General features: G+C 56.6%; 206 protein-coding genes, 2 tRNA genes, 1 other RNA gene and 1 riboswitch (1 of these 210 cut by a window edge). Of the genes, 119 read left to right on the top strand and 90 right to left on the bottom strand.

Features of this window, described 5'->3' with window-relative positions; genetic code table 11:
* Positions 1 to 43: 43 nt before the first annotated feature.
* Positions 44 to 1,366, bottom strand: a complete 1,323-nt coding sequence (gene paeA / locus ACX3P5_RS16150; RefSeq protein WP_233987020.1) for a polyamine export protein PaeA — start codon at positions 1,364 to 1,366, stop codon at positions 44 to 46.
* Positions 1,367 to 1,885: 519 nt separating this feature from the next.
* On the opposite strand from paeA, the gene tamA reads away from it, so the two are divergent.
* From tamA to ACX3P5_RS16135, 3 genes are read left to right on the top strand one after another with little or no spacing between them, the layout of a single operon-like run.
* On the top strand, positions 1,886 to 3,601 hold the full coding sequence (gene tamA, locus ACX3P5_RS16145) for an autotransporter assembly complex protein TamA (protein WP_458969193.1): 1,716 nt from the start codon (positions 1,886 to 1,888) through the stop codon (positions 3,599 to 3,601).
* Positions 3,598 to 7,368, top strand: a complete 3,771-nt coding sequence (gene tamB, locus ACX3P5_RS16140; RefSeq protein ID WP_458968994.1) for an autotransporter assembly complex protein TamB — start codon at positions 3,598 to 3,600, stop codon at positions 7,366 to 7,368. Before tamA ends, tamB begins: the two co-directional genes overlap by 4 nt.
* A gap of 2 nt (positions 7,369 to 7,370) precedes the next feature.
* Complete coding sequence (locus ACX3P5_RS16135; RefSeq protein WP_233987022.1) at positions 7,371 to 7,724, top strand: gamma-glutamylcyclotransferase family protein; 354 nt, start codon at positions 7,371 to 7,373, stop codon at positions 7,722 to 7,724.
* Between the two features lie 59 nt (positions 7,725 to 7,783).
* Here the strand turns inward: ACX3P5_RS16135 and ppa are convergent, their stop codons facing one another.
* The 3 genes from ppa to ACX3P5_RS16120 all read right to left on the bottom strand — a co-directional run bounded on the left by ppa (position 7,784) and on the right by ACX3P5_RS16120 (position 9,339).
* Entirely contained in the window at positions 7,784 to 8,314 is a 531-nt protein-coding gene (gene ppa / locus ACX3P5_RS16130) for an inorganic diphosphatase (RefSeq protein ID WP_003855519.1), read from the bottom strand.
* A 100-nt stretch (positions 8,315 to 8,414) separates the two neighbouring features.
* On the bottom strand, positions 8,415 to 8,864 hold the full coding sequence (locus ACX3P5_RS16125; RefSeq protein WP_233987023.1) for a DUF441 domain-containing protein: 450 nt from the start codon (positions 8,862 to 8,864) through the stop codon (positions 8,415 to 8,417).
* Between the two features lie 64 nt (positions 8,865 to 8,928).
* The gene (locus tag ACX3P5_RS16120; protein ID WP_458968993.1) at positions 8,929 to 9,339 is read right to left on the bottom strand and encodes a lysozyme inhibitor LprI family protein; all 411 of its coding nucleotides are present in this window, start codon (positions 9,337 to 9,339) and stop codon (positions 8,929 to 8,931) included.
* Positions 9,340 to 9,510: 171 nt separating this feature from the next.
* On the opposite strand from ACX3P5_RS16120, the gene ACX3P5_RS16115 reads away from it, so the two are divergent.
* Complete coding sequence (locus ACX3P5_RS16115; protein ID WP_336756639.1) at positions 9,511 to 11,070, top strand: methyl-accepting chemotaxis protein; 1,560 nt, start codon at positions 9,511 to 9,513, stop codon at positions 11,068 to 11,070.
* A gap of 192 nt (positions 11,071 to 11,262) precedes the next feature.
* A complete protein-coding gene (locus tag ACX3P5_RS16110) occupies positions 11,263 to 11,949 on the top strand; it encodes a hypothetical protein (protein ID WP_458968992.1) in 687 nt (228 codons plus the stop codon).
* Positions 11,950 to 11,971: 22 nt separating this feature from the next.
* Here the strand turns inward: ACX3P5_RS16110 and fbp are convergent, their stop codons facing one another.
* Complete coding sequence (fbp, locus tag ACX3P5_RS16105) at positions 11,972 to 12,979, bottom strand: class 1 fructose-bisphosphatase (protein WP_094120585.1); 1,008 nt, start codon at positions 12,977 to 12,979, stop codon at positions 11,972 to 11,974.
* Positions 12,980 to 13,147: 168 nt separating this feature from the next.
* On the opposite strand from fbp, the gene mpl reads away from it, so the two are divergent.
* Both mpl and ACX3P5_RS16095 read left to right on the top strand, forming a co-directional pair.
* Positions 13,148 to 14,500 carry a UDP-N-acetylmuramate:L-alanyl-gamma-D-glutamyl-meso-diaminopimelate ligase gene (mpl, locus tag ACX3P5_RS16100; protein ID WP_233987027.1) on the top strand — a complete coding sequence of 451 codons (1,353 nt, stop codon included), beginning with the start codon at positions 13,148 to 13,150 and terminating at the stop codon, positions 14,498 to 14,500.
* Between the two features lie 353 nt (positions 14,501 to 14,853).
* On the top strand, positions 14,854 to 15,594 hold the full coding sequence (locus tag ACX3P5_RS16095; RefSeq protein ID WP_233987028.1) for an oligogalacturonate-specific porin KdgM family protein: 741 nt from the start codon (positions 14,854 to 14,856) through the stop codon (positions 15,592 to 15,594).
* Between the two features lie 40 nt (positions 15,595 to 15,634).
* Here ACX3P5_RS16095 and yjgA read toward each other — a convergent pair whose 3' ends face one another.
* Complete coding sequence (gene yjgA / locus ACX3P5_RS16090) at positions 15,635 to 16,177, bottom strand: ribosome biogenesis factor YjgA (protein WP_233987029.1); 543 nt, start codon at positions 16,175 to 16,177, stop codon at positions 15,635 to 15,637.
* 114 nt (positions 16,178 to 16,291) lie between these two features.
* On the opposite strand from yjgA, the gene pmbA reads away from it, so the two are divergent.
* From pmbA to ACX3P5_RS16035, 11 genes are all read left to right on the top strand, one after another.
* Positions 16,292 to 17,632 carry a metalloprotease PmbA gene (gene pmbA / locus ACX3P5_RS16085; protein ID WP_458968991.1) on the top strand — a complete coding sequence of 447 codons (1,341 nt, stop codon included), beginning with the start codon at positions 16,292 to 16,294 and terminating at the stop codon, positions 17,630 to 17,632.
* Positions 17,633 to 17,699: 67 nt separating this feature from the next.
* A complete protein-coding gene (gene cybC / locus ACX3P5_RS16080) occupies positions 17,700 to 18,086 on the top strand; it encodes a cytochrome b562 (protein WP_458968990.1) in 387 nt (128 codons plus the stop codon).
* A gap of 295 nt (positions 18,087 to 18,381) precedes the next feature.
* Positions 18,382 to 18,717 (top strand): glycine dehydrogenase, encoded by a 336-nt coding sequence (locus ACX3P5_RS16075; protein WP_233987032.1) that lies wholly within the window; start codon positions 18,382 to 18,384, stop codon positions 18,715 to 18,717.
* A gap of 13 nt (positions 18,718 to 18,730) precedes the next feature.
* Positions 18,731 to 19,087 carry an SFCGS family glycine-rich protein gene (locus ACX3P5_RS16070; protein ID WP_009087404.1) on the top strand — a complete coding sequence of 119 codons (357 nt, stop codon included), beginning with the start codon at positions 18,731 to 18,733 and terminating at the stop codon, positions 19,085 to 19,087.
* Positions 19,088 to 19,089: 2 nt separating this feature from the next.
* Positions 19,090 to 19,389: a DUF4312 family protein gene (locus ACX3P5_RS16065; RefSeq protein ID WP_336756630.1), complete on the top strand. Its 300-nt coding sequence runs from the start codon at positions 19,090 to 19,092 to the stop codon at positions 19,387 to 19,389.
* 131 nt (positions 19,390 to 19,520) lie between these two features.
* Complete coding sequence (locus ACX3P5_RS16060; protein ID WP_094120579.1) at positions 19,521 to 20,297, top strand: DUF4311 domain-containing protein; 777 nt, start codon at positions 19,521 to 19,523, stop codon at positions 20,295 to 20,297.
* A gap of 12 nt (positions 20,298 to 20,309) precedes the next feature.
* Positions 20,310 to 20,951 carry a DUF4310 family protein gene (locus tag ACX3P5_RS16055; RefSeq protein WP_094120578.1) on the top strand — a complete coding sequence of 214 codons (642 nt, stop codon included), beginning with the start codon at positions 20,310 to 20,312 and terminating at the stop codon, positions 20,949 to 20,951.
* 43 nt (positions 20,952 to 20,994) lie between these two features.
* A complete protein-coding gene (locus ACX3P5_RS16050) occupies positions 20,995 to 22,125 on the top strand; it encodes an amidohydrolase/deacetylase family metallohydrolase (protein ID WP_458968989.1) in 1,131 nt (376 codons plus the stop codon).
* Positions 22,109 to 23,230: a DgaE family pyridoxal phosphate-dependent ammonia lyase gene (locus tag ACX3P5_RS16045; RefSeq protein ID WP_233987035.1), complete on the top strand. Its 1,122-nt coding sequence runs from the start codon at positions 22,109 to 22,111 to the stop codon at positions 23,228 to 23,230. Before ACX3P5_RS16050 ends, ACX3P5_RS16045 begins: the two co-directional genes overlap by 17 nt.
* On the top strand, positions 23,227 to 23,967 hold the full coding sequence (gene dagF / locus ACX3P5_RS16040; RefSeq protein ID WP_233987036.1) for a 2-dehydro-3-deoxy-phosphogluconate aldolase: 741 nt from the start codon (positions 23,227 to 23,229) through the stop codon (positions 23,965 to 23,967). The genes ACX3P5_RS16045 and dagF overlap by 4 nt, the downstream gene beginning before the upstream one ends.
* A 125-nt stretch (positions 23,968 to 24,092) precedes the next feature.
* Entirely contained in the window at positions 24,093 to 26,003 is a 1,911-nt protein-coding gene (locus ACX3P5_RS16035; protein ID WP_233987037.1) for a BglG family transcription antiterminator, read from the top strand.
* Between the two features lie 37 nt (positions 26,004 to 26,040).
* On the opposite strand, the gene ACX3P5_RS16030 is transcribed toward ACX3P5_RS16035, so the two are convergent.
* Positions 26,041 to 26,940, bottom strand: a complete 900-nt coding sequence (locus ACX3P5_RS16030; RefSeq protein WP_094120573.1) for a LysR family transcriptional regulator — start codon at positions 26,938 to 26,940, stop codon at positions 26,041 to 26,043.
* 129 nt (positions 26,941 to 27,069) lie between these two features.
* Between ACX3P5_RS16030 and ACX3P5_RS16025 the strand changes: the two genes are divergently transcribed.
* Positions 27,070 to 27,774, top strand: a complete 705-nt coding sequence (locus ACX3P5_RS16025; RefSeq protein ID WP_233987039.1) for a pirin family protein — start codon at positions 27,070 to 27,072, stop codon at positions 27,772 to 27,774.
* A gap of 53 nt (positions 27,775 to 27,827) precedes the next feature.
* Here ACX3P5_RS16025 and dolP read toward each other — a convergent pair whose 3' ends face one another.
* The 4 genes from dolP to ACX3P5_RS16005 are packed head-to-tail and all read right to left on the bottom strand — an operon-like array spanning position 27,828 to position 31,439.
* Positions 27,828 to 28,400, bottom strand: coding sequence for a division/outer membrane stress-associated lipid-binding lipoprotein (gene dolP, locus ACX3P5_RS16020; RefSeq protein ID WP_233987040.1), 573 nt, complete (start codon positions 28,398 to 28,400; stop codon positions 27,828 to 27,830).
* A 14-nt stretch (positions 28,401 to 28,414) separates the two neighbouring features.
* The gene (gene diaA / locus ACX3P5_RS16015; protein ID WP_233987041.1) at positions 28,415 to 29,002 is read right to left on the bottom strand and encodes a DnaA initiator-associating protein DiaA; all 588 of its coding nucleotides are present in this window, start codon (positions 29,000 to 29,002) and stop codon (positions 28,415 to 28,417) included.
* Positions 29,003 to 29,016: 14 nt separating this feature from the next.
* A complete protein-coding gene (locus ACX3P5_RS16010) occupies positions 29,017 to 29,412 on the bottom strand; it encodes a YraN family protein (RefSeq protein ID WP_233987042.1) in 396 nt (131 codons plus the stop codon).
* Positions 29,370 to 31,439 carry a penicillin-binding protein activator gene (locus ACX3P5_RS16005; RefSeq protein ID WP_458968988.1) on the bottom strand — a complete coding sequence of 690 codons (2,070 nt, stop codon included), beginning with the start codon at positions 31,437 to 31,439 and terminating at the stop codon, positions 29,370 to 29,372. The genes ACX3P5_RS16010 and ACX3P5_RS16005 overlap by 43 nt, the downstream gene beginning before the upstream one ends.
* Positions 31,440 to 31,501: 62 nt before the next feature.
* On the opposite strand from ACX3P5_RS16005, the gene rsmI reads away from it, so the two are divergent.
* Complete coding sequence (rsmI, locus tag ACX3P5_RS16000; protein ID WP_233987044.1) at positions 31,502 to 32,365, top strand: 16S rRNA (cytidine(1402)-2'-O)-methyltransferase; 864 nt, start codon at positions 31,502 to 31,504, stop codon at positions 32,363 to 32,365.
* A gap of 33 nt (positions 32,366 to 32,398) precedes the next feature.
* Positions 32,399 to 32,777: RNase P RNA component class A (gene rnpB / locus ACX3P5_RS15995), an RNA gene on the top strand.
* Positions 32,778 to 32,956: 179 nt separating this feature from the next.
* Here rnpB and ACX3P5_RS15990 read toward each other — a convergent pair.
* The 10 genes from ACX3P5_RS15990 to ACX3P5_RS15945 all read right to left on the bottom strand — a co-directional run bounded on the left by ACX3P5_RS15990 (position 32,957) and on the right by ACX3P5_RS15945 (position 39,729).
* Positions 32,957 to 33,931: a glutathione S-transferase family protein gene (locus ACX3P5_RS15990; RefSeq protein WP_458968987.1), complete on the bottom strand. Its 975-nt coding sequence runs from the start codon at positions 33,929 to 33,931 to the stop codon at positions 32,957 to 32,959.
* 76 nt (positions 33,932 to 34,007) lie between these two features.
* Positions 34,008 to 34,421 carry a DoxX family protein gene (locus ACX3P5_RS15985; RefSeq protein WP_336756617.1) on the bottom strand — a complete coding sequence of 138 codons (414 nt, stop codon included), beginning with the start codon at positions 34,419 to 34,421 and terminating at the stop codon, positions 34,008 to 34,010.
* A gap of 203 nt (positions 34,422 to 34,624) precedes the next feature.
* A complete protein-coding gene (locus tag ACX3P5_RS15980; protein WP_233987046.1) occupies positions 34,625 to 34,909 on the bottom strand; it encodes a YqjK-like family protein in 285 nt (94 codons plus the stop codon).
* A complete protein-coding gene (locus ACX3P5_RS15975) occupies positions 34,909 to 35,304 on the bottom strand; it encodes a phage holin family protein (RefSeq protein WP_233987047.1) in 396 nt (131 codons plus the stop codon). Before ACX3P5_RS15975 ends, ACX3P5_RS15980 begins: the two co-directional genes overlap by 1 nt.
* A 2-nt stretch (positions 35,305 to 35,306) precedes the next feature.
* Positions 35,307 to 35,612 carry an ElaB/YgaM/YqjD family protein gene (locus ACX3P5_RS15970; RefSeq protein WP_031377216.1) on the bottom strand — a complete coding sequence of 102 codons (306 nt, stop codon included), beginning with the start codon at positions 35,610 to 35,612 and terminating at the stop codon, positions 35,307 to 35,309.
* A 35-nt stretch (positions 35,613 to 35,647) separates the two neighbouring features.
* Entirely contained in the window at positions 35,648 to 36,022 is a 375-nt protein-coding gene (locus tag ACX3P5_RS15965) for a DUF1090 domain-containing protein (protein ID WP_336756615.1), read from the bottom strand.
* A gap of 195 nt (positions 36,023 to 36,217) precedes the next feature.
* Positions 36,218 to 36,565, bottom strand: a complete 348-nt coding sequence (gene mzrA / locus ACX3P5_RS15960) for an EnvZ/OmpR regulon moderator MzrA (RefSeq protein ID WP_233987049.1) — start codon at positions 36,563 to 36,565, stop codon at positions 36,218 to 36,220.
* Positions 36,565 to 37,239 (bottom strand): DedA family protein, encoded by a 675-nt coding sequence (locus ACX3P5_RS15955; RefSeq protein ID WP_031377213.1) that lies wholly within the window; start codon positions 37,237 to 37,239, stop codon positions 36,565 to 36,567. The genes mzrA and ACX3P5_RS15955 overlap by 1 nt, the downstream gene beginning before the upstream one ends.
* Positions 37,240 to 37,562: 323 nt before the next feature.
* Positions 37,563 to 38,339 carry a transcriptional regulator ExuR gene (exuR, locus tag ACX3P5_RS15950; RefSeq protein WP_233987050.1) on the bottom strand — a complete coding sequence of 259 codons (777 nt, stop codon included), beginning with the start codon at positions 38,337 to 38,339 and terminating at the stop codon, positions 37,563 to 37,565.
* 85 nt (positions 38,340 to 38,424) lie between these two features.
* Entirely contained in the window at positions 38,425 to 39,729 is a 1,305-nt protein-coding gene (locus tag ACX3P5_RS15945) for an MFS transporter (RefSeq protein WP_233987051.1), read from the bottom strand.
* A gap of 398 nt (positions 39,730 to 40,127) precedes the next feature.
* Here ACX3P5_RS15945 and uxaC point away from each other — a divergent pair, with 398 nt between their 5' ends.
* From uxaC to ACX3P5_RS15930, 3 genes are read left to right on the top strand one after another with little or no spacing between them, the layout of a single operon-like run.
* On the top strand, positions 40,128 to 41,543 hold the full coding sequence (gene uxaC / locus ACX3P5_RS15940; protein ID WP_233987052.1) for a glucuronate isomerase: 1,416 nt from the start codon (positions 40,128 to 40,130) through the stop codon (positions 41,541 to 41,543).
* Between the two features lie 2 nt (positions 41,544 to 41,545).
* The gene (locus tag ACX3P5_RS15935) at positions 41,546 to 42,994 is read left to right on the top strand and encodes a tagaturonate reductase (RefSeq protein ID WP_458968986.1); all 1,449 of its coding nucleotides are present in this window, start codon (positions 41,546 to 41,548) and stop codon (positions 42,992 to 42,994) included.
* A gap of 4 nt (positions 42,995 to 42,998) precedes the next feature.
* Positions 42,999 to 44,489, top strand: coding sequence for a UxaA family hydrolase (locus ACX3P5_RS15930; RefSeq protein WP_458968985.1), 1,491 nt, complete (start codon positions 42,999 to 43,001; stop codon positions 44,487 to 44,489).
* 471 nt (positions 44,490 to 44,960) lie between these two features.
* Here ACX3P5_RS15930 and sstT read toward each other — a convergent pair whose 3' ends face one another.
* The 3 genes from sstT to ACX3P5_RS15915 all read right to left on the bottom strand — a co-directional run bounded on the left by sstT (position 44,961) and on the right by ACX3P5_RS15915 (position 48,640).
* Complete coding sequence (gene sstT, locus ACX3P5_RS15925) at positions 44,961 to 46,193, bottom strand: serine/threonine transporter SstT (RefSeq protein ID WP_458968984.1); 1,233 nt, start codon at positions 46,191 to 46,193, stop codon at positions 44,961 to 44,963.
* Between the two features lie 235 nt (positions 46,194 to 46,428).
* A complete protein-coding gene (locus ACX3P5_RS15920) occupies positions 46,429 to 47,397 on the bottom strand; it encodes a TerC family protein (RefSeq protein ID WP_233987056.1) in 969 nt (322 codons plus the stop codon).
* A 256-nt stretch (positions 47,398 to 47,653) separates the two neighbouring features.
* Complete coding sequence (locus ACX3P5_RS15915) at positions 47,654 to 48,640, bottom strand: Gfo/Idh/MocA family protein (RefSeq protein ID WP_458968983.1); 987 nt, start codon at positions 48,638 to 48,640, stop codon at positions 47,654 to 47,656.
* Between the two features lie 146 nt (positions 48,641 to 48,786).
* Between ACX3P5_RS15915 and ACX3P5_RS15910 the strand changes: the two genes are divergently transcribed.
* Complete coding sequence (locus tag ACX3P5_RS15910) at positions 48,787 to 50,475, top strand: chloride channel protein (RefSeq protein ID WP_458968982.1); 1,689 nt, start codon at positions 48,787 to 48,789, stop codon at positions 50,473 to 50,475.
* Here ACX3P5_RS15910 and ACX3P5_RS15905 read toward each other — a convergent pair.
* Positions 50,472 to 50,975, bottom strand: a complete 504-nt coding sequence (locus ACX3P5_RS15905; RefSeq protein ID WP_233987059.1) for a M48 metallopeptidase family protein — start codon at positions 50,973 to 50,975, stop codon at positions 50,472 to 50,474. The genes ACX3P5_RS15910 and ACX3P5_RS15905 overlap by 4 nt on opposite strands.
* A gap of 82 nt (positions 50,976 to 51,057) precedes the next feature.
* Here ACX3P5_RS15905 and rlmG point away from each other — a divergent pair, with 82 nt between their 5' ends.
* Positions 51,058 to 52,176, top strand: coding sequence for a 23S rRNA (guanine(1835)-N(2))-methyltransferase RlmG (gene rlmG, locus ACX3P5_RS15900; RefSeq protein ID WP_336756603.1), 1,119 nt, complete (start codon positions 51,058 to 51,060; stop codon positions 52,174 to 52,176).
* On the opposite strand, the gene ACX3P5_RS15895 is transcribed toward rlmG, so the two are convergent.
* Both ACX3P5_RS15895 and ACX3P5_RS15890 read right to left on the bottom strand, forming a co-directional pair.
* Positions 52,177 to 54,198 carry an oxidoreductase gene (locus ACX3P5_RS15895; RefSeq protein ID WP_458968981.1) on the bottom strand — a complete coding sequence of 674 codons (2,022 nt, stop codon included), beginning with the start codon at positions 54,196 to 54,198 and terminating at the stop codon, positions 52,177 to 52,179.
* Positions 54,199 to 54,343: 145 nt separating this feature from the next.
* On the bottom strand, positions 54,344 to 55,051 hold the full coding sequence (locus tag ACX3P5_RS15890) for a polyphenol oxidase family protein (protein WP_233987062.1): 708 nt from the start codon (positions 55,049 to 55,051) through the stop codon (positions 54,344 to 54,346).
* Positions 55,052 to 55,159: 108 nt separating this feature from the next.
* On the opposite strand from ACX3P5_RS15890, the gene ACX3P5_RS15885 reads away from it, so the two are divergent.
* The 4 genes from ACX3P5_RS15885 to ACX3P5_RS15870 all read left to right on the top strand — a co-directional run bounded on the left by ACX3P5_RS15885 (position 55,160) and on the right by ACX3P5_RS15870 (position 60,357).
* Positions 55,160 to 55,969 (top strand): 5'-nucleotidase, lipoprotein e(P4) family, encoded by an 810-nt coding sequence (locus tag ACX3P5_RS15885; RefSeq protein ID WP_233988121.1) that lies wholly within the window; start codon positions 55,160 to 55,162, stop codon positions 55,967 to 55,969.
* A 582-nt stretch (positions 55,970 to 56,551) separates the two neighbouring features.
* Positions 56,552 to 57,187, top strand: a complete 636-nt coding sequence (locus tag ACX3P5_RS15880; protein WP_233987063.1) for a carbonic anhydrase — start codon at positions 56,552 to 56,554, stop codon at positions 57,185 to 57,187.
* Entirely contained in the window at positions 57,184 to 58,659 is a 1,476-nt protein-coding gene (locus tag ACX3P5_RS15875) for a SulP family inorganic anion transporter (RefSeq protein ID WP_233987064.1), read from the top strand. The genes ACX3P5_RS15880 and ACX3P5_RS15875 overlap by 4 nt, the downstream gene beginning before the upstream one ends.
* A gap of 276 nt (positions 58,660 to 58,935) precedes the next feature.
* Positions 58,936 to 60,357 carry a GGDEF domain-containing protein gene (locus ACX3P5_RS15870; protein ID WP_336756596.1) on the top strand — a complete coding sequence of 474 codons (1,422 nt, stop codon included), beginning with the start codon at positions 58,936 to 58,938 and terminating at the stop codon, positions 60,355 to 60,357.
* Positions 60,358 to 60,376: 19 nt separating this feature from the next.
* Here ACX3P5_RS15870 and ddlA read toward each other — a convergent pair whose 3' ends face one another.
* Positions 60,377 to 61,474, bottom strand: coding sequence for a D-alanine--D-alanine ligase (gene ddlA, locus ACX3P5_RS15865; RefSeq protein ID WP_458968980.1), 1,098 nt, complete (start codon positions 61,472 to 61,474; stop codon positions 60,377 to 60,379).
* A 928-nt stretch (positions 61,475 to 62,402) separates the two neighbouring features.
* On the opposite strand from ddlA, the gene ACX3P5_RS15860 reads away from it, so the two are divergent.
* Complete coding sequence (locus tag ACX3P5_RS15860) at positions 62,403 to 63,737, top strand: gluconate:H+ symporter (RefSeq protein WP_336756588.1); 1,335 nt, start codon at positions 62,403 to 62,405, stop codon at positions 63,735 to 63,737.
* Between the two features lie 55 nt (positions 63,738 to 63,792).
* Here the strand turns inward: ACX3P5_RS15860 and yjjJ are convergent, their stop codons facing one another.
* Complete coding sequence (yjjJ, locus tag ACX3P5_RS15855) at positions 63,793 to 65,097, bottom strand: type II toxin-antitoxin system HipA family toxin YjjJ (RefSeq protein WP_458969192.1); 1,305 nt, start codon at positions 65,095 to 65,097, stop codon at positions 63,793 to 63,795.
* 365 nt (positions 65,098 to 65,462) lie between these two features.
* Between yjjJ and ACX3P5_RS15850 the strand changes: the two genes are divergently transcribed.
* A complete protein-coding gene (locus tag ACX3P5_RS15850; protein ID WP_458968979.1) occupies positions 65,463 to 65,633 on the top strand; it encodes a hypothetical protein in 171 nt (56 codons plus the stop codon).
* Positions 65,634 to 66,217: 584 nt separating this feature from the next.
* Complete coding sequence (locus ACX3P5_RS15845) at positions 66,218 to 68,209, top strand: ATP-binding protein (RefSeq protein WP_458968978.1); 1,992 nt, start codon at positions 66,218 to 66,220, stop codon at positions 68,207 to 68,209.
* A 312-nt stretch (positions 68,210 to 68,521) separates the two neighbouring features.
* Here the strand turns inward: ACX3P5_RS15845 and ACX3P5_RS15840 are convergent.
* A tRNA-Ile gene (locus tag ACX3P5_RS15840) sits at positions 68,522 to 68,597 on the bottom strand.
* A 201-nt stretch (positions 68,598 to 68,798) separates the two neighbouring features.
* The gene (locus tag ACX3P5_RS15835) at positions 68,799 to 69,590 is read right to left on the bottom strand and encodes an SDR family NAD(P)-dependent oxidoreductase (protein WP_233987074.1); all 792 of its coding nucleotides are present in this window, start codon (positions 69,588 to 69,590) and stop codon (positions 68,799 to 68,801) included.
* 138 nt (positions 69,591 to 69,728) lie between these two features.
* Here ACX3P5_RS15835 and ACX3P5_RS15830 point away from each other — a divergent pair, with 138 nt between their 5' ends.
* Positions 69,729 to 70,313 (top strand): TetR/AcrR family transcriptional regulator, encoded by a 585-nt coding sequence (locus tag ACX3P5_RS15830; RefSeq protein ID WP_458968977.1) that lies wholly within the window; start codon positions 69,729 to 69,731, stop codon positions 70,311 to 70,313.
* A complete protein-coding gene (gene mug, locus ACX3P5_RS15825; protein ID WP_458968976.1) occupies positions 70,310 to 70,822 on the top strand; it encodes a G/U mismatch-specific DNA glycosylase in 513 nt (170 codons plus the stop codon). The genes ACX3P5_RS15830 and mug overlap by 4 nt, the downstream gene beginning before the upstream one ends.
* 78 nt (positions 70,823 to 70,900) lie before the next feature.
* Here mug and rpoD read toward each other — a convergent pair whose 3' ends face one another.
* The 3 genes from rpoD to rpsU form a co-directional block, all read right to left on the bottom strand.
* Positions 70,901 to 72,742, bottom strand: coding sequence for an RNA polymerase sigma factor RpoD (gene rpoD, locus ACX3P5_RS15820; RefSeq protein WP_094121968.1), 1,842 nt, complete (start codon positions 72,740 to 72,742; stop codon positions 70,901 to 70,903).
* Between the two features lie 309 nt (positions 72,743 to 73,051).
* Positions 73,052 to 74,797 (bottom strand): DNA primase, encoded by a 1,746-nt coding sequence (dnaG, locus tag ACX3P5_RS15815; RefSeq protein WP_458968975.1) that lies wholly within the window; start codon positions 74,795 to 74,797, stop codon positions 73,052 to 73,054.
* Between the two features lie 118 nt (positions 74,798 to 74,915).
* On the bottom strand, positions 74,916 to 75,131 hold the full coding sequence (rpsU, locus tag ACX3P5_RS15810; RefSeq protein WP_001144069.1) for a 30S ribosomal protein S21: 216 nt from the start codon (positions 75,129 to 75,131) through the stop codon (positions 74,916 to 74,918).
* Positions 75,132 to 75,408: 277 nt separating this feature from the next.
* Here rpsU and tsaD point away from each other — a divergent pair, with 277 nt between their 5' ends.
* Positions 75,409 to 76,422, top strand: a complete 1,014-nt coding sequence (gene tsaD / locus ACX3P5_RS15805) for a tRNA (adenosine(37)-N6)-threonylcarbamoyltransferase complex transferase subunit TsaD (protein ID WP_094120658.1) — start codon at positions 75,409 to 75,411, stop codon at positions 76,420 to 76,422.
* Positions 76,423 to 76,452: 30 nt separating this feature from the next.
* On the opposite strand, the gene plsY is transcribed toward tsaD, so the two are convergent.
* Positions 76,453 to 77,058, bottom strand: a complete 606-nt coding sequence (plsY, locus tag ACX3P5_RS15800; RefSeq protein ID WP_233987079.1) for a glycerol-3-phosphate 1-O-acyltransferase PlsY — start codon at positions 77,056 to 77,058, stop codon at positions 76,453 to 76,455.
* Positions 77,059 to 77,166: 108 nt separating this feature from the next.
* On the opposite strand from plsY, the gene folB reads away from it, so the two are divergent.
* Together folB and bacA are read left to right on the top strand one after the other, a co-directional pair.
* Positions 77,167 to 77,526 (top strand): bifunctional dihydroneopterin aldolase/7,8-dihydroneopterin epimerase, encoded by a 360-nt coding sequence (gene folB, locus ACX3P5_RS15795; protein ID WP_094120656.1) that lies wholly within the window; start codon positions 77,167 to 77,169, stop codon positions 77,524 to 77,526.
* Between the two features lie 192 nt (positions 77,527 to 77,718).
* Complete coding sequence (bacA, locus tag ACX3P5_RS15790; protein ID WP_233987080.1) at positions 77,719 to 78,537, top strand: undecaprenyl-diphosphate phosphatase; 819 nt, start codon at positions 77,719 to 77,721, stop codon at positions 78,535 to 78,537.
* A 15-nt stretch (positions 78,538 to 78,552) separates the two neighbouring features.
* On the opposite strand, the gene ACX3P5_RS15785 is transcribed toward bacA, so the two are convergent.
* Together ACX3P5_RS15785 and ACX3P5_RS15780 are read right to left on the bottom strand one after the other, a co-directional pair.
* Positions 78,553 to 79,785, bottom strand: a complete 1,233-nt coding sequence (locus ACX3P5_RS15785) for a multifunctional CCA addition/repair protein (RefSeq protein ID WP_458968974.1) — start codon at positions 79,783 to 79,785, stop codon at positions 78,553 to 78,555.
* 158 nt (positions 79,786 to 79,943) lie between these two features.
* On the bottom strand, positions 79,944 to 80,564 hold the full coding sequence (locus ACX3P5_RS15780; protein WP_069729240.1) for a TIGR04211 family SH3 domain-containing protein: 621 nt from the start codon (positions 80,562 to 80,564) through the stop codon (positions 79,944 to 79,946).
* 272 nt (positions 80,565 to 80,836) lie between these two features.
* Here ACX3P5_RS15780 and ACX3P5_RS15775 point away from each other — a divergent pair, with 272 nt between their 5' ends.
* The 3 genes from ACX3P5_RS15775 to hldE all read left to right on the top strand — a co-directional run bounded on the left by ACX3P5_RS15775 (position 80,837) and on the right by hldE (position 86,525).
* The gene (locus ACX3P5_RS15775; RefSeq protein WP_458968973.1) at positions 80,837 to 82,147 is read left to right on the top strand and encodes a CYTH domain-containing protein; all 1,311 of its coding nucleotides are present in this window, start codon (positions 80,837 to 80,839) and stop codon (positions 82,145 to 82,147) included.
* A 28-nt stretch (positions 82,148 to 82,175) separates the two neighbouring features.
* Entirely contained in the window at positions 82,176 to 85,028 is a 2,853-nt protein-coding gene (glnE, locus tag ACX3P5_RS15770) for a bifunctional [glutamate--ammonia ligase]-adenylyl-L-tyrosine phosphorylase/[glutamate--ammonia-ligase] adenylyltransferase (protein ID WP_458968972.1), read from the top strand.
* 69 nt (positions 85,029 to 85,097) lie between these two features.
* Positions 85,098 to 86,525 (top strand): bifunctional D-glycero-beta-D-manno-heptose-7-phosphate kinase/D-glycero-beta-D-manno-heptose 1-phosphate adenylyltransferase HldE, encoded by a 1,428-nt coding sequence (gene hldE / locus ACX3P5_RS15765; RefSeq protein ID WP_233987084.1) that lies wholly within the window; start codon positions 85,098 to 85,100, stop codon positions 86,523 to 86,525.
* Between the two features lie 42 nt (positions 86,526 to 86,567).
* On the opposite strand, the gene ubiK is transcribed toward hldE, so the two are convergent.
* Positions 86,568 to 86,990 carry a ubiquinone biosynthesis accessory factor UbiK gene (gene ubiK / locus ACX3P5_RS15760; protein WP_233987085.1) on the bottom strand — a complete coding sequence of 141 codons (423 nt, stop codon included), beginning with the start codon at positions 86,988 to 86,990 and terminating at the stop codon, positions 86,568 to 86,570.
* 170 nt (positions 86,991 to 87,160) lie between these two features.
* A riboswitch (FMN riboswitch) is annotated at positions 87,161 to 87,319 on the top strand.
* A gap of 110 nt (positions 87,320 to 87,429) precedes the next feature.
* Here ubiK and ribB point away from each other — a divergent pair.
* Both ribB and ygiD read left to right on the top strand, forming a co-directional pair.
* Positions 87,430 to 88,086, top strand: coding sequence for a 3,4-dihydroxy-2-butanone-4-phosphate synthase (gene ribB / locus ACX3P5_RS15755; RefSeq protein WP_094120650.1), 657 nt, complete (start codon positions 87,430 to 87,432; stop codon positions 88,084 to 88,086).
* A gap of 253 nt (positions 88,087 to 88,339) precedes the next feature.
* Positions 88,340 to 89,125: a 4,5-DOPA-extradiol-dioxygenase gene (gene ygiD / locus ACX3P5_RS15750; protein ID WP_458968971.1), complete on the top strand. Its 786-nt coding sequence runs from the start codon at positions 88,340 to 88,342 to the stop codon at positions 89,123 to 89,125.
* Between the two features lie 38 nt (positions 89,126 to 89,163).
* Here the strand turns inward: ygiD and ACX3P5_RS15745 are convergent, their stop codons facing one another.
* The 3 genes from ACX3P5_RS15745 to tolC form a co-directional block, all read right to left on the bottom strand.
* Positions 89,164 to 90,324: a glutathionylspermidine synthase family protein gene (locus ACX3P5_RS15745; RefSeq protein WP_233987087.1), complete on the bottom strand. Its 1,161-nt coding sequence runs from the start codon at positions 90,322 to 90,324 to the stop codon at positions 89,164 to 89,166.
* A gap of 7 nt (positions 90,325 to 90,331) precedes the next feature.
* Entirely contained in the window at positions 90,332 to 91,006 is a 675-nt protein-coding gene (locus ACX3P5_RS15740) for a DUF1190 family protein (RefSeq protein WP_094120647.1), read from the bottom strand.
* Between the two features lie 143 nt (positions 91,007 to 91,149).
* On the bottom strand, positions 91,150 to 92,616 hold the full coding sequence (tolC, locus tag ACX3P5_RS15735; protein ID WP_458968970.1) for an outer membrane channel protein TolC: 1,467 nt from the start codon (positions 92,614 to 92,616) through the stop codon (positions 91,150 to 91,152).
* A 213-nt stretch (positions 92,617 to 92,829) separates the two neighbouring features.
* Between tolC and nudF the strand changes: the two genes are divergently transcribed.
* The 6 genes from nudF to ACX3P5_RS15705 all read left to right on the top strand — a co-directional run bounded on the left by nudF (position 92,830) and on the right by ACX3P5_RS15705 (position 98,281).
* Entirely contained in the window at positions 92,830 to 93,462 is a 633-nt protein-coding gene (gene nudF, locus ACX3P5_RS15730; protein ID WP_094120645.1) for an ADP-ribose diphosphatase, read from the top strand.
* A complete protein-coding gene (locus ACX3P5_RS15725) occupies positions 93,462 to 93,887 on the top strand; it encodes a DUF1249 family protein (protein ID WP_111139895.1) in 426 nt (141 codons plus the stop codon). The genes nudF and ACX3P5_RS15725 overlap by 1 nt, the downstream gene beginning before the upstream one ends.
* A 42-nt stretch (positions 93,888 to 93,929) precedes the next feature.
* Positions 93,930 to 94,757, top strand: coding sequence for a 3',5'-cyclic-AMP phosphodiesterase (gene cpdA / locus ACX3P5_RS15720; protein ID WP_233987089.1), 828 nt, complete (start codon positions 93,930 to 93,932; stop codon positions 94,755 to 94,757).
* A gap of 3 nt (positions 94,758 to 94,760) precedes the next feature.
* Positions 94,761 to 95,342: an esterase YqiA gene (gene yqiA, locus ACX3P5_RS15715; protein WP_233987090.1), complete on the top strand. Its 582-nt coding sequence runs from the start codon at positions 94,761 to 94,763 to the stop codon at positions 95,340 to 95,342.
* 49 nt (positions 95,343 to 95,391) lie between these two features.
* A complete protein-coding gene (parE, locus tag ACX3P5_RS15710; protein ID WP_233987091.1) occupies positions 95,392 to 97,287 on the top strand; it encodes a DNA topoisomerase IV subunit B in 1,896 nt (631 codons plus the stop codon).
* A gap of 94 nt (positions 97,288 to 97,381) precedes the next feature.
* Positions 97,382 to 98,281, top strand: coding sequence for a LysR substrate-binding domain-containing protein (locus tag ACX3P5_RS15705; RefSeq protein ID WP_094120641.1), 900 nt, complete (start codon positions 97,382 to 97,384; stop codon positions 98,279 to 98,281).
* Between the two features lie 128 nt (positions 98,282 to 98,409).
* Here the strand turns inward: ACX3P5_RS15705 and ACX3P5_RS15700 are convergent, their stop codons facing one another.
* Together ACX3P5_RS15700 and ACX3P5_RS15695 are read right to left on the bottom strand one after the other, a co-directional pair.
* Positions 98,410 to 98,718, bottom strand: coding sequence for a putative quinol monooxygenase (locus ACX3P5_RS15700; RefSeq protein WP_233987092.1), 309 nt, complete (start codon positions 98,716 to 98,718; stop codon positions 98,410 to 98,412).
* 48 nt (positions 98,719 to 98,766) lie between these two features.
* Positions 98,767 to 99,348, bottom strand: coding sequence for an NAD(P)H-dependent oxidoreductase (locus ACX3P5_RS15695; protein WP_233987093.1), 582 nt, complete (start codon positions 99,346 to 99,348; stop codon positions 98,767 to 98,769).
* Between the two features lie 161 nt (positions 99,349 to 99,509).
* Between ACX3P5_RS15695 and ACX3P5_RS15690 the strand changes: the two genes are divergently transcribed.
* From ACX3P5_RS15690 to ftsP, 4 genes are all read left to right on the top strand, one after another.
* Complete coding sequence (locus tag ACX3P5_RS15690; protein WP_458968969.1) at positions 99,510 to 100,277, top strand: transporter substrate-binding domain-containing protein; 768 nt, start codon at positions 99,510 to 99,512, stop codon at positions 100,275 to 100,277.
* 167 nt (positions 100,278 to 100,444) lie between these two features.
* Positions 100,445 to 102,718, top strand: a complete 2,274-nt coding sequence (parC, locus tag ACX3P5_RS15685) for a DNA topoisomerase IV subunit A (RefSeq protein ID WP_458968968.1) — start codon at positions 100,445 to 100,447, stop codon at positions 102,716 to 102,718.
* A 45-nt stretch (positions 102,719 to 102,763) separates the two neighbouring features.
* The gene (locus ACX3P5_RS15680; RefSeq protein WP_094120636.1) at positions 102,764 to 103,501 is read left to right on the top strand and encodes a 1-acylglycerol-3-phosphate O-acyltransferase; all 738 of its coding nucleotides are present in this window, start codon (positions 102,764 to 102,766) and stop codon (positions 103,499 to 103,501) included.
* Between the two features lie 143 nt (positions 103,502 to 103,644).
* On the top strand, positions 103,645 to 105,075 hold the full coding sequence (gene ftsP / locus ACX3P5_RS15675; RefSeq protein WP_233987096.1) for a cell division protein FtsP: 1,431 nt from the start codon (positions 103,645 to 103,647) through the stop codon (positions 105,073 to 105,075).
* A 101-nt stretch (positions 105,076 to 105,176) separates the two neighbouring features.
* Here the strand turns inward: ftsP and dkgA are convergent, their stop codons facing one another.
* Positions 105,177 to 106,004 (bottom strand): 2,5-didehydrogluconate reductase DkgA, encoded by an 828-nt coding sequence (gene dkgA / locus ACX3P5_RS15670; protein WP_233987097.1) that lies wholly within the window; start codon positions 106,002 to 106,004, stop codon positions 105,177 to 105,179.
* A gap of 204 nt (positions 106,005 to 106,208) precedes the next feature.
* Between dkgA and ACX3P5_RS15665 the strand changes: the two genes are divergently transcribed.
* Positions 106,209 to 107,117 (top strand): AraC family transcriptional regulator, encoded by a 909-nt coding sequence (locus ACX3P5_RS15665; protein WP_233987098.1) that lies wholly within the window; start codon positions 106,209 to 106,211, stop codon positions 107,115 to 107,117.
* 28 nt (positions 107,118 to 107,145) lie between these two features.
* On the opposite strand, the gene ACX3P5_RS15660 is transcribed toward ACX3P5_RS15665, so the two are convergent.
* The 5 genes from ACX3P5_RS15660 to ACX3P5_RS15640 all read right to left on the bottom strand — a co-directional run bounded on the left by ACX3P5_RS15660 (position 107,146) and on the right by ACX3P5_RS15640 (position 112,169).
* Positions 107,146 to 107,808, bottom strand: coding sequence for a DedA family protein (locus ACX3P5_RS15660; protein WP_031376521.1), 663 nt, complete (start codon positions 107,806 to 107,808; stop codon positions 107,146 to 107,148).
* A gap of 207 nt (positions 107,809 to 108,015) precedes the next feature.
* Positions 108,016 to 109,206 carry a cystathionine beta-lyase gene (gene metC, locus ACX3P5_RS15655; protein WP_336756557.1) on the bottom strand — a complete coding sequence of 397 codons (1,191 nt, stop codon included), beginning with the start codon at positions 109,204 to 109,206 and terminating at the stop codon, positions 108,016 to 108,018.
* A 135-nt stretch (positions 109,207 to 109,341) separates the two neighbouring features.
* Positions 109,342 to 110,628, bottom strand: a complete 1,287-nt coding sequence (locus ACX3P5_RS15650) for a TRAP transporter large permease (protein ID WP_458968967.1) — start codon at positions 110,626 to 110,628, stop codon at positions 109,342 to 109,344.
* A 13-nt stretch (positions 110,629 to 110,641) separates the two neighbouring features.
* A complete protein-coding gene (locus ACX3P5_RS15645) occupies positions 110,642 to 111,148 on the bottom strand; it encodes a TRAP transporter small permease (RefSeq protein WP_233987101.1) in 507 nt (168 codons plus the stop codon).
* 49 nt (positions 111,149 to 111,197) lie between these two features.
* Positions 111,198 to 112,169, bottom strand: a complete 972-nt coding sequence (locus ACX3P5_RS15640) for a TRAP transporter substrate-binding protein (protein WP_233987102.1) — start codon at positions 112,167 to 112,169, stop codon at positions 111,198 to 111,200.
* A gap of 351 nt (positions 112,170 to 112,520) precedes the next feature.
* Here ACX3P5_RS15640 and exbB point away from each other — a divergent pair, with 351 nt between their 5' ends.
* The 3 genes from exbB to tcuC all read left to right on the top strand — a co-directional run bounded on the left by exbB (position 112,521) and on the right by tcuC (position 115,231).
* Positions 112,521 to 113,243 (top strand): tol-pal system-associated acyl-CoA thioesterase, encoded by a 723-nt coding sequence (exbB, locus tag ACX3P5_RS15635; protein WP_233987103.1) that lies wholly within the window; start codon positions 112,521 to 112,523, stop codon positions 113,241 to 113,243.
* A gap of 6 nt (positions 113,244 to 113,249) precedes the next feature.
* Positions 113,250 to 113,672: a TonB system transport protein ExbD gene (exbD, locus tag ACX3P5_RS15630; protein ID WP_094120626.1), complete on the top strand. Its 423-nt coding sequence runs from the start codon at positions 113,250 to 113,252 to the stop codon at positions 113,670 to 113,672.
* Between the two features lie 236 nt (positions 113,673 to 113,908).
* Complete coding sequence (tcuC, locus tag ACX3P5_RS15625; RefSeq protein WP_458968966.1) at positions 113,909 to 115,231, top strand: tricarballylate/proton symporter TcuC; 1,323 nt, start codon at positions 113,909 to 113,911, stop codon at positions 115,229 to 115,231.
* Here tcuC and ACX3P5_RS15620 read toward each other — a convergent pair.
* From ACX3P5_RS15620 to ACX3P5_RS15600, 5 genes are read right to left on the bottom strand one after another with little or no spacing between them, the layout of a single operon-like run.
* Positions 115,228 to 116,205 carry a Csu type fimbrial protein gene (locus tag ACX3P5_RS15620; RefSeq protein ID WP_336756554.1) on the bottom strand — a complete coding sequence of 326 codons (978 nt, stop codon included), beginning with the start codon at positions 116,203 to 116,205 and terminating at the stop codon, positions 115,228 to 115,230. The two genes, tcuC and ACX3P5_RS15620, sit on opposite strands and share 4 nt — an antisense overlap.
* Entirely contained in the window at positions 116,202 to 118,649 is a 2,448-nt protein-coding gene (locus ACX3P5_RS15615; protein ID WP_233987106.1) for a fimbria/pilus outer membrane usher protein, read from the bottom strand. The genes ACX3P5_RS15620 and ACX3P5_RS15615 overlap by 4 nt, the downstream gene beginning before the upstream one ends.
* Positions 118,650 to 118,656: 7 nt before the next feature.
* Entirely contained in the window at positions 118,657 to 119,355 is a 699-nt protein-coding gene (locus tag ACX3P5_RS15610; protein ID WP_336756551.1) for a fimbrial biogenesis chaperone, read from the bottom strand.
* A 27-nt stretch (positions 119,356 to 119,382) separates the two neighbouring features.
* Positions 119,383 to 119,904, bottom strand: coding sequence for a Csu type fimbrial protein (locus ACX3P5_RS15605; protein WP_208612756.1), 522 nt, complete (start codon positions 119,902 to 119,904; stop codon positions 119,383 to 119,385).
* Between the two features lie 16 nt (positions 119,905 to 119,920).
* Positions 119,921 to 120,490 (bottom strand): spore coat protein U domain-containing protein, encoded by a 570-nt coding sequence (locus ACX3P5_RS15600; protein WP_233987108.1) that lies wholly within the window; start codon positions 120,488 to 120,490, stop codon positions 119,921 to 119,923.
* 534 nt (positions 120,491 to 121,024) lie between these two features.
* On the opposite strand from ACX3P5_RS15600, the gene ACX3P5_RS15595 reads away from it, so the two are divergent.
* The 3 genes from ACX3P5_RS15595 to ACX3P5_RS15585 all read left to right on the top strand — a co-directional run bounded on the left by ACX3P5_RS15595 (position 121,025) and on the right by ACX3P5_RS15585 (position 126,896).
* Positions 121,025 to 123,091: a putative bifunctional diguanylate cyclase/phosphodiesterase gene (locus ACX3P5_RS15595; protein WP_336756547.1), complete on the top strand. Its 2,067-nt coding sequence runs from the start codon at positions 121,025 to 121,027 to the stop codon at positions 123,089 to 123,091.
* A gap of 166 nt (positions 123,092 to 123,257) precedes the next feature.
* Positions 123,258 to 125,393 carry a putative bifunctional diguanylate cyclase/phosphodiesterase gene (locus ACX3P5_RS15590; protein ID WP_336756546.1) on the top strand — a complete coding sequence of 712 codons (2,136 nt, stop codon included), beginning with the start codon at positions 123,258 to 123,260 and terminating at the stop codon, positions 125,391 to 125,393.
* Positions 125,394 to 125,483: 90 nt separating this feature from the next.
* A complete protein-coding gene (locus ACX3P5_RS15585) occupies positions 125,484 to 126,896 on the top strand; it encodes an aminotransferase-like domain-containing protein (protein WP_336756544.1) in 1,413 nt (470 codons plus the stop codon).
* On the opposite strand, the gene ACX3P5_RS15580 is transcribed toward ACX3P5_RS15585, so the two are convergent.
* Positions 126,875 to 127,357, bottom strand: a complete 483-nt coding sequence (locus tag ACX3P5_RS15580) for a YlaC family protein (RefSeq protein ID WP_233987112.1) — start codon at positions 127,355 to 127,357, stop codon at positions 126,875 to 126,877. The two genes, ACX3P5_RS15585 and ACX3P5_RS15580, sit on opposite strands and share 22 nt — an antisense overlap.
* A 304-nt stretch (positions 127,358 to 127,661) precedes the next feature.
* Here ACX3P5_RS15580 and ACX3P5_RS15575 point away from each other — a divergent pair, with 304 nt between their 5' ends.
* The 6 genes from ACX3P5_RS15575 (at position 127,662) to ACX3P5_RS15550 (ending at position 136,342) form a co-directional block, all read left to right on the top strand.
* Positions 127,662 to 128,264 carry a cupin domain-containing protein gene (locus tag ACX3P5_RS15575; protein WP_233987113.1) on the top strand — a complete coding sequence of 201 codons (603 nt, stop codon included), beginning with the start codon at positions 127,662 to 127,664 and terminating at the stop codon, positions 128,262 to 128,264.
* Positions 128,265 to 128,394: 130 nt separating this feature from the next.
* Entirely contained in the window at positions 128,395 to 129,462 is a 1,068-nt protein-coding gene (locus ACX3P5_RS15570) for an ABC transporter ATP-binding protein (protein ID WP_233987114.1), read from the top strand.
* A 15-nt stretch (positions 129,463 to 129,477) separates the two neighbouring features.
* Positions 129,478 to 130,479 carry an ABC transporter substrate-binding protein gene (locus ACX3P5_RS15565; RefSeq protein WP_336756540.1) on the top strand — a complete coding sequence of 334 codons (1,002 nt, stop codon included), beginning with the start codon at positions 129,478 to 129,480 and terminating at the stop codon, positions 130,477 to 130,479.
* 2 nt (positions 130,480 to 130,481) lie between these two features.
* A complete protein-coding gene (locus tag ACX3P5_RS15560; RefSeq protein WP_458968965.1) occupies positions 130,482 to 132,221 on the top strand; it encodes an ABC transporter permease in 1,740 nt (579 codons plus the stop codon).
* Positions 132,209 to 133,297, top strand: coding sequence for an MBL fold metallo-hydrolase (locus ACX3P5_RS15555; RefSeq protein WP_458968964.1), 1,089 nt, complete (start codon positions 132,209 to 132,211; stop codon positions 133,295 to 133,297). Before ACX3P5_RS15560 ends, ACX3P5_RS15555 begins: the two co-directional genes overlap by 13 nt.
* Positions 133,298 to 133,492: 195 nt before the next feature.
* Positions 133,493 to 136,342, top strand: a complete 2,850-nt coding sequence (locus ACX3P5_RS15550) for an EAL domain-containing protein (RefSeq protein ID WP_458968963.1) — start codon at positions 133,493 to 133,495, stop codon at positions 136,340 to 136,342.
* Here the strand turns inward: ACX3P5_RS15550 and ACX3P5_RS15545 are convergent.
* Positions 136,339 to 137,403 carry a LacI family DNA-binding transcriptional regulator gene (locus ACX3P5_RS15545; RefSeq protein ID WP_233987119.1) on the bottom strand — a complete coding sequence of 355 codons (1,065 nt, stop codon included), beginning with the start codon at positions 137,401 to 137,403 and terminating at the stop codon, positions 136,339 to 136,341. The genes ACX3P5_RS15550 and ACX3P5_RS15545 overlap by 4 nt on opposite strands.
* Before the next feature lie 223 nt (positions 137,404 to 137,626).
* Between ACX3P5_RS15545 and ACX3P5_RS15540 the strand changes: the two genes are divergently transcribed.
* Positions 137,627 to 138,937 carry an MFS transporter gene (locus tag ACX3P5_RS15540; RefSeq protein ID WP_233987120.1) on the top strand — a complete coding sequence of 437 codons (1,311 nt, stop codon included), beginning with the start codon at positions 137,627 to 137,629 and terminating at the stop codon, positions 138,935 to 138,937.
* A 9-nt stretch (positions 138,938 to 138,946) separates the two neighbouring features.
* The gene (locus ACX3P5_RS15535) at positions 138,947 to 141,310 is read left to right on the top strand and encodes a glycoside hydrolase family 31 protein (protein ID WP_233987121.1); all 2,364 of its coding nucleotides are present in this window, start codon (positions 138,947 to 138,949) and stop codon (positions 141,308 to 141,310) included.
* A gap of 57 nt (positions 141,311 to 141,367) precedes the next feature.
* Here ACX3P5_RS15535 and ftnA read toward each other — a convergent pair whose 3' ends face one another.
* Positions 141,368 to 141,874, bottom strand: a complete 507-nt coding sequence (gene ftnA / locus ACX3P5_RS15530; RefSeq protein WP_089561944.1) for a non-heme ferritin — start codon at positions 141,872 to 141,874, stop codon at positions 141,368 to 141,370.
* Between the two features lie 480 nt (positions 141,875 to 142,354).
* Between ftnA and ACX3P5_RS15525 the strand changes: the two genes are divergently transcribed.
* Genes ACX3P5_RS15525 through ACX3P5_RS15515 form a run of 3 tightly spaced genes read left to right on the top strand, consistent with a single transcriptional unit; the run spans position 142,355 to position 144,600 of the window.
* Positions 142,355 to 143,023: a hypothetical protein gene (locus tag ACX3P5_RS15525; RefSeq protein ID WP_458968962.1), complete on the top strand. Its 669-nt coding sequence runs from the start codon at positions 142,355 to 142,357 to the stop codon at positions 143,021 to 143,023.
* Positions 143,013 to 143,492, top strand: coding sequence for a YjiG family protein (locus ACX3P5_RS15520; protein ID WP_233987123.1), 480 nt, complete (start codon positions 143,013 to 143,015; stop codon positions 143,490 to 143,492). The genes ACX3P5_RS15525 and ACX3P5_RS15520 overlap by 11 nt, the downstream gene beginning before the upstream one ends.
* Positions 143,493 to 143,496: 4 nt before the next feature.
* Positions 143,497 to 144,600 carry a M20 peptidase aminoacylase family protein gene (locus tag ACX3P5_RS15515; protein WP_233987124.1) on the top strand — a complete coding sequence of 368 codons (1,104 nt, stop codon included), beginning with the start codon at positions 143,497 to 143,499 and terminating at the stop codon, positions 144,598 to 144,600.
* 42 nt (positions 144,601 to 144,642) lie between these two features.
* Here ACX3P5_RS15515 and ACX3P5_RS15510 read toward each other — a convergent pair whose 3' ends face one another.
* The 7 genes from ACX3P5_RS15510 to ACX3P5_RS15480 all read right to left on the bottom strand — a co-directional run bounded on the left by ACX3P5_RS15510 (position 144,643) and on the right by ACX3P5_RS15480 (position 149,847).
* Positions 144,643 to 145,317: a DUF1989 domain-containing protein gene (locus tag ACX3P5_RS15510; protein WP_233987125.1), complete on the bottom strand. Its 675-nt coding sequence runs from the start codon at positions 145,315 to 145,317 to the stop codon at positions 144,643 to 144,645.
* A gap of 13 nt (positions 145,318 to 145,330) precedes the next feature.
* The gene (locus ACX3P5_RS15505) at positions 145,331 to 145,996 is read right to left on the bottom strand and encodes an amino acid ABC transporter permease (protein WP_233987126.1); all 666 of its coding nucleotides are present in this window, start codon (positions 145,994 to 145,996) and stop codon (positions 145,331 to 145,333) included.
* Positions 145,996 to 146,646 (bottom strand): amino acid ABC transporter permease, encoded by a 651-nt coding sequence (locus ACX3P5_RS15500; RefSeq protein ID WP_458969191.1) that lies wholly within the window; start codon positions 146,644 to 146,646, stop codon positions 145,996 to 145,998. Before ACX3P5_RS15500 ends, ACX3P5_RS15505 begins: the two co-directional genes overlap by 1 nt.
* A 6-nt stretch (positions 146,647 to 146,652) precedes the next feature.
* Entirely contained in the window at positions 146,653 to 147,300 is a 648-nt protein-coding gene (locus tag ACX3P5_RS15495; protein WP_233987127.1) for an urea carboxylase-associated family protein, read from the bottom strand.
* Positions 147,284 to 147,913: an urea carboxylase-associated family protein gene (locus ACX3P5_RS15490; protein WP_336756530.1), complete on the bottom strand. Its 630-nt coding sequence runs from the start codon at positions 147,911 to 147,913 to the stop codon at positions 147,284 to 147,286. Before ACX3P5_RS15490 ends, ACX3P5_RS15495 begins: the two co-directional genes overlap by 17 nt.
* 3 nt (positions 147,914 to 147,916) lie before the next feature.
* Positions 147,917 to 148,744, bottom strand: a complete 828-nt coding sequence (locus ACX3P5_RS15485; protein ID WP_233987129.1) for a transporter substrate-binding domain-containing protein — start codon at positions 148,742 to 148,744, stop codon at positions 147,917 to 147,919.
* Between the two features lie 251 nt (positions 148,745 to 148,995).
* The gene (locus tag ACX3P5_RS15480; protein WP_458968961.1) at positions 148,996 to 149,847 is read right to left on the bottom strand and encodes a MurR/RpiR family transcriptional regulator; all 852 of its coding nucleotides are present in this window, start codon (positions 149,845 to 149,847) and stop codon (positions 148,996 to 148,998) included.
* A gap of 310 nt (positions 149,848 to 150,157) precedes the next feature.
* On the opposite strand from ACX3P5_RS15480, the gene prfC reads away from it, so the two are divergent.
* From prfC to mrdA, 10 genes are all read left to right on the top strand, one after another.
* Positions 150,158 to 151,744, top strand: a complete 1,587-nt coding sequence (gene prfC / locus ACX3P5_RS15475) for a peptide chain release factor 3 (protein WP_233987131.1) — start codon at positions 150,158 to 150,160, stop codon at positions 151,742 to 151,744.
* Positions 151,745 to 152,003: 259 nt separating this feature from the next.
* Positions 152,004 to 152,618: a molecular chaperone OsmY gene (gene osmY / locus ACX3P5_RS15470; protein ID WP_233988125.1), complete on the top strand. Its 615-nt coding sequence runs from the start codon at positions 152,004 to 152,006 to the stop codon at positions 152,616 to 152,618.
* 99 nt (positions 152,619 to 152,717) lie between these two features.
* Positions 152,718 to 152,879, top strand: coding sequence for a DUF1328 domain-containing protein (locus ACX3P5_RS15465; RefSeq protein ID WP_003848537.1), 162 nt, complete (start codon positions 152,718 to 152,720; stop codon positions 152,877 to 152,879).
* 225 nt (positions 152,880 to 153,104) lie between these two features.
* Positions 153,105 to 154,157 (top strand): patatin-like phospholipase family protein, encoded by a 1,053-nt coding sequence (locus ACX3P5_RS15460; protein WP_458968960.1) that lies wholly within the window; start codon positions 153,105 to 153,107, stop codon positions 154,155 to 154,157.
* Positions 154,154 to 154,966 carry a TatD family hydrolase gene (locus ACX3P5_RS15455; protein ID WP_458968959.1) on the top strand — a complete coding sequence of 271 codons (813 nt, stop codon included), beginning with the start codon at positions 154,154 to 154,156 and terminating at the stop codon, positions 154,964 to 154,966. The genes ACX3P5_RS15460 and ACX3P5_RS15455 overlap by 4 nt, the downstream gene beginning before the upstream one ends.
* 233 nt (positions 154,967 to 155,199) lie before the next feature.
* Complete coding sequence (gene deoC, locus ACX3P5_RS15450; protein WP_458968958.1) at positions 155,200 to 155,979, top strand: deoxyribose-phosphate aldolase; 780 nt, start codon at positions 155,200 to 155,202, stop codon at positions 155,977 to 155,979.
* A 62-nt stretch (positions 155,980 to 156,041) separates the two neighbouring features.
* On the top strand, positions 156,042 to 157,370 hold the full coding sequence (deoA, locus tag ACX3P5_RS15445) for a thymidine phosphorylase (RefSeq protein WP_233987135.1): 1,329 nt from the start codon (positions 156,042 to 156,044) through the stop codon (positions 157,368 to 157,370).
* 95 nt (positions 157,371 to 157,465) lie between these two features.
* Complete coding sequence (gene deoB, locus ACX3P5_RS15440) at positions 157,466 to 158,689, top strand: phosphopentomutase (protein WP_336756522.1); 1,224 nt, start codon at positions 157,466 to 157,468, stop codon at positions 158,687 to 158,689.
* 29 nt (positions 158,690 to 158,718) lie between these two features.
* Positions 158,719 to 159,432: a purine-nucleoside phosphorylase gene (gene deoD / locus ACX3P5_RS15435; RefSeq protein ID WP_010248951.1), complete on the top strand. Its 714-nt coding sequence runs from the start codon at positions 158,719 to 158,721 to the stop codon at positions 159,430 to 159,432.
* A 222-nt stretch (positions 159,433 to 159,654) separates the two neighbouring features.
* Positions 159,655 to 161,538: a penicillin-binding protein 2 gene (mrdA, locus tag ACX3P5_RS15430; protein WP_336756517.1), complete on the top strand. Its 1,884-nt coding sequence runs from the start codon at positions 159,655 to 159,657 to the stop codon at positions 161,536 to 161,538.
* A 39-nt stretch (positions 161,539 to 161,577) separates the two neighbouring features.
* On the opposite strand, the gene ACX3P5_RS15425 is transcribed toward mrdA, so the two are convergent.
* Entirely contained in the window at positions 161,578 to 162,897 is a 1,320-nt protein-coding gene (locus tag ACX3P5_RS15425) for a methyl-accepting chemotaxis protein (RefSeq protein ID WP_458968957.1), read from the bottom strand.
* A 223-nt stretch (positions 162,898 to 163,120) separates the two neighbouring features.
* Between ACX3P5_RS15425 and ACX3P5_RS15420 the strand changes: the two genes are divergently transcribed.
* The 5 genes from ACX3P5_RS15420 to ACX3P5_RS15400 all read left to right on the top strand — a co-directional run bounded on the left by ACX3P5_RS15420 (position 163,121) and on the right by ACX3P5_RS15400 (position 167,349).
* A tRNA-Phe gene (locus tag ACX3P5_RS15420) sits at positions 163,121 to 163,196 on the top strand.
* A 756-nt stretch (positions 163,197 to 163,952) separates the two neighbouring features.
* Positions 163,953 to 164,918: a sensor domain-containing diguanylate cyclase gene (locus ACX3P5_RS15415; RefSeq protein WP_233987139.1), complete on the top strand. Its 966-nt coding sequence runs from the start codon at positions 163,953 to 163,955 to the stop codon at positions 164,916 to 164,918.
* A 760-nt stretch (positions 164,919 to 165,678) separates the two neighbouring features.
* Positions 165,679 to 165,843 carry a con-10 family general stress protein gene (locus ACX3P5_RS15410; protein ID WP_031377082.1) on the top strand — a complete coding sequence of 55 codons (165 nt, stop codon included), beginning with the start codon at positions 165,679 to 165,681 and terminating at the stop codon, positions 165,841 to 165,843.
* Positions 165,844 to 166,349: 506 nt separating this feature from the next.
* Complete coding sequence (locus ACX3P5_RS15405) at positions 166,350 to 166,832, top strand: YciE/YciF ferroxidase family protein (RefSeq protein ID WP_233987140.1); 483 nt, start codon at positions 166,350 to 166,352, stop codon at positions 166,830 to 166,832.
* Positions 166,833 to 166,842: 10 nt separating this feature from the next.
* Positions 166,843 to 167,349 carry a ferritin-like domain-containing protein gene (locus ACX3P5_RS15400; RefSeq protein ID WP_233987141.1) on the top strand — a complete coding sequence of 169 codons (507 nt, stop codon included), beginning with the start codon at positions 166,843 to 166,845 and terminating at the stop codon, positions 167,347 to 167,349.
* A 120-nt stretch (positions 167,350 to 167,469) separates the two neighbouring features.
* On the opposite strand, the gene ACX3P5_RS15395 is transcribed toward ACX3P5_RS15400, so the two are convergent.
* Both ACX3P5_RS15395 and ACX3P5_RS15390 read right to left on the bottom strand, forming a co-directional pair.
* Positions 167,470 to 169,128, bottom strand: coding sequence for an alpha,alpha-trehalase (locus ACX3P5_RS15395; protein WP_233988126.1), 1,659 nt, complete (start codon positions 169,126 to 169,128; stop codon positions 167,470 to 167,472).
* A 353-nt stretch (positions 169,129 to 169,481) separates the two neighbouring features.
* On the bottom strand, positions 169,482 to 170,339 hold the full coding sequence (locus ACX3P5_RS15390; protein ID WP_458968956.1) for an SDR family oxidoreductase: 858 nt from the start codon (positions 170,337 to 170,339) through the stop codon (positions 169,482 to 169,484).
* Positions 170,340 to 170,442: 103 nt separating this feature from the next.
* Between ACX3P5_RS15390 and ACX3P5_RS15385 the strand changes: the two genes are divergently transcribed.
* Complete coding sequence (locus ACX3P5_RS15385; protein WP_336756513.1) at positions 170,443 to 170,829, top strand: winged helix-turn-helix transcriptional regulator; 387 nt, start codon at positions 170,443 to 170,445, stop codon at positions 170,827 to 170,829.
* Between the two features lie 65 nt (positions 170,830 to 170,894).
* Here the strand turns inward: ACX3P5_RS15385 and yghX are convergent, their stop codons facing one another.
* Positions 170,895 to 171,782, bottom strand: coding sequence for a YghX family hydrolase (gene yghX / locus ACX3P5_RS15380; RefSeq protein WP_458968955.1), 888 nt, complete (start codon positions 171,780 to 171,782; stop codon positions 170,895 to 170,897).
* A gap of 786 nt (positions 171,783 to 172,568) precedes the next feature.
* Here yghX and ACX3P5_RS15375 point away from each other — a divergent pair.
* The 7 genes from ACX3P5_RS15375 (at position 172,569) to ACX3P5_RS15345 (ending at position 178,460) form a co-directional block, all read left to right on the top strand.
* Entirely contained in the window at positions 172,569 to 173,981 is a 1,413-nt protein-coding gene (locus tag ACX3P5_RS15375) for a cytochrome ubiquinol oxidase subunit I (RefSeq protein ID WP_233987145.1), read from the top strand.
* 1 nt (position 173,982) lies between these two features.
* Complete coding sequence (gene cydB / locus ACX3P5_RS15370; protein WP_094121919.1) at positions 173,983 to 174,987, top strand: cytochrome d ubiquinol oxidase subunit II; 1,005 nt, start codon at positions 173,983 to 173,985, stop codon at positions 174,985 to 174,987.
* 1 nt (position 174,988) lies between these two features.
* Positions 174,989 to 175,156 (top strand): DUF2474 domain-containing protein, encoded by a 168-nt coding sequence (locus tag ACX3P5_RS15365; RefSeq protein ID WP_094121920.1) that lies wholly within the window; start codon positions 174,989 to 174,991, stop codon positions 175,154 to 175,156.
* Between the two features lie 192 nt (positions 175,157 to 175,348).
* Positions 175,349 to 176,218 (top strand): helix-turn-helix domain-containing protein, encoded by an 870-nt coding sequence (locus tag ACX3P5_RS15360; RefSeq protein WP_233987146.1) that lies wholly within the window; start codon positions 175,349 to 175,351, stop codon positions 176,216 to 176,218.
* A 243-nt stretch (positions 176,219 to 176,461) separates the two neighbouring features.
* Positions 176,462 to 176,653, top strand: a complete 192-nt coding sequence (locus ACX3P5_RS15355) for a hypothetical protein (protein WP_293000536.1) — start codon at positions 176,462 to 176,464, stop codon at positions 176,651 to 176,653.
* A gap of 365 nt (positions 176,654 to 177,018) precedes the next feature.
* A complete protein-coding gene (locus ACX3P5_RS15350; RefSeq protein WP_233987148.1) occupies positions 177,019 to 177,846 on the top strand; it encodes a siderophore-interacting protein in 828 nt (275 codons plus the stop codon).
* A gap of 77 nt (positions 177,847 to 177,923) precedes the next feature.
* Entirely contained in the window at positions 177,924 to 178,460 is a 537-nt protein-coding gene (locus ACX3P5_RS15345) for a PadR family transcriptional regulator (RefSeq protein WP_233987149.1), read from the top strand.
* Positions 178,461 to 178,494: 34 nt separating this feature from the next.
* On the opposite strand, the gene ACX3P5_RS15340 is transcribed toward ACX3P5_RS15345, so the two are convergent.
* The gene (locus tag ACX3P5_RS15340; RefSeq protein WP_233987150.1) at positions 178,495 to 178,791 is read right to left on the bottom strand and encodes an Rdx family protein; all 297 of its coding nucleotides are present in this window, start codon (positions 178,789 to 178,791) and stop codon (positions 178,495 to 178,497) included.
* A 240-nt stretch (positions 178,792 to 179,031) separates the two neighbouring features.
* On the opposite strand from ACX3P5_RS15340, the gene ACX3P5_RS15335 reads away from it, so the two are divergent.
* From ACX3P5_RS15335 to ACX3P5_RS15310, 6 genes are all read left to right on the top strand, one after another.
* On the top strand, positions 179,032 to 181,404 hold the full coding sequence (locus ACX3P5_RS15335) for a TonB-dependent receptor domain-containing protein (protein WP_233987151.1): 2,373 nt from the start codon (positions 179,032 to 179,034) through the stop codon (positions 181,402 to 181,404).
* Between the two features lie 50 nt (positions 181,405 to 181,454).
* Positions 181,455 to 182,486: a hemin-degrading factor gene (locus tag ACX3P5_RS15330; RefSeq protein ID WP_458968954.1), complete on the top strand. Its 1,032-nt coding sequence runs from the start codon at positions 181,455 to 181,457 to the stop codon at positions 182,484 to 182,486.
* On the top strand, positions 182,483 to 183,304 hold the full coding sequence (locus tag ACX3P5_RS15325; protein WP_458968953.1) for a heme/hemin ABC transporter substrate-binding protein: 822 nt from the start codon (positions 182,483 to 182,485) through the stop codon (positions 183,302 to 183,304). The genes ACX3P5_RS15330 and ACX3P5_RS15325 overlap by 4 nt, the downstream gene beginning before the upstream one ends.
* Positions 183,297 to 184,295: a FecCD family ABC transporter permease gene (locus tag ACX3P5_RS15320; protein ID WP_233987154.1), complete on the top strand. Its 999-nt coding sequence runs from the start codon at positions 183,297 to 183,299 to the stop codon at positions 184,293 to 184,295. The genes ACX3P5_RS15325 and ACX3P5_RS15320 overlap by 8 nt, the downstream gene beginning before the upstream one ends.
* On the top strand, positions 184,292 to 185,068 hold the full coding sequence (locus ACX3P5_RS15315; protein ID WP_458968952.1) for a heme ABC transporter ATP-binding protein: 777 nt from the start codon (positions 184,292 to 184,294) through the stop codon (positions 185,066 to 185,068). Before ACX3P5_RS15320 ends, ACX3P5_RS15315 begins: the two co-directional genes overlap by 4 nt.
* Before the next feature lie 94 nt (positions 185,069 to 185,162).
* Positions 185,163 to 185,660, top strand: coding sequence for a CinA family protein (locus ACX3P5_RS15310; protein ID WP_233987156.1), 498 nt, complete (start codon positions 185,163 to 185,165; stop codon positions 185,658 to 185,660).
* 716 nt (positions 185,661 to 186,376) lie between these two features.
* On the opposite strand, the gene ACX3P5_RS15305 is transcribed toward ACX3P5_RS15310, so the two are convergent.
* The 3 genes from ACX3P5_RS15305 to acuI form a co-directional block, all read right to left on the bottom strand.
* Entirely contained in the window at positions 186,377 to 186,862 is a 486-nt protein-coding gene (locus tag ACX3P5_RS15305; RefSeq protein ID WP_458968951.1) for a GNAT family N-acetyltransferase, read from the bottom strand.
* A complete protein-coding gene (locus ACX3P5_RS15300) occupies positions 186,859 to 187,152 on the bottom strand; it encodes a type II toxin-antitoxin system TacA family antitoxin (RefSeq protein WP_233987158.1) in 294 nt (97 codons plus the stop codon). Before ACX3P5_RS15300 ends, ACX3P5_RS15305 begins: the two co-directional genes overlap by 4 nt.
* A 122-nt stretch (positions 187,153 to 187,274) precedes the next feature.
* Positions 187,275 to 188,258, bottom strand: a complete 984-nt coding sequence (acuI, locus tag ACX3P5_RS15295; protein WP_336756497.1) for an acrylyl-CoA reductase (NADPH) — start codon at positions 188,256 to 188,258, stop codon at positions 187,275 to 187,277.
* A gap of 560 nt (positions 188,259 to 188,818) precedes the next feature.
* Here acuI and ACX3P5_RS15290 point away from each other — a divergent pair.
* The gene (locus ACX3P5_RS15290) at positions 188,819 to 190,972 is read left to right on the top strand and encodes an ornithine decarboxylase (protein ID WP_458968950.1); all 2,154 of its coding nucleotides are present in this window, start codon (positions 188,819 to 188,821) and stop codon (positions 190,970 to 190,972) included.
* 872 nt (positions 190,973 to 191,844) lie between these two features.
* Here ACX3P5_RS15290 and mltC read toward each other — a convergent pair.
* Genes mltC through mutY form a run of 3 tightly spaced genes read right to left on the bottom strand, consistent with a single transcriptional unit; the run spans position 191,845 to position 194,335 of the window.
* Positions 191,845 to 192,924: a membrane-bound lytic murein transglycosylase MltC gene (gene mltC, locus ACX3P5_RS15285; protein ID WP_233987161.1), complete on the bottom strand. Its 1,080-nt coding sequence runs from the start codon at positions 192,922 to 192,924 to the stop codon at positions 191,845 to 191,847.
* A gap of 53 nt (positions 192,925 to 192,977) precedes the next feature.
* Entirely contained in the window at positions 192,978 to 193,250 is a 273-nt protein-coding gene (locus tag ACX3P5_RS15280) for an oxidative damage protection protein (RefSeq protein ID WP_128086611.1), read from the bottom strand.
* Complete coding sequence (gene mutY / locus ACX3P5_RS15275) at positions 193,247 to 194,335, bottom strand: A/G-specific adenine glycosylase (RefSeq protein ID WP_458968949.1); 1,089 nt, start codon at positions 194,333 to 194,335, stop codon at positions 193,247 to 193,249. Before mutY ends, ACX3P5_RS15280 begins: the two co-directional genes overlap by 4 nt.
* A gap of 154 nt (positions 194,336 to 194,489) precedes the next feature.
* On the opposite strand from mutY, the gene trmB reads away from it, so the two are divergent.
* The 3 genes from trmB to ACX3P5_RS15260 all read left to right on the top strand — a co-directional run bounded on the left by trmB (position 194,490) and on the right by ACX3P5_RS15260 (position 196,352).
* Positions 194,490 to 195,209 (top strand): tRNA (guanosine(46)-N7)-methyltransferase TrmB, encoded by a 720-nt coding sequence (gene trmB / locus ACX3P5_RS15270; RefSeq protein WP_233987163.1) that lies wholly within the window; start codon positions 194,490 to 194,492, stop codon positions 195,207 to 195,209.
* Positions 195,209 to 195,535 (top strand): YggL family protein, encoded by a 327-nt coding sequence (locus ACX3P5_RS15265; RefSeq protein ID WP_233987164.1) that lies wholly within the window; start codon positions 195,209 to 195,211, stop codon positions 195,533 to 195,535. The genes trmB and ACX3P5_RS15265 overlap by 1 nt, the downstream gene beginning before the upstream one ends.
* A gap of 100 nt (positions 195,536 to 195,635) precedes the next feature.
* Positions 195,636 to 196,352: a YggN family protein gene (locus ACX3P5_RS15260; protein ID WP_233987165.1), complete on the top strand. Its 717-nt coding sequence runs from the start codon at positions 195,636 to 195,638 to the stop codon at positions 196,350 to 196,352.
* Positions 196,353 to 196,387: 35 nt separating this feature from the next.
* Here the strand turns inward: ACX3P5_RS15260 and hemW are convergent, their stop codons facing one another.
* From hemW to ACX3P5_RS15240, 4 genes are read right to left on the bottom strand one after another with little or no spacing between them, the layout of a single operon-like run.
* Positions 196,388 to 197,527 (bottom strand): radical SAM family heme chaperone HemW, encoded by a 1,140-nt coding sequence (gene hemW / locus ACX3P5_RS15255; RefSeq protein ID WP_336756491.1) that lies wholly within the window; start codon positions 197,525 to 197,527, stop codon positions 196,388 to 196,390.
* Positions 197,520 to 198,113 (bottom strand): XTP/dITP diphosphatase, encoded by a 594-nt coding sequence (locus ACX3P5_RS15250; protein WP_233987167.1) that lies wholly within the window; start codon positions 198,111 to 198,113, stop codon positions 197,520 to 197,522. Before ACX3P5_RS15250 ends, hemW begins: the two co-directional genes overlap by 8 nt.
* Before the next feature lie 21 nt (positions 198,114 to 198,134).
* Positions 198,135 to 198,689, bottom strand: coding sequence for a YggT family protein (locus ACX3P5_RS15245; RefSeq protein ID WP_094120697.1), 555 nt, complete (start codon positions 198,687 to 198,689; stop codon positions 198,135 to 198,137).
* A 12-nt stretch (positions 198,690 to 198,701) separates the two neighbouring features.
* Positions 198,702 to 199,409, bottom strand: a complete 708-nt coding sequence (locus ACX3P5_RS15240) for a YggS family pyridoxal phosphate-dependent enzyme (protein ID WP_233987168.1) — start codon at positions 199,407 to 199,409, stop codon at positions 198,702 to 198,704.
* A 14-nt stretch (positions 199,410 to 199,423) separates the two neighbouring features.
* On the opposite strand from ACX3P5_RS15240, the gene ACX3P5_RS15235 reads away from it, so the two are divergent.
* Positions 199,424 to 200,419 carry a type IV pilus twitching motility protein PilT gene (locus ACX3P5_RS15235; RefSeq protein ID WP_233987169.1) on the top strand — a complete coding sequence of 332 codons (996 nt, stop codon included), beginning with the start codon at positions 199,424 to 199,426 and terminating at the stop codon, positions 200,417 to 200,419.
* Here the strand turns inward: ACX3P5_RS15235 and ruvX are convergent.
* From ruvX to ACX3P5_RS15205, 6 genes are all read right to left on the bottom strand, one after another.
* A complete protein-coding gene (gene ruvX, locus ACX3P5_RS15230) occupies positions 200,413 to 200,832 on the bottom strand; it encodes a Holliday junction resolvase RuvX (protein ID WP_094120694.1) in 420 nt (139 codons plus the stop codon). The genes ACX3P5_RS15235 and ruvX overlap by 7 nt on opposite strands.
* Positions 200,832 to 201,395 (bottom strand): YqgE/AlgH family protein, encoded by a 564-nt coding sequence (locus ACX3P5_RS15225; protein ID WP_233987170.1) that lies wholly within the window; start codon positions 201,393 to 201,395, stop codon positions 200,832 to 200,834. Before ACX3P5_RS15225 ends, ruvX begins: the two co-directional genes overlap by 1 nt.
* 87 nt (positions 201,396 to 201,482) lie before the next feature.
* Positions 201,483 to 202,427: a glutathione synthase gene (gene gshB / locus ACX3P5_RS15220; protein WP_233987171.1), complete on the bottom strand. Its 945-nt coding sequence runs from the start codon at positions 202,425 to 202,427 to the stop codon at positions 201,483 to 201,485.
* Between the two features lie 113 nt (positions 202,428 to 202,540).
* Complete coding sequence (gene rsmE / locus ACX3P5_RS15215) at positions 202,541 to 203,272, bottom strand: 16S rRNA (uracil(1498)-N(3))-methyltransferase (protein WP_233987172.1); 732 nt, start codon at positions 203,270 to 203,272, stop codon at positions 202,541 to 202,543.
* A gap of 75 nt (positions 203,273 to 203,347) precedes the next feature.
* Positions 203,348 to 204,055 (bottom strand): deoxyribonuclease I, encoded by a 708-nt coding sequence (endA, locus tag ACX3P5_RS15210; protein ID WP_233987173.1) that lies wholly within the window; start codon positions 204,053 to 204,055, stop codon positions 203,348 to 203,350.
* Positions 204,056 to 204,133: 78 nt separating this feature from the next.
* Complete coding sequence (locus ACX3P5_RS15205) at positions 204,134 to 204,646, bottom strand: SprT family zinc-dependent metalloprotease (RefSeq protein WP_233987174.1); 513 nt, start codon at positions 204,644 to 204,646, stop codon at positions 204,134 to 204,136.
* Positions 204,647 to 204,916: 270 nt separating this feature from the next.
* Between ACX3P5_RS15205 and ACX3P5_RS15200 the strand changes: the two genes are divergently transcribed.
* Together ACX3P5_RS15200 and ACX3P5_RS15195 are read left to right on the top strand one after the other, a co-directional pair.
* Positions 204,917 to 206,026 carry a glycosyltransferase gene (locus ACX3P5_RS15200; protein WP_458968948.1) on the top strand — a complete coding sequence of 370 codons (1,110 nt, stop codon included), beginning with the start codon at positions 204,917 to 204,919 and terminating at the stop codon, positions 206,024 to 206,026.
* On the top strand, positions 206,016 to 207,275 hold the full coding sequence (locus tag ACX3P5_RS15195; protein ID WP_458968947.1) for an O-antigen ligase family protein: 1,260 nt from the start codon (positions 206,016 to 206,018) through the stop codon (positions 207,273 to 207,275). The genes ACX3P5_RS15200 and ACX3P5_RS15195 overlap by 11 nt, the downstream gene beginning before the upstream one ends.
* Before the next feature lie 71 nt (positions 207,276 to 207,346).
* On the opposite strand, the gene ACX3P5_RS15190 is transcribed toward ACX3P5_RS15195, so the two are convergent.
* On the bottom strand, positions 207,347 to 208,744 hold the full coding sequence (locus tag ACX3P5_RS15190; protein WP_336756484.1) for a sugar porter family MFS transporter: 1,398 nt from the start codon (positions 208,742 to 208,744) through the stop codon (positions 207,347 to 207,349).
* Between the two features lie 441 nt (positions 208,745 to 209,185).
* Positions 209,186 to 210,337, bottom strand: coding sequence for a methionine adenosyltransferase (gene metK, locus ACX3P5_RS15185; protein ID WP_233987178.1), 1,152 nt, complete (start codon positions 210,335 to 210,337; stop codon positions 209,186 to 209,188).
* A gap of 848 nt (positions 210,338 to 211,185) precedes the next feature.
* On the opposite strand from metK, the gene speA reads away from it, so the two are divergent.
* From speA to ACX3P5_RS15170, 3 genes are all read left to right on the top strand, one after another.
* The gene (gene speA, locus ACX3P5_RS15180) at positions 211,186 to 213,162 is read left to right on the top strand and encodes a biosynthetic arginine decarboxylase (protein ID WP_233987179.1); all 1,977 of its coding nucleotides are present in this window, start codon (positions 211,186 to 211,188) and stop codon (positions 213,160 to 213,162) included.
* Between the two features lie 170 nt (positions 213,163 to 213,332).
* Complete coding sequence (gene speB / locus ACX3P5_RS15175; RefSeq protein WP_010248847.1) at positions 213,333 to 214,253, top strand: agmatinase; 921 nt, start codon at positions 213,333 to 213,335, stop codon at positions 214,251 to 214,253.
* 185 nt (positions 214,254 to 214,438) lie between these two features.
* Positions 214,439 to 214,861: a YidB family protein gene (locus ACX3P5_RS15170; protein WP_458968946.1), complete on the top strand. Its 423-nt coding sequence runs from the start codon at positions 214,439 to 214,441 to the stop codon at positions 214,859 to 214,861.
* Between the two features lie 55 nt (positions 214,862 to 214,916).
* On the opposite strand, the gene loiP is transcribed toward ACX3P5_RS15170, so the two are convergent.
* Complete coding sequence (gene loiP / locus ACX3P5_RS15165; RefSeq protein ID WP_233987181.1) at positions 214,917 to 215,672, bottom strand: metalloprotease LoiP; 756 nt, start codon at positions 215,670 to 215,672, stop codon at positions 214,917 to 214,919.
* Positions 215,673 to 215,943: 271 nt separating this feature from the next.
* Between loiP and tkt the strand changes: the two genes are divergently transcribed.
* The 7 genes from tkt to ACX3P5_RS15130 all read left to right on the top strand — a co-directional run bounded on the left by tkt (position 215,944) and on the right by ACX3P5_RS15130 (position 224,369).
* Positions 215,944 to 217,938 (top strand): transketolase, encoded by a 1,995-nt coding sequence (gene tkt / locus ACX3P5_RS15160; RefSeq protein ID WP_233987182.1) that lies wholly within the window; start codon positions 215,944 to 215,946, stop codon positions 217,936 to 217,938.
* A 309-nt stretch (positions 217,939 to 218,247) separates the two neighbouring features.
* Positions 218,248 to 219,267, top strand: coding sequence for an erythrose-4-phosphate dehydrogenase (gene epd, locus ACX3P5_RS15155; protein WP_094120683.1), 1,020 nt, complete (start codon positions 218,248 to 218,250; stop codon positions 219,265 to 219,267).
* A gap of 51 nt (positions 219,268 to 219,318) precedes the next feature.
* Positions 219,319 to 220,482 (top strand): phosphoglycerate kinase, encoded by a 1,164-nt coding sequence (gene pgk, locus ACX3P5_RS15150; RefSeq protein ID WP_233987183.1) that lies wholly within the window; start codon positions 219,319 to 219,321, stop codon positions 220,480 to 220,482.
* A 105-nt stretch (positions 220,483 to 220,587) separates the two neighbouring features.
* Positions 220,588 to 221,667 carry a class II fructose-bisphosphate aldolase gene (gene fbaA / locus ACX3P5_RS15145; RefSeq protein ID WP_233987184.1) on the top strand — a complete coding sequence of 360 codons (1,080 nt, stop codon included), beginning with the start codon at positions 220,588 to 220,590 and terminating at the stop codon, positions 221,665 to 221,667.
* A gap of 192 nt (positions 221,668 to 221,859) precedes the next feature.
* Positions 221,860 to 222,753: a small-conductance mechanosensitive channel MscS gene (gene mscS / locus ACX3P5_RS15140; RefSeq protein WP_458968945.1), complete on the top strand. Its 894-nt coding sequence runs from the start codon at positions 221,860 to 221,862 to the stop codon at positions 222,751 to 222,753.
* A 125-nt stretch (positions 222,754 to 222,878) separates the two neighbouring features.
* On the top strand, positions 222,879 to 223,502 hold the full coding sequence (gene argO, locus ACX3P5_RS15135; RefSeq protein WP_458968944.1) for an arginine exporter ArgO: 624 nt from the start codon (positions 222,879 to 222,881) through the stop codon (positions 223,500 to 223,502).
* A gap of 144 nt (positions 223,503 to 223,646) precedes the next feature.
* Positions 223,647 to 224,369: an oxidative stress defense protein gene (locus ACX3P5_RS15130; protein ID WP_233987187.1), complete on the top strand. Its 723-nt coding sequence runs from the start codon at positions 223,647 to 223,649 to the stop codon at positions 224,367 to 224,369.
* Positions 224,370 to 224,402: 33 nt separating this feature from the next.
* Here the strand turns inward: ACX3P5_RS15130 and ACX3P5_RS15125 are convergent, their stop codons facing one another.
* Positions 224,403 to 225,308, bottom strand: coding sequence for a LysR family transcriptional regulator ArgP (locus ACX3P5_RS15125; protein ID WP_009087111.1), 906 nt, complete (start codon positions 225,306 to 225,308; stop codon positions 224,403 to 224,405).
* A gap of 181 nt (positions 225,309 to 225,489) precedes the next feature.
* Here ACX3P5_RS15125 and rpiA point away from each other — a divergent pair, with 181 nt between their 5' ends.
* Both rpiA and serA read left to right on the top strand, forming a co-directional pair.
* The gene (gene rpiA, locus ACX3P5_RS15120) at positions 225,490 to 226,149 is read left to right on the top strand and encodes a ribose-5-phosphate isomerase RpiA (protein ID WP_233987188.1); all 660 of its coding nucleotides are present in this window, start codon (positions 225,490 to 225,492) and stop codon (positions 226,147 to 226,149) included.
* Between the two features lie 279 nt (positions 226,150 to 226,428).
* A complete protein-coding gene (gene serA, locus ACX3P5_RS15115; RefSeq protein WP_233987189.1) occupies positions 226,429 to 227,667 on the top strand; it encodes a phosphoglycerate dehydrogenase in 1,239 nt (412 codons plus the stop codon).
* A gap of 53 nt (positions 227,668 to 227,720) precedes the next feature.
* Here serA and ACX3P5_RS15110 read toward each other — a convergent pair whose 3' ends face one another.
* On the bottom strand, positions 227,721 to 227,800 hold the 3' portion of the coding sequence (locus ACX3P5_RS15110) for a 5-formyltetrahydrofolate cyclo-ligase (RefSeq protein ID WP_233987190.1). The gene runs 532 nt beyond the window's last position; 80 of the gene's 612 nt are visible here — the last part of the coding sequence; its start codon lies beyond the right edge, outside the window; its stop codon occupies positions 227,721 to 227,723.

The following is a 227,800-nucleotide window of genomic DNA, read 5'->3' as shown; positions in this document are numbered from 1 at the left end:
TGTCTGCAACAATGACGCCTTATGGGGCAGGCCCTTAGTCATTCTACTCTTCTTCGCTTTTCGTCATATTCAGCACCGGCGGCCGCTCATCAATGCGGGTAACCAGTAACTGATCGATGCGATAACTGTCTATGTCGACCACTTCGAATTTATAACCGGCAAACTTCACAAAGTCGGTACGCTTCGGAATTTTACGCAGCATATACATCATAAAGCCGCCGATGGTTTCGTAGTTGCCTGACTGCGGGAAGTCGTCAATGTCCAGTACCCGCATTACATCATCAATCGGCGTTCCGCCTTCTACCAGCCACGAATTTTCATCACGCGCCACAATCTGTTCTTCCATGCCCTGGCCGACCAGATCGCCCATCAGCGTCGTCATCACATCATTCAGGGTAATGATCCCGACCACCAGCGCATACTCATTCATGATCACCGCGAAGTCTTCACCGGCGGTTTTGAAACTCTCCAGCGCTTCAGACAGCGTCAGCGTATCGGGCACAATCAGCGCCGAGCGGATCTGTAAGCCGCTGTTCAGCGCCATACTCTGGTTTCCCAGCACCCGCAGCAGCAGCTCTTTCGAGTCAACGTAACCAACGATATGATCGATATCGCCGCTGCAGACCAGAAATTTAGAGTGAGGATGCTGGGCGATTTTAGTTTTCAGGCTGGTTTCATCTTCATGCAGATCAAACCAGACAATGTTTTCACGCGAGGTCATCGAAGAGGGCACGGTGCGTGATTCCAGCTCAAACACGTTCTCGATTAACTCATGTTCCTGCTTACGCAACACGCCAGCCAGCGCACCCGCTTCCACCACCGCGTAGATATCGTCAGAGGTGATATCGTCTTTGCGCACCATCGGCAGTTTGAAGATGCGGAAGAAGACGTTGGCCAGACCGTTGAACAGCCAGACCAGCGGGCGCATCAACAGCAGGCAAAAACGCATCGGGTTGATGATGCGCAAGGCGATGGTTTCCGGGGCGATCATACCGACCCGTTTTGGCGTTAAGTCGGCGAACAGAATAAACAGGCTGGTAACGATGGTGAATGAGCAGATGAAACTGAGTTGCTCCGCCAGTTCCGGCGCGACAAAACGGTTAAACAGGCTGCTGAAGGCTGGCGAAAAGGCGGCGTCGCCGACAATACCGCCGAGAATCGCGACGGCATTCAGGCCAATTTGCACCACGGTAAAGAACATGCCCGGCGTTTCCTGCATTTTCAATACGCGTTGTGCATTGACGTTGCCTTCATCCGCCAGCAGCTTGAGTTTTATCTTGCGGGCGGCCGCCAGCGAGATTTCCGACAGGGAAAAAAATGCACTGATTACGATCAGTAACAGGATGACAAGTAAGCTATCTAACATATGAGATCCAAAGGGTTATCCACTTGTCATTTTTGGCCTGGGCAGCGTGCAGGTGAGATCCGGAGCGATCTGCGTACCTGTCAAACAGGGCTATCCGTGCCAAAAATGTCTGCGCCAGTTCGACAGAAAAAACAGTGTCGGGGCAGAAATGAAAACAGGCGAAATGCCTGTGGTGGCCGATTATAGCAGGTGCTATCACCGGGCCGCCAGAGGACAAACCACCTGTTCCGATGGTGTGTTCCGCCGGACATGCCCGTCATCAGTTCAGATTAATCTGAGTGAACCTGCCAGCCGCGATCATTCGACGCCGCAGTTGTTGTATCGATCGCGTCATTTACCGACAATAGCCCGGTATTTGACTTAGATGATGATGTTGCCCCGCCGGTTACCATAAAGTGCGGCTATGATGAGGATGTTGCCGTCACGCCAGTGCGGGCAAAGATGATTAATAAGTGCCCCGCGGAAAAGGGGCCGGCATGATTAACAGGAGTACAGGTGCCACGATTTTATGTTTATTGCATGGCCAGCCTGCTGCTTGTCGCGCCAGCGCTTGAAGCGGCGACGGTACGATTACAGGTCGAAGGCTTAACCGGGGATTTGCAAAAAAACGTCAGGGCGCGCCTGTCGACCATCGGCAGCGATGAGGTCTCTAACGACGGCCGCTTTCGCGCACGCGTCTCGGTAGCGATAAAAGAGGGCCTGCGCGCGCTCGGTTACTACGAGCCGGTTATCGATTTTGAATCCCGTCCTGCGCCTGCGCGGGGTGGCCGTCCGGTGCTGGTGGCGCGCGTAACGCCCGGCGAACCGGTGAAAATTGGCGGCAGCAGTATCGTTGTTGAGGGTGAAGCCCGCAACGATGCGGATTACCGTGCCTGGGTAGCACAGGGACGACCCAAAGTGGGCACCCAGCTCAATCACGGGCAGTATGACAGTTTCAAAAGTGGCTTCTCAAATCTCGCGCTGCGTAATGGCTACTTCGATGGCCAGTTTAAAAAGAGCCAGTTAGGCGTATCGGTCGAGCGGCGTGAAGCGTTCTGGGATATCGATTACGACAGCGGCCAGCGCTACCGTTTTGGCGACGTCAGTTTTCAAGGCTCGCAAATTCGCGAGGAGTATCTGCAAAATCTGGTGCCCTTTAAGCAGGGCGACTACTACAGTTCGCGCGATCTGGCCGAGCTGAATCGCCGCCTCTCTGCCACCGGCTGGTTCAATTCGGTGGTGGTCGCGCCAGAATTTAAACAAGGGCGCAAAACCAAAGTTCTGCCGCTCAATGCGGTGATGTCACCGCGTACCGAAAACACCATTGAAACCGGGGTGGGTTACTCGACGGATGTCGGACCCCGGCTGAAAGGAACCTGGAAAAAACCGTGGATTAACGATCGCGGTCACAGCCTGGCGGCCAGCGCCTACGTCTCTGCCCCTGAGCAGCAGGTCGATCTGACCTATAAAGTCCCGCTGCTGAAAAGCCCGCTGGAACAGTACTATACCTTCTCGGGCGGCCTGAAGCGCACCGACCTCAACGACACCAAAGCCGATACCACGACGCTGGCGATGTCGCGTAACTGGGACAGCAGCAGCGGCTGGCAGAAGGCCGTTAACCTGCGCTGGAGTCTGGACCACTTTACCCAGGGCAGCGTCACCAACACCACCATGCTGCTCTATCCTGGCGTCAGCGTTAACCGTACCCGCTCACGCGGCGGCTTAATGCCGACCTGGGGTGACTCGCAGCGCTATTCAGTAGACGTTTCCGACACCACCTGGGGTTCAGACGTTGACTTCCTGATTATGCAGGCGCAAAACGTCTGGATCCGCACGCTGGGCGATAAGCACCGTTTTGTGGCGCGCGGCAACCTGGGCTGGATCGAAACCAACGACTTCGACAAAGTGCCGCCCGACCTGCGTTTCTTCGCCGGCGGCGACCGCAGCATTCGCGGTTACAAATATAAAGACATCTCTCCGCGGGATGATGACGGCAAACTGACCGGTGCTTCCAAACTCGCCACCGGATCGCTGGAATATCAGTACAACGTCAGCGGCAAATGGTGGGGCGCGGTGTTTGTCGACTCCGGCGAAGCGGTCAACGATATCAAACAGAGTAACGTTAAAACCGGCGCGGGCTTCGGTGTGCGCTGGTCTTCACCGGTGGGGCCAATCAAACTGGATATTGCCCGACCGATTGGGGATGACGAGGAACATGGATTGCAATTTTATATCGGACTGGGGCCTGAACTATGAAGCTGTGGAAAAAGGTCCTGATCGGCATCCTGATTTTTCTGGTGCTGCTATTAGGTGGCGTAGCCTTTCTGATCGGCACCACGCCCGGTCTGCACCTGCTGTTAAATGGCGCTTCGCGCTGGGTACCGGGTTTATCGATCAAACAGGTCGATGGCGGCTGGCGTAATCTGACCCTGAGCGGGCTGCGTTATGAGATGCCCGGCGTCAGTGTCGATGCCGGTCATATCCATCTGGCGGTTGACCTCAACTGTCTGCTGCACTCATCGGTCTGCGTGAACGATGTCTCCCTGAGCGATATCAGCGTGGTGGTCGACAGCAAAAAGATGACGCCAGCCAGCGAGCCGCCGCCGGAAGAGGAGAGCGGCAACGCCAACCTCAGCACGCCGTATCCGATTACGCTGAAGCATCTCGGCCTGCACAATATCAATGTCAAAGTCGACGATACTGCCATCTCGCTGCTGGATTTCACCACCGGCCTGCAGTGGCAGGAACGCGCGCTGACGCTTAGCCCGACCCATATTCAAAGCCTGCTGATTGCTTTGCCGAAAGCGGCGCAGGTGGCTAATGAGCAGGTGGTCCAGCCGAAAGTTCAGCAGCCGAAGCCGGCGGAGAAGCCGCTGGGTGAAACCCTGCAGGCGATGTTTGCGCAACCGCTACTGCCCGCGTTACCCGATTTTCAGCTGCCGCTGGATATTGATGTACAGCAGATCCTGGGCGAGCAGCTGCGCATCACCGGCGATACCGATATCGCCATCAGCCGGTTACTGCTGAAAGCGAAAACCGCTGACCGCCAGATGCAGCTCAGCACGCTGGAAGTGGACTCCAATCTCGGCAAGCTGAACGGCAGCGGACAGGCGATGCTGGCGGATAACTGGCCGGTCGATTTCTCGCTTAACGGTGAGGTAAACACCGATCCGATTAAAGGCGAAAAAATCGCGCTGAAGCTCAACGGTGCGATGCGCGATGAGCTGAAGCTGGCGCTCAACCTCTCCGGCCCGGTGAAGGCGCAACTGGATGCTACCACCCAACTGGCGGTGGCGGGCTTGCCGCTGTCGCTGCAGCTGACCAGTCCGCAGCTGCGCTGGCCGTTAACCGGCGCGGTACAGTACCAGGCCGATAACCTCGACTACCAGTTCAAAGGCAAAGCGACCGACTACGTGATGTCGCTGCGTACTGCGGTGAAAGGGGAAGCGGTGCCGCCCGCCAACATTTTGCTGACCGGTAAAGGTAATGTCGAACAGTTCAGCCTCGACAGACTGCGTATCGCGGCGTTGCAGGGCAACATTGATCTGACGGCGCTGGTGGACTGGCGTAAGGCGATCAGCTGGCGCAGCGAACTGACGCTGGCGGGCATCAACACCGCTCAGCAATATCCCGACTGGCCCGCCAGGCTGGATGGCAAAATCACCACCCGCGGCAGCCTGTACGGCGGAAGCTGGCAGTTAAGCGTGCCGCAGTTGCAGCTGAAAGGGAATGTGAAGCAGAACGCGGTCACGGCGGAAGGCTCGCTCACCGGCAACAGCTACAACCAGTGGACGGTGCCGGGCATCAAACTGGCGCTGGGTCGTAACCATCTGGATGTGAAAGGCGCATTAGGTGAACAGCTGGATCTGGATGCCAGCATCGACGCGCCGCAACTCGACAATGCGCTGCCCGGTCTGGGCGGCGTGGTCAAAGGCACGATCAAAGCGCGCGGAACCCTGAGTGCGCCGCAGCTGCTGGCCGATCTCAATGCCCGTGGCCTGCGCTGGCAGCAGATGCAGATTAACCGCGTCACGCTCAACGGGGATGTTCGCTCCGGCGAGCAGGTGGCCGGTAAGCTGCAACTGCGCGTCGAACAGCTGAAACAGGATGCGCTCAGCATTAATCTGCTGACCCTGAATGCAGATGGCAACGAGCACCAGCATCAGCTGAAACTTAATGTACAGGGCGAGCCGGTGTCCGGTCAGCTGGCGCTGAACGGCAGTTTCGATCGCCAGACGCAGCGCTGGAAAGGCGAACTGAACAACACCCGCTTTGAGACGCCGGTAGGAGAATGGCGTCTGACGCGGGCGATGGCCATTGACTACCTCAATAGCAAACAGACGGCCACCATCGGGCCACACTGCTGGCAGAACCCGAATGCGCAGCTCTGCGTACCGGAACCGGTTGAAGCCGGTCCGAGTGGCAAGGCGCACGTGGTCCTGAATCGCTTCGATCTGGCGATGGTTAAACCCTTTATGCCAGACGCGACCCAGCTCAGCGGCGTGTTCAGCGGCGACGTTCGTGTTAACTGGCTGGCTGGTAAAGGCCTGCCGACCGGCACGGTGTCGCTGAAAGGTAACGGCGTCAAAGTCCAGCAGGATGTGCAGGGCAACACCCTGCCGATCGCCTTTGATACCCTGAACCTTAATGCGGCGCTGCGTGATGGACGTGCCCAGCTCGACTGGCTGATCCGCATCGCCAATAACGGCCAGCTCGATGGCAATGTTCAGATCACCGATCCGGAAAATCGCCGTACGCTGGGCGGCAACGTCAACATTCGTAACCTGTCGCTGGCGATGCTGAACCCGGCGCTGATGCAGGGCGAGAAGATCAAAGGCAACCTCAACAGCAGCTTACGGCTGGCGGGCAGCGTGCAGCAGCCACAGGTGTTTGGTCAGCTTGGCCTGTCGGATGTCGATGTCGATGGCAGCTTCATGCCGGTCGATCTCACCGCCGCCAATCTCAATCTGGTGTTTAACGGCATGAGCTCGACCCTGAACGGGCTGATTCAGACCGCGCAGGGCAACATCAACCTCAACGGTAACGCCGACTGGAGCCAGCTCGATAACTGGCGCGCGCGCCTGGCGGCGCAGGGTAGCCGGGTGCGGGTCACGGTGCCGCCGATGGTGCGGATGGATGTCTCGCCGGATCTGGTGTTCGAAGCCACGCCGGCAGCATTTAACCTGTCGGGCCGGGTCGAGGTTCCGTGGGCGCGCATCACGGTGCAGGAAGTCCCGGAAAGCGCCACGGGCGTCTCGTCGGATGAAGTGATGCTGGATCAGAACCTCAAGCCGATTCAGCCGAAAACCGCCGCGATTCCGATCAACAGCAACCTGGTGATCCACGTCGGTAACGATGTGCGTCTCTCTGCGTTCGGGCTGAAAGCGAAGCTGAATGGCGACCTGAAACTGGTGCAGGATCGCTCCGGGCTCGGCCTCAACGGCCAGATCAACATCCCGTCCGGCCGCTTCCACGCTTATGGACAGGATCTGATTGTGCGTAAGGGCGAGCTGCAGTTTGCCGGACCGCCCGATCAGCCTTACATCAATCTGGAAGCGATTCGTAATCCGGATGCGACTGAAGATGACGTCACCGCCGGATTGCGGGTCACCGGCCTGGCCGATGAGCCAAAAGCGGAAGTCTTCTCCGATCCGGCGATGTCGCAACAGGAAGCGCTCTCTTATCTGCTGCGCGGTCAGGGACTCGGCAGCGATGGCGACAGTAATGCGTTAACCTCAGCGCTTATTGGCTTAGGGGTTGCACAAAGTGGGCAGGTTGTGGGTAAAATCGGTGAGACATTCGGTGTCAGTAATCTCGCCGTTGATACTGCCGGTGTTGGCGACAGCCAGCAGGTGCAGGTCAGTGGCTATGTACTACCGGGTCTACAGGTAAAATACGGTGTTGGCATATTTGATTCACTGGCGACGTTAACCTTGCGTTACCGCCTGATGCCTAAACTCTATTTGGAAGCCGTGTCCGGTGTGGATCAGGCTCTCGATTTGCTCTATCAGTTTGAGTTTTAGCAATGCGAATAATTGTCTACGGCAGTTTACGGCGCAAACAGGGAAACAGTCACTGGATGACGAATGCGCAATGGCTGGGTGATCACCAGATTGAGGGCTTTGAGCTTTTCAGTCTGGGCCATTATCCCGGCGTGATTGAGGGCAATGGAGCGGTACAGTGTGAAGTGTACCGCATTGATGCCTCAACCCTTGCGGAGCTGGATGCGCTCCGTACCAAAGGGGGAGAGTACAAACGTCATCTGATTCAGACGCCGTTTGGCAGCGCATGGCTTTACGTTTATCAACGCTCAGTGGCAGGTCGCCAGCGTATCCTGAGCGGAGACTGGCTAAAGCGTGATGAGGAGCCAGAGGCCTGAACAAAAACACCGTCCAGTTGGACGGTGTTTTTTTTTCGACTTACCGGCTGACAGCAGAATTACTTCTTCTGTGCGCGCTCGTAAGAGGAGATGATTTCAGCTTTGGCCGCTTCGGCATTATCCCAGCCATCCACTTTAACCCATTTGCCTTTTTCCAGATCTTTGTAGTGTTCAAAGAAGTGGGTGATCTGTGCGCGCAGCAGTTCTGGCAGGTCGTTCACATCTTTGATGTGATCGTACTCTTTAGAGAGTTTGGTGTGCGGAACCGCAACCAGTTTGGCATCTTCGCCAGACTCGTCGGTCATTTTCAGCACGCCAACCGGACGGCAGCGGATCACTGAGCCTGGTACCAGTGGATACGGGGTCGGAACCAGTACGTCAACCGGATCACCATCCAGTGACAGAGTGTGGTTGATGTAGCCGTAGTTGCACGGATAGAACATGGCGGTAGACATAAAACGGTCTACAAACAGGGCACCAGACTCTTTATCAACTTCATATTTGATCGGATCGGCATTGGCCGGGATCTCAATGACAACGTAGATATCTTCTGGCAGGTCTTTACCTGCTGGCACCTGGTTCAAACTCATCGGGCATTCCTTCAGTAGTCGTATGTTGAGTGTCGGCTATTATAGCCAACTGACTCTGAAAGTATGCCCTCTTTTTGGCGTTTCGGAATGCACCCTAACGCTACTTAGCCGTCACAAACAGCGAAACTATCCCGGCCGCAATCAGCGGTCCGACCGGCACGCCACGGAAAAACGCCACGCCGATCACCGTACCAATCAGCAAGCCGCCGATGACCGAGGGCTGTACGCTCATAAAGTTAACGCCGCGTCCGCCCAGCCAGGCAACAAAAATGCCGACCAGAATCGCCACGATCGACTTCCAGTTGGCAAAAGATTTGAGTAACGCGGCTGCAGGCAGCGATCCGCTGGCCAGCGGTGCCATCACCGCCACGGTAAGAATAATGATGCCCAACGTAATGCCCTGCTTCTCCACGTAGGGGAAAAACTGCGCCAGCGGCGTGATCTTGATCGCCAGCAGCACCAGAATAGAGATAGTGACGGCGTTGTTGTGTACGAAATAACTGAGAACGGCGAGGCAGATCAGAATAATGGTCGAGGCATAAGCAGCCATGGTTTCTCCCTGAAAGTGAACACGTACGCTGACGACATCAGCCCGCGGATAATCCGGACAGTGATTAACAATCATCCGGGTTGGCGCAACTGCCTTGACTCAGCGATTGCAACATCAATGCCTGGTTACGCACCAGGCTCAGGTTCTGTGCGCCCAGCGCGACGCTACCCAGCGTACCCTGATCGCTCAGCCGACTGCGGCTCGCGGCCAGCCAGCTGTCGCGGTAGCTGAGCCAGGCTCGCTGCGCCTGACGCAACTCTGTTTTCGAATCGCCGGTTAACTGATTCATCAGTTTGCCATACTGATTATTCATCTCCTGATCCCAGGCTTTACTGGCGGTGGCATAACATTGATTCATCGCCTGGGTGGTAGTCGCACCCTCCAGGCAACGATTAAGCGCGGCATCAGCAGGCAAATCCTGCGCCATCGCCACTCCGCTGGCAAGCAGCAGAGCCAGAAGCCATCCTGTTTTCATTATTCTTCTCCGGGGAACGCATCAGCGGCAATTAGCTTGATGGATGTCTCCGTGATGATCAAGCCGTTAACCATTCATTAAGGTTAAAGTTTAGCGAGGTGATGGCCGATACCTGTTCCGTTTTAGGGCCGCTGGAAATTTCGCCTTTTCTCATACACGGAAACTATCAAGATGAAACAGTTATCACTTCGCACGGGGTTGCTGGCATTGCTGGCATTTATGACACTGCTGCTGTTGGCGGTGAGTTTTATGGGTATCGTGGCAATCAACAAAGGGAACCGCTCGCTGGACGTAATCAACCGCATTCAGGGGGTTGAGCTGAACAGTCTCTATCAGAGCAACGCCGATTTAATGCGCGCCCGCGCGAATGCGGCGCTGGCGGTACGGAAAATTGAAATTGGCTTGCTGGAAGAGGGCGCCGCGGTCACTAAACTGGCGCAGGCCGATGTAGTGGCATCACAAAAGAGCCTGAAGCGCTTTGTTGATGCGGGCACCGTCACGGCACACGGCAAAACGCTGGCGGATGCCGTGGCGGGCAGCTACAAGGCCTATCTTGAGCAGGGCATCAGGCCGATGATGAGCGCGCTGGATAAGCAATATACCGACGAATATTATCAGCTGCTGGAAGGCAACCTGGCCGCACTGGCCGCCCGCTACAGCAAAGCGGTGGACGATTTCGGTCAGTACGCGGATCAGGTGACCGCAGCCCAGCTGGATCAGGCGGCCTATAACGAAACCAAAATGAAAATTCTGATCGCGGTGGCGGTGGTACTGACGTTGCTGCTGTTAGTGCTGGCCTGGCAACTGCTGCGCCGGATGTTGCTCCAGCCGCTCAACAGCGCCATCGTCCATCTGGAACAGGTGGCGGCAGGGGATTTATCTCAAGCCCTGCCCGCGGCGGGCAACAATGAACTGGGCCGGCTCAATCATGCGCTGGCAGAGATGCAGCAGGCGCTGCGCGCGTCGGTCAGTCAGGTGCGTGAAGCCAGCCTGCAGATCGACATCGGCAGCCGTGAGCTGGCTGCCGGCAACGTCAATCTGTCGCAGCGCACCGAAGAGTCCGCGGCCTCGCTGGAGCAGACGGCGGCCAGCATGGAGCAGTTAACCGCCACGGTACGGCTTAACGCCAGCAACGCGCAGCAGGCGCATCAGCTGGCGAATGCGGTGTCGGATACGGCCGATCGCGGCGCTGAGGTGGTCTGCTACGTAATGGAGAAAATGCACGAAATCACCGACAGCGCCAACCGTATCGGCGACATTCTCAGCGTGATTGACGGCATCGCCTTCCAGACCAATATTCTGGCGCTGAATGCGGCGGTTGAAGCGGCACGCGCCGGTGAACAGGGCCGCGGCTTCGCGGTGGTCGCGAATGAAGTGCGCACCCTGGCGCAGCGCAGCGCCAACGCTGCCAAAGAGATCCGTACGCTGATTGGCGACTCACAATCCCGGGTTAAAGAGGGCAGCGAGATGGCGACGCGAGCCGGAGAGACCATGGATGAGATCTCGGGTGAAGTTATGCGCGTCACGGCGCTGATGAAAGAGATCTCTATGGCTTCTGATGAGCAGAGCCGCGGCATTGAACAGGTCAATCTGGCGGTGACGCAGATGGATGAAGCCGCGCAGCAGAACGCCGCGCTGGTGGAGCAGGCGACGGCAGCGACCCAGTCGCTGGAAGCGCAGTCGGGTCAGCTACAGGCGACCATGGCGCAGTTCCGCTTGCAGCCTGAGTAACACTGATGAGCGCATCCTCTATGCGCTCATTATCCCGCTGTTTTTTGCGTCTTATGCTGCGCCTGTCTCATAAGCAGTTTCCCCGCATCTCCCTCGCCGACGATTTCTCCTTAGCCTGAATGGTGTTCAGTCCGGACCTTATTCGCTAACATTGCCCGCAGACCATCATGTTACAGAATCGGGAGCAAAGACGTGTACGCTTCAGTTATTGAAAACCTCGACAAATTATTGTCCACATATGAACATTCACCGCTCTTTTTTATGTTAATAGTGGGTCTGTTTTTTGTGGCGGGGATACTTCGCTGGCTCGCTAAGAATATAAAGGGCGAACACCTCTTCCAGCATACAATTAATAATAAAATGCGGTTCATAAAGAATGAACTCAGTGAGGGGTTAGTGAGCGAGCGGGAACAAGCGCAGCTGATAAGCCGTTATATCACCCTGTTAAACCAGAAAATATATGGGGTAAAAAATAGCGCCATTCAGCAAGAAGTTATTAAAATTATCGATACATCCAGTGAAATCACAAATTTTAGATATTTTGCCGTACATCAGTATACGCTCAGCCTCAGCCGTAACGGCCGATTATACTTTAACAGAGAGAAGATAAATTCCCGGTTCTTTACTGCTATTGCGCTGTTAATCTGCAGCCTGTGCCTGCTGGCTCTGGGCTTTTTGATGATTTATGCGAGCCTTTTTATCGGGCTGGTGGTCTGCACGTTGAGTCTTGTTTTATATTTCGCCGGGCTGGATCACTTTCCGGCTAGCCCGGGTATGCGTAAGCGGGCAGAAGAAGAGATAGAAAAGTATTACCAGCATTGTGATGCCAGCGATAGCCGCGAAACGGAAAAAAATAAGCCTGCATTAAGCAGGCTTTGAATATGTCACTACCGACGCCAGATTATCCCTGACGGCAATCCGGGAACTCGGCCAGGAAACGCTCAACGTCGTTAACCATCGCCTCATTGCCGCAGTAGAACGGGCAGCGCTGATGCAGCGTGACCGGTGGAATATCCAGAATACGTTTCTGACCATCGCTGGCCTTACCGCCCGCCTGCTCAGCCAGGAACGCCATTGGGTTGCACTCATACAGCAGACGCAGCTTACCTTGCGGATGGCTGGCGGTGCTTGGATAGAGATAGATGCCGCCCTTGAGCAGGTTACGGTGGAAATCAGCGACCAGCGACCCGATATAGCGGGACGTATAAGGACGGTGTGTCGCGATATCCTCTTCCTGACAGAACTTCAGATATTTCTTCACGCCCTGAGGGAAACGGATGTAGTTACCTTCGTTAATCGAATAGGTATAACCGGTTTCCGGGAAGGTCATCCGCTCGTGGCTGAGGCAGAAGACGCCCAGTGACGGATCGTAAGTAAACGCATGTACGCCCGCGCCAGTGGTATAAACCATCATGGTCGATGAACCGTACACCACGTAACCGGCAGCGACCTGCTTGTTGCCAGGCTGCATAAAGTCAGCTTCGACCACCGGCGTACCCGGCTCGCTGACGCGGCGATAGATAGAAAAGATGGTACCGACAGAAACGTTAACGTCGATATTCGATGAACCATCCAGTGGGTCCATCAATACAACATATTTACCGTTTTCTTCACCTTCAAAGATAACGAACTCGTCCTCTTCTTCAGACGCGATACCGGCGACGATGCCACGGGCTTTCAATGCCGCTTTCAGTTTTTCGTTGGCGAACAGATCTAACTTCATCTGCTGCTCACCCTGAACATTCTCAACCCCACTGGCACCGAGAATATCCACTAAACCGGCTTTATTGATGTCGCGGTGGATAATTTTGGCACCCAGCTTGATGGCTGAAATCAGCGCCGTCAGTTCACCTGTGGCGTGCGGAAAGTCGTGTTGCTTCTCGACGATAAATTCGCCCAACGTTTTCATAACACATTCCCTGAATCTTCGATGGAGTGGCAGCATGCGTAACAGTCTGCCAACGTATGCGTACGCAGTTTAGCCGATTGAACTTCAAAAACCATAGTCCTAATCCGTTTCTTCCGTCTTCGAGCGGCGTTACACTGTGCGCCGAACTTTTGAGTAATGGATCTCGTTATGCGCATTCACATCCTTGGGATTTGTGGCACTTTTATGGGCGGTCTGGCGATGCTGGCCCGTTCGCTCGGCCATCAGGTGACCGGTTCGGACGCCAATGTTTATCCGCCAATGAGCACGCTGCTTGAGCAGCAAGGCATTGAATTAACAGAAGGTTACGACGCAGGCCAGCTCGACCCGGCGCCTGACTTAGTGATCATCGGCAATGCTATGACGCGCGGCAATCCATGTGTGGAAGCGGTACTGGAACGCAACATTCCTTACCTTTCTGGCCCGCAGTGGCTGCACGATTTCGTGCTGCGCGATCGCTGGGTGCTGGCAGTGGCAGGAACCCACGGCAAAACCACCACCGCCGGCATGGCAGCGTGGATTCTTGAGGCCTGCGGGCTGGAACCCGGCTTCATTATTGGTGGGGTACCGGGAAATTTCGACGTTTCCGCAAAATTAGGAAAAAGTCCATTCTTCGTTATTGAAGCGGATGAGTACGATTGCGCGTTTTTTGATAAGCGCTCCAAGTTTGTCCATTACTGCCCGCGTACCCTTATCCTCAATAATCTTGAGTTCGATCACGCCGATATATTTGACGATCTGCGGGCGATCCAGAAGCAGTTCCACCATCTGATCAGGATCGTGCCGGGACAGGGCAAGATCCTGCTGCCCGAGAACGATCACAACCTCAAACAGGTCATGGCGATGGGCTGCTGGAGCGAGCAGGAGAACGTTGGCGATCATGGTCGCTGGCAGGCCAGGAAGCTCACCGCGGATGCCTCGCACTGGGAAGTGTGGCTCGACGGTGCGAAAGTGGGCGAAGTGAACTGGTCGCTGGTCGGTGAACACAATATGCATAACGGACTGATGGCGATTGCGGCAGCGCGGCATGTTGGCGTGAAGCCGGAAGATGCCGGCCAGGCACTGAACAGCTTTATCAATGCGCGTCGCCGGCTGGAGCTACGCGGCGAGGTCAACGGCATCAAAGTCTATGACGACTTCGCCCATCATCCGACCGCGATTCTGGCTACCCTGGCGGCGCTGCGCAGCAAAGTGGGCGGCACGGCACGGATTCTTGCGGTGCTGGAGCCCCGCTCCAATACCATGAAAATGGGCGTGAATAAAAACGAGCTGGCGCCCTCACTGGCGCGCGCTGACGAAGTCTTCCTGTTCCAGCCGCATCATATCCCGTGGCAGGTCTCAGACGTTGCTGACGCCTGTATGCAGCCTGCACACACCACGGCAGATATCGATACGCTGGTCTCAATGATCGCTAAAGCGGCACAGCCGGGGGATTCGATCCTGGTGATGAGCAACGGTGGTTTTGGCGGCATTCATCAGAAATTGCTGGATAAGCTCGCCTGAGTTAATAAGCGCCCGAATCGGGCGCTTATTTTATTATTATCTTTCTCATTTAATGATTTATTTAATCAGAAACAACGCCGCATAATTTGAATGTGATCTGCATACTCTTCCTGCTGTTGCCATATTGATCAACTTTCTGTCTAAAGCAGAAAGGCTTATCCCGTCAATAATTCCTAGCATCGTCTTTGTCATCATCGGATTAATAAACGGACTTTACGTTAATGAAATAATTAACCGGTGTTTATGATGTGCGATTTATTATTTTGGCACGCTAATTTAAACGTACGTTAATTTTGGGTTAATTGAATGCGTTAAATTTAATGGCCCTGATGATTATGAATAAGGATGTTGTCATGGGAAAGAACAGATTACGGCGCGTCGCGCTGAGCATCATGCTACTGACCACTTCTGCCGCCGCGCTGGCGACGGCCACCGTCGATTACCGACATGAGTATCGTCTTCGGGATCGGACCCATTACGATAAGCTGGGGCTGAGCACCACGCTGCCGGATAATATGTGGCTTGGAGTTGAAACCAAATTTAAAACCGGCGGCGCCGATCCCAAAGATAAATATTATAACGACACGGTGTTAAACGTAGTGGAAGTGACCTTTCTGAAATCGTACTTCTGGGGAAACTGGACACTATCGCCTTTTATTCAGCCGGAGTTTAACTCTTCACGCACCGAATGGAAGTTTGGTGTGGCGCCCTGGTATAAAGTTAATGAAAGCTGGTCTCTTGGCGGGCTCTACCGACTGGAACTGACCGATTATGCGCACGACGATCAATGCCGCACCGGCGGAATCGATTATTGCGATACCGATCGGCACCGTACCGCTAACCGGTTTGATCTCTATCTGCGCAATAAAACCGATCGGCTGACCACCACCTACAAGCTGGTCTATAAACATGCGGATGCCCGGCTATTTGCTAACCGGCATGATGATTATGAGCAGGAATTACAGTTCGACTATGCGCTCGGCGATCGGCGCGTCTGGGTGCCGTATGTGACCTTTGGCGATATTGGTCGCTCGGCCACCTCCAGCGAACGCCAGTTGCGATTGCGGACCGGCATTCTCTACATCTATCGCTAAGCAGCCTGAAGGCGGGCGATCCTGCCCGCCCCGACATCGCTTAGCTTTCGGCCAGCTCGCGCAGATACTGAAAGATCTGACGCGCAGATTTCGGCGGCTTGTTGCCCGCTTTCTCTTTCTGCGCATTGCGGATCATGCTGCGCAGTTGCTGACGATCGGCCTGAGGATAAAGGGCGATCACATCCGTCATCGCATCATCGCCTTGTTCAATCAGACGATCGCGCAGCATTTCCAGTTTATGGAACAGCGCAACCTGCTGGTTATGGCGATTATTGAGCTTATCCAGCGCAACGCGGATCGGCTCCACATCAATACTACGCAGCAGTTTACCGATCAGCTGCAACTGACGGCGGCGACCCTCTTTCTTGATGCGCTGTGCCAGTTCGACTTCGGCACGCAGGCGCTCATCCAGCGGGATTTTATCCAGCGAGTTTTTACCCAGATCAACCAGTTCGGCACCCAGGCGTTTCAGCTCTTCAGCGTCGCGCTTTATTTCGCTCTTGCTGACCCAGATAATCTCTTCATCTTCTTCTTCATGATTATCTGGCACATCGTCGAGCCACTCATCGGGCTGTTTGGTCATTAGTGGACTCCCAAAAAAAGAGGCTAATCCTACCAGTTTATCGGGTGACTGCGAAATTGTTCTCTGACTCTGATAGACTCAAATCATACATACATAAGATTAGACGGCAGGTCGATGAACGTATCTACTCAGGTTGCAGAACAGCAAAAAGTGTTGGAGCAGGCGATTGCGCAGGCGCTCGAACTGGCTAAAGCAAGCACTGACAGCGCGGAAGTGGCGGTCAGTAAAACCACTGGCATCGGCGTCAGCACCCGCTATGGTGAAGTGGAAAACGTCGAATTTAACAGCGACGGCGCGCTAGGCATCACCGTTTATCATCAGAATCGTAAAGGCAGCGCCTCGTCGACCGACCTCAGCCCGGATGCGATCAAGCGTACCGTGCAGGCGGCCATCGATATTGCGCGTTATACCTCACCTGATCCCTTTGCCGGTCCGGCAGATGCTGACCTGCTGGCGTATGACGCGCCCGATCTGGATCTCTACCATCCGTGGGAGATCGATGCCGATCGCGCCATTGAACTGGCGGCGCAGGCGGAACAGGCGGCGCTGCGGGCAGACAAGCGCATCATCAACACCGAAGGCGGCAGCTTTAACAGCCACGTCGGCATCAAAGTATTTGGTAACAGCCACGGTATGTTGCAGAGCTACTGCTCCAGCCGTCACTCGCTCTCCAGCAGCGTGATTGCCGGGCAGGATGGCAACATGGAGCGCGATTACGCCTATACCATTGGCCGCGCATTTGAAGATTTGCAGAGCCCGGAGTGGGTGGGTGCGGAATGCGCACGTCGTACGCTGTCGCGTCTGGCACCGCGTAAACTCTCTACCATGAAAGCACCGGTGATTTTTGCATCTGAAGTGGCCACCGGTCTGTTCGGTCATCTGGTTGGAGCGATCAGCGGCGGCAGCGTTTACCGCAAATCAACCTTCCTGCTGGATTCGATGGGCCAGCAGATCCTGCCAGAGTGGCTGACGATTAATGAGCAGCCGCATCTGCTGAAAGGGCTGGCATCGACCCCGTTCGACAGCGAAGGCGTGCGCACCCAGCCGCGCGACATCATTAAAGATGGCGTGCTGCAAACCTGGTTAATGACCAGCTACTCAGCCCGTAAACTGGGCCTGACCAGCACCGGTCATGCTGGTGGCATTCATAACTGGCGTATCGCTGGCCAGGGCCACAGCTTCGACGATCTGCTGAAGCAGATGGGCACCGGTTTAGTGGTGACCGAGTTGATGGGACAGGGCGTCAGCGCCATTACCGGCGATTACTCACGCGGCGCGGCCGGTTTCTGGGTTGAGAACGGTGAAATTCAGTATCCCGTCAGTGAAATCACCATTGCCGGCAACCTGAAAGAGATGTGGCGCAATATGGTGACCATCGGTGATGACATCGAAACCCGCAGCAATATCCAGTGCGGCTCGGTGTTACTGCCCGAAATGAAGATAGCGGGACAATAAGAAGGATGGATTCTGAAAGCAGCCGGTTGGCTGCTTTTTTTTCATCACAATAAGAAAGGAAAGAGCGATGCGTAAGCTTGTGATTGCAATGTTGTCTGCTTCTCTGTTGTTCTCCAGTGCCAGCCTCTATGCGGCCGATCTGGAGCAGGATATGGATACGCTGAATGCCAACCTGAAGATCGTCAAAAAAACCGACGATGCACAGGAGATGCAGCAGGCGCTGACCAAAATGCGTACCGCAGCGCAGGATGCGCGACAGGGCACGCCGGATAAGCTGGAAGGCCAGCCGGCTGACAGCCCACAGGTGAAAGATTTCCATGCCGGTATCGACTCGCTGATCGCGCAGATCGATGTGGTCAGTGCGCTGGCGAAAGCCAACAACGTGGATGGGGCGAAACGCGAAGCCGCGAAGTTCGACGACATCCGCAACGCTAACCATAAGAAATTCCGTTAACGCCAGCGCCGGTCACCCCTGACCGGCGTTTTTCATCATCACTTCTGCTTATTACCCGGCGTATTGCCACTTTCTCCGATCCATCCCACCGCACAGCCTGCGCACCTTAACCGCCCCATTTACGCATTTCACGCATTCTGCGATCTGTATCGCACTAAGCGTGCAGCCTGCGATCTGGCGCACAGGCCTCACCTCGATTTCCACTTGATGCTGGAAATGTTGCGTCTCCACAGGCCGTGCTATCAGGGGTAATTTATTTTTAACGCGAATTATCCGGTCTGACAGGAGTAGCAAGGTGAGCAATAACGGCGTTCCGGTGCATGAAGCGCCACCGGAGAAAGTGCAGCAGCTGGCTGACAGGGTGATGGCGCAGATTGCGACGATCTACCAGCAGCACGGTATTGAGCCGAATGCGGTTCAGCAGCAGATGCTGCTGTCACATGTCGGGGCAATGGCGTCGCGTTCGCTGAGCGGTGAGCCGCTGCCAGAAGTGGAAGCCGAGCTGTTTGAGGATATCCCGCCGGAAACGCTGCAGCTGGCGCAGCAGGTGGTGGATCTGTTTGGCAATCTGCCACGCGAAGAAGCATGGCTGCTCTCGGTGCATATCGAAGTTGCCCGATCAAACAACTGATGAGGAAGTGAACATGGTAACTGTAGTGATTGGCGATCGTTTAGGTAAAGGGCAGAAAGTCGCGGCAGGCATCGAGAAAGCCGGTGGACGCGCGGTCGTGGTACCCGGCGTGGCGGCAGACATGAAGCTCGGCGACGTGATGAAGGCGGAAAACGCCGATTTCGGCATTTCGTTCTGCGGCAGCGGCGGCGCAGGTGCGATTACCGCCCAGAACAAATATGGCTACAAGGCGAAACATGGCATGCGATCCATCGACGAAGGCGTCACCGCCATCAACGAAGGTGCCACCGTATTGGGTTTCGGTTTCATGGATAAAGAAGAGCTGGGCGAACGGCTGGTGCAGGCCTGGAACAAGAAGCACGGCAGCTGATCATGAAAGAACAATACGTTACGCAGGTGACGGTAGAGGGTAAAGGCGACAGCAAAGCGAAAGCCTTTGCCGATGCCCTGAGTCGCGTACAGAACCAGGTTCTGCGCGCGACGCAAAAAATTCTGCTGCGCATTGAGCCCCAGGATGTCCGGGTGCTGCGCGCACAGGAGAGCGTCAGAACCGAGAAATTTCTGTTCTTCTTTTTGGCGCGTCAACGGCGGAGCTACAGCGTCGAGCTGGAGATCACCGTCAGCGTCACCGTTTTCGACACCGAACAGGTGGCGTTTACCGTGACACCGTAAAAACAGAACCCTTTCACGTCAGAAAGCCGCTTGTCCGACGACGCGCTGGCCGTTTGTCACGCGACGGGCAGTCTGTGGCAAGGCGACGGCTGAGGCGTGCCGGGTAAAAACGACAACAAAGGTACAACAACATGTTTTTAATCATTTTGTTTAAGTCGTTGATCATTGGGGGGCTGGTGGGCGTCGGCGTCGGTGCTGGCGCGGCGCGGATGTTTCACGCGCCCACCACTCAGGGAATGGGCGCTTTTCGTACGCTGGGGGAACTCAACTCGTGCGAGGGCGATCCGGCTTCTCACTTCTCCTTTGGTCTTGGCTTCTTCTTTAACGCCTGGGCATCTTCTGTTGCAGCCGGATCGTTCACCCAGGATGTGGACCACCGCATCATTCCAAACTGGGGCGCCGCGGCGCTGATGGTCAAAAACCGCAACGTAGCGGAAACGCTGCACAACCCGAAAAAGATGGCTATCGCCTGCGGCATTATCGGCATGTTCGTGGTGGCCTTCCTCAACTCTACGGCATCAGCCGTACCGGCGGCGCTGCAGGTTACCGCAGTGAAAGTGCTGGTACCGGCGGCTAACCTGCTGGTCAATACCGTTATGCCGGTGATCTTCTGGCTGGCAGCGATCGATGCGGGTCGCAAATCGGGCTTCTGGGCCACCATTTTTGGCGGTCTGGCGCAGCTGATCATGGGCAACGCCGTACCGGGACTGGTACTGGGTATTTTGATCGGCAAAGGCGTGGAAGAGAGCGGCTGGAACCGGGTCACTAAAGTGATGATGACCGCCATTGTATTGCTGTTTGTTCTCAGTGGCTTCTTCCGCGGTTTCGACATGAAGTTGTTGCAGTCATTTCAGCTCGGCATCCCTGGCTGGCTCGATATGATCCACAACTCAGTCAGTGGCAAATAAGAGGCGATGCTGATGAACGAAAATAAAGGCTTCTGGTACGCCGACTGGTCATTCCCGATCTTTGTTGGCCTGCTCTCATCCGGCGTGTTTGCCGGTACGCATATGTATTACCTGTATGGCATCGGCGCCTTCAACGAGGTGGCATTTGTCTCAATGCTGCGTGCGGGCATGGAAACCGGCGTCTACGGCGCGGTCGCCGCATTCGGTGCCAGCTTCCTGTTCGCCCGCATCATAGAGGGATCGCTGGTCGGTATTCTGGATATCGGCGGTGCGATTCAGACCGGTGTCGGGCTGGGTGTACCGGCACTGCTGCTGGGGGCGGGCATCGTCTTCCCGGTGGCCAACTTCGCCGCCTCGCTGGCGACGGGCCTGGTGATCGGTGTGGCGATTGGCTACCTGATTATTCTGGCGCGTAAGTTCACCATCAATCAGAGCGACTCCACCTACGGTGCTGACGTGATGATGGGTGCCGGTAACGCCTCTGGCCGCTTCCTTGGACCGCTCATCATTCTGTCAGCGATGGCGGCGTCGATTCCGATTGGCCTCGGGTCGCTGCTGGGTGCGTTGCTGTTCTACCTGTGGAACAAGCCGATCACCGGCGGAGCCATCCTCGGTGCGATGATCCTCGGTGCGATTTTCCCCATCGCGCTCTGATGTCACCGGCGGCCCGGCAACGGGCTGCCGTTAAGGAGTCCCCATGTTCGATTTAATCATTCGCCGTGCGCGCCTCTGTGATGAACGGGTGGTGGATATTGCCGTACTGGACGGCAAAATTGCGGCCATCGGCGAAGTAAACGGCCAGGCACGCAGCGAGCGCGATCTGGCTGGCCGCGACTACCTCAGTGCAGGCTGGATCGATTCCCACGTTCACTGCTACCCAAAGTCCCCGATTTACCATGATGAAGCCGATGCCATCGGCATCAGTCAGGGCGTCACCAGCGTGGTGGATGCTGGCAGCACCGGCGCGCAGCACATTGATGATTTTTATCAGCTGACGCGCGCCGCGCAGACTCAGGTCTATGCGCTGATCAATATCGCCCGCACCGGCATTGTTACCCAGAACGAACTGGCTGATATGTCACAGATTGATGGCGAGGCGGTGGCGCAGGCGGTGGCCCGACTGCCCGACTTTATCGTCGGCCTCAAGGCGCGTATCAGCAGCAGCGTCGTGGGTAAAAACGGTGTTCAGCCGCTGGTGAAAGCCAAAGCGATCCAGCAGGCGGTGGGCGGCCTGCCGCTGATGGTCCACATCGGTAACAATCCGCCCGATCTGGCGCAGATTGCCGATTTGCTGACCTCTGGCGACATCATCACTCACTGCTTTAACGGTAAACCCAACCGCATTCTGACGCCGCAAGGCGAGCTGAAAGCGGCGGTAAAACAGGCGATGGCCCGTGGCGTCAGACTGGATGTGGGTCACGGCAGCGCCAGTTTCAGTTTTGAGGTAGCCCGTGTGGCCATCGCGCAGGGCATTCTGCCCGACACCATCAGTTCCGACATCTACTGCCGCAATCGGCTGACCGGACCGGTTCACAGCCTGGCGCACGTGATGTCGAAATTTTTCAGCGTCGGCATGACGCTGCCGCAGGTGATTAACTGCGTCACCGCCCACGCGGCGGACGGACTGCGTCTGACGCGCAAGGGCCGGCTTGAGGTCGGTTACGACGCCGATCTGACCATTTTTACCGTGAAAGAAGAGACCCGACCCTTTATCGATTCAGAAGGTGAACAGGTCGCGGGTGAGCAGCATCTGGTCCCGCTGGCGGCAGTGGTCGCCGGCCGGTGGATCGCGATTAAAGAAGGAGCAGTGAATGAGCTCGGTATATGAAAAGTATGGCCTGAAGCCGGTGATTAACGCCTCTGGCCGTATGACGATTCTTGGGGTTTCAACTCCGAGCAGTGATGTGATCGATACGGTGAAATATGGTCTCGATCACTACTTCGAAATGAAGGATCTGGTGAACAAGACCGGCAGCTACATTGCCGGATTACTTGGGGTAGAGAATGCGCTGGTGGTCTCCTGCGCCTCCGCCGGCATCGCTCAGAGCGTGGCGGCGGTGATCGTCAAAGATAACGACTGGTTGCTGGACAATCTGCACGCGGCGCCACTCAGCGTGCCGCATCATATCGTGGTGCCGAAAGGGCATAACGTCAATTATGGCGCGCCGGTCGGCAGCATGGTGACGCTGGGCGGCGGACATCTGGTGGAAGCGGGCTACAGCAATGAGTGTTCGCCAGCGCAACTGGCGGCGGCGATCACTCCGCAGACTGCTGCGATCCTCTATGTAAAATCGCATCACTGCGTACAGAAAAGCCACCTCGACGTGGCGCAGGCGGCGGCAGTTGCACGTCAGCATGGCGTGCCGTTGATCGTCGATGCGGCCGCAGAAGAAGATCTGCAATGTTATTACCAGGCGGGTGCGGATCTGGTGATCTACAGCGGCGCAAAAGCGATCGAAGGCCCGACCAGCGGACTGGTGATCGGCCGTCATGACTATGTCGAATGGGTAAAACGCCAGACCAACGGCATTGGCCGCGCGATGAAAGTCGGTAAAGAGGGCATTCTTGGCCTGACGCAGGCGATTGAAAACTATCTGACTCAGCCGAAGATCAGCGGCGCGCAGATGGTGGAAAAGATGACGCCGTTTATTGACCAGCTTAATCAACTCAACGGCGTCACTGCCCGCGTGGTGTGGGATGCCGCCGGACGGGATATCGCCCGTGCCGAGATCGCCTTTGATGAAGCCACGATCCGACAGCGCACCGGCGATCTGGTACAGGCGCTGAAAAACGGTGAGACCGCCATCTACTTCCGTGGCTACAAAGCCAACGAAGGGATCATTGAGGCGGACGTGCGCAGCGTCAGTGCCGATCAGTTACAGACCATTTTTGCCCATATTCAGGCACTGTTAACCGGAGAGAAAAACGCATGACGCTGACACCCCATTTTTATCAGGATCGCCTGTGTCTCAACGTACTGGCGGGATCGAAAGAGAATGCGCGCGCTATCTGGCAGGCGGCAGAAGGGCACGTACTGGTCGGCGTTCTGTCGAAAAACTACGCCAGCAATGAGGCGGCGATCGCGGATATGCGGGAATATGCCGCGCTGATCGACAATGCGCTGTCGGTCGGCCTCGGCGCGGGCGATCCGGGTCAGTCGCAGATGGTGAGTGAGATCTCCGCCGTGCTGCAACCGCAGCATGTCAACCAGGTGTTTACCGGCGTCGCCACCAGCCGTGCGCTGCTGGGTCAGTCGCAGACGGTGGTTAACGGGTTAATCTCGCCCACCGGCACGCCGGGCAAGGTAAAAATCTCCACCGGACCGCGCAGTGCGAAAAGTGATGACGCGATCGTCCCGATTAGCACCGCCATCGCGATGCTGCAGGACATGGGCGGCAGTTCAGTGAAGTATTTCCCGATGGGCGGACTGCAGACGGTGGAGGAGTATCGTGCCGTGGCGGACGCCTGCGCCAGACAGGATTTCTGGCTGGAGCCGACCGGCGGTATCGATCTGGATAACGTTGAACAGATCATTCGTATCGCGCTGGACGCCGGCGTCAGTAAAGTGATCCCGCACGTCTACAGTTCGATCATCGATAAAGCCAGCGGGGAAACCCGGATTGAAGATGTGCAGCAACTGCTGGCAATCTGTAAAAAGCTGCTGGCCTGAGGAGCCTCGTCTGACGCCTGCCCGTTGAATGGCGGGCGTCAGGCAATATGGACGTTGCCCCACGATCCCCGTAGGCTGACGGCTGAATGCCGGCTTTTTCCAACCGCAGCAACAGGTAAACCATCGTGAGATTTCCCAATCAGCGCCTTGCGCAACTGTTTGATGCCCTGCAAAACGAAACGCTGCCTCAGGATGAACTGGCGCGGCGTTTTGCCGTGTCGACGCGCACCGTGCGCACTGACATCACCGCGCTGAACGCGCTGCTGGCGCAGCACGGCGCGCAGTTTATTCTGAACCGTGGTGCAGGCTATCAGCTAAAGGTTGAGGATGCTCAGCGTTTCCAGCATCTGCAACAGCAGACTGCGTCACCGCTGCGCGTGCCGCGCACCTCGCCAGACCGTATTCGTTATCTGCTGACCCGGTTTCTCACCGCAGCCTACTCCATCAAGCTGGAGGAGCTGGCGGAAGAGTGGTTCGTCAGCCGCGCCACCTTGCAAAACGATATGGCCGAAGTGCGGGAGTGGCTGGGGCGCTATCACCTGACGATTGAGAGCAAACCGCACTACGGTATGAAGCTGTTTGGCAGTGAAGTGGCGATTCGTACCTGCCTGACCGATCTGCTGTGGGAGATCGATCAGGCGCAGCCTGACAGCCCGCTGCTGACCATCGAAGCGCTGAACAGCGGGATGCTCGATACGCTGCGTCCCTTGCTGCAAAGCTGCTTCGCCCAGCACAATATCCGCATCAGTGATGAAGGCGAGCGCTACCTGCGGATCTACTGCGCGGTAGCGGTCCGGCGCATCAGCGAAGGTTATCCACTCAACGATCCCGGTGCTGAAGAAATTGGCGACGAAGTGCGGGAAGCGGCGCACCAGCTGATCACCCTGATGCGGCCGCTGGTGAGTAAGCCGATCTCACCTGCCGAAGAGAACTGGCTGCGGGTCAATATCGCCGCGCGGCGCATCCAGGCCATCGCACCCAGCGCGATCAATGCGGATGATGCTGATGCCCTGGTCGCTTATCTGCTCAGTTTTATCAACACCCATTACAACTTCAATCTGCAAAACGACCAGCAGCTGCGCGCCGATCTGCTCACCCATATCAAAACCATGATTACCCGGGTGCGCTACCAGATTCATATTCCTAATCCGCTGCTGAGCAACATTAAACAGCACTATCCGATGGCCTATGATGTGACGCTGGCGGCGGTGACCAGCTGGGGGAAATATACCCCGTATGTTATCAGCGAGAACGAGATCGGCTTTCTGGTGCTGCATATCGGGGTCGGACTGGAGCGTCACTATGATGTCGGCTATCAGCGTCATCCGCAGGTGCTGCTGGTGTGCGACAGCGGTAACTCAACTTTACGGATGATTGAGGCGATGCTGCTGCGCAAATACCCGCAGCTGCAGGTGACGGCCCGCTTGTCGCAGCGGGAGTATGAGGCGCGCAGCCGCATTGATGAGGATTTTGTGATCTCTACCACCCGGCTCAGCGAAAAAGAGAAGCCGGTGGTGGTGATGTCGCCATTTCCGACCGGCTTCCAGCTGGAGCAGATTGGCAAGCTGGTGCTGGTGGATCGTACCCGACCCTATATGTTGGCAAAATTTTTTGATGCTCAGCATTTTCACATTGTCGACCGGCCGATGACCCAGTCTGCGCTGTTCAGGCAACTCTGCGATCAGCTGGAAGCGGAAGGCTATGTTGATGCGGCATTTTATCCGTCGGTGGAGGAGCGTGAGGCGATCGTCAGCACCATGCTGGGTGAAGGGATTGCGCTGCCGCACTCGCTGGGGCTGCTGGCGAAGAAAACCGTGGTTTATACCGTGCTGGCGCCGCACGGCATCGCCTGGGGTGATGACACGGCCTACGTCATTTTCCTGCTGGCGATCAGCAAAAGTGAATATGAAGAAGCGATGGCGATCTACGACCTGTTCGTGACGTTTCTGCGTGAAAGAGCGATGACCCGGCTGCGCGACAGTACGGACTTCGCCTGCTTTAAGGCGGTGGCGATCGACTGTCTCAGCCGGTCATAGCTGGCATTTTCTCCCCGGCGGTGCGGGGAGCGCAGCATCAGCTCTTTTTCGCCAGCAGGCGCGGGATCTCGCGCAGACACCAGGCTTTGGCTTCACCCATGCTGTCACGACGCCACGCCATAATGATATCCACTTCACGGGTGTATTCCGGACTCACAACCCGCAGGCGACCTTCGGCAATATCCTGCTCAACCAGCGAATAGGGCATGGTGGCGACGCCCAGGCCCGCCAGCAACGCACGGCGCTTGTCTTCCATGCTGCTGACCGTCAGGCGCTGTTGCTTATCCAGCAGCTGTACGGTCAGCACCGGACGCTCACGCGCCGTGTCCGCCACCGCAATGCCGCGATATTTCACCCGCGTCACTTCCGACTGCGGTTCTGGCTCGTTATGAATCGGGTGGTCGGCGCTGGCGACGTAGACGCTCATCATGGTGTAGAGCTTGCGGGTATTGATTTCGGTCGAGGCGCGAAAGTGCAGATCGGGCGCGATCACAATGTCAGCCCGTCCCTGTTCCAGCCGCTCCCACGCGCCAGCCAGCACTTCAGTGACCAGCGAAAACTGGGTGTTGGCTTTATCTGCCAGCCGCGTCACCAGCGGAAACAGCGCTTCGGTCGGCACCAGCGCCTCGGTGACGATGGTCAGATGGGTTTCCCAGCCGCGCGCCAGGGCTTCCGCATCGGTGGTCAGCTTATCGGCTGCTTCCAGCAGCACCCGGCCTCGCTCCAGCAGCATGCGTCCCACGTTGGTAAATTTGGTGCGGTGACCGGAACGGTCAAACAGCACCACATCCAGTTCCTCTTCCAGCTTTTGCATGGTGTAGCTGAGCGCCGAAGGCACCCGGCCCAGTTCGTCAGCGGCTGCGGCAAAACTTCCGCGTCGATCAATCGCATCCATAACGCGTAAAGATTCAAGGGTTAACGCACGCTCTTTAGCCATCCCGGTTCTCTGTCAGGAAATTTGAACATGCCAGGCAGATTAACTGGCTAACAATCCGGCGTCCAGACTTTTACCATATGGGTATAAAGTCCGTGGCCGATCCTCGCCACCGGATGCTGGAGGTAAATCATGATAACAACACGCAGTGCGTCCGCTTGTGGTCAGGCCGATTTCGGTTGGTTGCAGGCGCGCTACAGTTTCTCTTTTGGCCACTATTTCGATCCCAAACTGATGGGCTATGCCTCGTTACGCGTCCTGAACCAGGAAGTGCTGGCTCCGGGTGCCGCCTTTCAGCCGCGCACCTACCCGCAGGTCGATGTGCTGAACATCGTGCTGCAGGGTGAAGCGGAATACCGCGACAGTGAGGGTAACCACATCATTGTCCGGGAAGGGGAAGCGTTGCTGCTCTCGGCCCAGCCTGGCGTCAGCTATAGCGAAATCAACCCGAGCAAAGATCGCCCGCTGACGCGGATGCAGCTGTGGCTGGCCGCCTGTCCGGAGCGGGAAAACCCGCGGATGCAGAAAATCGTGCTGTCGGAGGGAAAAACCGCGCAGTTGCTGGCCTCGCCGGACGGCACGGACGGCAGCCTGCAGCTGCGACAGCAGGTGTGGATTCATCAGGTTGAGCTGGCTCCCGGTGAACAGCATTCGATGCGGTTAAACGGGCCCCGCGCCTATCTGCAATCGATTCATGGCTCGCTGGAGGCGATCTCCGGGACTGAGTATCAGGAGAAGCTGGGCTGTGGTGATGGCGCATTTTTGCAGGAAGAGCAACTGCTCAGGCTGACTGCCAAAACGGCAACTCAGGCGCTGGTTATTGATATTCCGGTCTGAGGATTCAGCGATAAGAAAAGGCGGCCAGGGCCGCCTTTTTGCTGTCCGGAGGTTTACTTCAGCATGGTGAAGGCGGTGGTTACGTGCTTCACGCCGCTCACCCGACTGGCCACATCGGCCGCCGCCTGCGCTTCCTGCGGCGTCACCAGACCCAGCAGGAACACTTCGCCATTTTCGGTGGTGACTTTGACGTTGGATGATTTCACCTGATCGCTGCCCAGCAGCTGCGAACGGATCTTGGTGGTAATCCAGGTATCCGAAGAGGAGGTCCCCAGCGTGACTTTCTGGCCGATACGAATTTCGTTATAGACCTCGGTTGCGCCATCAACACCCATGGTGATCTGTTTGGCACGATCGGCGATCTCCTGCGAAGGGGCCTGACCCGTCAGCAGCACTTTGCCCTGATAAGCGGTGGCGATCACGCGGGCATCGCTTTTGATTTGCTGGTCTTTGGCTAAGGCGTTAGAGACGCGTAATTCCAGCGTGCCATCATCAACCTGGGTCCCGACGGTGCGGGGATCGGTGGCAGTTTTGGTGGCGACAGCGGCGCTGCCAGCAACCACGGCAACACAGCCTTGCAGCAGCATTGCGGCTAACAGAATGGCTACAGCGTTCAATGCTTTCATTGGTGCTCCTTCGGTCATTCCTGGTGTGGAAACAGGGTATTATCAATCAGATCGCACAAGCAGTTCAGGGTCAGCATATGCATCTCCTGAATGCGGGCACTGCGGTGCGACGGGATGCGAATTTCCACATCCTGCGGACCTAACAGTCCGGCAAGCTCTCCGCCATCATACCCGGTAAGCGCAACGATAGTCATATCGCGTGTAACGGCGGCCTCAACGGCTTTAACGATGTCACGGGTATTACCGCGGGTGGAGATAGCCAGCAGCACGTCGCCCGCCTGACCGAGTGCCCGCACTTGTTTGGCGTAAACTTCATCATGCAGGCGATCGTTGCCAATCGCGGTCAGCATCACGTTGTCGGCGCTTAACGCCAGTGCCGGTAAGCTGGGACGCTCGGTTTCGAAACGATTAATCATGCTGGCGGCAAAGTGTTGCGCATTGGCTGATGAGGCGCCGTTGCCGCAACTCAGGATTTTATTGCCGTTCAGTAACGACTGCACCAGCGTCATTGCCGCGCGGGAAATGGCATCGGGCAGCGCCTCAGCGGCGGCAATCTGGGTCTGGATACTTTCAGTAAAACACGCTTTAATTCTGTCCTGCACACGACCACCTGGTTCTAAACGTCTGCATTAAAGGCATTCGGCAGCCACTCGAGCGCCGTGCCGGTAATGGCGATGATGTCGAAACGGCAATTCACTGTTTCAAAACTGCCGCCGCGTTGTGCCAGCCACAGAGCAGCGGCACGCAGCAGCTTATGTTGTTTCTCGCGGGTCACGCTGGCGAGCGCGCCGCCGTAACGCGCATCGCGCCGGTAGCGAACCTCGACAAACACCCAACAGTGCCCGTCGCGCATAATCAGGTCAAGTTCCCCGCCGCGACAATGGACATTGCTGGCTTCCCATTTCAGGCCTGCCTGCTCAAGATAGCGACGGGCACGCTGTTCATGCCCGGCGCCAATCTGACGGCGATTTAGTTGGCTGGCGCGATTTCGCCCCGACGATACTGGTTCCATGTCAACTTCCTGTTGATCACACAATCCGCATCGGCGCTCAGCTTGCCGGTATTGCCATCCAGCGTAAAGCCCGGTGACTGACGCATCTGGTTAAAGTGATTCGCCAGCGTCCAGGCATCAATCCCCATCGCATACAGGCGAACCAGCGAATAGTCATTGTTAAAGGACTTCGATGCCTGCTGCATCAGGCCCGGATTGGTGCCGGAGAGCAGCGGGATATCGCTGAACTGCAGGCCATCCATCTCCAGCCGGAAGTCCGGACCGGCACCCGCCTGCGCACTACGTGAACTGGCATAGAGCGCGATGTTGCTGCGGCTGCCGGTACGCATGGTGATCATCGGTTTAATCAGCTGCAGCTCGCCTTGCGTCGAAACGATATAGACCGCATCGACCGCGCCGTCACCGCTGGTGCTGGCGACGTCTGGCGTGTTCTGCTGCGGGGCCGGAATGGTCACGCCCGCAATCGAGACGCCCTGAGGTTCGGCTGGCGCAGCATTCACCGGCGTGCCGGATAAGCTGATGCCTGCGCCGCTGTTGATACCCTGTTTCAGCTCGGCGGTGGAACCAAAACGCTGCTGCAACACGGTGCTGCCGCCCAGTGACTGCCACTCCTGCGCAAAGGCGTTAGTCACGCGATCGCCCAATCCACTGCGCGGTACCAGCAGCAGCGGCTGACGCTTGCCCTGATCCCAGATATGGTGCGCGGCATCGCGCGCTTCGTCTTCAGGAGAAAGCGCAAAGTAACAAACATTCGGATGGTTCTGGATCTTTTCCGGCTCGTTAAGCGCCAGCACATTGAGTGGCGTCTGGCTGTTAGCGACCTGCTCAACGTCGCTCTTCAGCAGCGGACCGACCACGATGGTTGCGCCATCCTGCTGGGCCTGCTGCATCACCTGCTGAATCGGCTGGCTGCTGGTGTCGTAGACTTTGATCTGCGCGTTGCTGGCCGGTTCTGCGGCGGCCGGTGGCGTGGCAGCAGGTTGGGTTGCGGCAGGCTGGGCGGCGGCTGGCTGTTGCGTTGCCGTCCCGGCTGGCTGCGCTTGCGGCGCGCTGATTGGGGCGGCGGATGGACTGACCACCGCGTCAGCATTGGCGGCGGGCTGCGCACTGGCGGTAGCATCCGCTGTCGCGGGCTGTGCGGCCGCTGGCTGTGGTGCTGGCGTCAGCAGGCCATTCTTCGCGTCATTAAAGCCTTTCTGGATCGCATTGGCGAACACCTGCGCCTGACCGTTCAGCGGCAGCAGCAGCGCAATGGTGCTGGTCGAGGCTTTGGTGTAATTCTGCATCTGGCTCAGCTGAGTCGGTAAGGTCTTCGCCGCCGGGTTCTGTGGATAACGGGTCTGCCAGTCTTTAATGGCGGACTTCAGCATCTCAGCATCCTGGCTATTGGCACGCCAGACAGCGAGCAGATCCAGCCAGCCCTGCAGAACATTTTCGTCAGCGTTAATCACCAGATTACTGACTTCCTGCTGCGGCATCTGCGTCAGTGCCTGCCAGGTGGCGTCAATATTACTTTGGTGATCGGGACCTTTCAGCAGCGGCTCCTGCGCAATATAGGTACGCAACAGCGACAGCGAAGGACGGCCCTGCGCGCTGGCAATCTGCAAACCGTAGTAACGCGCCAGCTGATCCTGCGACAGCGCACCGGTTTTCACCTGCTGTAAGCGCGCCTGCGCCTCTTTGATCTGCTGTGTCGACAGCTGCAGTTGCGCTTGTAACAGCAGTAACTCCTGCTGCTGAGTCTCTGATAGCTGTTGTGGCAACTGGCTTAACTGCTGGGTCGCCTCAGGATACTTTCCTTCCTTCAACAGGGCGCGGATTGCAAGTAATTGCCAGTCGGTCTTGCTATCATCGCTGCTTTGCTGCGCTTGTTGCAGGTAATAGGCTGAATTAGCCGTGGCAGGCCCCTGAATATTGACGGTTGAGGTTTGCGGCCCCTGACCGCTACACGCGGCTAAAATCAGCCCGGCAAGAACGACAGGCAGAAAGCGTCCTGCTTTACGACGAACGACTTTTGAAGGAAGCATACTGTATCCAGTGATGTTTTTTTCAAGATGCTCAATATTAAATCGGCAATTCGGATGAAACAATGAAACAACTCGATCGGGCAGAGATTTCTGCCAGCACGCTCTACATCGTTCCAACCCCGATTGGTAATTTGGGTGATATCACCCAGCGGGCGCTGACGGTGCTTTCGAGCGTCGATCTGGTCGCTGCGGAAGATACACGTCATACCGGGCTGTTGCTACAACATTTCGCCATCAATGCGCGACTCTTCGCACTTCACGACCACAACGAACAGCAGAAGGCTGAGCTGCTGTTGACGAAGCTGCAAGAGGGGCAAAGCATAGCCTTAGTTTCCGATGCCGGCACGCCGCTGATCAACGATCCCGGCTATCATCTGGTGCGGCGTTGTCGCGAAGCCGGTGTCCGTGTCGTACCGCTGCCTGGTGCCTGTGCGGCGATCGCGGCGCTGAGTGCCGCTGGATTACCCTCAGATCGTTTCTGTTACGAAGGATTTCTGCCGGCCAAAACTAAAGGCCGTTGTGATGTGCTGCGCGCGCTGGTGCAGGAACCGCGTACCCTGATCTTTTACGAATCCACCCATCGCCTGCTGGACAGCCTGCAGGATATGGTGACCGAGCTGGGCGCTGACCGATACGTGGTGCTGGCGCGTGAGCTGACCAAAACCTGGGAGTCGATTTACGGGGCACCGGTCGGCGAGCTACTGGCCTGGGTCAAAGAAGATGAAAATCGTCGCAAAGGCGAGATGGTGCTGATTGTTGAAGGGCACAAAGCCGACGAAGAGGCGTTGCCGCCTGATGCGCTGCGCACACTGGCGCTGTTGCAGAAAGAGTTACCGCTCAAGCGAGCCGCTGCATTGACCGCTGAGATTCATGGCGTGAAGAAAAATGCGCTGTATAAGTATGCGCTGGAGCAGCAAGAGGCGTGACAAATGGCGGCGAATGCCCTATCATCCCGCGCCGAAGCTGACCAGACAGTCGCCGCTTTGTCGTCGTCCCCACTTGTGGGGAGACGGGCAGAGGGGAGGAAAGTCCGGGCTCCATAGGGCAGGGTGCCAGGTAACGCCTGGGAGGCGCAAGCCTACGACCAGTGCAACAGAGAGCAAACCGCCGATGGCCCAGTAATGGGATCAGGTAAGGGTGAAAGGGTGCGGTAAGAGCGCACCGCGCGACTGGCAACAGTTCGTGGCACGGTAAACTCCACCCGGAGCAAGGCCAAATAGGGGTTCACAAGGTACGGCCCGTACTGAACCCGGGTAGGCTGCTTGAGCCAGTGAGTGATTGCTGGCCTAGATGAATGACTGTCCACGACAGAACCCGGCTTAACGGTCAGCTTCGACTTTTTACCAAAAACCCCGCTCCGGCGGGGTTTTTGCTTTGCGGGCTAAGAGCCGACAGTGATGAATGACTGTCCACGACGCTCTCCGTGAAAAGAACGCGGCTTAACGGTCAGCGCCGGCTTTTTACCAAAAAACCCGCTCCGGCGGGGTTTTTGCTTTATAGCGTGATGCGCAAAGAGCTTAACCGCGGCCGTGTGGCTCATCCCAGTCAAACGCCGGACCCAGCGAAATCACGCCGTTCGGGTTGATGGTCTTGTGGCTGCAATAGTAGTGGTGACGGATATGCGGCAGGTTAACCGTCTCTGCGATACCGGGTATCTGATAGATATCCCGCAGGAAACCGCTCAGATTAATGAAATCACCAATGCGATGACGATCGCATTTGAAATGGGTCACATAGACCGGATCAAAACGGACCAGCGTGGTCCACAACCGCAGATCTGCTTCGGTCAGCTGATCGCCAGTCAGGTAACGATGCTGACCAAGGATCTGCTCCAGCCGTGACAGCGAATGAAACAGCGCGGTGACCGCTTCGTCATAGGCCGACTGTGAAGTAGCGAAACCTGCTTTGTAGACGCCGTTATTCACTGTGTCGTAAATCCAGCCGTTCAGCTCATCGATTTTCTCCCGCAGGGCAACCGGATAGTAGTCGCCGGCGCGGGCGCCCACCGCATCAAACGCGCTGTTAAACATCCGGATGATATCGGCGGATTCATTGCTGACAATGGTGTTCTGCTGCTTGTCCCACAACACCGGCACCGTCACGCGGCCGCTGTAGTGCGGATCGGCGTGCAGATAGAGCTGATAGAGAAACTCGTTCTGATATAGCTTATCGCCGGTCGCTGCCTCAAACTCATCATCAAAGGTCCAGCCGTTTTCCAGCATCAGTGGATGCACCACGGACACATCAATCATGCTATCCAGCCCTTTCAGCTGACGCATCAGCAGAGTGCGGTGCGCCCACGGGCAGGCCAGCGAGACATAGAGATGATAACGGTCACGCTCGGCGGTAAATCCGGCTTTCCCGTCAGGGCCGGCACTGCCATCGGCGGTAACCCAGTTGCGCCATGCCGATACTGAACGCTTAAATCGTCCACCGGTAGATTTGGTGTCGTACCAGGTGTCATGCCAGACACCGTCAATTAACTGTCCCATATCGCCTCCAATGCAAACAGGGCGAGGTTATCTCCTCGCCCTGTTAAGTATATGTGTGAATACGCGTTACGGCAGATTAGCGTGCAATCGCAGCCTGTGGTTTTCTTTTGCTCAGCAGGCGGTCGATGCTGTACGCGCCAGGACCCACCAGACCTAATACCAGGAAGCCGCCCGCAATGGAGAGGTTCTTCATGAACATCAGCTGGTTCACGCCTTCGGCAAAGTTACTGTGGAACAGAAACGCGGTCAGGATGGTGAAACCGGCAGTAAACAGGGCGGTGAAACGGGTCAGGAAACCGAACAGAATCGCCAGGCCGCCGCCAAATTCCAGCAGGATAACCAGTGGCAGCATGAAGCCAGGCACGCCCATCGCTTCCATGTACTGCTGGGTTGCCGCATAACCGGTAATCTTGCCCCAGCCAGCGGTAATGAACAGAATTGGCATCAGGATGCGAGCCAGCAGCAGACCAGTATCTTCGAATTTTTTCATCATTTACTCCAACGCTATCAGTATTGCAGGGCAGGTTGCCCGCAGGGTTTATTCCCGCTGAAAGCTGTGCTGCCATTCATTGGGTTGATAGCTGGAGATGATAGTCGCGGCGTGGAAAGGTTGTAAGCGATATATACTGTCGATGTTTTTCAGAAATTCTGATGAAGAGAAGCCGGTCCGTTCAGGACCGGCTTTAAGCAGGATTAACGCGGCGGCAAAGCGGACTTGATCATGCGCCAGGTACTCCAGGCACCAAATCCGCGTTTTGCCCAGCGTAACAGCATGTTGGGACTGCGAATCGAGTAAATCGCCAGCGCGCTGCTGCCGATCGCCAGATAGCGCCGTAAACTGAGGAACGTAAACCAGCCGCGGTCGTAATGGGCGGTCCCTTCCAGCCAGTCACGGCGCGCAGCGCTTAAATCAAGTCGCTCCTGCTGCACATGCTTGAGCAGTTCATGGATGCGTTCTTCACGCTCGCGGCGGCTCATTAACGTTGATCCTCAAGTAAGCCGCGGTCGGTTTCCAGCTCTTTGCGCGTGTGGCGCAACAGCGTGGATTGACGCGATTTACGTAGCGTCCAGAGCCCGAAGATAATCGCCAGCAGGAACAGCGTGCCGGTGGTGATGGCGATGGCCATCAGACGATACTGCGCATCCACTGCCCAGATGATCAACACCATCAGACTCATCAGGCCAAAAGCGGTGAACAGCATCGTCAGGCCGACCATCAACAGCAGCTGTATCAGGTTAGCTTTCTCTTCTTCCAGTTCCACCACTGCCAGACGGACGCGCGTCTCAACCATACCCACCAGCGTGGTCACAATACGCTGGCCGATGTTTATGACCCCTTTAGCCGGGCCGTGGTTATGCTGTGAATCTGCCATAGTTATCGACGCGAAATGAGGATGCCCAGTGCGACGCCAATCGCTGCACCGATACCGACACCATGCCATGGATTTTCACGCACATAGCCTTCGGCTTTCTGCGCGGCTTCGCGGGTGGTGGCAGCGATACGCTCGCTGGATTCCCCTAAGCGCTCGCGGGAGCTGTCCAGCGCCACACGCGCTTTGTTACGCAGCTTATCCAGCTCGCCTTTGGATTTCTCAGTGCTGCTGCTCAGCACCTCTTCCAGCGTGTCAGCAAGGTTTTTCAGTTCAGCACGCAAATGTTCCGATGATGTGTCTTTAGACATAAAATACTCCTTTAACATCAGTAGATTAATTCCGATTAATAGGGCTCCGCCTGTAACTTCTTCAGCTCCCGGCGCGCTTCATCCAGTTTTTGTTGTCGCTTAGCAATCTTGTCCTTGTCATGGCCCTCATCACGCTCTTCCTTGAGTTCGTGTTCGCGCTCAGCCACTTTCTGTTTCTGAGCGTTAATTCTTTCCAGATGCGCTGCTTCCAGCTTCTTGTCGGTGCAGTCAGCGCGGACTTCAGTCAGGGCGCGCTCCAGGCCGTTAACGCGGCGCTGATTGTTATGCTTCTGCGCCACCGCAATTTCACGCTGGATATCCTGCTCTTTCTGCTGACACAGCGACTCCGCCGCCAGCAACGATCCTGACAGCGACAGCAGCGCCATTCCCAGTAACAGATGATATTTCATCAGGCTTGGTACCTTCCGTTGTTACCTGACCCGTCACCACGCAGCCTGTTTGCTTGCGGCGCGTGCTGAGAATCAACTCTCGGTTAAGCATAGACATCAGCGGTAAAAAGTTCAAAGAACACCGGGAGATAGAGTTCACCTCAGACCCGAACCCTGTGGGCAGGGTCTGAGGTGCGAACAGCGAGGAAGGGAAGATCAGGCCAGCGACAGGCGTTGAGACTGTTCGTGCTGCGCCACAATAAAGCCCTGAGGCAACAGACGACGCAACACTTTTTGCGCCGCCAGACTCTGTTCTTCACTGTCGAAATGAATAATCAGCGCGTCGCCAGATGGGGTGATACTTTTGATGCGAATCCCCTGAGCGCTGAGCTGTTGGTAGAGGTAGAAGCCGTCGGGCAGGGTCGCGCCCGCATGGGAAACGCGAATCTGCACCACCGTTTCATGGCGCATCAGGGTTGGCGCCACGCCAATCGCAATCAGCGCAAACACGCCCGCGATCACCCAGGGTAACCACCGTTTCGGAATAGCCTGTAGTAATTTCATTACTCAGCTTTCCCGTTTTGATCCGCCTGTCGTTTACGCCACAACACCACCAGCGATCCCACCAGGCCAAACACCAGCAGCGCCAGCGGCAGCATCATCAGGAAGAACATCAGCTCATCCTCATAACGGCGGAAAATCGGCGTTTTGCCCAGGGCAAAGCCCAGCACGGTTAAAATGACGACCCAGAGGAAGGCGCTGACCCAGTTGAAGAACTGAAAGCGGGCATTGCTCAGACCGGACAATCCGGCGATGGTCGGCAGCAGAGTACGGACAAAAGCGATAAAGCGGCCAATCAGCAGGGCAGATAACCCGTGCCGGTGAAACAGGCTGTGGGCGCGAAGATGGTACTGGGCGGGCAGGTGTGACAACCATTTTTGCACCGTGGGCGTATTACCCAGCCAGCGGCCCTGAATATAGCTCACCCAGCATCCCAGGCTGGCGCCGGTGGTCAGCACCAGAATGGTTAGCGGAAAACTCATGGTGCCTTTGGCAATCAGTACGCCGACCAGAATCAGCAGACTGTCGCCTGGTAAAAATGCGGCGGGCAGCAGGCCATTCTCCAGAAACAGAATCATGAACAGCACGCCGTAAATGGCCCATACCAGCGTGGGGTCGGAAAGCGTTTCGTAGTCCTGTTGCCACAAGGCATGCAGCAACGCTTGCAAAATATCCATCAATCTTTCCTGAACATCATTGTTAAACATGTCCCACCGGGACTTGAGCACAGACTGGCAGTTAGTTGTAAATTTTAGGCGCGCAGCCTGGGCAGGATTTTCCGGATCCTTCCAGAATTGATCGTTAAATCAGCGACTTTATAAACCCCTGTCGCAAAGGGTAAGAAAAGGGCGATAACTGTAACAAAAATCACCTGTCCGAGACAGGAAAACTCGTCGGCGAACAGGAGTTTTACCTTGTGAAACGGCGTGTAAAAAGGAGCTTTACATGACCTGACACTATTGCAGATTAACTGACCATGTTGAGCGCTTTTTAACCACGGTTAGCGGGCGTTATTCGACCCGTCAGGCAGGATGACCGGATTTTCACCAAACATGTAACGGTCAACGTTAAATTCGAAGTCATCCGCCGTGGCATTGAACAGCATCTGTTTAGTATTTTCCAGATGTTGCCACATCGCCAGTTTACTGGCGGCCGGATCTTTACGCATCAGGGCTTTGAGGATTTGATCGTGGTCGTCGCACCAGCTGAGGATGCTGCGCTGATCGATGTGCTCGTGGAGTTTGAGCCAGTAAGGATTGTGCAGGCGATGCAGCCACATTTTTTCAACAATGGCGGCTAACGCGCTGTTCTGGGTCGACTGGGCAATACGAACGTGGAACTGCATATCCCATTCAGAGTCGCGAAAATGATCTTCCTGACGTGCCTTCTCCTGAATCGCCATCAGGTCAATAATATCCTGACGCGTCACCTGGGTAGCGGCGAACTCGGCGACGTTACTTTCGATCAGCTGACGAGCCTGCAGTAACTCGAACGGGCCGAAAGTGGCGAACTCCAGCAGGCTGCTGGTGGGAGCAATGCGATGCTGCTGCTGGCTGGCCATCACATGGATACCCGATCCTTTGCGCACCTCAACATAGCCTTCGACTTCCAGCATGATGATCGCTTCACGAACCACGGTGCGGCTGACCTCCATCTCCTCAGCAATCAGACGCTCGGCAGGCAGCTTTTCGCCGATCGGATAGATCCCGGCTTCAATGCGGCGTTTCAGCTCGCTGGCCAGCTGTTGATAGAGTCGACGGGATTCAGTGAGGTCCATAGCACAGTCCAGGTAACAAACAGTGAGTTGTTATACCACTTCATGACGGGCGAGGAAATGGGCTGGCTTGCGCCAGCCCGGCAGGTTAGCTGCGAACCACTGCACCCTGTGGCGCGGTTACCGCAGGCGTGAGCTCTGAAATCGGTTTATTTTTCAATACGGTCCAGATCACCACGGCACCCAGCAGATCGAATACCGCCAGCGCGGCGAACAGTGGACTGAAGCCCAGCGTATCCGCCAGCGCGCCGACCACCAGCGCAAACATGGTGCTGGCAGTCCAGGCTGCCATGCCGGTTAAGCCATTGGCGGTGGCGACTTCGTTGCGGCCAAACACGTCAGAGGAGAGGGTAATCAGGGCACCCGAGAGCGCCTGGTGAGCAAAACCGCCGACGCACAGCAGAGCGATAGCCACATACGGGCTGGTAAACAGGCCGATAGTGCCAGGTGCAATCATTAACACCGCACCCATCGTCACCACCAGTTTACGTGAAACGATCAGGTTAACGCCGAACCAGCGCTGAAACAGCGGTGGCAGATAGCCGCCAATAATGCAGCCAAAGTCGGCAAACAGCATCGGCATCCAGGCAAACAGCGCAATCTCTTTCAGATTGAAACCGTAAACCTTAAACATGAACAGCGGGATCCAGGCGTTGAAGGTACCCCAGGCCGGTTCAGCCAGAAAACGCGGCAGCGCAATGCCCCAGAACTGACGGTTACGGATAATTTCCAGCGCCGACATTTTGCGCGTGTTACCGGTCTGATGCTGCGCTTCCTGACCGGAAATGATGTAGTCGCGCTCCTCATCGCTGAGTTTAGTCTGCTGTTTCGGGTGCTTATAGAACACCAGCCAGCATAACGCCCAGGCCATGCTCAGGACGCCGGTGATGATAAAGGCCATCTGCCAGCTGTGCGCCATAATCGCCCACACTACCAGCGGCGGTGCCAGCATCGCCCCGATAGAGGAGCCGACGTTAAAGTAACCGACCGCGACCGAGCGCTCTTTAGCCGGAAACCATTCGCTGCTGGCTTTCAGCCCCGCCGGGATCATCGCCGCTTCCGCCGCGCCGACCGCACCGCGTGCCAGCGCGAAACCGCCCCAGCTGCCAGCCATCGCTGTTGCGGCGCAGAAGATGGCCCACAGCACGGCAAATACCGCATATCCGACTTTGGTGCCGAGCAGATCAAGTACGTAGCCCGCCACCGGTTGCATCAATGTGTAGCAGGCCGAATAGGCCGCCACGATGTAGGAGTATTGCTGCGTGGTGATATGCAGCTCAGTTTGTAGCGTGGGTGCTGCCACCGCGATAGTGTTACGGGTCAGGTAGCCTAACACCGTGCCGAGCGTTACCAGTCCAATCATGTACCAGCGTAACCCTTTGATTTTACGCATCCTCTACCTCTTCCAGTTCTGTATGCGGTCTTGCCGCTGTTGTTATCTGGAGCGGGACAGCTCGTGATGCAGCTCTGCTCACGCCCGCAGGTCCTGTCTGAGCGACCTTTAACTGACCTTGCCGTTTGTGAGTCAAAACACCCTCACGATGGAGCGAGAGCCTAACTTGTTATACAACTTTAAAAGTTGAGAGCCATCACAAAAACCCTTTCTGCGCTGTGGGATACTGGAAACCTGCGAAATGACAGCCATTTAGCACGCTACAGCCGACAAAAGTGTCCATAACCGTCGACAGAGAACGCCGTTTATGTGAGCAGGATCGCAAATAAATCCGCAGCGGGCTTAAATTGGTATGATAACTTTGGGCCATTAGCGGTTCAGTTGATGAGGATGTTGCTATGTCGCGTTTTATGACCGAGGATTTTTTGCTGGATAACGAGTTCGCCCGTCGTCTCTATCACGACTACGCGAAGGATCAGCCGATTTTCGACTATCACTGCCACCTGCCGCCGCAGCAGATTGCCGAAAATTATCGCTTCGCAAACCTTTATGACATCTGGCTGAAAGGCGATCACTACAAGTGGCGGGCGATGCGCGCCAACGGCGTACCGGAGGCGTTCTGTACCGGTGATGCCAGCGATCGTGAAAAGTTTGATGCCTGGGCGCGCACCGTGCCGCATACCATCGGCAACCCGCTCTATCACTGGACCCATCTGGAATTGCGCCGGCCTTTCGGCATTACCGATACGCTGCTGTCGGAAAAAACCGCGGATAACATCTGGCATCGCTGCAACGAACTGCTGGCGCAGGACAGCTTTACCACGCGCGGCATCATGCAGCAGATGAAGGTGAAGATGGTCGGCACCACCGACGATCCACTGGACGATTTGCGTCATCACCACGCACTGGCACAGGACAGCAGCTTCACGGTCAAAGTGCTGCCGAGCTGGCGGCCGGACAAAGCCTTCAATATCGAAGCGGAAACTTTCCTGCCGTGGATTGAGACGCTGGAGCAGTTGACTGACATCAGCGTGCAGCGTTTTGACGATCTGCGTAGTGCACTTAATCAGCGGCTGGATCACTTTGCGGCGCACGGCTGTAAAGTCTCCGATCACGCGCTGGACGTGGTCTGCTATGCCGAGGCGGACGACGCCACGCTGGACGCCATTCTGGCTCGCCGCCGCAGCGGTGCCGCACCTGACCCGCACGAGACCGCCCAGTTCAAAACTGCCGTGCTGGTATGGCTGGGCAGTGAATATGCCCGTCGCGGCTGGGTGCAGCAGTATCACATTGGCGCGTTACGCAACACCAACCCGCGTCAGTATCAGCTGTTAGGGCCGGATGTCGGCTTCGACTCGATCAACGATCAGCCGCTGGCGGAACCGCTGGCCCGCCTGCTGGGGGCGCAGAACCTCAACAATGCGCTGCCAAAAACTATCCTGTATTGCCTGAATCCGCGCGACAACGAAGTGCTGGCGACCATGGCAGGCAACTTCCAGGGCGAAGGTCAGGCCGGCAAGATGCAGTTCGGTTCAGCCTGGTGGTTCAACGACCAGCTGGATGGTATGCAGCGTCAGATGACTCAACTGGCGCAGATCGGTTTACTCAGCCGCTTCGTCGGGATGCTGACCGACAGCCGCAGCTTCCTCTCCTATACCCGTCACGAATATTTCCGTCGTCTGCTGTGCCAGATGATCGGTCGCTGGGTAGAGCAGGGCGAAGCGCCAGCGGATGAGGCGTTGTTAGGCGAGATGGTGCAAAACATCTGCTTCAACAATGCCCGCGATTACTTTGGCATTGAGCTGGGAGCCTGAGAATGAAAAGGCTAAACCGTCACGACTTTCCGGGTGCGGTCTATCGCGACCGGGTGATCCAGTTCGGCGAAGGAAACTTTCTGCGCGCCTTTATTGACTGGCAGATTGACTGGCTTAACGAACATCAGGGCACCGATGCCGGGATCGTGGTGGTGCGGCCGCGTAACCGTGAGGTCAGCGATAGCCTGAATCAGCAGGATGGTCTCTACACCACGCTGATTCGCGGTCTGAACGACCAGGGCGAGTCGGTGAGCGAAACCCGGCTGATTCGGAGCCTGAACCGCGAGATTCAGCCTTATCAGCAGTTCGGGGATTTTATGGCGCTGGCGCACAACCCCGATCTGCGGATGGTATTTTCCAATACCACCGAGGCGGGTATCGCCTTTGTCGGGACGGATCAACTCACCGACCAGCCTGCCAGCAGTTTCCCTGGCAAACTGACGCAGCTGCTGTGGGCGCGCTATTCCCACTTCGGCGGAGCCAGCGACAAGGGCTGGCTGGTGGTGCCGTGCGAGCTGATTGACCATAACGGCGATACGCTGCGCGATAGGGTGCTGCGCTACGCCGATCACTGGCATCTGCCGTCAGAATTTAACACCTGGGTTCATCAGCATTGTGCTTTCTACAACACGCTGGTGGACCGCATCGTTACCGGCTTCCCGGCCGAAAGCGCGCAGATTGAAGCGGAACTGGGCTACGAAGATCGTTATCTGGTGGCGGGTGAAGTCTACTACCAGTTTGTGATTCAGGGGCCGTCGGCGCTGTTTACCGAGCTGAAGCTGAACGCGCTGGCACCGCAGGTGCGCCACGTCGATGACATTGCGCCCTATAAAGCGCAGAAGGTAGCCATCCTCAACGGTGCGCACACCGCGATGGTACCGGTGGCGTTTCTCGCCGGGCTGGAGAGCGTTGGTGAGGCGATGGACGATCCGGCGATTGCCGGTTTCGTCGATGGACTGCTGCGTGACGAAGTGATCCCGACGCTCGACCTGCCCGCCAGCGAGCTGCACGCTTTTGCCGATGCGGTGCAGTGCCGGTTCCGCAATCCGTTTATTCGCCATGCGCTGTTGTCGATTGCGCTGAATGGCATGACTAAATTCCGCACCCGGCTGCTGACACCGTTGCTGGCTGCGCATCAGCAAAACGGCGAATGGCCAACCCGCATTACCTTTGCGCTAGCGGCGCTGATCGCTTTTTATCGCGGCGAATCGGCAGAAAAAAGCTGGCCGCTGCAGGATGATGCACACTGGCTGCAGCGCTACGCCGAAGGATGGACGGCGCTGCAGGCAGATCAGATTTCACCGGAGCAACTGGTGCAGAGCGTACTAAGCGATACGCAACACTGGGGCGAAGATTTAACCCAGCGACCCGGACTGGTGGCTGTGGTGGCCCGACACCTGCAAAACATCATCGCCCACGGAATGCGTGAGGCGCTGAGTCAACTGAGATAACGCTATGCAAGACGCAATTAAAATACATTCCCGCGACAACGTCGCCGTGGCGTTGCGTGACTTAGACGCTGGCGCCACCATCGAGGTCTCTGCGCTCTCCGTGGCGCTGCAACAGGCGGTCGGGCGCGGGCATAAGTTTGCCCTGCAGCCGATCGCTCAGGGCGAGCTGGTGATCAAATATGGTTTACCGATCGCCCATGCAACCCAGCCGATCGTGGCGGGTGAGCTGATCCATTCACAGAACGCCCGAACCAACCTCAGCGATCTGGATCAGTATCAGTACCTGCCAGACTTCGTGACCATACCGCCGCAGCCGGGCGATCGCGAAGTGCAGATCTATCGTCGCGCAAATGGCGAGGTCGGTATCCGCAATGAGTTATGGATCCTGCCGACTGTCGGCTGCGTCAATGGCATTGCCCGACAGATCCTGCAACGTTTCCTGAAAGAGACGCAGCAGGCGGAAGATATCGATGGTGCCTTCCTGTTCAGCCACACCTTCGGCTGTTCTCAGCTGGGCCAGGATCATGAAAATACCCGTACCATGTTGCAAAACATGGTACGTCATCCGAACGCGGGTGCGGTGCTGGTGATTGGACTCGGCTGCGAGAACAATCAGGTTGATGCGTTTCGCGACACGCTGGGTGCGTTTGAGAGCGACCGGGTTGAATTTATGGTCTGCCAGCAGCATGACGACGAAGTGGAAGCCGGAGTGGAACGCCTGCATGCGCTGTATGAAAAAATGCGCCATGACCAGCGTGAGCCAGGCAAGCTCAGCGAGCTGAAATTCGGTCTGGAGTGCGGTGGATCAGATGGTTTTTCAGGGATCACCGCCAATCCGTTGCTGGGGCGCTTCTCTGATCAGATGATCGCCAACGGTGGCACCACCGTGCTGACCGAAGTGCCGGAGATGTTTGGTGCGGAACGCATTCTGATGAGCCGCTGCCGTGACGAGGCGATCTTCGGTAAAACGGTCGCGATGATCAACGACTTCAAGCAGTACTTTATCGATCATCAGCAGCCGATCTATGAAAATCCGTCACCGGGTAATAAAGCGGGCGGCATTACCACGCTGGAAGAGAAGTCACTCGGCTGCACCCAGAAAGCGGGGCAAAGCCAGGTTGTGGATGTGCTGAAGTATGGTGAGCGGCTGAAAACGCCGGGCCTCAATCTGTTGAGCGCGCCAGGCAACGACGCGGTGGCCACCAGTGCTCTTGCCGGTGCCGGCTGCCACATGGTGCTGTTCAGTACCGGGCGCGGCACGCCGTATGGCGGCTTTGTCCCGACGGTGAAGCTGGCAACCAACACGCCGCTGGCCGAGAAAAAACCGCACTGGATCGATTTTGATGCCGGACGGCTGATTGATGGCATGAGCATGGATCAGATGCTGGAAGATTTCGTGGATACCATTGTGGCGATTGCCAATGGTCAGCTCACCAACAACGAAAAGAACGACTTCCGCGAGCTGGCGATCTTCAAAAGTGGGGTAACGCTGTAAGCTGGCAAAACTCGCCGTTGTCAGCGCTGGCGCGCTATACCGTTGAATATAAAAAGACGGCCTGCATGGGCTAATGCCCGTCAGTTAAGCGACCGGTGATAACGCAGTCTGGTGCCGTTCAGGGGCTGGCGGTCCTCGCGCCGCTGCGCGGTTCCTTCACTTCATTCGCCTGCCTGACGGACCGCCGGGGATGGCACATCCTGTGCCGCCCCGCCTTTCGCCCGCGTCCTGCGGGCTCTCCTGACAGACTCATTCTGTTCAGCGCTGCGGATTGCCTGCCCCTGCCCAACCCCAGCCTGCTCTGAAGCTTCAGTGCGTGTTGTTAAAAAGGGCGCTCAGGCCCGCACTCCGGCACGCTCGCGCAAAAAAAAGCTGCCACGTTTGACCGCGGCAGCCTTTGCAAAGTTAACCTTAACTGATCAGCATCAGGCCTGCACGAGCCGCCTTTTTGCTGCTTTTTACCGCTGCTGATTACGCGCGACGCGGTTCGCGTTCGGCTTCCGCCTGACAGACCGCGGCGGTAAACAGAATGTCGGTAGAGGAGTTCAGCGCGGTTTCCGCTGAGTCCTGCAGTACCCCGATAATGAAGCCGACCGCCACCACCTGCATCGCCAGATCGTTAGGAATGCCAAACATATTACAGGCTACCGGGATCAGCAGCAGCGAACCGCCCGCAACACCCGACGCGCCACAGGCACACAGCGAAGCGACCAGGCTGAGCAGAATCGCGGTCGGCACATCAATGCTGATGCCCAGCGTATTCACCGCCGCCAGCGTCAATACCGTAATGGTGATTGATGCGCCCGCCATACTGATGGTCGCGCCCAGCGGAATGGAGACCGAATAGGTATCTTCATCCAGCCCCAGACGTTTCGCCAGCGCCATATTCACCGGAATATTGGCGGCCGAACTGCGGGTAAAGAAGGCGGTGACGCCGCTTTCACGCAGGCAGGTAAACACCAGCGGATAAGGGTTGCGACGAATTTTGCTGAACACCAGCAAGGGGTTCACCACCAGCGCCATCAGCAGCATGCAGCCGATTAACAGCGTCAGCAGATGAGCGTATTGCCACAGCGCGCCAAAGCCAGTTGAGGCGAGAATCGAGGCCACCAGACCGAAAATACCCACCGGCGCGCAGCGAATAACGCAGCGAACCAGCCAGGTCACCGCATGAGACGCATCATTGAGTAAGGTGCGGGTGGTGTCACTGCTGTGACGAAACGCCAGTCCAAGACCCACCGCCCACACCAGAATGCCGATGTAGTTAGCGTTCATCAGTGCCGTGATCGGATTGGCCACCATGCTCATCAGCAGGCCACGCAGCACTTCAGTGATGCCGGAAGGCGGCGTGATTTCGGTACTGCCAGCCGCCAGGGTCAGCGTCTGCGGCACCAGATGGCTGAACACCACCGCCACCACGGCCGCGAAAAATGTACTCAGCAGATAGAGCACAATAATCGGCCGGATATTGCTCTTCTGGCCATGCTGGTGGTTAGCGATAGAGGCGATCACCAGCATCAGGACCAGCAGCGGTGCCACCGCTTTCAGCGCACTGACAAACAGGTCGCCCAGCAGCCCAACGGCCAGCGCCGCATCGCGAGAAATCCAGGCGAGCGCCACACCGGCGATCAGCCCAACCATGATTTGCTTCACCAGGCTGCCTGTAAATAGCGCGCCCAGACGTGAGGAGAGAGTTTTCTGCATAGTATTTTCTATATTTTGTCGCGGATGTAGTTTTAGCGGCGATGTTTTGCAGCGGCTAAAGCGGTTTGCCCGGCGGAGTATAAGGAAAAGATCGCATGAGAAAAGAGATAATTCTGCCAGTGTGGCGGATGTCGGGTTTTTATTATGCTGGATATGGGAAGTGTGACAGAGGTATGAAATGTCGCTGCTGGTGGCGGCAAAATAAAACAGGGGCATCCGCTGCCCCTGTAGGTAATTATGGTGCGATCTTTTTCTGGTCTCTTTTGCGGTTAACCCAGGCATTAATCAGCAGGGTTGACGCCAGAATCAGGCCGACGACGCTCAGAGAGATACCGACCGGAATGTGGTAGATATCGACAATCAGCATCTTAATACCAATGAACACCAGCACGATGGCCAGGCCATATTTCAGCATCGAGAAGCGCTCTGCCACGTTAGCCAGCAGGAAGTACATGGCACGCAAGCCGAGAATCGCGAACAGGTTTGAGGTCAGCACGATAAACGGGTCAGTGGTCACGGCGAAGATCGCGGGGATACTGTCGACGGCGAAGATAACATCGCTCAGTTCCACCATAATCAGCACCAGCAGCAGCGGCGTTGCAAACAGCACACCATTTTTGCGGGTGAAGAACTTCTCGCCATCAAGCGCGTCGGTCATGCGTAAGTGCTTACGCAGCCAGCGCACCACCGGCTTGTCGCCTACTGCGTGATCGTCCTCTTTCGCCATCGCCATTTTAATACCGGTAAACAGCAGGAACGCGCCGAAGACGTAGAGGATCCAGCTAAACTGCGTTACCAGCCAGCTGCCCGCGAAGATCATAATGGTACGCAGCACGATGGCGCCTAATACCCCGTAGATCAATACGCGGCGTTGCAGGTTCGCCGGAATCGAGAAGTAGCTGAACAGCATTAACCAGACAAAGACGTTATCTACTGCCAGCGCTTTTTCCAGCACGTAGCCGGTGAGGAAGGCGAGGGTCTGAGTGTTAGCGACTTCGCGCCCGGCGCTGCCTTCCAGATACCACCAGAACGCGGCGCTGAACAGCAGCGAAACTGACACCCAGACCAGCGACCAGACGGCGGCCTGTTTGAAAGTCATGGTTTGCGCGCCGCGGCGTCCCTGCAATAGCAGGTCGATGGCCAGCATAATCAGCACCACAACCGCGAAGCTGCCCCAGAGTAATGGCGTACCCACAGTTTGCATATTCGTATCCTGTCTGAAAAATAAAAAAAAACGGCTGAAGTCAGAAGACGTCAGCCGCTTATTTTGTTGTAAGCAAACCTCGCCTTCCGGCAAGGTCTCACTTACAACTCAGAATCAATTCCGGGTTGCCTGATGACCGGATGCTTTCGCAACGTAGTGACGATCAATCAGCTTACAAGTTACTCCCCTTTGCAGAGGCGTAAGTTACGGCTTAGCCGGTCAGGAATCAATCATTGTCGTTAATATTTAGAAATATTTACACTGACAGCCGATCGGCTGGAAATTCCACGCCGGTCTGGCGGCGAATCTCAGTCAGCAGCGCGGCGGTAATGCGTGAAACCTCCAGTGCCGGATGGTCCACCTGCTGCTGCTCAACCAGCCGGACAAAAGTCTCAGCTTCATACAGCATGGTATTGATATGCTGCGGCTGGCTCAGCGCCTGTTTTTCCGCGCCGCGCGGGATGAAGGTGAGTTTCTGACACTCGGAGAATTTTTCAATCACCAGCGCACCCGCTTCGCCCTGAATCTCACTCGGCAGGGAAGAATCACTCACCTTGGAGTGCAGGATCGTCACGTCAAAATCGCCGTAGCTCAGCACCACCACGCCGTGCGCGTCAACGCCGCTCTCCAGCAGCGTGGCCGTGGCCTGTACCCGCTGTGGTTCGCCCCACAGCGCCACCGCCGACGCCAGACAGTAATAGCCGATATCCATAATCGAGCCGTTGGACCAGCGCGGATCAAAGGTGTTGGGGTTCTCGCCGTTGAGATAGCGCGGATAACGTGAGGAGTACTGACAGTAGCTCAGCAATGCTTTACGCAACTTACCCACATCAGGCAGCGCCTGTTGCAGCCGGATAAAGTTAGGCAGGCTGGCGGTTTTAAAGGCCTCAAACAGGACCACCTGATGCTGACGGGCGCAGGCGATCATCGCTTCCGCTTCTCGCAGATTCGAGGCCAGTGGTTTCTCACAAATCACATGTTTGCCGTGCGACATAAACAGCAGCGCCTGCTGGCAATGCAGAGCATTGGGACTGGCAAGATAGACCGCATCAATCTGCGGGCTGGCGGCCAGCGCCTCCAGCGAGGTAAAGGTCTGCTCACAGCGATAATCGTGGCTGAACGCCTCCGCCTGCTGCTGACTGCGTGAATAGACCGCACAGAGTTTCATTGCCCCGGTTTCATGGGCGGCATCAATAAACTGGCGTGTAATCCAATTTGTTCCCACAATGGCAAAACGAATCACGTCATCTCTCCGGCAGAAGTAAAGCGGCAGAGTAACATCTCTCTGGCCGGGTGCAATGGGGCCGTGCGGCCAGCAGCGGATCCTGCGATCCGCATTCCACTAATAGGATGACGCGATGATTTTCGGGGACAAAACAGGGAGCGCAGGTGAAAGCAAGTAAGCACGCATTAAACTGGACCACCTTACTGATCGCCATCCCGGTCGGGTGCGCGGCATCGCTGGTGACGCTGGCTTTTCGTGGCGTAATTGAGCTTATTAATCATCTGCTGTTCGCCAGTGGCGGCGAAATCACTGAATCCGTTCACCTCTGGCCGTGGATCTTCTGGCCGCTGCTGGTGGGTGGCGGCGGGGTGCTGGCGGGTTATTTTCTGCGCTATGCGGTCGCTATTGAGCAGCAACAGACGGTGAAAACCGACTACCTGGAGGTGATAAATGCCCGTCTCGATGCGGTTCCGACCAAAACCTCGCTTTTTCGCGCCTTATCCTCCATTGCCAGCATCGGTAGCGGCGCGTCAATAGGGAAAGAGGGGCCGATGGTGCAGCTGTCGGCGCTGTGCGGCAGCGCAATTGGCCGGGTGCTGCCGGCGTCGCTTAACCTGAAAAACAGTGACGTGGTGGCGATGGCGGCGGCGGCGGGACTGTCGTCGGTCTATCACGCGCCGCTGGCGTCAGCGATTTTTGTGGCGGAGATTGCCTTCGGTATTTCCGCGCTGCAGCGGCTGATACCGCTGATTATCGCCTCGGCCGTGGCGGTGATGACCATGTGGTCGCTGGGCTTTCGCAGTGCGCTCTATCCGCTGGCGGAAGCCAGCTTCCGGATGGATCTCAGCAGCCTGGTGATGACGGTGGTGATTGGTCTGGTTGCCGGTCTGGCCGGCTGGCTGCTGATTAAGCTGATTGCCCGCAGCAAGCGGTTGTTCAGCCAGGTAGCTTCATTGCCGCTGCGGCTCGGGGCAGGTGGCTTTGCGGTCGGTTTACTGGCGCTGATCTCAACCGATATTCTCGGTAACGGTTACGAAGTGATCGTCAAAGTGATGGCGGGCCACTATCTGCTGCCAGGGCTGCTGCTGTTACTGCTGCTCAAGACGCTCGCCACCAGCCTGTCGGTGGGCTCGAATGCGGTCGGCGGCCTGTTTACCCCTTCATTACTGATTGGCGCCTTGCTGGGTGTCATTATCGCCAGCGGCGGCGCAGCGCTGCATCTGCCGCTCGGCAATGTGCTGCTCTATGCCGCGATTGGCATGGCAGCGGTGCTGGCTGCCGTCAGCCAGGCTCCGTTAATGGCGATGCTGATGGTGCTGGAGATGACGCTCAACAGCAGTCTGCTGTTCCCGCTGATGATCGCCTCGGTGCTGGCGTCGATGGTGGTCTACCGGCTGCAATCGACCAGTACCTATCCGGTGGTGAGCCATCACTTCAACCGTTCCGAAGCCAAATATGATTTCGATAATATGCGCATCGCTGAGCTGATCATCCCCGGCGCGGCGTTGCAGCCTCACGAGTCGGTCGGCCAGGCGCTGGCGGTCAGCTCGCTGAAGCGCGAACGCTACGTCTATGTGATCAATGAAGTGGGGGCGTTTCTGGGGGTGGTCTCGATCCATGAGATCTCCCGCCGGGTGCTGGCGCAGGAGATCACGCTCGACTCACCGGTGCAGTGCGTGATGGATGACGAGTTTCCGGTGGTTTACCAGAACCAGAGTATGCGCGAAGGCTGGGAGGCGTTTGCGGCGGTGACGCTGGAACGGTTGCCGGTGCTGAACAATCCGCAGGAACGGCGCTTTCTTGGGGCGCTGACCAAAACCAGCCTGATTCAGAAAGCGCAGGAGTTTCTTTAAGCGGCGTTACCGCGCATCGCCTGATCGGTCATCCACAGGCGGGCGTCAAATTCGAGCTGGTGGTAATCGGGCTCCATGTGGCAGCAGAGCTGGTAGAACGCTTTATCGTGATCCTTCTCTTTCAGGTGCGCCAGCTCATGCACCACGATCATCCGCAGAAACGGTTCCGGCGCGAGGCGGAAAAAGGTCGATATACGGATTTCGGCCTTGGCCTTCAGGTTGCCGCCCTGCACCCGCGAAATGGCGGTATGCAAACCCAGCGCATGCTTCATCACCTTGATTTTGTTATCCCAGATCACTTTACTGATCGGCGGCGCGTTGCGCATATAGCGGTTTTTCAGCGCCAGGGTGTAGTCATACAGCGCTTTATCACTCATCACATTATGGGTGTCGGGATAGCGCTGCTGCAGAAATGCGCCTAAACGCTGATGGCTGATCAACGTCTCAACCTGCTCAAGAATAGGGGCAGGATAACCCTGAAGGTAGATCAGTGAGGACATTAGGGATTCCCGGCGAAAGACAGTATACTGCGCCCCCTTTTTGGGGCGAAAATCCATCAAAGTGTACCACGCCGGAGAATTCATGAGCCAACTTGAACTGAACGATCGCACACTGATCCTGCATCGTTTCCCGCAGATGCGTGACGAAAGTCCATTACAAGCCTGGGATGCGGCTGATGAATATCTGTTGCAGCAGACGCTGCCGGAAGGCCCGGTGCTGGTCTTCAACGACAGCTTTGGCGCGTTAACCTGCGCACTGAATCCGCGCACCGTCTGGCACGTCAGTGACTCCTGGCTGAGCCAGCAGGCGACGCGGCAGAACCTGGCGTTAAATGCGCTGGACGATGGCGAGGTCCATTTCCTCGATAGCCTGGCCGCGCTGCCAGCGGCTCCGGCCGCGGTGCTGATCAAGGTGCCGAAAACGCTGGCGCTGCTGGAGCATCAGCTGCGGGCTATTCGTCAGGTGGCGACGCCAGAGACGGTGATCCTGGCCGCAGCCCGCGCCAAAGAGATCCATAATTCAACGCTGCAGCTGTTTGAGCAAATCATCGGTGAAACCCGCACCTCGCTGGCGTGGAAAAAAGCGCGGCTGATTTACAGCCAGTTCACCCAGCCAGCGTTGCGTGAGGCCGAACCGACGCTGGTCTGGCCGCTGGATGGCACGCCTTATCAGATTCACAACTACGCCAACGTCTTTTCACGGTCGTCGCTGGATATTGGTGCGCGGCTGTTTGTGCAGCATCTGCCGGAAAATATCGAGGGTGAAATTGTCGATCTCGGTTGTGGTAACGGCGTGGTAGGGCTGGTGGCGCTGGAGCAGAACCCGCAGGCCGAGGTGCATTTCCTTGATGAATCTTATATGGCGGTCGCCTCCAGCCAGCGCAACGTGGAAGTGAACCGGCCTGAAGATCTGGCCCGCTGTCAGTTCCGCGTCAACAACGTGCTGAGCGGTTATCCGTCCGATCGTCTGCACGCGGTGCTGTGCAATCCGCCATTCCATCAGCAACATGCCGTAACCGATCACCTGGCGTGGCAGATGTTCCGCGATGCCAAACGCTGCCTTCAGTATGGCGGCGAGCTGCGCATTGTCGGCAACCGCCACCTCGATTATCACCACAAACTGAAAAAGCTGTTTGGCAACTGCACGCTGATCGCCTCGAACCAGAAGTTCGTGGTGCTGCGCGCGGTAAAAATGCGCTAATCAGATGCTGAGCGCCAGCTGCGTTGCCTGCGCGATGGCACGGCGCGCATCCAGTTCCTGCGCCACATCGGCACCGCCAATCAGTGTAACTTTCTGACCCCTTTCCCGTAGCGCGGCTTCCAGTTCGCGCTGCGGTTCCTGTCCGGCGCAGATAATAACGTTATCAACCGCTAACAGCAGAGTTTCACCCTCGCGTTTCAGATGCAGCCCGGCATCATCAATCGCCAGATACTCCACGCCGCCCCACATCTGCACGCCGCGCGCCTTCAGGCTGGTACGATGGATCCAGCCGGTGGTTTTCGCCAGCCCGGCACCGGGTTTACCAGCCCGGCGCTGCAACAGCCAGAGTTGCCGCGTGGCGGCAGGCGGCTGCGGCGTTATCAGGCCGCCACGCTGGCTCAGACTGCGATCGATGCCCCATTCGCGATAGAAGGCGGCCAGTTCATCCTGATGCGGCGGCTGCGACAGATATTCTGCGGTGTCAAAACCGATTCCGCCCGCGCCAATAATGGCGACCCGTTGCCCTACCGGGCGCTTATCGCGCAGCACTTCAAGGTAGCTGAGCACGCTGGGGTGATCGATGCCGGGAATATCGGGTGTGCGCGGCTGAATGCCGGTCGCCAGAATCACTTCATCGGCCTCGCTGAGCTGATCAGCCTCGACCCGATGGCCGGTGACGACCTGCACACCGGCCGCCGCCAGCTGATGACGAAAGTAGCGCAGCGTTTCGCTGAACTCCGCTTTACCGGGGATCTGCCTGGCAATATTGAACTGGCCGCCAATGTCGGGCGCGGCATCGTAAAGCGTCACCTGATGGCCGCGCTGCGCCGCCTGCAGGGCAAACGCCATCCCGGCCGGTCCGGCACCCACCACCGCCAGACGGCGCGGCGTGGTGGTGTCGATCACCGGCATCAGCGACTCATGGCAGGCGCGGGGATTGACCAGGCATGAGGTGACCTTGCCGGCAAAAACCTGGTCGAGACAGGCCTGATTACAGGCAATGCAGGTATTGATGCTGTTATCGTCGCCGCGCTGCGCTTTACTGACAAAGGCGGCATCGGCCAGAAACGGACGCGCCATCGACACCATATCGGCGCAGCCTGACTGCAACAGCTGCTCGGCGACGGCGGGGTGGTTAATGCGGTTGGTGGCGATCACCGGTACCTTCACCTGCTCGCGCAGGCGCTGCGTCACCCAGGCAAACGCCGCCCGCGGCACGCAGGTGGCGATGGTCGGGATGCGCGCTTCATGCCAGCCAATGCCGGTATTAAACAGCGACACGCCGCACTGCTCCAGCTCGCCCGCCAGCTGCAAGGTCTCGTCCAGCGTGCTGCCTTCTTTGATCAGGTCCAGCATCGACAGGCGGAAAATAATGATAAACGCCTCGCCGGTAGCGGCACGGACCGCGCGGGTGATCGCCAGCGCGAACTGCATACGCTGGCTGAAATCGCCGCCCCAGCGGTCGCTGCGCTGATTCGTCTGCTTCACCAGAAACTGATTAATCAGGTAGCCTTCCGAGCCCATGATCTCTACGCCATCGTAGCCTGCCTGCTGAGCCAGCCGGGCGCAGCGGGCAAAATCAGCAATGGTCTGTTCGATGTCGGCATCGCTCATCGCCTGCGGAGTAAAGGGATTAATCGGTGCCTGGCGGGCCGAAGGTGCCACCAGATCCGGCTGATAGCTGTAGCGGCCGGTGTGCAGGATCTGCAACGCGATTTTGCCCTGATGCTGATGCACCGCCTCCGTGATCTGCCGGTGCCAGTCACACTGTGTTTCGTCGGTGAGCATGGCGCCGTGTGCGGTGGTCACGCCTTGTGGATTCGGGGCGATGCCGCCGGTGACGATCAACGCCACGCCTTCACGCGCCCGCTCGCCATAAAACGCAGCCATCCGGGCAGCGCCATCCGGATGTTCCTCCAGTCCGGTGTGCATCGACCCCATCAGAAAGCGGTTTTTAAGCTGGGTAAAGCCAAGATCCAGTGGCGTAAACAGCGCGGGATAGTGTGGATTGAACTGGGTCATAATCACTCACGTCGAAGTGGTCGGATGAGTTGACTCTAGCTTCTTCTGTGTTAAAAAAAAGTGAAAGGATGTCAGGGTGTGAGTGAAATCAAAAATAACCGGCCTGGCGAAGCCGCGTTTCCAGGTCCGGTCAGGTTTAACGTGCTTAACGCCGACGAATCCACGAGTAGCGGGAGTGGTAACCGCGGGCAAAGTGGGTATTGTGACGATAGCTCGATCCGCTCTCCGCCATGCAATAGGTGCAGACGTTAACGTTCTCAATCTGCTGCTGCGGTACGCCAGCCTGTAACAGCATCTGTGTCGCCAGTGCGGGCAGGTCAAACCACACGCCCTGCTGCCGGGCTGTCGCCTGCGGACGTTGCGCCAGCGGGTTGACCGGCTGGTTGCGCTGCCAGCGTAGCCAGCCAGCAAGGGACGGGCGCCGCTGCATCTCTGCCAATTGCGGCTCGCCCAGCTCGTAACAGCAGGGACCCATCGCCGGACCGATCGCCACCCACAGGTTTTGCGGATCGCTGCCCTGTTGCTGCAGCGTTTCCACCGCGCGGGTCAGAACACCCGCCAGCGTGCCCTGCAAACCGGCATGGACCGCCGCTACCACTTTGCGCTGAGCGTCGGCGAACAAAACCGGCAAACAGTCAGCGGTGTAAACCGCCACCGGCCGGCTTCCCGTGCTGATAATGCCATCCGATTCACAGCTTTTAGGCGGCCTGTTTTCAACATCAGTGACCACAATAGCGCTGTGACGCTGATGACCATAGGCCGCATCAGCTGGCGGAGGATCGCCGGCGGCCTGAAAGGCGTAATCGAGCCACGCCAGCGAATCGAGCAAGGTTGAGCGCGGGGTCACGGCCATAAGAATCTCCTGTCATAACGGCGTGCGTTGAGCTCCCCACAGCTTACGTTAACTGCTACATTTTTGAAGCTTTCCCACTCAGACCTTTCTCACCTTAAGGATGACATGATGAAAACCTCAGCAACCTTCGCCGCTTCCGCACTGGTCGCGCTGCTGTTAACCGGCTGTGCGACCTCGTCGCAGCAATCGGCTCAGCAACAACTTGGCCAGCAATCGGTGCTGGCGGTGAACTGGTTTCAGCAGTCAGGCGAATATCAGGCCCTGACCTGGCAAGCCTTTAACAGCGCGCGCCTCGCCTTTGACCAGGCACCGTCACTGACCGGTAAACCCAAGGCGGTGATTGTCGATCTGGATGAAACCATGCTGGACAACAGCGCCTACAGCGCCTGGCAGGCGAAGAACGGGCAGCCGTTCAGCAGTAAAAGCTGGTCGGCCTGGACCCAGGCGCGTCAGGCTAAAGCGGTGCCGGGCGCGCTGGAGTTTGCGCGTTACGTGACTCAGCATGGCGGCACGCTGTTCTACGTCTCGAACCGCGATCAGCAGGACTACGCCGCCACGGTGGCCAACATGCAGCAACTGGGCTTCCCTAACGTCAGTGACAAAACGGTTCGTCTGAATACCGACAGCTCGAACAAGCAGGCGCGTTTCGATGCCATCAAAAATGAAGGCTATAACGTGGTGCTGTACGTCGGCGATAACCTTAACGACTTCGGCGGTGCCACCTGGCATCAGGGCAATCAGCAGCGTCGTGATTTTGTGAACCTGAACCATCAGCAGTTCGGCACACAGTTTATCGTGCTGCCTAATCCGTTGTATGGCGACTGGGAGAGTGGAATGGCGGAAAATTACAATAAACTGACGCCGCAACAGCAGCTGTCAGTGCGGGAATCGCGGCTGCAAAGCTGGAACGGTAAATAATTCGTCAAGAAAAAGAGCCTGACTTGTGCAGGCTCTGTTAACAAACGGCCCTGATTTACTTTCCTGCGTCACTATTTTGCTGCAAATCAAATAAATCATCTCTTGCTTCATTCTTATATTAATTAAAGCACGTTTCACTGCCTGTAACCGATTAAGGCGGTGAATTGTGCTAATGGTTAATTTTAGTAATTAAGAACAATCCTGGTATTTTGTCGGTTGGTTGGTATGGCAGCCGCCGGGGACATCAAAAATAATTGTATATATTTGTCAGCGTTATTTTTGGCTGAATATCCATTTATTCTTAATGTATTGATTAAATTGTTTTAATTTTGTATTTTTTTCGAGATCCCGAACCTGTCCTGCTTAATTAAATTTACATCTGGCTGACTTGAATTGACCTGTTATTGACATAACACCATGCACAACGGAGCCCGAAAATATTTATCGTGCATTGAAAATGATTAGCCCTTATAACCTTTTTTCGTGATTAGGTTCTTATTTCCCTATTGGTTCCCGCTTTATTTGTGAGCCGATACACCTTGTGGTTACCCAGGAACCGATATTCCCGGCAGTAGAGAGAAGATGATTGTGACGACACTTAAACCCTTATTAGCGAAAAATCGCAGTTGGGCATTACAGCGCCGCCAGCGTAATCCGGATTATTTTAAAAAATTTCTCCATCAGCAAAAGCCCCATTCGCTATGGATTGGCTGCTCGGACAGCCGCGTACCGGCAGAGGTATTAACCGGGTCCCATCCTGGCGAACTTTTTGTTCATCGCAATATTGCCAATATGGTGGTTGAGGACGACGACAATTTGCTGAGCGTGCTGCAGTACGCGCTCTTTTTTCTCAACGTGAAACGGATCGTATTAAGCGGACATTACGGCTGTGGTGGCGTGGAAGCGGCGCTCAATCTGCCCGGCAGCGTGCTGGAGCATCAGGACTCGGCGCTGGCGCGGCGCATCAGCGCGCTGCGTCACGATATTGACGCCGGTCTGGCTGAACAACCCGCAGCCGCAGAGGCGCAGAGCGAACTGCTCGACCGCCTGGTTGAGGCCAACGTGAAGGCACAATTCGCCAGACTGGTGCAGACCCAACCGGTACGGCAAATCTGGCAATCGGGCCAGGAACTGGAAGTGTTTGGTTGCGTTTATGACCTGCGCTCCGGCCATCTCAAAGAGTTGATCCAGCAATCTGCAGAGGAGCCTTCACCATGAATCTCGATACCCTTCGCCGCGATATCCCTGCGGGCCTGGTGGTTTTCCTGGTCGCGTTGCCGCTCTGTCTTGGCATTGCGCAAGCCAGCGGATTACCGCCGTTTGCCGGTCTGCTGACCGGTGTGATTGGTGGCCTGGTCGTCACCTCCCTGAGTCCGTCTCGCTTTGCCGTCAGCGGCCCGGCGGCCGGTCTGGTGACGATTGTGGTGGCCTCAATGGCCTCGCTCGGAAGCTTTTCCGCCTTTCTCACCGCGCTGATTCTCGCCGGTGCCTTGCAGTGCCTGTTTGGCCTGCTGCGCGCCGGGCGATTTATCTCGCTGGTGCCTGGCAGCGTCATTAAAGGCATGCTGGCGGCGATTGGCCTGCTGCTGATCATGCAGCAGATCCCGGTTGCACTGGGTGCAGCAGGGGATGCCGAACTGATTTCGCTGGTGACGGGCGAGATGACCTTCTCGCTGCCGGCGATGCTGGTGGCGGGCGTCGGGCTAGCCATCCTCTGCTTATGGACGACGGCACCCGTCAAACGCATCAAAGCTCTGGCCTGGATTCCGGGTCCGCTGATCGCCGTGCTGATTGGCTGTCTGGCCACGGTGGTAGGTGGACGCCTGTTCCCGGAGATGACGAGCGGCCTGGCGCGCATCTCACTGCCAGCGTTTGACAGCGTTTCTGCGCTGGTGGCGGAACTGGAAACGCCAGACTGGATGGCGTGGCAGAACCCACAGGTATGGGTCGTGGCGCTGACCTTAGCGCTGGTGGCTAGCCTGGAAACTCTGCTCAGCCAGGAGGCGCTGAAAAAGCTGCGTCCGCAGACGCCTGCGCCCTCGCCGAATAAAGAGATGTTTGCCCAGGGGATCGGTAACCTGGCCGCCGGCTTTCTGGGCGCCATGCCGATTACCGCAGTGATCGTCCGCAGCTCCGTCAACGTCAGCGCCGGTGCGCAAACCAAACTGTCAATTTTCATCCACGGTGTACTGCTGCTGATTTGCGGTATGTGGTTCAGCGAGATGCTGAATGCCATCCCACTGGCCAGTCTGGCGGCGGTGCTGCTCTATACCGGCTACAAACTGGCGACGCCGCGGCTGTTTGTGGAACAGTTCCGCATGGGCGCGCAGCAGTACGTGCCATTCCTCGCCACCATCGTCGGGATTATTACGCTGGGGATGCTGGTAGGGATTGGTATCGGTATCGCGACTCAGATCCTCTACAGCATCTATAAAAGTCATCGCAACGCGCTGCAGCTCACACGCTACGACGACCACTACGTGCTGCGCTTTCAGCAGAACCTGACCTTTATGCACAACCCTAAGCTGCAGGGGCTGCTGGACGAGATCCCGGAGAACAGCGTGGTGATTGTGGATAACGATAATGCTGAATATATCGATCCCGATGTTAAAGCAGTACTCAAGGATTTCGGCGATAATGCCGATAAACGGGGTATTCGCCTTAGTCAGTGGCCGGTTGCGGTAAAATAGCGCTAAGCGCAACGGTAAAATCGTCAGAACGGCAAAAATCGGATATCTCGGATATCCGGTTTTTTTATTTACGGGGCATAATTGGCCCCATTCCCGCTGCCGCCTGACGTGATTCACCTGTAAGGGGGCATTTTGCCTCAGTTTTCAAAGTTAGCCCATGAAGAGTGGTTTTATCGCAGGATGACTTTGGTGGCGCCCAGGATTAAATCATTCTGACGCCACGCCCGTTTCAGGCTGGCGTGGACAGCCCGTCTCTCTGCGACAAGGTCCGGATGTATGCGCGTTAAGCTGTTTGAAGAGCACAACGTTAAAAAAAATGCACTCTCGCTATTTTTAATCACCCTGTTGTTTAGCTTTATCGGCGGACACCTGCGCATTCCGCAGGAGCTGTCGCTGTTCTGGCCGGTCAATGCGATCGTCGCGGGAGTGATTGTCCGGAATCCCTTTCTGCATCAGGCTCGCTATTACCTCACCTGCTTCACGGCGATGGCGTTCAACGATATGGTCTTTTCCGGCTGGACGCTGGCGGCCCTGACGCTCAATGTGGCTAACCTGCTGTTTATCCTGGTCGCGGTCTCGCTGCTGGTGAAACATCTGCAGCATGATTCAGGCAGTGAACGCATCACCAGCGTATTACGCATTTTTCCGGCCTGCCTGCTGGCGGCGCTGGTGTGTGCTGCCTGGGGCGCGCTGGCGCAGCAGGCCAGGTTTGATGCCGCGCTGGCGACGGCCTGGGGCGACTGGTTCAGTGAGCAATTCTCTACCGGGCTGATGCTGTTACCCTTTCTGCTGACCCGCGACTGGCGAAACCTGTCGCTGCGGCAGTTACTGCACATGCGCAAACTTTCACCGGTGATCGCGGTGGTCTTGTCGCTGGTAGTCGGGGCGATGATGGGCGGCGCGGGCAGCCTGACATTCCCGGTGCCGGCGCTGGTCTGGTGCGCTATCGTCCTGCCGATGACGCTCACCAGCCTGGTGATTTTACTGACCGGCATTACCGAAATCATTCTGGTGTCGCACGGCGTGATGAACATTCAGGGCAATGATAATCTGCTGCCGATCAGCCATCTGACGTCAGCGCGGCTGGGCGTGGCGACGATTGCCATCAGTCCACTGATTGTGGCTGCCAGCATGGATGCCATTCGTCAGCTTAATCAGCGTCTGGCGCTGCGGGCTAATTATGATTTCCTGACCCAGCTGCTGTCGCGGTCTGGCCTGTATGAGAGCCTGCGTACTGAGCCCTTTAGTTCGTCGCGTAAAGCCGGTGTGATCCTGCTGGATGTCGACTATTTCAAAACCATAAATGACAACTTCGGCCATGATGCCGGTGACAGCGTGCTTGAAGAGATTGCCCGGCGTATGCAGCGGGTAGTGGGTAAAAAAGGGCGTATCTGCCGTTTTGGCGGAGAAGAGTTTGTGGTGGTGTTGTTCGATCAGGACCCGGAAGCGCTCTATTTTCTCGCCGAGTCGATACGTCAGACCATGGCGAAAGAGAAATTCTGGCTGCAGGGCAGTACGGTTACGGTGACGGTCAGCTTGGGTCTGGCACACGGCAGCGCCGGTAACGCGGGCGACTGGCCGCGGGTGATTAACCGGTTAATTTCAGCGGCCGACAAGAACCTTTACCTGTCGAAACGCAATGGCCGTAATCAGACCTCACCGGTAAACCATCGCGCCATTACCAGCGACGTGGCCTGAACCACGTCGCTGAGAGCGATTAGCTGACGCTGCTTTTCAGGCTGCTGGCCTGCTGGTGGCGTTCCATTGCCAGCTCAATCAGACGGGTGATCAGATCCTGATAACTGAGCCCGGCGGCCTGCCACAGTTTGGGATACATGCTGATGTTGGTGAAGCCCGGCAGCGTGTTGACTTCATTAACGATGATCTCACCCTCATCGGTCAAAAACACATCGACCCGCGCCATACCGAAACACTCCAGCGCCGTAAACGCCTTAATGGCAACTTCCCGGATCGCCTCGCTGGCCGCAGCGGAAATCGCCGCGGGCACCACCGTCTGTGCGCCGCTTTCAGAGATATATTTGGTGTCATACGAGTAGAACGCGTCATGCACCACGATCTCGCCGCAAGGGCTGGCCTCCGGAGCATCATTTCCCAGTACCGCACACTCAATTTCGCGGCCTTTAATGCCTGTTTCAATCAGGACTTTACGGTCAAAGGTAAAGGCCAGATCCAGCGCCGCCTCAAAGGCGTCCGCGCTGTCGACTTTGCTGACGCCAACGGATGATCCCTGATTAGCCGGTTTGATAAACAGCGGCAGGCCAAGGCGATCAATCACCGCATCCGCATCCAGCGTGGCGCGCTGAGACTGGGTGACGCTCAGCCACGGCGCGACGTTCAGACCGGCATCGCGTAACAGGCGCTTGGTAAAGTCTTTATCCATACTGACCGCTGAACCCAGCACGTCAGAACCGACAAACGGCAGCGAAGCCATGCGCAGTAAACCCTGCAGTGAACCATCTTCTCCCAGCGTGCCGTGTACGATGGGGAAAATCACATCGATCTGCGACAGCGGATGCGCATCATGACGGGTAATCAGCGGTTGCTGTTGGTTGCCAGGTACCAGTGCGACATCTTCAGCCGCGCGATTCAGGGCAATCAGAGCCGGATTTTCAGCGTTAAGTAAGAAGTTGGAGGCATCGTTCAGACGCCAGTGTCCCTGCTTATCAATCCCCAGCAACACCACCTCAAACCTGGTTTTGTCGATCGCATCAAGAATATTTTTGGCTGACTGCAACGACACTTCATGCTCAGCCGATTTACCGCCAAACACGATCCCTACCCGCAACTTTGTCATCAATTTCTGCCTGCTGAAAAATCAAAACAACAAGATAACATGCAGCTCTCAAATGAAAACAGGGTGGGGTAGCAGAATGTTGCGGGAGCGACTGGCCAGCCGCTGCAGGGCGCCGCGCGGCAGGAGGCGCCACCCAGACCAGGATCGCAGCCTGATTTTGCGGAGATGACCGCGCGAGCGGGCGATGTATCACCTGACCGGCGAAATGCGAAATGCAGCTTTGCAGTTTGATGGTTTTATCGCGACGGCTGTAATTACTGAAATGCCGCAGCCAGCCACCGGGAATAAAAGCGTAGCCGCCTGGCTGAGATAATGGGAGCCGAAACACTCAGCCCTGGCCGCAGGATTCGCTGCTGAAGAAAATGTTAAAAATCACGCTTTAATGACTCAATTTCTTCATTATTATTCTCTTATTGTCCTATTTAAGATGATTATTGAGATTCCCCCTGGCATAGCCGATCAGACAGTCAACTTTATTATTCAATATCCGCCGACATGCGCTGCTGTTGCAATTTTCAACAGTGTGAGCACGGTCAAACCCATTCAGCAGAGATTTGAATATACTAGAATGGTAGGTCAGGTTTGACGCGCTGTTGAAAGCATGAACTGGCTCTTTAAAGCAGCCAGATAAACAGTTTATCAGCGATTGATGGAAGGAAATGACTTTCATTTCATTCGGTTAAATAACCATTTACCGAACCCGCTGTTTATACGGTTAATACCGAAGGCGGTAGGGTGTTGTCATTCCAGTGATGCGTTTTATCGCGTTATTGTTCCGGTCATTGATTATTCCGACCGGGAAGAAGTAAAAAAATATAACAGGGGTTGCCAGAAAGGTAACAGAAGAGTGGCCGTAATTTCCAGGGATGTTTCAGCTCAAAATTTAGTTTTTAAATCACTATAACCTATCGCTATTTTGAGGCTATGTATGCTACCTTTTTTATCGCTTTTTTGGGTGCTGGCGGGGATCGTTATCCTGGTTGTACTTAATCTGAAGTATAAATTCCATAACATTTTCTCGTTGCTGATTGCCGGCATATTTGTAGCCATTATGGTCGGCATTCCATTAGGGAAAATCGTAACGGTTATTCAGCAGGGCATTGGCAGTATTATGGGGCACCTCGCGCTGATTATTATATTTGGCGCGATTATTGGCAAATTCATGACCGAATCCGGGGCCAGTCAGCAAATTGCTGATACGGTGATACGCCATTGTGGTACCCGCTATCTTTCTATTGGTTTGATGTTTATTGGGGTGATATTTGGTATCGCGATGTTTTATGAGGTTGCGTTTCTGATTGCCATGCCATTGGTGATGAACATCGCGGTGAAAGCCAACATTCCCTACATGAAACTGGTGATCCCGACGGTGGTGGGCGCGACGATGGGACACAGCCTGTTCCCGCCTCAGCCTGGCCCGGTAGCGTTAATCAGCGCGTTCAATGCCGATATCGTCCAGGTCTACCTTTATGGCGTGTTGGTGATTTTGCCAGCCTTATATTGTGCGGGTATCTTATTACCCAGGTTTCTGCCAGGCATTAACCGTATTCCGCTTAACTCAATTATCAAACCGATCGAAGAAATCGATCCCCAGCGACTTCCCTCTTTTAAAATCAGTATCCTGATTCCGTTGATTCCGGCTATCCTGATGATTCTCGCTTCCGTAGTGAGACCGCTGGCGGGTGAAGGTTCGATGCTGACTCAGGTGTGCAAGTTGACAGGCAGCGCCGAAATCAGCATGTTACTGGCGACCTTCACGGCGATCTGGTTTTTGGGCGTTAAGCGCGGCATGACGGCTGATGGCATTACGCAGCATGTCTCAAAATCGATTTCTCAGATTGCCAACGTGCTTTTTGTCATCAGTGCCGGTGGTATACTGAAGCAGGTCATTATCGATTCTGATGTCGGTGACAGCATCGTTCAGCTGATGAGCCATGTTCCCTTCTCGCCCTTTATTATCGCCTGGTTAATCACTGCCGTTATCCGCATTCTTACCGGACAGGGCGCGGTTGCCGCCATCACCTCCGCCGGCATTGTCGCACCGATGATTGGCGCCTTCGATCTCAATCCCGCCTTAATGGTGCTTGCCGTCGCCTGTGGCAGTAACACCATTACCCTGATGTACGACGGTGGCTTTTTATTGTTTAAAGAGACGTTTGGTATCTCAATGAAGGACACCTTTAAAACCTGGGGATTGCTGGAGTTAATTAATTCAGTGGTGGGGTTGGGAATGGTGATGCTGATTAGTCAGTTTTTAGGGTAAGTGTCGGCCCGCTTAGCTGGACTTTATGGTTTAAGCGGGCAGGTCATCTGCTTTTTTATCCCAGACGGGCGATACGCGAGCTGGCCTCGTCAAGATGATGGCGTAATGCCTCAAGGCATGGGGCGAAACTGGCGGAGAAACGCCCGCAACGGCTCGCTATAACAAAGAAGTTCTCTGCCAGGCCCAGCGCTTCCTGCCAGATATCCCGGCTGATTACTTCCGGTAGTGATGCTGGTCGAAGCGCGTTCACAATTGCGCCACCCGTGCTGGGCGCGAATCCCATCGGCAGAATATCGTAGGCCGGGGCAAGCTGATACGGGCGACCGTGACTGCTAATGAACGACAGGTTTCCGTGGTGCATGTCGGTATTGCCAATTAGCATCCCAAATGCCCAGAGCCGGGCAGTACCCGCTGCGGCATCAGGATGGACATGTCCTTCCTTAACAAGGCGGTTAACCAGAACAGGCCAGGAGGCGCTGGCATTGCCAACAAATTCTGCCTCAAGTGCCCGCAGTGAGAAGATGCCAATACGTCCCAGTTTGCCAACGCGGTCGAATCGGGGGATCTCCAGGAATCGCTGACCACCAAAATCATATACCTCAGTCTCCACACCGAGCACCCTCAATGCCAGGTGCTCGGCTAGCAGGAGGTCGCGCCAACGTTCGCTAATCGGATTATCGTCCGGAGCTGAGAATTTCACTAAGACGTGACCGCGTTCTGTATAAGTGCAAAATTTCGGCTGTTCCCCGCCTGCAGATGATCCCGGTGCTTCACCGGCTCCAGCCGCTATTGCCAAAGCGGGGTAGGCTGTGGCGCGCTCAACGGGGATGGGTTCCGGCATTTCAAGGAAACGTTCCCGAGCCTGCTCTCCTATCAGCAGGTTGCCGATAGCATCATGGCCCTGTGCAAGCAATGCCCTGACGACATCCTGGTCTGCCCATTGTTCTGGATTCGCTGGCAGACCGAGAGCGGTCGCATAGGCTGATGCGTAGGCTCGCCCGAGATACCCTTGTGGACGCATATCAAACAGCCACCACGGCAGCCCGTCACTATGAAGACTTATTTTGTCGGTCTGTACCATGACAAATCCCTCAGGATGAACCGGAATCAGCTCGCCAAGGGGTCTGATGCGTCCTTCATCAGTGATGCGGTAAATGGGGGCAGATCGAAATCCGCGATAAACATCGCGCAGAACGTACTGAATAGATGGACCCGCTCCAATCCGAACAATGTCATCGCCCATATCTCTTATTGCGCGGGAGAGTGTTGGCTGGCTAATGCCCATTATTTCAATCAGTTGCCGAGCTTGCGTTGGCCCCTGGCTGAGTAATCGGCGTATCGTTTCAGAGCGAGTGGGCATAAAGGTGAATCGCTTTTTGAATAGATAAGTGAATAGATAGATGAATGTATACCCTATCACTTCTTCTACAATCCGTCACTCCAGAAGGGCATAGTCCCACGTCCTGATCGGGGACTCATTAGTGCAATCCGGATAATTAAATTCAACCCTATCCATGGCAGGGCGGTCCTGTCTGTCGGGCCAGGGGATTAATACAGGCGGGTAGGTTAGCGGTTGAGGTAAATGAAATGGATGCGCTGGAATTGGGCTTGTTGCTAACGCTGTATGAAAAGTTTTTTATCGAAGTCTAGCTGCGCCAGAGCATTGCCGGAACGCGTCAGGAAATTATCGCGCCGGTTGTATGGATTGGTTCAGAGAAGATTAACGTGGCCCAGCTGATGCTCGATACCGTGGCGCTAGTGCAGCAGCTGGCTGACCAGCTGGCCAGCCATACGCACCCGTCAACCGGCCAGCCCACGAACAGCAGCGATATCGCAAAGAGCAGCCAGCAGGCCGCCGCTCTCAGTAAGAAATATTCACCCGTCATCGGCAAGTAAGCCAGTACACCAACCCGCTATCGCAGCGGGTTTTTTATTGCCCGTCACCAGAACGCATCAGACGCACGCTGCGCCACGCAAAGGCGCGCCCATCACACACAACAACCATAAACAGATCATCCGCATAGCACGGCACTGGCTGCGCGTCAGCACCGGCAAAATAATCGTCCCGCAGACAAAATCGGCGCTACACCGCACCCGCCTGCGGGTTTTGCATCATAAAAATTTTTCAGTTTGATTTTTTTACAAACGGTATGGCCAGCCCGCACGGCTGCTGGCTTTCTGCCGGAGTTCGCCAACTGAAAAGAGTGAAAAGAATTTCAGTGATTTTCAGTTTTAAGGATCTGGAATGGATCTCTCTCTGTCATCATGTGATTGAAATTAAAAGGTATTATATTTTTTGGTCGCCTGCTGGATCTCAAGCGGATCTCTATGAGGTGTTAGCGACTAATCAACAACCTCAGACAGGACAAGGGTTGAGGAGGTTTCAGGATTTTATGCAAAACTGAAATTTATGTAATTTGCAGTTGGCACGGTTATAGATAAGATATGGAGTAAGGTTAATTTTCAAAAGGAATAATGAAATGGCGAAAAAGATTATTCAAGGAACGACTGTAATAAACAGTTCTGGTATAAAAAATCACTTCAATAACGTTGAGCCAGTACAATCTATTATTGAATTGATATGGAACGGTTTCGATGCCAATGCTAAAACCGTAAATGTCGTAATAACTTACGATGATTTTGAAACGGCCAAAGTCATTACAGTAACTGATGACGGGGACGGTATAAACTTTCTCGATTTAGAAAGCAATTTCAATCGATTCAATGACTCCCTTAAGAAAACCAGCGTTGATCAGCATGGTTCAAAAGGAAGAGGACGACTGTCTTTCCATCGACTCTGTCATCAAGCTATATGGTTTACAAAGTTTAATGCAATAAATGCATACATTAAAATTAACGATGATGACATTAAACTTTATGAGGCTCAGGTTGACATTCCCTCTTCTGAGCAACATGTTCTATTAAATAATTATAAAAGCGGAACTTGTGTTGAATTGACTCAATTACACTCAAACTTGCCCGATCTTATTGAGTTGAGAAAGATTATTTCAAATGAGTTTTGTCATAAGTTGGCACTAGACGCTGATAAAAGGATTCTAATAAATTCATTAGAAATAGAAATTCCAGAAAATGAAATTAAAGAAACGAGTTTTGAAATTGATTCAAATAAATTCTTAATCAAAGCAATTCGATGGGAGAAAAGCCCATCTACAGAAAAATCATTTGTATACCTAACTGGTACTGATGGTAAAATTGTCCACAAAGAAACGAGTAGGTTTAATAAGAAGAGAGGGTTCTATTTAAGTGTATTTGTAGCCTCAAGTTGGGCAGATAGTTTTAGTTTAAATGGGGATGACATTTTTGCAAATGCCAAAAGTAATGTTGATTCCCACGCATGGAAACAGTTGCTGAGATTTATTGTAGATTTTTCAAGGGAAATCTATGAAGATTTTTTGAGGGTTCAGGTCGAAAAAGCACTACTTCAACTAGAAGTTGATGGTGTATTTCCTCAATATAATGAGGAGGATAGAGAGTATGCAGATTGGAAACACCAAAATATTAAGAGCGTTGTTCGAGATATTTATATTGCCGATCCTCAATTGCTTACAACTCTAAATATTAAACAAAAGAAAGTCTTCGTAAGGCTTCTTGATAAGATGTTAGTGTCTAATAAAAATGAGGATCTTTTCGATGTACTGGAAAGCATACTTGATTTAAGTGGTACAGACTTGTCAAGATTTTCTCAACAACTAAAGAAGACAAAGCTCGAAAACATAATAAGTTCGATCGAAGAATTGCAAAAAAGAAGGTTGGCGGTCGAAAAGTTAAAATTAATAATGAATGAGCATTACAAAAAGGTATTGGAAACGCCGGACTTACAGCTAATTATAGAGAATAATACATGGTTGTTTGGCGAAAGATATGAAACTATTGGCGCTGAAGAAGATACATTCACCAAAATAGCTAAAACACTTAGAGATAAAATTAGTAACATTGATTATATGGATGAAGGTGACGTAGAGGATAAAGAAGAAATTCCAGGCGCTAAGCGACAAACTGACCTTTTTTTGGCCCGGCGCATTCCTTCACTCGATGCGATGGGCAATAAGATTTTCAGGTGTATAATTATCGAAATAAAGAGACCTAGCGTTTCTTTAGGAGTTAAGCATTTACGGCAACTGGAAGATTACGCCGCAATTATTAAGCGCCATCCTGAATTTGCGAGTCAAAAACTACATTTTGAGTTGGTTCTGATTGGACGGAAAATTTCGAGTAATGACTTTGAAATTCCAAGTCGTTTGTCTATCTATGCTGGAAATGGCGATGTAGGTTTGGTGTCTGATGAACCTAACATGAAGAGGTATGTTAAGAACTGGTACACCATATTTGATACTTTCGAGTTGTCTAACAGTTTCATGCTCGAAAAACTTAAGATGGAACGGGATGTTATTGAGCGCACCTCAAGACAGGAGTTAGTTAACGAACTTCAAAGTGAAAAAGTGACCGGTTAATTAGGGAACGGTCACTCTAGCAAAACTTCTGTCGCCATTTTGCCGCCAAAATTAATCAACTGCGCTTTATGTTGCTGATTTGAATATATATTTTTCATTGGTTATGTGCTTTTGCAATACATCTCAAAAAGGATAGCGGCCAGGCTCCGGGCCTAATTTGCCCGCTATCCTCTTATCAGAACCAGACGCTGATCCGGATGCTATCAGCGCCAGCCTGTTTTCTCATGCGACACTTTTGCGACACTCAAAATTAGGACAACAAAAAAGCCACTCAGTAGAGTGGCTTAATTATATGCTTTTAAAGCTAAAATTTGGTGGCCCCTGCTGGGTTTGAACCAGCGACCAAGCGATTATGAGTCGCCTGCTCTAACCACTGAGCTAAGGGGCCAGCGGAGCGGGGATTATAAAGTATCTCTTCTGAGCGATCCAGCACTCAGCCACCGGTTGCTGAAATAATCAGCAGGCAATTAGCTGCTGATTTTTATAACAAATATCCTGTCGGGCGGTAACAAGGTCTCAAAGTGGCACGGCAGGATACGCCGTACCAACCATAAAAATGCCCTCTGAGAACTCCCTGCCTGCGTCGGAGTTAGTTCTGGTGGTAGCGCGAAGCAGATTTGTTACGCGACAGGTGAGGCACCATCGTACCGCGCGCCCGGTCGTAATCCTGCCACATCTCCAGCTCTTCCAGCGGCGGAATGGTCACCGCTTCCTTATTGTCGAGGCCCGCCAGCGCCGCATCGACCATTTCATCCACTTCCATCAGCATTTCAGCAGGGATGGTCGCGATCGGCTGGCCGGCACGGTCAAATATCTCAGTGCGGGTTGCACCGGGTAATACCGCCTGCACCTGGACTCCGCTGTCAGCAAGCTCACGCTGCAATGCGCGCGTTAACGTCAGCACATAAGATTTAGTGGCGTTATAAGCGCCGTTGAACATCTCATGCACCAGTGCCAGCACCGAGGCGATATTGATAATGATGCCGTTGCCACGCGCTTTGAAGGCCCGGCCAGCAGCCTGCGCCAGGCGAGTTGGCGTGACGATATTTAACGTCAGCATAGTGTTGATGCGGTTGATATCCGCCTCAAGGAACTCTCCTTCTACGCTCATACCTGCGTTGTTCAGCAGCAGCGTAATGTTGCTATTGGTGACCAGTTCTGCCTCTACCCGTTGCACATCCTGTTCATCGGTTAAGTCAGCAGCCAGCACCTTAACCTGAATCGCGTGCTGCTCACTCAGCAACGCCGCCAGCTGATCCAGCCGCGCTTTGTCCCGCGCCACCAGAATCAGATCGTAACCGCGTGCAGCCAGTCGTTTCGCATAAGTTGCGCCGATGCCGCTCGATGCGCCGGTAATTAACGCTGTACCTGATGTTGACATAATGTACTCCTCGTATGATGGTCGTCATAATTCACACCAATATGACGATCATAATATGAGCCGTCAAGCTGGAATATGATGAGCGTAATAATTACTATAATAGCCAGAAGCAACGCATCTGAAACCGCAGGAGATGATATGGAAAAGCAGACCAGCAAAGCGCATACGCGGCAGCGTATCCTGAGTGAGGCTGCGCGAGTCATGCGTGAGACCGGCACCGAGGGCATCGGTGTGGCGGCTCTGATGAAGCGGGTTGGCCTGACGCACGGCGGTTTTTATGCGCATTTTGCCTCACGCGAGGAACTGGTACAGGAGGTACTGAAACACATGTTTGCCGAAGCGGGCAGTTTTGCGCCGGCGGAGCAGGTGACGCAGCCTGGCCAGCGGTTATCCGGGTTTATTGATACCTATCTTTCCGAAGCGCATCGTAATTCTCCCGCAGAAGGGTGCCCAATCGCTGCGCTGGTGAGTGAAGTCGCGCATCTGCCTGAGCAGACACGTTCTATTTTTACGCAGGGGATTGATACGTTGCATGACGGCCTGGCGCAGATGCTGCGCGAGCTGGATCATGAAGATGCGGATGCGCTGGCCTCCAGCATGCAGGCTGAGATGGTCGGCGCGCTGGCACTGGCGCGTGCCTGTCCGGATGCGGATCATGCCAGCCAGCTGTTACAGCGCAGCCGCGATGCGCTGAAGCAGCGTGCCGGACTGGTGGCCGCATGAGCGAGCACAACATCCGCGACATCATCAGCGCCAACCTCAATGTCCTGTTCTGTGGCATCAATCCGGGCCAGTCGACGGCCCATCAGGGTTATCACTTTGCTCATCCCGGTAATCGCTTCTGGAAAGTCATCCATCTGGCCGGTTTTACTCAGCAACTGCTTAAACCGGAAGAGGAACAACGTTTAACCGAGACGGGATGTGGCATCACTATGCTGGTTGAACGACCGACGGTACAGGCGAGTCAGTTAGCGCCGGATGAACTGCGGGATGGCGGCAAACGCCTGATCGACAAGGTGCTGCACTATCAGCCTGCGGCCTTAGCCATTCTGGGCAAAGATGCGTTCCGGCGTGCCTTTCAGCAGAGCAAAGTAGAGTGGGGCAAACAGCCAATATGTATGGGCAAAACGCAGGTGTGGGTATTGCCGAATCCCAGCGGCCTGAATCGCGCGTCACTGGAAGAGATGGTTGAGGCTTACAGAGAGCTGTATACCGCACTGCAAAACGGTTAAACAAAACAGTGGGGCGGGAAGGCGGATCGCTGACAGACAGGCATAAAAAACCCCGGCGAACCGGGGTTTTTGTCTGACTTAATCGTCGAGGAAGCTGCGCAGCACTTCCGAACGGCTCGGATGGCGCAGTTTACGCAGTGCTTTGGCCTCAATCTGACGAATACGCTCACGCGTCACGTCAAACTGTTTGCCCACTTCTTCCAGCGTATGGTCAGTGTTCATATCGATGCCGAAACGCATGCGCAGCACTTTCGCTTCACGCGCGGTCAGGCCGGCCAGCACGTCATGGGTCGCTGAACGCAGGCTTTCTGAAGTAGCAGAATCCAGCGGCAGCTCCAGCGTGGTGTCTTCGATAAAATCGCCCAGATGCGAATCTTCATCATCACCAATCGGCGTCTCCATTGAGATCGGCTCTTTAGCAATTTTCAGCACTTTGCGAATCTTATCTTCTGGCATCAGCATACGCTCAGCCAGCTCTTCCGGCGTCGGTTCACGTCCCATCTCCTGCAGCATCTGGCGCGAGATACGGTTGAGCTTGTTGATGGTCTCAATCATATGCACCGGAATACGGATGGTACGTGCCTGGTCAGCGATAGAGCGGGTGATAGCCTGACGGATCCACCAGGTCGCGTAAGTCGAGAATTTATAACCACGGCGATATTCAAACTTATCAACCGCTTTCATCAGGCCGATATTACCTTCCTGAATCAGGTCGAGGAACTGCAGACCGCGGTTGGTGTATTTCTTCGCAATCGAAATAACCAGACGCAGGTTTGCTTCCACCATCTCTTTCTTGGCGCGACGCGCTTTCGCTTCACCTATCGACATGCGACGGTTGATATCTTTGACCTGTTCAATGGTCAGGCCGGTCTCTTCTTCGATCTGCGCCAGTTTCTGCAGGGAACGCATAACGTCATCCTGCACTTCCAGCAGCTTCTCAGACCACGGCTTGTTCATCGCCAGCGCCGCTTTGAACCAGCTTTCGTTGGTTTCATTGCCGGTAAACAGGGTGATGAAGTTTTTCTTCGGCATTTTGCACAGTTCAATACACAGCTTCATGATCAAACGTTCCTGCGTACGGACACGTTCCATCATTTCGCGCATGTTGTTCACCAGGTAATCGAACTGCTTCGGTACCAGGCGGAACTGTTTGAAGACGTCAGAGAGGTTCTGGATTTCGGCAACGGCATCAGCGTGGCTGCGGCCTTTGCTTTTAATCACATTGCGGGTGGTTTCATACTGCTTACGCAGATCAGAAAACTTCTCGCGTGCCAGTTCCGGGTCGATAGAGTTATCGTCGTCGGAGCTGTCATCATCCTCTTCATCTTCTTCTTCATCGTCAACACGATCGGCTTCAGAAAGCTCAGAGCCGACGTGCGTTGCCGTTGGGGCCAGATCTTCTTCTGCGTTAGGATCGACGAAACCGGTGATCAGATCGGACAGGCGTGATTCGCCTGCTTCAACTTTGTCGTACTGATCCAGCAGGTAAGTAATCGCCTCAGGGTATTCAGCAACGGAACATTGAACCTGATTGATACCGTCTTCAATACGCTTCGCGATGTCGATTTCGCCTTCGCGCGTCAGCAGTTCGACGGTACCCATTTCACGCATATACATGCGAACCGGGTCGGTAGTACGCCCAATTTCAGATTCAACGCTGGATAACACCTGAGCGGCAGCTTCCGCGGCATCTTCGTCAGTATCGGAGCTGTTTTCATTCAGCATCAGATCGTCGGCATCCGGGGCTTCTTCAACCACCTGAATACCCATGTCGTTAATCATCTGGATGATGTCTTCGATCTGATCTGAGTCGACGATATCTTCCGGCAGATGGTCATTGACCTCAGCATAGGTCAGATAGCCTTGCTCCTTACCACGGGTGACAAGAAGCTTAAGCTGTGACTGCGGGTTTTGCTCCATAAGACGGTATCCACACTTCTGTTAATTAGATTGGTGTCGGTCGGCAGCGAGCCAACAATAGCAGTGAAGGCGTTTAGTTCTTGCCGCTGCCTTCGTCGCGGCGTGGGCTTTGCCCATCAGTATTCGGCACTTAAGCCGCTTGTATAAACTCGGTGCTAATGGCCTGGCTTACTCGTCATTCTGCTCCCCGGCAGTGCTCGCCTTGATCACGTACCTGCGTACGCGATGTGGCTGTGCGCTGGCGGAGACGGCCATAAAACGCTCAATCTGTCCTTTCACACGTCAGAATGGACAAATGATTAAAATCGGTTATTTTCTGGCAAAAGCCTGGCTCAGTGTCCAGAGCTCGCGGCGCTCATCGGCGCTTAATCCCTGGGTGCGCTCACGCGCTATCAAAAACTCCAGGCGCTCTTCAAGAGCAGAATCGTAGAGGCTGGCCAGCGAGTCCTGAAACACCGCTTCGGCTTCCTCATCTACTATCATGTGGTTCCAGATCGCCAGAGTTTCAAGCGTCTGACTAAAATTTGTCCCGCGATATAACTCTAGTAGCTGTCCGGTGGTCAATCCAGGATTCTCGTTACAACGGCCCACTAATTCGATAAATAGCGGTAATCCCGGCATTTTTGACTCAGACAAGCCATCAAGCGAAGGCACCAGCGTCGCCAGCTGCGGGTTCTGAATCAGCAACGCCACCAGCACCCGCATCGTGGTGCGCTTTAACGGAGGTGCAACCGGTGCGGCTCCGCTTGCGGCCAGCTTCGGCATCAGCTTTTCAAGCTGATTGTCATCCAGAATACCCAGCTTATTGCCCAGCTCCTGACGCATATAAATACGCAGGGTTTCGCCGGGGATCTGCGAAATCAGCGGTAAAGCCAGCGTACTCAGCCGGGCTTTACCGTCGCGTGAAGTCAGATCGACCTGCGGCAGCAAGCTGTCGAATAAAAACGAAGAGAGCGGCATCGCCTGCTCCATCCTCGCTTCGAAAGCCGCTTTGCCCTCTTTGCGCACCAGCGTATCCGGGTCTTCACCATCCGGTAAAAACATAAAGCGTAGCTGACGACCATCATTCATGTAAGGTAATGCGGTCTCAAGCGCACGCCAGGCGGCTTCACGGCCAGCGCGATCGCCGTCGTAACAGCAAATCACGTTGTCGGTACTGCGAAACAGTAGCTGAATATGCTCAGCCGTGGTTGAGGTGCCCAGCGAGGCGACGGCGTAATCAATGCCGTACTGCGCCAGTGCCACCACATCCATGTATCCCTCGACCACCAGTAAACGGGCGGGTTCCGGATGATTTTTTAGTGCTTCATACAGGCCGTAAAGCTGACGACCTTTATGAAAAATAGGTGTTTCCGGCGAGTTCAGATATTTCGGCGTATCGTTGCCTAATACCCGTCCGCCAAAACCAATGACGCGGCCACGCTTATCGCGAATCGGAAACATGACGCGGTCGCGAAACCGGTCATAGGTGCGACCCTTGTCATTGCTGACCAGCATGCCAGCTTCCATCAACGATTCACGATCTTCCGACTGCTTACCAAAACGTTTGAGAACGTTATCCCAGCCGGCAGGCGCATGACCAATGGCGAAATGATTGATGATATCGGCGCTCAGACCACGACGATCAAGATAGTCGCGTGCTGGTTGCGCACTGGATTGCTGCAGGCCCTGCTGATAAAAACCGTTCAGGTTCTCCATCAGCTGATACAGGCTCTGGCGCTGATGGCGTTCCATCTGGCTGGGCCCGCTGCCTGCTTCGTAAGGCACGTCTAAACCGTGGGAGGTCGCTAACTCTTCGATACTTTCAACGAACTCAAGACGATCATAGTTCATTAAAAAGTCGATAGCGTTGCCGTGTGCGCCACAGCCGAAACAGTGATAGAACTGTTTTTCGCCGTTTACGGTGAAAGAGGGCGTTTTTTCGTTATGGAAAGGACAACACGCGTGGAAATTCTTACCCTGCTTTTTCAGCTTAACGCGGGCATCGATCAGATCCACGATATCCGTGCGGGCAAGTAAATCGTTGATAAATACGCGTGGAATTCGACCAGCCATACGCCCCAGATTTTCAGCTCATAAACGGCAACAAGCCGCGCTTCCTTTCGGAAAGCACGGCCTTTTACTTGACTCTGTCTGCGTTTAACACGCGGTGGAGGCGAACCTCCGGAAGAAATTAGTACAGACGAGTGCGGCGTGCGTTTTCGCGAGCCAGTTTCTTGGCGTGACGCTTAACTGCAGACGCTTTAGCGCGCTTACGTTCGGTAGTCGGTTTTTCATAAAACTCACGACGACGAACTTCAGCCAGAACGCCTGCTTTCTCGCAAGAACGCTTGAAGCGACGCAGTGCTACGTCAAATGGCTCGTTTTCACGTACTTTAATTACCGGCATGTAACTCTCACCTCGAATAATTCGGTTTTTGCTGCTGACTGCGGCGCCAGCACATTTCAAAATGGTGCAGCATTTTACTCCAACTCAAGTTGGTTTGTAAAGCACCATGGATAATTTGAAACCAACAGGAGCGTTTGCCTGTGCGGCTGCCGGTTTTTCCAGGGGCGGGAGTATAGCGTACTCTTTAGCCGACAGAAAATGACTTTTTGCGGGGATTGGCTCCTCTGTCCGCACAATTGCTGTGCTAAACTGCGCGCCGCGAGAAAGAGGTGATGCAATGCGAATTCTGGGTATTGAAACGTCATGCGATGAAACCGGCATCGCAATTTATGATGATGAGGCCGGGTTACTGGCGAATCAGCTGTACAGCCAGGTGAAACTGCACGCCGATTACGGCGGTGTGGTGCCGGAACTGGCATCCCGCGATCATGTGCGTAAAACCGTGCCGTTAATTCAGGCGGCGCTGAAACAGGCAGGATTAGCGCCGAATCAGATCGATGCGGTGGCCTATACGGCCGGTCCGGGTCTGGTGGGCGCACTGCTGGTTGGCGCTACCATTGGCCGGGCGCTGGCCTTCGCCTGGAAAGTGCCGGCGGTGCCGGTGCATCATATGGAAGGTCACCTGCTGGCACCGATGCTGGAAGAGAATCCGCCGGAATTTCCTTTTGTTGCGCTACTGGTATCCGGCGGGCATACCCAGCTGATCAGCGTGACCGGCATCGGTGAATATGAACTGCTGGGCGAATCGATTGATGATGCAGCCGGTGAAGCGTTCGACAAAACCGCCAAGCTGCTGGGGCTGGATTATCCCGGCGGGCCGATGCTGTCGAAGATGGCGCAGCAGGGCACGGCAGGGCGCTTTACCTTCCCGCGCCCGATGACCGATCGTCCGGGGCTGGATTTCAGCTTCTCGGGCCTGAAAACCTTTGCCGCCAATACCATTCGCGGTAACGATGATGACGCGCAGACCCGGGCCGATATCGCCCGTGCCTTTGAAGATGCGGTGGTGGATACGCTGTCGATCAAATGTAAGCGCGCGCTGGATCAGACCGGCTTCAAACGTCTGGTGATTGCCGGCGGCGTCAGCGCCAACCGGACGCTGCGCGAGCAGATGGCGGTGATGATGCAGAAGCGTGGCGGAGAAGTCTTCTACGCACGTCCTGAGTTCTGTACTGACAACGGTGCAATGATCGCTTATGCGGGCATGGTGCGGCTGAAAGGCGGAACGCGGGGAGGATTAGGCGTCAGCGTGCGACCACGCTGGCCGCTGGCGGAACTGCCCGCCATCTGAGTGTAAAAAAAGCCGGCTAGCCGGCTTTTTTTATTCCTGGGATTTCTTCTTACGCTTCCAGATTTTTCCTTCCTGACCACGCCACAAGCGCTGAATATTATCGTGATGACGCAGCAGGATCAGGCAGGAGAGCATCGAAACCGGAAAGGTGAACTGGGGTTTAAACCACCAGACATAGAATGGCGCAATCAGCGCGCTGACAATCGCGCCCAGTGAGGAGTAGCCGCTGAGCAGCACCGTGAGCAGCCAGGTGCCGGTAACCAGTCCGGTTAAGTCCCAGCCAATCGGCGCAATCGCCCCGAAAGCGGTCGCGACGCCTTTGCCGCCGCGAAACTGGAAGAAGACCGGATAGATGTGACCCACGCAGGCTGCAATCGCCGTCAGGCCCAGAAACAGTGGCGTGACATGCATCAGGTAAGCCAGCCAGACCGGCACCATTCCTTTCAGCACATCAAACACCAGCACGCAGGCCGCTGCGACTTTGCCACCAAGACGTAACACATTGGTCGCGCCAGGGTTGCCTGAGCCGTGCGTGCGGGGATCGGGCAGGCCAGCGAGTTTGCAAACCAGAATCGCACTGGAAATCGAACCGCAGAGATACGCGAAAATAATCATACCAGGCGCGAAAGCACTCATAACACCGTACCGTTACCTTTAGGGTCGTTTTGATCTCATCAACCGTGGATAATACGCATAATCCGCCGGAAGTGGTATCCGGCTAAGCCAAAAACAGAGACCATCATCATGGATATCGTATTTATAGAACAACTCACGGTGTTCACCACCATTGGCGTTTACGACTGGGAACAGGGGATGCAGCAGAAGCTGGTGCTCGATGTCGAAATGGCATGGGATAACCGACTGGCCGCCCGCAGTGACGATGTGAACGATTGTCTGAGTTATGCCGACGTCTCCGAAGCGATTCTGATGCATCTGACCGGCAGCCGTTTTGCGCTGGTTGAGCGGGTCGCTGAAGAAATCGCGGATCTGTTGATGAACCGTTTCAATTCGCCTGGCGTGCGCGTAAAGGTAAGCAAACCGGGCGCTATCGCCCAGGCAGCGCAGGTTGGCGTGCGAATTGAGCGCGGGACTATTCCTAAATAAGTGCGATGTGATTGCCATCACAATGAAACCAAACCAAATTACTGTCTGTCATAGCGAGAGCCGTTTCGTTGTAGCCAGCGAAATGGCCTGAGACCTTAAGGTTTTACTCAGGCTGATGCAGCATGATTTCAGGCGATAGCCTTTGCGCTAGCGCCTTTTTAATGGTTTTGAAACGGATAGAGGGAAAATTTGATGGCAGATATTCATCAGCTTTGGGTAGCTGCAATCCTGGGCGTTGTGGAAGGGCTGACCGAATTTTTACCGGTCTCATCCACAGGGCACATGATTATAGTGGGTCACCTGCTGGGTTTTGAGGGTGAGAAAGCGGAGACCTTCGAAGTGGTTATCCAGTTAGGCTCGATTCTGGCGGTTGTCGTGATGTTCTGGCGACGTCTGTTTGGCCTGATCGGTATCCACTTCGGTGAAGTAAAACATGAAGGCGTCGGCACCGGACGTTTATCGCTGATCCACATTCTGCTCGGCATGGTGCCAGCGGTTGTCGTCGGACTGGTACTGCACGATCAGATCAAAACGCTGTTTAATCCGATCAACGTGATGTATGCGCTGGTGGTCGGCGGTGTGTTACTGCTGGCAGCGGAATACCTTAAACCGAAGCAGCCGAAAGCGGTCGGCGTCGACGACATTACCTATCGTCAGGCGTTTATGATTGGCTGCTTTCAGTGCTTAGCGCTGTGGCCGGGCTTCTCTCGCTCAGGGGCGACCATTTCCGGCGGGATGCTGATGGGCGTGAGCCGCTATGCAGCGTCTGAGTTCTCCTTCATCCTGGCGGTGCCGATGATGATGGGGGCCACGGTGCTGGATATGTATAAGAGCATTGGCTTCCTGACCATGGCGGATTTCCCGATGTTCGCTGTTGGCTTCGCCACCGCCTTCGTGGTCGCGCTGATCGCGATTAAAGCCTTCCTGGAGCTGATCAAGCGTATCTCTTTCGTCTCGTTTGCTATCTACCGCTTTATCGTGGCGGCCGCGGTCTACATGGTCTTCATGTAAGCCGCCCGCAGCCTGCTAGTCAGGCTGCGGTGTTGCCAGCCCCTGCGCGACGGCGTCAACCCGTCGTCGCGTTAACTCCTCCCGCACCTCAGCGCCTTTAAAACCCGCCTCGACCACCGCTTTGGTCGGTACTGCCTGAGCCAGCGCAAACGCGCGCCGCAGATAGTCGCCCTGCGGATAGGCCATGCTTTCCAGTCCGGCACGTCCGCGCGCATCAGCTTCGCTGGTCAGCGCCATCTGCTCGACGCGCTGCGGCTTGCGCCAGGCATCGATCCGATCAAACAGTGCCACCAGCGAGTCAGCCGACTGGCGTTCAATGGTATGCACGATGTCGTGAAATTCGGTGACGATCAGCGCCAGATCGCGAATCGCATTCGGCACGCGCAGACGCTGGCAAATCGCTTCGACCAGCGGCACACCCGCCAGGCCATGCCCGTGATGGCTGGGCCATTTTTCAGGCGGCGTCAGCGCCTTACCGACGTCGTGGAACAGCGTGGCGAAACGCACCTCGACCGAGTCGGAGAGCGCTGCCGCCATAGTCAGCGTCATCAGAGTATGCACGCCGGTATCGATCTCCGGATGCCACTTCGCCGGCGCCGGAATGCCAAACAGGTTATCGAGTTCCGGAAACAGCACCTGCAACGCGCCACAGTCGCGCAGCACCTGGAAGTAAACCTGAGGATTGCGGGTAGTCAGCGCTTTTTCCGTCTCTTTCCACACTCTTTCAGCCGTCAGGTGTGCCAGCTCGCCGCTGCTCGCCATCTGCTGCATCAGCTGCTGAGTCTCGTCGGCAATACGGAAGTTGAGATGGGCGAAACGGGCGGCAAAGCGCGCCACGCGCAACACCCGCAGCGGATCTTCATTGAACGCATCGGAAACATGACGTAACTGGCGATCGGCGAGGTCGCGCTGACCGTGGTAGGGATCGACCAGCGTGCCGTTTTCATCCTGCGCTATCGCATTGATGGTCAGATCGCGGCGTTGTAAGTCCTGCTCCAGCGTCACATCGGGCGCGGACCAGGTCACAAAGCCGGTATAGCCTTTCCCGTTTTTCCGCTCGGTACGCGCCAGCGCATACTCTTCGCGGCTGTCAGGGTGCAGGAAAACGGGAAAGTCGCGACCGACCTGTTGATAGCCCTGCTCAAGCATGGCTTCGGGGGTCGCACCGACCACCACCCAATCTTTGTCTTTAACCGGCAGCTTCAGCAGTGCATCACGCACTGCGCCGCCCACAAGAAACCTCTTCACGCAAAACTCCAGAGAATAAGAAATGACCTGCACGCCAGTCGCCTCCCGCGCGACACTTCAGCGGTGCATGTTGCTCTATTGTTGCACAGATTCAGCAGATTGCAGGCATGCCAAAAGGGGGATCTGGCGATCCCCTGATGAAAAACGGCAGAGACGGGTCAGTTCATCCAGCGATCGTTTTTCTTACGGCGCGGCAGCATGTGCGGTAGCAGTAAACCTAACAGCAGGCCGACACCCAGCACGCCGCCGCCATACATAAACCACTGCATGATGATGGTCCGCTGCTTGTCATCCAGCTGAACGTTAGCCGCGCTGACTTTCTTCTGCGCCACAATCAGTTCGTTTTTCAGCTTCTGATTTTCGCCCTTCAGCCCGTTAATCACGCCGTCGCTGCTGGCGACTTTGTTCTGCATTTCAGCCGTGCGCTGATTCCAGCTGTTGTCGATATTATCCAGCTTGGCGGTGAGATCTTTGACCTGTTGTTCCAGCTGCGGCACACGGGTACGCAGGCTGGGACTGGCGCTCAGCTGCGACAGCGGGATCCAGGTGGTGCGGCCTTCCGAGTCACGGATCTGGCCATAATGGGTATCGTTATTGGTCTGAAGCAGCTGCACCTCTTCCCCGGCATTCAGTTTACCGAGCAGGCGAAACTGATCGCCAGGTCCGCTGCGAACCCAGGTCGATAACTCATCAGACACGTAGCGTTTTTCGTCGGCGTGGGCAGGTGCAAGGGTGCTGAGAGCCAGCAAAGTGAGTCCAGCGAGTGTAATTTTTTTCATTCGATTTCGTTTTGCTTAGTCTGACTAAAAATTTACCGGCACAGTCTGGAGAGGCCTCGCATAAATCACTATGAGAACTATCCTGGTCTCATGAGAGTGCGAAAAGGTCTGCGAAAGCACAAAGAAAGCAGAGACAGCGCGGCTTCTGTGCATTAATCTTCGCCTGATAACCCCTTGCCCTCCAGGCGACAGCATGAGTAACCTGCTGATTATCGCCTGAAATATGCAGGAAACATCCTCTTAAGTGCCAGCGGCGTAGTGAATAAAAAATTATGACCATCGAAATCGAACTAAAGTTCATTGCAACTCCTCAGGCAGCCGGGAAACTGGCTGACCTTGTCGCGGCGTGGCCGCATCAGCATCAGCCAGCGCGCGAGCTGACCAATATCTATTTTGAAACCGATGATAACCAGCTACGGCGCTGGGATATGGGCCTGCGGATCCGTGGCGTCGATAAGCGTTATGAGATGACGCTGAAAGCGGCCGGGCAAACGCTGGGCGGGCTGCATCAGCGGCCGGAATATAATGTCGATCTCAGCGAGCCGACGCTGGATATTGCGCAACTGCCTGCCGATATCTGGCCGAAGGGCACCGATATTGCGGCGTTACAGCAACGCTTACAGCCGCTGTTCACCACCCATTTTCAGCGTGAAGTCTGGTTGCTTACCGTGGGCGACAGCGAAATTGAGCTGGCGTTTGATCAGGGCGACGTCACGGCGGGTGAGCTGAGCGAACCGCTGTGTGAAATCGAACTGGAATTAAAACGCGGCGAGCGTAAGGACATGCTGACCTTCGCGCAGCAGCTGGTGGCGATCGGCGGTCTGCGGATGGGCAGCCTGAGTAAAGCGGCACGCGGCTATCAGCTGGCCCAGGGCAATCCGCCGCGCCAGCTGCGTCCTTTCCCGCTGCTGAAGGCCGGTAACAAAGCCACGGTGGAAGAGGGCATGGTGGCCGCGATGTCGGCCGGTCTCAGCCACTGGCAGTATCATGAAGAAGTCTGGCTGCGCGGCAACGCGGCGGCGCAGGATGCAGTGCGCGAAGCGCTGGATGTGCTGCGTCAGGCATTTTCCCTGTTCGGTGCGCTGGTGCCGCGTAAAGCCAGCAGCGCCCTGCGTCAGCAACTGACCACGCTGGAAGAGACGCTGGTGAATGACGAGGTGGATGCCTCCGGCTTTTGCCTCTCATCACTGGCGGTGGAAACCCAGCTGGCGCTGACGCACTGGCTGGTGGAATCGCAGTGGCAACAATGGGTCGATGCCAAAGGCCAGACCAAGTTGCAGGGATCGTTTAAACGCTTTGGCGATATCATGCTGAGCCGCATTAACGCCGATCTCAAAGAGACCTTCAGCACCGTCAAACAGCCGAATGAGTATCAGGACAAAGCGACCCGCCTGGCGCGTCAGTTGCTGGCGGTCCATCTGCTGGCCGGTGCCTATCCGCAGGAAGATGTGGCGGTCTGGCTGGCACCCTGGCAGCAACTGTTGTCCGCGATCCACGAACAGCAGGAAGCCGGATTAGCCTGGCTGGCGTCGCAGGCGCTGAAACAGCCGCCATTCTGGCTGACCAGCGGGTCGGCACGCTAATCGGATCGACGTCATCATGGAGGGATTTATGTTGTCAGCACTTCCCACGTTGTTACGCGAACAGGCCGAACGCGCCGCGCAGCAGCTTAACGACTCCCTGACTTCGCTCAGCGCGGAGCAGGTCGCCGGGCTGGCTTTCAGTGATTTTGTGCTGGAAAACCTGCAACAGCATCCCGACTGGTGGCAGACGATCCGTGATACGCCGCCACAGCCAGACGAGTGGCAGCACTATGCCGACTGGCTCAATCAGGTGATGGCGACGGTGGATAGCGAAGCCAGCCTGATGCGTGAGCTGCGGCTGTTTCGCCGCCAGATGCTGGTGCGTATCGCCTGGATGCAGTGCCTGCAATATGCCAGCACGGAACAGAGCCTGCAGCAGTTAAGCGTGCTGGCGGAAGTGTTAATCAGCCGGGCGCGCGACTGGGTTTATCAGGATTGCTGCCGTGATTTTGGTACGCCCTGTAACGCTGACGGCGAAGCGCAGCCGATGCTGATCCTCGGCATGGGCAAGCTGGGTGGCGGCGAGCTGAATTTCTCATCGGATATCGACCTGATTTTTGCCTGGCCGGAAAACGGCACGACCCGCGGTGGACGGCGTGAGCTCGATAACGCCCAGTTTTTTACCCGCATGGGACAGCGGCTGATCAAAGTACTCGATCAGCCGACCATGGATGGCTTTGTTTACCGGGTTGATATGCGCCTGCGTCCGTTTGGCGACAGCGGTCCGCTGGTGATGAGCTTCGCCGCACTGGAAGATTATTACCAGGAGCAGGGCCGCGACTGGGAACGATACGCGATGGTCAAAGCGCGGCTGATGGGCGACGATCACGATCGCTGGAGCATCGAGCTGCAGCAGATGCTGCGGCCGTTCGTCTACCGGCGTTATATCGACTTCAGCGTGATCCAGTCGCTGCGTAACATGAAAGGGATGATCAGCCGGGAAGTCCGCCGCCGTGGCCTGAAGAACAACATCAAGCTGGGCGCGGGCGGCATCCGTGAAACCGAATTTATCGTTCAGGTATTTCAGCTGATTCGCGGTGGACGTGAGCGCTCGCTACAGCTGCGCGCTTTGCTGCCGACGCTGGAGGCGATTAAAGCGCTGGCGTTACTGCCGACAGAACAGGTGGATGCGCTGCGTGAAGCCTATCTGTTTCTGCGGCGGCTGGAGAATCTGCTGCAAAGCCTCGGTGATGAGCAGACCCAGACCTTACCCGAAGATGAACTGCATCGCGCCCGTCTGGCGTGGGCGATGGACTGTGCCGACTGGCCAGCTCTGATGGCTGCACTTGAAGGTCAGATGGCGGCGGTTCGCGCCATTTTTGATGAGCTGATTGGTGAAGATACCCCCGAAATCGGCGATCAGCGCGAGCTGGCGGAGTACCAGATGCTGTGGCAGGACCCGCTGGAGGAGAGCGAGCTGGCCCCGCTGGTGCCGCAACTCAGCGATGAACAGTGCCGCACGCTGCACCAGACGCTGGAGGCGTTTCGCCAGGATATCAGCCGTCGCACCATCGGCCCGCGCGGCCGCCAGGCGCTGGATCAGCTGATGCCGCGTCTGCTAAGCGAAGTCTGCCCACGCGACGATGCTGCCGTCACCCTCAGCCGTCTGACGCCGTTGCTGCTTGGCGTGCTGACCCGCAGCACCTATCTGGAGTTACTCACTGAATATCATGGCGCGCTGCGTCATTTGATCCGGCTGTGCGCCGCGTCACCGATGGTGGCCAGCCAGCTGGCACGGCATCCATTATTGCTGGATGAACTGCTCGATCCGGCTACGCTCTATCAGCCAACCGCCACCGATGCCTACCGCGATGAGCTGCGTCAGTACCTGATGCGAATCCCCACTGACGATGAAGAGCAGCAGCTGGAGGCGGTGCGGCAGTTTAAGCAGGCGCAGCATCTGCGCATCGCCGCCGCCGACATCGCCGGCACGCTGCCGGTGATGAAAGTCAGCGATCACCTGACCTGGCTGGCTGAAGCGATCATCGAATCGGTGGTGCGCCAGGCCTGGCATATGATGGTCCAGCGCTACGGGCGGCCGTCGCACCTGAGTAATGAGCATGAACGTGGCTTTGCGGTGCTGGGCTACGGCAAGCTGGGCGGCTGGGAGCTGGGATACAGCTCCGATCTCGATCTGGTCTTCCTGCACGATTGTCCGGCCGATGCGGTCACCGACGGCGAACGCAGCATTGATGGCCGCCAGTTCTATCTGCGCCTTGCTCAGCGCATCATGCATCTGTTCAGTACCCGCACCTCATCCGGCATTCTGTATGAGGTGGATGCGCGATTACGGCCTTCCGGCGCGGCGGGAATGCTGGTCAGCACCTTTGAGGCGTATGAGGAGTATCAGCGCAGTGAGGCCTGGACCTGGGAGCATCAGGCGCTGGTGCGCGCGCGCGTGGTGTTTGGCGAGCCGGCGCTGGGTGAACGTTTTAACGCTATCCGCCAGGCGATTCTCTGCCTGCCGCGTCCCGCGGAGGCGTTACAGACGGAAGTGCGCGAGATGCGTGAAAAGATGCGCGCTCACCTCAGTAACCGGCATAAAGGGCGCTGGGAGATTAAAACCGATCAGGGCGGTATCACCGACATTGAATTCATCGCCCAATATCTTGTCTTACGCTACGCCGCTGAACAACCGGAGCTCACGCGCTGGTCCGACAATGTGCGTATTTTTGAACTGATGGCGAAATACCATAAAATGCCCGCCGATGAAGCGCAGGCGCTGACCCAGGCGTACGTTACGCTGCGCGATGCGTTACATCATCGGGCATTGCAGGAACTGCCCGGCCATGTGGAGCCGGATGCTTTCGCCGCCGAGCGGCAAACGGTTGTTGCCAGCTGGCAGCGCTGGCTGAACTCGCCAGCGCCTCTCCCGGCGTGATGCTGATAGCACAAATCGCAACTGTGCTATCATCCGCGCACTATTTTAATGCAGTCTGGAGTGTCTGGAATGAAAGTTACTCTGCCCGCGTTCGGCCAAGCCTCAGTGCTGGTCGTTGGCGATGTGATGTTGGATCGTTACTGGTATGGCCCTACCAGCCGTATCTCCCCTGAAGCCCCGGTTCCGGTGGTGAAAGTGGACACCGTTGAGGAGCGTCCTGGCGGCGCAGCAAACGTGGCGATGAACATTGCAGCACTCGGTGCCGCCTCACGCCTGATTGGCCTGACCGGCGAAGATGATGCGGCGCGCGTGTTGAGTAACACGCTGAAAGACGTCAACGTACATTGCGATTTCGTGGCGGTGAAAAGCCATCCGACCATCACCAAGCTGCGCGTGCTGTCACGCAACCAGCAGCTGATCCGCCTCGATTTTGAAGAGGGTTTCGATCAGGTCGATCCTGAGCCGATCCACCAAAAAATGCGGGCTTCGCTGGCGGCTGCGGGCGCACTGGTACTGTCGGACTACGCCAAAGGCGCACTCTGCAGCGTGCAGACGATGATCGCTCTGGCGCGCGAAGCAAACGTCCCGGTGCTGATCGATCCGAAAGGCACTGACTTTGCCCGCTACCGTGGCGCAACGCTGCTGACACCGAATCTCTCTGAGTTTGAAGCGGTGGTCGGTAAGTGTAAGAACGAAGAGGAGATCGTAGCGCGCGGTATGCAGCTGATCGCCGATTTTGATCTCTCCGCGCTGCTGGTGACCCGCTCAGAAAATGGCATGACGCTGCTGCAGCCAGGCAAAGCGCCGTTGCATCTGCCGACCCAGGCGCAGGAAGTCTATGACGTGACCGGCGCCGGTGACACGGTGATTGGCGTGCTGGCGGCGGCGTTAGCGGCCGGTGACTCGCTGGAAGAGGCCTGTTTCCTTGCCAATGCTGCCGCAGGCGTGGTGGTGGGTAAACTGGGTACCTCAACCGTCAGTACGGTTGAGCTGGAAAATGCAATTCACGCCCGTCCGGAACAGGGCTTTGGCATCATGACCGAAGCTGAACTGAAAGCGGCGGTGGAGATGGCACGCCGGCGCGGTGAAAAAGTGGTGATGACCAACGGCGTATTCGACATTCTCCATGCTGGCCACGTCTCCTATCTGGCCAATGCGCGCAAGCTGGGCGATCGCCTGATTGTCGCGGTAAACAGCGATGCCTCAACCAAACGCCTGAAGGGCGAAAGCCGCCCGGTTAACCCGCAGGAAAACCGCATGATCGTACTGGGTGCGCTGGAAGCGGTAGATTGGGTGGTGGTGTTTGAAGAGGATACGCCGCAGCGGCTGATTGCCAGCATCCTGCCGGATCTGCTGGTGAAAGGCGGCGATTACAAGCCGGATGAGATTGCGGGCAGTAAAGAGGTATGGGCCAATGGCGGTGACGTGCAGGTGCTGAATTTTGAAGATGGCATCTCAACCACCAATATCATCAAAACCATTCGCGGCGACAGTTAACACCCGAAGTCAGCGGGAGACCGGCTCCCGCTAAACTGATTCTTAGTGGTTACTGTCGTTATCAGTCTTAACCACATCCGCAGGATTAATGGCTGACGGTGCCGGTGAAGCGGCAGGGGATGTCGCAGCACCCGCAGTGGCAGTGTTAGCCGTGGCGGCACCGGTCACAGCCGGAGTCACCGTCGCGGCAGAGGCGTTAGCCGTTGGCGGTGTGCTGCTACCGCCGCTCTGGCTTTCCAGCTGCGCCAGACGCTGCTCCAGCGCCGCCAGTTTCTCCCGCGTGCGCAGTAACACCTGGGTCTGCACATCAAACTCTTCACGGTTGACCAGATCCATACGCGTCAGCTGCGCCTGCAGAACCTGACGAATTTTCTTTTCGACATCATCACCAAACTCACGTACCCCTTTCGGCATCGCTTCGTGAACCTGACGTGCAAGTTGTTCAATTTTTTTCGTGTCGATCATGATGATTTCCTGGTTTCGGGGAGCTGTGTCAGCATTTTACTAACCTGATAACGGTTAAGTGTAATGCCAGAAATGAAAAGGATAAACCTCAAATCGGCAACGCAGGAAATGCAAAAGCAATTGCACTATTGATGATTGCCGCTCCAGATAATCAGCGCTATAGTAAAACCGCTTATTCTCAGGGCGGGGCGCAATTCCCCACCGGCGGTAAATCAGTCCAGGCTGAAAGCCCGCGAGCGCTTCATGATGATGAAAATTCGCCATGAAGGTCAGCAGATCCGGTGTAATTCCGGGGCCGACGGTTACAGTCCGGATGGGAGAGGGTAACGACTTCTGTCGGACAACTGTGTCTGCTTCACGTTATTGCCACGTCTTTTTGACGTCACTCCTAAGCACGCCCTGATTCTGGTAACCCATACATTTAAAGGTTTTTATTACCATGAATCAGACGCTACTTTCTGAATTTGGCACGCCTGAACAGCGTGTAGAACGTGCTATCGCCGCCCTGCGTGAGGGACGCGGTGTGATGGTACTCGACGATGAAAATCGTGAAAACGAAGGCGATATGATCTTCGCCGCCGAAACCATGACCGTTGAACAGATGGCGCTGACCATTCGCCACGGTAGCGGCATTGTCTGCCTGTGTCTGACCGAAGAGCGTCGTCAGCAGTTAGATCTGCCGATGATGGTGGAGAACAACACCAGCTCTTACGGCACCGGTTTCACCGTGACGATTGAAGCGGCCGAAGGCGTCACCACCGGTGTTTCTGCTCAGGATCGGATTACCACTATTCGTGCCGCGATTGCGGATAACGCGAAACCCACCGATCTGAATCGTCCTGGTCATGTCTTCCCGCTGCGCGCGCGCGAAGGCGGCGTACTGACCCGTGGCGGTCACACCGAAGCCACCATCGACTTAGTGACCCTGGCGGGCTTCAAGCCGGCGGGCGTGCTGTGTGAACTGACCAACGATGACGGCACCATGGCCCATGCGCCTGAAGCCATTACGTTTGCCAGACAACACAATATGCCGGTGGTGACCATTGAAGATTTAGTGGCCTGGCGTCGCAACCACGAAACGCGTCACGCCAGCTAATCAGCAGCCTGATGATGAGGTGAAACAGGCCAGCCCGCGGCCTGTTTCACCGGTGATTCATCCACACGCGCTTCTGTCGCGGCGCTCTGAGCCGTCAGTCCGCCTTCGTCTGGCGGTATCCGTGAACGATCAGCTTCCTTAACTCCAATCTTATTCAGATTTTCTGAGCATCTTCATCAGGCTTATCCGCGTGATATAGCGGGTAAAGCGCGTATCGTAGTGGCTATCAAACATTCAATTCTGAGAACCCATTATGAGTCAGTCACGTATGCCAGCGCTGTTTCTGGGCCACGGCAGTCCAATGAATGCCCTGGAAGAGAACCGCTATACCACCGCGTGGCGTCAGGCCGGCGATTCCCTGCCGCGACCCCGCGCCATTATTGCGGTCTCCGCTCACTGGTATACAACCGGCACCGCGGTCACGGCGATGGCACAGCCCCGCACGCTGCATGACTTTGGCGGTTTTCCGCAGGCGCTGTTTGATACCCGCTATCCGGCACCGGGATCGCCCGAACTGGCTGAACAACTGGTCAGGCAGTTAGCGCCGATTCCGGTACGGCTGGATCACGAATGGGGATTCGATCACGGTTCGTGGGGCGTATTGATCAAGATGTATCCGCAGGCGGATATTCCGGTGGTGCAGTTAAGCATCGACAGCACCAAGCCGCCGGCCTGGCATTATGAGCTGGGTCAGAAGCTGGCGGCGCTGCGCGACGAAGGCGTGATGATCGTTGCCAGCGGCAACGTGGTGCATAACCTGAGAAAGGTGCGCTGGGACGGCGGTGACGAAGTCTATCCGTGGGCCAGCAGTTTTGAGCAGTTTGTGCGTGACAACCTGGCGGCAGAAGGTGACGCGGCATCGCATCCACTGGTCAACTTTATGCAGCATCCCGGCGCAGCGCTCTCTAACCCGACGCCGGAGCATTATCTGCCGTTGCTCTACGTGCTGGGCTCGCGCCAGAAAGGCGAAGCGATCACCATTCCGGTGGATGGCATCGAGATGGGTGCAATCAGCATGTTGTCAGTGCAGGTCGGCTGAATGCAAACAGACCCAGGGCGGGTCTGTTTGTCAGGGTATTAATCGATAAAGGCGTGCGGATAGAAGCGGGAGAGATCCTGAGTGATCAGATCGCGATCTTCACGCAGGCCGATACCAGCCGGTTGATCGTCGATCAGCCAGCTACCGATCAGCGTGTAGCTGTCGCCAAATTTGGGCAGCGGATGGAACTGCTGGACGATCATCCCTTCTTCGCCATACGGGCCGTCAACGCGGGCAATCTCCTGACCGTTTTCGACGATACGAATATTGGCGCCTTCGCGCGAGAACAGGGGTTTCACCACATATTTGTCCATCGGCGGCACGTCGTCTTCGGCAAAGTATGCGGGCAGCAGGTTAGGATGATTCGGGAACATCTGCCACAGCATCGGCAGCAGCGCTTTGTTTGACAGAATGCTTTTCCACGCCGGTTCCAGCCAGCGTACCCCGGCATCGCCCAGCTTGGTGGAAAACATCTCGCGCAGCATGAACTCCCACGGATAGAGCTTAAACAGGTTGCTGATCACCTGATCATGGACGTCGGTAAACTCACCTTTTTCACCCAGACCAATTTCATCCATGTAGAGAAACTCGCTCGGCAGGCCCGCTTCGGTAGCGCAATCCTGCAGATACTGCACCGTGCCACGATCTTCGTCGGTGTCACGACAGCAGGCGAAATGCAGCCAGTTAAAACCGTGCTGCTGATGCAACGCCGCAAAGCGTTCAATCAGCTTCTCCTGCAGGCTGTTGAACTGGTCGCTGCCTGCGGGTAACTGTCCGGCGCTGAGCTGGTCTTCCAGCCAGAGCCACTGGAAAAACGCCGCTTCATACAGCGAGGTGGGCGTATCCGCGTTGTTCTCCAGTAATTTGGCATCGCTCTTGCCATCCCAGGCGAGATCGAGACGGGAATAGAGCGAAGGCTGACGCTGATGCCAGGAATCACGCACGAAATCCCAGGTATGTTTGGGAATGCGGAATTTGGTCAGCAACGCCTCGCTGTTAACGACTTTGTCGACCACCTGCAGGCACATCTGATGCAGCTCAGCGGTAACCTCTTCGAGCTGTTCGATCTGCGCCAGCGTGAACTGGTAGTAAGCATCTTCACACCAGTAGGGCTCGCCATGCATGGTATGAAAACGAAAACCGAACTCGGTGGCTTTTTCCCGCCAGCCTGGGCGTTCTGAAATGGCAATGCGTTGCATCGGGGCGTTAGCCTCCCATTGAACGGCTGGAGGTGCCGGTAGCGCTGCTGCGCTGCATGCTGTTCTGCTTAGCCACCGTCTCGCCAAAGCCGCCGCGGGTAATGGTGGAGGTTGTCGCGGGCTTCGGTGCTAACGCGGTTTTCGGCACGTTCATGGTTTTGCCTGAGGTGGCCGCGCCATAGTTACGACCGGAAGCATCTACAAACTGACCGTTTGCCGGGCTGTTAGGCGTTTTAGGTGAGAACAGCGGTTGCTGAGCGAAACCTGCGCCGCCGCCCATCATCCGGCCCATCATGTAGCCAGCCATTAATGGCATCCAGAAGCTGCCGCCGCCCTGTTGTGCTTCCGCATTATTGGTGCTGCCAACGCCAGCCTGAGCCGGCGTCTGCTGACACTGATTTTCGCCAAATTCAGCGACGCAATCTTCGCGGGTCGCATATTTTGGCGCGGTACGTTCCGCCTCTTTTTTGGCTTCATTGAAGGCGGTGGTGCACTGTGCGCTCTGGCCTGGATTGGCTTTCGAACAGTCATCCGCGTTCTGATACATCGAGACCGATTCGTCGTTTTGTTCACAGCCAGCCAGCATAAATACCGCCGAAACGGCGATAGCAACGGGCGTTAAATGGCGTGCCTGCCAGCTTTTACGAAAAGCGGCATAGCGAATAGATTTTGTGCGTTTCATTATGATTATCCTGTGCCCAAAGGTAGCGCATAGAATAGGGGATGAGGGGTCAAAATTGAAGCTGAGGGCCTGATACTGTAGGGATCTTTACTTAGCTATACGTTCGATAGAGAGACGGGCCGCAAAGCGACCCGTCTGTGCAATCAGTTACCGAAAGGATTGCTGCTGTTGCTGCGCGCCGCAGGGCGTGCTGCCGCGGCAGAGCCGTTGGCGGAAGGACCGTTATCCACCCGCGCGGTCTGCTGCGCATTTTCTGGCGCGACCGTTTCCGGTGAGGTAGGGATCTCTTTACCCAGCTGGCTGTTCAGCGCCTGCAGGTTCTGCTCGTTGAGCGTTCCCAGCGCATAGCTGATGTTCAGCTGGTTGATCAGGTAGCTATAACGCGCATCAGAGAGTTGCTGCTTGGCGTTATAGAGCGCGGTGGTCGCATCCAGCACGTCGACGATGGTACGCGTACCAACCTGATAACCCGCTTCAGAAGCATCCAGTGAACTCTGTGCGGAGATCACGGCCTGTTTGTAGGCGTTGATGGTACTGATCGATGCATTCACGTTGTTAAACGATGAGCGCACGGTCTGCACGGCGGAACGGTGCGCGCTTTCCAGCTGTTCGCTGGCGCTGACAAAATTATACTGCGCCTGTTTCACCCGCGAGGTGACGCTGCCGCCGCTGTAGAGTGGCAGGGAGAAGCTCAGGCCAACCTGATTTGAACCGGTAATCGAGTCGGTTGATCCGGCGCTCTGGTTCGCACGGCTGCCGCCATATTTGCTGTTAGACATGCCGGTAGAGGCGGTCAAATCCAGCGTTGGCATGTGGCCAGTTTCTTCCGAGCGAATCTGCTCGCGAGCCAGATCCTGGTTCAGACGCGCAGAGAGCAGCGACAGGTTACGGCTTTCCGCCTGCTTGAGCAGGGCGCTGACCGCATCCGGCTTGTTGGTTTTGAAACGATCAATATTAAGCGATGCCAGTGCCTGATAATCCATGCCGGTAATCTGACGCAGGGATTCAACGGCGTTATCCAGATTGTTGCGCGCGGTCACTTCATTGGCTAACACGCTGTCATACTGTGCGCGGGCGTTCTGCACGTCCGTAATCGCGACCAGGCCGACGTTGAAACGCTGGGTGGTTTGATCCAGTTCGCGATAGATCGACTGTTTCTGCGCTTCGGTGTAAGAAAGGGTATCAATCGCTTTCAGCACGTTGAAGTAGGCGGTGGCGGTGTTCAGAATCAGATCCTGCTGTGCGACCTGATAGGTGACATCCTGGATGCCGGCCGATTTTTCCTGCAGGGTCAGCGCGCGCCATTTCGACATGTCGAAAATTGTCTGGGTTAATTGCAGCGTGCCGCTGGTCGTGTTGGAATGGAGACCGCTGCTGTCACGATAGCCGTTGTTATAGGTGTAGTCTGCACCCAATCCGAGTTGTGGTAATAATGGGCTACGCGCTTCGTTGATTTTCTCAAAGGCAGAATCGCGATCGGCAGCGGCGCTGCGCAGATCCGGGTTGCTCAGACGTGCTTGTTGGTAAACCTGAAGCAGGTCTTCGGCCTGGCTGGCGAAGCTGAAACCGCCCAGGCTCAGCCCAATAAAAAATGGGAGCAGTTTTTTCATTTGTATTCCTTGTGTTGCAGCAAATTGCAGTGGTAGCGCTGCCGGGTAAGCCAAAAAATTATCGCCGATTCTAGCAGAGGGCAACTGTGAGATAAGTTGGCTGAAAGTGCCTTCTTCCCCTAATTTACGTAAATAATTCAGAAAGAACCACTCAGATGGAGCACCGTGCCAGGCTTTTTTCGCTCCACCCCAATCTGCACAAGGAACCAGATGATGTCGGAAGAAAAAAAATCCCCTGTGACTTTTACAAAAAACGATGTAGAAATTATTGCACGCGAAACCGTCTACGATGGTTTTTTTTCAGTGGTACGCTATCGCTTCCGTCATCGCCGTTTTAATGGCGAAATGAGCGCCGAAGTGCAGCGCGAAGTTTTTGAGCGCGGACATGCTGCCGTGCTGCTACCTTATGATCCCTTACGCGACGAAGTGGTGCTGATCGAACAGATCCGCATTCCAGCCTATGACAGCAGCGCATCACCCTGGCTGCTGGAGATGGTGGCCGGCATTATCGATCCCGGTGAAACCGTTGAGCAGGTGGTGCGTCGTGAAGCGGTCGAAGAAGCAGGATTACAGGTTGGGCGAATTAAGCCAATGCTTAATTACCTGGCCAGCCCCGGCGGCACCAGTGAACGTTTATCGGTGCTGATTGGGGAAGTGGATGCCAGCCAGGCAACAGGATGCCATGGTCTGGAGGAAGAGAATGAGGATATTCTTGTCCATGTGGTCAGCCGCGAACAGGCTTATCGCTGGGTGGAAGAGGGGATTATTGACAATGCGGCGTCTGTCATCGCCTTGCAATGGCTGGCGTTGCACCATGAAAAACTACGACAAGAGTGGAAACCATAATGAAACAGCGCTATACCCCTGACTTCCCCGAGATGATGCGGCTGTGCGAAACCAATTTCGCCCAGTTACGCCGCCTGCTGCCGCGCAATGATGAGGCGGGCGCATCGGTGATCTATCAGGTGAGTGGCGCCCGTTATCAACTGACGATTCAGGAGTCAACGCGTTACACCACGCTGGTAGAGATCCGCCAGGTCGCGCCTGCGGTCAGTTACTGGAGCCTGCCGTCGATGTCGGTGCGGCTCTATCATGACGCAATGGTCGCCGAAGTGTGTTCAACGCAACAGATCTATCGTTTCAAAGCGCGCTATGATTATCCTAATAAAAAACTGCATCAGCGTGATGAAAAACACCAGATAAACCAGTTTCTCGCAGACTGGCTGCGCTACTGCCTGGCGCACGGCGCGATGGCAGTTCCGGTCTGCTGATGCGTATAATGCATTAAATGGCGTGGAGACGAAGGAAACGCTTTGGATAGCCTGCTAACTCTTCCTGCAGCGAACGGTTCCGCAATCAGGATTCTGCAAATCACGGACACCCACCTGTTCGCGGGAAAACATGAATCGCTACTTGGGGTCAATACCTGGTCGAGCTATGAGGCGGTGCTGGATGCGATCATTGCGCAGCATCGCGACTATGACCTGATTATCGCCACCGGCGATCTCGCCCAGGACCACTCTGTTGAAGCCTATCAGCATTTTGCTGAGGGCATTTCACGTTTACCGCGGCCCTGTGTCTGGCTGCCGGGCAATCACGACTTCCAGCCGGCGATGGTCGATACCTTCGCTGACGCCCGCATTAATCCGCATAAACAGGTTCTGATCGGCGAACAGTGGCAGATTGTCCTGCTCGACAGTCAGGTGTATGGGGTGCCGCACGGTATGCTGAGCGACTATCAGCTGGAGTGGCTCGAAAAAGCGCTGGCGCGCTATCCGCAACGTCACACGCTGGTGTTGCTGCATCACCATCCGCTGGCGTCTGGCTGTACCTGGCTTGACCAGCACAGCCTGCGTAATTCGCACCAGCTGGATGCGGTGCTGCAACAGTTTCCGCTGGCGAAGACGCTGGTCTGCGGGCACATCCACCAGGAGCTGGACGCAGAGTGGCATGGCCGGCGGGTAGTGGCGACGCCCTCCACCTGCGTGCAGTTCAAGCCGCACTGCACCAGCTTCGCGATTGATACCGTCGCACCAGGCTGGCGCTGGTTCACTCTGCATCCCGACGGTCAGCTTGAAACCGAAGTTAACCGCCTCGATACCGATATCTTCCGCCCCGATTTAGATTCGGATGGATACTGACTGATGGCGGCGCTGCTTTATCTGCACGGTTTCAACAGCTCACCGCAGTCGGCGAAGGCGACACAGTTTCGCCAGTGGCTGCAGGCCACGCATCCGGAAATCGAGATGATCGTGCCGCAGTTACCGACCTTTCCGGCCGATGCGGCCGCGATGCTGGAGGAGCTGGTATTGAGCCGCAGTGGTGAAACTCTTGGGCTGGTGGGCTCCTCGCTGGGCGGTTACTACGCCACCTGGCTGTCGCAATGTTTTATGCTGCCCGCCGTGGTGGTGAATCCCGCGGTACGGCCTTTTGAGTTGCTGACGGATTATCTCGGCGACAATCAGAATCCCTACACCGGTCAGCAATATGTGTTAGAGTCACGCCACATTTACGATCTGAAAGTGATGCAGATTGAACCGCTGGAAGCGCCCGATTTACTTTGGCTGCTGCAACAAACCGGCGATGAAGTTCTCGATTACCGTCAGGCGCTCGACTATTACAGCGCGTGCCGCCATACGGTCGAAGAGGGCGGAAACCATACATTTACTGGATTCGAGCGCCATTTCCCGCAGATTCTGGACTTTCTCGGTCTGAATCATCCCTGAGTAATGCGGAAATCGCACCCCATTTTACCCTTCTAATCAGACATTTACGATGAGTCAATCAAACTATAACGCGGATGCCATTGAGGTCCTGACTGGCCTTGAGCCTGTTCGCCGTCGCCCGGGCATGTATACCGACACGACGCGACCCAACCATTTGGGTCAGGAAGTGATTGATAACAGCGTCGATGAGGCGCTGGGCGGCCACGCGAAGCGGGTTGAAGTGATACTGCACCCCGATCAGTCACTGGAAGTGATCGATGATGGTCGCGGTATGCCGGTGGATATTCACCCGGAAGAGGGCGTGCCCGCGGTGGAACTGATCCTGTGCCGCCTGCACGCTGGCGGCAAATTCTCCAACAAAAACTATCAGTTCTCGGGCGGCCTGCACGGCGTCGGCATTTCGGTGGTCAACGCCCTGTCAAAACGGGTCGAAGTCACGGTACGCCGCAATGGCGAAGTGTATGACATCGCCTTTGAAAATGGCGAAAAAGTGCAGGAACTCACGGTGACCGGCACGGTGGCGAAACGCAACACCGGCACCCGCGTACACTTCTGGCCTGATGAAAGTTTCTTCGACAGCCCGCGCTTCTCGGTTTCACGTCTGTCGCACCTGCTGAAAGCCAAAGCGGTGCTCTGTCCGGGCGTCGAAATTGTCTTTAAAGATAAGCTGAATAACACCGAACAGCGCTGGTGCTATGAAGATGGCCTGACCGACTACCTGTGCGAAGCGGTTAACGGACTGCCAACGCTGCCGGAAAAACCCTTTGTCGGCAGCTTTGCCGGTGATGTGGAAGCCGTTGACTGGGCACTGTTGTGGCTGCCGGAAGGTGGCGAGCTGCTGACCGAAAGCTACGTTAACCTGATCCCGACCATGCAGGGCGGCACCCACGTTAACGGTCTGCGTCAGGGCCTGCTGGATGCGATGCGTGAGTTCTGTGAATACCGCAACATCCTGCCGCGCGGCGTAAAACTCTCGGCGGAAGATATCTGGGATCGCTGCGCCTACGTGCTCTCTGTGAAGATGCAGGACCCGCAGTTTGCCGGACAAACCAAAGAGCGCCTCTCGTCACGTCAGTGCGCAGCCTTTGTGTCGGGCGTGGTCAAAGATGCCTTCAGCCTGTGGCTCAACCAGAACGTGCAGGCGGCTGAGCAACTGGCCGAACTGGCCATCTCCAGCGCCCAGCGTCGTCTGCGTGCGGCGAAGAAGGTGGTGCGTAAAAAGCTCACCAGCGGGCCGGCGTTGCCTGGCAAGCTGGCGGACTGTACCGCGCAGGATCTGAATAAAACCGAACTGTTCCTGGTGGAAGGGGATTCGGCAGGCGGCTCGGCCAAGCAGGCGCGCGATCGTGAATACCAGGCGATCATGCCGCTGAAAGGCAAGATCCTCAATACCTGGGAAGTCTCCTCAGATGAGGTGCTGGCGTCGCAGGAAGTGCATGATATCTCCGTGGCGATCGGTATCGATCCCGACAGCGAAGATCTGTCGCAGCTGCGCTACGGCAAAGTCTGCATTCTGGCGGATGCCGACTCCGACGGTCTGCATATCGCGACCTTACTCTGCGCGCTGTTTGTGAAGCATTTCCGTTCGCTGGTGAAAGGCGGCCATGTCTATGTGGCGATGCCGCCGCTCTATCGCATCGATCTGGGCAAAGAGGTCTACTACGCGCTGGATGAAGATGAGAAAGAGGGCGTGCTGGAGCAGCTGAAGCGTAAAAAGGGCAAACCTAACGTCCAGCGCTTTAAAGGGCTGGGTGAGATGAACCCGCTGCAGCTGCGCGAAACTACGCTTGATCCTAATACCCGCCGGCTGGTGCAGCTGACCATCAGTGATGAGGACGTCGACCAGACGTTACGCATGATGGATATGCTGCTGGCGAAAAAACGTTCCGAAGACCGGCGAAACTGGTTGCAGGAAAAAGGCGACATGGCCGACATCGAAGTATAAAAAACAGGACGCGCCAGCGTCCTGTTTTCTCAGGTAGCGGGTCACGATCGACAAGCGGCCCGGAGAGGTCCACACAGCAGAGACAGCAGCGATTGTGAAAATTACACTGGAAGAGTTACGTGCCTGGGTGGCGGTAGTGGATACCGGCTCCATCACCGCCGCGGCCGACCAGCTTTCGCAGACCAGTTCAGGCATCAGCCGCGCCCTGAGCCGGCTGGAGAGCAAACTGCAAACCACCCTGCTTCATCGCACCACCCGACGGCTGGCGCTGACAGAAGAAGGGCAGGTATTTCTGGAGCATGCGCGTCAGATTCTGGCGTCGGTAGAGCAGGCAGAAGAGCAGATTGCGCAGCGACGCGAGATGCCGTCAGGGCGGCTGCGGGTCAATGCCGCTACCCCGTTTATGCTGCATGTGATTGTGCCGCTGGTGGAGGCGTTTCGCGCGCAATATCCGCTGATTCAGCTGGAACTCAATACCGACGATATCCTGATCGATTTGCTGGAGCAGCAAACCGACGTCGCCATTCGCATCGGCGAACTGCGCGACTCCACGCTGCGTGCGCGGATGCTGGGCAGCAGCGCGATTCGTCTGATGGCCAGCCCGGCCTATCTGGCGAAGGCGGGCACGCCGCAAACCGTCGCCGATCTTGAGCAGCATCAGATTATCGGCTTCAGTCATCTTGATAATCACAACGTCTGGCCGGTCTGGCAGCCCGACGGCGAATTTATGCGGATTAAGCCGACGCTTTCCGCCTCCAGCGGCGAAACCATCCGCCAGCTGGCGCTGGCCGGACAGGGCATTGCACGCCTCTCCGACTTTGTCAGCCGGGAAGATTGCGCCGCCGGGCGGCTGGTGCCGGTATTGCCTGATGAAACCCGTGAGCTGCGTCTGCCGGTGCATGCGGTCTACTATCGCAATACCACGCTCTCTTCACGCATTGGCTGCTTTCTCGACTTTCTGCGCACCGAGATCGACCGTCGCCAGCTGCTGTAAGCCTTCATGTCATCATAAAAAACCCCCGTCATGGACAGGGGTTTAAGATACGGACAACGTCTGGCCGGATTTGCTTTCAGAGCCTGCCTGCACCGGGAACAGAACAGGGATCAGGGCTTCAGCAATAATCAGGCGCTGGGTTCCAGCACCAGGATTTTCACATCCACCACATCATCTTTAATGACGGCGCGATGCGCATCCATGTGCGGCATCTGCTGATGCTGCTCCAGATGACGCAGCGTTTCCCACTGTTCCAGCATAAAAATGGAGTCCGGTGAGTTCTGTTTCCACGGCACCTGTGCCTGATGGTCCAGCAGCGCATCATACTGGTGGCATCCCTCTTCCTGCAGCACGGTCGGGATCAGCGCTTTTACGGCATCCAGCACCGCCTGACGGCGACCGGGTTTTACACAAATTTCAGCAACGACGGTTAACATTCGCGGATTCCTCTTTCGCGGGGGAGTAAAGCGTAACGGTAGCCTGGCTTAGCCAAACACGCGAGTAAGATGATCGCGATACGCCGCAATGTCACGCGGCACATCAGGCTGCTTGATGACGTCATTACAGATAAAGGTCGGCAGCGCTTCCATACCCAGGAACTGGTTGGCTTTATGGAAGTGCAGATAGAGCCCGTCCACGCCAACGCCCTCAAAGAACTGCTCCGGATCGGTAAAAGCCTGCAGCGGTGCGTTCCAGGTCAGTGACAGCATATATTTTTTGCCCTGCAGCAGGCCGCCGGAACCATATTTTTTGGCGGCGTCAGCGCGGGTACGACCATCGCTGGCGTACAGTGAACCGTGACCTTCGGTAAAGACTTCATCAATATAACGTTTTACGGTCCACGGCTCGCCCATCCACCAGCCTGGCATCTGATAAATCACCACGTCGCTGTCGAGATATTTCTGCACTTCGTCAGCGACCACGTAGTCGCTGTCCGCCACGGTGACCGAGACCTCATGGCCCAGGTCACGCAGCTGGCTGGCGGCGACGTCAGTCAGGGTATGGTTCAGTTCGCCTTTTGAGTGGGCAAAGGTTTTGCCGCCGTCGATAATTAAAAACTTACTCATTCGAATAGGTACTCCGTTTTCTGTGTATGACGCTCAGCTTACGCGCGAAGCGGCAGCAGAGAAATGGGAGGCTGATCACAACACTTTTGCTGTAGCGGCAACAATACGCCGATTTATGGCACCATCAGTACGCAAACCAACCTGCCGAAGAAAAGCCCATCATGAAAAAAATTGTCATCCTTGCTCTGCTGCTGGCCAGCGGAGCCGCTCAGGCGCAGTCGCGTCTGGAGAGTGTTATCAGCAGCAAAGTGCTGAAGGTCTGTACCACCGGTGACTACAAGCCTTACAGCTACCTGCGGCCCGACGGCCAGTATGAAGGGCTGGATATCAGCATGGCGAATGCGCTGGCCGCCTCACTCGGTGCCAGAGTGCAGTGGGTGGCTACCAGCTGGAAAACCCTGATGCCCGATTTTCTGGCGAAGCAGTGTGATATTGCGCTGGGTGGCGTGTCGGTTACCCTGAAGCGCCAGCAGACCGCCTGGTTTGCTCAGCCGCTGGGTGTGGATGGCAAGATCCCGCTGGTGCGCTGTGCCGATAAAGACCGCTATCAGACGCTGGAGCAGCTCAACCGTCCGGAGGTGCGCCTGGTCGAGCCGGCGGGCGGTACCAACGAAGCCTTTGTTCATAGCCATCTGCCGCAGGCCTCGCTGACCCTGTTCCACGATAACGTCACCATCTTCCAGCAGCTGGTAGACAACCACGCCGATGTGATGATCACCGATGCCTCTGAGGCGCGCTATCAGCAGCAGCGCTTCCCGACGCTGTGCGCCATCAATGCCGATAAGCCGCTACAATATGGCGAGAAGGCTTACATGATCCCGCGCGATGACATCAGCTGGAAACTCTATGTCGATCAGTGGTTACACCTGAGCACCGCGACCGGAGAGTACCGCGAGATTGCCCGGCAGTGGATGGGCGATCAGCCCTGACGTCAGCAGTCCGATTTCCACTGCGTCAGCGGGTTAACCCGCGCCTGCTGACCGCCTGTCGCCGCGTGCTTCCCCTGTGACTAACACCGGCGAATAAGGTACTATCCTCGCCAAACCACCGCCGGGTGTCCCGCCGTTGTGGGCCACGATGTGAGGATGAGAAATTCATGAGTGAACTGACGCAGGATGGTGCAGAGCGTCTTGCCCTGCACACATTTACCGAGAATGCGTACTTAAACTATTCGATGTACGTCATCATGGACCGCGCCTTGCCTTATATTGGCGACGGCTTAAAGCCGGTACAGCGACGTATTATCTACGCCATGTCCGAACTGGGACTGAGCGCCAGCGCGAAATTCAAAAAATCAGCGCGTACCGTCGGTGACGTGCTGGGTAAATACCATCCGCACGGCGACAGCGCCTGTTATGAAGCGATGGTACTGATGGCGCAGCCGTTCTCGTATCGTTATCCGCTGGTGGATGGACAGGGCAACTGGGGCGCGCCCGACGATCCCAAATCCTTTGCCGCTATGCGTTACACCGAATCACGCCTGTCGAAATATGCTGAACTGCTGCTGGGTGAGCTGGGTCAGGGCACGGTCGATTATCAGCCAAACTTTGATGGCACCCTGCAGGAGCCGAAGATGCTGCCGGCGCGGCTGCCGAACATTCTGCTGAACGGCACCACCGGGATTGCGGTCGGTATGGCGACCGATATTCCGCCGCACAACCTGCGTGAAGTGGCGCAGGCGGCGATCACCCTGATCGACCATCCTAAAACCACGCTGGATGCGCTGCTGGATATCGTGCAGGGCCCGGATTATCCGACCGAGGCGGAGATCATCACGCCGCGCGACGAGATCCGAAAAATTTATCAGAACGGGCGCGGCTCTATTCGCCAGCGCGCCATCTGGAAGAAGGAAGAGGGCGAGGTGGTGATCACCGCGCTACCGCATCAGGTGTCGGGTGCGCGGGTACTGGAACAGATCGCCAGCCAGATGCGCAATAAAAAGCTGCCGATGGTTGAGGATCTGCGGGACGAGTCGGATCATGAGAATCCGACCCGTCTGGTGATCGTGCCGCGCTCAAACCGGGTCGATCTGGATCAGGTGATGAACCACCTGTTCGCCACCACCGATCTGGAAAAGAGCTACCGGGTTAACCTGAATATGATTGGCCTGGATAACCGTCCGGCGGTCAAAAACCTGCACGAAATTCTGTCGGAATGGCTGGTATTCCGCCGTGATACGGTGAAACGTCGTCTTAATCACCGGCTCGACCGCGTGCTGCGTCGTCTGCATATCCTCGACGGTTTGCTGGTGGCCTTCCTCAATATCGATGAAGTGATCCACATCATCCGTACCGAAGATGAGCCGAAGCCGGTGCTGATGTCACGCTTTGAACTGAGCGAAACCCAGGCCGAATCGATCCTCGAACTGAAGTTACGCCACCTGGCGAAGCTGGAAGAGATGAAGATTCGCGGCGAGCAGGCCGAGCTGGAAAAAGAGCGCGATCAGCTGCAGGCGACGCTGGCCTCTGAGCGCAAGATGAACACTCTGCTGAAAAAAGAGTTACAGGCCGACAGCGCCAGCTATGGTGACGAACGTCGCTCACCGCTGCGTGAGCGTGAAGAAGCGAAAGCGCTGAGCGAAACCGAGCTGATCCCTTCCGAGCCGGTGACCATCGTGCTGTCGCAGATGGGCTGGGTGCGCAGCGCCAAAGGGCACGATATCGATCCGGCCGGGCTAAGCTACAAAGCGGGCGACAGTTATCTGGCCGCCGCGCGCGGCAAGAGCAACCAGCCGGTGGCCTTTATCGACTCCACCGGCCGCAGCTATACCTTAGATCCAACCTCGCTGCCGTCGGCGCGCGGGCAGGGCGAGCCGCTGACCGGTAAGCTGACGCCACCGCCGGGCGCGGTCGTTGAGCAGGTGCTGATGGAGCCGGACGAGCAGCGCTTACTGATGGCGTCTGACGCGGGCTATGGCTTTATCTGCACCTTTGCCGATCTGGTCTCCCGTAACCGCGCCGGTAAAGCGCTGCTGACGCTGCCGGAAAACGCCAGAGTGATGACGCCAATGGCGGTACATCATGAAGATGACATGCTGCTGGCGATCACCCAGGCGGGACGGATGCTGATGTTCCCGGTCGGTGAACTGCCGCAAATGTCGAAAGGCAAGGGCAACAAGATCATCTCGATACCGGCCGCTGAAGCGGCTGCGGGTCAGGATAAGCTGGCATGGCTGATGATTCTGCCGCCGGGCAGCGCCATTACTCTGCATGTCGGCAAGCGTAAGATGCTGCTGCGCAGTGAAGAGCTGCAGAAATTCCGCGCCGACCGCGGACGTCGCGGCACGCTGTTGCCACGCGGCCTGCAAAAAATTGATCGTGTTGAACTGGATGCGCCTGCGCGTCCGGCTTTTGCGGACAGCGAAGCGTAAACTACCCGGCTGACACTGTGTCAGCCGTGGCTCAATGAGGGAACTATGTTACTGATACTGCGTACCATTATCGTGGTAATTTATTCGATATTAGTCTCTGTGTTTGGCTGTATCTGGTGTCTTTTTTCACCGCGCAATCCGCGCCACGTCGCCACTTTTGGCCGCCTGTTCGGTAAATTGTCGACGGTATTAGGGCTTAAAGTAGAGTTGCGCCGTCCGGAAGGGGCTGACAACTACGGCAATGCGATCTATATCGCTAACCACCAGAACAACTACGACATGGTGACCGCCGCTAAAATCGTGCAGCCAACCACGGTGACGGTCGGCAAAAAGAGCCTGTTGTGGGTACCGTTTTTTGGTCTGCTCTACTGGCTGACCGGTAATCTGTTGATTGATCGGGATAACCGCGCCAAAGCACACGGCACCATCGGCCAGCTTGTCGATCAGTTCAACCGTAAGCGCATCTCGTTCTGGATGTTCCCGGAAGGCACGCGCAGCCGCGGTCGCGGTTTAATGCCGTTTAAAACCGGCGCATTCCACGCCGCCGTGGCGGCCGGTGTGCCGATTATCCCGATTGTGGTCTCCAATACGCACGATAAGATCAAACTGAATCGCTGGAACAATGGGCTGGTGATCGTTGAGATGCTGCCTCCGGTTGATGTGAAAGCGTTTGAATCTTCCTCGGTGCGTAAGCTGGCAACCCACTGTCGTGAACTGATGGCGGCGAAGCTGGAAGAGCTTAACGCCGAAGTCGAAGCTCGCGAAAAAAGCGGTAAAATCTGACCGGCGATTCCTTCGCCGAACCAGCCTGCAGGGATGCCGCACGGTGAGGGGCTTAACGGCTCGCCGTAAAAGCAGCACAGCACATAACAGCAATAAAAACAGGGTTGGCGCGTCAGCGCCACGCGTAAAAGGTCAGAAGTTTTATGTCTTTCAGCAGACGTCAGTTCATCCAGCTTTCTGCTGGAGTGGCGCTTAGCGCCGGTATTATGCCTCATGCGGCTCGTGCCGCGTCCGCCGCCAATGGTGATACGCCACTGCCGATTCCGCCGTTACTGGAATCCCGTCGCGGTCAGCCGCTGTTTTTGACCATGCAGCGCAGTCACTGGGCATTCAACGGTGATAATAACAAGGTTCCGGTATGGGGCATTAACGGCCTCTATCTCGGGCCGACGGTGCGCGTCTACAGCGGCGACGACGTGAAACTGATCTACAGCAACCGCCTCAATGAGCCGGTGTCGATGACCATCAGCGGCCTGCAGCTTCCTGGCGCACTGATGGGTGGCGCACCGCGCATGATGTCAGCCGGCGTCGACTGGGCGCCGGTACTGCCGATTCGTCAGGCGGCCTCGACCTGCTGGTATCATGCCAATACACCGAACCGCATGGCGCCGCATATCTACAACGGGCTGGCGGGGATGTGGCTGATTGAAGACGATATCAGCAAGCAACTGCCGTTGCCGAAACACTACGGCGTTGACGACTTTCCGATCATCATTCAGGACAAGCGGCTCGATAACTTTGCCACGCCGGTTTACGACCCGCCGCAGGATGGCGGCTTTCTCGGCGACACGCTGCTGGTGAATGGCGTGCGAAATCCTTTTGTCGAGGTTTCCCGCGGCTGGGTGCGTCTGCGTCTGCTGAACGCCTCGAATGCGCGCCGCTATGAGATGGTGCTGAGCGATAACCGGCCATTTATGGTGATTGCCAGCGATCAGGGCTTTCTGTCCGCGCCGGTCGCGGTACAGCGCCTGTCACTGGCTCCGGGTGAACGACGCGAGGTGCTGGTCGATATGTCACAGGGCGATGAGGTATCGATTACCGCCGGCACCGCGGCGGGCATTATGGATCGGCTGCGCGGCTTCTTTGAGCCGTCATCGATCCTGACCTCGACCCTGATCCTCACTTTACGCCCCACCGGGCTGCTGCCGCTGGTCACCGATAATCTGCCCATGCGACTGCTGGCCGATCAGATTCTGGATGGTGTGGCGGTGCGCACGCGTGAGTTCCGGATTGGCGACAGTATGCCGGGCATCAACGGCGCCATCTGGGACATGAACCGTATTGATACCACCGCGCAGCAGGGCACCTTTGAGCGCTGGATTCTGCATGCCGATCGGCCACAGGCGCTGCATATTCAGGGTGTGATGTTCCTGATTAAGAGCGTCAACGGCGCGCAACCGATGGGCGAAGATCGCGGCTGGAAAGATACGGTCTGGGTAGATGGTGATGTGGAACTGATGGTCAGCTTCCCGCAGAGTTCGTCAGATCACTTCCCATTTGTCTATTACAGCCAGACGCTGGAGCTGGCGGATCGCGGAACTGCCGGTCAGCTGGTGGTGCAGCCAACGCAGTAAGCCGTACGACGTAACGAAAAAGGGCAACGTCACGTTGCCCTTTTTTTAGTGCGACAACAGCAATGAACCGCGTCACGCCGCGCCGCAAACGGTATCACCGCTTAGCCGTTAAAGGTTTCCGGGTCCGGCCCCAGACGGTTGCCGCTATCCAGCTTAGTGATGTCGCTGACTTCATGCTTATCCAGCCGGAAATCGAACACCTTAAAGTTCTCTTCGATACGTGCAGGCGTGACCGACTTCGGAATCACCACCAGCCCGCTGTCCAGATGCCAGCGAATGACGATCTGCGCCGGGGTTTTGCCATATTTCTTCGCCAGCGATTTAATCACCTCCTGATCAAATACGCCTTTACCGCCCTGCGCCAGTGGGCTCCAGGATTCCGTCTGAATCTGGTGCATCGCATTCCACGCATGTAGCGTGCGCTGTTGCAGCATCGGATGCAGCTCGATCTGGTTGACGACCGGCGTCACACCCGTCTCATCCAGCAGGCGCTTGAGGTGGGATTCATGGAAGTTACAGACGCCGATACTTTTGGTCAGCCCCTGCTGCTGTAGCTCGATCATTTTCTTCCAGGCATCAACATAGTGATCTTTTTCCGGACACGGCCAGTGCATCAGATAAAGGTCAACCTGCTCCAGTTGCAGCTTCTGCAGGCTGGTTTCCATCGCCTGCTGAACGTTCTGCTGATCGTCATTCCACAGCTTGGTGGTGACGAAAATCTCGTCGCGCGGCACGTCGGTTTCCTGCAGCGCCTGACCAATCGCTTCCTCGTTCTTGTAAGCGGCGGCGGTATCAATGGAGCGATAGCCGACCTGTAAGGCTTTCAGAACCGCCTGGCGCGCTTCGTCGATACTGGCCTGCCACACGCCCAGTCCCAGTTGCGGCATCATATTGCCATCGTGCAGTTTGATAATGGGTTGGTCTGCCATAGTTGCTCCTTTCCGTTGCAGTTAACCAGTGAGATTTCACTGTGCTTAAGTCTAGCCAACAATTCACAGCCTGCCTGTCGGGCTGAGCGTGCGCAACAGCAACACACTGCCCGATCCGGCAAAGTTCTTGCCTGATTCTCCAATTCGCTGGCGGTTCAGGCAGTGTCGCGGCACACTGACTTTTTATCCTGATAAGGAGTCTGAATGGCGCACGATGCCCTGTGTCACCGCCTGGCGCAGCAGGTGGTGACCTTAATGACCCACGGTCGCGATCGTCTCTGTCCGGTCAGTCATGTTTCGCTGATTTATGCTAATCAGTATCGTCCGCGCACGCCGATGATGTATCAGCCCGGCATTGTGATCCTGTTTCAGGGCAGCAAAACCGGCTATCTCGGCAGCACGGTGTTCCAGTACGACGCCAGCAAGTACCTGATGCTCACGGTGCCGCTGCCGGTGGAGTGCGAAACCTGGGCCTCGCCAGAGGTGCCGATCGCCGGTTTATGCCTGAATGTCGATACCGCCAGCCTGCAGGATTTGCTGATTGAGATCGGTGACGATGATCAGTTTCAGCCGCAGCCGTTGACCTCCGGCATCCACTCGGCGTGGCTGACAGAACCGATGCTCTGCGCGGCGGAACGGCTACTGGATGTGATGACACAGCCGCGCGACGCCCGCGTGCTGGGGCCGCATATCGTGCGTGAGATTATCTATTATGTGCTGACCGGCCCGCTGGGCGGGGCGCTGCTGTCGCTGGTGAGTCGCCAGACCCAGTTCAGCCAGATTGCGCGTGCGCTGCGGCGCATTGAAAATCACTTTGCCGACAATCTCAGCGTTGACGCGCTGGCGGCGGAGGTGAACATGAGCGTCTCGGCGTTCCACCACAACTTTAAAGCGGTGACCCAGACGTCACCGTTGCAGTATCTCAAGCGTTATCGTCTGCACCAGGCACGGTTACTGATGCTGCATGATGGACTGAAAGCGAGTGCAGCGGCGGTGCGGGTTGGCTATGAAAGCCCGTCGCAGTTTTCGCGCGAGTTTAAGCGCTATTTTGGCGTGACGCCGGGCGAAGAGGTGAGTCGGGTGCGGCAGACGGTGGCAGACCCGTCCGCCTGACAGGCGGCGGGTCATCACCAGAATGGCGTCAGGCCTGCTTCTGCCGACGTTTTTTCCAGATCACAATAATGCTGCCGAACAGGCCGAGAAACAGCAAGACCATCGGCAGCACCATCAGAATCGCCATCACCTGATCTTCATGACGTTTGATAAAGGGTACCTGGCTGATGCCATAGCCAAACGCCACCACGATGCCGACCCAGAGCACACCGCTCAGCCAGTTAAACAGCTGAAAGCGGCCATTCTGTAAACCGGCAATGCCCGCCATGGTCGGCAGGATGGTGCGGATAAAGGCGAGAAAACGACCCACCAGCAGCGCCATCAGGCCATGACGGTTAAACATATTCCAGGCGCGCTGATGATATTGCGCCGGCAGATGCATCAGCCAGCTTTTCACCAGCCGGGTATTGCCCAGCCAGCGCCCCTGCAGATAACTCAGCCAGCAGCCGAGACTGGCGGCCGTGGTGAGGATCACCATCGTCGGTATGAAATCCATCACGCCTTTCGCGACCATCGCGCCCGCCAGCAGCAGCAGGCTGTCGCCCGGCAGGAAAGAAGCGGGTAACAGCCCGTTTTCCAGAAACAGCGTCAGGAACATTACGCCATACACCACCCACACTACATCCGGATTTGCCAGCGCGGCAAAGTCCTGATGCCAGAGCGCGTGGACAATCTCGTGTAAAACACCCATTAGCTATTCCATCACGTCACAAGGAAAACCCGCCTTATCAGGCTGCCGCGAGAGTGACAGGCTGAGCCTGCCTGGTCTGCAGGGGCTCAGCGCTTCACGCTCGGCCTGGTGCCTGAACGGTCCGGGATAAATTTTAACAATAATCAGGCCGCAGCCCGGCAATCTCTGCTGGCGGCGACCACCACGTTTATCTTCTGTTTAGCTTACTCAGCGCGTCAGGCGCGCAAAACCCGCCTCAAGGTCGGCGAGCAGATCCTCAACGTGCTCCAGACCAATATGCAGCCGCACCAGCGTACCCGTGAAATCGACCCCGCCGGCTGGGCGAATCGCGGCCAGTTCTTCCGGCTGATTCGCCAGGATCAACGACTCATAGCCGCCCCACGAGTAGGCCATGCTGAAATGATGGAAGTGATCGAGGTATTCCGCCAGCTGCGCCGGGCTGAGTTTCTGGTGCAGAATAAAGGAGAATAGCCCGCTACTGCCGTTAAAATCGCGCTGCCAGAATGCGTGGCCCTTACTTTGCGCCAGCGCCGGATGGTTAACCCGGGCCACTTCCGGCCGGGCCGACAGCCACTCAGCCACCTGCAGCGCGCTCTCTTCATGCTGACGCAGCCGGGTGCCGAGCGTGCGTAATCCCCGGCTCGCCATGTAGGCGGTATCCGCATCGACCATCTGGCCCATGAGATAGGAGTTCTCGCGCAGCTGATCGATGCAGCGCGCGTTGGCGACCGCGGTGCCGATCATCGCGTCACTGTGACCAATCAGATATTTGGTCCCGGCCTGAATCGAAATATCGATCCCATGTGCCAGCGCGTTGAACAGAATACCGGCGGCCCAGGTATTATCGATCATGATAATTGCGTCGGGGGCTTTAGCCCGCACCGCCGCCACAATGGCCGGGATATCCTGCACTTCCATGGTGATTGAAGCGGGTGATTCCAGAAAGACCACCCGGGTGTTGGGCTGGATCAGCGCCCCGATTTCGCTGCCGATACAGTGATCGAACCAGCCAATCGAGACCTGCATCTTTTGCAGAATTTTGTGGCAGAAGTCCTGCGTCGGCTCATACACCGCGCCGCTCATCAGTACGTGGTCGCCCGCCGCGACAAACGCCAGAATCGCATTAGCCACTGCCGCGGCGCCGCACGGATAGAGCACGCAACCGGCGCCGCCTTCCAGTTCGGTCATTGCGTCCTGCAGCGCAAAGTGGGTCAGGGTACCGCGGCGACCATAAAACAGTTCACCTTTTGCCCGACCGGCGGTGGCGCGTTTTTTGTCTGCTACGCTGTCAAAAACCAGTGAGGAGGCACGCTGAATTACGCTATTCACCGAGCCCTGGGTATAACGTTTGCTGCGTCCTGCGCTGACGAGGGTGGTATCAATTTTTTTGGTGCTCATGAGTCGCCTTTGCCGCTTCTGCCTGAGCCTTCACGTTAGCACGAAAAGGCCGGCAGGGTTGAGACTCAATGGCGATTATCAGAGTGCGTCGCAGGATAAAAATCGGGTCCGCAGGCGAACCCGATTTTGCGGGTGCTACATGACGCCCATCAGACGCGGTAACCAGAGTGAAATCGCCGGAATATAGGTAATCAGCATCAGCACGATGAACAACATGCCGTAAAACGGCAGCATGGCACTGACCACCTGCTCAATTTTCTGCTTACTCACCGCACTGGCGACAAACAGCACCGTGCCGACCGGCGGCGTAATCAGGCCGATGCCGAGGTTGGTCAGCATGATCATCCCGAAATGAACCGGATCGATTCCCAGCGAAGTCGCGACCGGCAGCAGCACCGGCGTCAGGATCAGAATCAGCGGAGCCATATCCATCAGCGTCCCCACCACCAGCAACAGAATGTTGATGCACATCAGAATCACATACTTGTTATCCGACAGGCTGGTGAACGCCTCGGTAATCAGCGTCGGCAGTTGCATAAAGGTCATCACCGCGCCAAACCCGGCGGCGAAGGCGATCAACACCATCACGATGGTGACGGTTTTGATGGTGCGGAACAGCAGGATATGCAACTGATTCCATTTGAAGTCACGATAGATAAACATGGTGACAAAGAAGGCCCAGATACAGGCGATCGCCGCCGACTCCGAGGCGGTGAAAATACCGGACAGAATCCCGCCCATGATAATGACGACGGTGAACAGCCCCCAGAACGCATCGAAGAAAATCTTCAGCGCCTGACGAAACGGAATGCGATCGCCTTTCGGATAGCCGCGTTTCCGGGCAAAGCCGAGGCACATCACCATCAGGCAGCCGCCCAGCATCAGGCCCGGCAAAATACCGGCGACAAACAGCGAAGAGATAGTGACCAGCCCGCCGGTCGCCAGCGAGTAGATCACCGAGTTATGGCTGGGTGGCGTCAGTACCGCCTGCACTGAGCCGCTGGCGGTGACGGCGGCGGCGAAGTCGCGCGGATAGCCTTTCTCTTCCATCTGCGGAATCATCACCGAGCCGATCGAGGCGGTATCCGCCACCGATGAGCCGGAAATGGCGCCAAAGAAGGTGGAGGCGACAATGTTGACCAGCGATAAACCGCCGCGAATGAAGCCAACAAAGATGTAGGCAAAGTTAACCAGGCGGCGGGCGATGCCGCCTTCAGCCATGATCGCCCCGGCGAGAATAAAGAACGGAATGGTGAGTAGCGAAAATTTGTTAATGCCGTTGGTAATCTGAATCACCACCGCTTCCAGCGGCAGATCGATCCACCAGGCGCCGATAAACGCGCTCAGGCCGACCGCAAACGCCACCGGAAAACCCACCAGCAGCAACACCAGCAAACTGCCTAATAAAATCAATGCGTCCATCTTCTGCTCCGGATTAGTGGGTGCCGCCCAGCGTGACAATCGGACGCTGGCTTTGATCGCCGGTCAGCAATCGCTCAACAACAAACAGCAGGGTAAAGATCGCGCCAATCGGGATCGGCAGATACATCTCGCCATAGGTTACGGCAGGCAGCGAGGCCAGCGACTGCACCCACATCGCTTCACACAGGCTATAGCTGGCCTGAAAGATCACCAGACAGGTAATGATCATCAGCAGATCGCAGACCCGCAGCAGCAGACGTTGCAGAGCGGGTGACAGGCGATCGGTCATCATGGAGACGCAGATGTGTGTTCCGGCGCGTAAGCCGACCGGCGCGCCAATAAAGGTAAAAATAATCATGCAGATGATGGCAACCGGTTCCGGCCACGAGAGCGCGCCGTTCATCACGTAGCGGGCAAAAATCCCGATCGGGATCACCGTCACCATGATCATCAATGCCACGGCGGCAACCAGCATGCACAGCAGATAGAGCCCATCCATCAGACGCGTATAAGCAGCCATAATTGATACCTGATTAAGCACGCCACACGGCAGTGTGGCGCGGGAAGGGTTATTTCACGTCAGCGATCCGGGTCATCAGATCCTGATATTTACCGCCAAACTGATCGCGCACCGGCTGGGTCGCCTTAACGAAATAGTCACGGTCGGTTTGCTGGAAGGTGACGCCGCCGGCTTTCATCTTCGCAAGCGACTGTTCGGTATAGGTTGCCCAGAGCTGGCGCTCTTCATCCTGCGCCTCTTTACCCAGTTTCTTCAGCAGCGCCTGATCCTCAGGCTTGAGACGATCCCAGGCACGTTTCGAGAACAGGATCATTTCCGGCTGAATAAAGTGTCCGGTGAGGGTGTAATATTTCGCGACCGGCATATAGTTATGGGCGACGAAAGTCGGTGGATTATTTTCGGTTCCGTCAACCACGCCGGTCTGCATGGCGCTGAACACTTCGCTGACGCCCATCGCCACCGGATTGGCTCCCATCGCTTTCAGCGTAGCCAGCGAAATGGCGCTGTTCTGTACGCGGATCTTCATGCCTTTCAGATCTTCGGGCTTCGCCAGCGGTTTTTTGGTGATCATGTTGCGTTCACCGGCGTCGGTCCAGCCGAGAAACACCATTCGGGCGTTGGGATCTTTATCGAATTTATCGGCGATCTCTTTACCGATCTCCCCATCCAGCACCTTGTGCATGTGGTCGACGTCGCGGAAAACATAGGGCAGCGTCAGCACGCTGGTTTCCGGCGCGATGCTGGTGACCGGCGCCAGCGACACGCGGATCATATCGATCGCGCCCAGTTGTACCTGTTGCAGAGTCTGATCTTCATCGCCCAGCACGCCACCGGCATAGAGTTTCATCTCCAGCCTGCCGTCGGTGGCCTGTTTCAGTTTGTCACCCATGTGCTGCAGCGCCACCACTGTGGGGTAGCCAGCAGGCTGAACTTCTGCCACTTTAATCACCTGTGCCGAGGCGGCGGCGCTCACCATCATTGCCGCCAGGGCACATGCCAGGCGTGTTTTGGTCATTCTCATTATGTTGTCTCCAGCAGAGGAAGGGCGGCGCTCAGGAATCCGGCGTGTGTAGCAAGGGGCCGCGTGGAGCCAGCATAGTGAAAACGGGCGTCAGCGAAATGCGGCGATGCTGATTGAATGAATGCGATCACATTTTGAAACGTTGTTTTAATAAATTTTCACGCAGCATCACATTTTCGAAACATCCCCATCGGCTGTCATAAAACTGCCGTCATCGGCCTGCCGGGCAGGTTAGAGTTTGTAAATACTAATGAGAACGACTATCAATTCGCGGCTATTTTGCTATTATTTGCGCTTGTTTCGCATCCCTGTAGATGAAGTTGGAGAAGCAGCGTGGTAGCCAGTGATTTGATGCAAACGGACCTTTCCGTTTGGGGCATGTATCAACATGCCGATATCGTGGTAAAGGTAGTGATGATTGGCCTGTTACTGGCTTCAGTTGTCACCTGGGCGATCTTCTTCGGCAAATATGCCGAACTGAGCGCCGCTAAACGTCGCCTGAAACGCGAGCAGCAGGCGCTGGGCGAAGCGCGTAACCTGAATGACGCCGCCCGTATTGCTCAGCAGTTCACCGGCCACAGCCATAGCGCCGTGTTGCTGAACGACGCACAAAATGAGCTTGAGCTGTCAGCCGGGGTGGAAGACACCAACGGCATTAAAGATCGTACCAGCTTCCGTCTTGAGCGCCGCGTTGCCGCCTTCAGCCGCCACGCTGGCCGGGGCAACGGCTTCCTGGCGACCATTGGTTCGGTCGCGCCCTTTATCGGCCTGTTCGGCACCGTGTGGGGCATCATGAACAGCTTTATCGGCATCGCTAAAACCCAGACCACCAACCTTGCGGTTGTTGCACCTGGCATCGCGGAAGCGCTGCTGGCGACGGCGATTGGCCTGGTCGCTGCGATTCCGGCGGTGGTGATCTATAACGTCTTTGCCCGCATGATCGCCAATTACAAAGCCTCACTGGGTGATGTGGCGGCGCAGGTGCTGCTGTTACAGAGCCGTGATATCGATCTGGGAAACGTCGCCGCTGACGTTCCGCGTCCTGCGGCGGCCCAGAAACTGCGCTTAGGGTAAGCGATTATGGCCATGCGATTAAACGACGACCTGGAAACCGATGGTGAAATGCATGAGATCAACGTCACGCCGTTTATCGACGTGATGCTGGTTCTGCTAATCATCTTCATGGTGGCGGCACCGCTGGCGACTGTCGACGTGCGCGTGAATCTGCCAGCGTCTACCAGCGCGCCGCAGCCGCGACCGGAAAAACCGGTTTACCTGTCGATCAAGGCTGACAAGCAGCTTTATGTCGGTAACGATCAGGTGACGCCGGAATCGCTGGTCAGCGTGCTGACCGGACAGACCGGCGGCAACAAAGAGACCACCATTTTCTTCCAGGCGGACAAGTCGGTGGATTACGAAACGCTGATGAGCGTGATGGATCAACTGCGTAGCGCGGGCTATCTGAAAATTGGTCTGATGGGCATGGAAACCGTGAAGAAATAGCGGTTTATCCGGTAGAGAGAGAAGGCGGCTGATTCAGCCGCCTTTTTTTATGCAGCCCGTCAGACCGGATGAAATCAGGCGAACCGGCGCTTCCACTGGTCGGTTATGCTGGCGAAGTTCGATTGTTAATTAGTTGTTACTTCTGCATACAGTTTTGTAAAGTGCAATGGTGAGGTTGCTCACATTATTGCCGCCTCAGGCAGGCTAAAACGGCTAAAAAACTACAGGAAGCCGTTATGAGTCACACCTCGTCTTTACAAAAGCCGCCGAAAAGTGCTGCCCGCACCATCTTCAACGTTACCAGCGGTAACTTTCTCGAAATGTACGACTTTATGGTGTTTGGTTACTACGCCACCGCCATCGCTAAAACCTTTTTCCCCGGTGATGACCCCTTCGCTTCCCTGATGCTGACCCTGATGACCTTTGGTGCCGGCTTCCTGATGCGCCCGCTGGGGGCGATCATTCTCGGAGCGTACATTGACCATCATGGCCGCCGCAAAGGTCTGCTGCTGACGCTTGGCCTGATGGCGATCGGTACTCTGACGATTGCGCTGGTGCCAGGCTACGCCACGCTGGGCGTGGCGGCACCGATTCTGATCCTGCTCGGGCGTTTACTGCAGGGCTTCTCGGCAGGCGTTGAGCTGGGTGGCGTCTCGGTTTATCTGGCGGAGGTCGCGCCCGAAGGACGCAAAGGGTTCTTTGTCAGCTGGCAGTCCGGCAGTCAGCAGGTTGCGGTGATCTTTGCCGCGCTGCTCGGCCTGGCGCTGAATCATCTGCTGGCAAAAGAGGCGGTAACCGAATGGGGCTGGCGTATTCCGTTTGTGGTCGGCTGCCTGATCGTGCCATTCCTGTTCTATATCCGCCGGATGCTGGAAGAGACCGAAGCGTTCAGCAAGCGTAAACACCATCCACGCATGACCGAGATTATGCGCTCGGTGGCCAGCAACTGGGCGCTGGTGCTGGCGGGGATGCTGATGGTAGTCACCACCACCGTGATGTTCTACATGATTACCGCGTTTACGCCGACCTTTGGCAAAACGGTGCTGATGATGAGCGATAAACAGGCGTTCCTGGTGACGCTCTGTGTCGGGCTCTCTAACCTGATCTGGCTGCCGCTGATGGGATCGCTGTCGGACCGCATCGGCCGTCGTCCGCTGCTGATCGTATTTACTCTGCTGATGATTGCCACCACCTGGCCGGTGCTGCACTGGCTGGTGGGATCGGCCAGCTTTGCTCATCTGCTGGAAGCTGAACTGTGGCTGTCATTTCTCTATGCCAGCTATAACGGGGCGATGGTGGTGTATCTGGCGGAAATCATGCCCGCCGAGGTGCGCGCCGCCGGTTTCTCGATGGCCTACAGCCTGGCGACCGCGCTGTTTGGCGGCTTTACCCCAGCGATTTCCAGCTACCTGATCCACGTCACTGGCGACAAGGCGATGCCGGGCGTCTGGCTGACCTTCGCCGCCGTGTGTGGCTTGATCGGTACCTTACTGATTGGCCGGATGGTGAAGCAGTACCAGGCGCGTCACAGCGGCGCACCGGTCAGCGCTTCGCTCTAAAACGATAAATCCACCACCACGCTGTCGCTGTAGTTGCCGGCGGGCGGCGTGTTCTGGCTGGTGAGGACCCGCGCGGTGTAGTTAAAGCCGCGCGTCAATCCGTCTGCCGACACCGCCGAAGAGGTGGTGCTGCTCCAGCGTTCAGTGCCGCCCGGTCCCCAGCGGTTGCTGGTCGTCCCCTTATAAATCTCATAGCTCAGCCGGTTTGCCCCGCTCGCCATATTCCTGACGCTGCCCACCGGATAGCTGCCGTTGCTCAGGCCAACGGTATAGGTGCTGCCTTTGCTGCACAGCACGTTGATGGTCTGTGACACGCTGGAGAAGCTGCCGACCAGCGGCGCACTGCCAAAGCTGATATTCGGCGCGGTAATGGTGGTGCAGTCATTGGTCAGGATCGCCGTGACGGTAACCGGGATCACGCCACTGCCGCTCTGTTCGCTTAAACAGAGGTTGCCAATGGCGATGCTGGTGCAGATACGGTAGGTCACCGCGAGGTTCAGCGTCACCTGCCAGGTGCCGGCGGTCACCACCTGACCCGGCACGGTACGCAGATAGATCGGAATGGCAAAGTTCAGGCTGCCCAGCAGGCCCGCCAGGTTGATCAGGGTTTGCGAGCCAAAGACGAATGGCGTACCGCCGATCGTCAGTTCATTGGCGCAGGCGCTGTCGGTACAGAGCCGCACCGGCACGTTGTCGCTGCTGGTATCGCCGCTGCGCTTCAGAATGCCGCGGGTGCCGTTACTGTTAGTGGCACCGGTCAGTTGAAAGGTGATCTGGTTATTGCCGAGCAGCGACAGCGCCGCCCCGGCCCCGCAGTTGACGTTGGCGTTGGTGGTGACCGAACTGACGGTGCTGTTGGCAACAAAAGTGGTGACGGAGCCGAAGCTGGCGGTGGAGGCGGGCAGGGCGCAGGCGGCGTAACCCAGTGACGGCAACAACAGCAGCAGAGCCGCGAACAGCAGACGATTTATCATGGTGGATTTCCGGTAGCAAAAGCATCAACAGGATGGGCGGTGCTGCCCGCCGCCGCTGCCGGCAGCGCGCAGGTCAATGGCCCATAGGTTTTCAGCGCCTGCGGCTGACCGCCGGCAATACGCAGTTCGGTGTCACAGCGGCGACCATCCGGCGTTACCACCTGTATCGGATTGCTGGCGGTCAGATCCTCCATCCAGACAATGCCATCCCAGCCGACATATTCGGTGGCGTGATCGGGGCGCTGCACCAGGCTGGAGACCGGCAGCGGCTGGCCCTGCGCATCGTGCAGGATCACGCTGGCGGAGCGCAGTTTTTCCACCGGAAAGTTAAGCAGATAGCCGCTCTGACGCTTCACGGCAAACCGCTGTTCCACCCGTGGCGTGGTCATATCCGCGGGCAGGTCGAGGGTATCGATATCATATTTGGCCGGATAGTAGCTGCTGATCGACGGCACCAGCAGATAGCCCTGCTGATTGGTGCGGCCCATTGCCTGATTCTCGTACCGCACCGTGACGTCGGGATAGTTGGTTTTGACCAGCACAAAGGCGTCGTTAATCTCGTTGGCGATAAACAGGCTGTTATCCATCAGCACCAGCGCGCCGGAGAGGTCAGCCCACTGCGTGGTGTTGTCATCGTCGCCATAAAAGCCCGCCGAGGTATCAATCTGATTGTTGCGATAACGCAGGCTGCCCTGACGATAATCGCCGCTATCGCCGCTCTGATTGGCCCAGGAAGCGTCCCAGGCGATGCCGCCGTCGCTGGGCATGGCGCGCGAGACATAGAGCCGCTGGTTGTCGCGTCCCAGCTGGTCGCGTTCGGTGCTGATGGCGGCGCTGCCCTGTTCGCCAAACGGGATCACCAGCGAAATAGCCCCGGTCCAGCTCTTCTCCTGCTGATCGCGGCTGGCTGAAACGTAGAGGCTGCTGTTGCCCCACAGATTTTTACTCCAGGAGAGGTTCCATAACCGGGTGCGATCGCCGCGGCCACCGGTGATGTCGATGTACGCCGCGCCGACGCTGCCGAAGCGGTTGAGTGACACGCTGGCGCTGTACTGGGCGCTACGGCGCGACAGGGCATAGCTGCTGCCGGCGTCGGTTCCGGCGCGGCTGCCGACCAGCGCCAGATTCCCAAAGTCGCGGCTGCGCTGGGTTTGCTGGGTGCCGAGGTTAAACCAGCGGTTATTGTACTGATATCCCCAGCTGTATTGCGTGCCGGTTTCGCCATCGAGCTGGCTGTGCGCCACCGCGCCATTCACCACGCCCCAGCTTCCGACGCGCAGCAGGCCGCCGACGCCGCCCATCGCCAGACTGTCGCTGCCTTCAGCATGACTCTCCAGCGTCAGCCAGTCGGTCATGCCGTAACGATAAGAGCCACTGGCCGCCGCCGCGCCATAATCGAAATTCTTTATCCCATAGTTCTCGCGGATCGCCCCGGCAGAAAAGGCGTAATCAGACAGGCCGGACTTCAGCAGGCTACTGGAGACATAGAACGGCAGGGTGGTCGTCACGCGCCGTCCTACTGCATCCGTCGTGGTGATCACCGCGTCGCCGGCACCGTTAACAAACGGCACGTTGGTCAGCGACCAGGGTCCCGGCTGCACGTTCGCCTGGCTGGAGCGGTAGCCGTTGATAAACAGATCGACGGTGGAAGGCACTGCGGCCTGACCGGAAAAGGCGGGCAACGGATAGGTCACCAGATCGGGACGGACGCCAAAATCGCGGCCAATACGGATGCCGCCGAGCCGCACGCTATTACTCCAGGCCAGCGAATCAGTCACCAGATCGCCGACCCGCCAGCTGATTGCCGCATTCTCATTTTCATTACTCCATCCGCTGTCGTAGCGGATGTAACCATCATCCTGATAGCTGTTGCTGCCTTCCAGCTGCTGCTGCCAGACGCCGTTGCTGAAGAACTGGCCTGCCGGTCCGAACAGCCGCAGCTCGTTCCAGGCGGAGAGGCGGGTGCCGCTGTTATCGGTGCGGCTGGCATAGAGATCGTAATTGATCAGCGCACCACTGCTGGTGCGTCCGGGATAGCGCGGTCCGTTTTGCGCCTCGCCAATCACCTGTCCGGGCAGCCAGCCGGGCGGCACGCTGAGCAGCAGGCGTTGCCGTGCATCGTCATACTCCACTTTGACCTGCGGCATGACGCTGACGTCGACCTGCGGCTGCGACCCCAGTTTATCCTGCGGCAGACCGGCCCGCTGCAGGTCGCCACTGCGCAGCCAGAAGTGGCCGTCACGCTGTTCAACCGCCACGATGTCACCGCGCGCCTGCTGGTTAACGATCAGCTCCAGCATATATTGCTGGCCGTTACCGGGGTTCTGCAGGCTGGGCGGTGGCGGCAGGGATGAGTAAGTTTCCGCCAGCGACAGGCCAGGCGTCAGACAGTAAAAGACGCTGGTCACCGCCAGCGCACCGGGATGAAGAGAAAAAGGTCTCATCGGGCGCTTACTTCTGGGCAGCGCTGCGCCACTGACTCTTGTTCACTTCAGCCACGAGTTCACCACTCACCGCCGCATTCAGCGGCCAGCGATAGCGGCTGTTAGCCAGCACATAGCCATACAGACCTTCGCCCAGCTGGCGGCCACCGATGCTGACGTGACTGAGGCGGGCATGGCCGTTGCCACGATTAGTCAGCTGCAGCCAGCGCTTGCCGCCTTCGCTGACCTGCTGCCAGCTGAGGTCCGGGCGGACGCTGTCGGCGCTGAGGCCGTCGCCATAGACAAACAGCGGCACCGAATAGCGCATCTGAAAAGTCAGTCCGGCCTGGTTTTCGCCCGGCTGGCGTGGCGTCGGGATCTCATCCAGCACCACCCGATAGGCCAGCTCCTGACCGGCAGCGGGCGGGGTCTGCTTGATCAGCCGGACTAACTGCTTCTGACCGGGCTCCATCCGCACCATCGGCGGGCTGGCGACCACCTGCTGCTGCGTCTGGTACTGCTCCTGACCATTGACCTGCTGCCAGCCGAATACCCGGATCTGCATCATGGTGGTGGTATTGCCGCGGTTCTCCAGCCACAGTTCGCTGGCTTTCTCCGCAGGATTGATCGCCGGATCGATCGGCCAGATCATCACCGAGTTAGCGGCAAAAGCCGGCGACAGTAAGGTGGTGCCGATCACAATCAGCAGGGCGCGCAGTAACTTCATCGTCGTTTCCTTGTTATTGATATCGCCTCACCAGCTCAGGGTGACGGTCAGGGTGTCGGTATAGACGCCGGCGCGCGCGGTTCCCGGCAGTGTCAGCTGGCCATAAATCGGCAGCGTGATGTTATTGGCATTGCTGTAGCTCAGTGGCACCGCCTGGTTTACCGGGATCACCGTGGTGCGGCTGGCGTTGCTGTAAAGCGTGTAGGGAACGGTATTGCTGAAGTTCGGCAGTTTCAGGTTGCGCGTCGTGGTGTAGTTGTTGCCCTGATTAATGCTCATGTTCAGCGTGGTGCCCGGCGTACAGGCAAGATTGAGGGTGGTGCTTTGCACATAGCTGGCGCTGACGACACCGGTCGCCACGCCAGACTGAGAGCCAAAATTGAGCGTGCCAAAAACGCCGGTATTGGTACCGGATATCACGCAGCCTGCCACAATCGAAGCGGTCACCTGGAAAGTGCTGGTCGGCAGACTCCAGGCGCTAATACTCCATATCAGCAGAAACAGACCGCGTGCAATCGTCAGACAGGACCGCGAGACAGCCACCCACATTCACCGGCGAATGCAGTTAATAGTTCACGGCGACGTTAATGGTGTCGGTATAGGTTCCGGCAGGGATCAGCGGGTTAAAGCCTCCGCCAACCACCCGACCGTAAATGGCATAGTTAGTGCCCAGGGTAGGATCGGTGGTGCCGCTGGCCGCGATGGGGGTGTTATTGGCAATCGCCGTGGTGAAAGACGCGTCGCTATACAGGGTGTAGGCGATGCCCTGCGCATTATCTGAGCCCAGCACCAGATAGCGCGGCGAAGTGGACGCCGTGCCATAGACGGTAGCAGGCGCGGTATTGCTGCTGGTGACCACCACATTGTAATCCTGGCCGGTGGTGCAACGGACAAAAATACCGTTGCCTGCCGCACCGACCAGCGTGGCGTTCAGGGTATCAAAGGTGGCGGCACTGCTGCCGAAGTTCAGGGTACCGAAATTAACCCCGGCGGTGGCGGACTGACCGTTTACCAGACAACCGGTGGTCAGCGTCAGCGTCGCATTGATGGTGCCCGAGGTGGTTGCCGCCAGCGTTAATGACGGAAGCGCGGTGGTAATGCCAGCAGCAGCCAAAAGAAAAAGCTTGAGTTTCATAATCATTCCTTACCGATTATCCAGAGTCAGTGCTTTTTCACCCGGTGTTAATTTAACGGTTCAACCCAAAAATAGAGAAAATAATCATAACGATCTAAGTAATGCCATAGTCCTAAGAAACATCCTGGACATAAGCTAAATGATTTATATCAGTTTTATTTACTATAGAACAGTTAAAGCGTCACGCGAATGACGCCCCGCTATTTTTCATTAATCAAATGGGGTGACTGGCCGATAACCCAGTAACGGCAAGGCATTACAGGGAAGAGGTAAAGCGAAAATCATTATTTTCGTCCCCTCTATCGCCCTTTCTGCTTCGGTGATATGTTCTTGCACCAATCAGACAAAATAACGATTTACTGCTCAGTGCGGTGGCCAGCGAGTCGCGGTCATGCTTCGCAGAGCGCGCGTTACCAGGACGTCACGACAACATTAAACCTGGCGCTAAATAACTTTCACCCGACGGGTGTTTTCAGATCGATTATTAAGGCTTTACACAGCACCCGTTCATCAGCGGGTGGTGAGGAGTTGCATATGCTACAGGTCTCCTGGGATGGCGTTCTGGTCTGCGTTTCGCTGATCGTCGCGTTTATTGCTTCGTTTACCGCGCTGGACACGGCGGGGCGGGTTGCCGTTTCCGGTGGCTGGATCGCCCGGCTCTGGCTGCTGGTGAGCGGCACAGCGATGGGGATTGGCGTCTGGGCGATGCATTTCATCGGGATGCTGGCGATGATGCTGCCGATGACCCTGCGTTACGACCTCCGGCTGACCATCATCTCGCTGCTGGTGGCGATTCTGGCATCGATGCTGGCGTTTGGTCAGACGGTGGGAGGCCTGCACCTTACCCGGCGTCGTCTGCTGCGCGGCAGCCTGATCCTCGGCGCGGGCGTGGTGGTGATGCACTATCTCGGTATGCATGCGTTACTGATCTCGCCGCAGCCGCACTGGAACCGGCCGCTGGTGGCGCTCTCGATGCTGATCGCCTTTGCCGCCTCCGGTGTTGCGCTGTGGCTGGCGTTTCATCTGCGCCAGGGGGAATATCCTCTGCTGATCATGCGCGCGCTGGCGTCGCTGGTGATGGGGTTTGCCATTGCCGGAATGCACTATGTCGGCATGGCCGCGGCGCAGTTCAGCCACCTCAGCGCGATGCAGCCACAGGGCGTCGGCAATCCGGGGCTGGCGGTGTGGGTCACCCTGATTACCCTCATCATTCTTGGCGTCACTCTGCTGAGCTCGATGCTGGATGCCCAGCTGCGCGCCGCGCGGCTGACCGCCAGGCTGAACCGCGCTAACCAGGAGCTGCGCCAGCTGGCGATGCATGACAACCTCACGGCGCTGCCCAACCGGGTGATGCTGGAGCAGCAGCTGGACCTGGCGATCAAACAGGCGATGCTTAAAGAGAGCAGCTTTGCGGTGATGTACATGGATCTCGATGGCTTCAAGGCGGTCAATGATACCTGGGGACATCACGTTGGTGACCGGCTGCTGATTGCGGTAGCGGAACGGCTGCGCAGCCAGCTCAGCGACGCGATGCTGCTGGTGCGCCTGGGCGGCGATGAATTTGTGCTGATGGCGGAAGGCTGTGATGCCAGCGGCGCCAGTCAGCTGGCGCAAAAGCTGGTGCGGGTAATCGACGTCGCCTTTGAACTGGATCGCTACTCGCTGCACGTATCGCTCAGCGCCGGCATCGCTATCTTCCCGCTGCACGGCCGTAATAAACAGGAACTGCTGTTTAATGCCGATTCGGCGATGTACCACACCAAGCATAACGGCCGCAACGGCTGGTGCCTGTTCGAGCCGGCAATGAACGCCGCGACGCAGCATCAGCTAGAGCTGGCCAACGACCTGTGGAAAGCGCTGGAACGCCAGGAGATGCGGCTGTTCTATCAGCCAAAATTTCGCTCCAGCGGCACGATGCTGATCGGCTTTGAAGCGCTGCTGCGCTGGCAGCATCCGGTGCGGGGCTTGCTGATGCCGGATCAGTTTCTGCCGCGCGCGGAAAAAACCGGTCAGATTGTGGCGCTGGGCAACTGGGTGATTAATGAAGCCTGCCGTCAGCTGAAGATCTGGCATAATCAGGGCCACAGCGACTGGACGGTGTCGGTTAACCTCTCGGCGTTGCAGTTTCATCAACGCGATCTACTGGCAACCATTACGCAGACGCTGGCGCGCCATCAGCTGGCCAGCGGGAAGCTGATGCTGGAGATCACGGAAGCCATTGCCATGCGCGACCCGATCTTCAGCCAGCAGCGTATTGGTGAATTACACCAGGCTGGCGTCAGCGTGGCGATCGATAACTTCGGCATCGGCTACGCTAACCTGCTGCATCTGAAACATCTGGACGCCAGCGAGCTGAAGATCGATCGCAGCTTTATCAACTGCCTGCGGCCCGACAGCGAAGATGCGACCGTGGTGACTGCGATGCTGACGCTGGCGCAGAGTCTCAATCTGCGGATGGTGGCAGAAGGTGTCGAGACGGAAGAGCAGCAACAGTTACTGACCGGGCTGGGTTTTGATGCGTTGCAGGGTTATCTGCTGGGCAAGCCAACGCCCGCTGAGCGGGTCGGCGAGTTCAGCATGGCCGCGGCGCAGATCCCCTGACAGTCCGCTCTCTGACGATAGCTTTTAACGCTTGAATACATCGAAAACAGTTATCGTGACAGGTTAATTAACCGGCAGGTATTGCCGATAACCTATACAACAAGACCATCCCTGATCCTTACTCAACCCACCCAGCTGCTGGCACGGCTTTTCTCGGGAATGCACTATGTTAGTGACCTCATACGACTCTTTTATCGTCATCGTTTCGATTCTTGTTGCGATGCTGGCTTCGTTTACCGCGTTAGACATGGCGGGACGGGTGGTGCATTCAACCGGCAAAGTGGCGCTGGTGTGGCTGTTCGGCGGCGGTTTCGCGATGGGGATTGGCATCTGGGCGATGCATTTCATCGGGATGCTGTCGATGAACATGGAGATGGTGATGAGCTACAACGCCGGGCTCACCGCCTTTTCGGCCGGCATCGCGGTCTGCGCCTCTATCTTTGCGTTGTGGCTGGTGTGCAACGGCGATTTGCCGTTACCGCGTCTGGCGGGCGGGGCGCTGATTCTCGGCAGCGGCGTGGTGGCGATGCACTACACCGGCATGGCGGCACTGATGTTTGCGCCCGGTATCGTCTGGAACTGGGGCTGGATCGCCGTCTCGGTGGTGATCGCGCTGGCGGCGTCCGGTGCGGCGCTGTGGCTGGCCTTTAATCTGCGTGAAGGGCAGACCGGCCGGGTTACGCTGTTGCGACTCGGTGCCTCGGTGGTGATGGGCGCGGCTATCGCCGGTATGCACTATACCGGCATGATGGCGGCAGAGTTTCCGCTGCACAGCCATCCAACGCAGCAGGGCGTTAACAGTAACTGGCTGGCGATTCTGGTGACGGTGGTCACTATCTCGATCCTCGGCATTACGCTGCTGGTGTCGATGCTGGATGCCCGTATGCAGGCGCGCACCTCGATTCTCGCCAGCTCGCTGGCCGAGGCGAACCGTGAGCTGGCACAGCTGGCGCTGCACGATAACCTGACACGCTTGCCGAACCGCATCCTGCTGGAGGACCGGCTGGAACAGGCGATCAACAAGGCGAACCGTGAGCAGACGCAATTTGCGCTGATGTTTATGGATCTGGATGGCTTTAAGGCGGTAAATGACGCCTTTGGCCACCATATTGGCGACAATCTGCTGATTGGCGTGACCGAGCGCATGAGCCAGCAGATGGCCGGTTACTACACCCTGGCGCGGCTGGGCGGTGATGAGTTTGTGCTGCTGATTGAGATTGACGATCCCAACGATGCGGCCGCCGTTGCCGATAAGCTGGTAAAAGCGGTCGATCGTCCGTTTGATATTTCGCGTTATGAACTGGTGGTGTCACTCAGCATCGGCATTGCGGTCTATCCGGGCGATGGGGTGGATGAGCGGGAACTGATGTTTAACGCCGATGCGGCGATGTACCACACCAAAAACAACGGACGCAACGGCTACACCTTCTTCCAGCCATCAATGAACATCCTGGCGCAGAGCCAGCTCCAGCTTAATAACGATCTCTGGCAGGCGCTGGATAACAACGAGCTGCGCCTGTTCTATCAACCTAAATATTGTGCGCCACGCGGGCCGATCCTCGGTTTTGAGGCGCTGCTGCGCTGGCAGCATCCGCAGCGGGGTCTGCTGACGCCGGACCAGTTTTTACCGATGGCGGAAAAAACCGGCATGATCGTCGGCATCGGCAACTGGGTGATCCACGAAGCCTGTCGTCAGCTGCGACAGTGGCATCTGCAGGGCCATCCGCACTGGTCGGTGGCGGTCAATCTCTCAGCATTACAGTTTGAACAGAACAACCTGGTGGAAACCGTCACCGAGGCGCTGGCACGCCATGAGATCCCGCCTGAGCTGCTGACGCTGGAGGTGACGGAAACCACTGCAATGCGCGATCCCGATGAGAGCGTCCGCATCCTGACCGAACTGACCACGCTTGGGGTAAAAGCCTCGATTGATGACTTCGGCACCGGCTATTCCAGCCTGCTCTATCTGAAACGCCTGCCGGCCAGCGAACTGAAGATCGATCGGGCGTTCGTCAATGAACTGCAGCATCACAGCGAAGATGCCACGATTGTTTCAGCGATTGTGGCGCTGGCGCAGTCGCTACAGCTGAAAGTGGTGGCTGAGGGCGTGGAAACGGCCGAGCAGCAGGCCTTTCTCACCAGCCTCGGCTGCAATACGTTGCAGGGCTATCTGCTGGGGAAACCGATTCCGCCCGATCGGATCGATGAACTGGCTAATTTTGTCGGTGATGAAAAAGTGGAGATGGGCGCGCCATTCACGCCCGATGAATCGCCGTTAGCCACAGAGGTTGCGCCCGCCTGACACCGTGCAGGCAAGATAAGTGGCAAGCCCGGCCTGTCATTAACCGACGTGCATGGTAAAGTCTCGCGGGTGGAAAAGGAGAGGCGACCCGTGGCGAAATACCAGCGATTGATGGATGAGATTCAGCAGCAGATAGAGGCCGGCATCTGGCTGCCGGGCACCCGTTTACCCTCGTTGCGCCAGCAGGTTGCGCAGCAGGGGCTTAGCCTGATGACGGTGCTGCACGCCTATGAGTTGCTGGAGAGTCAGGGCTGGATCGTCTCACGACCACAGTCGGGTTACTACGTCGCGCCGCGCGCGCTGGCCTCCGCGCCGCTCAGCGTCACCATCAGCGAGCAGGTCGATATTAACGACTTTGTGTTTGATGTGCTGCAGGCGACCCGCGATCCCGCCATCGTCCCCTTTGGCTCCGCCTTTCCCGACCCGGCGCTGTTTCCGCAGCGCCAGCTGATGCGCTCGCTGGCGAACGTCTCCCATCAGCTGACTCCCACCGATGCGCTGCACAATCTGCCGCCCGGCAACGCCACTCTGCGGCAGCTGCTGGCGCAGCGCTATGCGCGTCAGGGCATTACCCTGTCGCCGGATGAGATCGTCATTACCAGCGGGGCGCTGGAGGCGCTTAATCTCAGCCTGCAGTCGTTAACCGAGCCGGGCGATTATGTGGTGATTGAGCAGCCGAGCTTCTATGGCGCGTTACAGGCGATTGAGCGGCTGAAGCTCAAGGCGCTGGCGATTCCGGTAGATGCGCAGAACGGCATCGATCTGGTGCAGCTGGAAGAGGCGCTGCAGCGCTGGCCGGTGAAAGCGTGCTGGCTGATGACGACCTTGCAGAACCCGCTGGGCGTCACCTTATCCGCCGAACGTAAGCAGCAACTGGTGGCGCTGCTGGCGCGTTATCAGGTGCCGATGATTGAAGATGATGTCTACGCTGAACTCTGGTCAGGCGACACGCCGCCGCTGCCCGCCAAAGCCTGGGATCGTCAGGGCAACGTGCTGCACTGTGGCTCGTTTTCGAAGTCGCTGGTGGCGGGATTCCGCGTTGGCTGGGTGGCGGCCGGTCAGCATGCGCAGCGCATTCAGCGTCTGCAACTGATGAGTACCTTATCGACCAGTGCGCCAATGCAGCTGGCGCTGGCCGATTTCCTCGCCACCCGACGTTACGATACCCACCTGAAACGGCTGCGGCAGATTCTGGCGAAGCGCCAGCAGATGGTGCGTCAGGCGTTGCTGAAAGTGTTACCGGCGCAAGCGACGCTGAGCGAAGCGCGTGGCGGTTATTTCCTCTGGGTGACGCTGCCGGACAGCATCAATACTACGCAGTTGTATCAGCAGGCGCTGGCGCAGGGGATCAGTATCGCACCGGGGCAGTTATTTTCGGCGGGGGAGCAGTTCAGTCACTGTTTTCGGCTCAACACCGCCTGGCCGTGGGATACGCGGGCCGAGGCGGCGATTGAGACGCTGGGCAGGCTGATGGCGCAGGGTCAGACGCGCGCCGCGTCCTGATGGCCCCAGGTCAGGTAGTAGACATCATAAAAATCGACTTCACCTTTTTGCGTCAGCAGGCGCTGAATGCCGCTTTTAACCCGCTCCGGCGTCTCCGGCAGCGACAGAATGCGTGATATCGCCTGCTCGCGCACCGGCTGAACGTAGTACCATTCGCCGTTGTAGCAGACGCGCAGATCGAGCGCATCAATATCTTCAAAACGGTATTTTGGATTAATATCCAGCAGCATCAAAAAGCTCATCACCAGCACAAACGCGGTGGCAAACCAGAAGGCGGGCCAGCCGAGCATCTCTGTCGTGAAAATCAGTGCAACACACAGGCCGTAGCACAGGTACATCACTGCCCACAGACCGGGATGGTTTTTCAGAAATGAGAGGCTGAAGCGCGGCAGATTGTCGCGACGTTCTTCGCGGTTGAGCGTAGCGATCTCGTCGATCAGGATTTGTTTAATAGCGTCCATTTTTTTACCTCACTGTCATCTGTTAACGATTAGAACAGATAACAGTCAAGGATATCAGAAACAGATTTGTGCATTTTTTATATAACAGTTGCCGTGATGATCGCACTTCCCGCCTGACATTTTGCAACACTTTCGCTCAGTGATAACCACCATCATCAACCGCTTCGCTATTGCATCGCAACATTGTTAACGACACATTTGGCTTTAGTTAGCAATATCAGTTAATTATGTTAATTGTGTCGACTGGCGCACATTGCATTGTGGCCCGGCTTTGCCACACTTAGAAAAAAACCGGAGAACCTGTATGACTGTTCAATCCTCCAGTCTGATGTTGCTGATGTCGTTCGCCGCGGGCACCTTCTCTGCCGGAGCCTCTGACAACCCCCAGCACCTGATGCTCGCCAGCCCGTCGGGCGGTGTGCCAAACAACCCGTTACCCCTGATTATCTGGCCACGCGTGGTGCCAGAAGAGGAAGAGGATATCGCGGCCTGGTTTGAAAAAACCTTCGGGCAACATGGCTGGCCGCCCGCCTGGCGCTACCCGATTTTCCCCTACACCCATTATCACCCGAATACCCACGAACTGCTGGGCGTGGCGGCGGGCTGGGCAGAAGTACTGTTTGGCGGCGACAGCGGCCGGATGGTCACGCTGCGTGCCGGGGATGCGGTCCTGATCCCGGCGGGCGTCGGACACCGGCAGGTCAGCGCCAGCGAAGATTTTCTGGTCGTCGGCGCTTATCCGCAGGGCATGTCACCGGAAACGCTGCGTGATGAGCCCGCTAAGCTGAAAGCGTCGCAGGCGCAGGTCAAAAACGTTCCGCTGCCGCATCAGGACCCGTTTACCGGCAAAGAGGGCGCGATGACCGATATCTGGCAGCCGATTGCGGCGCTGACCTCTCAGCAGTAAATCCCGGCGCGTCCGCCCGGCTTGTCGCGGCCTGACGGTGTAGCGCGACGATTGAGCCCGGTTGTCACCGGGCTGTCATCAAACTGTCGTAGCGTTTTGCCCAGAACGTAAACGGCAGGGGCAGAATGAGATGGCGGCAATTTCGTTAACCGGGCTGCACAAAGCCTTCGGGACGCAGCCGGTACTGGACGCAATTTCGTTACAGATTAATCAGGGCGAATTTGTCGCCGTACTCGGGCCATCGGGCTGTGGCAAAACCACGTTGCTGCGGCTGCTGGCCGGTTTTGAAACGCTCGACAGCGGTGAAATTCGTATCGGTGAGCGGCAGGTCGCCGCAGACGGGCTGCATCTGCCACCGGAAGCGCGCGATCTCGGCGTGGTCTTTCAGAACTACGCCCTGTGGCCGCATATGACGGTGGCGGAAAACGTCGCCTACAGCCTGAAAGTCAACGGTGTGGCACGAGCAGAACGTCTGCTGCGCACCAGCCAGGCCCTGACGCTGGTCGGGCTGGATCGCTTCGCCGACCGCCGACCCGCCGATCTCTCCGGCGGCCAGCGCCAGCGCGTGGCCCTGGCGCGCTGCCTGGTAGCCCGGCCCACGCTGGTGCTGCTGGATGAGCCGCTGGCTAACCTCGATGTCCATCTGCGCGCCACCATGGAAGAGGAGTTCCGCCGCTTCCATCGCCACAGCGGCGCCACCTTACTCTATATCACCCACGATCAACGCGAAGCGATGGCGCTGGCCGACCGCATCGTGGTTCTCGATCACGGCAAAGTGATGCAGTTCGCCAGTCCGCAGACCCTGTGGCGCGAACCGGCTAACGAGATGGTCGCGACCTTTATTGATGACGGGCGGGTGCTGCCGGTCAGCGACATTGAACCGCTGGACCCCGGCAACGCCACCGCCACGCTGTGCGGGCTGCGGGTGCTGCTGCGCTGTTCGCCTCGCCAGCGACCGCTGCCGCACGGCAAAGCCAGCTTCCACAGCGTCAGTTTCCATCTGGCTGCGGCAGATGAACGCCAGTTTGCCGCACGCGTCGAACGCATTATCTTTCGCGGCGGCCACCATCAGATCAATCTTCGGCCGCTTAATCAACCGGATGTCAGCCTGTCGCTGACGCTTAACGATGCGGCTTTACTGGCGGTGGATGACACCGTCGGCGTCGCCGTCGATGACGGCTGGATTCTTCCTGCATAAAGGGTTTCACTGACCATGAAAACGGCTTTTCGTACTTCGCTCCACGCGCTGTTGTTGTTATCGGGCTTCACGGCCTCAACCCTGTCGCAGGCGGCGGATGCGCCTGGCGGCAAACTGGTGATCTACACCTCGCAGGCGCCTGAAATCGCCCAGCAGACCATTGATGCCTTCAAAGCCGCTTACCCAGCAGTTGAGGTGGAGTGGACCCGCAACGGCACCACCCAGCTGATGAACGTGCTGCATACCGAGATGATGAGCGGCCAGGTGAAACCCGATGTGCTGCTGGTCGCCGACGCGATCAATCTGGGCGCACTCAAAAAAGAGGGGCAACTCTATCCCTATCAAACCGCGCCGGTCAGCCACCTGAAGTCCGCCTATTACGATGCGGATAAAACCTTCTTCGGCACCAAAATTATCGCCACGGTGATCGCTTATAACACCCAACGCGCGAAGCCGGTCACCAGCTGGAAAGCGCTGGCGGTAGCGGAAAACAGCGGTCAGATTGCCGTGCCCAGCCCGCTCTATTCCGGCGCGGCGCTCTACAAGCTGCACACCGATATCAATACGCCATCGATCGGCTGGCAATTCTATCAACAGCTGGCGGCGATCGGCATCGCGCCGCAGGGCGGTAACGGACCGGCGCTGAAAGCGGTCGCCAGCGGCATGGATAAATATGGCGTCATCACCGATGCCGATATTATCCGCGCCAAAAAGCAGGGCTCACCCATCGATCTGGTCTATCCGCAGGAGGGCGTCTCCTATGTGACCGAGCCGGTGGCGATCATGAAGTCGGTGCATAATCTGCCAGCCGCCAAAGCGTTTGTTGATTTCATGCTGTCGGAAGCGGGTCAGCAGCTGGTGGCGAAGCAGGGCAACCGGCCGGTGGATGCGCGCGTGGCGGCACCTGAGGGTTTTGCGCCAATTGACCAGATCAAACTGCTGACGCCGGACGTGGCGAAAGCGGTGGCCGATGATGCCCAGGTACGCGATACCTTTACCGAACTGTTTGGCGGCTGAGCATGAGCGTGCTGGGCAACGAATGGCGTAGTGGTCAGGCCGCCAGGCGCGGCAGATGGTGGGCGGAACCGCTGGTGCTGGCGCTGCTGGTACTAGTGATCGGCCTGTTGTCGGTAGCACCTTTTGCCCGGCTGATCGGCACCGCGCTGGCTCCCGATGGCGTGGTGGATGGCAATCGTCTGCTGCGGTTACTGACCAGCCGCCGGGTGCTCAGCGCCACGCTGAATACTCTGACCATCGGCATCAGCGCGACGCTGTTGTCGCTGCTGCTGGGAACGGTGGCCGCCTGGCTGGTGGCGCTGACCGATCTGCGCGCCAAAGCCGCCTGGGTATTTGCCTTTATTCTGCCGCTGATGATCCCGCCGCAGGTGACCGCGCTGGCCTGGGTTCAGGCGCTGGCACCGGGAAGCGCGCTGGCCGCGCTGGTCAACGCGCTGGGCGGTTCCTGGCTGGCGGCCGGTGAGCAGCCGCTCTATTCAGCGACCGGCATGGTGCTGCTGCTGGGGCTGCACAATGCGCCGCTGGTGTTTCTGACGGTACGTGCCGGGCTGCGTCGCTTACCCGCTGAACTGATCGAGGCGGCCCGCGTCAGTGGCGCATCACCGCGCCAGATCCTGCTGACGGTGATCCTGCCGCTGGCGCGACCCGCGATCTTCGCCGGGGCGGCGCTGGCGTTTGTCGCCGCCGTCGGCAACTTCGGCATTCAGGCGATGCTGGGGATTCCGGCGCGGGTGCCGACGCTGATTACGCTGGTCTATCAACAGCTCAATACCCTTGGACCCGATGCGCTGCCCAATACCGCCGTCTACTCGATGCTGATTGCGCTGATCACCCTCGCCGGGATGCTGATCAGCGGCTGGCTCGGCGGGCGACGCGATGTGCGGGTCAGCGGCTCGCCGCGCCCCTGGCACCAGCCGCTGCGTCACAGCCGGCTACCGATCGAAATCACCGCCTGGCTGTGGATGGTGACCACTTTGCTGCTGCCGCTCAGCGCCTTGCTGACCACCGCGTTAACCCGCGGTTTTGGTCAGGCGCTGAACAGGCAAACCCTGACGCTGGAGAATTTTCAGCAGGCGCTGTGGGGCTATCCGGCGATCCGTCAGGCCTTCTTTACCAGCCTGTGGCTCACCGGACTGACGGCGGTGCTGCTCAGCATCATAGCGCTGTTTCTGGCCTTCTTTCTTAGCTGGCGTCGCACCCGGCTGGTGCGCGGGCTGGGGTTCGCCAGTGAACTGACCTATGCGCTGCCCGGCATTGTCACCGGCGTGGCAGCGATACTGTTTTTCCTGCGGCCGCTGCCGCTGCTCGGTTTTTCGCTGTATGGCACGGTGTGGATCATTCTCGCGGCCTATCTGGCCAACTTCCTCGCGCTGGTACTCAGGCCGACGCTGGCCGGATTCGCCCGGATTGAACCTTCGCTGGATGAAGCGGCGCGCTTGTGCGGTGCAGGCCTGATGCGGCGAATGATTGATATCCTGCTGCCACTGGCGGCCCCTTCGGTACTGGCTGGCGCGCTGCTGGTGTTCCTCACCGCGCTGAATGAAATACAGGTTTCGGTGCTGCTGGTCACCGCGCAAACCCAGACGCTTGGCCCGACCATTATCTTCCTTGATGAAGGCGGATCGGCACCGCTGGCGGCGGCCGTCGGCTGCCTGATGATCCTGGTGGTGCTGGGCTTGATGCTGCTGGCGTCGCGGCTGACGCGCCGTTTGCCGCAGGGAGTGCTGCCATGGCAAGCCTGACGGTGATCAGCGGCGTCGGCGGTAAACTGCCGGCCGCTTTCCTGCTGGAGATAGAGGGGTACCGGCTGCTGTGGGATTTAGGCGCCGGGCCGGAGCCGGGCGTGCGGCCTGCCATCTCCGCTATCGGTCAGGTCGATGCGCTCTGCCTGACCCATTCCCATGTGGATCATGCGGCGGCGCTCGATAGCTGGGCCGACATCGGTTCACCGCCGGTCTATGCCAGCGATCTCACCTGGCAGCAGCTGGGCGAGTGCGGCGTACCGCAGCCGGCGCGGCACATTCTGCCGCTGCGCGGCCAGTGCGCACTGGGACCGCTGAATCTGTTCACCGGACGCAGCGGGCATTCGCCGGGATCGATCTGGTTTCATCTGCCGGTGGCGGGCGGCATCACCTATATGGGGGACTGGAGCCGCGAGTCGCTGCTGTTGCCGTTCGACTCTCCGCCACGCGCGCGACTGTTGATCACCGATGGCTCCTATGGCGACCGGAATCAGCGGCTGGCGCAGCAGATTGACGCGCTGGCACAGGCGGCCAGGCCGGGCGCGGTGGTTACCGCGCCGCTGCACGGACGCGGACCGGAGATGGCGCTGCAGCTCAGCGCGCGCGGACTGCCGGTGGTGATGTGCCCGCAGGTGCGGGAAGAGGTGGCGCAGCTGCTGGCGCTCAACAGCCTGCCCGCTGCGGCTACGCTGGCGCTGGCCAGCCTGCTGCGCATCGCCACGCCGGCGTGCTGGCGACCGGATGCGGTGATCGTTGCAGCGGATGCGGTGGCCGACAGTGGGCTGGCAGCTCAGCTCAGCCATCAGCCCGACTTCCGCCTGATCTTCAGCAGTCACGTCGCCGCCGGTACGCGCGCGTCTGAGATGCTGCAAACCGGGGCTGCCCGCTGGCTGCCGTGGAACGTCCATCCACCGCTTGACGATCAGCTGACGCTAATCAGGCAGACGGCGGCACAACAGGTGATCCCGGCCTTTGTCGCACCGGAACAGTGCCGACAGCTGACCGACCAAAGCCCGGCAGCGCTCTGCTGGCAACAGTACTATCCTCTCTCCTCGCGCTGGGAAAGCGTCGCCTGACGCACCGCGTCTGGCTGCGGGCCGGCGCGCCGTTGTGATTGAACATTTACTTGCCGCTGCCGATAAACCCCCTACTAACATTGGTTAATCTTCTTAATGCGCTTGTGATCTCAGCCCTTTTCAGCTGTAGTCTGCCTACGCGATTAAGAACATTCCTAAGCCATCACCCGGCTACCGAGCAGCAGGCTAATAACAATGGATAATAACTCTGATGTCATGTATCGCATGCTGATACAAAGCGTGACTGATTACGCCATCACTATGCTCAAACCCGATGGTGCTGTCGCCAGCTGGAATCAGGGAGCCGGGCGCACCATCGGCTATGCGCCAGACGAAATTATCGGCCGCAGCTTCGCCCTGTTCTACAGCGAAGAGGATCGCCGCCGGGCCCTGCCGCAGCGTGGTCTGGATATCGCCGCTACCGCCGGACACTACGAAACCGAAGGCTGGCGCTACCGCAAAGATGGCAGTGCGTTCTGGGCGCATGAAGTGATTAACCCGATGCGCAGCGATGCCGGCCTGCTGGTGGGATTCGCCCACATCACCCGCGACTGTACCCGGCAGCAGGAACAGCAACGTAAAGAACGTGAGCAGGAGGCGCGCTTTCGCCTGCTGGTGGAGGGCGTCACCGATTACGCCATCTATATGCTCGATCACGACGGCAACGTGGTGAACTGGAATGCCGGTGCCCAGCGCGCCAAAGGCTATGTCGCCGAAGAGATTGTCGGCCAGCATTTCTCACGCTTCTACAGCGCGCAGGATCGGCTGAAGCATCTGCCGTCGCAAAACCTGCAAACCGCTTACCGCACTGGCCGCTTCGAAGATGAGGGCTGGCGCTACCGCAAAGATGGCAGCGCGTTCTGGGCGCACGTCGTGATCGATGCGATCCGCGACGATCAGGGCAAACTGATCGGCTATGCCAAAATCACCCGCGACTGCAGTGAACAGCAGCGCATCCGCAATCTGCAGCGTGAACATGAACAGCGTTTTCGCCTGCTGGTCGAAGGCGTCACCGATTACGCCATCTACATGCTGGATATCGAAGGGCGGGTGGTGAACTGGAATGCGGGCGCGCAGCGTGCCAAAGGTTACAAGGCGGATGAGATCGTCGGTCAGCATTTCTCGCTGTTTTACAGCGCCCAGGAACGACTGAATCGCACCCCGGAAGCGAACCTCGGCATCGCTCTGAAGACCGGCCGCTTTGAGGATGAAGGCTGGCGTTACCGCAAAGATGGCAGCGCCTTCTGGGCACATGTAGTGATCGATGCGATCCATGACGATGATGGCAAGCTGATGGGGTTTGCCAAAATTACCCGCGATCGCACCGAGCGGCGTGAGCAGGAGCAGCAGGTGCTGCGCGCCCGCGATCTGGCTGAAGCCCAGAGTGCGCAGAAGACCGCGCTGTCGAAGTTTCTTGATAATATCATCGCCAATATTCCCTCCTGTGTGATCGTAGAAGATGCGATCACTCGCGAGATCCTGCTGGTCAACGATCGTTCGCAGCAGCTGTTTGGCCTGTCGAAATCGCTGATTGTGAACAAGCGGCCCCATGAATGTATGTCGCCTGAGCTGAGCGACTATTTCAATAATCTCGCCGATGTGGCGCTGCGCAGTGAAGGTATTCATGAGCGTGAGCAACTGCTGATGACCGCCAGCGGCGAACGCATTCTGCATACCCGCGCCACCGCCATCAACGGCCAGGATGCGCGGCGTAACTACCTGATGCTGATCGTGGAAGATGTCACCGATCAGCGTGCTGCCGATGCCCGCATTCACCATATGGCGCACCATGACAACCTCACCAGCCTGCCAAACCGCATTCTGTTCCGCCAGCGTCTGAGCGAGGCGTTGCGCACCGCCAGCCAGACAGAGCGCCAGACGGCGGCACTCTGTCTGGACCTCGATAACTTCAAGAACGTCAATGACGCGCTGGGCCACCAGATTGGTGATGAGCTGTTACGCTCGGTGGCGAAGCGCCTGCGCAGTACCCTGCGCGATCAGGATACGCTGGCGCGCATTGGCGGTGACGAGTTCGCCATCGTGCTGCCGTCGGTGGCTAACAATGATGAAGCCAGCATTGTGGCGCAGCGCCTGATCGAAGCGATTCGGCCGCCGGTGAATATTGAAGGCCATAACCTGTCGGTGGGGCTAAGCGTCGGCATCGCGCTCAGCACCACCATCACCAATACGCCGGAACAGCTGCTGCGCTGTGCCGACATGGCGCTGTATGAAGCCAAACGCAATGGCCGTAACCGCTTTGAGCATTTCACCCTGGCGATGGATGATGTGGCGCGCAGCCGGCGCGTGATTGAGAACGATCTGCGCGACGCGATCAGCGGCGGGCATCTGCGCCTCTACTATCAGCCGATCACCAACGGCGACAACATCACCATCATCGGCTATGAAGCGCTGATGCGCTGGCATCATCCGATCCGCGGGCTGATCATGCCGAACGACTTTATCCCGATTGCCGAAGAGACCGGGCTGATTCATATGCTGGGGGCGTTTGCCCTGTATGAAGCCTGTCGCGAAGCGGCAAGCTGGGAAGGGGTGCAGTCGGTGTCGGTGAACCTGTCGCCGCTGCAGTTCAAAAACAGCTCGCTGGTGTCGGTGGTGGAAGGCGCGCTGGCGGAATCGGGGCTCGACCCGGCCCGGCTGGAGGTGGAGATCACCGAGTCAGTGCTGCTGGATGACTCGCTCGGCAATATCCGCACGCTGCAAAACCTGAAAGCGCTGGGGGTACAGATTGCGCTGGATGATTTCGGTACCGGCTATTCGTCACTGAGTTATCTGCGCTCCTTCCCGTTCGATAAGATCAAAATCGATAAGTCATTTATTAACGACATGGGTGACAGCCGCGAGGCGCTGGCGATTATCCGGGCGATTACCGGCATGAGCCGCAGCCTGGATATTCAGATCACCGCCGAAGGCGTGGAGAGCAGCGAACAGTTCGCGAAGCTGCGTGACGAAGGCTGTACGCTGTTCCAGGGCTTCCTGTTCGGCCGTCCGCAGCCCTCAGAGCTGCGGCTGAAAACGCTGGGTTAATCATACAGGCCATGCTGCTGCACCGGCGCATGGCTGAGATTATCGCGGATGCGGCGCACCGAATCGCGCACCACCAGTTTGCCATTCAGCAGCAGCGTGCCGGGCGGTGCGCCGGGATGCAGCCGCAGTTCCTGCAGCATCCTCACCGCCGCCGCGCCCAGCTCATCGCGTGGCACCTGCACCGAGGTCAGCGGAATATCGTGGATGGCGGCCAGGTTGAAGCCATCCATACTCATCACCGAAATATCCTGCGGCACCCGCAGGCCAGCCTGCTCCAGCGCGCTGACCGCCCCGGCCGCAATATAGTCGCCGCTGGCCAGAATCGCCGTCGGGCGCAGCGCGTCGGGACAGTGGCGCAGATATTCACTTAGCCGTTCCGCCGCTTCATTGCTGCTGAAGCTGTTAAGGGTCAGCAGATGCTGACGGCTGTCAAAACGCAGGTTCATCGCGTGCCAGGCGTCGCGCACGCCCTGTAAGCGCTGCTCCATGGTGTAACGCCGCAGGCAGTGCAGCGACAGGATCTGCCGGTGTCCCTGCTCAAACAGGTAGCGCGCCGAAAATTCGCCAATCAGCTGATGATGCGGCGACACTGACGGTAAACGCATCCGGCGATCGCGGGCGTTAATCAGCACGCAGGGCTTGTTCATCTCTGCCGCCAGCTGGTGAATATGCTCGTCATCGATGCCGATCAGCAGCGCCGCCTCGGTCTGCTGCATCTTATCGATAAACAGCGCCGCATCACTCTCGATCTCCTCCAGCGCGCAGTAGCGCAGCCTGACCTCATGCGGCTCCACCGCCTGACTGATGCCCTGAATCACCTTGTAGTAAAAGATATCACTGCGCACATCAAAGGCGCGCGGCGGCGCAAACACCATCAGATTGTTCAGCAGCAGGCGACCGCTGTGCAGGTTATTCAGCACGCCCTGCTGCCGGGCAATCGCCAGCACCTTGTCGCGCGTGGCGGGACGGGTATTGGCTTTTCCCGCCAGCACCCGCGAGACAGTGCTGATCGAGACCCCGCTCAGCGCCGCAATTTCACTCACTTTCAGCCTTTGTTTCATTCTGTGATCGCCTTCAAATCTGCTGATGAAAAATTTTTCATAAGGTGCTGAATCGCGTCAGATAAGCGATTGACCACGCTTTTTACGCTGGCGTTAGCCTGCCATGAAAAAGTTTGCAAAAAAGAGGCTGTACCCACGTTTCGCACTTTTCTAACGTCGTTGCACAGACACGCGGTACGCCTGCCGGCGGTGTGAGTCATCAACGCATATCAGGAGTGGCACTATGAGCCTCGAATCAACAACCAAGCCGATCAGCGCTTCGCGCACGGTTCGCGTGATTAAAAATTTACGCTGGTGGATGCTGGGGATGTTTCTGCTGGGGGTAACGGTGAACTACATCACCCGCAACTCACTCGGCATTCTGGCGCCGGAGCTGAAAAACAGCCTCAACATGACTACCGAACAGTACTCATGGGTGGTGGCGGGGTTTCAGCTGGCCTATACCCTGTTTCAGCCAATCTGTGGCTGGCTGATCGATGTGATCGGCCTGAAGATGGGCTTTCTGATTTGTGCGCTGATCTGGTCGGTAACCTGCCTGCTGCATGCGGGTGCGGGCAGCTGGCTGCATCTGGCGCTGCTGCGTTTCGTGATGGGCGCGTCGGAAGCGGCCGCCACACCGGCTAACGCCAAAGCGATTGGCGACTGGTTCCCGAAAAAAGAGCGGCCGGTGGCGGCGGGCTGGGCAGGCGTCGGCTTCTCGGTCGGCGCGATGCTGGCACCGCCCATCATCTACGTTGCCCACATCTCCTTTGGCTGGCAGGGCGCGTTTCTGCTGACCGGCGGGCTCGGCCTGCTGTGGGTCGGGCTGTGGTGGTGGGGCTATCACGCACCGGACCGTCATCCGCGTCTCTCCGATGAAGAGCGCGCCTTTATTAATCAGGATAATGAAGCGATCGGCGAGAAGCTGCCGTTCTTCACCGCGTTAAAAGTGATCGGCAAAGAGAAGAAATTTTACGGCATCGCCATTCCGGCCTTTCTGGCGGAACCGGCCTGGGCGGTGCTGAGCTTCTGGGTACCGCTCTATCTGGCAAACGAACGCGGCATGGATCTCAAGCAGATTGTGATGTTCGCCTGGCTGCCGTTCCTCGCCGCCGATCTCGGCAGCGTCGCCAGCGGCTATCTGACCAAAATTTATGTGCGCTGGTTCGGCCTGACCCGTGTCAATTCCATCGTCGCCAGCTCCGTTACCGGCGCGCTGCTGATGGTCTCGCTGGCGCTGATGACGCTGGTTGACGATCCCTGGCTGGCGATTGCGCTGATCTCCGTCGGCGGCTTCGGCCATCAGGTGATCTCCTGCATGCTGAGCGCGCTGGTAGTCGAGCGGTTTGATCGCCGCCAGATGGCCACGGTTAACGGTATGCGCGGCTCCTGCGCATGGATCGCCAGCTTTATTTTCTCGCTGATTATCGGTGTCACCGCCGATACCATCGGCTTCAATCCGCTGTTTGTGGCAATGGGCTTTTTTGACCTGATTGGCGCGGTTTTCCTGGTGATGTTGATCGCCGAACGCCGCCAGCGCCCGGTAAACCATTAAGGATATCCGATGAAAACTCTGAAGAACTGGACCCTGCATCAGCAGGCTGCGCATTTCGTTGAGCTGAAGGTGGAGGATCGTCATTTTCTGCGCCTCTATGTGCTGGAAGAGGGACTGATGCGGGTGCTGCTGAAGCGCGACGGTGAGCTGGCGCTGAACCGCACCTGGAGCATCGCGCCCGATCAGGATGTGCCGTGGCAGGGCCGTGATCGCGAAGCGCTGGACGGTTTTGCGTTGCCCGATTTCAGCGTGCAGCACGATGCGCAACAGGTGCAGATCAGCACCGGACGGCTGCGGGTCACGGTACATCAGCCGCTCTGCCTGAGCTGGGAACAGTTCGACGGTGCTGACTGGCAACCGCTGGCCGCCGATCGCCATACCGGCGCTTATCTGCTCAACGTCCACGGCGACGGCGTGGAACACTATCAGCGCCGCCAGCCGCAGGATCGGGTCTATGGCCTGGGAGAAAAGAGCGGCGATCTGAATCGCGCAAACCGTCGCTTTGAGATGCGCAATCTGGATGCGATGGGCTATAACGCCGCCAGCACCGATCCGCTCTATAAACATATCCCGTTTACCCTGACGCAGCGCGATGGCGTCAGTTTCGGCCTGTTCTATGACAACCTCAGCAGTAGCTGGCTCGATCTCGGCAACGAGCTGGATAACTACCATCTGCCTTATCGCCGCTATCGCGCCGAGGCGGGCGATCTCGATTACTACATGATGCTGGGACCGACGCTGCTTGAGGTCACCAAAGCCTTTGTGCGCCTGACCGGTCGCACCCTGTTTCAGCCAAAATGGAGCCTCGGCTACAGCGGCTCGACCATGCACTACACCGACGCGCCCGACGCGCAACAGCAGCTGCAATCGTTTATTCGCCTGTGCCGCGAGCATGAAATCCCCTGCGACTCGTTCCAGCTGTCGTCGGGCTATACCTCGATTAACAATAAGCGCTACGTCTTTAACTGGAACTACGACAAAGTGCCCGATCCCAACGCGCTGAGCGAGGCGTTTCATCGTGCCGGCATGAAGCTGGCGGCCAACATCAAACCCTGTCTGCTCCAGGATCATCCGCGTTATCAGGAAGTGGCGGCGCAGGGGCTGTTTATTCGCGATTCCGAGCAGGATCGTCCTGAACGGTCGGTGTTCTGGGATGATGAAGGTTCGCACCTCGACTTTACCCATCCGCAGGCGGTGCGCTGGTGGCAGGAGAATGTCACCCGTCAGCTGCTGGAAAAGGGCATTGATGCCACCTGGAACGACAACAATGAGTATGAGGTGTGGGATGGCGAAGCGCGCTGTCACGGCTTCGGCCAGCCGATTGCCATCAAGCATATCCGGCCGGTGATGCCGTTACTGATGATGCGCGCCTCAATGGAGGCACAGCAGCAGTTCGCGCCCGACAAGCGGCCCTACCTGATCTCGCGCTCCGGCTGTGCCGGGATGCAGCGCTATGTACAAACCTGGAGCGGCGACAACCGGACCAGCTGGCAAACCCTGCGCTACAACATCCGCATGGGGCTGGGGATGAGCCTCTCCGGACTCTATAACGTCGGCCATGACGTCGGCGGTTTTTCCGGCGACAAGCCCGATGCCGAGCTGTTTGTGCGCTGGGTTCAGAATGGCGTGATGCATCCGCGCTTTACCATTCACTCATGGAATGACGATCACACGGTGAATGAGCCCTGGATGTACCCGGAAGTGACGCCGATGATCCGCGAGGCGATTCGGCTGCGTTATCGCCTGATGCCTTATCTCTACACCCTGGCGTGGCAGGCCAGCGCGCAGGATGAGCCGATGCTGCGTCCGACCTTTCTCGATCATGAACAGGACCCGCGCAGCTGGCAGGAAAATGATGACTTTATGCTGGGGCGCGATCTGCTGGTCGCCAGCGTGGTGGAGCAGGGCGCGCGACAGCGTGAGGTCTATCTGCCGCACAACGGGCATGGCTGGTATGACTGGCACAGCGGTCAGTGGCTGGCTGGCGGTGAGCAGATTACGCTGGATGCGCCGCTGGATCGTCTGCCGTTGCTGGTACGTGCCGGGGCAGTGATTCCGCTGGGCGAGTGTGAAAGCACCACCGATGCGCAACGCGACCGGGTGCGTCAGTGGCAGTTATGGCCAGCGCCCGCGGAGGCGGTGACGCAGGGAGAGGTGTTTGACGATGACGGTGAAAGTTATGGCTGGCAGCAGGGAAATGCGCTGTGGCTGAACTGGACGCTGCGCGGCAGCGCTACCCGAATCGATCTGACGATTGAAAAACGCGGCGATTACCAGCCGGCGTGGCGTGAAATCAGCCTGGTATTGCCAGCAGGCGAGACGCGGGCGTTGTGGGTTAACGGCGAGCCAGCCAGCGTATACCGGCTGGACTAACCGGCGGTTATCGCGGCGGAGCAGGAAAAGGTCGGCCCAGGGACTGGGCCGATAGTATTACGCGCTGTGGTTTTCGGTGCTCATCCGGCCCAGATCTTTATCGACCAGGAACAGACCGTTACCGCTGTTGCTTACCATCGCCAGTTTATCCAGCACGGTTTTGAACAGCTTCTCTTCTTCGTGCTGCTCAGCCACGTACCACTGCAGGAAATTAAAGGTCGGGTAATCCTGTGAGGTCATCGCCGCGTGCACCAGCTCGTTGATTTTGGTGGTGATCAGCTGCTCGTGCTCCAGCGCCTGCTGCAGGATTTCATTCAGGGAGGTGAATGAAACCGGCGGTGCAGCAATGGTGCCCAGTACCGGCATCGCGCCGGTATCGCTCAGATAATCGAACAGGCGCTGCATGTGTTCCATCTCTTCGCGCGAGTGCATTTTCAGGAACGAGGCGGCACCTTCGAATCCTTTGTCGCTGCACCAGGCACTCATTTGCAGATAAAGATTGGCGGAGAAAAATTCCAGGTTCAGCTGGTCGTTCAGACGCCCAGTCATTTCAGCAGTCAGCATGGCCGAGTCCTTGTAAGAATATGTTAAAAAAACAGGTGAGAGGCGGTGAATTATGCATCAAACATGTTAGCAATGTGAAGCCTTTTCCGCAAAAACTGCCAATTTATCTGTTTGATTTAAATAGAATTATTTCACAACCTGAATGCGACGGATTCTCATTTTTTATCAGCTTCACACTCTGTATCGCTGGCACCCTTTTAGTGCACTCTGGCTGAGTCATGCTGGTGCAGGCGGCCTGGCACTGATTTCATTTTCGCCAATCTGATTTCGTGATGAAAATAATTCCGGCGCAGTGAGTCTGCGTCCGCTAAATAGATCCCGCCCATTGCGGTGGATTATTCGCCGGTTATGGCTGGGTCAGCGCTGAATAAGGGACGTTCGCTGTGCGCTGGCATAATTCCTGCTTAAAACAGAGTTCCCAATATTGAACGCTGCCGCAGCGCGGAATAAACGGCAGGTCAGCGACATCAGGAGGAAATAATGTCGAATCAGAGTGTGGTTAAGGCGGAAACCGTCAGCGCCAGTAAAGGCAGTTATCTGGCGCTGATTTTCGCCATCCTGTTTTTCTCGGGGCTGTTTTATCGGGTGGATGGGCTGAAATGGCTGGGGGCGTTTGACTTCACCACGCTGGGTGGCAGCTTTGGCACCATGAAAGATCCGGCCAGCAACACCTTTCTTGGGGCCGGCGGGCTTAGTGCTAAAGCGGGTTTCCTGTTTGCGCTGTCACTCACGCCGACCGTGATGCTGGCGCTGGGCGTGCTGGAAATCTTCACCCACTACGGCGCGATTCGCGCAGCGCACCGGCTGCTTACGCCATTACTGAAACCCTTAATGGGCCTGCCGGGACGCTACGGGCTGGCGTTAATTACCGATCTGCAAAGCACCGACGCAGGCGCGGCATTAACCAAAGAGATGGCTGATCAGAAACAGATCGGTAAAAAAGAGGTCGTGGTGATGTGCGCCTGGCAATATTCCGGCGCCGGTTTAATCAATAACTATTTTGCTATTGGTTCGGCGCTGTTTGCCTCAATGACGCTGCCGATCATTATCCCGCTGATGCTCATGCTGGTGCTGAAATTTGTCGGTGCGGCGATAACCCGCTTCGTGTTAAACAGTGTTTATCAAAAGGATTTCAGCGATGGAAAATAATAACGCCGCCAACGTCAGTCATAACCCGTTTGATGTGTTTGTCACCGGTGCGCGTAAAGGCTTTCATATCGCCATTCATAATCTGATGCCCAATGTGGTGATGGCGTATGTGCTGGCGGAAGTGCTCAACCTGCTCGGTATTATGCCGTTGCTGGGACAGGTTTTTGCCCCGGTGATGGGCCTGTTTGGCCTGCCAGGCGAAGCGATTACCGTGCTGCTGACCGCGTGGCTCTCCTCATCGGCGGGCACCGGCGTGGCGGTCAGCCTGCTGACTAAAGGGCTGCTGACCGGCGCGGATATTACCGTGCTGGCACCGGCGATCTTTCTGATGGGATCGCAACTGCAATATATGGGGCGGCTGCTGGGCGTGGCCGATGTACCGAAAAAATACTGGCCGCTGCTGATGCTGGTAAGCATCAGCAATGCGCTGATCGCGATGTTTGTTATGCGTCTGTTTATTCAGGAGTGAAGCCGTGTCTGAGGTATTAGAGCATTACCATTTTCTGCATGAGATCCCGGAACTGGGATTCCAGGAGGTGAAAACCTCCGCTTACATCGCCGACCAGCTGGAGCGAGCGGGCCTGAAGGTGACGCGCAACATCAACAACACCACCGGTATCGTGGCGGAGATCGACAGTGGAGTGCCGGGTCCGGTGCTGGCGCTGCGCGCCGATATGGATGCGCTGGGTCATATCATTGATGGCGTGCCCTGCGCGCGTCACACCTGCGGCCACGACGGTCACTCTTCCGTGGTGCTGACTGCGGCGGCGGCGTTACTCAAAGAGGGCGCGGTGAAGCGCGGCCGGCTAAAAATTCTGTTCCAGCCCGCGGAAGAGCTGGGGGCGGGCGCACTGGCGATGGTTGAGGGCGGCGCGCTGGATGATGTAGAGATGATTCTGGGATTCCACCTGCGGCCGCTGGAAGAGTGCGTGGTGGGACAGGCGGTGCCTGCGGTGCTTTACTCAGCCTGCAGCACGCTGGAAGCCACCATCAAGGGCCAGCCGGCGCACGCGGCGCGCCCGCACCTCGGCGTTAACGCGCTGGATGCGGCGGTACAGGCGGTGAATGCGGTAAACACGCTGCATCTGTCGCCGGGTCTTAACTGGAGCGTCAAAGCGACACGTTTCCTGTGTGACGCGGGCGTCACCAACTCGGTGCCGGATGAAGCGCGGGTGGTGTGGGATCTGCGCTCGCAGGAAAATGCGCCGATGGAGGTGCTGAAAGAACAGGTTACGCGCGCGATCGTCAACAGCGTCGCGGCGCTCGGTGCCACGGCAGAGGTCCGGGTATTGAAAGAGATGCCGGCGGCTGAAATTGACGATGAGGCGACGGCGGTGATCCGTGCGGCGATTGTTGAGGTGCTGGGAGAAGAGGGACTGCTGCCGGAGAGAACGACCCCAGGCAGCGAAGACTTTTTCTACTATCCAGTTAAACGTCCCGGCGTGAAGGCGGGCTTCTGGGGATTAGGCACCAACCTGACGCCAGGGCTGCATCATCCCGATATGCGCTTTGACCTGGATTCGCTGGAGATTGGCGTGCAGATCTTCAAAGCCTGCGTGAAAAAAGTGCTGGGCTAGCTAACCCCGTTACCCGTCTCGCGGCGGGTAACGCCCTGCTAGCTAGCTGGCTGGCACCCAGGGTCCCGTCAGTGGCGGGTTGGGGAAGTTACCGGTAAGAATGCGTAGCTCCGCATTGCGCGGTGTATTGTCGCCAGCGCCCTGAATGCTGACAATATCCTGTGGGCAGGCCGAAAAGGCGACATAGCAGTCCATCTCGGCGCGAAGGATGATGTAGTCCCCCGCACGCGTCACCACCGGCAGCGTTTTCAGCGTCATGCCGTCTGGCTGTACCTGAATATTCATAAAAATGTTAAACGACGCCAGGTTGCCGTGTGGCAGGCTCACGCCCAGCGCCGCCATCGCCTCAAACAGGTTGTCATGACAGTTGCGGTGCGGCTCGGTACAGCCCAGCAGGGCATAGCGGCGTGCGTCGCAGGCGGCCATAAAGGTGTCATGCACCCCCGGTGAACTATCCTCCACCAGCGTCAGAATGGGGCGGCGCTGATTGGTGATAAAACTGTCGCCTGTTGTGGGATTAAGACGCTGGTTCCAGACGCGTGTCGCCTCCATCGACATATATTCAGTCACGTCCGCCGCGTTATAAGCCCAGCAATCCACCACCTGGGTGCCGTGCGAATTGATCACCTGTACGGCTTCGCCTTTTTGCAATAAAACGGCCCGGCCGTGACGCGCCGGGACAAGCAGCGCCGCGCGCTGCTGATATTCAGCTGACATAAGATTCTCCTGGTTAATGCGGCATGATGCGGCGATAGCGCGTCATGCGAAATTCAAGGCGGCGTGCCAGCCCGTCGAGCAGGCTGTTGAGTACCCAGTAGCAGACCGCCACGGTGAGGTAAATCTCCAGCGGCGCATAGGTCGCGGAGATCACCTCTCTGGCGGCGTACATAAACTCCTGTACCGAGACGATAGAAAGCAGTGCGGAATCCTTAATCAGACCGATCAACAGCCCGATCAGCGGCGAGAGCATTTGCGGCAGCGTTTGCGGTAACACCACGTCACGTAATTGCTCCGTACGGCTCAGCCCCAGCACGCGGGATGCTTCCCACTGGCTGCGGGGCAGCGCCGCAATGGCACTGCGTATGACCTGAGCGATATAGGGAGCGTAGTAAAGCGTCAGCGCCAGCACGCCGACCTGCGGCGAGCTGAAGGTGACACCATACTCCGGCAGCACGAAATAGAGCAGATAGATCACCACCAGCAGCGGCAGAGCCAGCGTCAGCGCGCTGTAGAAACGCAGCAAGCGTTGCCAGAAGGCTGGCGCACGCATCAGACCGATTGCCATGATGCTGCCCCAGAGTAATGAGCAAAGCGCAGCGACGGCGCAGAGCTGCAGCGTGGCAGCCATTCCCTCGGCCAGTGACGGCAGAGCCGTGAAAATCACCTGCCAGTCCATTATGTGCGCCTCCCTTTGCGTTCCAGCTGATGCGCAATGCGCATCAGCGGCAGCGCGATTAAAAGATATCCTGCCGCCACCAGCAGCAGCACCTGCGTTGTCTCATAGGTACGAGCGATGACGATCTGGCCCGCGTAGGTCAGTTCGGTGAGCGCCACCACCGACGCCAGCGGCGTGGTTTTGAGCAGAATGGTAAATTCGTTCACCAGCATTGGCAGGCTGGCCTGCAGCACCTGCGGATTGATCACGTACCACCAGGTCAGCCATCGGCTCAGGCCCAGCGTGCGCGCCGCCTCGCGCTGGCCGCGTGTGACCAGATCCTGATTCACGCGCAGAATTTCCGCCACGTAGGCGCCGCTGTTGAGGCCGATGGCGATCACCGCCGCCAGCATCGGCTGTCCGCCAAGGCCCAGCCGTGGCAGGGTGAAAAACACCACAAACAGCTGCACGATGGCCGGGGTGCCGCGCATCAGGCTGACGTAGAGGCGGCCGATGCCTCGCCACAACCAGAAGCGGCGTAACTGAAGAAAACAGCCGAGCAGGCCCATCGCCAGGCTGAACAGCGCCGCCAGTACGGTGAGACAAAGCGTCATCAGCAGGCCATATCCCAGTTCGGGCAGGGCGCTGACTATCTGTTCATTCAGCCCCATCACCGGCTACTCCAGCTTAAAATCGGACAGGTTTTCCGCCACCGCAAGGCGAAGCGGCGCTGGCTGGTCGTTGCCCTCGATGCCGGTATTGCAGGCCGAAACGATAAACTGCATATCCATGGTGACGCGGCAGGTAATTGCGTCGCCCGCGCGTGTCAGGTTGGGTTCAGGCAGGATCTCGCCCGCGCGCGTGAGCCTGACATGCATAAAGAGATTGATGGGGTCGGGAAGTTTCGGCACCGTCATGCCGAGACGCGACAGTTCGCCGCGAACCGCCTCGACACAACCCTCACCCTGATAGCCGCGCGAGGCCAGAAAGGCACGCGTTGAGGCGGGAAGCAGCAGGTCGTGGCGCTTAACGCTATCTTTGCCCAGCACCATCACCGGGCGTCGGCGATTGTTAACCAGCCGCATGCCTGAGCCGAGCAGATAGCTGTTGCTGAAGACGCGAGTGTGGTGCACCGAGAGCCATATCGCCGGATCGGCGAGACTGAAACCGAACAGCGACGCCACTGCACCTGGCGCCAGCGCGCTGATACGCAGTAACTGGCCGCGCAGCACCCGAATCGAACCGACGCTACCCGCAGCAACGTTAAGTGGGGCGGCAACAGGACGCGACACCACTTCCTCAAATCCTTCACGCATTAACAGCATGGTTCACCTCCGCAGGCTGGCCGTCGTGGATCTCAATGGCGATCGGCGTAACCTGCAGGCCGTTGCCGGGAATGATGTCCTGTGGACAGGAGGAGACGGCGCAGATCAGATCGCACAGGGCCTCGAAGACGATCTGGTCACCGGCCTTGCTGTGCGGATCGGTGACCTCCATACGACCGTCGGCGGTTACCGGCCCGTTTTGAAACAGATTGAACGGTTCCGGCAATGAGAAATAGGTGATGCCGTGCGACTTCATGCCTTCCAGCAAGTTGTCGACACAGTTGCGATGGCCTTCTACGCCGAAATCAACGCTGAAACGTGTGCGATCGCAGGCCGGAACATTGGCGTCATGAATACCAATGGTGTCGGCGACGATGCGCAGCAGCGGGCGGTTTTCGCTGGACCAGAGTGCATCCCCGGGTTGAAAGAAAAGCGAGCGCAGATGCTGACGGGTATGCACCGGCGAAAGTTTCTCATCATGGTTAGCGGCATTCACCGCCACAAAGTCGGCGGCCTGCTGGCCCTGGCTGTCGATAATGGTAATCAACTGACCTTTGCGAACCTGAAAGGTACGGCCATGCCCGGCCGGCACCCGGATAGAGAGAGGACTCATCGCTTACTCCTGAGGGATAAAATTGCTGGCGGGTACGGTAAAGGTGGTGCCGAGATACTGCTTTTGCAGTGCGCCAAGTTTGCCGCTTTGCTGCATCGCCAGAATATGGTCGCTGATCGCCTTGTTCAGCGTCAGATCCTCTTTACGGGTGGCCCAGGCCATCCACTGAGAAGGCCCGGCTTCCCCGGCCTGCGCGACTTTATCGGAATGCTTTTTCACAATCGGTGCCAGCACAGCAATATCATCCAGTACGAAGTCGGCGCGTTTTGTCATCAGTGTGGTGACGGTCTGATCCAGCGTATCGACGCTGATAATCGTAATGGGCGCTTTGCCGGCTTTCTTCAGCTCTTCGTTAAAGCCTTTCAGCAACTGTTCTGGCACGCTGGCGCTCTTAACGGCACCGCGCAGCCCGGAGAGGCGCGCCGGGTCTATCGGCGATCCGTTAAATTTCTCCGCGTCGTTTTTACGCATCAGCACGCCATTAACCGTTTTGCTGTAGGGGACGGTAAACAGCACCTTCTTTGCACGCTCGGCGGTGACGTTGAGTGAGGAGCCTTCGGCGTCGAACGAGCCGGAGATCAGACCGGGCAGAATGCCGCTGAAGGCGGTTTTCTGAAACACCAGTTTCACTCCCAGATCCTGAGCGAAGGATTGCATGATGGCGACGCTGTAGCCGGTGACCTCGCCCTTGTCACTGGTATATTCATAGGGCGGAAAGGTCGGGTCGATGCCAACGGTAATTTTGCCGCTGCTTTTAATATCCGAAAGCGTATCAGCCTGCGCGGCGCTGACGGCCAGTAGCGCGGTGAGAAAGAGTGCGATTTTTTTCATTATGGTGATCCCCTGGTATTGGTGAAGTTCATCAATACCCGAGCAGCTTTCGTGCCACTTTGCGGCACCGCAAACAGAGAAGGCAGCTGAGCCCGGCGCTTTTACAAACAAAATCAGCGAGAAACATCTGTTTCTTTTTCTGTATTTTATTTTTCTTTTGTTTCTTCAGGCGGCGTGACGCGTCAGGTACGCCGAACAACGGCGCACCTTTTCAGGGCATCAGAGGGAAGGGGATGCGCCAGCGTGGCACATTATTCCAGCTCGTCGAGTTGCTGGTGCAGGACCTCGATGGCAGCAAGACGATCGCTACCGGCCTTGCCTGAATGGCGGGCCACCAGCGAGCAAAGCAGGTTGCAGACGCCAGAAAGCGCCACCGTGCTGTCGAAAATCAGACTTCCATCGGTGTGGCAGCGCAATGTCCAGCGCGCGTGGCGCGCAGGTTTTCCCGCTAATGCATCGGACAGATAAAGCATAGGGACCTCCAGCAGGTCTAGCGCCGCCATTGCGGAATCCAGTGCTGGCATACGACGACGCAGACCGACACAGATCGCCAGGTCCTGCTGGCCGAGGTCGGCAAGCTGCTCGGCCAGCGAGTCGCCAGCGCGTGGCAGCAGCGAGACATGGGGATGGACATGCAGCAGATCGCGATAAATCAGGGCGGCGATGGTCTGGCTGTGACGCCAGCCCAGGATGACCACGCGACGCGCCTGGGCGATCGCCTCCACGCATGACTGCAGCGTGTCGCCCTCCAGCGAACGAAAGGTATTCACCAGATTGGCGATCTCTTTTTCCAGGTGCTGCTGCATCAGACTATCGAGCGGCGAGGCGCTGGAACCCGAGTGCAGGTAAAGGGGCGAACCGCTATTCTGCATTTCACGCGCCTGACGACGCGCCGCTTCGTAGCTCTCATAGCCAAGATGACGAAAAAAACGGGTGGCGGTCGCTTTGGAGACGCCCGCGCTCTGCGCCAGTTCCGTAGCGGTATTCATCGCTAGCTGACCGGGCGCCGCGAGCAGCACTTCTGCCAGTCGTTGTTCGTGAAGGGAAAGCTCATCCCAGTATTGTCGAATACGGCCCTCCAGGGGGACCGGTCTGGCGCTCATGGGAAATTCCCTGAAATTGAAAACCTTTATCCTGCACATCGTGTGCCGGGTTGTCATCTGTTTTGACCATCGACCCCAGGCAGACAACTTTTTCCGCCGCCGCTGTTCGCCGCTGCGCGCAAAATATTGTATGCTATGCCGCCTTAAAGCTGACCAGGTAACCGGATTTTACGCCAATGTAACTTCGCGCTGACCCGCCGACGACATGATGTCGCCTTTGGCACCGTTTACCCGCCGGTAAGGTTCTGCCGGCCACCGTGATTTATCAGCAGCGCCAGACCGAGCGCGCTGCTCCATTGAGAAGAATCCCATGTCTAATCCCTTTTTAGAAGAGGTGGCACGCCGCCGCACCTTCGCGATAATTTCGCACCCGGATGCCGGTAAAACCACCATTACCGAAAAAGTCCTGCTGTTCGGACAGGCTATCCAGACCGCCGGTACGGTAAAAGGCCGCGGCTCTAACCAGCACGCTAAGTCGGACTGGATGGAGATGGAGAAACAGCGTGGTATCTCCATTACCACCTCGGTGATGCAGTTCCCCTATCGCGATAGCCTGGTGAACCTGCTGGATACACCGGGTCACGAAGATTTCTCGGAAGATACCTATCGTACGCTGACCGCGGTTGACTGCTGTCTGATGGTGATCGATGCCGCGAAAGGCGTTGAGGATCGTACCCGCAAGCTGATGGAAGTCACCCGTCTGCGCGATACGCCGATCCTGACCTTTATGAACAAACTTGACCGTGACATCCGCGATCCGATGGAAGTGCTGGATGAGGTGGAAAGCGAGCTGAAAATTGCCTGTGCGCCCATCACCTGGCCTATCGGCTGCGGCAAGCTGTTCAAAGGGGTGTATCACCTCTACAAAGATGAAACCTATCTCTACCAGACCGGTAAAGGCCACACCATTCAGGATGTCCGCATCGTGAAGGGGCTGAACAACCCGGACCTCGACATCGCGGTCGGGGAAGATCTGGCGGCACAGCTGCGTGAAGAGCTGGAGCTGGTGCAGGGCGCATCGCACGAGTTTGAGCAGGAAGCGTTCCTTAACGGCAAACTGTCGCCGGTCTTCTTCGGCACCGCGCTGGGTAACTTCGGCGTGGATCATATGCTGGATGGCCTGGTCGCCTGGGCACCGCGTCCGATGCCGCGCAAAACCGATACCCGCACCGTTGAAGCCAGCGAAGAGAAATTTACCGGCTTCGTATTTAAAATTCAGGCCAACATGGACCCGAAACACCGTGACCGCGTGGCCTTTATGCGCGTGGTGTCAGGGAAATATGAGAAAGGGATGAAGCTGCGCCAGGTGCGCACCGGCAAAGATGTGGTGATCTCTGACGCGCTGACCTTTATGGCGGGCGACCGTTCCCACGTTGAAGAAGCCTATCCCGGCGACATCATCGGCCTGCATAACCACGGCACTATTCAGATCGGCGATACCTTCACCCAGGGTGAGAACATGAAGTTCACCGGTATTCCGAACTTCGCGCCGGAGCTGTTCCGTCGTATCCGCCTGCGCGATCCGCTGAAGCAGAAACAGCTGCTGAAAGGGCTGGTTCAGCTGTCGGAAGAGGGTGCGGTACAGGTGTTCCGTCCGGTTCACAACAACGACCTGATTGTCGGTGCCGTCGGGGTGCTGCAGTTCGATGTGGTGGTGGCGCGTCTGAAGAGCGAATATAACGTCGAGGCGATCTACGAAGCGATCAACGTCTCAACGGCGCGTTGGGTCGAATGTGACGATGCGAAAAAGTTCGAAGACTTCCAGCGTAAAAACGAAGTTAACCTCGCGCTGGATGGCGGTGATAATTTGACTTATATCGCCCCAACCATGGTGAATCTGAATATTACGCAGGAACGTTATCCTGACGTCAGGTTCCGCAAAACCCGCGAGCACTGATTCTGCGCTATCCGGGCCATTCCAGCTGGGAATGGCCCTGTTTTCCTCCTTCCAGACTCCTCCTAAAAACCTCGTTTTTCTTCTGTTTTGACGTGTGATCAACCAGTTAGCCAGGCAAAGCGCGAAATGCCGTCTATGATTACTCTATCGGACGGCGGAAGAGACTTCTCTTGTCCTTACGTCCTGTAACCCAGCAGCGCGGTTTGCTGCTGTTGCGCCCACAGTTTTGGGCGAGTTAACTGATAGAAGGAATATATCGATGAACAAGACTAAGATTGCTAAAACCCTGATGGCTGCAATGATTGGCTCAGCACTGATCAGCGGCAGCGCACTGGCTGACGAATCAATGTCGCAGAAAGCGTCACAGACAGCCGACAGCGCGGGTTCAAAAATCGATAGTTCTATGAAAAAAGTCGATGGTTTTATGGATGACAGCGGCATCACCGCCAAGGCAAAAGCCGCACTGGTTGATGATGACGCGATTAAAAGCACGGATATTTCGGTGAAAACGCATCAGGGCGTGGTGACATTAAGCGGTTTCGTCACCTCACAGGATCAGGCTGAAAAAGCCGTGGCTGTGGTGCAGAAAATCGAAGGTGTTAAATCCGTCAGTGACAAACTACACGTTAAAGACAGCAAATCTCAGTCAATGAAAGGTTATGCGGGCGATGCCGCTACGACCAGCGAAATTAAAGCTAAGCTATTAGCGGATGACATTGTTCCGTCGCGCAACGTAAAAGTTGAAACCACCGACGGCGTTGTTCAGCTTTCAGGGCATGTTGCAAATCAGGCGCAGTCAGACCGCGCTGAGAGCATTGCGAAAGCCATTGAAGGCGTGAAAAGCGTTAAGAATGACCTGACGGTTAAATCTTAATGGTAACCGTGCGGCCGCAACAGCAGGCCGCACGGATAAAAGATACCCATCCGGGGATTAAATAAGCAGTTCGATTTTCAATAGGGTAAGGAGAGGCTTATGTTTCGTTGGGGCATTATTTTTCTGGTGATCGCACTGATTGCTGCAGCGTTAGGTTTTGGCGGTTTAGCGGGTACAGCAGCATGGGCAGCTAAAGTTGTCTTCGTTGTTGGGATTATCCTGTTCCTCATCAGCCTGTTTACCGGCCGTAAAAAGCTTTAGCCGATGAGTCCTGCAGTATAATGCAAAGCATGTAAGCATAAAGCGGAGACCAGTCATCTGTAGCGCATAAGGTGAAAAAGGGATTTTTTCACACCGTTACAAGGGGCAATCAGCACAGCGCGGTTGCCCGGCTAAAGGAGGGTATGACTGGTTCTCCGGAATGCTGCTGGACAGACGTCACAATCCCTCAGCCTGCCCGCGGGAACCCCTTTTGAGGTTCACACAGTGGGTACACGCATTCCCGTTACGCTCGGCGCCATTGAACCTCTTGCGCTGACACCCTTTAAATCGCATAAAATTGCGCTGGTCTGTGAAGGCGGCGGTCAACGCGGTATCTTCACCGCAGGCGTGCTGGATGAGTTTCAGCGTGCCCGATTCAACCCCTTTCAACTGATGCTTGGCACCTCTGCCGGTGCGCAAAATCTTTCTGCCTTTGTCTGTGGTCAGCCTGGCTACGCCCGTCGCGTGATAACCCGTTACACCACCAATAAACTCTTTTTCGATCCGTTGCGTTTCGTGCGCGGCGGTAATCTGATCGATCTCGACTGGCTGGTCGAAACCACGCGCAGCGAATTTCCGCTGGCGATGACCAGCGCCGAAAAAATGTTCTCCAGCGGACGTGAGTTTTACATGTGTGCCTGCCGCAGCGACGACTACACGCCAGGCTACTTCACGCCAACGGCTGACAACTGGCTGGATTTGATCAAAGCCTCCAGCGCCATTCCCGGCTTCTACCGGCTTGGGGTAAACCTTGAAGGGATCAGCTATCTGGATGGCGGTATCAGCGATGCGATTCCGGTGCGGGAAGCGGCGCGCCGTGGCGCAGATACCATTGTGGTGATTCGTACCGTACCGTCACAGATGTTCTACACGCCAAAATGGTTTAAGCGCATGGAGCGCTGGATGACGGCGGCGGCCTTCCAGCCGATGATTAACGTGCTGCACCAGCATGAGCAGAGCTATCGGGAGATTCAGCAGTTTATTGAAAATCCGCCCGGTGACTTACGCATTATTGAGATCTTTCCTCCGCATGTGCTGGCCAGCAGCGCGCTCGGCAGTCGGATATCGTCGCTGAATCAGGATTACCATCTGGGCCGACGCTGCGGCCGCTATTTCCTTGCCACGCTCGGCCAGTGGCTCAGTGATGCGGAGCCGCAAAGCCCGCCGCGCATCGTGATGCCGTCTGCGCCGGTTGCCAATGCGCCGGATAACCGCGAGATTATCACGCCGCCGCTGGCAGATAATGATGCCGATTACGATAAAGGATCGCTGGCATGAGGTTTATCGATACCCACTGTCATTTTGATTTTCCGCCGTTTGAGGCGGATGCTGAGGCCAGCCTGGCGCGTGCCGCTGCCGCAGGCGTTGAGAAGATTATTATCCCGGCGGTGGAGGCCAGTCGGTTTAACCGGGTCTGTGAGCTGGCTGCCAGCCATGCTCCGCTCTACGCCGCGCTTGGGCTGCATCCGATTGCCATTGAGCAGCATCAGGAAGCCCATCTCGATCAGCTGGAGACGTTGCTGCAGCAGCGCCCGCGTAAGCTGGTGGCGATCGGCGAGATCGGGCTGGATCTCTATCGCGACGATCCGCAGTTTGATAAGCAACTGCGCTTTCTTGATGCGCAGCTTAAACTGGCGAAACGCTATGCGCTGCCGGTGATCCTGCACTCACGGCGTACCCATGACAAGCTGGCCCAGCATCTGCGGCGTCACGATCTGCCGCGTCGCGGCGTAGTACACGGCTTCGCGGGCAGCCTGCAACAGGCGCAGGCGTTTATTAAACTCGGCTATGCGATTGGCGTCGGCGGCACCATTACCTATGAACGGGCGAGCAAAACCCGTCAGACGCTGGCGCAGCTGCCGCTCTCTTCGCTGCTGCTGGAAACCGATGCGCCGGATATGCCGCTGAAAGGCTTTCAGGGCCAGCCAAACCGGCCAGAACGGGCGCGCCAGGTGTGGGAGACGCTCTGCACCTTGCGGGAAGAATCCCCTGAAGAGATCGCCGATGCGCTGTGGCATAACAGCCAGCAGCTGTTTCAGCTCGATCCCGCTTTCCCTGCCGTACGCCTTCAACCCGCTCAGCGCTAGCGGATCGCCTTTGCCCCAGGGTGTATGTGATAATAGTAACATTTGATCGGGTGGCGTATAATGGGCTTTAAATGGCGTTATATGCGACTCAGATCTGGTTTTTCATGTCAGTATTACATCATTTTCTTATTCTGATGTGACTACTGGCACATAAAAAAGCCGGTTACGCTGTTATTATTATCACATTCCGCCGGCCAGCCGGTGGATCGCACCTCGATCCTTTGGAGAGCCTCATGACCGATATCAAACACCTTGCCCTGCGCGCCCTGAAACTGATGGATTTAACCACCCTGAATGACGACGACACCGACGCAAAAGTGATCGCCCTGTGTCATCAGGCTAAATCCCCGGCAGGCAACACCGCCGCAATCTGTATCTATCCGCGTTTTATTCCGATTGCCCGTAAAACGCTGCGCGAGCAGGGTACCCCGGAAATCCGCATCGCCACGGTGACTAACTTCCCGCACGGCAATGACGACATTGATATTGCGCTGGCAGAAACCCGCGCGGCGATCGCCTACGGTGCCGATGAAGTGGATGTGGTGTTCCCGTATCGTGCGCTGATTGCCGGCAACAGCCAGGTCGGTTTTGATCTGGTGAAAGCCTGTAAAACCGCCTGCGCCGAAGCAGATGTGCTGCTGAAAGTGATCATCGAAACCGGCGAACTCAAGCAGGAAGCGCTGATCCGTCAGGCCTCTGAAATCGCGATTGATGCCGGTGCGGACTTCATCAAAACCTCTACCGGTAAAGTGCCGGTTAACGCCACGCCTGAAGTGGCGCAGATCATGATGAACGTGATCCGCGATAAAGGCGTCAGCCAGCAGGTTGGCTTTAAGCCCGCTGGTGGCGTGCGCACCGCTGAAGATGCCGCGCTCTACCTGAAAATGGCGGAAGAGACGCTGGGTGCCGACTGGGCCGATGCGCGTCATTTCCGTTTTGGTGCATCAAGCCTGCTGGCGAGCCTGCTGAATACCCTGGGTCATGACAGCGACACCAGCAAAGCGGGTTACTGATCTTTCAGGCGGTCGCTGACCGCCTGTTCCCCATCCTGATTTCCCTGAACCAGGGGGTTACCTTGTTCCTGCCACAAGAAATAATTCGCAAAAAACGTGACGGCCATGCGCTGACTGAAGAGGAGATTCGCTTCTTCATCAATGGTGTGCGTGATAACACCGTTTCGGAAGGTCAGATCGCCGCGCTGGCGATGACCATCTATTTCCACGACATGACGCTGCCTGAGCGCGTGGCGCTGACCATGGCGATGCGTGATTCCGGTACCGTGCTGAACTGGAAATCGCTCAACCTGAATGGGCCGGTGGTGGATAAGCATTCGACCGGCGGCGTCGGCGATGTGACGTCACTGATGCTCGGGCCGATGGTGGCCGCCTGCGGCGGCTATATTCCGATGATCTCCGGCCGTGGCCTCGGTCATACCGGCGGCACGCTGGACAAGCTGGAGGCGATTCCGGGCTTTGATATCTTCCCCAGCGATGACCGCTTCCGCGAAATCATCAAACAGGTTGGGGTGGCGATTATCGGCCAGACCAACTCCCTGGCCCCGGCGGATAAACGCTTCTACGCCACGCGCGACATTACCGCTACCGTCGATTCCATCCCGCTGATTACCGCCTCGATTCTGGCGAAGAAGCTGGCAGAAGGGCTGGATGCGCTGGTGATGGATGTCAAAGTGGGTTCGGGCGCGTTTATGCCAACCTATGAGGCGTCAGAAAGTCTGGCGCAGTCGATTGTGGGCGTCGCCAATGGCGCAGGTTGCCAGACCACCGCACTGCTGACGGATATGAACCAGGTTCTCGCCTCCTCAGCCGGTAACGCATTGGAAGTGCGGGAAGCGGTGCGCTTCCTGACCGGCGAACAGCGCAATCCACGTCTGCTGGAAGTGACGCTGGCGCTGTGCAGCGAAATGTTGATTTCCGGCAAACTGGCCGCAGATGAGAAAGAAGCGCGTCAGCAGCTGATGCAGGTACTGGATAACGGCAAAGCGGCGGAAATTTTTGCCCGCATGGTCGCGGCCCAGAACGGGCCAGCCGATTTCGTAGAGCGCTACGACACCTATCTGCCCGCGCCGATGCTCAGCAAAGCGGTCTATGCCGATCGACCGGGCATCGTCAGCAGCATGGATACCCGGGCGCTGGGGCTGGCGGTGGTCGCGATGGGCGGTGGACGCCAGCGCGCCAGCGACAGCATTGATTACAGCGTCGGTTTAAGCGAGATGATTACCCTGGGTGAGCGTGCTGATGCTCAGCGCCCGCTGGCGATTATCCATGCCAGCAACGAAGCGCAGTGGCAACAGGCCGCCGCAGCGGTCAAAGCCGCGCTGGTGCTGAGTGATACCGCGCCCGCCGCCACGCCAGTGGTCTATCGTCGTGTGAGCGATGTCAGTTAACCGGCCAGTAATCGGTGCCAGCGGCAACGCATTCGGGTATACTGATCTGATCGCTTTTTTTTGACTTGTCACGCGCCATTGCGCAGGAGACTTGCATGAAACGTGCTTTTATTATGGTTCTCGACTCCTTCGGGATCGGCTCCAGTAAAGATGCCGATAAATTCGGTGATGAAGGTTCAGATACGCTCGGCCACATTGCTGAAGCCTGTTTCAACGGTGAAGCAGATAAAGGCCGTAAAGGGCCACTGCATCTGCCTAACCTGACCGCACTGGGTCTGGCTAAAGCCGCAGAACTCTCTACCGGTCGCTTCCCGGCGGGCCTCGATCCAAACGCGAAGATCACCGGCGCTTACGCTTACGCCAGCGAAATTTCGTCAGGTAAAGATACGCCGTCAGGCCACTGGGAAATCGCCGGTGTACCGGTGCTGTTCGACTGGGGTTACTTCAGCGATCAGGAGAACAGCTTCCCGCAGGAACTGCTCGATAAGCTGGTTGAGCGCGCGGCGCTGCCGGGCTATCTCGGTAACTGCCACTCTTCCGGTACGGTCATTCTGGATCAGCTGGGTGAAGAGCACATGAAAACCGGCAAGCCGATTTTCTACACCTCTGCGGACTCCGTATTCCAGATCGCCTGTCACGAAGAGACCTTTGGCCTGGATCGCCTCTATGCTCTGTGCGAAATTGCCCGCGAAGAGCTGACGGAAGGTGGCTATAACATCGGTCGTGTGATTGCGCGTCCGTTTGTCGGCGATAAAGCGGGTCACTTCGAACGCACCGGCAACCGTCACGATCTGGCGGTTGAGCCACCGTCTGCCACCATGCTGAAAAAGCTGGTGGATGAGAAGGGCGGTCATGTGATTTCAGTGGGTAAAATCGCCGATATCTATGCGGAACAGGGCATCACCAAAAAGGTCAAAGCGACCGGACTGGATGCGCTGTTTGACGCTACGATTCAGGAGATGAAAATCGCGCCGGATCAGTCGATTGTCTTTACCAACTTTGTCGACTTCGACTCGACCTGGGGACATCGCCGTGATGTCGCCGGTTACGCGGGCGGACTGGAGCTGTTTGACCGTCGTCTGCCGGAGCTGATGGAGCTGGTGGGTGAGGATGACATTCTGATCCTGACCGCCGACCACGGCTGCGATCCGACCTGGAAAGGCACCGAACATACTCGTGAGCACATTCCGATTCTGATTTACGGACCGAAAGTTGAACCGGGTTCACTCGGTTATCGCGAAACCTTCGCCGATATCGGTCAGACAATTGCACACTATTTTGGCCTGTCCGACATGGACTATGGCAAGAACATGCTGTAACCCAGCGATTTAACAAGGATAAAGTAACAATGGCAACTCCGCATATTAATGCCGAAATGGGTGACTTCGCTGACGTGGTCCTGATGCCGGGCGACCCGCTGCGTGCGAAACACATTGCTGAAACCTTCCTGGAAAATCCGGTGGAAGTGAACAATGTGCGCGGCATGCTGGGCTATACCGGCACCTACAAAGGCCGCAAAGTGTCAGTGATGGGCCACGGTATGGGCATTCCGTCCTGCTCGATCTACACCAAAGAGCTGATCACCGACTTCGGCGTGAAGAAGATCATTCGTGTGGGTTCCTGTGGTGCGGTGCGTGCAGACGTAAAACTGCGCGATATCGTGATTGGTATGGGTGCCTGCACCGATTCCAAAGTCAACCGTATGCGTTTCAAAGATCACGATTTCGCAGCGATTGCCGATTTCGACATGGTGCGTAACGCGGTCGATGCGGCTAAAAATCTGGGTGTGGAAGCGCGCGTGGGTAACATCTTCTCCGCCGATCTGTTCTATACCCCGGACCCGCAAATGTTCGACGTGATGGAAAAATATGGCATCCTCGGCGTTGAGATGGAAGCGGCGGGCATCTACGGTGTGGCGGCAGAATTTGGTGCTAAAGCGCTGACCATCTGTACCGTATCGGACCATATCCGTACCCACGAGCAGACCACGGCGGCTGAACGTCAGACCACCTTCAACGACATGATCAAAATTGCGCTGGAGTCGGTGCTGCTGGGGGATTAATTCTCGCGCCGGTGCGGTTTAATGCCGGCTGCCTGATGATCTCTGCGGGTCCTCTTTTCACCGGGAGGACCCGATCTTTCTTCCTTTCCCATCCTGTAACATTCACATCAAATGACACACTTTTCGCCAGGCTTGTGCATCTTCGCGCTGGTACGCCTGCGTTCGCGCTTTATCATGGGGCGGAACAACAAATAATAAATAACCGCCTGATAATGCTGCCTGATGAATTTTCGTAATTTCGACGCTGAAGAGAAACTGTTTGCCCGTCGCGCGACGGTCTCTTTTGCTCTGGTCTGTCTCTGCTTCACCATTCTTGCTGTGAACCTGTATCGCCTGCAGGTGCGCGACCACAGCTACTATCAGACCCGATCCAACCAGAACGACATCAAAATGATCCCCATCGCCCCGACGCGCGGGCTGATTTATGACCGTAATGGTATTCCTCTGGTGCGCAACGTCAGCTGGTACGCCATTACGCTGACGCCCTATAAAATCGCGGATATGCAGGCCACGCTGCAGGCGCTGACGCCGATCCTCAACCTGACGCCCGACGAGATTGAAACCTTCCGGCACGCGTTAAAACAGACCAGCCGCTACAAGCCGGTGGTGCTGAAAGAGGAGCTGAGCGAGGAGCAGGTAGCGCGCTTCGCGGTTAACCAGTTTCGGTTTACCGGTGCCAGCATTGAAATTTACCAGGATCGGCAATATCCCTACGGCGCCGATCTGGCGCACGTGCTCGGTTATGTGTCGAAAATCAACGATAACGACTACAAACGGCTGAACGCGGCGGGCATCGCCGAGAACTATGCCGCTGACCACAATATCGGTAAACAGGGCATTGAAGGCTATTACGAGACGATGCTGCACGGCAAGCCGGGCTATCAGGAAGTGGAGGTGGATAACCACGGTCGTATCGTGCGGGTGCTGAAAGAGGTGCCGCCGGTCGCGGGCAAAAACCTTACCCTGACGCTGGATCTGCATCTGCAACAGTACGCCGAAAGTCTGCTGGCAGGCCAGCGTGCGGCGCTGCTGATTGAGGACCCGCGCGACGGCTCGGTGCTGGCGATGGTCTCCAGTCCCAGCTACGATCCCAATCCGTTTGTGAAAGGCATCAGCTATCAGGCTTACAAATCCCTGCTGCAGGATAAGGATCTGCCGCTGATCAACCGCGTGACCCAGGGCCTCTATCCTCCGGCCTCGACGGTGAAGCCCTATATGGCGATGTCAGCGCTGCTGACCCATGTGATTACGCCGCAGTCGCAGTTCTTTGGCGCGCCCACCTGGACGCTGCCTGGCACCGATCGCCGCTACCGCGACTGGAAAAAAACCGGTCACGGTATGCTGGATGTCACCCGGGCGATTGAGGAGTCCGCCGACACCTTCTTCTATCAGGTGGCCTTTATGATGGGCATCGACCGTATCCACACCATGCTGAGCCAGTTTGGTTACGGCAAATCGACCGGCATCGATCTGAATGAGGAGTACAACGGCTTACTGCCGAGCCGCGAGTGGAAGCAAAAGGTACATAAAAAAACCTGGTATCAGGGCGATACCATTTCCGTCGGCATTGGTCAGGGCTACTGGATTGCGACGCCGATTCAGATGGAAAAAGCGATGGTGGCGCTGATTAATAATGGCCGGGTGATTGCGCCGCATCTGCTGGAGAAAGCCCAGCGCGGTACGCTGATTGAGCGCTATCAACCGAAACAGCCAGCCGCGCAGATTGGCGATCCGCACTCTCCTTACTGGTCGCTGGTGCGCCACGCCATGTTTGGCATGGCGAATGCGCCTAACGGCACCGGCTACAAATATTTTCATACCGCGCCTTATGGCATCGCAGCGAAAAGTGGTACGTCGCAGGTGTTTGGTTTGCGACAGAATCAGACCTATAACGCCAAAATGATCCCGGTCCGGCTGCGCGACCATATCTTCTATACCGCGTTTGCGCCGTTCGACGCACCTAAAGTGGCGGTGACGCTGATTCTGGAGAATGGCGGTGGAGAAGGGGTTACGGCGGCACCGGTGATGCGTGCCATTCTGGATCACATCTTTATTCCGCCCGCAGCGGAAGCGTCAGATGCGCCGGTGGCGGCAGAAAAGAAATAGCTGTGCAGGGGAAAAAAGGGGCCGCGGCCCCTATGGATTTCAGGCTTTTAGCGTCTCCGTTACGTGGCTGATCGCCCGCACCACATCCGTTGCGCCTTCACGAATTTCAGCAATCACGCCGCCCGCTTCCTGCGCCAGTTGCACCCCGTGGTCGGCACGCTTCAGGTTCGATTCAATCCCCTTCAGCGCCTTATTCGCCAGCAGATGATTTTGCTGCACCCGGTTCTCAATTTCGGCCGTGGCACGGTTGATGTTAGCCGCCAGCGTTCTGACCTCGTTGGCGACCACCGCAAAGCTGCGGCCGTGAGTGCCGGCGCGCGCCGCTTCAATGGCCGCATTCAGCGCCAGCAGGTTGGTCTGATCGGCAATACGGCGAATGCTGTCCACCATAAAGCCAATACGCTCAGACGATTCACTCAGACCCGAAATATCACCCGAAATCCCCTGCAGTTCGCCTGCCAGCGCATTCATGGTCTGCACGCTGTTGGCGATCACATCCGCTCCGACACGGGTGCTTTCATTGGTTTGCAGGGCGGTGTGATAGGCCCGCTGAGCCGCTTCGCGCTCCTGCTGGTTCTTCGCGACCTGGGCCGTCACGTCGGTGGCAAACTTCACCACTTTATATAATTTGCCCTGCTCGTCGAACACCGGATTGTAGGTGGCGCGTAACCAGACGGTACGGCCCTGCTTATTCACCCGTGGAAACTGACCTGAGATAAATTCGCCGCGATTCAGCTGCTGCCAGAGTTCGCTGTATTCGCGGCTGTTGCGGATCTCTTCTGAGCAGAACTGGCTGTGGTGCACGCCCTGAATCTCCTCACCACGGTATCCCATCGTCTTCAGGAAGTTATCGTTGGCTTTGAGCACTTCGCCTTTCAGGCTGAAGGCGATCACCGCCATCGAGCGCTCAATGGCGTTCGTCATGGCGCGCTGCTCCTGAGCGTCGTTGATATGGCCGGTGATGTCAGTCGCCAGCTTCACGATTTTGAATACCCGTCCATGACGATCCTGCACCGGCACATAGTTGGCTTCGAGCCACACCGGTCGGCTATTTTTTGCCACACGCAGAAACTTATCGCTGAAACTTTCGCCGCGGTTCAGCCGTAGCCAGAAGTCGCGGTAGTCATTTGACTGCAGCTGATCCGGCGTACAGAACAGGCTGTGATGCTGACCCTCAATCTCTGCCAGCGTATAGCCCATACGGTCGAGGAATAGCGCATTGGCGCTGAGAATGGTGCCATCGGGAGTGAACTCAATCATGGCGATCGAGTCATTAAGGGAGGTGAGGGTTGCTGCGGAGTGTGTACGCTTCTGCCCGCTGAGGCGCGAAGCAATGCCTGATGTAATGGTGTAAAACATGGTGATCCTTATTATTAGTGTTGGTCTCGTCACACTTATCGGCGTAACCACGCCACAATTCAGCCTCCGCAGCCGGCCTGAACGAAATTTAATCACCGATAGCACAATTTTTACCGGCAGTGGAGCGACAGGCCAGGGGGTTGATGGAAAAGCCGTCAGTCGATTTCATTTTGATGAAAAGCGTTTGACGCTGTCGGGCCGCTTTGGTTTAATGCGCCCCGTTGCCCGAATAGCTCAGTCGGTAGAGCAGGGGATTGAAAATCCCCGTGTCCCTGGTTCGATTCCGGGTTCGGGCACCATCTTTAAAGAACCCGCCACTGGCGGGTTTTTGCTTTTTCGGGCGGCGAACCCGGCCTCGAAGGTTCGATGTCCTCGCCACATCCCTGTGGCTCGCCCTGCGGGTTCGCGCGCAGGCGCGCGATGCAAAAATGCTCCCGGCATTTTTGTCCGGGTTCGGGCACCATCTTCAAAGAACCCGCCTCTGGCGAGTTTTTGCTTTTTCGGGCGGCGAACCCGGCCTCGAAGGTTCGATGTCCTCGCCACATCCCTGTGGCTCGCCCTGCGGGTTCGCGCGCAGGCGCGCGATGCAAAAATGCTCCCGGCATTTTTGTCCGGGTTCGGGCACCATCTTTAAAGAACCCGCCACTGGCGGGTTTTTGCTTTTTCGGGCGGCGAACCCGGCCTCGAAGGTTCGATGTCCTCGCCACATCCCTGTGGCTCGCCCTGCGGGTTCGCGCGCAGGCGCGCGATGCAAAAATGCTCCCGGCATCTTCGGGTTGGGCACCATCTTTAAAGAACCCGCCACTGGCGGGTTTTTGCTTTTGTGCCGCAGAAAATCCCTTCGCACACCCTTTTTCACGCCGCTCTTGACTGAACAGATTTCACGGCGAAACTAATTTCCCGGCTCACCTCTATGCTGTATTGCCAGGGCCGGGCCGCCTGATATCCTGTCCAGCCTGCAATTCACCGCGACTAATCGCGTTTTAAAAGCCTCCCTTTACAGAATTGTGCGTACAGGCACAATAAGCTCCTTTAAACCCTGTCTTATGGCTGCTATGTCAGAAGAAGCGCTGCGACTACAGATACAAAACCTGAAAAAGCATAATGCGCGTCTGAAGCGTATAGCCCATGACGCCCGTAACAAGCTCAACGCAGCGCTGGACGGTACCGGCCTGTTCCTGTGGCAACTCGATATCCCCAGCGGCAAACTGGTGATTTTCAACCGACGCTGGGGCGCAATGCTGGGCTTTCAACCCAAAGAGACCGACGCTAACTTCGAGTCCTGGAAAGAGAGCCTCCATCCTGAAGACGCTGATGAAGTGCTGACGGCCTTTTACGATCACATCGCCGGAAAAGCGCCTTACTACGAAGCGCTGCACCGCATGATCGCTAAAGATGGCAGCATAACCTGGGTACTGGATCGGGGCCGGGTCAGCGAATGGGATGAACAGGGGCGTCCGTTAAAGGTAACCGGCACCCACATCGACATGACCAAAGAGAAGCAGTATGAGGAGCAGCTCGCTCTGCTGGCGCTGCACGATCCGCTGACCATGCTGACCAATCGCCATGCGTTGCAGAATCATTTTCGCGAATTAAAAGCTCAGGGGCCCTTGTGTGTTGCGTTTATCGATTTGGATAATTTCAAACATGTTAACGACACGCTGGGCCATCGTAGCGGCGATGACGTCCTGATCCAGCTCAGCCAGCGCTTTGTTGATCTCTGTCCGGCCGAGGTGATTATTGGTCGCCCTGGCGGTGATGAATTTGTCCTGCTGCTGCCATTTTCGTTACAACATCCACAGCTGGAAAAACTGGTTCACGGCTGCCTGGATGCGGTGCTGACGCCGTTTGATATGGCAAATGGCCATGCGATGGTGGGGGCATCGATTGGTGTGGCCCAGGTGCAGAGAAAAGATGACTTTGATTCCGCCCTGGCACGCGCGGATGAAGCGATGTATCGCATCAAAAAAAGGGGTAAGCGCGGTGTGGCTTTTGCTCCGTTTCACGCTGATCCCCATTGAGTCTTAATCTTTTCGCGTAATCCTGCCCGGTCCTTTCTGGATTCTCCCGCAGCGGATCTGCACAGGCAGGCCTGACGTCAGGGCGACCCGAATCCGCCACCTCTTTCCCTTTTTTCACCATCAATAAGTGCGCGTTCCCGCAAAAAGATGTTTTTAGTACAAATCTTAAAAAAAACGGTCCGCCGTTACGCATAATTTTTTCCACGCTTCGCTTATTTCAAACAGCCTGAATGCGGCTTTCTGGCCATTTTATTTTAATATTTGGTGAATAAAATGGGATATTTGATCATTTATTGATCGATCCGCTCAGCTTTTAACTGGTTTTGAAAGAGAGTTACGCTTCGCTTATTTTTTACCTGATTATATTTTTCTTAAATCAAACTTTACGCTTCGCTTAGGTAAATTGATCGTTTGTTGATCATCTTCACTAACTGTTTCATATAACGACGTTATCGTGCCGCTTCGCTTATATTGTTTTCAATTGGACTTTTTATGAAAATGATCGATTAATAGGAGTGCGACATTGTTTGAGGAAGGCCGTGGATTATCACTCTTGCCTTTTTCTGCGGTGGCGAAGATTAGTTGCGGCGCTTTATCAGCCAGTAATGCTAATCGCCATAAATTAACCAAAATTATGATGGGTTTTCTATTTCCCCATCTTGATAGACGAATTTTTATGGCTACATTTATATTTGCTGAATCGGACTGATGAAGCATCAACTGTGCTATTTCTATTATTAAATCCAATGAGGAACACAGAATGACTCAATATCGTGGTGGAGCGGGAAATTTTGCTGCGGACAGAGAGCGCGCGGCGGAAGCGGGACGTAAGGGCGGCCAGAAAAGCGGCGGCAACTTTAAAAACGATCCCGAGCGCGCCATTGAGGCTGGACGGAAAGGGGGTAAGGTAAGCCGCCGGAGCTGAACGTCTTTAACGCTGCTGTAACAGCAGGTACCATCAGTTCGCTGGGCAATGTTAAATCTATTTAATTCTCCTGCAAGATAATTACTGCCAGCATTATGCCAGTGCTTTATCAATAGCGGTGGCAGATTAACCGATTAAACCGGAAAGGTAACCCCTTTCCGGTTTTTTTATTTACAGCGCTTTTAACTTGTACGGTTTAATAAGTTTTTGTACAGATTGACCAGCTGCTTAGTTTCTGTTGGCTGATTACAGAAGATAAAATGTATACAAATTTAATTTCAGTTGTACAACTTTATCTGTTTAGCGAAGCCGTGATAAGAAAAAACCTTAGAGACCTAACTTGTTGCTGTAAAAAGAAAAATGCATTTTACATGCCACTTACGGCTTAAATTCATACCGATGCGGCGTGCGATATAAAAAATCTCCGCTAGAATTTTTAAGTGTCACCGATATGACTGGCGTTGCGTTATTTCTTACCGCAACTTTTCAATCAATGAGGCTATCTTATGACAGTGAAAACGCTAAACGATCTCTTCATCCATGATTTGTCTGATGTGTACAGCGCTGAGAAACAGATAACCCGTGCCTTGCCGAAAATGGCGCGCGCTGCCAGCGATGAAAAACTTGTCGCTGCGTTTAATCAGCATCTTGAAGAGACGCGCGGCCAAATCGAGCGGCTGGATGAATTAGTGGAAGCCACGCCAGAGGTTAAAATCAAACGAATGAAATGCCATGCGCTTGAAGGACTGGTTGAAGAAGCGCAGGAGATCATTGATTCGGTTGAAAAGGGCGAAGTTCGTGATCAGGGGTTAATTGGTGCAGCACAAAAAGTTGAGCACTATGAAATTGCCACTTACGGCACCCTGCACGCGCTGGCCCTCAAACTGGGCTACACCCAGGCCGCAAAACTGCTGGAGCAGACCCTGAACGAAGAGAAGCAGACGGATGAGAAGCTCACTTCGGTAGCGGAATCCATTACTGTATCTTAAGGAGTAGCAAATGACGGCAATCGAAAATTACCATGACTGGCTGCGCGATGCGCATGCAATGGAAAAGCAGGCTGAGAGCATGCTAAGCAAAATGTCTGGCCGCCTGGAGCACTATCCGGCGCTGGAACAGCGTCTGGCACAGCATCTGGATGAGACCAAACATCAGCTTACCCTGCTGGAGCAGCTGCTGGACACGCACGGCATTGACCACTCAGTGATGAAGGATGTTATGGGTAAAATGGCGGCGACCGGCCAGGCGGTGGGCGGTATGTTCAACTCGGACGAAGTAGTGAAAGGCGCGATCAGCGGCTACGTCTTTGAAAATGCCGAGATCGCCAGCTACACCAGTCTGATTGCGGCGGCTGAGCAGGTCGGTGATGCTGAGGGCGTGCGGGTGCTGACCGAAATCCGCGATCAGGAAGTAGCGATGGCGGAGTGGCTGCTGCAGCATCTGCCGGAAGTAACACAGCAGTTCCTGCAACGGGCAGCACAGCCTGGCGTTGAAGCGAAGAAATAGTTAAATCGTTACGCAGAATTCAGAGTCAACGCGAAAAAAAGCCGGGCATCGTCTGATGACCGGCTTTTTAGTGTCTGGCTGTCAGGTAAAACGGTTAAAGTCCGTTACCCCTGAACCGGCTTAATCCGCCATCAGATGGCCATACATCGTCATCAGCCGGCGCGTCACGCCATTGGTCCAGCCGAAGCCATCCTGTAACGGATATTCGCCACCACCGCCGGGACGGGCGCGATCGCCGCTGATGTCATATTTCTCCACCAGCTTGTGATGCAGCTGATAGAAATTGTTGACCGTGGTCAGCCAGTTAACCGCGATTTCGCTCGCCAGCGTCTCTTCGCCGTAGTTATTCAGGCCAACAATCGCCATCCACTGCATCGGCGCCCAGCCATTGGGTTTATCCCACTGCTCGCCGCTCTCCACCATTGAGGTCAACAGACCGCCGTTGCTCAGGAGCAGATGACGCAGGGCAATGGCCTGCAGATGCGCCTGGTGAGGCGTGGCTAAACCAACAAACAGCGGAACCACCGCCGCCGCCGTAAAGGCACCGAAACGCTCACGACGCCAGTCATAGTCACGGAATACGCCGGCGGTGCTGTCCCACAAATAGCGGGTAATTGCACGTTTCCGCGCCTCGGCTTTTTTCTGCCAGGCCAGTGCGGTCAGCTCTTCGCCTTTGGCGTGCGACAGCGTGGCGATCATCAGCTCAAGTTTGTAGAGAAACGCATTGAGATCGATCGGAATAAACTGGGTGGTGCGAATGCTCGACAGACGTTTCGGGTTACGCAGCCAGCGTGAAGAGTAGTCCCAGCCGGAGGCTGCACCCGCACGCAGATCGCGATAAACTTCGCTGGCCGGACGTTTTGACTGTCGGGCCGTTTCCACATCCTCGATCCACGACTCATCACGCGGTGTATCCCGGTCATCCCAGTAACGGTTAAGCAGTGAACCGTTCGGCATCCGCACCACATGGCGATAAGCCTGATTGGGCATCAGCGAACCGGCACCGTCCATCCAGAACTGATACTCCTTCATCAGCTGTTCCTGATAGCGCTTCGCACCGCGCACGCCATCTTCTTCAAACAGCTCAACCATCAGCGCAAACACGGGCGGCTGGGAGCGGCTGAGATAATAGGTGCGGTTACCGTTAGGCACATGGCCGTAGTTATCGATCAGCCAGGCAAAGTTATCCGCCATGTGACGCAGCAAATCGTCACGGCCCGACTCGGCGAGGCCGAGCATGGTGAAGTAAGAATCCCAGTAATAGGTCTCGCCAAAGCGCCCGCCCGGCACCACATAAGGTTTCGGCAGCGGCAGCAGGGAAGAGTGCGGCATATGCTGCTGCGGCATTTTGGTCAGTACCGGCCACAGATCGTCGATATGCTCGTTGAGCGTTTTATCCGGATTGGAGACATAAAAGCTTTCATTTACGCCAGGCAGATAAAAGTGATCGGCGACAAAACGCGACAGGTCAAAATCACTGCTGCGTTTCTGTCGGCGATAGCGCATCAGCACATCCAGCGGATCGTATTTTGGCGAGCAGTCGGGGAAGGTTTTGCTATCCTCAAAAATGCGCGACATCTGGACATGTTCAAACAGTTCCAGATAACGATCGGCAGGGGTGAGCGCATCCGGCGCCGGTAAGCCTTCAATCAGCTCCGGTTCCGGTTCAGAATCCTGCATGCGATCCAGTTTCAGTTCATGGGGATCGTATTGATACTCAACTTCCGCCCCGGCACGAACCTCTTCAAGTGCATTTAGTTGCTGGCGATAAGTATTAATAGCGGCCTCCTGAGCGGTCGGGGTTGCACAAAGGACAAATTATAGACCTCTCATGCTGCGGAACAACAATGCAGAATATCTATGAACGTAATAAAAATTGTCTATTAATCGACGTTTTTGGATAAATTCCAGTCAATTCAACCAAATATGCCGTTGTTCATAAAAAACGCATTTCAGATGAATCTCTTAGTCGGTAAAAGAAAAAAATTTAGCCTGAAGAAAACCGGCTTTTATTTACATTTTGTAAGATAAGCGTGGCGGGAAAAGGGTGCAAAAGATGGCATACGCAACGACAGAACCGGTGAGAAACGGCAAACAGAGCGGCCGATAGCGGCCCGCTCTGCGATCGTCAGTCAGCTTTTCGCCAGCGCCGCGCGAATAACTGCCGGATAAGGCGTCGTGGGACGACCAATCAGCTGGCTGAGCTGATGTGAATCATCAAACAGACCGCCTTTTTCTGCACCCGCGTCGGAATCTGCCAGCATCTCAGCCAGGCCGTCAGGCAGCCCCGCGCTTTTCAGTGCGGCAGCAAATTCCTGCTGCGACAGATTGACGTAATCCACCTTTTCGCCGCTCTGAGCGGCAATTTCAGCGGCGAACTGCGCCAGGGTATAGCTGTCATCACCGGCCAGTTCATACACCTTGCCAGCCTGATTATCACGTACCAGCACTTCCGCTGCTGCATCGGCATAATCCTGGCGCGCTGCCGACGCGATGCGTCCTTCGCCTGCGGCACCGATAAAGGCATGATGCGCCAGCGCCGGGGCGATACTGGCTGCATAGTTTTCACTGTACCAGCCGTTACGCAGCAGGGCGAATGGCACGCCGGAAGCCTGCAACAGCGCTTCGGTTGCCCGGTGTTCTACGCCCAGCCCCAGCGGTGAGCTATCGGCGTGCAGCAGGCTGGTATAAGCAATAAAACCAACGCCAGCCGTTCGGGCCGCTTCAATCACCGCTTTATGCTGGGCTTCGCGCTGACCCACTTCACTGCCGGAAATCAGCAGCAGCTTATCGACGCCAGCGAAGGCGGCAACCAGCGTCTCCGGCTGGCTGTAATCCGCCTGACGCACCACCACACCTTGTGCAGCAAGGTCTGCCGCTTTGGCTGGGGTACGCACGGCGGCAACAATCTCGCCCGCCGGCACTTTTTTCAGTAATGCGTCGATCACTAAACGGCCGAGCTGGCCGGTGGCACCTGTCACTGCAAACATGGTATCGCTCCGATTATTTCGCTGTTGGTGAAATCCAGACTACGGGATAAACTAATTTTTAGTAAGTACTTACAGATTTGTTAGTTTAAGGGTTGTGATATAAATGTCTGAAAAGCTGAGTGAAAGATTTATCCGCGGTGAGCTGCTCAATGTGAACTGCCCCTCGCGTGAGGTACTTAAACGGGTGACCAGCCGCTGGAGCGTACTGATTCTGCTGGCGCTGCAGGACCAGACGCTGCGCTTCAGCGAGTTGCGGCGGATAGTAGGCGGCGTGAGTGAGCGGATGCTGGCGCAGAACCTGCGTCATCTGGAAGAAGACGGTTTCGTGCAGCGCATCGCTTATCAGGTGGTGCCGCCTCATGTGGAGTACTCGCTAACGCCGCTCGGGCGTGAAATGGGTGAGCAGGTGGTCGGGCTGGCCGACTGGCTGGAGGTCAATCTGAGCCGGATACTGGCGCAACGCGATAAAAGCGCGGCGGATCGGGCTTAACGCCCGAGCGACAGTGAAGCCGCGCTTTGCCTGCGTCCCGTCGAAGATGCCTGCAATAGCCTGCGCTAGTAAAGATATTTTTCAAACCACGCCAGGGTTCTTTGCCACGCCAGTTCTGCCGCCGGTTGGTCGTAGCGCGGGGTCGAATCATTGTGGAAGCCGTGATTCACGCCAGGATAGAGGTATGCCTGATAGATCTTGTTATGCTGCTTTAGCGCCGCTTCATAAGCTGGCCAGCCCGCGTTGATATTGTTATCCAGCGCGGCATAGTGCAGCAGCAGTGGCGCGTTTATCCGCGGCACATCTTCCGCTTTTGGCTGCCGGCCATAGAAGGGGACCGCGCAGTCCAGTTCCGGGAAGGCAACGGCCGCCGCATTGGCGACGCCGCCGCCATAACAAAAGCCCGTTATTCCCACTTTCCCGCTCGCTTCCGGGTGATGACGTAAAAATGTCACGGCGGCAAAAAAGTCGTTCATCAGCCTGACGGGATCGACCTTCGCCTGTAATGCGCGCCCCTCTTCGTCATTACCAGGATAGCCGCCGACCGAACTCAGCCCGTCGGGAGCCAGCGCGATATAACCCGCTTTGGCGACCCGGCGCGCCACATCTTCAATGTAGGGATTGAGACCGCGGTTTTCATGTACCACCACCACCGCCGGACGCCGGCCTGCAGGTTTCGTCGGTTTTACCAGATAGCCGCGGACTTCACCGTGACCCTCCGGCGAAGGATAGTGGAGGTATTCTGGTTTGATATCGGGATCGGTGAACTCCACCTGCGTCGCCAGGGCATAGTTGGGGCTGAGCATACCGAGCAGCGTGGCACCGGTCATGCCGCCAATCGCCAGTTTACCGGCCATGGCAATAAACTCGCGTTTAGTGATGCCGCCGTGCGCGTAGTAATCGTAAAGCTCCAGCAGTTCCTGCGGAAAATCCTGTGCGGTCAGACGTGCCATAGCGACTCCTTAACCCGGATAAGAGGATAAATGCCACCCTAACAAACCACAGCGGGAGACGGCAGGCAACCGGCATGACGCAACAGGTTAAAACGGTAATAACGTAACGGCAGAGGAAAATAAGCGGCTCAGCCGGGTAATAAGTGATTGCTGCTTATTAAGCCGCTTATTCAGTGTTGTTTCAGGGAATAAGCCGCAGACGCGCGGCGGCTGTTAATTATCGGTAAGAGCTCACTCCAATTTATTAACATTTACATCCGCATTAAACTGCCCGGCTTTACCGGCTTCGCCTGAAAATATAATCCTGCCATTAGACAATCCAGGGCAAAAAAGCAAACAAAGCGGCAGGCAGAAATATTTGGTTGCTAACCCATTAAAAAGTAAGTCTATTTCGAAGGGTTGTTGTCAGATTTGACCTTTCCCGGAACAGGGTTTATAAAATAATAACACCGGAAAACAGCATGTTGAGGGCTTTTTTTTGGTTAAAGGTGGGCTTAGCCAGTGGGCAATTTTAAGCCAGCAATAGCATAACATTCGTGTCACATAACTACGCTGTAATTAACCTTTGCGCCTTATTTTTAAATAAGTAATTCCCATGAAAAACAATGATCAGAATCAACAAAGACTGTTATAGTTTTCATTAACCCGATTGTTTCTGTTTCCTCGCTGCGAATAGTTTTAAATTCGCGGCGGGAATTAATTCAACGGCAACGAAATGAGTGCTTCAGGCTTAAGTTGTTAATTATAAGTAAATATGTGGTGTTCTATGTGGCAAAGAGGTAAGCAATGTTCGGATTAGATGCCTTTCATCTGGCGAGGATTCAGTTCGCATTTACTGTTTCCTTCCATATTATCTTTCCCGCCATCACCATCGGCCTCGCCAGCTTCCTGGCCGTGCTCGAAGGGATGTGGCTGAAAACCCGCGATCATACCTATCGTGATCTCTACCATTTCTGGTCGAAAATCTTTGCCGTCAACTTCGGCATGGGCGTGGTGTCGGGACTGGTGATGGCCTATCAGTTCGGGACCAACTGGAGCGGCTTCTCGGAGTTTGCCGGCAGTATCACCGGTCCGCTACTGACCTATGAAGTCCTGACCGCTTTCTTCCTCGAAGCGGGCTTCCTCGGCGTGATGCTGTTCGGCTGGAATCGCGTCGGGCCCGGTCTGCACTTCTTTGCCACCTGTATGGTTGCGCTGGGAACCCTGATCTCTACCTTCTGGATCCTCGCGTCAAACAGCTGGATGCATACGCCGCAGGGCTACATCATCGAGAACGGCATCGTGGTGCCGCAGGACTGGTTCAAAATCGTCTTTAACCCGTCGTTCCCGTACCGCCTGTTCCATATGTCGGTGGCCGCCTTCCTCGCCAGCGCCTTCTTTGTCGGGTCATCAGCGGCCTGGCATCTGCTGAAAGGCAAAAATAATCCTGCGATTCGCAAGATGTTTTCGATGGCGCTGTGGATGGCGCTGATTGTCGCGCCGATTCAGGCGATGATCGGCGATGCGCATGGTCTCAACACCCTGGAGCATCAGCCCGCCAAAATAGCGGCGATTGAAGGACACTGGGAAAACCCGCCAGGCGAAGCCACGCCGCTGATTCTGTTTGGTATTCCCGACATGGAGCAGGAGCGCACCAAATACGCGCTGGAAGTGCCTTATCTCGGCAGCCTGATCCTGACCCACAGCCTGGATAAGCAGGTACCGGCGCTGAAGTCATTCCCGAAAGAGGATCGGCCAAATTCAACGGTCATCTTCTGGTCGTTCCGCGTGATGGTGGCGATGGGGCTGCTGATGATTACTCTGGGCGTGGTCAGTCTGTGGCTGCGTTTCAAAGGGCGTCTGTATGAGTCACGTCCATTCCTGTGGTTTGCGCTGCTGATGGGGCCGTCCGGTCTGATTGCGATCCTGGCTGGGTGGTTCACCACGGAGATCGGCCGTCAGCCCTGGGTGGTGTATGGCGTACAGCGCACCATTGATGCGGTGTCGGCGCACGGCGATCTCCATATGAGTATCAGCCTGCTGGCCTTCATCCTGGTCTACAGCTCGGTGTTCGGCGTGGGTTATCACTATATGATGCGTCTGATCAAGCAGGGTCCTGAAACCGGCGAAGGACACATCACTGAGCAGGGTGGTCCGGGTCAGAAGAAAACCCCGGCACGTCCACTTTCTGCGGCCACCTTTAAGGATGGAGACCACTAAGATGATCGATTTCTCAATTATCTGGTTCGCGATTATCGTCTTCGCCACCCTGATGTATATCGTAATGGATGGGTTCGATCTCGGTATCGGCCTGCTGTTCCCGTTCAACAAGGATGTGGGCGAGCGCGACATGATGGTCAACACCGTTGCGCCGGTCTGGGATGGTAATGAAACCTGGCTGGTGCTGGGCGGGGCGGGGCTGTATGGCGCGTTCCCGCTGGCCTACTCGGTGATTGCCGATGCGCTGTCGATTCCGCTGACGGCGATGCTGATTGGCCTGATTTTCCGTGGCGTGGCGTTTGAGTTCCGCTTCAAAGCGGTAGAAGGTCACCGCGCATTCTGGGACAAGTCATTCATCGCGGGGTCTATCCTGGCTACCTTCAGTCAGGGCGTCGCGGTTGGCGCAATGCTGGACGGTATTCCGGTTGAGGGCCGCCGTTTCGCCGGTTCCGCAATGGACTGGCTGGCACCGTTCCCGCTGTTCTGCGGCGTGGGGCTGGTGGTGGCCTATGCGCTGCTGGGCTGTACCTGGCTGATCATGAAAACGGAAGATGAGCTGCACCGCAAAATGTCAGCGCTGGCCACGCCGCTGGTGATCGCGCTGCTGGTGATTGTCGGTATCATCAGCCTGTGGACGCCGTTTGCCCACGACGATATTGCCCAGCGCTGGTTCAGCAAGCCTAACCTGTTCTGGTTCCTGCCGGTTCCGGTGCTGGTGTTGCTCTGTTCGTGGGGCATCGTGCGTGCGATCAAACGTCAGGCGCACTACTCGCCGTTCCTGCTGACGCTGGCGCTGATCTTCCTCGGCTTCTCTGGCCTGGGTATCAGTATCTGGCCCAACATTATTCCGCCGTCAGTGACCATCTGGGCCGCCGCATCACCTCCGCAGAGCCAGGCCTTTATGCTGGTGGGAAGCCTGCTGATCATTCCGATGATCCTGGGCTACACCTTCTGGAGCTACTACGTGTTCCGTGGAAAAATCAAAGCAGATGCAGGATATCATTGATATGAAAACCGAAGTCAGCAGCATGAAAAACCACAATGAAACGAAAGCCCCGTGGTGGAAGCGCGTGATGTGGCTGGTGGTCATCTACGCCGCAAGCGTGCTGGCACTGGGTGTCGTCGCCTCATTATTCCGCATGATGATGACAGCGGCCGGTATGCGCAGCCATTAGTGGCTCCCTTACCCGCTGCGTAAAGAGCAGGGCTGACTTCGGTCAGCCTTTTTTAATTAGTCACCTAAGCAATTAATGCGAAATCGTCGCCTGGCCACCCTTTGCGCCCGGCCTTTCCTTACCGCCGTTGCGGTTTTTTGTTATTCTTTTGTGACAAATATCACCCTTTAATCCGCGTCGTACATCGCCATCATGCTCAGTCAGGCCCTTAAAAAACAGCATATTAATGCACTGGTAGAGTGGATCGAAGCCAATCTGACCGACGATCTTAGTATTGATCTGATCACCCTGAAATCGGGTTACTCCAAATGGCACATGCAGCGCATGTTCAAAGAGATGACCGGCCAGACGCTGGCGGCTTACACCCGTAAACGACGGCTGACGATGGCGGCAATGGCGCTGCGGCTGACCCGTATGCCGCTGATCGATATCGCCGTACGCTTTGGTTTTGACAACCAGCAGAATTTTACCCGGGTCTTTAAAAGCCATTTCTCCCTGACGCCTGGCGCGTTCCGTCGTATCCCGCATTTACCGGTGAAACATTTCCACGGCCGGATTCCGGTGCGCTCGCCGATTGAACATGCGGTGCTGGTTGAACAGGATGAAGACCTGCCGCTCTGCGGTGAGACGATGGAGTGGGAGTGTCAGTTCGGCGAATATATCGCCGATCATGAACATCGGGTGGCGGAACAGGCGCGACGGCTGGTTGCGCTGGCGGGCGGCCAGGTGCGGCATGGCTGGCTCGGTTTTCAGTATGGTCCGGGCCACTCTTCGGCTGACCAGCAGAATATCAGCCTGTTCCAGGCACTGGAGCCGCAGCACGCCGCGATGCTGGACGGCAAAACAGAGAGCTGGAGTGAAACGCGTGGACTTTATGCGCGGATTAACTGGAGCGGCGCACCTGAGCAGCTGACGCGCTTTATTGCTGACATCTACTATCTGCACCTGCCGACGCTGGGCGTGGCGCGCCGTCAGGGTAAAGATCTGCTGCGGCTGGATTTTGCACTCTGCAAACCGGACTGGCTGAGCGGGGTTTTTTCGATTCCGGTGACGCCAGCCTGAGGCGTCACCGGCCGTTTCAGCCGCGATTCGGCTGCCTCAGCCTGAAAAATGCATATTCTGTGCGGTAAACCGTGACAAACCGCACGATTTTATAAAATAAGTTACCGGTCTGGCGTAAAATCCTTCACCGAAACCCCGTAGTGCACCATTCAACGTACTTTTCTGGCGGGGCTGAAACATTCATCTGCATTTCTGGCCATTTCTGGCTAAAAACGATAAACGAAGAAAATTATGCGACGCTCAATGTTGTTACTTATCTCAATGCTTTCGGCATTGCCTATGCTGGCTGCGGCTCAACTGGCAGAACCCTTCTCGCCACCGGCTGGCCTGCACCCGCATTCACAGATCTCTCAGCACGAAATTCTGGGCGACGGCCAGTTGCCGCAGCACACCCAGAATAATCCTGCCGCCTCCGGCTTTAACGACACGCTGTAACCGTTCTGGCCGGTAAGTGGGCGTCCCTCGGTTCAGCGGCGCAATCGACATCCCCGGCCGAATGCCTTTCCTGTTACATCCTGCGTCAGCAATAAAATCGGCTGATCGGCTGGCCATCACTTCTGCATCTTTTCCTCTTCTCTCTGGCCTGTGCAGGCTACTGAGCGACTGTTGTCGCCAGTCAGCCAGCGGCTGACTCACTTTGCACTGCTGCGTTCACCGCCTGTGTCGCAGAAGCCGATCTTCAGTGACATAAAATATATCTTAATCCGCTGCGATCGCATTTTTCGTCATTGTGTTCAAGATATATCATAGCTAATCTGAGCCACTCAGATGAGAATGATTTTGATTCCATGATTATGCTGATGCCCTCGATTGACGGGCATTTAACCCGCTTCAGGAGAGATGTTGTGCCAAATCCTAACTCTGATCGCCTTCCTCAGCGCGTCCGTAATGAACTGCGCTTTCGTCATATTCAGGTGGCAAGCAAAACTAACATTGCCGGTAACTTCTGGCGCATCGTCTTCAGCGGCAGCGATCTGGCGGGCTTCAATTCACCAGGCTTTGACGATCACATTAAAGTCTTCTTTCCCACCAGCGCGGGTGAGATGCCGGCACTGCCGCAGATCACCGAGGATGGCATTGTCTGGCCGGACGGCTTGCGCCCGGCGGCCCGTGATTACACGCCGCTGGCCTTTGACGGCGTCTCGTCGCTGACGCTCGATTTCTATATTCATCAGAGTGGCGTTGCCAGCGACTGGGCGACACAGGCGAAAATCGGCGACAGCCTGATCGTCGGCGGTCCGCGCGGCTCACTGATCGTACCGACCGACTACGCTTTCCAGCTCTATGTCTGTGACGAAACCGGTCTGCCGGCCTTTGCGCGCCGTAAACAGGATGCCCGCGCCCAACAGCTGCATCTGTTTGCCTATGCAGATGAGACCACCGGGCGGGATTACTTAACCGATACGGCTGGCGTTACTCTCAACTGGCTCGGCAGCGGTCAGATGCAACGGGCGCAGCTCAGCCAGCTGACGGCGAAGCTGGATCAACTGGCGATACCGTCGGAAGATTACTTCATCTGGCTGACCGGCGAAGGCGAGTTTGTTAAGGCGCTAAGCGACTATTTCACCACCCAGCGCGGCGTGAACAGCGACTACGTCCGGGCCGTGGCCTACTGGCACCAGAAGTAAAGCCGGCGGCCGCCCGTGTTGAATTTTGCCAGGCGGCGGTCTACCATCAACCTCCATTTCTTCTCCCTGAGCAGGTTATGAAAGACCATTCAGCAGCGCCATCTGATGATCATCCCGCGCGCGCTGGCGGCTGTGGCAGCCGTCGTAAGCGTCGGGAAAAAATGCTGGAGGCGAGTGATATTCGTCTGCTGATGCTCCATTTCCTGGCGCAGAATGCCGCGCACGGCTATGAACTGATCAAGTCGGTGGAGGAGTTGTCGAAAGGGGAGTATTCGCCCAGTCCGGGCATTATCTATCCCAATCTGACGCTGCTGGAAGAGATGGAGGCGATTCAGGTGGTCGACGCGCAGGCCACACGCAAAGCGTACCGGCTGACTGCGGCGGGTGAGGCGCTGCTGGCGTCCAGCGGCGATCGGGTCGCCAGCCTGATCGCCCGCTTATCGTCACTGGCGATTCTGGTTAATAACCGCAGCATTCCGGCGGTTGAGCAGGCGATCCATACACTGAAAATGGCGCTCAACACCCGTCTGGCACAGCAGGATATCTCCGAGGCCGCGTTGCAGACGCTGATTGCGGCGCTGCACGACGCGGCAGAAAAAATCACCCACAGCTGACCCTTCTCCCTGATGCGGGTTGCCAGCCGGCGACTCAGCTCACTTCAGGCTTGTGCTTATCAATGTGACCCAGCGTGCGGTCCGGGAAACAGATGTCGCGCACCCGTTGTTTTAGCGTTGTGGCATCTGGAAAACCTCCATCCCGTTTACGCTCCCACAGCAGATGCCCGTCGAGCGTAATCTCAAAAATACCCCCGGTTCCCGGCCTGAGCGTCACTTCCGCCAGATCCTCAGCGAAGGTGTGCAGGAGTTCCTGTGCCATCCACGCCGATCGCATCAGCCAGTTGCACTGCATACAGTAGTGGATAACGACCACAGGTTTTTGCGCCATAACTCTTTTCCTTTAACGTGTTGATAAATTACCGGTTAATTGTAGTTAACAAATTGTGCTGCGCAAGAGTGATCTTAATGTAAATGGGATTGATAATGATTCTTAATTGCATTAAATTCCGGGCGATAAGAAATACTCAGAAACAACTCCTGCTATTTTGCGGCTTTTGTGCGAAGCCGGTTTGATGATGCCAGCAAGTAAGTGAGCGAATACTAACAATTAACCAGGTAATTCGCGCCCATGTCACCACTTTTTCAGGGATTGACGCAACAGCGTCTGTTTAAACTGGCGTACCTCGCCTCTGCCATCCAACCCCTCTGCAGTTATGCCGCAGGCAGTGACGCTGCTCCGCTGGCGCTTTCCGACAAAACACAAAGTCAGGCCGATGCGGTGATGACGGTTACGGCACCACCGCTGAAGCAACAGGCTGGCAGCAAAACCAGCCTGTCGGCAGCGGATCTGCTACAGCGTGGTGCCACCGATTTTGGCTCTGTTATGCGTTATGAACCGCTGATCAGCGCCACCGGCAGTCAGGGCGGATCGTCCGCAGGCAAGAGCGGTTTTGATCGGGCGGGCTATACCGGCTACAACATTCGCGGGCTGGAAAGTAACCGCGTCGGGCTGGACGTTGATGGTATTCCGCTGCCGCAGGCAACCGGCCGCAGCTATGTGGGGCGAGCCGGGCTGGACAGTTTTGGCATTGGCCGTGACTACATCGACCCTTATCTGTTTGGCCGCATCGACATTGAAAAGGGCGCGACGGCGGTTGATCAACCCAACACCTCGCTCGGCGGCAATGTCTCCTTCCGTAATAAGTCTCCCGACGACTACCTGCATCCCGGAAAAGCGACCGCGTTCAGCTATCAGAGCGACTATGACTCATCCAATCGCAGCTGGCATAACGGCGTCACCGCCGCCGCCGGTGACGATGAACTGCGCGGCATCTTTGTTTACAGCCGCCGCGACGGCCAGCAAACCCGTAACAACAGCGACACGCTGGAGGCGTATCCCGCGAACTGGCACTCCGATGCCTTTATGACCTCCGGGGTCTGGCAACCCAACGATTTGCACCGGTTCAGCGCGACCGCCGACTACTACCATAAAACCAATCACAGCCGTTACGACAGCTGGGATACCGCCGGTAACACCATCTGGGGCAGCGCGCAGCAGCAGAGCGATACCCGCCGCTGGGGCATCAGCCTGGCGGATGAATATACGCCCTACAACGAGATTATCGACAGCCTGACAACCCGGATTTACTGGCAGCAGACCGAAGCGCACGACAATACGCTGATGCCGTCGAGCGCAACCGCCTGGCAAAACGTCTATTCCGATTACAACAGCGACAGCTACGGTTTTGACGCACAGGCAACCAAACGTCTCGGGCGACATGAGCTGAGCGGCGGAGTGAATGCGCGTCGGGTAGAGACCGAGCGGCCTTTCCGTCAGACGCCGGCGCCGGGCGTCACCGGTGTCATCATGCAGCCACAGGCCAATAGCCGCAGCTACACCCTTGGCGGCTATCTGCAGGACAAAATTAATTTTGATGCTGACGGACATAACGCGGCAGTGATCCCTGGCGTTCGGGTGGCGTACCAGAACACCAAACCGCGTGATGTCGGGACGCTGACTACCAACAGCAGTGTGCTGGATGCCAGTGAAGTCTCCGCCCTGTACGGTTCGGCCAACAGCGATACCCAGCTGCTACCGTCAATCGCCTTCCAGTACGATCTCACGCCCAGCCTGATGACCTATCTGCAATATACCCGTGGCGCGCAGTTCCCTAACGATACCCAGCTGTATGGGTCCTGGAACCTCGGTTCCAGCTATGCGGGTCCGGCACAGTATGCGCTGATCGGTAATGCTGATTTAAAAACCGAGACCAGTAATAACTACGAATGGGGCGTGAAAGGCCAGCTGACAGAAGGTGTCACCCTGAATGCCGCTGCGTTTTATAACGACTACAAAAACTTTATCGCCTTTACCCGCTACAGCCGCGCGGCAAATCCGGGTAAGTTCGTTAATGTCCCCAGCAACATCTACACCACTTACCAGGCGGAAAACCGCGACAAAGCCTATATCTACGGCGCTGAAATCAGCAGCAAAGTGAACGTCGGCAGCTGGTTCCCGCAGGTGGATGGCCTGAGCGCCAGCCTGGCCTTTGGCTATACCCAGGGTGCGGCGAAGTCGAGCTATCTCGGCGACCGCTATATCGACCTGGAAAGCGTGGCCCCGATGAAAGCTATCGTCGGGCTGGGCTGGGATGATGCGGAACGGGGTTATGGCGCGGCCGTCACCGCGACCTTTGTCAAAGGCAAACGCGCCACCGCCACCAACCGTAACAGTTATGCCAACAGCGGCGGCAGCCTGACCGATTCCAGCACTGATTATATGCGGGTGCCCGGTTACGGCATGGTGGATATGACCGCTTACTGGCGGGTGACGCCGCAGGTCAGGCTGAGCGGGGGAGTGTATAACATTACCGATCGCAAATACTGGGATTACCTCAGCAGCCGTGAACTGACCAGCGCGACCCAGCAGGAGCGCAACAATCAGGCGCTGGCGGTGATGCCGGGCCGGACCTTCCAGTTAGGCGTTAACGTCGATTTCTGATAACCGCTGCTCTGCACTGATGCAGGGCACCGCAATGGGAGCACTCAAGCATGGATTCTGTTTACCAGCACTACCTCGCCCTGAAAGGCGAACAACCGAAAAAGTATGCCCGTGACCTTGCGGCACTGATCGGGATCAGTGAAGCGGCGCTGTGTCAGGCCCGCATCGGGGCGGATGCCTGGCGGCTGAAGCCAGATTTTCCGGCACTGCTGCAGGCACTTGAGGCGGTTGGTGAAACCAAAAGCCTGACCCGCAACGCCTATGCGGTACATGAGCAGATCGGCGAGTACAAAAACCTGCATCTGGGTGACCACGCCGGCATTTTACTGAACCCGCGAGCGCTGGATCTGCGTCTGTTTGTCGCCCAGTGGCGGAGTGCCTTTGCCCTGCAGGAGCAAACCGCACAGGGCGAACGGCACAGCATTCAGATCTTTGATCGTCATGGAGATGCGGTGCTGAAGATCTATGTCACGGATCGGACCAACAGGGCCGCGTGGCAGACGCTGATTGAGGCTTTCCGCGAGGACGGCGCGACGCCACTGCAGGTTGAGCCGTTCGCCGCCGCTGCGCTGACCGATAAAGTGGATGGAGCGGCTATCGATCGTGAATGGCGTGCCATGACCGATGTGCATCAGTTTTTCAGTCTGCTGAAGCGTCACAACCTGTCGCGTCAGCAGGCGTTTCGTGCCGCCGGTGACGATCTGGCCTGTCAGACCCGCAACGACGCGCTGGCGCGGCTGTTGCAGATGGCGCAGCAGGAGGGCAATGAAATCATGATATTTGTCGGTAATCGCGGCTGTACCCAGATTTTCACCGGCGCGATCGAGAAGGTAATGCCGATGGATAACTGGCTCAACGTCTTTAATCCGCAATTCACCCTGCATCTGATGGCTGACCAGATCAGCGAAAGCTGGATCACCCGCAAACCAGCTGGCGATGGCTTTGTCACCAGTCTGGAACTGTTTGCCGCCGACGGCACCCAGATCGCTCAGCTCTACGGACAGCGCAGCGAAGGCACGCCGGAGCAGGCGCGCTGGCGCGAGCAGATCGATGCGCTGCGTGGTGCAGGAGCCGTGGCATGAGATGGCTGACGCTGTTAGGACTGCTGCTGGCGCTGCCGTCGCTGGCGACGGAGCGGGTGGTATCGATTGGCGGCGACGTCACGCAGATTATCTATGCGCTGGATGCCCAGCAGCAGCTGGTGGCGCGAGACAGCACCAGCCTGCGCCCGGCGCTGGCAACCCGGCTGCCGGATGTCGGTTACCTGCGCCAGCTGAATGCCGAAGGTATCCTGGCGCTGAAACCGACGCTGGTGATCGCGAGTGAACTGGCGAAGCCTTCGCTGGTGCTGCAACAGATTGCACAGGCCGGGGTGCGCGTGGTGACGGTCAGTGGTGAAAACAGTCTGCGGGCGATTCCGCAAAAAATAATCACCATCGGCGAGGCGCTCGGCCATCAGACCGACGCCCAGGCGCTGGCACAGCAGATGACGCAGCAGATCGGCCAGTTGCCACAGCAAAAATTGCCGGTGAAGGTGCTCTACATTATGGCCAACAGCGGCATGAAATCGATGGCGGCGGGTAATCAGACCGCTGCTGACAGCGCCATCCGCAGCGCCGGACTGCAGAACGCGATGGGCAGCGTGCCACACTATCAGGCGCTGTCGCAGGAAGGGGTGATCGCTGCCGCGCCGGATCTGGTGGTCATCGGCGAAGAGGGACTGAAAACTCTGGGCGGCGAACAGCAGCTGTGGCAGTTACCCGGACTGGCGTTGACGCCGGCCGGTCAGCAGCATCGTCTGCTGGTGATCGATACTATGGCGCTGCTGGGCTTTGGCCTGGATACGCCGCGGGCGATCGTCCGGCTACGTCAGGCCGCGGAATCACTGACGCATGATTAACGGTAATGCGCCGCGCATACTGACGCTGATGACCATTATGTTGCTGATATTCGTGGTGCTGGCCGCCAACTTCGGGGCGATGTCGCTGTCGCTGCGTGGCCTGTGGCAGGCAGCGTTCAGCGAGTTGATCTGGCAGGTCTGGCTGAATATTCGCCTGCCGCGCGTGCTGCTGGCGGTGCTGATCGGCATGGCGCTGGCGGTTTCCGGCGCAGTGATGCAGGGCGTCTTTCGTAATCCGCTGGCCGATCCGGGTTTGCTCGGTATCAGCAGCGGGGCCGGTCTGGCCGTGGCGCTGGCGATTGTTGCCCCGCTGGCTCTGCCGCCATCGCTGGCGCTGTGGCTGCCGATGATCGCCGCCTTTATCGGCAGCCTGCTGGTGACGTTGCTGATCTTCAGCTTCAGCCGGCTGGCGCGCGGCAATCTGTCGCGGCTGCTGCTGGTGGGGATCGCCATCAACGCGCTGTGCGGTGCGGCGGTCGGCGTGCTGTCGTGGCTGAGTAACGATCAGCAACTGCGTCAGCTGTCGCTGTGGGGAATGGGCAGCCTGAGCCAGGCGCAGTGGCCGACGCTGCTGATCTGCGCGCTGCTGATTTTGCCGGCGCTGCTGCTGTTACAGTCACTGTCTCGCCAGCTCAACCTGCTGCAGGCGGGCGAAGAAGATGCGCACTACATGGGCGTTGAGGTGAAACGCACTCAGCATCAGTTACTGATCCTCAGCGCGCTGCTGGTCGGTACGGCGGTGTCGGTCAGCGGCGTGATCGGCTTTGTCGGCTTAGTGGTACCGCACGTAATGCGTTTTTGCCTTGGCAGCGATCATCGCTGGCTGCTGCCTGGTTCGGCGCTGGCGGGCGCGATTCTGCTGCTGCTGGCCGATACCCTGGCGCGCACAGTGGTGGTGCCGGCAGAGATGCCGGTCGGGCTGCTCACCAGCCTGATTGGCGGTCCGTGGTTTCTCTGGTTAATCCTGCGTCAGCAGCGAGGCATCGAATGAGCGAGCAATTACAGGCGGCGGGATTGTGTTTATCCCGCGACGGTAAAGTCATTATCGATCGTCTCGACGTCACGCTCTCGGCCGGTGAGATGGTGGCGCTGATTGGCCCCAACGGTGCCGGGAAATCGACGCTGCTGCGGATGCTGACCGGCTTCCTGTCGCCTGACCAGGGTGAATGTCGTCTGGGCGCGCAGCCCCTGGCGGAGTGGTCACGCGAGCGGCTGGCGCGACGCCGGGCAGTGATGCGGCAGCAAACCCAGCTGACCTTTTCACAATCCGCCGAATCGGTAGTGGCGATGGGACGTGCGCCCTGGCCGGAGACGCGCAGCCGGGAAATTGTGGCGGAAGTGATGCAACTGACCGGCTGCCAGTCACTGGCGCAGCGCGACTATCGTCAGCTGTCAGGAGGAGAGCAGCAGCGGGTACAGCTGGCACGGGTGCTGGCACAGCTGTGGCAGGATAGCGCGCCGCGCGGCTGGCTATTTCTGGATGAGCCCACCTCGGCGCTGGATCTCTTCTGGCAGCAGCAGACGCTGCGATTACTGCGGCAACTGACGCGCACCGGTGAGCTGAGCGTATGCGCGGTGCTGCACGATCTTAATCAGGCGGCGTTATGGGCGGATCGCATCCTGCTGCTGCACGCCGGCAGGCTGGTGGCACAAGGTACGCCGCAGGCGGTGATGACGGAAGCGACGCTGACCCGCTGGTATCAGGCCGAATTACAGGTGGTGCCGGGCGAGGGTGGAAAGCCGCACATTCAGCTGCGGGTTTAGACCGTTTCGCTTTTAAAACATTGTGTTGCGAGGTTCTGTCTTGCCAGTTTTGCGCCATACTTGTGTTTCTGGGTGAGTTATTAAGGAGACAATAATGGCGCAATCTTTAGACCAAACCGCTAACCAACTGGGTGAACTTTTACTCTCTTCAGGACTGCATCTGGCCACTGCCGAATCCTGTACCGCCGGGTTGATCAGTATGACGCTGGCGGCGGTAGAGAACAGTGGCAACTTTTATACCAGCGGCTTTGTGACCTACAGCGAAAATGCCAAGATCCGCCTGCTCGGCGTTCATCCCGCTACGCTGGAGCAGCACACCGCGGTCAGTGAACAGACCGCGCGGGAAATGGCCCAGGGCGCCTGCGCCCGTTCCGGTGAGCCGGTCGGGCTGGCGATCACCGGCTATGCCGGGCCTGATGGTGGGGAAGATGGTACGCCCGCCGGCACCATCTGGTTCGGCTGGGTCTTGCCGAATGGCCAGGACTACGCCGAGTGCCATCAGTTCAGTGGCGATCCTAAATCGGTGATGGAGCAGGGCACGCAGTTCGCGCTGGAAGGGTTGATTAAACGGCTGCAGCTGCCGACTGAATAAAGGCGCAGGATTGCGCCTTAACCGGGCATCACCGTTCCTTTTTTATGCTTTCTTATAAAACCCTATCTGTTTGTAATTGATTGAGTTAGCGTAGAAATATTTCCGGATGCGTTTTGATTTATCCCTACGTATCCGGAAAATCAGGGTCAGATTGAGGCATTGAAAGCAATTGGGAATAACCACTTTTAATATTGTAAAAAGGTTCGCAACCCAAATTGAACCTGGCATCGACTTTTAAAAAACACTTCCAAAAGAAAAATTTCCTGATGCAGGTGATTTTGATACTTTAGCCTGTTTTGCTGATGTCAGCACCTGGTTGAATAGAGAGTATAGATATAATCACCCCTACTATTGCATTAAGGATATGCGTCGTTTAAGAGAGAAAATACCTGATAGAGGTGATACAAGAGGGGAGATTGGTGGTTTGAATTAAAGTATTGATTTTAAATAAAAAAATACAGTTAATCTCGTACGCTGCTAAACTGGATTGAGACCGTGGGTAATCACGAAATTAAATTTATCCATTTATAGATTAGTAGACAAATTTACGGGTGGTTAAGCTGTTCGCCCTGTGAAAATAATATTAACGTTGTACAGGCAGAGGCGTTATAAGCCTGGCTGCAAGAAAATTAATAGCATATGAACCAGGTGCTGTGTAATTAAGGTGATTCAGAAAATAACCATATTAATATTTTTTCTCCAGCCCGGAATAGCAATCAGGCATGAACTAAATCCCCCAGCGTCACCATCAGCATCATCGGGTCAATGGGCGACGGCTCAAACCCCACCCGCAGGTAAAACTCCCGAGCTTCATGCGACAGGGCGTGAACCAGCATCCCGCGAATGCCGATAGTCTCTGCCACCTGAATCACCCGCAGCCCGGCATCCCGCATCAGCGCCCGTCCGACGCCCTTCCCATGCAGAGGTTTATCCACCGCCAGACGTCCCAATACCATAACTGGAATCGGGTCAGGCATATTGCGGCGGAAGTGGCCAGGCGCAGTATTCGTCGTCACAGCGCTGGAAGCTAGCGAGTAGTAAGCCATCACCTTAGCATCGTCGCAGCAGACAAACGTGCGTGACGCGCCAGAAAGCTGGTTCTTCATCGCCCGCTGTTTCAGCCAGTTATCCATAGAATCCACGCCGCAACAAAACGGGGTAAGAATATGCCCGGCGTGAAGCGGCTCAGGGGCAGAGATCACTTTTCCTGCTCCCACGGAGCAGGAGTCTGCATGGTTTTACGCAGTGCAGCATTAGGCGAAGGAGCCTGATCCAGACGAGTCAGAAATTCCTGATAAGCCTGCGGATCGGCCATAATGATGCGCTGCTCGATCAGCGCCTCTTCCGCTGCGGCGCGGGCGGCCTCCAGCACAAAGTCAGTGCGGTTTTTCCCTCTGGCTTTCGCCGCCCGATCGATAAGTTCGCGCTCGGCGGGCTTAATGCGCAGGTTCAGAGTTTCGCGTTTCATCGCCATACTGTTTGTGGCTGGCATGGAGTTGTCCTCTTGTGTTTCAGTGGATATTAAGTATACAACGCATGTAACGCAGATGTCATTACGATAAATTCGGAAGGTATCGAACCTGAATCTTCCCGAGTCCGGGCACCGTCATTGTGTTAACGACAGTCAACAATCAGCCGCCCGCGGACTTTGCCTTCCAGCAGGTCCTGAGCCCCTTGCCGGGCTTCACTTAGCGGAATCACCTGCGTCAGCTGGCTCAGCAGATCGCTATCGAGTAATTCTCCGAGCCGTTGCCAGGCTTGCTGGCGCAGCGGGATCGGGCACATCACGCTATCCACGCCAGCCAGCGTAATGCCGCGCAAAATAAAGGGTGCCACGCTGGTCGGCAGATCCAGTCCCTGCGCCATTCCACAGGCGGCGACCGCACCATCGCGCTGGGTTGCGGCCAGCACATTCGCCAGCGTATGACTGCCGACACTGTCTACCGCGGCCGCCCAGCGCTCTTTCATTAATGGCTTACCGGGCTGCGAGAGTTCGTTGCGATCGATCACCGAGGCCGCGCCCAGCGTATCAAGCAGATAAGCGTGATCGCTGGCGCGTCCGCTGGAGGCCACCACCTGATAGCCGAGGCGGGCCAGCAGGCTGACGCTAAAGCTACCCACACCGCCACTGGCACCGGTGACCAGCACCGGACCGCGATCCGGCGTGATGCCCTGCTTTTCCAGCGCCATCACACACAGCATGGCGGTCAGACCCGCAGTGCCAATCGCCATGGTTTGCAACGGGCTGAGCGTGGCGGGCACTTCGACCAGCCAGTCGCCGCTCACGCTGGCTTTCTGCGCCAGGCCACCCCACTGTTTTTCACCCACGCCCCAGCCGGTGAGCAGGGCGACATCATCCTGCTGCCAGTCGGGATGGCGGCTGGCGGTAACCCGTCCAACAAAATCGATACCCGGCACCATCGGGAAGTGACGCACAATCGGCCCTTTATTGCAGATCGCCAGCGCATCTTTGTAGTTAAGGGAGGAGTAGCTGACGTCGAGAGTGACATCGTGATCGGGCAGTTGTGATTCGGGAAGATCTTTCAGCAAAGAACGGTAACCCTGTTCGTCATTTTCAATGACCAGTGCCTTGAACATGCAGCCTCCGGCAAAATAGGAAAGAGGGGAATAAGTTTACGCCTGACTGACGGATTGCGGTAGGGATAGGGTCGCTAAGCTGCGCGCTGTCGCTCGCATCGATCGTTAAACGGCGTAAATCCTGATCGAGCCGGGAATGAACTTCGTGCATAAATCTGCATATAATTCAGATAATTAATCGGATAATATGATTATTATTTCTTTTTAGTTATTAAAATCAATGATTTAATTATCTGTGGGTTTGACTATTTAATTGACGCGCGCGGCTTGTTCGCGTCAAAAAAAGATGACATTATGACCGCCACTTTTTGAACCTGCTTATCTCTTTCAGAGGACGTTGCCATGTCCGGTTTACCGCGCACTCGCTCTGGTTACCGTTCGTTTTTTGCGGCTTACGCCCGATTCTGTTCCGTCCTGCTGAACACCTTCCTGATCGCCATGCGGTGAGGCCAGCCAGCGGCTGCACGCGGCCGCATGATGCTATCTGACACTATTCGCCGGGGAGATCTCCCCATTGCTGTGCCTCTGGCACTCAGCCCCTGACGTTAGGGATTTGCCTTATGACTCCACTTAAAATTGCTGCCAGCGCCGCGGTGGCGCCCAACCTGACCCTTAACACCACGCGCGATGTGGTCACGCTGGATAACACCGACTTTACCGACGTCGCGGCGGTCGTTGTCTCACTGGCGGATAGCCGCAGTGGCGTGCTGGCCCTGTTACGCCATACCGGCTTTAACCTGCCGGTATTTGTCGCCAACGCGTTTGAAGAAGAGGTGATGCATCTGCCTGGCGTCAGCGGTGAGCTGAATGGCGATCCGCAGGACTGGCTGGCGCTGGAAGCTGCTGCTCAGGCCTATGAAGCGGCGCTGCTGCCACCCTTTTTCGAGACGCTGACCCGCTATGTGGATATGCAAAACAGCACCTTCGCCTGTCCGGGACATCAGGGCGGGGCCTTCTTCAAAAAGCATCCGGCGGGTAAACAGTTCTTCGATTTTTACGGCGAGAATGTGTTCCGTTCCGATATGTGCAACGCCGACGTCAAACTGGGGGATCTGCTGATCCACGAAGGCTCGGCGAAAGATGCACAGAAGTATGCGGCGAAAGTGTTTAACGCCGATAAAACCTACTTCGTGCTGAACGGCACCTCCAGCGCCAATAAAGTGGTGACCAACGCGCTGTTAACACGCGGAGACCTGGTGCTGTTTGACCGCAACAACCATAAGTCGAACCATCATGGCGCACTGATTCAGGCGGGTGCGACGCCGGTCTATCTGGAAGCGGCGCGCAACCCCTTTGGCTTTATCGGCGGCATTGATGCGCACTGTTTCGATGAAGCCTATCTGCGCGAGCAGATCGGCAAGGTGGCGCCACAGCGCGCCACGGAAGCGCGTCCTTTTCGTCTGGCGATTATCCAGCTGGGCACCTATGACGGTACCGTTTATAACGCGCGTCAGGTGGTGGACCGCATTGGTCACCTGTGCGATTACATCCTGTTCGATTCCGCCTGGCTCGGCTATGAGCAGTTCATCCCGCTGATGGAAGGGTGTTCGCCGCTGACCCTGACGCTGAATGAAAACGATCCCGGCATTTTTGTCACCCAGTCGGTGCACAAGCAGCTGGCGGGCTTTTCGCAAACCTCGCAGATTCATAAAAAAGACAACCACATTCGCGGGCAGCGGCGCTTTTGCCCGCATAAACGCCTGAATAACGCCTTTATGCTGCACGCCTCAACCAGTCCGTTCTATCCGCTGTTCGCCGCGCTGGATATCAACGCGCGTATGCATCAGGGCGAGGCGGGACGGCGGATGTGGGATGAGTGCGTCACGCTGGGGATCGAGGCACGCAAAGCGATCCTTGAGCGATGCGACATGATCCTGCCGTTTGTGCCGGAGACGGTCGGAGGCCAGCCCTGGCAGGCGGCTGCTACGGAAACCATCGCCCGTGATCTGCGCTATTTCAGCTTTGAACCGCAGGCAAACTGGCACGGCTTTGCAGGTTATGCCCGCGATCAGTATCGGGTCGATCCCTGCAAGCTGCTGCTGACCACACCGGGCATTGATGCAGCGAGCGGTGACTATGCCGACTTTGGTATTCCTGCCACCATTCTGGCTAACTATCTGCGTGAGAACGGTATCGTGCCGGAGAAGTGCGATCTTAATTCGATCCTGTTCCTGCTGACGCCTGCCGAGACGCCGGAAAAAATGGCCAATCTGGTGGCGATGCTGGCGCAGTTTGAACAGCATGTGAAAGAGGATGCGCCGCTGGCGGAAGTGCTGCCGACCATTTACCGCAAGAATGCCCAGCGTTATGCCGGATATACCCTGCGTCGCCTGTGCCAGGAGATGCACGATCTCTACGTCAGTCACGATGTGAAGGGCCTGCAACGAATGATGTTCCGCGAGGCGGGCTTGCCGCCGGTGGCGGTGAATCCGCAGGATGCGCATCAGGCTTATATTCGCGGAGAGGTGGAACTGGTGCCGATCTCAGAAGCCGAAGGCCGTGTCGCTGCGGAAGGCGCGCTGCCTTATCCGCCAGGCGTCCTCTGCGTGGTGCCCGGTGAAGTGTGGGGCGGCGCGGTGCAGCGCTATTTCCTGGCGCTGGAAGAGGGAGTGAATTTACTGCCGGGCTTTTCGCCGGAGTTGCAGGGCGTTTACACCGAAGAGGATGCCGCAGGGCGTAAGTATCTGGTGGCCAATATGATGGTGGGGCGCTGATCTGAGCGTGGGCAGAGGCGGGTGGCGGCCCGCCGGACCTTGTTGTTCGCTGCGCGAACGGGCTGGGAGCGGGTTTCGTTCGCCGGATGGCTGGCTGGTGGGGTTCGCTGCGCGAACGGGCTATGAGCAGGTTTCGTTCGCCGGCTGGCTGCGGCAGTTTCAGCTTCGCCGCTGCCGGCGACCGACAAGGGGGCGCCAGTCGCCGCGCCCCCTTGACCCCGGGCTCCGGCCTGCTTCACCGCCGCTTCGCGGTCCCTTCGCTTCTTCCAGATTTCTCACGGACCGGCGGGGACGCGCCATCCCTGGCGCGGCCCCGCCTCTTCGCGACATCCCTGTCGCTCGTCCTGAAATCCCTCATCCGCTCAGCGCTTCAGACGGCCTCCCAACCCCTCGCTGTTATTTCTGCGTTTCCTGGTGAGTTCTTCGTCGCTGTATGTCTGAGCACAATGACTGTCGGTGCTGCTGGTTTTTCAGGGCCGTTGTCGTGAGAAAAAAGAAAACATCCAGCCCCACCCCGCCGCCAGGCGTCATTACACAAACCCCCAGACGGCACCGGACTATTAAAAAAACAGAGATACCACAGACGGGGTTTTACCCGAGGCGTCCGAAGCGCTGAGGAGTGAGCGGAGGCCGGACGGTCCATCGGCCGCAGGGAATGACGAAGGGACCGCGCGCAGCGTGGCGCGAAGGCAGCCGGACGCCGGGATTGTTAAGGGGCGGGCGTCCGCCCCTTGACGCGTCCGCCCGCTCGGGCAATCTGAAACTCCCCAACGCCTGGCGGACGAAAACTCACTCTTTGTCAGCCCGCAGCCATGCGTTACCTGACCCAGCCTGCCGCCAGGCGAAACACTCCACCGCTGCGAAGCGAAACATCAAAATCCACGATAACTACGCTGCGCGGTACTCACCTTATAGAGATAACGACGTGACTCCGCCGAAGGATGCTGGCTGGTAAGGGTCTGATAAACCTTGTTCGGTGACATGCTGTTGATCATCGAAAACGCCCGATCTTTATCACTGGAGAAGACCCGCAATACGCTGCCGGCACCGCCGTTATAAGCGGTGATCACCGCATAGCGACGTGATACCGGATCCTGAATGCCGCCCAGATAGCTGCGCTGCAACAGCGACAGATAAGCCGTACCGGCGTCGATATTGTTCTCTGGATCAAGCAGATAGCTGCGGCTCGGTTTGCCCCATTTGCCTTTCATGCGGAACACGTCGACCCCGGCGGTATGCTGCACCACCTGCATCAGGCCCAGCGCATCGGCGTGGCTCACCGCATAGGGGTTGAAGCTCGACTCGGTCTGCATAATCGCCAGAATCAGTGAGGCGTCCACACCATACTGTTCCGACGCTTTACGCACCATCGGCAGATATTTGTGCGCACGCTTATCCAGATGGTTCGGCACCATCGGAATCGAGATCGAGTAGATCACATGCAGGCCCGAGGTGCGGCGCTGCAATTTATTCTGGATCAGGTAATCTGCAAAGGCCTCGGCGCGACCCTGCCAGCGGATCGGCTGGCCGGTATTGTCCAGCACCTGACCGTAAAGCAGCGGCTCTTTGCTGATCACAATATCGTTGGCGTCGGAATAGAGATCGACGTTGCCCGGATCTTCACCAATCAGCAACGTGGTCACAATCGCCTGGCGCAGGCTGGCCATCGGATCGGTACCGGCAATGGTCTCAATCGTCAGCTTACCGCTTTCGAAGTTGATGTGGCTGCGGGTGTAATAGTTGTCGCTATATTTGACGTAATCTTTAGGTCCGGCGATCAGGACCTCATTAATACCCCAGATATTCTCAATATTATGGGCAAACTGGCCCATCAGAATATCGAAACCGTTGGTGTCTTTTACCCAATCTTCATGAAACTGCTGTTTTTTTTGTCCGGAGCAGGAAACCAGAAGTGGTGCCACCACCAGCAGGGCGATCAATTTTTTATTCATTGGGAGTGCATGCCTGATCGGGATAACGAGCCTCAACGCAGAGGCCCAAATGTTTACGCTTCTGGCGGTGTATAGCCTTCGATATGAACGTCTTTGCCTTCAAACAGGAAATTGATCATCTCCTTCTCCAGCACCTTACGATCTTCCGGATTCATCATGTTGAGCTTCTTCTCATTGATCAACATGGTCTGTTTCGCCATCCATTTCTGCCAGGCTTCTTTCGAAATCTCGTTGTAAATACGCTTGCCCAGATCGCCAGGATAGAGCTGAAAATCCTGCCCTTCCGCGTCGCGTTGTAAAAAAGTACAAAAAATGGTGCGGCTCATGATTCTTCCTCATTGATCTCACAACTGTCCAAAGCCAGTTGTTGGGGATGGCGCAATTCGTGTAACAGGCGCTCAACCGGCGCGGCTAATCCCACAGATGGTGGCAGCGCTAAGTTATACCAGAGACCGCCCGCTTCATCCATCGCCGCCCCGACAGAAGGCCACGCCAGCCACATAGGCACAATGTCCAGATGGAAATGGCTGAAGGTGTGGCGGAAAGCGGTCAGCTGCTGTGGTTGGGCTTGGATACCGCGAGCAATCAACCAGTCAGTCAGTGCGGCTTCGCTGGTGAACTGCGGGAAGCAGAACAGGCCGCCCCACAGTCCGACCGGGGGACGCTGCTCCAGCCAGACCTGATCGCCATGCTGCATCATCAGGAACCAGCCGCTGCGTTCCGGTAATACCTGCTTCGGTTTTTTACCGGGATAGCTGGCCCAGCTGTGATGAGCATAGGCTTCGCAACCGCTGTTCAGCGGACAGATATCGCATTTCGGTTTCGAGCGGGTGCAGACGATAGCGCCCAGATCCATCATCGCCTGATTAAACTGGCTGACGCCCTCGGCGGGCGTCACGGTTTCGCTGATCTGCCATAAGCGCTTCTCAACCTCTTTCTTGCCCGGCCAGCCGCCAACGGCGTAGCACCGCGCCAGCACGCGCTTGACGTTGCCGTCGAGAATCGGGAAGTGCTGACCCAGTGACAGTGATAACACCGCGCCGGCGGTGGAGCGTCCGACGCCGGGCAGGGCGGCAACCTCATCGAAGTTCTGCGGGAACTCGCCCTGGTGAACCTCAACAATCTGCTTTGCCGCCTTGTGCAGATTACGCGCCCTGGCGTAATAGCCCAGACCGGTCCACAGATGCAGCACTTCATCCAGCGGCGCAGCCGCCAGATCGCCCACCGTGGGGAAGCGCGCCATAAAGCGTTCAAAGTAGGGAATAACCGTGGCAACCTGGGTTTGCTGTAACATCACTTCGGACAGCCACACCTTATAAGGCGTTTTATCCAGCTGCCAGGGCAGGGTTTTGCGGCCAAAGCGCTGATACCAGTCCAGCACTTGTTGCGCGAACTGCGGCGCTTGCATCATAAGAAGGAAATTTTCCGTGTTTACTCTACACTCAGGCAGGAATTCCAGCACATGCGCACCTGGGTGTAAACCGGAAGATTGCAAAGGCTTGCTTCTGCTTATGAACTTTGCATAATGCCCGTTTCCCAGAACAGGCTAACCAGCAGGCTTCGACATGATTAATGACGTCATCACCCCAGAATTTGATGAGAACGGGCGGCCATTGCGCCGGATCCGCAGTTTTGTACGCCGCCAGGGCCGCTTAACCAAAGGGCAGCAGCAGGCTGTTGATACATACTGGCCAGAGATGGGAGTGGAATATCAGCCGGAGCCGATCGATCTGCCCCAGCTGTTTGGACGTGACGCGCCGGTCACGCTGGAAATTGGCTTTGGCATGGGCGCTTCGCTGGTCACCATGGCGCAAAATACACCACACCAGAATTTCCTCGGCATTGAAGTCCACCTGCCGGGCGTGGGTGCCTGTCTGGCTTCTGCTAAAGAAGCGGGCGTCGATAACCTGCGCGTGATGTGTCACGACGCGGTGGAAGTGCTGGAGAAGATGATTCCGGATAACTCGCTGCGTATGGTCCAGCTGTTCTTCCCCGATCCCTGGCATAAAGCCCGTCACAATAAACGTCGTATCGTCCAGGTGCCGTTTGCCGAGCTGGTGATGCGTAAGCTGAAGCTGGGCGGCGTATTCCACATGGCAACCGACTGGGAAGCCTACGCTGAACATATGCTGGAAGTGATGAACAGCATCGATGGCTTCCGCAACCAGTCAGAACAGCAGAATTACGTGCCGCGTCCCGAGACGCGTCCACTGACCAAGTTTGAGCAGCGCGGGCAGCGTTTAGGCCACGGCGTATGGGATTTAATGTTTGAGAGGGTGAAATAATGGCCACACAACGCAGCCGCCGTTTACGTAAAAAATTGCACATTGATGAGTTTCAGGAACTCGGTTTCTCGGTTGCCTGGCGCTTCCCGGAAGGGACCAGCGAGAGCGAAATTGATGAGACGCTGAACCAGTTCATCAACGAAGCGATCGATCCTAACGGTCTGGCCTTTGATGGCAGCGGTTACCTGGTGTGGGAAGGTCTGATCTGCCTGCAAAAAACCGGTAAATGCACCGATGAACATCGTGAACTGGTGCGTAAATGGCTGGAAGACCGCAAGGTGCAGGATGTGCAGGTGACTGAACTGTTTGATGTCTGGTGGGACTAAGTAACACGACGCCGGGCTGCGCAACAGGGGAGAAATGATCTCTCACTGCAGCGCAGCCCGGCCCTTCAGGATCGTTCAGACAGTAGATAAGGGAGATTCTATGATGCGTAAAGCGCTTCTTGCTGTGCTGCTGGTGGCAGCGACCCAGGCTCAGGCGGCCTATGAATGCAGCGTTAAGCCACAGGATGATGTGGTGATCACGCCGCAAAGCGTGCAGGTGGTGGGCGCTAATGGCAATCTGCAGATTACCCCGCAGGGCGAGGTGCAGTTCAACGGCCAGAAGGTGTCGCTGGACAGTGCCGGTCGCCAGAAAGCCATCGACTATCAAACGGCTTTACGGCGCGATCTGCCGTGGATCGACAGCGGTGCCACCTCGCGGCTGGAAAAAGGACGCGCGGCACTGGATCGGGTGATTGTTGAGAAGCTGGGCGAGAACAGTAACGTTCGCAATCGCCTGACTACCCTGAACGGTCAGCTGAAACAGCAGATGAACCGCATCATTGAACACCGGCCGGATGGCCTGACCTTCCATCATCAGGCGATCGATACTGTGCGTGCCGACGGCGAGCGGCTGGTGCAGTCAACGCTGGGTGGCGTGATGCAGGACAGCCTGAACGAGATGGGCAGTCAGCAGGCGAGCGGCGGCAGTAATCCGCTGCAGGCCATTATGGGTAATCTGGGCGGTTTGCAGCAGTCGATTCAGGCGGAGTGGAGCAAGCAGGAGCAGGATTTCCAGAACTTCGGTCACGAGGTCTGTAACCGCGTCATTTCGTTAGAAGATCAGCGCAAAGGGTTGGTTGCCGGTCTGAACAAATAATCTGACGCCTCAGCCCGCAGGCTGAGGCGTACCTCTTACTCTTCCGGTAAAAACAGCTCTAACAGCGAATTGAGGAACAGTTTCCCTTTCTCACTGATCTGCCACTCTTCAGCCGTTTCCACCACATAACCTGCCGCAATCGCCGCCTCCATCTGCGGGCGGATCACCTGTTCCGGCAAACCGGTATAACGGGTAAATTCACTGCGCGGCGCGGCTTCCAGCAGCCGGAAGCGATTCATAAAGTATTCAAACGGCTTGTCGATGTCGGCCACGTCATACTGCTTTTCGCGATAATTACCCTGCATAAAGCCACGCGGATGACGGGTCTTCACCGTCCTGACGATACGGCCATCGGGCTGGGTCAGTTTGCCGTGCGCACCACAACCGATGCCGAGATAATCCCCGAAGCGCCAGTAGTTGAGGTTATGTTCACAGCGGTAACCCGGCTTCGCATAGGCGGAGGTTTCATACTGCTGATAGCCGGCAGCGCTCAGCAGCTGATGACCCTGCTCGTAAATATCCCACAGCGCATCATCATCCGGCAGCACCGGCGGCCGTGAACCAAACAGCGTGTTGGGTTCAATGGTCAGCTGATACCAGGAGAGATGCGGCGGATTAAGCGCGATCGCCTGACGCAGATCGTCAAGCGCTTCGTCCAGCGACTGATCGGGCAGGCCGTGCATCAGGTCGAGGTTAAAGCTGCGCAGCTGTAATCCCTCGGCCAGCTTCGCGGCACGCTTCGCCTCGTCCGGACCGTGAATACGACCCAGTCGCTGCAGCTTTTGCGGGCTGAAACTCTGGACGCCAATCGAGATCCGGTTAATACCGGCACGCTGATAGGCGCTGAAGCGGTCCGCTTCAACGGTACCCGGATTCGCTTCCATGGTGATCTCTGCACCCGCCGCCAGCGTCAGGCGTGAACGTACGCCATCCATCAGCAGCTGCATCGCACTGCCGCTCAGCAGGCTGGGCGTGCCGCCGCCGATGAAAATAGTGCGCACCTCACGATCAGCGATCAGCGGTAAGTCCTGATCCAGATCGCGCAGCAGGTGCTGCACGTATTCAACGTGCGGCACCTCATCTTTCAGCGCGTGGGAGTTAAAATCACAGTAGGGACACTTCTGTACGCACCACGGAATGTGGATATACAGACTTAACGGCGGCAGATTAGGCATTACGCATCGCTTCCAGCAACAGCGTCAATGCTTTACCCCGGTGAGAAACCTCGCCTTTTTCCGCTTTGCTCAGTTCGGCAGCGGTTTTACCCAGCGCCGGCACGAAGAAAATCGGGTCGTAACCAAAGCCACCAGCGCCAGCCGCCGCACGGGTGATCTCACCCTGCCAGCTACCGTGGAACACCAGCGGCGTCGGATCGTCGGCGTGACGCAGATAGACCAGCACGCAGTGAAACTGCGCCTGACGCTGGCCGTCAGGCACGTTTTCCAGCGCCTGCAGCAGTTTCTCCAGATTCTGCTGATCGCTGGCTTCTTCACCGGCGTAACGCGCGGAGTAGATACCCGGCGCGCCGCCCAGCGCATCCACCGCCAGCCCGGAATCATCCGCGATGGCCGGTAAACCGGTGATCTTCGCCGCATGACGTGCTTTGAGAATGGCGTTCTCAATAAAGGTCAGGCCGGTTTCTTCAGCCGATTCCACCCCAAGTTCGGTCTGGGCGACAATATCCAGGCCGAAGGCGGAGAGCAGATCCGCCAGTTCACGCACCTTGCCGGGATTTCCGGTGGCGAGGACAACTTTTTGCATAACAGTTCCAGTTTGGTTCATTTACAGCAAATACCAGAGACCCGGGAACAGGTCCATGCCGAGAAAGTTCAGGGCATACAGCACCAGAATAACGATCATGGCGGAGAAATCGATGCCGCCCATCGCGGGCAGCACGCGGCGAATCGGTGCCATCAGCGGTTCGGTCAGCTGAATCAGCACGTAATCAATCGGGCCGCGACCCTGACTGATCCAGCTCATCAGTGAGCGGATGATGATGACCCAGAACACCAGATAGCCGGCGGATTTAACCAGCGAGAGCAGACCGACCAGCAGGTTGGTCGGATCGACGGAGAACACCCCGACCTGAATCAGCAGCAGAATCGGATATTTCAGCGTGGTCAGCACAAACGCCAGCAGCAGCGAGGCGGTATCGATCGGGCCGAGCGCCGGGAGTACGCGACGCAGCGGCTTGATGATGGGCTGCGTCACTTTCACCACGAACTGTGCCAGCGGGTTATAAAAATCGCAGCGCGCCCACTGCATCCAGATGCGTAACAGCAGCACCATGACGTAGAGATCGATCAGCGTTTTTACTAAAAACGTCATTGTTAACATGAAGTTCCTCTATTATTGTTGTGAGTTGCGCGCAGCGTCGCGAGCGCCAAAAATGGCGGTGCCGATGCGCACCATCGTACTGCCTGCGGCGATTGCCGCCTCCATGTCATCGCTCATTCCCAGCGAGAGCGTATCGATAGCGGGATAGTCCTGCTGCAACTGCCGGAAGGCTTCAGCCATCTGCTGGCACACCGCCAGTTGCCGGTCATAATCGCTTTCCGCTGCCGGTATGGCCATCAGCCCACGCAGCCGAAGCTGCGGCAGCGCAGCGATCTGCTGCGCCAGCCCGGAAACAGCATCCAGCATGATGCCAGATTTGCTGTTCTCGTCACTGATATTTACCTGAATTAACACATTCAGCGGCGGCAGCGTCGCGGGACGCTGATCATTGAGCCGCTGTGCAATGCGCTGACGGTCAATGGTGTGGCACCAGTCAAAGTTTTCCGCTACCAGGCGACTTTTGTTCGACTGCAGCGGGCCAATGAAGTGCCACTCCAGCTGAGGATGTGCGGCCAGTGCCTGAACCTTTTCAACCCCTTCCTGAACGTAATTTTCACCAAAGGCGATCTGACCAGCTGCGGCGGCTTCTTCGACCGCGCTCGCAGGTTTGGTTTTACTGACTGCAAGCAACGTAATTTCTTCTGGCGCGCGGCCGCAACGCGCGGCGGCGGCGGCGATTCGTTGCCGCACTTGCTGTAGGTTGTGCTGGATTGAGGTCATAGTCAGGAGAAATCATGAATCTGGATGAAATGGTGGCGCTTAGTGTAAAGCATAATGCCGCCGATCTGCACCTTTGCAGCGGACATTTGCCCTACTGGCGACGTCAGGGAAAGCTGGAGGCGATCCCGCAGCAGGCCAGGCTGCCGTCAGCGTGGATGGAACAGTTTGTCACCCAATGGCTCGATAACCTGCAGCGTCAGCAGCTGGAGTGCGACGGGCAGCTCGATTTTGCCCTGACGCTGGTAAACGGTCAGCGGCTGCGTGCCAGCCTGTTCCTGCAGCGTAACGGCCTGTCGCTGGCGCTGCGCATCATCGCCGGGCAGTGTCCGACGCTGGAGAGCCTGCGGCTGCCGCCAGGCGTGCTGGCCCTGCTGACGCTTCAGGATGGGCTGATTCTGGTCACCGGCGCCACCGGCAGCGGCAAGTCTACCACGCTGGCGGCGCTGGTGGATGCGCTGAATCGCCAGCAGGCGCGGCACATTATTACGCTGGAAGATCCGATTGAGTTTATCCATCACAGCCAGCAGTCACTGATTCAGCAGCGTGAAATTGGCCTGCACTGCGCCTCGTTCAGCCTTGGAGTAAAGGCGGCGCTGCGCGAAGATCCGGATGTGATTCTGCTGGGCGAACTGCGCGACAGCGACACCATCCGTCAGGCACTGACCGCGGCGGAGACCGGCCATCTGGTGCTGGCGACGCTGCATACCCGTGGTGCGGTGCAGGCGGTTGATCGGCTGGTCGATGTCTTTCCGGCAGAAGAGAAACAGCTGGTGCGCAGCCAGCTGGCGGGCAGTCTGAAAGCGGTGATTGCCCAGCGGCTGGTGCCGTCTATCGACCAGAAACGTATTGGCCTGTTCGAAGTGCTGGTGGCAACGCCCGCGATTGTGAACCTGATCCGCGAAGGCAAGATGCACCAGATCCCGGCGCTGCTGCAAACCGGCGCGCAGGCCGGAATGCAGACCTTCGAGCAGAGCCGGCTGGCCCGCCAGGCCGAAGGGTGGCTTCAGTAGTGGTTCTCGAACCAGTCCTGCAGAATGATGGCGGCAGATTGTGAATCCACCGAGCCTTTGTTTAACGCGCGGTAGCCGCCGCGTTCAAACAGTCCGGCGCGGGCTTCGACCGTGCTGAGGCGCTCATCCTGCAGTTCGACCCGGATGCCGAAGCGGCCGTGCAGCCGGTTAGCAAATTTGCGCGCGCGGGCGGTCAGCGGCTGTTCGGTGCCGTCCATATTCAGCGGTAAACCCACCACCACGAAATCGGGCTGCCACTCTTTCAGCAGCTTTTCAATCTGCAGCCAGTCCGGTGTGCCATCCTGCGCTTTAAGCGCCGTCAGCGGGCGGGCGGTGCCGGTCAGTTGCTGACCTACCGCGACACCAATACTTTTGGTGCCGAAGTCGAAACCTAACAGAGTTTGTGTTGACATCAGGCGTGTCCGGCGTCGCTGGCCATGTTGTGTATATCGACGCCAATACTGCGCGCCGCTTCGCGCCAGCGCTCTGAAATCGGCGTCTGGAACAGAATATTGCTGTTAGCGGGCGTGGTCAGCCAGGCATTTTCCATCAGCTCATTCTCCAGCTGATCCTTTTCCCAGGCACAGTAACCCAGCGCCACCAGTACGTTGCTGGGCTGAGAGGCAGTACCAATCGACTCCAGTACGTCGCGGGAAGTGGTGATAACCGTATTGTCTGAAATACGGATGCTGGAGGTAAAGGTGCGTTGAGCCGAATGCAGAATAAAGCCGCGATCTTCCGCCAGCGGACCGCCGGTAAACACCGGTTTATCCAGTTTGATCGCCGGATCGCGATCGTCGGCAGAGATTTTAAGCTTCTTCAGAATGCCTTCAACCGTCAGGTTTTCCATCGGTTTATTGATGATCAGACCCATTGCGCCTTCTTCGTTATGTTCGCAGAGATAAACCACGGAACGTTTGAAGAAAGGGTCCTGCAGTGAAGGCATGGCGATCAAAAAGTGATGCTGTAAATTCATTCTCACACGATGTACCAAAAAAATAACCGGCACGCGACGGCCGCACCGGTATTGGGTTGATCTCGGAGCATGGCCCCGGCGTCATGCTCAGCCCAGGCGCTTCTCAATGGCATCCATCAACATGCCGGTGATGGAAATCGGGAAAGCCGCCTCAATTTCACGCACGCAGGTCGGGCTGGTCACGTTAACTTCTGTCAGTTTATCACCGATGATGTCCAGTCCGACAAAAATCAGCCCTTTCGCTTTCAGAGTCGGGCCGACACGACGGGCGATTTCCCAGTCGCTCTCGCTCAGCGGACGGGCTTCGCCGCGTCCACCGGCCGCGAGGTTACCGCGGGTTTCGCCGCCCTGAGGAATACGGGCCAGGCAGTAAGGCACCGGCTCACCATCCACCACCAGCACGCGTTTGTCGCCATCTTTGATCGCCGGAATATAGTTCTGCGCCATGCAGAACCGGCTTTCATGCTCGGTCAGGGTTTCCGTGATAACGCCAAAGTTCGGATCGTCTTTCTTCACCCGGAAAATCGAGGCGCCACCCATGCCATCCAGCGGCTTCATGATGATGTCGCCGTGCTCCTGCCAGAAGGCGCGCAGTTTCTCTTTGCTGCGGGTCACCAGCGTATCCGGCGTGAACTCAGCAAACCAGGCGGTATAGAGCTTTTCGTTACAGTCGCGCAGGCTCTGCGGTTTGTTAACGATCAGCGTACCCAGCTCTTCTGCGCGCTCCAGAATATAGGTCGCATAGATAAATTCAGTATCGAACGGCGGATCTTTGCGCATCAGTATCACGTTCAGGTCAGCCAGCGGGATCTCCTGCTCGCTGCCAAACTGATACCAGTTATCGGGATTCTGCTCGACGGTTAACAGACGAGTGCGGGCAGAGGCGACGCCACCGCGCAGGGAGAGATCGTGCATCTCCATGTAGTGAATCTCGTAACCACGGCGCTGTGCTTCCAGCAACATGGCGAAGCTGGTGTCTTTTTTAATATTGATGGACGAAATAGGGTCCATCACGATGCCAAGTTTAATCATTATTATCTCCTCAGGGAGGCGGCGGTTACCGTCTCGTCTCGTTCGGTCAGCAGTGGGCGCTTAGTCAGCACGCCAGATGGCGGGCGTCGGTGACGGCCCGCTGGAAGTATCGCTTAACCCAGGTCGCCAAACCTCACCTGAAGTGCCGTAATGGCGGTCAGCGCGGTGGTTTCGGTACGTAAAACCCGTGGGCCAAGCAGGATGTCAGTAAAATCGTGCTGCGCCGTCATGGCGATCTCGTCAGCGGAGAGCCCGCCTTCAGGGCCAATCAGCAGCCGCACCCGTTCAACCGGCTGCGGTAGCGTATTAATACTGTGGCTGGCGCGCGGATGCAGATTCAGCTTCAGTCCGCTCTCCGCCTCAGCGCACCAGGCTTCCAGCGTCATCGCCTGACGAATTTCCGGCACGCGATTACGGCCGCACTGCTCGCAGGCGGCAATGGCAATCTTCTGCCACTGCTGAATTTTTTTAGCCAGGCGTTCAGCGTCCAGCTTTACACCACAGCGCTCGGAAAACAGCGGCGTAATGACGTTCACCCCCAGCTCAATCGATTTCTGGATAGTAAACTCCATCTTCTCACCGCGCGACATCACCTGACCCAGATGCAGGTGCAGCGGTGACTCGCGATCGTCCGGCTGGCTCTCTGTGACCGATACTTTTACACGCTTTTTATCAACATGCGTGATCTCTGCTGCAAAAGTCAGATTAGTGCCATCAAAGAGTTCCAGATGCTGTCCAGGCGTCATACGAAGCACCCGGCCAACGTGATTGGATGCATCTTCATCCAGCGTAATGTCACTGCCAACGCTCAACGGCCCGGCGTGATAGATGCGAGGTATGCGCATAAGGTTCCTGAGAACTAAGCGCCGTGTGGAATGACACGGCGTCATCGGGAAAAGAGCTAGTTTAGGGCAGGCTTTTTAGCGCTGGCAAGCCTGCTGCACATAAGGATTGTGATTCCCCTGTACCCGCGCGATACGCTGGTCACGTTCGCACTCCCATTTCGTCACCGGATAGAGCTTATCCCAGGCGGTAAACAGCTGAGTTTGCTGGCGCGAAATCCGCAGATGATACTGGTCACGCATATAGAAATAGGTACGGGCAATGGCACCGCGCGCCCGTGCGGGTGGTTCCGCCTGTTTGAGTTTAAAATCCACCTTCATCTCACACTGACCATACTGCTTTTCACTGCCGTTCCATTGACTGTAGGCGAAGTTGCCGCGGTCGCCATTGACTTCGCCAACGGCCGGTTGCAGGTTGTGCAGATCGGTTTCGATGCGACGATAGTCGGGATCTTTGCTGCAGTTTTTACGGCCGCCGTTTTGCCAGCATTGACGCTGGTGACCAAACTCCCAGGCGGGCATAACGTGTTCCCATTCAATACGTGAAGCGCGATTGGCGTTTTTACGCGCCTGATAGCCGCAGCTGTTCAGGTCAGGTACGCCTTTTTTCCCCTGCCAGCTAATTTTACAGCCGCAGTAAAAGGAGCCGGGCGCATCCGCGTTGATTTCTGCCGCAAAGGCCTTGGCCTGTTGAAAGTTGTTCTGGTGATAGTTATTCAGATTCAGGGCGTCAGCCGCAAAAGGAACCCATAACAGCGCAGCGGCCAGACTAATTATGCGAGACATATTCCAGATTTCTACTCAGTGCTTTAAAAAGGGCGGCAGGGTAACAGAATGCGGAATAGGGCGGAATGGGAATCCTGCTCAGGCGGGGACAAACTCGCCAGCTTTCAGCAGGCTGCCGCAGTGAACGCAGCGATATTCGCTCTCACCGCGCAGCACGCGATTGTGACGACGGACCGTCAGCTGGTGCTGCTGGCACTGGCAGCGGTAAGCAAAGGTGCGGCTGCGTACCGACTGCACCTCAAACTGATGGGTACGCCGTGCCGGCACGCCCAGCACCTGCTCCATCATCCACTTCCACTCCTTGCCGTGCGGCGCTACGCGACCGAATTTCTTCCACACCAGCAGATGCGCCAGTTCATGCGGAATCACTTCATCAATGAACGCCTGCTGATTTTCCAGCAGTAACACCGGATTGATGCGGATCTCCCAGGGTTCCAGCCAGGCGGTACCGGCCGCGGTGCCGCGCTGCTGATAGAGCAGTGTCGGTTCGGGATAGTCCGTTTTCAGTGCCTGATTGGCGCGCGTCAGCGCCTGGCGCAGCGCGCGCATCACGGCTTGTTGCAGTGCAATAGGGAGGCGAGGCGTTTTCATGGCGCTCAGAATAATCGGCGACGGGCGGGAACTCAACCGCCCAGGATAAACCTCGCATAAAAGGCCTGGCTGAGCGTTTTGCCCTCTGAACCCCTGGAAGCGGGTAAAGCGCGCGCGATGCTGCCGCTGGCGTGACAGCGCGCACCATCGCCAGCCGGGTAATCATTCTGGTTTAAATATTGTTATGCTCCTATTTAGAATATTCTATTGTTAACATTCTCCGCAGAGTGAATGGATGTCGGGTGAAGGGCACAGGGCACGGATAAAGCGATGAAAGATAATAATAACTTAAAGAAACAACGGATTGTGCTGGTGACAGATTTGATGGCCGGACGCGGTGGGATGGAGAACGTGACCCGGCAGTTGATTACGGCGCTGAATGCCGATCCGGAAACGGAGGCCGGGCTGTTTATCATCAATAGCGGCGAACAGAGCGACTCTCGCGACTGGACCGCTAACGCCGTGTTACAGGAAAGCGTCTGCACGCTGCGCAATAAAAAAATTAAGAACTTCATTCATACGCTGCGAATGGCGGCTTTTTTTCGCCGCTATCAACCCGATCACGTCCTGACCTTAAACACTATTCCCTGCCTGATGACGCGCCGGGCGATCACGCTCTCCGGCCGAAAAATCGTGTTGTCGAGCTGGATGCATCTGCCACCGCGTGAACGTTACCGTCCTCACTATCTGCTGCGCGCCGATCACCACTTTGCTATCAGTCAGCAGATCAGGCAGCAACTGATCGAGCTGGGCGCGAAGGCGACGGATATCGATGTGATCTACAACCCGGTGAAGCGCCAGGCTGACGTAACTGGCCGGCCATCAGCGCTTAAATTTCTCTACATCGGTCGGGTTCATTTTGAACGGCAGAAGCAGCTTAAAGATCTGTTCGATGCGCTCCGGCGGGTTGAGGCACCGTGGACGCTGGAGATTATCGGCGACGGCGAAGATCTGGCGCGCTGCCAGGATTATGTCGCGCAATTGGGGATGCAGGATCGCATCACCTGGCATGGCTGGCAGGAGAATGCCTGGGATTATGTAACCCGCCAGATCGGCGAGGTCACCTCTCTGGTGATGACCTCAAACTTCGAAGGCTTCCCGCTGATTCTGCTGGAGGCGATGTCGCGCGGCGTCTATTGCGTCTCGTCTGACTGCGTCAGTGGCCCGGCGGAAATCATCAGGCCGGGCATCAATGGTCAACTGTACGAAAAAAACGACAGCGTGGCGCTGGCTGCCATTCTCAACGCCATGAGCGGGGCGTTTCATTTTCCCGATCAACAGACTATTAAACAGAGCATCACCGGTTTTTATGAGGAGAATTATATGAAGCATCTCAAGGAAGTGCTTAACCGCCTCTCCGGGGTTAAGCATGACGAATAAGCGCGAACTTAACGGATTATCCTTAGCGGTGAATTTTTCTGTCATCGCACTCTGCCTGGCGCTGGCCGTCAACATGTTTGTCACCGGCCTGCCGCAAAAAATATTCTACGTTGTCTCCTACCTGTCGGTAGCCTCCATTCTGTATGGCCTGGTGCGCAGAAAAATAGACTTTCAGCAGCACCGCTTTTTTATCGCGCTGTTTATTGCGCTGATACTCTTTACGCTGATCCGGCTGGTCTGGGCGATGCAGGTCAAAGGGATTGAAACGGCACCCTCAACCGACAGTATCACGACCATCAGCAACTATCTGCTTGGCGCAAAACGGCTGTTGCTTGGCGCATTTGTGCTGTTGAGCCTGGCCGTTTATGGTCAGCTGGTGTCACTCAAAACGCTCAGGGCCGGGAAAGTTTTAATCCTGATTGGCCTGCTGATCACGCTGGGCTTCGGCATCTATGAGCATCTCTATACCGCCAACGTGCGGATCAAGCTCACCACCGAAGCAGCCTCCATGTCCTCTTATATGATTCTGTTTATCTACTGCGCCTGGCTCTGGCTGAGTCGTTTTGAGACCCATGCTTACTGGAAGATGGCTGATGTGGCGGTGTTAATCGTCACCTTCGCGTTGCTCTATCTCTGCGGCACCCGCGTGACGCTTATCGCTCTGGTGGCGGTCGGATTGCTGTTCCTGCTGCAGACCTATCGCCTGTCGATGCTAACCAACTGGCGCATCAGCGCGCTGGTGGTGGGATTGCTGGCAGTGCTGGTGCTGATGACCAGCAACCGCTGGGTGGAAGGGGTGCAGGATATTGAGAACTTCGGTTCCAACAGCTCGACCTCGCTGGGCGCGCGGGTAGCAATCTGGGGCGGGGCGGTCAACTTTATTCAGCATCATGGCGGTTTTTCGACGCCGGATGAGCGCACAACTCAGGCTCGCCAGTTTATCAGCGCGCACTACCCGAATAATGTGGAAGGCTATACCAACGTTAAATACAACATGCACAACGAGTTCCTTGAGGTCACCACGTTACAGGGCTGGCTGGGGGCTTTGTCGCTGGCGTTGCTCTATCTGGTGGCTCTGGCGGGGGGAGTGAAGCGCTGCGATCTGCGCGGCGTTGCGCTGCCGCTGGTGGCGCTGTTTGTCGCCGGGCTGACCGATTCGGTGCTGCCCTATAACCAGACCGCGACTGTTTTCATTATGGTGCTGGCACTCTGCTGTATACGGCTACCGGTGCCGCAACGACAGGTCTGAGTTGAGCAGATGAACAAATAAAAACGGCGGGGTTTCCAGAGAAACCCCGCCGTTTTTTTTACGCCTGATAATTAATTCTGTGAACCGATGTCGCGCAGTTTTTTACCGGCCATCAGGTTACGTTCGATGTGCTCCAGCGAGACGTTTTTCGTCTCAGGGATCAGCATCACCGTCAGCAGAATGAAGAACAGGTTCAGCAGCGCATAGACCCAGAAGGTATTAGCGTTGCCCAGCGTGTTCAGCATCGTCAGGAAGGTCGCACCCACGATCATGTTAGCGATCCAGTTGGTGGTGGTGGAAACGGTGATACCGAAGTCGCGGCCTTTCAGCGGCTGAATTTCGGAACACAGAACCCAGATCAGCGGACCGGCTGACATCGCAAAACCGATGATAAACATCAGCAGCATAGCCACGGCGAAGTACTGTGCGCCCTGCGAGTGAATGCCGAAATGCAGCATGGTACCCAGCACGCCCATACCGGCAGCCATCACCATAAAGCCAAGAATCAGCGTCGGTTTACGGCCCCAGCGATCGACCAGACCGATAGCGATAAAGGTCGCCAGTACGTTGATCAGACCGACAATCACCGTGCCCCACATCTGCTCAGTGGTATTAGTGAAGCCTGCGATTTCAAAGATCTTCGGTGCGTAATACATGATGACGTTCATGCCGGTAAACTGCTGCATCACCTGCAACAGAATGCCGAGGTAGACCGCACGACGGAAGTGGCTGCTGCTGGTAAACAGACCCCAGCCAGACTGCTTGATCTTCAGGCTTTCACGAATCTCATCCAGCTCACGTTTTGCCTGTTCGCTGGTGTCACGCAGACGATCCAGTACCCGTTGTGCATCGCGGAAGTTGCCTCGTGCCGCCAGCCAGCGCGGGCTGTTTGGCAGGAAGAAGACGCCCACCAGCAGCAGCAGTGCCGGAATGGTGATGATGCCCAGCATCCAGCGCCAGTTGCCGGTAAAGCTGAACGCGGTATCGGAGAGGTAAGCGCCCAGAATACCGATGGTGATCATCAGCTGATAAAGCGAAATCATACTGCCGCGAATTTTTTCGGGTGCAATTTCAGAAAGATAAAGCGGGGCGGTGTAAGAGGCGATACCGACAGCCAGACCCAGCAGGACGCGGGCGCTGATCAGCATTTCAGGGTTAGGTGACATGGCAGACCAGAGTGAACCAATCACGAACAGAATCGCGCCGGCCATCAGGCTCTTTTTACGGCCGAGGCGGGAGGACATCCAGCCGCTGCCGATAGCACCCACCGCGGCACCAAACATCATGGAACTGACGATCCACTCCTGTTGATGGGCGGTTACGTTAAAGTCTTTTGCGATAAACGGCAGAGCACCGGCAATAACGCCGATATCCAGACCGAACAGCAGTCCCGCGAGGGCCGCCAGAAAGCAGACAAATAAGGTCATCGCCTTATTTGATGTTCTGCTTTTGTGTGTATTGCCAGGCATTTTAGCCTCCAGGTTTATCCATCATTGTTTTTATCAATGTTAAAAAACTCTTTGCGCGAAAAAAGTGAGTCCGATCACATCAGTGTAATCGTTTACACACGCTGAAACCCTGAAATTCAGCATTTTTTGCCCGGAAAGGTTAATTAACCAGTGAGGTATAGCACTCATTAAGTTTCTGACAAGGCTCTATTTATTGGCTATCAGACGACGCTGAAAATAACGCATTTTCAGCAGAATAACTACGTAGAGTAAATCCTAAATAGCAGATAAACAAAGCGTTTCAAATTGTAATCGTTAACATTTTGTTGTCAGAAAAGGCGAAAAGAAGTGTAGACGAGATCAGAAATTTTGCTGCGGGCAGAGCGCGGAACGACGAATTGCGGCCTCTCAGGCATAAAAAAACCCTGCCTGAGCGGCAGGGTTTTCAGCAAAGCGCCGTTATCAGAGGCCAGCGGCTTCACGCAGCTGTGCGGCTTTGTCGGTTTTTTCCCATGGGAAATGTTCGCGACCAAAGTGACCGTAAGCAGCGGTCTCTTTGTAGATCGGGTGCAGCAGGTCGAGCATCTGAATCAGGCCATACGGGCGCAGATCAAAGAACTCACGCACCAGCAGCGTCAGCTGCTCGGTAGAGACTTTCTCAGTCCCAAAGGTTTCAACCATGATCGAAGTCGGCTCTGCCACGCCGATGGCGTAAGAGACCTGAATTTCACAGCGATCCGCCAGACCGGCTGCCACGATGTTCTTCGCCACATAACGGGCTGCGTAGGCCGCTGAACGGTCCACTTTTGACGGGTCTTTACCGGAGAACGCACCACCACCGTGACGCGCCATGCCGCCGTAGGTGTCCACGATGATTTTACGACCGGTCAGGCCGCAATCGCCCATCGGGCCGCCGATCACAAAACGGCCGGTCGGGTTGATGTGGTATTTGGTCGAGGCGCTCAGCCATTCTGCTGGCAGAACCGGCTTGATGATCTCTTCCATCACCGCTTCCTGCAGATCTTTCTGGCTGACAGATTCGGCGTGCTGAGTAGAGAGCACTACCGCATCGATGCCGACGATTTTGCCGTCGTCATACTGGAAAGTGACCTGGCTTTTGGCATCCGGACGCAGCCACGGCAGGGTGCCGTTTTTACGCACTTCAGCCTGACGCTGCACCAGACGGTGCGCATAGGTCACCGGCGCAGGCATCAGCACGTCGGTTTCGTTGGTGGCATAGCCGAACATCAGGCCCTGGTCGCCCGCGCCCTGTTCCAGCGGATCGCTGCGGTCAACGCCCTGGTTGATATCCTGAGACTGTTTACCAATCGCGCTTAAAACCGCACAGGAATTGGCATCAAAGCCCATATCGGAATGAACATAGCCGATTTCACGTACGGTGTTACGGGTGATCTCTTCGATATCGACCCAGGCGCTGGTGGTGATTTCACCGCCAACCAGAACCATACCGGTTTTAACGTAAGTTTCGCAGGCCACGCGTGCTTTAGGGTCCTGTTCAAGGATGGCATCCAGCACGGCATCGGAGATCTGGTCGGCGATTTTATCAGGATGTCCTTCTGATACGGACTCGGACGTAAAAAGGTGTTTAGCCATTCTGTTCTTTACCTTACAAATGGTTTGAATTCGACTGCATAGCGCAAGTGAGTATCATCTGACTTAACGCCCCTTCAGGCAAAGCCACGAGCAGTGAGGTTGTGTCAGCACAGCAGGCCAACACCGCCTGGATATTAACCTGTTTAGATGGAAAACCATCTGGACGGCTATTTTAGGTTACAGAATGAGCCAATTGCCAGCCCTTTTTCTGTTTCAGCATTTTACCTGGAAAGGTTATCGGCATAATTTCCTGACACTGCACGCGTTTCCCCGATAATCTTTTTGCATTTTGCGGCGGTAAACTGTATAAAACGCCGCTGCTTCGAGAGCAGTAGCAAGGATGACGCCTCAGTTTGCGTCGCGCCCGTCAGACAAGGGTCTGGCTTTCACCCAGGTTGTGTTCCATATGCCGCTGGCATGTGCGGAGGTGATACGAGTAATGAACCACGTTTTCTCTTCTCCCGGTTCCCTGTGCTGCGGCGCTGCGCTGGCTGTCTCCTGTTTCCCATCTCTTTCTCTGTCCTGCCGACAATATGTTCGATGCGGTAATTTTACCGACACGAGCGCCGGTTAATCTGTACCACTATCCTTACGGTTTAGTCTCTTCTCTGCCGCCGCGCAGCTGAACGACGCACGTTATCCGTGGTCCTCTTATACAAATCTGTTAAATGCTTTCGGTTTCAACGGAGATGGCCAGGGTGTTTTACACTTAACTCTCATGCGTGAATCGCGCTGACGGTAACGTCAGGTGAACAGGACATTGCGTTTAATGTGGCAACGAATTTCCAGATTAGCGGCCAGTAAGCCGGTTAACAGTTTTATCTTTCAACGGAAAATTGAGGTTCGCGATGTCTGACGACATAAAGAATATCAAGGGTTCGTCAGCTGGCGAACAAGGTGCACTCCGCTCAATGCAGGAGGTAGCAATGAACGATCAGGATGCGAGCAAAATGTTGCGTACCTACAACATTGCCTGGTGGGGCAACAACTATTACGACGTCAACGAACTGGGCCACATCAGTGTCTGTCCCGATCCGGATCGCCCGGATGTGCGCGTCGATTTAGCCCGACTGGTCAAAGAGCGAGAAGCGCAGGGCCAGCGTCTGCCGGCGCTGTTCTGCTTCCCGCAGATCCTGCAACACCGCCTGCGCTCAATTAACGCCGCGTTTAAACGTGCGCGTGAATCCTATGGTTACAAAGGCGACTACTTCCTGGTTTATCCAATCAAGGTGAACCAGCACAAACGCGTGATTGAATCGCTGATCCACTCCGGCGAACCGCTGGGACTGGAAGCGGGCTCGAAAGCTGAGCTGATGGCGGTGCTGGCGCACGCCGGTCAGACCCGTACCGTGATCGTCTGTAACGGCTATAAAGATCGCGAATATATTCGTCTGGCGCTGATTGGCGAGAAGATGGGCCACAAGGTCTATCTGGTGCTGGAAAAGATGACCGAAGTCCGTCTGGTGCTGGAAGAGGCGGAGCGCCTGAACGTGGTGCCGCGTCTTGGCATTCGCGCCCGTCTGGCCTCTCAGGGCTCGGGTAAATGGCAGTCGAGCGGTGGCGAAAAGTCGAAGTTCGGTCTGTCGGCGACCCAGGTGCTCAGGCTGGTCGAGATCATGCGTGAAGCGGGCCGTATGGATAGCCTGCAGTTGCTGCACTTCCACCTCGGTTCACAGATGGCCAACATTCGCGACATCGCCACCGGCGTGCGTGAGTCGGCGCGCTTCTACGTTGAACTGGCGAAGCTGGGCGTTAACATTAAATGTTTCGACGTCGGCGGCGGTCTGGGCGTGGATTACGAAGGAACGCGCTCGCAGTCTGACTGCTCGGTGAACTACGGCCTGAACGAATATGCCAACAACGTCATCTGGGCGATTGGCGATGCCTGTGATGAGCATGGCCTTGAGCATCCGACGGTGATCACCGAGTCGGGCCGTGCGGTAACGGCACACCACACGGTACTGGTTTCGAACATCATCGGCGTTGAGCGCAATGAATTCAGCAAGCCGGAAACGCCGGATGCTGATGCACCACGCCCGATTGTCAGCATGTGGGAAACCTGGCAGGAGATGCACGAGCCGAATACCCGTCGTTCGCTGCGTGAATGGCTGCACGACAGCCAGATGGATCTGTTTGATATCCATACCGGCTACTCCTCCGGCACTTACGATCTCAAGCAGCGCGCCTGGGCTGAGCAGCTCTATCTGAGCATCTGCCACTACATTCAGCAGCATCTCGATCCAAGCAACCGTGCGCACCGTCCGATTATCGACGAACTGCAGGAGCGGATGGCGGACAAGATCTACGTCAACTTCTCGCTGTTCCAGTCGATGCCGGATGCGTGGGGTATCGATCAGCTGTTCCCGGTACTGCCGCTGGAAGGGCTGAACAAGAAGCCAGAGCGCCGCGCCGTGCTGCTCGACATCACCTGTGACTCCGATGGCACCATCGATCACTACGTTGATGGCGACGGCATCGCCACCACCATGCCGATGCCAGAATATGACGTGGATAATCCGCCGATGCTGGGCTTCTTTATGGTCGGGGCTTATCAGGAAATTCTCGGCAACATGCACAACCTGTTCGGTGATACCGAAGCGGTGGATGTTTATGCCCGTGAAAATGGTGATGTTGAAGTCCAGTTGTCGGATGAAGGCGACACCGTGGCAGATATGCTGCGCTACGTGCAGCTCGATCCGAACGAACTGATGGCGCTGTTCCGTCACCAGGTGCAGGCCTCCGATCTGGATGAGGAGCTGCGTGCTCAGTTCCTCGAAGAGTTCGAGAGCGGCCTGTACGGTTACACCTACTTAGAAGACGAGTAATCGGTTCAGATTGCCGGGCAACGCATATTGCAGTTGCCGGTGAAATGTCGATAATCTGACGCATACCATCCCTTCCTCGTCGGGCCTAACGACGCGGAGGGGATTTTTTTCATCTATCGCTCAATGGCTCGCGGGCCTGGCCCGACGGATGCCCACAGAGAGGACGAACTATGTACAATACCCTCGGCAACCAGTACGACAACTCCCTGGTGTCAAACGCCTTTGGTTTCATGCGCTTCCCGCTCAACTTCCAGCCTTACGACAGCGACGCTGAATGGGTAATTACCGGTGTGCCGTTTGACGCCGCTACCTCGGGCCGTCCGGGCAGCCGTCTGGGCCCAGGCGCTATCCGCCAGATCTCAACTAACCTGGCGTGGGAAGGCTGCCGCTGGCCGTGGGATTTCGATCTGCGTCAGCGTCTGAACGTGGTGGACTGCGGCGATCTGGTCTATGCCTTTGGCGACTCGCAGGATCTCTCTGACAAACTGCAGGCCCATGCTGAAAAACTGCTGGCGAACGGCAAACGCATGATGACCTTTGGTGGCGATCACTACGTGACGCTGCCGCTGCTGCGCGCGCATGCGAAGCACTTCGGTAAGATGGCGCTGGTCCATTTCGATGCCCATACCGATACCTACTCTAACGGCCCAACCTTCGATCACGGCACCATGTTCTTCACGGCGCCGAAAGAAGGCCTGATCGATCCACAACACTCGGTCCAGATTGGTATCCGTACCGAGTTTGATAAGAGCCTGGGCTTCAACGTGCTGGATGCGGCGCAGGTTAACGACCGCAGCGTTGATGACATTCTGGCTGAAGTGAAACGCACCGTCGGCGATCTGCCGGTCTATCTGACCTTTGATATCGACTGTCTCGATCCGGCTCACGCGCCGGGTACCGGCACGCCGGTGATTGGCGGACTGACCACCGATAAAGCCACCAAGCTGATTCGCGGTCTGCAGGGCATGAATATCGTCGGTATGGATCTGGTGGAAGTGGCGCCAGGCTACGACCACGCCGATCTGACTGCGCTGGCCGCCGCGACGCTGGCGCTGGATATGCTGCATGTGCAGGCGGTAAACAAAGGCTGATGCCTGATGCCTGCCGGCGCTGATCCGGCAGGTGCTGAACACGGCGTCCTGTCCGTTGGGCAGACGCCGCTGCAGTGATGTTCCTCTCTTTGTCGTGATCCGATTGATTCCCTTCTGGCCCCGACGGGCAACCGTCAGGCGCGAACCCCTATCTGCAACTAAACTTACAGCGTAAAAATGGCGTAGTGGAGATAATCATGGGCTTTCTTGATGAACTGGCTGGTGCGCTGGATGGCCACCAGAGTGAAGGGCATCCGCCGGGGCAGTTGCAGGCAGTCTGGCACTGGGTGCAGGAGCAGGGCGGTATTGAGGTGCTGCTGCATAAATTCCAGCAGGGCGGATTAGGCGAGATCTTCAGTTCGTGGATCGGCACCGGCGATAACCATCCGGTAGGCCACAGTGAGATTCAGTCTGCCTTTGGCCAGGATGAACTGCAGTCACTGGCGGACAAACTCGGCACCGATGTGAACGGGGCATCGGGTACGCTGGCGGCGCTGTTGCCGCAGCTGATCGATAAAATGTCGCCGCAGGGCCGAATGGATGAACAGGCGCTGCATGACAATAAGCTGGATTTAGGCTCGATGGTGGATCAGATATTTAAGCGCTAGCGAACGACGTACGGCTGAGCGCGCACGCCAGATGCATGCGCGCTCAGAGGCGGATTTACTTGCCGTCTGCCGCAATACGCTCACGGATATGCTGGGCGCGCGCCTCAGAAGCCGGATGCGAATCGAACATCGAACTCTGACGTCCCTGTTCTAATTTTGCCAGCTTCTCAAAACTGGTCGCCAGCCCCATTGGGTCGATGTTGCGCTTCTTCATCAGATCGTAGGAGTAATCATCCGCCTGCGTCTCCTGGGTTTGCGAGAACTGGGCGTTGACCAGTTTTTCGCCCATTTCCCCCAGCTGCGACTGCGACAGCGATCCAATCACGCCGCCCACTGACGCCGCTGCGGTCCGGGCAGCGGTAGTGGCATAAGCCAGCTGCATCGCCTTGCGCGTATGACCTAACGCGACGTGGCCCATCTCATGGCCCAGCACGCCTTCCACTTCATTGTCCGTCATCATATCCATCAGGCCGCTGTAGACACGGATACAGCCGTTAGCCATCGCCCAGGCGTTGACATCTTTGGTCTGGTACACCTTGTAATTGGCCGGTACGCCGTTGATGTTGTCGCCCAGCGCGGCGGCGATCTTGTTCAGACGCTGCTGGTATTCGCTGCTGGCAGGTGCAATCTGGTTCTCTTTATCCATCTGCTCACAGGATTGATCGCTGAGCTGCTTCACCTGATCATCGCTCAGGGTATAGGCCTGATAGGCCTGCGCGCCCGACTGCATCAACGCATTATTGTCTAAACCCTGACAGCCGCTCAGCAGCGTTGCCAGCCCAAGAGCTAACACAGTTTGTTGGATTTTCATTCCATATCCCATTCATAACAAGGTAAGAAAAACAAACACCTGAAACACCGCCAGATGTTTAAACGATTCGGTTATAGCGCGCTATCCGGCACTTTGCTAGCAGACATCGCCGGAAAAGCCAGACGAAGCGGGCACATTTAGCGTTTTACGGCATGTACTTTTGCCATGATTTTCATGTACATTGATCTGCAACTTTTTCCTTGTTTTGCCCGATAACTGATTAATAACAATAAGTTAAGGCGCGAAGCATTAATCCGACCTGGAGTAGAAAATGCCCTCTCGTAAAGAGCTTGCCAACGCCATTCGCGCGTTAAGTATGGATGCAGTACAGAAAGCTAAATCGGGACATCCGGGTGCCCCGATGGGCATGGCGGACATCGCTGAAGTACTGTGGCGCGGCTACCTGAATCACAACCCAACTAACCCGCTGTGGGCTGACCGCGACCGCTTCGTGCTCTCCAACGGTCACGGCTCAATGCTGATTTACAGCCTGCTGCACCTCACCGGCTACGATCTGCCGATGAGCGAACTGGAAAACTTCCGCCAGCTGCACTCAAAAACTCCAGGTCACCCGGAATATGGCTACACCGCAGGCGTTGAAACCACCACCGGCCCGCTGGGCCAGGGCATCGCGAACGCGGTCGGTTTCGCCATTGCTGAGCGTACGCTGGCGGCGCAGTTCAACCGTCCGGGCCATGACATCGTAGACCACAATACCTATGTCTTCATGGGTGACGGTTGCATGATGGAAGGGATTTCACACGAAGTCTGCTCGCTGGCCGGTACCCTCAAGCTGGGCAAACTGGTGGCGTTTTATGATGACAACGGCATCTCCATCGACGGTCACATTGATGGCTGGTTTACGGATGACACCGCAAAACGCTTTGAAGCCTACGGCTGGCACGTAGTGCGTGGCGTTGATGGTCACGATGCTGATGCGATTGCCAAAGCGATCGACGAAGCGAAAAGCGTCAGCGATAAGCCGTCGCTGCTGATGTGCAAAACCGTTATCGGTTTCGGTTCACCAAACAAAGCGGGCACCCATGATTCACACGGCGCACCGCTGGGCGATGATGAAGTGGCCCTGACCCGCAAACAGCTGGGCTGGGAACACGCACCGTTCGTTATCCCTTCTGATATCTACGCTGAGTGGGACGCGAAAGAAGCGGGCCAGGCGAAAGAAGCGGCCTGGGATAAGAAGTTCGCAGCCTATGCGCAGGCGCATCCAGAGCTGGCAGCCGAGTTCAAACGTCGCGTCAGCAACGAACTGCCGGCTAACTGGCAGCAGGAGTCGCAGAAGTTCATCGAGCAGCTGCAGGCTAACCCGGCCAAAATCGCCAGCCGTAAAGCGTCACAGAATGCCATCGAAGCCTTTGGTAAAATTCTGCCAGAATATCTGGGTGGCTCAGCCGATCTGGCTCCCAGCAACCTGACCATCTGGTCTGGCTCTAAGCCAATCAATGAAGATGCCGCCGGTAACTACATCCATTACGGCGTGCGTGAATTTGGTATGACCGCGATTGCGAACGGTCTGGCACTGCACGGTGGTTTCCTGCCATACACCGCGACCTTCCTGATGTTCGTTGAATATGCGCGTAACGCAGCGCGTATGGCAGCACTGATGAAGATCCGTCAAATCATGGTTTATACCCACGACTCAATCGGTCTGGGTGAAGATGGCCCGACGCATCAGCCGGTCGAGCAGATGGCCAGCCTGCGTACCACGCCGAACATGAGCCTGTGGCGTCCGTGTGACCAGGTGGAATCGGCGGTGGCGTGGAAATATGCCATCGAGCGCAAAGATGGCCCGACAGCGCTGATCTTCTCTCGTCAGAACCTGGCGCAGCAGGAACGCAGCACTGAGCAACTGGCTGACGTGGCGCGCGGGGGTTACGTGCTGAAAGATTGCGACGGTACGCCTGAAGTGATCCTGATCGCTACCGGTTCAGAAGTTGAACTGGCAGTAGGCGCTTGGGATAAACTCACCAGCGAAGGCCGTAAAGCTCGCGTCGTCTCTATGCCGTCAACTGATGCATTCGACAAGCAGAGTGATGCTTACCGTGAATCCGTTCTGCCGAAAGCCGTTAGCGCACGCGTGGCTATCGAAGCGGGTATCGCCGATTACTGGTTCAAATATACCGGTCTGAACGGTGCTATCGTCGGCATGACCAGCTTCGGCGAATCTGCTCCGGCCGATCAGCTGTTTGAAATGTTCGGCTTCACCGTCGACAACGTGGTCGCCAAAGCAAAAGCGCTGCTGGCGTAATCGCCGTCAGGCGGGGTGATAGCCGCCTGATTAAATAAAGGGACGCGTCAGGCGTCCCTTTTGCTGTTTTATTCCTGTAGTAATAATGCACTTTTGCTCTGTTTTGTGACGCAGATCCAAATATAAGCAGTCCGATTGATCACAATCATTCCTGTTATTCCTTCCATCCATTATTGTGGCTGAACCGTTTCAGTTGCCGGGCAAATCACCCCGGTTTCAGACAATGCCGGGTAAGATTCTCCTGTACAAACTACAGCGAAGCGCTCAGGCTAACGGCACGTTTTTTCCGTCTGACGTGGCAGGAGAGAGATGACCATACGGGTAGCAATAAACGGGTTTGGCCGTATTGGACGCAACGTATTGCGCGCGCTGTATGAAACCGGCCGTCGGGCTGAGATCAGCGTGGTCGCCATTAATGAGCTGGCTGAAGCCACCGGCATGGCGCATCTGCTGAAATATGACACCAGCCATGGCCGTTTTGCCTTTGACGTGCGTCAGGAGCGCGATGTGATGTGGGTCGGGGGCGATACGCTGCGCATTTTACATCGGGCTGAGATTGCCGATCTGCCGTGGCGCGAACTCGATGTCGACGTGGTGCTGGATTGCACGGGCGTCTATGGCTCACGCGCCGATGGCGAAGCGCATCTGCAGGCGGGCGCGAAGAAAGTGCTGTTCTCGCATCCTGGTGGCAACGATCTCGACGCCACCGTCGTCTATGGCGTTAACCAGCAGTTGCTGAAAGCCACCGATTGCCTCGTTTCAAACGCTTCCTGTACCACCAACTGCATTATTCCGGTCATCAAACTGCTGGATGACGCCTTTGGCATTGAATCCGGCACCGTCACCACGATCCACTCGGCGATGCACGATCAGCAGGTGATCGACGCTTATCACAGCGATCTGCGCCGTACCCGCGCGGCCAGCCAATCGATCATCCCGGTGGATACCCGTCTGGCGGCCGGCATTACCCGTATTTTTCCGAAATTCAACGATCGCTTTGAAGCGATTGCTGTGCGCGTGCCGACGATTAACGTGACGGCGATTGATCTCAGCGTTTCTGTACGTCAGCCAGTGAAGGCGTGTGAAGTTAACGCCTTGTTGCAAAGCGCGGCAGAAGGGGCATTTCGTGGTATAGTTGACTATACAGAATTACCGTTAGTCTCAGTCGATTTTAACCATGATCCGCACAGTGCCATTGTGGACGGCACCCAGACGCGGGTCAGCGGTCAACACCTGATCAAGACGCTGGTCTGGTGTGACAACGAATGGGGCTTTGCTAACCGAATGCTCGACACGACGTTAGCGATGGCCGCAAGCGGTTTCAGGTAGGGCGCGGTTTGCGCCCGGCAAAACTTATGAGAATCAACGAGAGGGTTCACCATGTCTGTAATTAAGATGACCGATCTGGATCTTGCTGGCAAACGCGTTCTGATCCGCGCCGATCTCAACGTACCAGTGAAAGAAGGGAAAGTGACGTCTGATGCACGTATCCGTGCTTCACTGCCTACCATCGAAGCGGCGTTGAAACAGGGCGCGAAAGTGATGGTTACCTCTCACCTGGGTCGTCCGACCGAAGGTGAATACACCGAAGAGTTCTCGCTGCTGCCGGTAGTTAACTACCTGAAAGAGAAGCTGAGCGGCACCAATGTGACCCTGGCAAAAGATTACCTCGACGGCGTTGAAGTGGGCGCTGGCGAACTGGTGGTGCTGGAAAACGTTCGCTTTAACAAAGGCGAAAAGAAAGATGACGAAGCGCTGTCTAAAAAATACGCTGCTCTGTGCGACGTGTTCGTGATGGATGCATTCGGCACCGCGCACCGCGCGCAGGCTTCTACCCACGGCGTCGGCAAATTTGCCCCTATCGCCTGTGCCGGTCCGCTGCTGTCAGCAGAGCTGGAAGCGCTGGGTAAAGTGATGAGCAACCCGGAGCGTCCGCTGGTCGCAGTCGTGGGCGGTTCTAAAGTCTCTACCAAATTTGACGTGCTGCAGTCGCTGGTGAAAATTGCTGACACCGTTATCGTCGGTGGCGGCATCGCCAACACCTTCGTGGCGATCGACAACAACGTCGGCAAATCACTGTATGAGCCAGACTTCGTTGAAGCGGCGAAAGGCCTGCGTGACCAGTATGGCATTCCGGTTCCAACCGATTCCCGCGTTGGCACGGAATTCTCTGAAACTGCCCCGGCAACCGTGAAAAAGGTTTCGGAAGTAGCGGATAACGAAGAGATTATGGACTTCGGTGACGAAACCGCTCAGGCGATGGCGGCCATTCTGAAGGATGCGAAAACCATCCTGTGGAACGGTCCGGTTGGCGTCTTTGAGTTCCCGAACTTCCGTAAAGGTACCGAAATCGTGGCAAACGCCATTGCTGACAGCGAAGCGTTCTCTGTTGCCGGCGGCGGTGACACCTTAGCGGCCATAGATCTGTTCGGTATCGAAGATAAAATTTCCTACATCTCGACCGGTGGCGGCGCATTCCTGGAGTTCGTGGAAGGCAAAAAACTGCCTGCCGTTGCCATGCTGGAAGAGCGTGCGAAGCAGTAATCCTTTGGGGGCGATGCCGGGTGGCATCGCCTGAAGTCTTGCCCGTCAGGGCGTTTAAATCGAGGTCCCCAATGGGGATCAACGGTCACGAAACAGGACACAATCATGTCTAAAATTTTTGATTTCGTAAAACCCGGCGTTGTCACTGGTGATGACGTACAGAAGATCTTCAAAGTTGCGAAAGAGAACAAATTCGCACTGCCAGCTGTAAACTGCGTCGGTTCCGACTCTATCAATGCGGCACTGGAAGCAGCGGCGAAAGTTAAAGCGCCGATCATCATCCAGTTCTCTAACGGCGGTGCCGCATTTATCGCCGGTAAAGGCTTCAAGACTGAAAAACCACAGGGCGCTGCCATTTTCGGTGCTATCGCTGGCGCACACCATGTGCATCTGATGGCTGAGCAGTACGGCGTGCCGGTTATCCTGCACACTGACCACTGCGCGAAGAAACTGCTGCCGTGGATCGACGGTCTGCTGGACGCAGGCGAAGAGCATTTCAAGAAAACCGGTAAGCCACTGTTCTCTTCTCACATGATTGACCTGTCTGAAGAGTCACTGGAAGAAAACATCGAAATCAGCAGCAAGTACCTGGCGCGCATGGCGAAAATCGACATGACGCTGGAAATCGAACTGGGCTGCACCGGTGGTGAAGAAGATGGCGTCGACAACAGCCACATGGACGCGTCTGCTCTCTACACCCAGCCAGAAGATGTGAACTACGCGTACGAAAAACTGAATGCCATCAGCCCGCGCTTCACCATTGCGGCGTCATTCGGTAACGTCCACGGCGTTTACAAGCCAGGCAACGTTAAACTGACCCCAACCATTCTGCGCGATTCGCAGAAATATGTGTGTGAAAAACATGGTCTGCCGCACAACGCGCTGGACTTCGTTTTCCACGGTGGTTCAGGTTCTTCTGCTGCAGAAATCGAAGAGTCTATCAGCTACGGCGTGATCAAGATGAACATCGATACCGATACCCAATGGGCGACCTGGGACGGCATCCTGCAGTACTACAAAAAGAACGAAGGCTATCTGCAGTCGCAGCTGGGTAACCCGGAAGGCGCTGACAAGCCAAACAAAAAATACTATGACCCACGCGTCTGGCTGCGTTCAGCCCAGGCCTCTATGGTGGTCCGTCTGGAGCAGGCGTTTAAAGAGCTCAACGCGGTCGACGTGCTGTAATAGCCGGTGAGTTAGCGTACAAAAAAGGCCCGAAAGGGCCTTTTTTTTCTCTTTTTTTTGGCAAAAGCGAAGCAAACCGCCGCCAGGTTTGGCACTGGCCCATTTATTGTTTACCCTTTTGTCAGGGATTGTCAGACAAAGTCTGGCAATGTTTTGTCGTTTCCCTTGGGGATACTATTACAGGGTGGTTACATGCAAGACACGGGCATGATTGATGAACTCAACAATGCAGGCAACTGGATAATTCGCAATCAGGAATTGTTGATCAGCTACGCGGTCAATATCGTCGCAGCCATTGCGATCATTATCGTCGGGATGATGATTGCACGCATTATCTCCAACACGGCAAATCGGGTGTTGCAGGCGCGACACATCGATACCACGGTGGCTGACTTCCTTTCTGCGCTGGTTCGTTACGGCATCATCGCCTTCACACTTATTGCGGCGTTAGGACGCATTGGCGTACAGACAACGTCAGTGATTGCCATTCTGGGTGCGGCAGGTCTGGCCGTGGGTCTGGCGTTAAAAGATTCTCTTTCTAACCTGGCGGCGGGCGTGCTGCTGGTGATATTCCGCCATTTCCGTGCTGGCGAATTTGTCGATCTTGGCGGCATCATGGGAACGGTGATGAATGTCCAGATCTTCTCAACCACACTCAAGTCCGCTGACGGCAAACGTGTTGTGGTACCCAACGGCAAGATTATTACCGGTAATATCGTTAACTTTTCCCGTGAACCGGTTCGACGTAATGAGTTCATTATTGGCGTCTCGTATGAAGCTGATGTGGACGAGGTGCTGACCCTGTTACGTGAAGTGGTCGATGCAGACAGCCGCGTCCTGCAGGACCTGGGTGTACAGGTCGGTCTGAACGAGCTGGCCGCGTCATCAATGAACTTTGTGGTGCGCTGCTGGAGCAACAGCGGTGACCTGCAGAACGTCTACTGGGACCTGCTGAAGAACTTCAAGCGGACGCTGGATGGCAAAGGCATCGGTATTCCTTATCCGCAGATGGACGTGCATCTGCATCGCGTCCGGTCACCCGACGCCACGGTGCCGCAGCTGCAAAGCCCGACGCAGCCGCAGTAACCCGTCAGTGGGCGGCGTTCGCCGCCCATTCATTTTGCTAATCGCTGATTAATTTTTTCCATTTCCGCTAATCTCATCGCCTCTTTATACTCCTTCCCATCTTCAGTTATTCGGAAAGTTATCTGATGTTATCTCTCTACTTTCAAGGGCTTGCTCTTGGCGCTGCGCTGATCCTGCCGCTGGGTCCGCAGAATGCGTTCGTGATGAATCAGGGCGTAAAACGGCAGTATCATCTGATGACCGCCTCGCTGTGCGCCCTGAGCGATATTCTGCTGATCAGTGGCGGGATCTTTGGCGGCAGCGCCTTACTGAGCCAGTCGCCACTGCTGCTGATGATAATCACCTGGGCGGGCGTAGCCTTTCTGCTCTGGTATGGCTGGGGCGCGCTGCGTAGCGCCTTCAGCCACAGCGTCGATTCAGACGACAGCCAGCCGCTGAAGCAGAGCAGGGGACGCATTATCGCGACGCTGCTGGCGGTGACCTGGCTTAACCCGCACGTCTATCTTGATACCTTTGTAGTGCTCGGCAGCCTGGGCGGCCAGTTGCCGACCAATGCCGCCCGACAATGGTTTGCGCTGGGCACCATCAGCGCCTCGGTGCTGTGGTTTTTTGGCCTGGCACTGCTGGCCGCCTGGCTGTCGCCACGGCTGCGAACCGCCAGAGCACAGCGCATTATTAACCTGCTGGTGGGCGCGGTGATGTGGTTTATCGCCCTGCAGCTGGCGCGTCAGGGCATGGCCGGTTTTTAAACTCAGCGCGAACAGGCAACGGTTATTGCCGCGCTGAGGCCGAACTTTTGCCATAATCACCACTCAAAGCATGGCGCATACCGATGCGCTTTTGGGCTTCGCCTGTTGGAAGCCGTCATATTGACCTTTTCAAGGAGGACTTTCATGAAACTGAAAGCATTGGCTCTGGCCGCCATAATGAGCGCCGGGGCACTGCCCAGCGTACAAGCTGATGAGTTGCCGAATGGGCCGCATGTCGTGACCTCTGGCAAGGCAACGGTTGATGCCCGTCCGGATATCGCCACCTTATCTATCGTGGTAAACGTATCGTCAAAAGATGCTGCTGATGCGAAAAAGCAGGCCGATAGCCGGGTGGCACAATATTTCGATTTCCTGCAAAAGAATGGCATCGAGAAGAAAGATATTGATGCGGCCAACCTGAGCACCCAGCCGGAATACGATTACACCAAAGAGGGTAAATCGGTACTGAAAGGTTATCGTGCGGTGCGTCAGGTGCAGGTTACCCTGCGTCAGCTGGATAAACTCAACGATCTGCTGGATGGTGCGCTGAAATCCGGCCTGAACGAAGTACGCAGCGTTGAGTTAGGCGTGGCAAACCCGGAAAGTTATAAACAACAGGCCCGCAAAGCAGCAATCAAAAATGCCACTCAGCAGGCGTCAGAGCTGGCAGCCGGCTTTAATGCGCAGCTGGGCTCGATCTACAGCATTCGCTATCAGGTCGCTAACTATCAGCCGATGCCGATGAACCGTATGTATAAGGCCGCTGCGGCAGCCGATACCTCGGCGCAGGAAACCTACGATCAGCAAAGCATCAACTTTGACGATCAGGTCGATGTGGTGTTTGAGCTCAAACCGAATACGCCATAATGCAAAACGGGGCCTCAGCCCCGTTTTCTCTGGTTACGCGGCAACGTCATCCTGACGCAGCACGCGATGTCCATGCGCAATCAGCGCATCGGTCACCCGCCGCATCAGACGGCTTTCCGGCGCAAAGCGATGCCAGTAAAGCATCCGGCGCTGATAGAGGCCCGGCGTCAAATCAATCAGCTCACCGCTCGCCAGCTCACGCTCAATCTGCAGATGCGGAATCATACAGCAGGTCGAACCCTGTCGAGCCATCTGCACAAAGGCTTCCGATGAATTAACGATGTGGCAGGGCACGCTGCCCGGCGAGAGATCGAAGTTCTGTTGCAGAAACGCCTGGTGCATATCATCCAGGTGGTCAAAGGCTACGGCAGGCGCTTTCAGCAGGGCAGAACGGGTGACGCCGTTGGGGAAGAAACGGTCAGCAAAATCGCGGGAGGCGACAAACAGATAGTCGAGCGCACCCAGTTGATCGACCAGGCAACTCGGCAGCGGTTGCGGCTGAATACTCACTGCACCCACCACTTCGCCGCGGCGTAAACGCTCCTGGGTCCGGGTTTCATCTTCTACCTGTAAATTGAGCCGTACCGGCGAGTCGGCCAGCACATCTTTCAGCGCGGGCAGCAGCCAGGTCGCCAGACTGTCGGCGTTGACCGCCAGTGACAGCAGCAGCGGCGTGGTACCGCTGTTCTCATCGCCCAGCCACTCCTCTTCCAGCAGCTCAACCTGATGCAGCAGCGCCAGCAGCTTCTGACCCTGCTCGGTGGGGCGAGGCGGCACGGTACGCACCAGCAGCGGCTGACCAAACAGGTTCTCCAGCTGCTTGATGCGCTGCGAAACCGCCGACTGCGTGATGCATAATTTTTGTGCGGCGCGTTCAAAACCGCGTTCACGAATCACTGAATCCAGCGCCTGAAGCGTACGATAATCGGGGCGTTTCATTGTTATTCTCTCTCCTTCAGGGTGGACGTTACTATGCCACAAAAGTGTCACCGGTAAGTGACCGCGTGTTTTTGTGGTCTGGCTTCCAAAGCGATAAATCCGCGCCTGTCACCCGAGCATTTTCAGTAAGCCTTGTTTTATACTACGCGCACTTCGTTGTCGCACAGGTTTTAAACATACCATGACCCAGGATGAACTGAAAAAAGCCGTAGGTTGGGCTGCACTCGATTACGTTAAGCCCGGTACGGTTGTCGGCGTTGGCACCGGCTCGACCGCCTCCCATTTTATTGATGCGCTCGCGACGGTCAGGCATCAGATCGAGGGCGCGGTCTCCAGCTCCGACGCCTCAACCCAAAAGCTGAAAAGCCTCGGTATTCAGGTGTTCGATCTGAACGAGATCGATGTTCTGTCGGTTTACGTTGATGGTGCTGATGAGATCAACCCGCAGATGCAGATGATCAAAGGCGGTGGGGCTGCGCTGACGCGTGAGAAAATCGTCGCTGCGGTGGCTGAAACCTTTATCTGTATCGCTGACGCCTCAAAAGAGGTGGACGTGCTGGGTCGTTTCCCGCTGCCGGTCGAAGTGATCCCGATGGCGCGCAGCTATGTGGCGCGTCAGCTGGTCAGGCTCGGCGGTTTACCGGAATATCGGCAGAACGTGGTCACCGATAACGGCAATATTATTCTCGACGTGCATAATCTGCGTATTCTCGACCCGATTGAACTGGAAAAAGCGATCAACGCTTTGCCAGGCGTTGTTACCGTTGGCCTGTTCGCCGCACGCGGCGCGGATATCGCGCTGATTGGCGGACCTGACGGGGTGAAAACCATCAAAAAATGATCTGTCCGGCGTCGAAGCGGCGCCGGGGGTTTCTGTCTGAAAAACATCTTTTCTCGCCAGGGTGAAATTTGGTGACTTATGTCACATTAGCGTCATCCACAGCGGGTTCGTTCTCCCTTCATCGCAGACATCACGATTTTGTACGGCAATGTGCTGCTGCAAAGCCTTGCCGTGCTGTCGCACAGGCAATCGTTTGTATTGCCGCAGGCGTATTTTTTGATATTTTGACAGAAGGCTGGCTTATGGCAGTCCTCATTGAATTCTGAATAGGGTCGGGAAATGGCAAAGGTATCACTGGAAAAAGACAAGATTAAGTTCCTGCTGGTGGAAGGTGTCCATCAGAGCGCGCTGGAAAACCTGCGGGCTGCAGGCTATACCAACATCGAATTCCACAAGGGCGCGCTGGACGCTGACGCGTTAAAAGCATCGATCCGTGATGCGCACTTTATTGGTATCCGTTCCCGCTCCCAACTGACTGAAGAGATATTTGCCGCCGCTGAAAAGCTGGTCGCAGTCGGCTGCTTCTGCATTGGCACCAACCAGGTTGACCTGCAGGCCGCAGCCAGCCGCGGGATTCCGGTGTTTAACGCGCCGTTCTCCAATACCCGCTCGGTAGCGGAACTGGTGATTGGTGAGATGCTGCTGATGCTGCGCGGTATCCCGGAAGCCAATGCCAAAGCCCATCGTGGTATCTGGAACAAAAATGCCAAAGGTTCGTTTGAGGCGCGCGGCAAGAAGCTGGGCATCATCGGTTATGGTCATATCGGTATGCAGCTCGGCGTACTGGCCGAAAGCCTGGGAATGCATGTTTTTTTCTACGATATCGAAAACAAGCTGCCGCTGGGCAACGCGACCCAGGTACGCCATATGGCGGATCTGCTCAATATGAGCGATGTGGTCAGCCTGCACGTGCCGGAGACGGTCTCCACCCAGGATATGATCGGTGCTGAACAGCTGGCACAGATGAAGCCTGGCGCGCTGCTGATTAACGCCTCGCGCGGCACGGTAGTGGATATCCCGGCGCTGTGTGACGCACTGGCCAGCAAACAGGTTGGCGGCGCAGCTATCGACGTGTTCCCGGTCGAGCCTGCCACTAACAGCGATCCCTTCATCTCGCCGCTCAGTGAATTTGATAACGTCATCCTGACTCCGCACATTGGCGGATCGACCGAAGAAGCGCAGGAGAATATCGGCATCGAAGTCGCTGGTAAGCTGGCGAAATATTCCGATAACGGCTCCACGCTGTCAGCGGTTAACTTCCCGGAAGTGTCACTGCCGATGCACGGCGCCAGCGCCAGCCGTCTGCTGCACATCCATGAAAACCGCCCAGGCGTCCTGACCGCTATCAACCAGATTTTTGCCGAGCAGGGCATCAACATTGCCGCTCAGTATCTGCAGACGTCGCCGTTTATGGGCTATGTGGTCATCGATATCGATGCTGAGCCAGAGCTGGCTGATAAAGCGTTACAGCTGATGAAGGCGATTCCCGGCACCATTCGCGCTCGTCTGCTTTACTAAGCGTCAGAAACAGCAAGAGGCGCGCTGTGCGCCTCTTTTTTTGCTCAGCTATCTTACTCCCACTGCCACAGCTTTGACGGCGTCAGCACCGCTGGTAACGGCACATCCCACTCCGCAACCGGCAGGCTATCGA

The organism is Pantoea sp. S-LA4 (genome assembly GCF_054482835.1).
Note: the sequence above shows the minus strand (reverse complement) of the source record. Positions and strands in the feature narration are given on the sequence as shown.

What these genes read in the sequence shown, in the direction of transcription:
- paeA (WP_233987020.1), bottom strand. Translation starts at nt 1,366, where the DNA reads ATGTTAGATAGCTTACTTGTCATCCTGTTACTGATCGTAATCAGTGCA.
- tamA (WP_458969193.1), top strand. Translation starts at nt 1,886, where the DNA reads ATGGCCAGCCTGCTGCTTGTCGCGCCAGCGCTTGAAGCGGCGACGGTA.
- tamB (WP_458968994.1), top strand. Translation starts at nt 3,598, where the DNA reads ATGAAGCTGTGGAAAAAGGTCCTGATCGGCATCCTGATTTTTCTGGTG.
- ACX3P5_RS16135 (WP_233987022.1), top strand. Translation starts at nt 7,371, where the DNA reads ATGCGAATAATTGTCTACGGCAGTTTACGGCGCAAACAGGGAAACAGT.
- ppa (WP_003855519.1), bottom strand. Translation starts at nt 8,314, where the DNA reads ATGAGTTTGAACCAGGTGCCAGCAGGTAAAGACCTGCCAGAAGATATC.
- ACX3P5_RS16125 (WP_233987023.1), bottom strand. Translation starts at nt 8,864, where the DNA reads ATGGCTGCTTATGCCTCGACCATTATTCTGATCTGCCTCGCCGTTCTC.
- ACX3P5_RS16120 (WP_458968993.1), bottom strand. Translation starts at nt 9,339, where the DNA reads ATGAAAACAGGATGGCTTCTGGCTCTGCTGCTTGCCAGCGGAGTGGCG.
- ACX3P5_RS16115 (WP_336756639.1), top strand. Translation starts at nt 9,511, where the DNA reads ATGAAACAGTTATCACTTCGCACGGGGTTGCTGGCATTGCTGGCATTT.
- fbp (WP_094120585.1), bottom strand. Translation starts at nt 12,979, where the DNA reads ATGAAAACGTTGGGCGAATTTATCGTCGAGAAGCAACACGACTTTCCG.
- mpl (WP_233987027.1), top strand. Translation starts at nt 13,148, where the DNA reads ATGCGCATTCACATCCTTGGGATTTGTGGCACTTTTATGGGCGGTCTG.
- ACX3P5_RS16095 (WP_233987028.1), top strand. Translation starts at nt 14,854, where the DNA reads ATGGGAAAGAACAGATTACGGCGCGTCGCGCTGAGCATCATGCTACTG.
- yjgA (WP_233987029.1), bottom strand. Translation starts at nt 16,177, where the DNA reads ATGACCAAACAGCCCGATGAGTGGCTCGACGATGTGCCAGATAATCAT.
- pmbA (WP_458968991.1), top strand. Translation starts at nt 16,292, where the DNA reads ATGAACGTATCTACTCAGGTTGCAGAACAGCAAAAAGTGTTGGAGCAG.
- cybC (WP_458968990.1), top strand. Translation starts at nt 17,700, where the DNA reads ATGCGTAAGCTTGTGATTGCAATGTTGTCTGCTTCTCTGTTGTTCTCC.
- ACX3P5_RS16070 (WP_009087404.1), top strand. Translation starts at nt 18,731, where the DNA reads ATGGTAACTGTAGTGATTGGCGATCGTTTAGGTAAAGGGCAGAAAGTC.
- ACX3P5_RS16065 (WP_336756630.1), top strand. Translation starts at nt 19,090, where the DNA reads ATGAAAGAACAATACGTTACGCAGGTGACGGTAGAGGGTAAAGGCGAC.
- ACX3P5_RS16060 (WP_094120579.1), top strand. Translation starts at nt 19,521, where the DNA reads ATGTTTTTAATCATTTTGTTTAAGTCGTTGATCATTGGGGGGCTGGTG.
- ACX3P5_RS16055 (WP_094120578.1), top strand. Translation starts at nt 20,310, where the DNA reads ATGAACGAAAATAAAGGCTTCTGGTACGCCGACTGGTCATTCCCGATC.
- ACX3P5_RS16050 (WP_458968989.1), top strand. Translation starts at nt 20,995, where the DNA reads ATGTTCGATTTAATCATTCGCCGTGCGCGCCTCTGTGATGAACGGGTG.
- ACX3P5_RS16045 (WP_233987035.1), top strand. Translation starts at nt 22,109, where the DNA reads ATGAGCTCGGTATATGAAAAGTATGGCCTGAAGCCGGTGATTAACGCC.
- dagF (WP_233987036.1), top strand. Translation starts at nt 23,227, where the DNA reads ATGACGCTGACACCCCATTTTTATCAGGATCGCCTGTGTCTCAACGTA.
- ACX3P5_RS16030 (WP_094120573.1), bottom strand. Translation starts at nt 26,940, where the DNA reads ATGGCTAAAGAGCGTGCGTTAACCCTTGAATCTTTACGCGTTATGGAT.
- ACX3P5_RS16025 (WP_233987039.1), top strand. Translation starts at nt 27,070, where the DNA reads ATGATAACAACACGCAGTGCGTCCGCTTGTGGTCAGGCCGATTTCGGT.
- dolP (WP_233987040.1), bottom strand. Translation starts at nt 28,400, where the DNA reads ATGAAAGCATTGAACGCTGTAGCCATTCTGTTAGCCGCAATGCTGCTG.
- ACX3P5_RS16010 (WP_233987042.1), bottom strand. Translation starts at nt 29,412, where the DNA reads ATGGAACCAGTATCGTCGGGGCGAAATCGCGCCAGCCAACTAAATCGC.
- ACX3P5_RS16005 (WP_458968988.1), bottom strand. Translation starts at nt 31,439, where the DNA reads ATGCTTCCTTCAAAAGTCGTTCGTCGTAAAGCAGGACGCTTTCTGCCT.
- rsmI (WP_233987044.1), top strand. Translation starts at nt 31,502, where the DNA reads ATGAAACAACTCGATCGGGCAGAGATTTCTGCCAGCACGCTCTACATC.
- ACX3P5_RS15990 (WP_458968987.1), bottom strand. Translation starts at nt 33,931, where the DNA reads ATGGGACAGTTAATTGACGGTGTCTGGCATGACACCTGGTACGACACC.
- ACX3P5_RS15985 (WP_336756617.1), bottom strand. Translation starts at nt 34,421, where the DNA reads ATGAAAAAATTCGAAGATACTGGTCTGCTGCTGGCTCGCATCCTGATG.
- ACX3P5_RS15980 (WP_233987046.1), bottom strand. Translation starts at nt 34,909, where the DNA reads ATGAGCCGCCGCGAGCGTGAAGAACGCATCCATGAACTGCTCAAGCAT.
- ACX3P5_RS15975 (WP_233987047.1), bottom strand. Translation starts at nt 35,304, where the DNA reads ATGGCAGATTCACAGCATAACCACGGCCCGGCTAAAGGGGTCATAAAC.
- ACX3P5_RS15970 (WP_031377216.1), bottom strand. Translation starts at nt 35,612, where the DNA reads ATGTCTAAAGACACATCATCGGAACATTTGCGTGCTGAACTGAAAAAC.
- ACX3P5_RS15965 (WP_336756615.1), bottom strand. Translation starts at nt 36,022, where the DNA reads ATGAAATATCATCTGTTACTGGGAATGGCGCTGCTGTCGCTGTCAGGA.
- mzrA (WP_233987049.1), bottom strand. Translation starts at nt 36,565, where the DNA reads ATGAAATTACTACAGGCTATTCCGAAACGGTGGTTACCCTGGGTGATC.
- ACX3P5_RS15955 (WP_031377213.1), bottom strand. Translation starts at nt 37,239, where the DNA reads ATGGATATTTTGCAAGCGTTGCTGCATGCCTTGTGGCAACAGGACTAC.
- exuR (WP_233987050.1), bottom strand. Translation starts at nt 38,339, where the DNA reads ATGGACCTCACTGAATCCCGTCGACTCTATCAACAGCTGGCCAGCGAG.
- ACX3P5_RS15945 (WP_233987051.1), bottom strand. Translation starts at nt 39,729, where the DNA reads ATGCGTAAAATCAAAGGGTTACGCTGGTACATGATTGGACTGGTAACG.
- uxaC (WP_233987052.1), top strand. Translation starts at nt 40,128, where the DNA reads ATGTCGCGTTTTATGACCGAGGATTTTTTGCTGGATAACGAGTTCGCC.
- ACX3P5_RS15935 (WP_458968986.1), top strand. Translation starts at nt 41,546, where the DNA reads ATGAAAAGGCTAAACCGTCACGACTTTCCGGGTGCGGTCTATCGCGAC.
- ACX3P5_RS15930 (WP_458968985.1), top strand. Translation starts at nt 42,999, where the DNA reads ATGCAAGACGCAATTAAAATACATTCCCGCGACAACGTCGCCGTGGCG.
- sstT (WP_458968984.1), bottom strand. Translation starts at nt 46,193, where the DNA reads ATGCAGAAAACTCTCTCCTCACGTCTGGGCGCGCTATTTACAGGCAGC.
- ACX3P5_RS15920 (WP_233987056.1), bottom strand. Translation starts at nt 47,397, where the DNA reads ATGCAAACTGTGGGTACGCCATTACTCTGGGGCAGCTTCGCGGTTGTG.
- ACX3P5_RS15905 (WP_233987059.1), bottom strand. Translation starts at nt 50,975, where the DNA reads ATGTCCTCACTGATCTACCTTCAGGGTTATCCTGCCCCTATTCTTGAG.
- rlmG (WP_336756603.1), top strand. Translation starts at nt 51,058, where the DNA reads ATGAGCCAACTTGAACTGAACGATCGCACACTGATCCTGCATCGTTTC.
- ACX3P5_RS15895 (WP_458968981.1), bottom strand. Translation starts at nt 54,198, where the DNA reads ATGACCCAGTTCAATCCACACTATCCCGCGCTGTTTACGCCACTGGAT.
- ACX3P5_RS15890 (WP_233987062.1), bottom strand. Translation starts at nt 55,051, where the DNA reads ATGGCCGTGACCCCGCGCTCAACCTTGCTCGATTCGCTGGCGTGGCTC.
- ACX3P5_RS15885 (WP_233988121.1), top strand. Translation starts at nt 55,160, where the DNA reads ATGAAAACCTCAGCAACCTTCGCCGCTTCCGCACTGGTCGCGCTGCTG.
- ACX3P5_RS15880 (WP_233987063.1), top strand. Translation starts at nt 56,552, where the DNA reads ATGATTGTGACGACACTTAAACCCTTATTAGCGAAAAATCGCAGTTGG.
- ACX3P5_RS15875 (WP_233987064.1), top strand. Translation starts at nt 57,184, where the DNA reads ATGAATCTCGATACCCTTCGCCGCGATATCCCTGCGGGCCTGGTGGTT.
- ACX3P5_RS15870 (WP_336756596.1), top strand. Translation starts at nt 58,936, where the DNA reads ATGCGCGTTAAGCTGTTTGAAGAGCACAACGTTAAAAAAAATGCACTC.
- ddlA (WP_458968980.1), bottom strand. Translation starts at nt 61,474, where the DNA reads ATGACAAAGTTGCGGGTAGGGATCGTGTTTGGCGGTAAATCGGCTGAG.
- ACX3P5_RS15860 (WP_336756588.1), top strand. Translation starts at nt 62,403, where the DNA reads ATGCTACCTTTTTTATCGCTTTTTTGGGTGCTGGCGGGGATCGTTATC.
- yjjJ (WP_458969192.1), bottom strand. Translation starts at nt 65,097, where the DNA reads ATGCCCACTCGCTCTGAAACGATACGCCGATTACTCAGCCAGGGGCCA.
- ACX3P5_RS15845 (WP_458968978.1), top strand. Translation starts at nt 66,218, where the DNA reads ATGGCGAAAAAGATTATTCAAGGAACGACTGTAATAAACAGTTCTGGT.
- ACX3P5_RS15835 (WP_233987074.1), bottom strand. Translation starts at nt 69,590, where the DNA reads ATGTCAACATCAGGTACAGCGTTAATTACCGGCGCATCGAGCGGCATC.
- ACX3P5_RS15830 (WP_458968977.1), top strand. Translation starts at nt 69,729, where the DNA reads ATGGAAAAGCAGACCAGCAAAGCGCATACGCGGCAGCGTATCCTGAGT.
- mug (WP_458968976.1), top strand. Translation starts at nt 70,310, where the DNA reads ATGAGCGAGCACAACATCCGCGACATCATCAGCGCCAACCTCAATGTC.
- rpoD (WP_094121968.1), bottom strand. Translation starts at nt 72,742, where the DNA reads ATGGAGCAAAACCCGCAGTCACAGCTTAAGCTTCTTGTCACCCGTGGT.
- dnaG (WP_458968975.1), bottom strand. Translation starts at nt 74,797, where the DNA reads ATGGCTGGTCGAATTCCACGCGTATTTATCAACGATTTACTTGCCCGC.
- rpsU (WP_001144069.1), bottom strand. Translation starts at nt 75,131, where the DNA reads ATGCCGGTAATTAAAGTACGTGAAAACGAGCCATTTGACGTAGCACTG.
- tsaD (WP_094120658.1), top strand. Translation starts at nt 75,409, where the DNA reads ATGCGAATTCTGGGTATTGAAACGTCATGCGATGAAACCGGCATCGCA.
- plsY (WP_233987079.1), bottom strand. Translation starts at nt 77,058, where the DNA reads ATGAGTGCTTTCGCGCCTGGTATGATTATTTTCGCGTATCTCTGCGGT.
- folB (WP_094120656.1), top strand. Translation starts at nt 77,167, where the DNA reads ATGGATATCGTATTTATAGAACAACTCACGGTGTTCACCACCATTGGC.
- bacA (WP_233987080.1), top strand. Translation starts at nt 77,719, where the DNA reads ATGGCAGATATTCATCAGCTTTGGGTAGCTGCAATCCTGGGCGTTGTG.
- ACX3P5_RS15780 (WP_069729240.1), bottom strand. Translation starts at nt 80,564, where the DNA reads ATGAAAAAAATTACACTCGCTGGACTCACTTTGCTGGCTCTCAGCACC.
- ACX3P5_RS15775 (WP_458968973.1), top strand. Translation starts at nt 80,837, where the DNA reads ATGACCATCGAAATCGAACTAAAGTTCATTGCAACTCCTCAGGCAGCC.
- glnE (WP_458968972.1), top strand. Translation starts at nt 82,176, where the DNA reads ATGTTGTCAGCACTTCCCACGTTGTTACGCGAACAGGCCGAACGCGCC.
- hldE (WP_233987084.1), top strand. Translation starts at nt 85,098, where the DNA reads ATGAAAGTTACTCTGCCCGCGTTCGGCCAAGCCTCAGTGCTGGTCGTT.
- ubiK (WP_233987085.1), bottom strand. Translation starts at nt 86,990, where the DNA reads ATGATCGACACGAAAAAAATTGAACAACTTGCACGTCAGGTTCACGAA.
- ribB (WP_094120650.1), top strand. Translation starts at nt 87,430, where the DNA reads ATGAATCAGACGCTACTTTCTGAATTTGGCACGCCTGAACAGCGTGTA.
- ygiD (WP_458968971.1), top strand. Translation starts at nt 88,340, where the DNA reads ATGAGTCAGTCACGTATGCCAGCGCTGTTTCTGGGCCACGGCAGTCCA.
- ACX3P5_RS15745 (WP_233987087.1), bottom strand. Translation starts at nt 90,324, where the DNA reads ATGCAACGCATTGCCATTTCAGAACGCCCAGGCTGGCGGGAAAAAGCC.
- ACX3P5_RS15740 (WP_094120647.1), bottom strand. Translation starts at nt 91,006, where the DNA reads ATGAAACGCACAAAATCTATTCGCTATGCCGCTTTTCGTAAAAGCTGG.
- tolC (WP_458968970.1), bottom strand. Translation starts at nt 92,616, where the DNA reads ATGAAAAAACTGCTCCCATTTTTTATTGGGCTGAGCCTGGGCGGTTTC.
- nudF (WP_094120645.1), top strand. Translation starts at nt 92,830, where the DNA reads ATGTCGGAAGAAAAAAAATCCCCTGTGACTTTTACAAAAAACGATGTA.
- ACX3P5_RS15725 (WP_111139895.1), top strand. Translation starts at nt 93,462, where the DNA reads ATGAAACAGCGCTATACCCCTGACTTCCCCGAGATGATGCGGCTGTGC.
- yqiA (WP_233987090.1), top strand. Translation starts at nt 94,761, where the DNA reads ATGGCGGCGCTGCTTTATCTGCACGGTTTCAACAGCTCACCGCAGTCG.
- parE (WP_233987091.1), top strand. Translation starts at nt 95,392, where the DNA reads ATGAGTCAATCAAACTATAACGCGGATGCCATTGAGGTCCTGACTGGC.
- ACX3P5_RS15700 (WP_233987092.1), bottom strand. Translation starts at nt 98,718, where the DNA reads ATGTTAACCGTCGTTGCTGAAATTTGTGTAAAACCCGGTCGCCGTCAG.
- ACX3P5_RS15695 (WP_233987093.1), bottom strand. Translation starts at nt 99,348, where the DNA reads ATGAGTAAGTTTTTAATTATCGACGGCGGCAAAACCTTTGCCCACTCA.
- ACX3P5_RS15690 (WP_458968969.1), top strand. Translation starts at nt 99,510, where the DNA reads ATGAAAAAAATTGTCATCCTTGCTCTGCTGCTGGCCAGCGGAGCCGCT.
- parC (WP_458968968.1), top strand. Translation starts at nt 100,445, where the DNA reads ATGAGTGAACTGACGCAGGATGGTGCAGAGCGTCTTGCCCTGCACACA.
- ACX3P5_RS15680 (WP_094120636.1), top strand. Translation starts at nt 102,764, where the DNA reads ATGTTACTGATACTGCGTACCATTATCGTGGTAATTTATTCGATATTA.
- ftsP (WP_233987096.1), top strand. Translation starts at nt 103,645, where the DNA reads ATGTCTTTCAGCAGACGTCAGTTCATCCAGCTTTCTGCTGGAGTGGCG.
- dkgA (WP_233987097.1), bottom strand. Translation starts at nt 106,004, where the DNA reads ATGGCAGACCAACCCATTATCAAACTGCACGATGGCAATATGATGCCG.
- ACX3P5_RS15665 (WP_233987098.1), top strand. Translation starts at nt 106,209, where the DNA reads ATGGCGCACGATGCCCTGTGTCACCGCCTGGCGCAGCAGGTGGTGACC.
- ACX3P5_RS15660 (WP_031376521.1), bottom strand. Translation starts at nt 107,808, where the DNA reads ATGGGTGTTTTACACGAGATTGTCCACGCGCTCTGGCATCAGGACTTT.
- metC (WP_336756557.1), bottom strand. Translation starts at nt 109,206, where the DNA reads ATGAGCACCAAAAAAATTGATACCACCCTCGTCAGCGCAGGACGCAGC.
- ACX3P5_RS15650 (WP_458968967.1), bottom strand. Translation starts at nt 110,628, where the DNA reads ATGGACGCATTGATTTTATTAGGCAGTTTGCTGGTGTTGCTGCTGGTG.
- ACX3P5_RS15645 (WP_233987101.1), bottom strand. Translation starts at nt 111,148, where the DNA reads ATGGCTGCTTATACGCGTCTGATGGATGGGCTCTATCTGCTGTGCATG.
- ACX3P5_RS15640 (WP_233987102.1), bottom strand. Translation starts at nt 112,169, where the DNA reads ATGAGAATGACCAAAACACGCCTGGCATGTGCCCTGGCGGCAATGATG.
- exbB (WP_233987103.1), top strand. Translation starts at nt 112,521, where the DNA reads ATGCAAACGGACCTTTCCGTTTGGGGCATGTATCAACATGCCGATATC.
- exbD (WP_094120626.1), top strand. Translation starts at nt 113,250, where the DNA reads ATGGCCATGCGATTAAACGACGACCTGGAAACCGATGGTGAAATGCAT.
- tcuC (WP_458968966.1), top strand. Translation starts at nt 113,909, where the DNA reads ATGAGTCACACCTCGTCTTTACAAAAGCCGCCGAAAAGTGCTGCCCGC.
- ACX3P5_RS15620 (WP_336756554.1), bottom strand. Translation starts at nt 116,205, where the DNA reads ATGATAAATCGTCTGCTGTTCGCGGCTCTGCTGCTGTTGTTGCCGTCA.
- ACX3P5_RS15615 (WP_233987106.1), bottom strand. Translation starts at nt 118,649, where the DNA reads ATGAGACCTTTTTCTCTTCATCCCGGTGCGCTGGCGGTGACCAGCGTC.
- ACX3P5_RS15610 (WP_336756551.1), bottom strand. Translation starts at nt 119,355, where the DNA reads ATGAAGTTACTGCGCGCCCTGCTGATTGTGATCGGCACCACCTTACTG.
- ACX3P5_RS15605 (WP_208612756.1), bottom strand. Translation starts at nt 119,904, where the DNA reads ATGTGGGTGGCTGTCTCGCGGTCCTGTCTGACGATTGCACGCGGTCTG.
- ACX3P5_RS15600 (WP_233987108.1), bottom strand. Translation starts at nt 120,490, where the DNA reads ATGAAACTCAAGCTTTTTCTTTTGGCTGCTGCTGGCATTACCACCGCG.
- ACX3P5_RS15595 (WP_336756547.1), top strand. Translation starts at nt 121,025, where the DNA reads ATGCTACAGGTCTCCTGGGATGGCGTTCTGGTCTGCGTTTCGCTGATC.
- ACX3P5_RS15590 (WP_336756546.1), top strand. Translation starts at nt 123,258, where the DNA reads ATGTTAGTGACCTCATACGACTCTTTTATCGTCATCGTTTCGATTCTT.
- ACX3P5_RS15580 (WP_233987112.1), bottom strand. Translation starts at nt 127,357, where the DNA reads ATGGACGCTATTAAACAAATCCTGATCGACGAGATCGCTACGCTCAAC.
- ACX3P5_RS15575 (WP_233987113.1), top strand. Translation starts at nt 127,662, where the DNA reads ATGACTGTTCAATCCTCCAGTCTGATGTTGCTGATGTCGTTCGCCGCG.
- ACX3P5_RS15570 (WP_233987114.1), top strand. Translation starts at nt 128,395, where the DNA reads ATGGCGGCAATTTCGTTAACCGGGCTGCACAAAGCCTTCGGGACGCAG.
- ACX3P5_RS15565 (WP_336756540.1), top strand. Translation starts at nt 129,478, where the DNA reads ATGAAAACGGCTTTTCGTACTTCGCTCCACGCGCTGTTGTTGTTATCG.
- ACX3P5_RS15560 (WP_458968965.1), top strand. Translation starts at nt 130,482, where the DNA reads ATGAGCGTGCTGGGCAACGAATGGCGTAGTGGTCAGGCCGCCAGGCGC.
- ACX3P5_RS15555 (WP_458968964.1), top strand. Translation starts at nt 132,209, where the DNA reads ATGGCAAGCCTGACGGTGATCAGCGGCGTCGGCGGTAAACTGCCGGCC.
- ACX3P5_RS15550 (WP_458968963.1), top strand. Translation starts at nt 133,493, where the DNA reads ATGGATAATAACTCTGATGTCATGTATCGCATGCTGATACAAAGCGTG.
- ACX3P5_RS15545 (WP_233987119.1), bottom strand. Translation starts at nt 137,403, where the DNA reads ATGAAACAAAGGCTGAAAGTGAGTGAAATTGCGGCGCTGAGCGGGGTC.
- ACX3P5_RS15540 (WP_233987120.1), top strand. Translation starts at nt 137,627, where the DNA reads ATGAGCCTCGAATCAACAACCAAGCCGATCAGCGCTTCGCGCACGGTT.
- ACX3P5_RS15535 (WP_233987121.1), top strand. Translation starts at nt 138,947, where the DNA reads ATGAAAACTCTGAAGAACTGGACCCTGCATCAGCAGGCTGCGCATTTC.
- ftnA (WP_089561944.1), bottom strand. Translation starts at nt 141,874, where the DNA reads ATGCTGACTGCTGAAATGACTGGGCGTCTGAACGACCAGCTGAACCTG.
- ACX3P5_RS15525 (WP_458968962.1), top strand. Translation starts at nt 142,355, where the DNA reads ATGTCGAATCAGAGTGTGGTTAAGGCGGAAACCGTCAGCGCCAGTAAA.
- ACX3P5_RS15520 (WP_233987123.1), top strand. Translation starts at nt 143,013, where the DNA reads ATGGAAAATAATAACGCCGCCAACGTCAGTCATAACCCGTTTGATGTG.
- ACX3P5_RS15510 (WP_233987125.1), bottom strand. Translation starts at nt 145,317, where the DNA reads ATGTCAGCTGAATATCAGCAGCGCGCGGCGCTGCTTGTCCCGGCGCGT.
- ACX3P5_RS15505 (WP_233987126.1), bottom strand. Translation starts at nt 145,996, where the DNA reads ATGGACTGGCAGGTGATTTTCACGGCTCTGCCGTCACTGGCCGAGGGA.
- ACX3P5_RS15500 (WP_458969191.1), bottom strand. Translation starts at nt 146,646, where the DNA reads ATGGGGCTGAATGAACAGATAGTCAGCGCCCTGCCCGAACTGGGATAT.
- ACX3P5_RS15495 (WP_233987127.1), bottom strand. Translation starts at nt 147,300, where the DNA reads ATGCTGTTAATGCGTGAAGGATTTGAGGAAGTGGTGTCGCGTCCTGTT.
- ACX3P5_RS15490 (WP_336756530.1), bottom strand. Translation starts at nt 147,913, where the DNA reads ATGAGTCCTCTCTCTATCCGGGTGCCGGCCGGGCATGGCCGTACCTTT.
- ACX3P5_RS15485 (WP_233987129.1), bottom strand. Translation starts at nt 148,744, where the DNA reads ATGAAAAAAATCGCACTCTTTCTCACCGCGCTACTGGCCGTCAGCGCC.
- ACX3P5_RS15480 (WP_458968961.1), bottom strand. Translation starts at nt 149,847, where the DNA reads ATGAGCGCCAGACCGGTCCCCCTGGAGGGCCGTATTCGACAATACTGG.
- prfC (WP_233987131.1), top strand. Translation starts at nt 150,158, where the DNA reads ATGTCTAATCCCTTTTTAGAAGAGGTGGCACGCCGCCGCACCTTCGCG.
- osmY (WP_233988125.1), top strand. Translation starts at nt 152,004, where the DNA reads ATGAACAAGACTAAGATTGCTAAAACCCTGATGGCTGCAATGATTGGC.
- ACX3P5_RS15465 (WP_003848537.1), top strand. Translation starts at nt 152,718, where the DNA reads ATGTTTCGTTGGGGCATTATTTTTCTGGTGATCGCACTGATTGCTGCA.
- ACX3P5_RS15455 (WP_458968959.1), top strand. Translation starts at nt 154,154, where the DNA reads ATGAGGTTTATCGATACCCACTGTCATTTTGATTTTCCGCCGTTTGAG.
- deoC (WP_458968958.1), top strand. Translation starts at nt 155,200, where the DNA reads ATGACCGATATCAAACACCTTGCCCTGCGCGCCCTGAAACTGATGGAT.
- deoB (WP_336756522.1), top strand. Translation starts at nt 157,466, where the DNA reads ATGAAACGTGCTTTTATTATGGTTCTCGACTCCTTCGGGATCGGCTCC.
- deoD (WP_010248951.1), top strand. Translation starts at nt 158,719, where the DNA reads ATGGCAACTCCGCATATTAATGCCGAAATGGGTGACTTCGCTGACGTG.
- mrdA (WP_336756517.1), top strand. Translation starts at nt 159,655, where the DNA reads ATGAATTTTCGTAATTTCGACGCTGAAGAGAAACTGTTTGCCCGTCGC.
- ACX3P5_RS15425 (WP_458968957.1), bottom strand. Translation starts at nt 162,897, where the DNA reads ATGTTTTACACCATTACATCAGGCATTGCTTCGCGCCTCAGCGGGCAG.
- ACX3P5_RS15415 (WP_233987139.1), top strand. Translation starts at nt 163,953, where the DNA reads ATGTCAGAAGAAGCGCTGCGACTACAGATACAAAACCTGAAAAAGCAT.
- ACX3P5_RS15410 (WP_031377082.1), top strand. Translation starts at nt 165,679, where the DNA reads ATGACTCAATATCGTGGTGGAGCGGGAAATTTTGCTGCGGACAGAGAG.
- ACX3P5_RS15405 (WP_233987140.1), top strand. Translation starts at nt 166,350, where the DNA reads ATGACAGTGAAAACGCTAAACGATCTCTTCATCCATGATTTGTCTGAT.
- ACX3P5_RS15400 (WP_233987141.1), top strand. Translation starts at nt 166,843, where the DNA reads ATGACGGCAATCGAAAATTACCATGACTGGCTGCGCGATGCGCATGCA.
- ACX3P5_RS15390 (WP_458968956.1), bottom strand. Translation starts at nt 170,339, where the DNA reads ATGTTTGCAGTGACAGGTGCCACCGGCCAGCTCGGCCGTTTAGTGATC.
- ACX3P5_RS15385 (WP_336756513.1), top strand. Translation starts at nt 170,443, where the DNA reads ATGTCTGAAAAGCTGAGTGAAAGATTTATCCGCGGTGAGCTGCTCAAT.
- yghX (WP_458968955.1), bottom strand. Translation starts at nt 171,782, where the DNA reads ATGGCACGTCTGACCGCACAGGATTTTCCGCAGGAACTGCTGGAGCTT.
- ACX3P5_RS15375 (WP_233987145.1), top strand. Translation starts at nt 172,569, where the DNA reads ATGTTCGGATTAGATGCCTTTCATCTGGCGAGGATTCAGTTCGCATTT.
- cydB (WP_094121919.1), top strand. Translation starts at nt 173,983, where the DNA reads ATGATCGATTTCTCAATTATCTGGTTCGCGATTATCGTCTTCGCCACC.
- ACX3P5_RS15365 (WP_094121920.1), top strand. Translation starts at nt 174,989, where the DNA reads ATGAAAACCGAAGTCAGCAGCATGAAAAACCACAATGAAACGAAAGCC.
- ACX3P5_RS15360 (WP_233987146.1), top strand. Translation starts at nt 175,349, where the DNA reads ATGCTCAGTCAGGCCCTTAAAAAACAGCATATTAATGCACTGGTAGAG.
- ACX3P5_RS15355 (WP_293000536.1), top strand. Translation starts at nt 176,462, where the DNA reads ATGTTGTTACTTATCTCAATGCTTTCGGCATTGCCTATGCTGGCTGCG.
- ACX3P5_RS15350 (WP_233987148.1), top strand. Translation starts at nt 177,019, where the DNA reads ATGCCCTCGATTGACGGGCATTTAACCCGCTTCAGGAGAGATGTTGTG.
- ACX3P5_RS15345 (WP_233987149.1), top strand. Translation starts at nt 177,924, where the DNA reads ATGAAAGACCATTCAGCAGCGCCATCTGATGATCATCCCGCGCGCGCT.
- ACX3P5_RS15340 (WP_233987150.1), bottom strand. Translation starts at nt 178,791, where the DNA reads ATGGCGCAAAAACCTGTGGTCGTTATCCACTACTGTATGCAGTGCAAC.
- ACX3P5_RS15335 (WP_233987151.1), top strand. Translation starts at nt 179,032, where the DNA reads ATGTCACCACTTTTTCAGGGATTGACGCAACAGCGTCTGTTTAAACTG.
- ACX3P5_RS15330 (WP_458968954.1), top strand. Translation starts at nt 181,455, where the DNA reads ATGGATTCTGTTTACCAGCACTACCTCGCCCTGAAAGGCGAACAACCG.
- ACX3P5_RS15325 (WP_458968953.1), top strand. Translation starts at nt 182,483, where the DNA reads ATGAGATGGCTGACGCTGTTAGGACTGCTGCTGGCGCTGCCGTCGCTG.
- ACX3P5_RS15320 (WP_233987154.1), top strand. Translation starts at nt 183,297, where the DNA reads ATGATTAACGGTAATGCGCCGCGCATACTGACGCTGATGACCATTATG.
- ACX3P5_RS15315 (WP_458968952.1), top strand. Translation starts at nt 184,292, where the DNA reads ATGAGCGAGCAATTACAGGCGGCGGGATTGTGTTTATCCCGCGACGGT.
- ACX3P5_RS15310 (WP_233987156.1), top strand. Translation starts at nt 185,163, where the DNA reads ATGGCGCAATCTTTAGACCAAACCGCTAACCAACTGGGTGAACTTTTA.
- ACX3P5_RS15300 (WP_233987158.1), bottom strand. Translation starts at nt 187,152, where the DNA reads ATGCCAGCCACAAACAGTATGGCGATGAAACGCGAAACTCTGAACCTG.
- acuI (WP_336756497.1), bottom strand. Translation starts at nt 188,258, where the DNA reads ATGTTCAAGGCACTGGTCATTGAAAATGACGAACAGGGTTACCGTTCT.
- ACX3P5_RS15290 (WP_458968950.1), top strand. Translation starts at nt 188,819, where the DNA reads ATGACTCCACTTAAAATTGCTGCCAGCGCCGCGGTGGCGCCCAACCTG.
- mltC (WP_233987161.1), bottom strand. Translation starts at nt 192,924, where the DNA reads ATGAATAAAAAATTGATCGCCCTGCTGGTGGTGGCACCACTTCTGGTT.
- ACX3P5_RS15280 (WP_128086611.1), bottom strand. Translation starts at nt 193,250, where the DNA reads ATGAGCCGCACCATTTTTTGTACTTTTTTACAACGCGACGCGGAAGGG.
- mutY (WP_458968949.1), bottom strand. Translation starts at nt 194,335, where the DNA reads ATGATGCAAGCGCCGCAGTTCGCGCAACAAGTGCTGGACTGGTATCAG.
- trmB (WP_233987163.1), top strand. Translation starts at nt 194,490, where the DNA reads ATGATTAATGACGTCATCACCCCAGAATTTGATGAGAACGGGCGGCCA.
- ACX3P5_RS15265 (WP_233987164.1), top strand. Translation starts at nt 195,209, where the DNA reads ATGGCCACACAACGCAGCCGCCGTTTACGTAAAAAATTGCACATTGAT.
- ACX3P5_RS15260 (WP_233987165.1), top strand. Translation starts at nt 195,636, where the DNA reads ATGATGCGTAAAGCGCTTCTTGCTGTGCTGCTGGTGGCAGCGACCCAG.
- hemW (WP_336756491.1), bottom strand. Translation starts at nt 197,527, where the DNA reads ATGCCTAATCTGCCGCCGTTAAGTCTGTATATCCACATTCCGTGGTGC.
- ACX3P5_RS15250 (WP_233987167.1), bottom strand. Translation starts at nt 198,113, where the DNA reads ATGCAAAAAGTTGTCCTCGCCACCGGAAATCCCGGCAAGGTGCGTGAA.
- ACX3P5_RS15245 (WP_094120697.1), bottom strand. Translation starts at nt 198,689, where the DNA reads ATGTTAACAATGACGTTTTTAGTAAAAACGCTGATCGATCTCTACGTC.
- ACX3P5_RS15240 (WP_233987168.1), bottom strand. Translation starts at nt 199,409, where the DNA reads ATGACCTCAATCCAGCACAACCTACAGCAAGTGCGGCAACGAATCGCC.
- ACX3P5_RS15235 (WP_233987169.1), top strand. Translation starts at nt 199,424, where the DNA reads ATGAATCTGGATGAAATGGTGGCGCTTAGTGTAAAGCATAATGCCGCC.
- ruvX (WP_094120694.1), bottom strand. Translation starts at nt 200,832, where the DNA reads ATGTCAACACAAACTCTGTTAGGTTTCGACTTCGGCACCAAAAGTATT.
- ACX3P5_RS15225 (WP_233987170.1), bottom strand. Translation starts at nt 201,395, where the DNA reads ATGAATTTACAGCATCACTTTTTGATCGCCATGCCTTCACTGCAGGAC.
- gshB (WP_233987171.1), bottom strand. Translation starts at nt 202,427, where the DNA reads ATGATTAAACTTGGCATCGTGATGGACCCTATTTCGTCCATCAATATT.
- rsmE (WP_233987172.1), bottom strand. Translation starts at nt 203,272, where the DNA reads ATGCGCATACCTCGCATCTATCACGCCGGGCCGTTGAGCGTTGGCAGT.
- endA (WP_233987173.1), bottom strand. Translation starts at nt 204,055, where the DNA reads ATGTCTCGCATAATTAGTCTGGCCGCTGCGCTGTTATGGGTTCCTTTT.
- ACX3P5_RS15205 (WP_233987174.1), bottom strand. Translation starts at nt 204,646, where the DNA reads ATGAAAACGCCTCGCCTCCCTATTGCACTGCAACAAGCCGTGATGCGC.
- ACX3P5_RS15200 (WP_458968948.1), top strand. Translation starts at nt 204,917, where the DNA reads ATGAAAGATAATAATAACTTAAAGAAACAACGGATTGTGCTGGTGACA.
- ACX3P5_RS15195 (WP_458968947.1), top strand. Translation starts at nt 206,016, where the DNA reads ATGACGAATAAGCGCGAACTTAACGGATTATCCTTAGCGGTGAATTTT.
- ACX3P5_RS15190 (WP_336756484.1), bottom strand. Translation starts at nt 208,744, where the DNA reads ATGCCTGGCAATACACACAAAAGCAGAACATCAAATAAGGCGATGACC.
- metK (WP_233987178.1), bottom strand. Translation starts at nt 210,337, where the DNA reads ATGGCTAAACACCTTTTTACGTCCGAGTCCGTATCAGAAGGACATCCT.
- speA (WP_233987179.1), top strand. Translation starts at nt 211,186, where the DNA reads ATGTCTGACGACATAAAGAATATCAAGGGTTCGTCAGCTGGCGAACAA.
- speB (WP_010248847.1), top strand. Translation starts at nt 213,333, where the DNA reads ATGTACAATACCCTCGGCAACCAGTACGACAACTCCCTGGTGTCAAAC.
- loiP (WP_233987181.1), bottom strand. Translation starts at nt 215,672, where the DNA reads ATGAAAATCCAACAAACTGTGTTAGCTCTTGGGCTGGCAACGCTGCTG.
- tkt (WP_233987182.1), top strand. Translation starts at nt 215,944, where the DNA reads ATGCCCTCTCGTAAAGAGCTTGCCAACGCCATTCGCGCGTTAAGTATG.
- epd (WP_094120683.1), top strand. Translation starts at nt 218,248, where the DNA reads ATGACCATACGGGTAGCAATAAACGGGTTTGGCCGTATTGGACGCAAC.
- pgk (WP_233987183.1), top strand. Translation starts at nt 219,319, where the DNA reads ATGTCTGTAATTAAGATGACCGATCTGGATCTTGCTGGCAAACGCGTT.
- fbaA (WP_233987184.1), top strand. Translation starts at nt 220,588, where the DNA reads ATGTCTAAAATTTTTGATTTCGTAAAACCCGGCGTTGTCACTGGTGAT.
- mscS (WP_458968945.1), top strand. Translation starts at nt 221,860, where the DNA reads ATGCAAGACACGGGCATGATTGATGAACTCAACAATGCAGGCAACTGG.
- argO (WP_458968944.1), top strand. Translation starts at nt 222,879, where the DNA reads ATGTTATCTCTCTACTTTCAAGGGCTTGCTCTTGGCGCTGCGCTGATC.
- ACX3P5_RS15130 (WP_233987187.1), top strand. Translation starts at nt 223,647, where the DNA reads ATGAAACTGAAAGCATTGGCTCTGGCCGCCATAATGAGCGCCGGGGCA.
- ACX3P5_RS15125 (WP_009087111.1), bottom strand. Translation starts at nt 225,308, where the DNA reads ATGAAACGCCCCGATTATCGTACGCTTCAGGCGCTGGATTCAGTGATT.
- rpiA (WP_233987188.1), top strand. Translation starts at nt 225,490, where the DNA reads ATGACCCAGGATGAACTGAAAAAAGCCGTAGGTTGGGCTGCACTCGAT.
- serA (WP_233987189.1), top strand. Translation starts at nt 226,429, where the DNA reads ATGGCAAAGGTATCACTGGAAAAAGACAAGATTAAGTTCCTGCTGGTG.